Genomic DNA, 221924 nt, shown 5'->3' with positions numbered 1-221924 from the left:
ATGCCGTTGGTCGCCATGTCGATGCGGCCGTCCTGCATCAGGTCGCCCTGCTCGTTGGCGCCGGCGCGCACGAAGTTGCCGCCGTTGCCGGTGAGCGTCGCCTCGTCGAGGCCTGCTTCCGCCAGCATGAAGAGCGCCACGTTGCCGGTGATGTTGCCCGAACGGTTGATGCCGATGGAGATCGGCGCGCCCGAGCCGGCGAGGTCGTCCAGGCTGTCGATGCCGTATTCTTCCGCGACGTCCTTGTTGAGGAAGAAGTGCATCGGGGCCCAGTTGTACATGTAGCCGATGGCCATCATGTTCGTGACCGGGGCCTTGAACGGATCCTGGCCGGTCAGGGCCAGCTTGACCTCCGCGTCGTGAACCATGCCGAGGTCCGTGCGGTTCGCCGCGAGCAGGCCGATGTTGGCGAAGCCGCCGCCGGTGGCCTGATAGGTGATGACGGAGTCCGAATCCGTCGCCTTAACCGCCTTGTCCATGCCGGCGCCGAGCAGCGACCAGAGGCCGCCGGGATTGCCGCCGGAGAGCGTCAGGTTGACCGGCTCGGCGTTGGCCGCCCCGGCGCTGAACCCCAGACAAAGCGCGACTGCTAAAGCCTTGAACTTCATTGAACGTCTCCCGTTTCAGGTGATGGGTGTTTTTCTTGTTCTTGGAACGATCGTGACCGTTTTTTGTTCGGTGTAGGCGAGCAGCTCCTCCAGACACTCTTCACGTCCGTGTCCGGACTGCTTCGCCCCGCCGAACGGCGCGCCCAGATAGTGGTCACTCGAATCGTTGACCCAGACGTAGCCCGCCTGGATGCGATCCGTCAGGCGCATCGCCGTGTCGAGGTCCTGTGTCCAGATCGAGGCCGTCAGCCCCACATCCAGGCCGTTGACGACGGCGAGCATCTCGTCCTCGTCACGCCAGGACAGAACTGACAGAACCGGTCCGAACGCCTCTTCACGCGCAATCTCCATGTCCGCAGACACGCCCGTCAGAAGGGTCGGTCGCACGAAAAACCCTTCCGCCGGGACGTTTTCGGGCGCGCCGCCGGCGGCCGTCACGGCCCCCGCGGCGATCGCCTGGTCGATATAGCCGACGACCTTGCGGTACTGACCTTCGGTGGAGAGGCAGCCCATCTCGGTCGCCTCGTCGCTCGGGTCGCCTAGGCGCACGGCGTCGAACGCTTTCGCCAACCCCTCCACGACCCGGTCGCGCAGGCTTTCATGCACCAGCACCCGGCTGGTGGAGCCGCAGGACTGACCGGCCGTCCAGCCCAGATTCATGCCCTTGACCGCGCCGTCGATCGCGGCGTCCACATCCGCGTCAGGGCAAATCACCAGCGCGTTCTTGCCGCCCAGCTCCAACTGCGAGCGTTTGAGCGTATCGGCGCCGCCCTTCAGGATCGCCTTGCCGGTCTGCACGCTGCCGATGACGCTGACGGCGGCGATCCCTGGATGCGCGCAGACGCCCGCCCCCAGCTCCGCCCCGCCGGTCAACACCGAAAGGACGCCCTTCGGGAACAGGTCGCCGACCAGCTCCGCCAGCCGCAGCGCGGAAAGCGGGGTCTCCTCTGACGGCTTCACGATGACCGCGTTTCCCGCGGCCAGCGGCGCGGCCATCTTGGCGGCGGCGAACAGCAGCGGATGGTTGAAGGCCACGAGCCGGGCGACGACGCCCAACGGTTCGCGGGTCACGTAGGTGATCTTGCCGCCGGCTTGGGGGATCGTCTCGCCTTTCGCCTCGGGGGCGAGGCCGGCGAAATACTCGACCAGGACCGCCGCCAGATTGGCGTCGAAGCGCATCCCCTTGACCGGATTGCCGCAATCGAGCGCGTCGATCCGGGCGAGCTCGTCGGCGTTCTCGCGGATCCGCGCCGCCGCTTGCCGCAGCGCGGCCGCGCGACCGGCCGGCCCCATCAGGCGCCATTCCTTTTGGCCGGCGGAGGCGCGTTCGACCGCCTGATCCAGGTCGTTTGCATCGGCGTCGGGAATTTCGGCGAGCAGCCGGCCGTCATAGGGCGAGCGGATCGCACGCACGGCGCCGCCGCCTCGACGCCAGTCGCCGCCGATATATTGGCGTGTCGGAAAGTCGGACAGACTCCCCCCCGCCTTCTCTTGAACGCCTCCAGACACTGGGGCCTCCCATCTATCCGGCCGTTTCGGCCGCGCGCACCCTTTTCCGGGCGCTTGTCGATCTTTTCTGCGCAGCGTCGCGACGCCGCAGCCCCCGCCCGTCGTTGCGGGCGGGATGAAAATCCGCGTCGGCCGCTATTCGGCGGCTTCCGCCGCCTCGTCGGAGCCGAGCGTCCGCCAGTCGACCTCCTTCGGGAAGACGCCCTCCTTCGACGAGATGCTGGGGTGCGGAACGCGCGGCTCGGTCGTGCCGATCGCCGGCTCGCCGTCGCCGACCTTCTTCGCCGCCTCGCTCATCAACTTGCGGAACTCGACGATCGCCAGATCGGACGAGCCGAGAAAATCCGTGGAGCGGTCGACCCGCGCGCCCATGGACACCCACATGGCGAGGTCCTGGTTCGGAATGCCTTGGATGCCGGTGAAGTCGCCGTCCTTCATCGCGTCTCGGTCCTGCCAGAAGCCGTTCTCGGGCGAGCGCAGCGGGCGCCAGCGATGGTCGAGGTCCTCGCCGGGCACGGTGTGATTGAACTTCCGCCACTGTTCGGTCGACGGGCAAGCCTCGCCGCCCCAGGCGATGAAGTGGAAGTGGCTGGTCTCGTCGTCGACCGGCACGATGACGGTCGCGACGTTGTAGGAATTGTTCGGCGGGATCAGCGAGGTGAAGGGCGCGATGTACTCGGTGATCCGCAGATAGTTGTGGCTGGACGCCTGCCGCATGGGCTTGCGGATCGCCACGTAGTGGAAGCCGTAGGAGGTGCGCTCGGTCTGCATGCGCGGGGACTTGTCGGTGGAGGGCCGGTACCAGCTCTGATCGTCGGCCGCCGCCCCGGGCACCCGCGCCGGCTTCATGTCGGAGGAATGCAGCGAGGAGGAATGCGCGCTGTCGATCTGACCTTCGGTGATCTGCGCCCAATTGGCCGGGATGCGCATCTTCAGGATCGCCACCGGCGTGTCTTCATCGGGCGAGAAGGCCGGGCGATGGAACTCCGGCGCCTCGCGCTCGGCGTCGAGCCACGCCCAGACGAACCCGCCGCACTCATGCACCGGATAGGCGCGGTGCTTCACCTTGTCCATCATCTTGTCGGCCTCGGGCTCCGAGGCCATGGCGACGCAGTTGCCCTCCACATCGAACTTCCAGCCGTGATAGAGGCAGCGCAGGCCGCACTCCTCGTTCCGGCCGTACACCAAGGACGCCTTGCGATGCGGGCAGAGCTCGTCGAGCAGGCCGAGACGGCCTTCCGAGTCGCGGAAACAGACGTAGCGCTTTCCGATCGCCTCCACGAGGACCGGCTTGCCGTCGGCCTCGGCGACCTCCTCGCTCAAGCAGACCGGCACCCAGTGCTGGCGCATTAAGGCGCCCATCGGCGCGTCGCCCTCAACCTGGGTCAGAAGATCGTTCTCTTCCCTCGACAGCATCGCCCATCTCCCTACCAACTGCGCATCCGTGACCTAGCTCGTTGGCTTGACCAAGTCTTAGATGTCTAATATTAGATTTCTAATATCATGGGATGGGAAGCGTTGACAAGGGGGCTGTTGTGGACACGCCGAATGAACGCATCGAGATGAAGATCGCCGGCCGTCGCTCGCTGACGCCCGAGATCGCGGAATTCACGCTGGCGCCGACGGCGGGAGGGACGTTGCCCGGCTTCACGCCCGGCGCGCACATCACGGTGGAGACGCCGGACGGCGCCATGCGGCGCTATTCGCTGATGAACGACGGGGTCGAGCCGTCCGAATATGTGATCGCGGTCAAGCGCGAGCCGAACTCGCGCGGCGGCTCCGCCTCAATGCACGATAAGGCGGTCGAGGGCGCGACCCTGTCGGTCGAACCGCCGGAGAACGACTTCGAGCTCGTCGACGCGCCGAAATACATCCTGATCGCCGGCGGGATCGGCGTGACCCCGATCCTCTCCATGGCGCGCCACCTGCAAAAGCAGGGCAAACCGTTCGAGATGGTCTACTGCACCCGCACGGCCGAGGACACGGCCTATCTCGACGAGGTGAAGGGCTTCGAGACCGCGACCGTCCATCACGACGAGGGCGAGCTCGACAACTTCTTCGACTTCTGGGACCTGCTGGAAAATCCGGGGTCCGAACATGTCTATTGCTGCGGCCCGGCGCCGCTGATGGAGGAGATCGAGGCGCTGACCGGCCATTGGACCGAGGGCCGGGTCCATTTCGAGGAGTTCAACGCCGTCGACGTGGTGCGCGAGGACGACGAGCCGTTCAAGGTGACGCTGAAGGAGAGCGGACGGGAGATCGAGGTCCCGGCCGATCGTTCGATCCTGGAGGCGTTGCGCGACGCCGGGATCGAGACCGTAAGTTCCTGCGAGAGCGGAACCTGCGGCACCTGCAAATGCCGCTTGGTGGCCGGCGAGCCGGATCATCGGGACCACGTCCTGATGGACGAGGAGAAGGCGGACCACATCATGATCTGCGTCTCCCGCGCCAAGAGCGGGGATCTGACGCTTGATCTCTGATCCGATCAAGCTGGCCGCTGCGGGCCTGGGGCGCGGCTTCATGCTGACCTTGCCCAGCCTGCTGGCCGACCCGCACGTCCGGCTGACCGCCTGCGCCGCGCCGCGTGCGGCGTCGCGCCAGGCGTTCCTGGACGCCTTCGGCGGCCGCGCGCATGAGAGCGTCGAGGCCCTGGCGGCCGATCCCGAGGTCGAGGCGGTCTACATCGCCACCCCCCATCAGATGCACCGCGAGCACGCAGAGATCCTGGCGGCCGGCGGCAAGCACTTGCTGGTCGACAAGCCGCTGGCGATCACGATGGCGGACGCGAGCGCGATCGTCGACACGGTCGAAGCCGCCGGCGTTCAGCTGGTCGCCGGCCCAAGCCATAGCTTCGACCAGCCCGTCGTGCGCGCCCGCGCCCTGATCGACGAGCGCGACTTGGGTCGTCCCGCGATGCTGCACGCCTTCAACTACACCGACTTTCTCTATCGCCCCCGACGGCCGGAGGAACTGTCGACGGAACAGGGCGGCGGCGTGGTCTTCAGCCAGGCTGTGCATCAGATCGACATGGTGCGCCTGCTGATGGGCGGGGAAGCGCTGAGCGTCTACGCCGCGACCGGCGCCTGGGATCCGGCGCGGCCGACGGAGGGCGCCTATTCGGCGATCGTCCATTTTGACGGAGGGCGCTTCGCGACCCTCGTCTATTCCGGCTACGCCCACTATGACAGCGACGTGCTGCAAGGCGAGATCGGCGAACTCGGCGCGCCGAAGGACATGGCGAAGTACGGGGCCGCGCGCCGTGCGCTCGCCGCCGTCGCCTCGCCGGAGGAGGAGGCCGCCCTCAAGTCCGGGCGCACCTTCGGGGCCGTCGATCCGGCGCCCAAGGCCCCTTATCCCGAACATTTCGGCCCGGTGGTCGTCAGTTGCCCGCGCGCGGATCTGCGCCTGACGCCCACGGGCGTCGAGATCTGGGGAGACGAGCGGCGCGAGTTCGTCGAAACGCCCGCCGCCCCCTCCCCGCGCACGGAGGTGCTGCGCGGTCTGTACGACGCGATCCGCCGGGGCGCGCCGCCGCCGCAGACCGCGCGTTGGGGCCGCGCGAGCCTTGAGATCTGCCACGCCATTTTGGACAGCGCGAGGACCGGCGAACCGGTTCCACTCAAGCGTCAATCATAAGAGATTTGGGAGGAGAAGACCCGATGGGAACGCTGCAACTGTCGATCGCGATGGGCGATTACGACCGGACCCGCCCGATCCATGACGGCCGGGTGAAGATCGACGGCGTCGATCCGATCACGATGCTGCTGACGCCGGAGGAGATGTTCTTCCGCGCCTTCCGGCACGAGGCCTTCGACGTCAGCGAACTCTCCTTCTCCTCCTACTGCGTCAAGCTGTCTAAGGGCGAGAGTCCCTATGTCGCGATCCCCGTCTTCCTGTCGCGCGCCTTCCGCCATTCCTCGATCTACATCCGCACCGACCGGGGGATCGACAAGCCGGCCGACCTGAAGGGCCGGCGCATCGGCGTCGCGGAATGGCAACTGACCGCCAACGTTTGGGCGCGCGGCATCCTGGAGGATTACGGCGTCAAACCGGCGGACGTGCATTGGATCCGCGGCGGCATGCACAGCTCCGGCCGGCCGGAGAAGATCCCGGTGCCGATCCCCTCCGACGTGACGGTCGAGGCCGCGCCGGAGGGCGCCACCCTCGACCAGATGCTGCGCGACGGGGAGATCGACGGCTTCATCGGGCCGCGCACGCTGCGCTGCTTCGACGAAGGGCACCCGAAGGTGGGCCGCCTGTTCGCGAACGGCGTCGAGGCGGCGGCCGAGCATTACCAGCGCACCGGCGTCTTCCCGATCATGCATGTGCTGGGCGTCAAGCGGGAGATCGCGGAGGCGAACCCCTGGCTTCCGGGCGCGCTGCTCAAAGCCTTCACGCGCTCCAAGGCGATGGCGCAGGAGGCGTTGCAGGACACCTCCGCCACGAAGGTCACGATGCCGTTCGTGGAGGACACCCTGACCCGGGCGCGCGAACTCATCGGCCCGGACATCTGGACCTACGGCGTGCCGGGGAACGAAACGGTGCTGAACGCCTTCCTGGATCTGCACCACCGCCAGGGGCTTTCCGAGCGACGCCTCGCGGTGGAGGAGCTTTTCCACCCGGCGACCTACGAAGCCTACAGCCTTTGATCCGGCGATGAGCCGCGCGGCCTACTCGATCAGGCTGGAGCGCGTGGCGGGCACCTTCATGCCGCGCGCCTCCGCCTCCGCCTCCTCGGCGGCCAGGTTCTCTAGGATGAGGATAAGATCGTCGCGCAACTCCTCGCGGCGTTCCTCCGGGATGCCGGCGAGGGCGATCTCGTTCGCCTCAACCGCGAGCGGCTCGAGCACCTTCTGCAGGTCGCGGCCTTTCTCGGTCAGGAAGGTGTATTGCCGGCGGCGGTTGACGTCGCGGGTGCGCCGCTCGACGAAGCCCAGCTTCTCCAGCTTCGAGAGCGCGGTGTGCGTCGTCGGCGCCGTCAGGTTGGCGACCTCGCTCAGGTCCCGCTGGGTCAGCCCCTCGCGCTTCCACAGGATGCGCAGGAAGATCCATTGGCCGAAGGTGATGCCGTGCTGCGCCAGTCGCCGGGCCAGCGATCGGTTGAAGCCGCGCGCGCAAACCCGCACCAGATGGGCGATGCGTTCGTCCTTGTACGACAGCAGGTCGTCTATGTCCCTGTCGCCGGCGCGGTCGTTCGACGCGGTGCTCATGGACCGGTTCCTACCCTTGATGACAGACGCGGCAGCGGATCAAGAGGCGCAGACGCCTGCGATGCTGCGCCGCGACAATACCGAAGGATCAAGCTCTTGGTAAATCCACATAACAGAGATCACCGCGAAGCGCCCGAAACCTCGCCGGCGGAAGCCGGCTGGGGCAGCGACGCCCTGGCGCGGATGCTGCGCGCGCTGGGCGTGCGCTATGTGGCGCTGAACCCCGGCTCCAGCTTCCGCGGGCTGCATGACAGCCTGGTGAACCATCTGGGCAACCGGGAGCCCAAGATGCTGCTGTGCCTGCACGAGGAGCACGCGGTCGCGATCGCCCACGGCTGGGCGAAGGTGACGGGCGAGCCGATGGCCGTCGTGCTGCACGCCAACGTCGGCCTGATGCACGCCGCCATGGCGGTCTACAACGCCTGGTGCGATCGGGTTCCGATGCTGATCCTGGGCGCGACCGGGCCGGTCGACGCGGACCGGCGGCGCCCCTGGATCGACTGGATCCACACCTCGCGCGACCAGGGCGCGCTGATCCGCCCCTACGTCAAATGGGACGATCAGCCGGCGGGCCTGCAGGCCTCGCTCGACGCGACGGCGCGCGCCTGGACCGTCACCCGCACCGCGCCGCACGCGCCGACCTATGTCTGCTATGACGTGACGGTGCAGGAAAGCGCGATGGAAGGGGCCCCGGCGATCGCCGAGCCCGCGGCCGCGCCGCCGCCCGATCCCCCCGCCCCCTCGGCCTCGCAGGTCGCGGCGCTCCACGAAAAGCTCGCCCGGGCCGAGCGGCCGGTCGTCTTGATGGGCCGCATGTCGCGTTCGGCCGAAGACTGGAGCGTCCGCGTCGCCGTCGCGGAGCGGTACGGCGCCAAGGTCCTGACCGACATCAAGACCGGCGCCGTCTTCCCGAGCGACCATCCGCTGCATGTCGGGCCGCCCTCCTTCTTCCTCTCCCCGCCGCAGGAGAAGGCCCTGCGGGAGGCCGACCTGATCCTGTGCCTCGATTGGGTCGACGCCGCCGGCGCGTTGAAGCAGGCGGGCGCGGAGTCGGATATCGTCAACGTCACGATGGACCACCAGCTCGCCAACGGCTGGTCCTTCGATCATACCGGCCCGGCCCCCGCCTCGCTGCACATCGCCTGCCCGCCCGACGCCTGCCTTGCGGCCTTGGCGGCGGCGGCCGACTTGCGGCCGCGCCCTGCGCCCGAACCCGCCCCGATCCGGCCGATCGAGCCGCTTGCGCTTGAGGACGGCCCGATCTCCATGCCCCAGTTCGCAGCCGCGCTGGCCGAGGGGCTGACGGACGAGGCGGTGAGCCTGGTGCGCCTGCCGCTGGGCTGGGACGGCGGCGTCTGGCGCTTCGGCCATCCGCTCGATTATCTCGGCTATGACGGCGGGGCGGGCATCGGCTCGGGTCCGGGCATGCTGGTCGGCGCCGCGCTCGCCCTGCAGGACGGCGGGCGTCTTCCGGTCGCGATTCTGGGCGACGGCGACGTGATGATGGGCCTCTCGGCGCTCTGGACGGCCGCGCGCTATCGCATCCCGATGCTGGCGATCGTCTGCAACAACCGCTCCTTCTTCAATGACGAGGTGCATCAGGAGAAGGTCGCGCGCATGCGCAATCGGCCGGTCGAAAACAAGTGGATCGGTCAGGCGATCGCCGGCCCCGACATCGACTTCGCGAAGCTCGCCGAAGCGCAGGGCGCCGTCGGGATCGGTCCGATTGAAGATCCGAAAACGCTGGCCGAGGCGGTGGCGGACGGGTTGGCGCGCGTGAAGGCGGGCGCCAGCGTCCTGATCGACGCGCGGGTTGAGCCGGAGTACGCCGCCGCCATGGCCAAGGGCATGACGGACGAGGGATGAGCGAGGGGCGGATGACGGACGAGGCGACCCTGATCGCGGATCAACCGCGCACCCTCTTCGTGGCGTTGAAGGTGCGGCGAGCGGACGCCGAGCGATGCGCGGAGGCGTTGTCGCGGCTGAACGGGCGGCTGAACGACGTCGACGGCTTTCGCAGCTTCGAGGTGATCCGGCGGGACGACGGCGGAGCGGCGGAGTTCTACATCCTCGTCCGCTTCCGCAACGAGGCGGCGCTGGCGCGTTGGCGCGAGAGCCCCGAGCGCCGGGACCTCCTCGGCGAGGTCGAAGCGCTGGCGGTCGAAGAGATCGCGCGCAGGCAGGGGACGGGATCGAGCATCTGGTTCGAGCCGATCGCAGAAACCTCGGGCGGCCCCAAGCCGCCGAGCCCGCCGCGCTTCTGGAAACGCTGGACGGTCAGTATGCTGGCGGTCTATCCGCCGCTGGTGCTGCTGGTGACGGCGCTGCAGCCGATCACCGGGGATCTGCCCCAGGCGGCGGGGCTTTTTCTGGTGGCGTTGATCCTGACCGGCATCACGACGGCCTGGCTCATTCCCTGGCTGACGCGCCGCCTCCAGGGGTGGCTGGCGCGCTGACGACCCGCCTCTAGGCGAGCGCGACCAGAACCACGCCGAGGGTCGCGAGCGCGGTGGCGGCGATCAGGAATCGGCCCGGCGGCGGCTCGGTCTTGAAGAGAAAGGCGGCGAGGTAAAGGCCGACGAAGATTTCGGTCGTCCCGATGATGGCGACGACGGCGACCTCCGCATGTTTGAGCGCGAAGAACAGCAGCACCTGGCCGAGCGACATCGACGCCGCCGCGATCCACTGCCAGCGCCCCGCCGTCCGGAAGACGCCCGCCACGCTGTCGCGATAGCGGGCGCTGAAAGGCGCGGCCAAGCCGTACCAAACTATCCCGGTCGCCGCCCCGACCAATGCGCCGAAGGCGGCGTCGGGCACATGGTCCATCGCCAATTTGCGCGCGACGTAGGCCGAAGCGTAGCAGAGCGCGCAGACGATCCCGACTAAAGCGCCGAGGCGCAGGCGACTTGATGAAATCTGCTCGCCGGCGGCGGTCAGAGCCGGCGCGCGTTCGCGCAAGGTCAGCGCGACGCTGCCCAGGATTAGCGCCATGCCGGCCAGCGCAACCAGTTCGTAGCGCTCCCCCAGGAGCACGAAGGCGAGGATCGTCGAGAAGACGGGAATCAACCGACGCAGCAGGCTCGCCCGGATCGCGCCGGCGAGCGCCACCGTCTTGAAATTGGTCAGGCGGCCGAAGACCGTCGCCAGCATGCCCGAGGCGACGAAGAAGCCGATCCCGGCGGCCAGCGCCGCCCCGCTGTCCGGCCATCCCGCTTGCGGCCCGGTCGCCGCCCAGACGGCGGCGGCGAAGGCCATCGTCAGGATGACGGAAAGGAAGGCCCCGTTGTCGCCCTGCGCATTGGAAGCGCCCTTTGCGATCGCCGCGCCGGCCAGACCGAAACAGGCCGCGGACACAAGCGCGAACAGCTCCCCAGTCATACGCCGTGCGGCCTCATCCTCACGCGGGGTCGCGCCGGTGCGGTTCGTCGCGCGCTTGGATGTTTGAGAGAGGCGGCTCGAGGATCGGCTCTTCGCAGATCTTCAGCGCGTCCGTCAGCGGGGCCGAGCGAAAGGACGGCCCCGCCGGATTGACGATCGACGGCTCCGCCGCGCCGCCCACCTCCTGCATCCGATCCACCTGCACGCCTTCGTGATTTCATTGCGGAATATCCAGAGCGACGCCCAAAAGATCCGCATAGGCGCGGCGGCTCTCCTCGATCGCGGCCCAGGACCTCGTCCCGTAGACCTCCGGTTCGCGCGTCTCCAAGAGGTTCACATTGGGGCCGTTCAGAATGGCGATCTGGCTCATTGCGGCGGGCTCCTCAAGGCGGGCGAGGCCGCCATTCAGCACCGCCCGCTCGGCGACGACAAGGCTTGCGAGGGCGATGCGCCTGAGAAAGCAGGCCGACGACGCGATCAACCCTCCGCCCGATCGATCGTGAAGACGCGCACCGCGCCGTCATGGCCGCGCACCTCGATCGCGCCGATCTCTGGGCGGCGCCCCCCCTATAGTTTATGGAGCACGTAATTGCGGGTCGGGACCTGGACCGGCCTAGTTCGGCCCTGCTGCAACGCCGGCGTGAACCTCAAGAACCCTCAGGCCCGCCTCCGGCGACCGGCATAGCGCCCCCTTCCCGCTATCGTGCGCCGCGCCGTCCGCCAAGAGAGCGATCACCGGAGAGGATGGCGGTCCGCACTCGCCCTGAGCAGTCGCCGGCGCTGTGAGATCGCCAAGCTAAAGGCGGTGAGGCGCGGTCGGCCGCACTCCTGGGTTCTGGCGGCCTTCCGCCGAGCCCTCTTCTTTTTATTCGGCGCATGAAGAACTCCTGGGCGAACCTCATGCGTGATCTGGTCCGCCCACCAGCCTTCGGTCAGCATCACCCGCTCTCGCAGACCTTCGGAGAGAAGGCCGTAGCTGTCGCTTTCAAGCCGGTGAAAACGATCATGAACGCGCTCGATCGAGCCCTGCGTCCATTGGCGCGGCAACGCGCCCAGAGTTCCATTGGCGCGGCAACGCGCCCAAAGTTCATTGCGCAGGTCGAGCGCCGCGAGGATTCCCTTACGCCGGCGTCTGATGCGATCCCAGACCGGCTGAAACACCCGCTGGGCCGACGGCAAGCCTCGCGCCCCGGCGCCGATTGAGAGAGCGATCGCCTGCCTTGCGACAGACCTCCGCCGATGCCGTTCCCTCGTCGGCCCACTTCAAAACGAACGCGATCTGCGCTTCGGAAAACTTCGCCGCCTTCATGGAAATCTCCTCGGCCCGAACCCGGGCTCACAATTGGAAGAGTCCAGCGCGCGACGGTCGGATTCTTTGGGAGCGGATCACCCAGGCTGACCGAAATTCAGGCTCGTGGCGTCCCCGGCTGGATTCGCACCTGCGACCCCCTGATTAGGAATCAGGTGCTCTATCCTGCTGAGCTACGAGGACCCAAACCCTTGATATCAAGAACGCTCAAATTAGACCACCTCGAAACATGGGAAGAAAGCTGGGAAGAAAACTACAGTTAACGCATTGTTTTATATAGACGACAACATGAGCTTCCTAACCCGGGGACCGCAGGTTCGAATCCTGCCGGGGACGCCATCCCTCTCCCGCCTCGTTTGGGCGGAAAACGAAAGAGACGGCCGCCGAGACTTTCGTCCCGAGGCGACCGCCTCTCCCGCGCGCGCCCGGCCCTCCCGGCAGGCGACGGCGTCGCTTCTTACGCGACGGCTTCCAATTTCGGCCGCTTGGCCGGACGGACGACCGGCTCCCACGTCAGATCGCCGCTGTAGCGGTGGGCGATCCGCCCCTCCTCATCCATCGCGAAGAGGTGGAGCCAGCGATTGTCGAACAGCGCCCGGACGCCCTCGTGGCGGCTCAGGATGTCCGTCATCGCCTCGCGCGGGGCCTCGATGCAGACCGACAGGCGCAGCGGCTCGTGGATGTAGCGCTCGCCGTCATGCACCGACTGCCAGGGCAGCCCGCCCCGCAGCAGGCCGCCGTTGCCCTCCAGCGCCCCGAACCCGCCGACCACGTTGTGCAGCAGCTTGTTGCCCGAGCCGAAAAGCTGCGGCGCGACGGTGGAGCCGTAATACTGCAGACTGATCCAGCTCGCCACGACGACCGGGGCGGTCATGATCAGCTCCAGCACGCCGAAGCCGTTCTCGCCATCCTGCTTCCAATCGTAATCGTGCAGGAAGGCGCGGCCCTCCAGGCTGCGCCCCGAGGTGCGCGAGCGGGGCGCGGCGATGAAGGCCTTGCAGCCGGCCAGCGCCCATTCGGGCCGCACCTCCGCCCAGTCGCGCGCGCGCATCGGGATGTCGCCTTCCTTCTCCGCGCGCGGCAGGCGCAACGCACGCTCCCCGCGGGTCGTCGCGCCGGCGGCGGCCAACCACTGGCGCGCCGTCTTGAGGTCGGCGGCGTGGGACTGGCTCGGCGTATCGGCGTCGTAGAGAGTGACGGCGTCGGTCGTGGTGTCGTGCAGCGCGCCGACGAACAACGTGTCCTCCGGCACTGTGATCCCGCGTCCGACCAAGCCTTTGCGCACCTCCCGATCGTTCAGCAGCGCGGCCAGCAGCCGGGCGTTGACCTCGCCCGAGAAACCGCCGCAGGCGCCGCAGTGCAGGCCGCTGGCGTGCGGGTTGTTGACCACGTTGGCGCCGTGGCCGGCGAGCACGATCACGCGCGCAAAGCCGTCGGTCAGCGACATCGCGCGCAGGACCGTCTCGGCCGCGCCGATCCGCGTCTCCAGATCCAGCGCGGGATCAAATTGGGGCTTGGGGTCGTTCGGGACCGGCGCCGGATTGAGGCCGAGCGCGTCGCGCACCAACTTTCCGACATAGACCGGGCCCATCGCCTCGACGAAGGCGAAGGAGGAGACCGCCGCCAGCTTGAAGCGGCCCCAGGCCCGCTTGGCCCGCGCCGTGTAGCGCTTGGCGAGCTCCTCCTCCTTATGGTCGTGACCGCCGGAGCAGGACGTCACCGTCGGATTGAGGAGCACCGGCAGGCGCAGTTCGTCCACGTCCGAGCCGAAGCGCCGGTGCTTGGCGAAGACCCCGAAGAAGCCCGCGAAGCCGAGCGTCTGGATCGAGGGGTCGACCGACTCCAGCGCGCGCCGGAAGACTTCCGAGCGCACGTCGATGCAAAACGCCGCCTGCAGCAGCGCCCGGCCCTCCGTCGGCGTCGCCGGCGGCAGGTCGAGGGTCTCGGCCAGGCCGCGCTGGGCGGCGCGCTCGGCCGCCTCCTGCAGGATTGCGTCGACGATTTCCGGCGCGCCGACCGTGATCGGCGCCTCGTGCACCGCGCGCGTCGCGGCCCACTCGCTGGCGAGCGCGGCCTCGTGGCGCAGATAAAGCGCCTCCTCCCACAGCAAGCGGATCGCGAGGAAGTCCGTGATCGTCGCGTCCGTCCCGTCCGCCAGCTCCGCCCGCCAAAGTTCGTAGCGCGCGAACTGCGACCAGCCGCCCAGCGTAATCAGCAGCTGGTGGAAATAAGTCTCCAGCGCCGCCTCGCTGAGGCCCAGACGCTCGACCGCGCGGGCGATCGCCTCGACGGGCTTGTCCGGCGCCTCGGCCGCGAAGGAGCCGAAGCCCTTCAGGCCCATGATCTCGGGCGCTAGATCGTGGGTCGCGTGCGCGCAGTAGGCGGCCCAGGCGCTTTTGCCCTTGGGCGCGGCCCACAGCGCCTGCCCCCGGTCGAAATAGCCCCCCGCCCAGGCGCCGAACCGCTCGGCGATCAGCGCCGGCCAGTCGGTCCCGTCGATCTTGGCGGCCAGATCCGCCAGCGTCGGCAGCGCCTTCGGCTCGGGCCGGACCTCGTTCGCGGCGGCCTTGAGCGCCGCGACGTCGGCGGGCCTGTCCGCTTGCGGCGCGGCGTCGAGCGCCGCCTGCAGATCCTCGTCCGTGATCTCGCCGGCGGCGATCCGCTTGAGATACCAGGCGCGCGGCATCGCAGAGGCGACCCCGCCGACCCGGGAGAGGCGCGCGGAGACGTCGGCCAGCGTCTCGCCGGTCTGGCCGAGGTAGGGGTTGACGGCCACGTAGGACGCCAGCGGCCAGAGCGGCGGGATCTGCCGGGCGGCGGCGTCGGCGGCGCTCGCCAACGTCGGGAGGTCGGCCGCCGTCGTCTTGGTGTCAGTGCTCATGGGATGATCTCCTCTCGAGGGCGTCAGGACGGGGTGCGGGCGGACCAGTTGCCGACCAGCCGATCGAAAATCGCGTTGGCGTAGAGGCCGTTGGCCAGATGGACGCGCAGGCCCGCCGCCGCCGGGTGATAGGCCCACAGCGGGAACAGCGCCTGGGCGAAGGCGACGAGACCGAAGCTGATCAACGCCAGCGCCAGCAGCGCCCACTCCAGCGGTCCGGGCGCCGGCGTCGCCGGCAGGGTCCCGGCGGTCAGCCACTCCGCCCCGCGCTGCAGCGCGAAGTAGCTGACCGAGGCGGCGAGCGAGTAGAGCGCCGTGCGCTGGGTCAGCACCCCGGGCGCGGCGTCCGCAAGCCCCTGGGCCAGCAGATAGGCGACGCCGAAGATCAGGATGGCGCCGAGGGCGATCGCCTGCGGCGACTTGGCGTCGAAGCCGAACAGGAAGCCGATTACGCCGTAGATCAGAAGCGCCAGCGCGAAGGCCCGGGTCACCGCCCAGCCGTCCGGGATCGCGATCGGACCCGGTCGCCGGATCGCCGCCACGACGTCCACCGCCGTGCCCGAGGCCAAGAAGGCGTGCGCCTTGTAGAGCGAGTGGGCGACGATGTGCAGCAGCGCCAGCGGGAACAGCGCCAGACCGCACTGCATGATCATGAAGCCCATCTGCGCGATGGTGGACCAGGCGAGCGAGGTCTTCACCGCCGGCTGCGCCAGCATGGCGAGCCCGCCGAGCAGCGCCGTGAAGCCGCCCAACATCACCAGCACCGCCAGCACCCCCGGCGACAGCAGCATCACGTCGGCGAAGCGGATCAAGAGAAACCCGCCGGCGTTGATCACGCCCGCGTGCAGCAGCGCGGAGACCGGCGTCGGCGTCTCCATCACCTCGGTCAGCCAGCCGTGGGTCGGAAACTGCGCGGATTTCAGCACCGCGGCGAGCGCCAGCAGGCCGGTCGCCCAGATCGCGGCGGTCGGCGCCTCGCCGGCCGAGGCGGCGTTCAGCATCGCGGCGATGTCCCCGGTGCCGAAGCCGGCGAATAGCAGGACCGCCGCGCCGAGGAGCGCCGCGTCGCCGAGGCGCGCGACGATATACTTCTTGCGCGCGGCGCGCACCGCCTCGACCCGGTTCGGATAGAACAGCAGGAGCTTGTGCAGCGTCAGGCTGGTCGCGACCCAAGCCGCGACGAACAGCAGCAGATTGCCGGCCTGCACCAGCAGCAGCACGGCGGCGAGCGTCGCCGCCATCCAGCCGAGGAAGGCGCCCTGGCGCTCCTCCCCGTCGAGATAGGAGGCCGAGTAGCGCAGCACGACCCAGCCGACGAAGGCGACCAGCACCAGCATCACCGCGCTGACCGCGTCCAGCCGAACCGAAAGGCCCAGGCCGGCGACGCCGAGCAGGAGGCTGGTCGCGGCGCCCTGCCAGATCAGCAGAACAGCGGCGAACGACGCCGCGCCGAGCGCGACCAGCGCGGCCGCCTCCGCAAGCCGGGCGACGCCTGCGGGGCGCCGGCCGGGATTGTTGAAGGCGACGGCCGCGGCGGCCAACAGGGCCAGCGGCGCGATGAGGGGGAGCAGAGCGTACAGCATGACGGGCGCGTCTCCAGTGATGGTCGATCTGGAGCGAGTGATACCGAGATCCGTTAATCAATAAAAATACATTGTTTTTGATTTATCGTTCTGTTTATAAGAACGGTATGGCCGACCTGAATTACAATCACCTGCACTACTTCCACACCGTCGCGCATGAGGGGAACCTGACCCGGGCCGCGCACCGCCTGAACGTCTCGCAATCGGCGGTCTCGGCGCAGATCCGGCAGTTGGAGGAGCGCCTGGGCCAGCCCCTGTTCGACCGGCGCGGACGCGCGCTCCACCTGACGGAGGCGGGGCGGATCGCCCTCGACCACGCCGATTCGATCTTCGCGACGGGACGCGAGCTGCTGGCCACGCTGCAGCAGAGCGGCGGTCAGCGGCAGGCGTTGCGCGTCGGCGCGCTCTCGACGCTCTCACGCAATTTCCAGCTCGCCTTCCTGCGCCCGATCCTTGGCCGGGCGGACGTCGAGGTGATTCTGCGCTCCGGCAGCGGAGCCGAGCTGTTCAACGCGCTGGCCGGCCTCAATCTCGATCTGGTGCTGACCAATCAGCCGCCGCCGGCCGACGCGCTCACCAGCTTCACCGTCCAACGCCTGGACGAACAGGCGGTCAGCCTGATCGGGACGCCGGCCTTGTGTCCGGCCGACCTCGCGCTCGCCGACAGCCTGACCGCAGCGCCGCTGATCCTGCCCACCGTCGGCGGCGATCTGCGCATGGCCTTCGACGCCTTGGTCGATCGGCTCGGCGTGCGCCCGCAGATCGCGGCGGAAGTGGACGACATGGCGATGATGCGCCTGCTGGCGCGCGAGGGCGTCGGCCTCGCCGTCCTGCCGCCGATCGTGGTGCGCGACGAGATCGAGGCCGGCGCGCTGGTCGAGCATGCGCGCCTCGGCGACCTGACGGAGACCTTCTACGGCGTCTCGGTCGAGCGGCGCTATCCCAACCCGCTGCTGGCCGATCTGCTGCACCGGGCGGATTGATCAGCCGCCCGCCGGCTCCTGCTGGGTGATGCAGTGGATCCCGCCGCCGCCGGGCGCGATCGCCGCGATCGGGACGGCGACGATCTCGCGGCCCGGCAGATGCTCTTGGAAGATCTCCCGCGCCTCGCCGTCCGCGCGCACGCCGTATTCCGGCATGATGAGGGCCCCGTTGCACAGGTAGGAATTGACGTAGGATCGGCAGAAGCGCTCGTCGTCGCCCTCCGCCTCGTCGGCGGCGGGGATCTCAACGAGGCGGATCGGCCGGCCGACGGCGTCGGTCCGCCCCGCGAGCGCGCGGATGTTCGCCCGGTTGACGGCGTGCATCGGATGTCGCCTCGGGACCGCGCCTTCGATCAGCACGAGGCCGGGCGCCAAGAAGGCCGCGATCCCGTCGACATGGCCGTCGGTCTCCGTCTCCCATTCGTCGCCGGGCAGCCAGATCACTTTCTCGCCGCCCAGCATCTCAATCAGCTCGCGCTCGATCCCCGCGCGGCTCCAGCCTGGGTTCCGATTCGCGTTCGGGAAGCAGCTTTCGGTGGTCAGGATCGTCCCCTCGCCGTCGACCGCGATCCCGCCGCCTTCGGCGACGAGGTCGGAGCGGAAGACGCGCGCCCCCGCATGCTCCAGGATCGCCTCGGCGGCCGCGTCGTCGCCGTCATAGGGATGGTACTTCCCGCCCCAGGCGTTGAAGCGGAAGGAGACGCCGGCGCGCTCCCCCGCCGCGTTCACCAGGAAGCACGGCCCCGCGTCGCGCGCCCAACTGTCGTCGATCGGGCTTTCCAACAGCTCGACGTCCGCGCCCAGCAGATCGGCCGCGCCGGCGCGATCCTCCGGCCGGACCAGCATCGAGACCGGCTCGAACCGCCGCACCGCATGCGCGACCGCCGCATAGGCGCGCCGCGTCTCATCCATGTCCTCCCAGACCTCCCGCCGGCAGGGCCACATCATCCAGGTGCGCTTGTGCGGCGCCCACTCCGCCGGCATGCGGAAGCCTGCTTGCTTTGGCGTCTTGTCGGTCATGGCGATCGGCGCTCCCGCTCTCCTCGCGTCCCGCCGCCCGAGAATGCCCCTGTCCCGCCCTGATGACAATCAGGGCCGGGGGCGGCGCTCTCCCACCGGAGCGTGATCGCCCCGGCCCCCGACTTTCGTCAGGGATTGCCGGAGCGCTTGGGGATGACGCGAGGTTGGTATTCGCGGCGCGCGCCAAGGAAAAATCACCGTCCCCCTTGCGCGCTGACATGGTCGGGGATCGCGCCCTGGCCGCGGTCTTCGGCCCAGGCGGGCTCGGGCGGGTCGTCCATCCAGGCCTCGACCGCGCCGCCGCGGTAGACGCCGATGCGGTCCTCCTCGGCTGCGCCGTGGGTGGTGTAGCCGAGCAGCGCGCGCAGGCGCGGGCTGAACTGCTTGGCGATCTCCGGCGGGCATTCCAGATACTGGTTCGATTCCTGACGCAACCAGCCGAGGCTATAGGTGTTGATGAGGCCGGCGCGCGGCGCGTTGGAGTTGTTGGCCCCGCCGCCGTGCCACGTCGAGCCGAGATAGAACAGCGCCGAGCCCTTCGGCATCACGGACGACACCCAGTTGGAGACGTCCGGCAGATGCCAGGAGCGCAGGAACCGGTGGGAGCCGGGGACGACCCGCGTGCCGCCGTTCTCGGCCGTGAAGTCGGTGAGCGACCACATGACGCCGATCTGCAGCTCCACCCCCGCCAGCTGGATCGGGTAGAGCGAATCGTCGCGGTGCAGCGCCTGTTCGCTCTCCCCCGGCATGATCTCGATCGCGGTCAGGCTGCCGATCTGATAGTTGGCGCAATGCGGCAGCAGGAATTCGTCGGCCAGCGCCACGACCATGTCATGCTCGATCAAGGGCGCCGCGCTCGGCGCCTCGCGCAGAATGCCGTTGAAGCGGTTGGTGCGCGAGCCGTTGAAGCCGCTGACCTGCGCGAGCCCCGCGCGGTCGAGGGCTGGGCGAAGCTCCGCCATCACCCGGTCGGCCGCGGCCTCGTCGATCAAGTCTTCTACGATCGCCGCGCCGTCGGCGCGCATGGCGGCCACGATCTGCGCCGTCGGCGCGTCGGCGGGGAAACTCTGAACCGTCATCAGTCGCTCCTTACTGTCAGGACCTGGGGGCGTCCGGTCGATAGACGCGTTTCAGCGCCTCGAAATGCCGTTCGGCCGAGGGGACGCGCTCCTGCGCCACCTGCCGGCTGGTCTCGCGCAGCACGTCGTCGGCGATCGGCTTCAGCGGCAGGCCGGTCGACTGCGCCAGGATCTGCTGGCGGCACGCCCGCTCCAAATAATAGAGGTCGTCAAAGGCGACGGCGACGCTCTCCCCGCCGACAGTGATCCCGTGATTGTCGAGGAACAGGATGTCGGCGTCGGCGTTTGCGCGCTGCGCGTCCGCGATCCGCTCGCCCTCCTGGTCGTCGAGCGCGAGGCCGCCGAAGCTGTGATGCGCCATGCGCCCCCAGAAGCGCACGGCAGTCTGGTGCGCCATCTCAAGCCGCCCGCCCTCCAGCATGGCGAGCGCGGTCGCGTGCGGCATGTGCGTGTGCAGCAGCACCTTGTGCCGCGGGTTGGCGCGGTGGCCGGCGACGTGGATGAAGCGCGCGGTCGCCTCGACCTCGCCCTCCCCCTCGATCACCCGGCCGTCGCCGTCGATCAGCAGCAGGTCGCGGGCGCGCATCTCCGCCCAATGGACGCCGTAGGGGTTGATCAGATAGCGCTCCGCCCCCGTCCCGCCGTCGCTTGGAACGACGGCCGAGAAATGGTTGCAGATCCCTTCCGAGAAACCGAAGCGCTCCGCCAGCACGAAGGCGGCGGCCAGATCTCGGCGCAGGGCGTCGATGTCGCTCATCGGCCGCCTTCTCCCCTCTTCGCTCAGGCCATCGCGACCAGCACGCGCCGCGGCCCGCTGTAGGGCTTGCGGCCGTGCTGGGCGAGGATGTTGTCGATCGCCATCACATCGCCCGCCGCCCAGGGAAAGACGATCTCCAGCGATCGACCGACGGCGCGCACCGCCATCAGATCCTCCACCGCGATCTCCGAGCCGTCGCCATAGGTCACGTGATTGCCCAGCGTCTCCTCGCCCGCCGTCGCCGGATCGAAGCGCGGATCGTCGGCCGCGCCGAAGGAGGTCTTCACGCCCGCGATCCCGCGATGCCATTGGTCCGCCTGGTTCCACCAACAGCGCTCGCCCGTCTTGGGGTGGGTCACGATCGCCTTGTGCGGCGCGCGGGTGCGCAGGCCGAAGTCGGTCCACTCCCCCGCCATGCCGGAGCGCGCGAGATAGGCTTCGACCGTCGCCCGATCGTCGGTCTCGAAGGTCTCCTGCCAGCTCTTGCCGACCCCGGGCGGGCCGTCGGCGTCCCAGAGGTGCTGCAGATAGACGATCCCCTTCTCCTCGAACCGCGACCGGATCGCCTCGGGCAGGGCGCGATAGAGCGCGCGACCGTCGGCGATATGGGTCTCGCCGCCGCTTTCCGCCGGCAGCAGGCAGCCGAAGAACACGAGCCGCGGCGACCAGCCGGCGTAGGACAGCTCGTTATGCAGCAGCACCTCAAGCGAGGCGTCGTATTCGGTCGAGGTGTAGACCTTGTCGAGCACTCCGCTGCGCGGGGAATCGCCGCCGGCATAGGTCTTCAACTCAGGCTCGATCGCCGCGCAGACGGCGCGGAACTCTTCCGGCGTCGCGATGTCGAAGCCTCGGATGAGGACGACGCCCGCACGCTCGACCAAGGCCTGGATCTCGGCGGCGCGGGCTGCGGTCCAGTCGACCGCAGCGGCGGCGCCGGTCTCTCCCTCCGGCGTCAGCACCAGCGGCGCCGGACGGTCGGGCAGCAGCGGGGCGGCCTGCACGCGTCTGTCCTCCTTCATCACTCCCAGGCCCGCAACTCTAGGCGCCCCGCCCCGGCCCCGTCCAGTCGCGCCCCGGCGCGCACAAGCCGTCTTCGGCCTTTGGCCCGGCAGGCCGGGGAGGCTATAACGCTCCGGTGGAATGCGGAGGCGCCGATGCCAAAAAGCCTGGAAATCCTGGATCGCCTGATCGCCTTCGAGACGGTCAGCCGCCGGCCGAACATCGATCTGATCCGCTATGTCAAAGGCGTTTTGACCCAGGCCGGCGTCGCCTGCCGCCTGGTCGAGAGCGCGGACGGCGCCAACGCCAATCTTTACGCCCGCACCGGCCCCGACGGCCCGGGGGGCGTCATGCTGTCCGGCCATACCGACGTGGTGCCGACCGACGGACAGGACTGGACGGTCGCGCCCTTCCGGATGCACGAACGCGACGGCAAGCTTTACGGTCGCGGGACGGCGGACATGAAGGGCTTCGTCGCGTGCGCGATCGGCGCGATGATCGAGGCGGCGGGCCGCCCGCTCGCCCGGCCGCTGCAGCTCGCGCTGTCCTATGACGAGGAGATCGGCTGCGTCGGCGTGCGCAGCCTGTTGGACATGCTGTCGGCCGCGCCGGAGCGCCCGGACCTGTGCATCGTCGGCGAGCCGACCTCGCTCGCGGTCGCCACCGGCCATAAGGGCAAGATCGCCGCGCGGGCTGTGTGCACCGGACGGGAGGTCCATTCCGCATTGGCCCCGCAGGGCGTCAATGCGATCCATCTGGCCGCCGAGTTCGTCCGCGCCTTGCAGGCCTTGCAGGCCGAGTTCGCAGAGACCGGCGCGCAGGACGACGCCTACGACGTCCCCTACTCCACCCTTCATGTGGGCACGATTGCGGGCGGAACGGCGCTGAACATCGTGCCCAATCGATGCGAGCTCGCGTTCGAGATCCGCCATCTTCCGGAGGACGACGCGGACGCGCTGCTAGCCCGGGTCGAGGCCGCGGCCGCGGCGATCGCCCAAGCCGCGCCGGACGGCGGCGGCGTGGGCGTCGAGACGGTCAACCGCTATCCCGGGCTGGCGACGCCGAGCGCGTCCGAGGCGGTCTCCTTCGTCAAATCGCTGACCGGCGCCAACGCGACGACCAAGGTCGCCTTCGGAACCGAGGGCGGGCTGATCGACGCGCGCCTCGGCGTGCCGGTCGTGATCTGCGGCCCCGGCTCGATGGCGCAGGGGCACAAGCCGGACGAATATGTCGCGCTAAGCCAGATCGACGCGTGCGATCGGATGCTGGCGGCGTTGACCGCGCGGCTGGCGGCTTAGGCGGGGCGCGACGCGCCCGCCAGATCCGGCGCGACCTCCCGGCAGACCGCCTCGAAGGCCTGTAGGACGCGCGGCTTGCGCTCCGCGCCCATGGTCATCAGGCCGACGCGCAGCGGCGCGACCGCATCGGCGATCGGGCGCGCCGCCAGCGCCTTGCCGTCGGCCGCCCCGCCGGCGGCGCTCGGCGCGTTCAACAGGCCGTAGCCGAAGCCGTTGGCGGCCAAGCTCTGCAGCATCGCGACATGGGCGGTGCGCTCGGCGATCAGCGGGCTCAGGCCCCGCGCCTGAAAGAGGGAGAGGAAGTAATCCCGGCTGATCGGCAGGTCGAGCAGGATCAAGGGCTGCGCAGCGAGCGTCTGGAGCGGCAGGCGCTCTTCCGCCGCCAGCGGATGGTCGGGCGCGAGCACGACATAGGGCGGCAGATCGGCCAGCGGCTCGAAGGCGATGTCGGCGGGGATTTCCAACTCGTAGGTCAGCGCCGCGTCGATCTCGGCTGCGCGGATCATCCGGAACAGCTCTTCCTGGTGGGCCTCATGCTGGCGGAAGAGCGCGTGCGGGTGGCGCGCTTCAAACCGGCGACGCACCGCCGGCAGGAAGGTCGGGGCGAGGGTCTGCAGACACCCGACCGAGATCGGCCCTGACGGCAGGTCGGCGATTTCCGCGGCCTGCGCGTGCAGCGCTTCGGCGCCGTCCAGCAGCGCGCGCGCCGCCTTGTAGAGCCGTCGTCCGCCCGCGGTCAGCGCCAGGCCTTGGGCGTGCCGGCGCACGAACAGCGCGACGCCTAGCGCCGCCTCCAACTGCGAGATCGCGGTTGAGATCGAAGGCGCGGAGACGTTGAGCTTGGCGGCCGCGGGGGCGATTCCCCCGGCCTCGCCGACGGCGACGAAATACTCCAGCTGGCGCAACGTGTAGCGGACGGCCATGAGCGGGCGTCACCCGGCCGAGACGCTATTCATCGCCGGGCACGCCGTAACTCGGCGCCGCGGATGGGTCGAGCGCGCGGCGGACATAGTCGTCCATCTGCGGCGCGTAGCGCCGCCACAGCGCCTGCAGCTCCGCGATCGGATCGCCGTCGCTCCAGTCGACCCGCAGGTCGGCGACCGGCCACGAGACGTCGCGCACCAGCTTGAGGCCCGCTGAATGGACCGGTCCGGCCTCCCCGCCGGCGTCGAGGGCCGCCTGCATCGCCGCCAGCAGGCGGTCGCCGAGCGGCCCGGTCGCGGCTTGAAAGCCTGCGACCATCGCCTGCGGCACGCCCTCGTCCGCGAGCAGATTGCCGCCGCAGGCGACGTTCTCGGCCGTCGCCTCGCCCCAGCGCCCCAGCACCTGGCCGCCCGAATGGACGGCCGTGCGGCCGAGCGCATCCACGACCAGCAGCTGTCGGTAGTCGATATGGGCGGCGGTGCGCTTGAGGATCGCGACGGCCTCGTCCGCGCTCGCGCCCCGCTCCATCAAGTCGAGCGCGCGCGGACCGAGCGTCGGGTCGGTCACGTTCTGGCTAGAGACCGCGCCGACGCCGGCGCGCGCGTACGCACAGCGCGCCGCCACCGCCGGCGAGGAGGAAGAGACCGCAACGCCGAAAATCCCCGTATCGGCGCAGCGCGCGGCGATGCAGAAGGTCATGACCCCGCCCCCGTCTCTGCGTCAGGGATCACCGCCGTCGCCTCGATCTCCACCAGCCACTCGGGCCGGGCCAGCGCCGAGACGACGAGGCCGGTCGAGACCGGATGGACGCCCTTGGTGTATTGGCCCACCACCCGATAGACGCTTTCCCGAAAGCGGATGTCGGTGAGATAGATCACCAGCCGGCAGATATGCGCCGTCTCGGCTCCGCTTTCCTTCAGCAGCATCTCGATATTCCTCATCGCCTGATGCGCCTGCGCGGCCGGGTCGCCGATCCCGACCGACTCCGAGGTTTCCAGGTTCTGGCCGATCTGCCCGCGCACGAAGACCATGCTCCCGCGCGCGACCACCGCTTGGGCCAGATCGTTGTCGAGCGCCTGTTCGGGATAGGTGTCCTTCGTGTTGAAGGGCCTGATGCGTTTGTGCGCCATCGCGCCGGTCCCCTTCCTTTCAGACGTCCGCCGCTTCGGGCGCGCGCTGGCGCGCCATGATCGCGTCGCGGTGCGCCTCGTAGGCGCGCTGGATGGCGATCTGATCGGCGATGAAGCGTGCGTCATGCCAGACGCCCCAGATGAAGGACGAGCCGCGGCGCGACAGCCACGGCAGCCCCAGAAAGTAGACGCCTGGCTCCGAGGAGACGCCGCGCTCGTGCCGCGGGCGGCCGGCTTCATCGAAGGCGTCGACCTGCAGCCAGCCGAAATCGTAGGCGTAGCCGGTGGCCCAAACGATCGCGGCGATCCCTTCGGCCTTAAGATCGAGCGTCTCGATCGGATCGCGCAAGCAGGCCGGATCAGGATCGAAGCGGCGCGCCTCCGGCTCCTCCGGCAGCGCAAGGCCGTTCTCTGCGGCAAACGCGTCGGCCCGATCCAGGACCGAAAGATAGTTGGCGTCGCCGCGCGCGACGTTGGCGCGCAGATCGTCGGCGAAGCGCAGGACGCCCTCGTCGCACGCCTGCGTCCGACCGACCAGCGTCACGCCGCGCTTGGCGAGACGACGGAAATCCACCGTCTCCCCGCCGCGGGCGCCGCTGACGGAGATCGTCACATGCTCCGTCCCCGGGGCGGGCGTCTGGCGATCCCATTCGCCCAGCACGCCAAGCCACCAGCAGTAATCCAGCCCGCGATAGCGCCGCGGCGGCCGGTCGTGCGGCCCGACGGACAGAAAGACCCGTCGGCCGGCGCGCTGCAGCTCGTCCGCGATCTGTCCGCCGGACGAGCCCGCCCCGACGACCAACACCGCCCCCGCCGGCAGTTGATCCGGGTTCTTGTAGGCGCTGGAATGGATCTGCATGACGCCGGCGGCGTCCGGCACGAGGTCGGGCGTAACGGGCTTTTGGAATGGGCCGGTCGCGGCGACGACCCGCCGGGCTTCGATCGGTCCGTGCGAGGTCTCGACGCGGAATCCCGGCCGCCCCTCCAGCCGGCGCGCCGACTGGACGGCGACGCCGCAGCGGATCGGCGCGTCGATCGCCTTCGCATAACGCGCGAAATACTCGGCCACCGCCTCCTTGCCGGCGAAAGCCTCGGGCGCGATCCCCTCGAAGGTCTTGTTGGGGAAGCGGTCGTGCCAGGCGGGTCCGTTGGCGACAAGGCTGTCCCAGCGCTCGGAGCGCCAGCGCTCCGCAATGCGGCTGCGCTCAAGCACCAGATGCTCCACGCCTTGGGCGGTCAGATGCTCGCTCATCGCCACGCCGGCTTGACCGGCGCCGACGACCAGCACGTCGACTGTCTGCGCGGGCATGATCAGCCTCCTCCTCTGCGATCCATCGCTTAAGGATCGAGAGTAGAAAGGCCGTAGAGTTAGGTAAAATATTAATTATGCATGCTGTGCGTAGGATTTCCTTAATGCGCCGCGCGGGCCTCAGTGCAGGCGCGCGCGGCTCGGCCCCTCGGCCCCCGTCCTCGCGGCGTCCGGCGCCGCTCGCGCGGGGGCGCGGACCGCGCGCTCGCGGACCGGGGCGCGGTAGCCGGCGTCATCGAGCGCGAAGGCGACGTGGACGAAATGCGGCTGACAGAGCCGAAGGGCGGCCGGCGGCAGCCAATCGGACAGAAGGCGCGTCGCACTCGCCTCCCAGCCGCGCTGGATCAGGGCGATCGCCAGGACCAGATTGTGCTCGTCCGCCGTCACGCTCGGGCATCTCGGGCAGTTGATGTCGACGCGCCCCTCCGCGCCGCCGGCGAACAGCGTCATCGCCTGGTCCAGGTGATCGCCCGCCTCGCCGGCGTTAATGGCGGCGAAACCCTCGCGCATCTCCGCCAGCTTCCAGGGTTGGTCGTCGAAGCCGCGCACCCAGGTGCGCAGGCTCCAGAGCAGAAACTGCTCCACCGCGCCGCGGGCGGCGAGACCGGGGATCGGGCGGTCGGGGGTCGGGCGGTCGGGGGTCGGGCGGATCGAACTCATGGGGCGCACGCTCCTCACGCTCGGGGGGGAAGCGGGTCCCGACCGCCGCCGGCTAGGCTGGGGGGCGGCGGCGGTCGGGACCGCACCGGCGCGGCCCCTTGCGGACCCCGCCGAAGTCAACGCCGTTTGACGGCGAGTGAGAGCATCGCCGAGCCGTCAGATACTGTCAATGCAAATCATTCGCATTCGCATGAAAAATCGAAAGACGCAGGAGCCGCCGTCGCCCGGAGCCCCGCTCAGGCGCCCCTCGTCACGCGACCCGCCGAGGCCGGCGACGCGCGCAGGAGGGGACCTTCCCGGCGCGCGCGGGGCCGATCGAGCGGGGCGCCTTACGAAAACCGCCCCGAGGCGCGGAGCCCCGGGGCGGCGTTCGATGCGACGCTCGGCGAGCGTCTTTACGCGGCGACGTCGAAGCGATCCGCCTCCATCACCTTGGTCCAGGCCGCGACGAAGTCGGCGACGAACTTCGCCTGCGCATCGTCCTGGGCGTAAACCTCGGCGTAGGCCCGCAGGATCGAGTTCGAGCCGAAGACGAGGTCGACCCGGGTCGCGGTCCATTTCACCTGATCCGTGGCGCGATCCCGGATCTCATAGCGGTTCTCGCCCGCCGGAACCCAACGATAGGCCATGTCGGTCAGGCCGACGAAGAAGTCGGTCGTCAAGGCGCCCTTGCGATCGGTGAAGACGCCGTCCGCGGCGTCGCCATGATTGGCCCCGACGACCCGCAAGCCGCCGAGCAGGACGGTGACCTCCGGCGCCGTGAGGCCCATCAGCTGCGCGCGGTCGAGCAGCATCTCCTCAGGGCTCACCACATAATCCTGCTTCACCCAGTTGCGGAACCCGTCGGCCAGCGGCTCGAGCGGCTCGAACGACTCGGCGTCCGTCATCTCGTCCGTCGCGTCGCCGCGACCCGGGGTGAAGGGAACCTCGACCTCGCGCCCGGCCGCCTTCGCCGCCCGTTCGACGCCGAGATTGCCGCCGAGGACGATGGCGTCCGCCACGCTCGCCCCGGCCTCGGCCGCCAGCGGCTCCAGCGCCGCCAGCACCTTCGCCAGACGCTCTGGCTCGTTGCCGGCCCAGTCTTTCTGCGGGGCGAGGCGAATGCGCGCCCCGTTGGCCCCGCCGCGCATGTCGGAGCCGCGGAAGGTCCGCGCGCTGTCCCAGGCGGTGGCGATCAGCTCGGCGTCCGACAGCCCGCTCTCGGCGATCTTGCGCTTCAAGGCGCCGACGTCGTAGTCGGTCCGACCCGCCGGGACGGGATCCTGCCAGATCAGATCCTCTTCCGGGACTTCCGGGCCAATATAGCGCGCCTTCGGCCCCATGTCGCGATGGGTCAGCTTGAACCAGGCCCGCGCGAAGGTCTCCGAGAAATAGGCCGGATCGTTATAGAACCGCTCCGAAATCTCGCGGTAAGCCGGGTCCATCTTCATCGCCATGTCGGCATCCGTCATCATCGGATTGCGGCGAACGGAGGGGTCCTCCGGGTCGACCGGCTTGTCCTCCTCCTTGATGTCGACGGGCTCCCACTGCCAGGCGCCGGCCGGGCTCTTCCGGAGTTCCCACTCATGGTTCAACAACATGTGGAAGTAACCGTTGTCCCACTGCGTCGGATGAGTGGTCCAGGCCCCTTCAAGGCCGCTGGTGACCGCGTCGCGACCGACGCCGCGGCCGCCGCGCTTGTTCCAGCCGAGACCCTGCTCCTCCACGTCGGCGCTTTCCGGATCCGGGCCGAGAGCGGCGGCGTCGCCGTTCCCATGAGTCTTGCCGACGGTGTGACCGCCGGCGGTCAGCGCGACCGTCTCCTCGTCGTTCATCGCCATGCGGGCGAACGTCTCGCGAACCTGGGCGGCGGTCTTCAGCGGGTCGGGTTCGCCGTTCACGCCTTCCGGATTGACGTAGATCAGACCCATCTGAACAGCCGCGAGAGGATTCTCCATCGTGGCCGGGTCCTCGACGCTGTCGTATCGGCTGTCGCTGGGGGCCAGCCACTCCTTCTCGGACCCCCAATAGACGTCCTTCTCAGGATGCCAGATGTCGGCGCGCCCGAAGCCGAAGCCGAAGGTCTTCAGACCCATCGATTCATAGGCGACGTTGCCGGCCAGGATCATCAGATCGGCCCAGCTGACCTTGTTCCCGTACTTCTTCTTGATCGGCCACAGCAGCCGGCGCGCCTTGTCCAAATTCGTGTTGTCCGGCCAGCTGTTCAGCGGCGCGAAACGCTGGTTGCCCGTCCCGCCGCCGCCGCGGCCGTCGGCCAGGCGGTAGCTGCCGGCCGCGTGCCACGCCATGCGGATGAACAGGCCCCCGTAATGGCCGTAGTCGGCCGGCCACCAGTCCTGGCTGTCGGTCATCAGCGCGCGCAGATCGGCCTTCAGGGCTGCGACGTCCAGTTTTCTCGCCTCGTCGCGATAGCTGAAGGCGCGACCCATCGGGTCGGTCTTCGCGTCGTGCTGATGCAAAATGTCCAGGTTCAGCGCGTTCGGCCACCAGCCGGTCACCGACCGCCCGCTTTCCGTCATCGCGCCGTGCATCACCGGGCATTTGCCGCCCGTCTTGATATCGCCGCCGTCCATCGTCTCGTCTCCTCCGTTCGGGGGGCTTTGATCGCGCATCCCGGCTGTGAGACCGCGACCGCCTACGCCCTAAACGGTAAAGCGAGCTAAACAATAGTTAAAATCGTTTGTTTAAAATGATGCGATTGGAATTATCTATCAATGCGTCAGCCCGCGCGCGGGAAGCGCGCCCGCTGATCGGCCGGCACGATGACCTCGATCGTGCGGTCTGCGCGCCCGGCGGCCGGGTCGTCGGCCAGCGGCAACTCGAGATACAGGACGTCGATGAATTCGCGATTCTGAACGTTGAGCGGCCCTTCGATATAGGCCGCATAGAGGCCCCGGCAGCAGAACTCGCTGAACTCGTCCATCCGGTTCTCGCGAAGATAGAAGCTATTGAAGCCGTCACGGTCGAGGCCCTTCAGCGTGCGACCGAACAGCTCGTCCAGCGCCGTGCCCGACAGCCGCGTCGAGTAATCGAACGGCTCGTAAGAGACGTCGTAGACGCTGACATAGCCATGCCAGCCGACGAAATCGAAGAAGTCGAAATCCTTCCACGCCGGAACCGGCCTGCCGCCCCGTTTCGCGCGCCACAAGTCGAAAAGGTCCGTGAAAGGCCCGACGTCCGGCGTCGCCATATCCGGCGTATAGTAGCTGTAGCGCCACACCGCGTCCTCGTGCCAGGTCGTCATCGCTCGCTCGTCATCGCTTGCCCGTCTCGCTCGCCCATCCGGTCGTCCCTTTGAGGTCTAGACCATCGGGCGGACGATGCGCCAGCGCTTTCCCGCCCACCGTTGCCCGCCGCCGGCGTCGCGAGTACCCTTTGGCGAGGGTAGCGCGCGCGCGCCGGCAAGGAGTTCCCCATGACCATGATCGCCCCTGCGGACGCGCCGCCGAGCGTCTCAGACGTCGAGGCCGCGGCGGATAGGCTGGCCGGCGTCGCCCTCGAAACGCCGCTACTCGAATCGCCGCTTCTCAACCAACGCGTCGGCGGCCGCGTGCTGGTGAAAGCGGAATGTCTGCAGCGCACCGGCTCGTTCAAATACCGCGGCGCCAGCAGCAAGATCCGGGCGCTCGGGTCGGACGCGCGCGCGGGCGGCGTCGTGGCCTATTCCAGCGGAAACCACGCCCAAGGCGTCGCCCTGGCCGCGCGGGACGCGGGCTGCGCCGCGCTCATCGTCATGCCGAGCGACGCGCCGGCGATCAAAGCCGCCAATACCAAGGCCTACGGCGCCGAAATCCGCTTCTACGACCGCTTCGCCGAAGATCGCCAAGCGATCGCCGAGGCGGAGGCCGCCAAGCGCGGCGCCGTCCTCGTCCCGCCCTACGACGATCCGCTGGTGATCGCCGGCCAGGGCACGGTCGGACTGGAGATCGACCGGCAGCTGGCGGCGCTCGACGCCGCGCCGGACCAGGTGCTGTGCTGTTGCGGCGGCGGCGGGTTGATCGCGGAAACGTCGCTGGCCTTGACCGCGCGCCGGCCCGGCTTGCCGATCTACGCCTGCGAGCCGGCGGGTTTCGACGACACCAAGCGCTCGTTGGAGGCCGGCGTTCGGCGGAGCGTGGACCCCGCCGCCCGGTCGATCTGCGACGCGCTGCTTTCCCCTACGCCGGGCGAGATCACCTTTGCGATCAACCGGCGCACGCTGGCCGGCGGGCTGAGCGCCACCGACGCCGAGGTGCGCGCGGCCATGCGCGCGGCCTTCGAGACATTGAAGCTGGTCGTCGAGCCCGGCGGGGCGATCGCGCTGGCCTGCCTGCTGAGCGGCCGGATCGAGGCGGCAGACCGCACCACCGTCGTCGTCATCTCCGGCGGCAATGTCGACGCGGCCCTGTTCGCCGATACATTGGGGGACGGGGCGGACTGACGCGTCCTGCGGCGTCTCGCATCGGGCTTGGCGCCGGGCGCCAAAACAGGCATTCACCGCGGCGAGCACCCGCAGGAGCCGCCGCAAAATGCCCTCGCCCGCGCCCCCGGAACAGTTCGACGCCGTCATCCTGGGCGCCGGCGCGGCCGGGTTGATGTGCGCGCTGACGGCCGGCCAGGCGGGCGCGCGCGTCCTGCTGCTGGACCACGCGGACAAGCCGGGCAAGAAGATCCTGATCTCCGGCGGCGGGCGGTGCAACTTCACCAATCTGGAAAGCGGCCCGGCGGCTTTCCTTTCCGCCAATCCGCATTTTTGCAAGTCCGCACTGGCCCGCTACACGCAGTGGGATTTCATCGAGATGGTCTCGCGTCACGGGATCGCGTGGCATGAGAAGACGCTCGGCCAGCTGTTCTGCGACGGCTCGGCGCGCGAGATCGTGGACATGCTGCTGGCCGAGTGCCAGGCCGGCGGCGTCGATCTGCGTCTTTCGCACCGGGTGACGGACATCGCGCGCGCCGAGCGCTTCCGCATCGAGACCGATCGGGGGGCCTTCGAGGCCCCCAATCTTGTGCTGGCCACCGGCGGCCCGTCGATCCCGAAGATGGGCGCCAGCGGGTTCGCCTACGACGCCGCCCGACGCTTCGGCTTGCGGGTGATCGACCCGGAGCCGGCCCTGGTTCCGCTGACGCTCGGCGCGGCGGCGCTCGATCTGGCCAAACCGTTGTCCGGCGTCGCGTTCGACTGCACAGCCGCCTGCGCCGGCGCGCGCTTTCGCGAAGCCGCGCTCTTCACCCACCGCGGCCTGTCGGGTCCGGCGATCCTTCAAGTCTCCAGCTATTGGCGTCCGGGCGACGCGGTGAGCCTGGACATGGCGCCGGGCGTCGATGCGGCGGCGGCGCTGGTCGAGGCGAAGCGCGCGCGCCCGAAAATCGAGCCGCAGACGATGCTGGCGGGCCTGCTGCCGGCGCGCCTCGCCAAAGCCGTGGCGGCCGACGCACTGCCCGCACGGCGGGTCGGCGATATCGCCGACAAGACGCTCAGCGCGCTGGGGGAGCGGCTCAACCGCTGGATCGTCGAGCCCGTCGGCACCGAAGGCTTCGCCAAGGCGGAGGTGACCCGCGGCGGCGTCGGCACCGACGGACTCTCCTCGAAGACGATGGCGGCGAAAGACGTTCCCGGGCTTTACGTCATCGGCGAGGCGCTCGACGTCACCGGCTGGCTCGGCGGCTACAACTTCCAATGGGCTTGGTCCAGCGGTTGGGCCGCCGGCCGGGCGATCGGCGCGCGCGACGCTTGAGACGCTTGAAAAGCCCGCCCGGCTGATCGACGCTGCGCGCGACAGGCGGGAGGCGAGCCATGACTGCAGACGACGAGACCCGGGACGAGCGCGGCGACAAAAGGCGCGACGGCGCGGTCATGCTGATCGGCGGGATCGCCCTGGCGATCCTGGCGGGCGCCACCATGCTGTTCATCGCCCGCGGCGAAGCCGTGCTGCCGCGCTTCGAATCATCGGTGGTGGCGCTATTCCTGGCCTGGACGTCGGGCGTCCTGACGACCCAAGGGGTCGCAAGACTGCGGCGGCGCTGACGATCGGGCGGCCGCGGCGTCCGAAGGTCGGCGACCCCGTCGCCGCGGAGCGCGGTATTCGAAAAACGCATCCGCCCCGTCGTCCGGGCTTGGGTTCGCCGGAGCGCAGTTCTAGGCTGCGGGCGCGGGGATTTTGTCCCCCGGGCGAACGGAAAAGTCTGCGGGGCGCAAGTGTGAGGAAACAGCCATGTCGAACAAATCCGTCAAAGCTCTGATCGCCGCCGGCGCCGACGAGGCGGTCGCGCTGACCGCGCCCGGCCGACCGGACATGACCTACGCCGATCTGCGTGCGCACTGCCGTAGTCTGCGCCGCCAACTGGCCGCGCGCGACATCGGCCCGGGCGATCGGGTCGCCATCGTCCTACCCAACGGCCCGGAGATGGCGAGCGCCTTCCTCGGCGTCGCCGCCGGCCTGTCGGCCGCGCCGCTGAACCCGGCCTACAAACAGTCCGAATACGCCTTCTATCTGGAGGATCTGAAGCCGAAGCTGGTGATCGCGGAGGCCGGCGGCGACAACCCCGTGCTCGCGGCGGCGAGCGCGCTTGGAATACCCGTCGCCGAGGCCGTCGTCGCCGAGGGGGCCGCGGCCGGCGCCTTCCGGTTGTGGGATGAGGAGGCTGACGCCTCCGACCCGGCGGAGGACGACGAAGCGCTGGTCCTGCACACCTCCGGCACCACTTCGCGCCCGAAGGTGGTGCCGTTGACGCAGCGGAACCTGTTCGCCTCCGCGCGCAACATCGCCGAGACGCTTCAACTCACGTCGGCGGATCACTGCCTGAACATCATGCCGCTGTTCCACATCCACGGGCTGATCGCGGTGGTGCTGGCGTCGATGAAGGCGGGCGCGTCGGTGTGCTGCACGCCGGGCTTCAACGCGCTCAAGTTCCTCGACCTCGCGGCGGAGCAGAAGCCGAGCTGGTATTCCGGCGTGCCGACGATGCACCAGACGATCCTATTGCGCGCCAAGCGCAATCCCGATGCGCTGGCGAAGATCGACTTCCGCTTCGTGCGCTCCTCCTCCGCCTCGCTGCCGCCGGCGGTCTTCAAGGAGTTGGCGGAGACCTTCGACTGCCCTGTCATCGAGGCCTACGGCATGACCGAGGCGACGCACCAGATGGCCTCCAACCCGCTGCCGCCGGGCGCCCAGAAGCCGGGCTTCGTCGGTCTGCCCGCGGGGCCGGAGATCAAGATCCGCAAGCTGGACGGCGCCGACGCCGCGCAAGGCGAGGAAGGCGAGGTCTGCATCAAGGGCGAGAACGTGACCCCCGGCTACGAGGCCAATCCGAAGGCGAACGAGGAGAGCTTCGTCGACGGCTGGTTCCGCACCGGCGATCAGGGGCTGCTGGACCCGGACGGCTATCTGAAGATCACCGGGCGCATCAAGGAGATCATCAACCGCGGCGGCGAGAAGGTCTCGCCGCTGGAGGTCGATGATTTCTACATGGACCATCCGGCCGTGCAGCAGGTCGTCACCTTCGCCCTGCCCCACAAGATGCTGGGCGAGGAGGTCGCGGCCGCGGTCGTGCTGCGCGAGGGCGCGCAGGCGAGCGAGAAGGAGCTCAAGGACTACGCCGCCGAGAAGCTCGCCCCCTTCAAGATCCCGAAGAAGTTCGTCTTCGTCGACGAGATCCCGAAGGGCGCGACCGGCAAGCTGCAGCGCATCGGCCTGCACGAGAAGCTGGGCTTGGGAGAGGCGGAATGACGCGGGTCTGCATCTTCGGCGCCGGGGCCATCGGCGGGCTGATGGCGGGCGCCCTGGCGGAGGCCGGCGCCGACGTCTCCATCGTCGCGCGCGGGCCGCACCTCGCCGCCATGAAGAAGAACGGCATGGTCCTGCGCATGGACGGCCGGGAGAAGACCTACAAGGTCGCGGCCAGCGACGACCCGGCCGATCTCGGCGGGCAAGACTACGTCGTCATCGCGCTGAAAGCCCATTCCGTGCCGCCGATCGTGGACAAGTTCGCCCCGCTTTTGGGGAAGGAGACGGCCGTCGTCTCAGCCGTCAACGGGCTGCCCTGGTGGTACTTCTACAAGGCGGGCACCGGCACCGCGCTCGACGATACGCCGATCGAGACGGTCGATCCCGGCGGCGCGCAATGGAAGACCTTCGGACCGGAGCGCGCGATCGGCTGCGTCGTCTACCCGGCCGCCAGCGTGCCGGAGCCGGGCGTAATCGAACACAAGTACGGCAACCGCTTCTCGCTGGGCGAGCCGGACGGCGAGCAGACCGAGCGCCTGGAGACGCTGTCCAAGCTGATGATCGCCGGCGGCCTGAAAGCCCCGCGCAAAGGGCGGCTGCGCGACGAGATCTGGATCAAGCTATGGGGCAATTGCAGCTTCAACCCCGTCTCGGCGCTCACCGGCGCGAGCCTCGACCTGATCGGCGAGAACCCGGCCTGCCGCGACGTGGTCCGACGCATGATGCTGGAGTGCAAGGCGGTCGGCGAGGCCGTCGGCGCGCGCTTCGCCGTCGACGTCGAGCGGCGGATCGACGGCGGCGCGGAGATCGTCGGCCACAAGCCCTCCACCCGCCAAGACGTGGAGCAAGGCCGCCCGATGGAGCTCGACGCGCTCACCTCGACCGTGCTGGAGCTGGCGCGCCGGCTCGACATCCCGACGCCGACGCTGGACGCGGTCGCGGCGCTCGTGCGCATGCAGGGCGTCGTCCTCGACCTCTACGAGCGCAAGCCGGCGCTGGAGGAGATCATCTTTCCCAGCTGACGCGCCCGCGCCGGTCTGCGTGAACCGCCTGCCCCTTGGACGGCTGATGCGTTGAAAAAAGGAGCCTGTCGTCCCGGGCGGCCGACAGGCCGACCTGGGATGACGTCCCTTCTGAAAATCCGAGGACTCGCCAAAGGCCGTCCACCGCCCCCCGGCCTTGCGCCGGGGGAACAGCGGTGCGCGTCGGCGGACGCGAGAGCCCGTCGGCCCGGAGCCCGTCCGGGCCGACGAGGCGGGAGGCCCGCGGCTTGCGGATCGTCCTTCTGCATGAACTGCCTTGATGACCTTGTCCTCCCTCCGCCAGAAGGAGGCCCCCCGCGCAGGCTAGGGGCTTTTCGACCGATCCGCCTGCGGCGCGGGGTTGTTAGCCTTAACGTCCATCCCCATTCCTTTAGGAGGACGACAAACGCGACCCGGACGGAGGCGGTTTATGACCTACGATGTCGGCGTCGTTGGATTGGACGACTTCAACGGCTCGAAACTCAAGCACCTGAAAGGCGCCGACGATTGCCGCTTTCGCGGCGTCATCACGCGGCCCGAGACGATCATCCACGGCCCGGACTATCCGTTCGAGGAGCGGCTTGAGGCCGCGCGCGCACGCATCGGCGAGGCGGGCGGGATCGACGGAATCCTAACCTATTGGGATTTCCCCTCCTCCTCGATCGCAGCCGCGCTCGCCGAGGAGTTCGACGTGCCCTACGCCAGCTTGGAATCCGTGCTCAAATGCGAGCACAAGCTCTGGTTCCGCGAGGAGCAGGCGAAGGTCATGAAGACGCCGGACTTCGCCGGCTTCAATCCCTTCGACGACGACCCGATGGCCGCGATCCATCTGGACTATCCCTTCTGGGTGAAGCCGGTTGTCGGCCATTCCTCTATGCTGGGCTTTCGGATCGAAAGCCGCGCGGACTTTGATCGCGCGATCGAAGAGATCCGCGCCGGCATCCGCGACCTGACCAAGCCCTTCGCCTATGTGATCGAGCGGGTCGGCCTGCCCGATCATCTGAAGGAGGGCGGCGCCGATCTGTGCGTCGCGGAGGAGATCATCTCCGACGGCGACCAGTGCACCGTCGAAGGCTACGCCAAGGACGGCGAGGTCGTCTCCTACGCACTGATCGACTCCATCCGCTTTGAGGACGGCCACACCTTCCACCATTACAGTTACCCGAGCCGCGAGTCGGACGAGGCGTACGCCCGCATGGCGCGGGAGAGCGAGCGGCTGATCCGGCGGCTCGGCTACGACGATGCGCCCTTCAACATCGAGTTCTTCTTCAATCGCGAGGAAGACCGCCTCGACATCCTGGAGGTGAACGCGCGGCTGTCGCAATCCCATGCCGGCCTGTTCGAGCGGGTGGACGGCCGGCCGCACTTCCAGTTCGCGCTCGACCTCGCGCTGGGTCGCGAGCCGCGCTGGGACCGCGGCGGCGGTCAGTTCAACCGCGCCGGCAAGTTCTATCTGCGCCGCTTCGAGGATGCGATCGTCGAGCGCACGCCGAGCGATCGGGACGTCTGGCGGATGCGCGAGCGCTACCCCGACGCTGAAGTGGAGACGGCTTGCGAGGAAGGCGATCGCCTTTCCGAACTGAGGGAGCAGGCGCCCGGCAACTACATCTACGCCGAACTGTTCCTGGGCGCGGACAGCGAAGACGACCTGATGGCGCGCTACGAGGATTGCCTGGAGATTCTGGGCTTCCGCTTTCGCCCGGTCGAAGAGCGCCGCGCCTCCTGACGCCGCCCGACTTGCCCGAACGACCATCGCGAGGTTCGCCCGCATGCCCTACGCCGACGACGCCCCGGAGGAGATCGAAGTGATGCGCCATGTGCGCATCCCCGTGACCGACGGGCTGGAGCTTTCCGCCCGCATCTGGCTGCCGAAAAGCGCGCACCAGACGCCGGTCCCGGCGGTCCTGGAATACATCCCCTATCGCAAGAACGACTTCACCGCCCCGCGGGATTCGATGCACCACCCCTATTTCGCGGCGCGCGGCTACGCCTCTGTTAGGGTCGACATCCGCGGCAGCGGCGACAGCGACGGGGTGCTGGCGGACGAGTATCTCCAGTCGGAGCTCGACGACGGCGTGAAGATCCTAGAGTGGCTGGAGGCGCAGCCCTGGTGCACCGGCGACGTCGGCATGATCGGCATCTCCTGGGGCGGCTTCAACGGGCTGCAGATCGCCGCGCTGCAGCCGCCGCAGCTGAAGGCGGTGGTCAGCGTCTGCTCGACCGACGACCGTTACGCCGACGACGTGCACTACATGGGCGGCTGCCTGCTCGGCGACAATCTGAGCTGGGCCTCGCAGATGTTCGCCTACAACTCGCTGCCGCCCGACCCTGAGGTGGTGGGCGCGCGTTGGCGCGACATGTGGCTGGAGCGGCTCGAGGGCTGCGAACCCTGGATCGTCAACTGGCTTGAGCATCAGCGCCGCGACGAGTTCTGGCGCCACGGCTCGATCTGCGAGGATTGGTCCCAGGTCAAGACGCCGGTGATGGCGGTGTCCGGCTGGGCCGACGGCTATTCGAACGCGGTTTTCCGACTGATGGAGAATCTGCAGGCGCCCTGCCTCGGCCTCGTCGGACCGTGGAGCCACAAATACCCCCATATCGGCGAACCCGGCCCCGCTATCGGCTTTCTGCAGGAGTGCGTGCGCTTCTGGGACCATTGGCTCAAAGGGATCGACAGCGGGATCATGGAGGAGCCGAAGTTGCGCGCCTGGATGCAGCATTCCGTCGCGCCGACGCCAAGCTACGATCATCGCCCCGGTCGCTGGGTGGGCGAACGCCGCTGGCCGTCCGAGCGGGTGAAGGAGACGCCCTACGCGCTGGCCTCCGCCTATCGGCTGTTGCGCACGGATACGCTCGACTCGCTCGATCCGGCGGCGAAGAACCTGGACGATCAGGAGTTCATCTCCGTGCAGTCCCCGCTCTCGACTGGTTTGTTCGCGGGCAAATGGTGCTCCTACGCCGCGACTCCGGACCTGCCGCACGACCAGCGGCAGGAGGACGGCGGCGCGCTCGTCTTCAACTCCTACCGCCTGGAGGAAGACGTCGAGATCCTCGGCGCGCCCGAGATCGATCTGGATTTCGAGGTGGATCAACCGGTCGCCATGGTCGCGGTGCGCCTTTCGGACGTTAGGCCCGACGACAAGGCGACGCGGGTCACCTACGGCGTCCTCAACCTGACGCACCGCAACGACCACGGCGAGCCCGAGCCGCTGGAGCCCGGCAAACGCTATCGCGCGCGGGTGCGCCTGAACCGGATCGCCCAGTGCTTCCCGGCCGGCAACCGGATCAGGGTCGCGATCTCGACCAGCTACTGGCCGTTGGCCTGGCCGGCGCCGACGGTCGCGAAGCTCAAGGTCTACACCGGCTCCAGCCGCCTGCTGCTGCCGATCCGCGAAGGCCAGGCGCTGGACGAAGCGGTGGCGTTCGAGCCACCCGAGATGAACGAGCCGCTGGAGACCGAGACGCGCGGCCTGACGCACCACAATTGGACGGTGGAGCGTGACTTGGCGCTCGACCGCTCGACCCTGCACGTGGTCGACGACAACGCGCGCAGCTACCTGCCCGACGCGGATCTGGAGCTCGAGCAGAAGACCGAGGAGTGGTACAGCTCCGAGAATGACGATTTTCAATCGATCGCGGGCGAGGTGCAGGCGGTGCGCGGGTTGCGGCGCGAGGGCTGGCATGTCCGCACGATCACCCGCACCCGCCTGCAGTGCGACGAGGAAAACTTCCGGGTCATCGCGGAACTCGACGCCTACGAGGACGACCGCCGAATCTTCAGCCGCAATTGGGAGCGCCTGATCCCGCGGGACCTGGTCTAGCGCGGGCGAGGCGCGCTCAGCCCCGCACCGCCGCCAGGAAGCGCACGCCGTCGGGACCCGCGCGCTCCTCATGCACGACGCCGCCGGGCACTTCGACGGTCGCACCGGGGCCGAGGACGACGGGCGGCGAGCCGTCGTCGTAGACGACGGTCATCTCCCCCGCCAAGCCCAGCAGATAGAGCGCGCCGTCGTGGGTGTGCATCGCATTGACGCGCCCCGCCTCCCAGCTTTTCTCGATCGGCGCCTCGAAGCCGCGGGCGGCGGCCTCCTTGCGAAAATCGTCCGGAGTCATTGCGCCGTCCTCTCTTGTTCGGCCCCCATCAAGCCCGCGCCGACGGAGCGTAGCAAGCCGTCCGTATTTCCACGCCGTAACTACGGTCTTTTACACGCCCGCATCGATATGTTACGGTCTCCTACATAATTCGCGTCGCACGCCGACAAGCTCGGTTGCGCGGCAAATCCATCCGACGCGGAGGCGAAAGCCGATGCCGGAGACCGATGCGAGCCCGCAGGACCGGGACGCGCGGACGGTCAAGAAGCGCGAGCTTCGGACCTTTCTCTTCACCTGCTTCATCCTGTTCCCCGGCCTGGCCGTCGCCTTTGTCGGCGCCTTCGGCTTCGCCGTGTGGATCTTGCAGATGATCTTCGGGCCGCCCGGACCTCCGGGAGCTTGAGGAAATGAGCGCCGACGCCTCCCCGAAGCCGGCGGACGCGCCTGTCGACCACGGCCGGCGCGCGCTGTTGCGCGGGCGCCCCGCCGGGCCGCCCCCGGTCCGTCCGCCCTGGACGGACGAAGCCCGGCTGGCGGACGCCTGCACGCGATGCGGCGCCTGCCTGTCCGCCTGCCCCGAAGACATCCTGGTCGCGGGATCCGGCGGCCTGCCCGCCGTCGATTTTCACGCAGGCGGCGGCGAATGCATCTTCTGTCACGCCTGCGTCGACGCCTGTCCGGAGCCGGTCTTCGAGGCCGAGCGCGATCCGCCCTGGCGTCTTTCCGTGACGATCGCGCAAGACCGCTGCCTGCCCCACGCGGGGGTCCATTGCGAGGCCTGCCGCGACGCCTGCCCGGAGGGCGCGATACGCTTCGCGCCCCGTCTCGGCGGCCCCCCGACGCCTGAGATTCTGCCTGAGCGATGCACCGGTTGCGGGGCCTGCGTCGGCGTCTGCCCGGAAGAGGCCGTCGCGATCGCCCCCGCGCGGCGGGAGGCGCCCGCATGACGGAGCCCGTCCACATCGCCAGCCTGATGGTCCAATGCCGGCCCGAGGCGCTGGACGCCCTGGCCGAGCGCATCGCCGCCGAGCCGGAAGCCGTGATCGCCGCGCGCGACGCCGCCGGCAAGCTGATCGTGCTGCTGGAGACCGAAAGCTCCCAGCGGATCGCCGATCTGTCCCACGCGTTCGCGCTGCTAGACGGCGCGTTGGGCTGCTCGCTCGTCTTCCACGGGATCGACGACGAAACCGACGTCGAATCCGACCGCGGCGACGACGCGCAGCCCGCAACAACATCCCCCTCCCCCACCGAGGAGAGCAGAAAATGAGCGAGATGAAGCCGACCCGTCGCGCGGTCCTTAAGGCGAAGGCCGCCGCCAGCGCCGCCGCCGCCGCCGGCGTCTCCCTGCCCGCGCAGGCCCAGAACCTGGTCGCCGAGCGCGAGAAGGCCGAACTCAAATGGTCGAAGGCCGCCTGCCGCTTCTGCGGGACCGGCTGCTCGGTCATGGTCGCGACCAAGAAGGGCCGCGTCGTCGCAACCCACGGCGACGTGAAGGCGGAGGTCAATCGCGGCTTGAACTGCGTGAAGGGCTACTTCCTCTCCAAGATCCTCTATGGCGAGGACCGCCTGACCCAGCCGCTGCTGCGCAAGAGGCACGGCGAATACGCCAAGGACGGCGAATTCACGCCGGTCAGCTGGGACGAGGCCTTCGACGTCATGGCCGCCCAGTTCAAGAAGACGCTGAAAGAGAAGGGACCGGAGGCGGTCGGCATGTTCGGCTCCGGCCAATGGACGGTCTGGGAGGGCTACGCCGCCGCCAAGCTCTTCAAGGCCGGCTTTCGCAGCAACAACATCGACCCGAACGCCCGGCACTGCATGGCGTCCGCCGTCGGCGGCTTCATGCGCACCTTCGGCATGGACGAGCCGATGGGCTGCTACGACGACATCGAGCACGCCGACGCCTTCTTCCTGTGGGGCTCCAACATGGCGGAGATGCACCCGATCCTCTGGACCCGGGTGACCGACCGGCGGCTGAGCGCGCCGCATGTAAAGGTGGGCGTGCTGTCGACCTTCGAGCATCGCTGCTTCGATCTGGCCGACATCCCAATGGTGTTCACGCCGCAGACCGATCTCGTGATCCTGAATTTCATCGCGAACCACATCATCCAGACCGGCCGCGTCAATCAGGACTTCGTGGACAAGCACGCGACCTTCCGGCGCGGCGTGACCGACATCGGCTACGGGCTGCGCGACGAGCATCCGCTGCAACAGGCGGCCGCGAACGCCGACAACCCCGGCGCCTCCAGCCCGATGAGCTTCGAGGAGTACAAGGACTTCGTCGCCGACTACACGCTCGACTACGCGCATGAGATCTCGGGCGTGCCGAAGGAGCGTCTCCTTGAGATGGCCGAGCTCTACGCCGATCCGGAGGTGAAGGTCACATCCTTCTGGACGATGGGCTTCAACCAGCACACCCGCGGCGTCTGGGCCAACAACCTGATCTACAACATCCATCTGCTGACCGGCAAAATCGCAGAGCCGGGCAACAGCCCCTTCTCGCTGACCGGCCAGCCGTCCGCCTGCGGCACGGCGCGCGAGGTCGGCACCTTCTCCCACCGCCTGCCGGCAGATATGGTCGTTATGAACCCGGACCACCGCAAGCTGGCGGAGAAGATCTGGAAGCTGCCCGAGGGGGCGGTTCCCGAGAGGCCCGGCTATCACGCCGTCCTGCAGAACCGGAAGCTCAAGGACGGCGCGCTCAACGCCTATTGGGTGCAGGTCAACAATAATATGCAGGCCGCGCCGAACTTGAACGAGGAGACGCTGCCCGGCTATCGCAACCCGGAGAATTTCATCGTCGTCTCCGACGCCTATCCGACCGTGACGGCTCAGGCCGCCGACCTGATCCTGCCGACCGCCATGTGGGTCGAAAAGGAGGGCGCCTACGGCAACGCCGAACGGCGCACCCAGTTCTGGCGCCAGCTGGTGGACGCCCCGGGCGAGAGCCGCTCGGACCTGTGGCAGCTGGTCGAGTTCTCCAAGCGCTTCCGCGTCGACGAGGTCTGGCCTGCCGAACTGGTCGAGGCCGCGCCGGAATATAAGGACGCGACTCTCTACGACCTCCTGTTCGCGAACGGTCAGGTCGACCGCTACCCGCTGGAGGAGACCGCCGACGACTACGCCAACGACGAGGCGGAGGCCTTCGGCTTCTATATCCAGAAAGGTCTGTTCGAGGAATACGCCCGCTTCGGGCGCGGCAAAGCGCACGACCTCGCCGCCTTCGAGCGCTATCACGAGGAGCGCGGCCTGCGCTGGCCCGTGGTCGACGGGGAGGAGACGCGCTGGCGCTACCGCGAGGGCTACGACCCCTACGTCAAGGAGGGGGCCGGCGTTGAGTTCTACGGCCATGAGGACGGCCGGGCGCGCATCTTCGCCCTGCCCTATGAGCCGGCGGCGGAGAGCCCGGACGAAGAGTACCCGATGTGGCTCACCACCGGCCGGGTGCTGGAGCATTGGCACTCCGGCTCGATGACCCAACGCGTTCCGGAGCTCTACAAGGCCGTACCCGACGCGGTCGTCTACATGCATCCTGACGACGCCGACCGCCTGGGCGTGCGGCGCGGCGACGCGGTCGCGGTCACCTCCCGCCGCGGACGGATGAAGACGCGGGTCGAGACGCGCGGGCGCAACAAGATGCCCGAAGGCGTCGTCTTCGTGCCCTGGTTCGACGCCAGCCAGCTGATCAACAAATGCACGCTGGACGCCACCGACCCGATCTCCAAGCAGACCGACTTCAAGAAGTGCGCGGTCCGGATCGAGAAGGTCTGAGCCATGCCCCTGCAGAACCGAAATCGTCACAGGAAGGAGACCGCCATGCGCGCCGCAAGCCTATGCGCCGCCTGCCTGCTGGCGCTCGCCGCCTTCTCGACCGCGGCCGTCTCGACCGTCGCGGTATCGACCGCGGCCGCGCAGGAAGCGGGCGCCGGCCTCGCCCACATGCGGGGCGCCGAGCCGATCGGGGATCGGACCGAGCCCCCGATGATGGCCCGCACCGAAGACGGGGCGGAGCGTCGGGTCCGCAACTATCCCGAACAGCCGCCCACCATTCCCCACGAGATCGAAGGCTATCAGCTCGACCTCAAGGCCAACAAATGCCTGAGCTGTCACGCGCGGCGACGGACGGGGGAGAGCGGCGCCCCGATGGTGAGCGTCACCCACTACATGGACCGCGACGGGCAGTTTCTGGCCGCGGTTTCGCCGCGCCGCTACTTCTGCACCCAGTGCCACGTCCCCCAGCAGGACGCCCGCCCGCCGGTCGAAAACACCTTCGTCGACGTGGACGATCTGCTGAGCGCCGCCGGCGGCGACGCCGACGAATGAGGGGGCGGCCATGATGCGAAAGCTTATTGATTGGGTGAAGATCTTCTGGCGGACGCTCTCCCGTCCGGCGGTGCATCTGAGCCTCGGCTTCCTGACGGTCGGCGGCTTCGTTGCGGGCGTGCTGTTCTGGGGCGGCTTCAACACGGCGATGGAGGCGACCAACACCGAGGAGTTCTGCATCGCGTGTCATGAAATGCGCGACAACGTCTATGAGGAGCTCAAGACCACCGTCCACTTCTCCAACGCCTCCGGCGTGCGCGCGACCTGCCCCGACTGTCACGTGCCGCACGACTGGACCGACAAGATCGCGCGCAAGATGCAGGCCTCGAAAGAGGTTTGGGGCTGGGTCTTCGGCACCATCGACACGCGCGAGAAGTTCGAGGCGAACCGGCTGCGTCTGGCCAAGCACGAATGGCATCGGCTCCAGACCAACGATTCGCTGGAGTGCCGGAACTGCCACAGCGAGGACTCGATGGACCTCACCCAGCAGAGCCCGCGGGCGGCCGAGGCGCACCGTACGCAACTGATCGACGGCTCGAAGACCTGCATCGACTGCCACAAAGGGATCGCGCACGAGTTGCCCAACATGGCCGGCGTCGAAGGCTGGTGAGACGGAAGGGCCGGATCCGATGAGCGAGGCGAGACCCGCGGGGGGCGTGCCGCGCTACGCCAAGCCGCGCGCCGCCGGGCTTTTCAGCCGCGGCTTTCGTCCCTTCTTCCTGGCGGCCGGCGTTTATGCCGTTGCCCTGATGCTCTATTGGCTCGCCTGGATCGAGGGGGCGGCGCCGGCCATCGCGGGTCCGTTCGATCCGGTGTCCTGGCACGCGCATGAAGTGCTGTTCGGGGTCACCGGGGCCGCCATCGCGGGCTTCCTGTTGACCGCCATTCCCAACTGGACCGGCCGCCTGCCGCTGCAGGGCGCCGGGTTGGCGGGGCTGTGCGGGCTATGGCTGGCGGGGCGCCTTGCGGTCGCGACCGGGACGCCGGCGGATCCTTGGGGCGCGGCGGCGATCGACCTCTCCTTCCCCGTGATTTTCCTGAGCGTCGTCGCCCGCGAGATCCTCGCCGGGCGCAACACGCGCAATCTGCCGATGGTCGCCGCGCTCGCCGTCTTCGCCCTGGCCAACGCGATAACCCACGCCGAGGCGGCCGGCTGGGCGCCGCCCGACGGCGTCGAGCCGGGAATCGGCCTGCGCCTCGGCCTCGCGACGCCGGTGATGCTGATCGTGCTGATCGGCGGGCGGATCACCCCGAGCTTCACCCGCAACTGGCTGGTCAAGCGCGGCGCAACGCGCCTGCCGGCGGCGGCCGGGCCGGTCGACGGGATCGCGATGGCCTGCGCTCTTGTCGCGCTGCTGCATTTGGGCGTCCGGCCCTACGATCCGTGGCTCGCGCTCACCGCAGGCGCGGCGGCGACGGCGCTGGCGCTCCGGCTCGCGCGTTGGCGCGGGACGGCGACGGCCGCCGAGCCGCTGTTGCTGGCGCTGCACATCGGCTACGCGTGGCTTCCAGTCGGGTTCGCGACGACGGCGGCTGCGGCGGCCTTTCCGGCAATCCCGTTGAGCGCGGCCTTCCACGCCTTCGGCGTCGGCGCGATCGGGACCATGACGCTGGCCGTCATGACGCGCGCGACGCTCGGCCATTCCGGCGCGGCGCTCACCGCCGACCGTTGGACGCTCGCCATCTTCGCCGCGATCACGCTCGCCGCGTTCGCCCGGCTTGCGGCCGCGATCCGACCGCAGGACGGGCCGCTCTTGCTGGCGCTTGGGGCCGGCGGGTGGATCCTCGCCTACGGGCTGTTCAGCCTGACCTACGGCCCGCGCCTTCTGGGGCGGCGGGATCCCGGGGCCTAGGCGTCCGGCGCGGGGGCCAACCCTGCCGCCTGATACAGCGCGATCGCCTCGCGCGCCAGATCGGTGCGGGCGTCGGCGAGGTCGAACCGCCGATCGGTCAGCGAGCGCTGCGCCTCCAGCACGTCGAGGAAACTGGCCAGACCCTGCGTGTAGCGCTGTTCGGCGCGGGTGAAGGCGAGACGATTAGCCGTCACCGCCTGCTCCAAGGATTGAACCCGCCGGGCGGCGCCGGCGTAGCCTTCAAGCGCCCCCTCCACCTCCTGCAGCGCGCCCAGAAGGGTCGCGCGATAGGCGAGCAAGGCCTGTTCCGCGCGCTCCGTCGCCGCCTCGACCTCAGCCTCCTGCGCCCCGCCGTCGAACAAGGGCGCGTCGATCGCCAAGAACAGCGAGCCGACGATGGCCGTCACCATCTCGCCGGTGAAGACGTCCGACAGGTCGAGCCCGATGCGCCCCGGCAGGCTGAATTTCGGATAAAGCTCCGCCTCCGCAACGCCGATCTCGGCGGTGGCACGGATCAGCGCCTCCTCCGCGGCGACCAGGTCGGGCCGCTGGCGCAAGAGATCGAGCGGCGCGCCGATCGGCGGCCCGCCGGATATCTGCGGCGGCGCCCCCGCCTCTCTCACCGCGTCCGGCAGCGCGCCGGGCGGGGATCCGGTAAGAACCGCCAGCGCGGCGGCCGCGCGTTGGATTTCAGTGCGGATCGGCGCGCGATCGGCCTCCAGCGCCGCCAACTCCGCCTCGGCCCTCGCCATATCCAGATCGGAGGCGAGGCCGCTGTCGACGCGGCCCTGGACCAGCTGCAGCGAACGGCGCTGCAGCGCCAAAGACTCGTCCGCCAACGCCAATCGGGTCTGCGCGCCGCGCAGGTCGGCGTAGGTGCGCGCGATCTCGGCCGCCACGCCGAGCGCCGCATCGCGCCGCTCCGCCTCGATCAGGCGCAGGTCGGCTTCCGCCGCCTGAATTTCCCGTTCCATGCCGCCGAACAGATCGAGCGACCAGTCGAACACGGCCGCAAGGCCGAACGCCCCGCCGAGGGCGCGCTCCTCGTCGCGTTCGGCGTCGGCGTAAGCGCGCCGGCCCTCGATCCCGGCCTCCGCTTCCGCGTCCAATGTGGGGCGCTTGGCGGCCCGGGCCCCGCGCAGCAGCGCGCGCGCCTCGCGCACTCGGCTGTCGGCGGTCAGCACATCCGGATTTTCGGCCAGGCCGCGGGCCACCAACCGATCCAGCAGCGGGTCCTGAAACCGGGTCCACCAACGCCCCGCCTCCACCGCCTCGCCCGCCAGGAAGTCCGGGCGCGGCGCGGCGTAACTTGCGGGAATGTCCGGCTGCTCCGGCGCGACATAGTCGGGACCGACGGGCCCCTCCCCCCAGGAGGCCCAGTCGGGCAGCCCTGTCCAGCAGCCGCCGAGCAGCAGCGGCGCGACCATGAGCGCGGCCTTCAAGCCGGCCGCCCGCCTCATGCCGTCCCCGCGGGTTGCGGCGCGCGGCCCTGCTCGGCCATCTCGTCCTCGACGTCCGTATCGCGCTCGACCGCGTCGCCGGCGGCCGCCAGCTCGGCGGCCAACCGGTCGCCGCCGTGGGCCCGCGGCTTGGCGAACCGCGCGAGGCCGAGATAGATCACCGGCGCGAGGAACAGAGTGTAGAGCGTCGCGATCCCGAGTCCCCCGAAGACGACCCAGCCGATGGCGCTGCGCGCCTCCGCGCCCGCCCCGGTCGCCAGGATCAAGGGCGCGCCGCCCAGCACCGTCGACAGCATCGTCATCATAACCGGCCTGAGGCGGATCAGCGCCGCGTTGCGCACCGCCGCGCGCACCGAATAGCCGCGGTCGCGCAGCTGGTCCGCGAACTCCACCACCAGGACGCCGTTCTTCGCCATCAGCCCGACCAGCATGATCAGGCCGATCTGGCTGTAGATGTTGATGCTGGTCCCCGTCGCCGCCAGCGCGAAGATCGCGGCCGACACGCCGAACGGCACCGTCAGGATGATCACCAGCGCCGAATTGACGCTTTCGAACTGCGCGGCCAGGACGAGCAGCACCACCAGGATCGCGATCGCGAAGGTGACGGCGACGTCGTAGGCGGTCTCCTCCAGCGTCTCCGCCTCACCCAGCAGCTTTAGGGCGATCCCGGGCGGCAGCACATCGTCTGCAAGCGTCTCGACGTCCGCGACAGCTTCGCTCAGCGCATAGCCCGGAAGCAGGCCCGCGTCGATCTCGACCGCGCGCTTCTGCGCGTGGCGGTCGAGTTCGGTCGCGACCCCCCTCTCGCGAATCGTCACCAGCGAGGTGAGCGGGACCATCCCGCCCGCGTCCGTGCGTACGTAAAGGCCTCTCAGATCGTCCGGCGCGTCGATTGCTCCGGCGGCGGATTGAAGGATGACCGGCACGGCCTCGTCGTTGACGGTGACCTCCGCCACCTCGAAGCCGTCGACCATGGCGCGCAGCACGTCGGCGATCGCCTCCACCGGAACGCCCAGATCGGAGGCGCGGCGCCGGTCGATGTCGAGCGACAATTCCGGCTGCGTCGCCTGATAGCTGAGGCGCAGATCCTCCATCTGATCGGGGTGGCGTTCGCGCATGGCGGCCATCATGGCGTCGGCGGCCGCCGCCAATTCGGTGTAGTCGTCGCCGAGCAGCGCGATCTCCAAGCCCCCGCCGGCGCCGCGCAGATTGAGGCTGTTGGGCGCGATGATGCGGACGTTCATGCCTGGGATGTCGGAAAGTTCGCCGCGCAGCGAGGCGGCGATCTCCTGCTGCGAGCGAGCGCGCTCCGCCCACGGCTTCAGCGGCGCTACGGTGTAGGCGCGGTGCATGTCGTAGCGCCCGACGATGGTGAAGATCGTCTCGATCTCGCCGTCCGCGCGCAGCGGACGCAGCGCGCTTTCCACCCGCTCGACCTGGCGGCCTGTGTATTCAAGGCCGACGCCGTCGGGGCCGGTCTGCCAAATCAGCAGCATGCCGCGGTCTTCAGCCGGCGTCAGTTCGCGTTCGATATCGGTGAACAGCAGCGCCGAGCCGACGGCGGCCGCGCCCGCGATCGCCAGCACCACGAAGGGCGCCGCCAGGGCCCCGTCCAACAGCCGTTCGTAAGCGCGAGCCACCGGCCGGCCGAGGACGCCGAGGCCCGAGCCCTGCGCCGTGCGCGCGCCCTTCTCCCCGCCGCTGCGGTCCGGCAGCCGGGCCGCCAGCATCGGGCACAGCGTCAGCGCCGTGAAGGAGGAAATCGCAACCGCGATCGCCAAGACGAACCCGAACTCGACGAACAGCCGGCCCGCCGTCCCCGGCAGGAAGGAGATCGGCAGGAAGACCGAGATCAGCGTCGCCGTCGTCGCGATCACCGCGAAGAAGACCTGCCGCGCCCCCACCACCGCCGCGGCGAAGGGCGCGAGGCCCTGATTGCGCCGGCGCTGGATGTTCTCCAGCACGACGATGCTGTCGTCGACGATCAGCCCCGTGGCCAGCACGAGCGCGAGCAGCGTCAGGATGTTGATCGAAAAGCCGACGAGCCAGATCGCCGCCACCACGCCGATCAGCGCGACCGGGATCACCGCCGCCGGGATCAGCGTCGGCCGGATCGAGCCCATGAAGAGATAGATCACCGCGATCACGATCAGCACGGCCAGCGCCAGCGTCGTCAGCACCTCGCGCACCGCGCTTTCGATGAAGACCGCATCGTCGGATATTTTGATCACGCGGGCCTCGTCGAGCCGGCGGTTCAAGCGCTCCACCGCGCGGTCGACGCCCTTCGAGATTTCGATCGTGTTCGATTGCGCCTGCCGCACCACGCCGAGGCCGATCACCCGCTGACCGTCTACCTGAACGTAGTTGTCCGCGTCGGCCGGGCCGTAGAACACCTCCGCCACGTCGCCCAGCGTCAGGTCGCCGCGCACCACCAGCCGCTCGACATCCGCCGGCCGCCAGACGGAGGCGTCGGCGCGCACGATCAGCATCTGATCGTCGGACTTGTAGCTGCCCGCGGGCACGTCGAACCGCGCCCCCTCCAGCGTCGAGGCCAACTCATCGACCGACAGATCGTATCCGGCGAGTTGCAGCGGATCGACCACCACGCGCAGCACGCGCTCGCGGTCGCCGAAGAGACGCACCTCCGCGACGCCGGGCACGTTGGCGAGCTCGGCCGCCACCTCCTCGTCCGCCAGCTCGGTGAGATCCGCTTCGCTCAACACGTCGCTCGCCACCGCCAAGCGGATGATCGGATCGGCGTCGGCGTCGGCCTTGACGACGACCAAATCTTCGATGCCGTCGGGCAAATCGCGCTCGATTCCCGCCACCGCTTCGCGCAGATCGATCGCCGCGGTGTCGAGATCGACGCCGGGATTGAACTCGACGCGCATGCGCGCGTTGTTCTCCTCGCTGGAGCTGGCGATGGAGCGCACGCCGGGGACGCGGGCGGCCGCGCCTTCGATGACGCTGGTCACCTCGGTGTCCATCGTCTCGGGCGCCGCGCCCTCCCAAACCACGCGGATCGAGACGGTCGGCCGATCGACGTCCGGCAACTCGCGCACTTCGACCCCGAGAATCGCGGCCAGCCCGGCGATCACGATCAACAGATTGACGACGACGATCAGCACCGGCCGGCGGATGCTGAGCGCCGGCAGCCCGCCTAGCAGCGGGCTGGAGAAGCGGGTTCGACGATCCGGCGCGTCCGCGCCGTCCGGCGCCTCTTCGCTCACGATCCGCCCTCCGCCGGCGCCGCCGGCGTCGGCTTCTCGGCCTCCGCCTCGGCCGCAATACGGCCGGAGACGCTGAGGCGCACGCCCTCGCGCATGCGCTGCACCCCCTCGACGACGATCTCGTCGTCCGCGCCAAGCGGAGCGTCGATCAGGATGCGGCCCTCGCCGCGTTTGACGATCTCGACGAAGACTTTCTCCGCGCGGCCGTCCGCGGCGCGCCAGAGATAGGCGCCCTCCCTTCCCCATTGGACGGCGGTCTCGGGGACGCTGACGTAATCGCGGCCGGGCAATTCGATGAAGATCGTGAACGACATGCCCGGACGCAGCCGATCGCCCGCATTCGGCAGGCGCGCGCGGGCGCGGATCGTGCGCGTCGACGCGTCCACGCGGCTTTCAAGCGCGCTCAGCCGGCCGTAGAAGGTTTGTTCCGGCAGGCTCCAGGCGCCGGCCTGCACGGGCATGTCGAGGGCGAGGCGACCGAGGTAAATCTCCGGAAGGTCGAAATCGACCAGCAGCGCCGAGCGGTCGTCGAGCGTCGTCAGCAGGGTCTCCGACGTCACGCGGTCGCCGGGTTCGATCCGCGGGATGCCGACCACCCCGTCGAACGGCGCCTCGATCGTGCGATCCTCCAACGCCACTTCGGCCTGATCGCGCTCCAGGCGCGCGCGCTCCAGCGCCGTGCGGGCCGCGTCCACTTCGCTCTGCGAGACCGCGCCCGTTCGCACCGCGCGCTCGAAGCGCTCGAGCGTCTGCTCCGCGTCCTTCACCGCGACAAGCGCCAGGTCGAGAGCCAGCTGTTCGCGTCGGTCGTCGAGGCGAACCAGCGCCTCGCCGGCCGCAACGCGCTCACCGGCCTTGAAAGAAACGTCCGTGACTTCGCCCGAAACGCTGGAATAGAGCGTCACGGCCTTGAGCGCGAGGCCGTCGCCCACCGCTTCGATCACCGTGCGGTCGCGACGGAACTCTACGCCGGAGACGAGCACGGGCGCGCCCTCGGACTCCGGCGTCAAGGCCGCGCCCGACCCGTCGGCGCCGGCGGCGTCCCGCTCGAGTCCCGCCAAACGCAACAGCCCCAGATCGCGGGCGTCCCAAAGGGTGTAGGCGAGCCCGGCGATGACGGCCACCACCAGCAACTGACGTAAGATCGACATGCCTCAAAGCCCTCGGGCGCCGGCTGCGCGCGTGCGCCGCTCTCGGCCGCGTCTCACCGAATAAAGCGATTCGCCCGACGTTCGCGAGACGTCAGGCTGCATCGGTTGAGAGCTAGGGCGTCACCAGCCGTTGGCGAGGGCGTCGGGGCCGCCTGCGGCGTCGCGCAAGGCCGCGCGGCGCATCTGCGGGCCGTCGATCCCGCGCGCGCTCCTCACCCGACGGTCGGCGGAGGCGACGTCCGCGAGTTTGCGCCGACGATCGGGGCCGAAATAGCAGGCTTCGCGCACGAAGGGTCGGGGTCGCTCGATGAGAGAGGCGAGACGCTCATAAATCGCCTGCGTCGTGAAGGGCTTCACAAGAAACTCGGTCGCGCCGACGTCCCGCGCGCGCAGGACCCGCTCCTCCTCCACATGGGCGGAGCACATGACGACGGGAAGGAAGCGCACCAGATCATTGTGGTGGCCTCGCACGCGAGAGATCAGATCCAAACCGGACATGGCCGGCATCTCGTAATCGAAGAAGGCGAGATCGAAAGCGTGGCTTTCCAGATAGGACAGCCCTTCCAGCGGGCACTCGCTGACGCTGACCCGATCGAGACCGAAGCTGCGCAACACCATGCGCAGCAGATCGCCCATGAACCGGTTGTCGTCGACGATCAGCACCTGAAGACGCTGGAAATCGTAAGCCATCCCGTCTCTCCCTCGGCGCGCTCCTCCGGCGGGTGCAGTCCGCGCCTGCTGCACCCGCCCCTAGGCTCACGCGGCGTCGGTCGCGCCGCGACCCTCGTTTGAGGGGGCGCCCTTTGATTTATGTCAATCTCTCTAGCCGCATTAGCTGTCACGTTAAGTGGACAGATCAAGGGAGGCGACCTCATGCGCATCGTGCTGATCCATCCGAACTACCATTCCGGCGGCGCCGAGATCGCGGGCAACTGGCCGCCGGCCTGGGTCGCCTATCTCTCCGGCCACCTGAAGGACGCCGGCTATGACGACGTCCGCTTCGTCGACGCCATGACCAACCATCTGACGGACGAGCAGGTGCGCGACATGTTGGTCGACCTGCAGCCCGACGTGGTCGGCACGACGGCGATCACTCCCTCGATCTACAAGGCGGAGAGCATCCTGAAGATCGCCGCCGAGGCGGTTCCGGACGCGGTGCGCGTGCTGGGCGGCGTGCACGCCACCTTCATGTACCGTCAGGTGCTGACCGAGGCGCCGTGGATCGACGTGATCGTCCGCGGCGAGGGCGAGGAGATCTTCCGCGAACTGATCCAGGTGATCGACGCCGGGCGCTGGCCGACCGACCGCGCGCACATCAAGGGACTCGCCTATATCGAGGCGGACGATACCGGCGAAGCCGGGCGCATCGTCGCCAACGAGGCGGCGCCGACGGTCAAGGACATCGACGCGATCAACCCCGATTGGTCGCTTCTGGAATGGGACAAGTATATCTACGTGCCGCTGGGCGTGAAGGTGGCGATCCCCAACATGGCGCGCGGCTGCCCCTTCACCTGCAGCTTCTGCAGCCAATGGAAGTTCTGGCGCGACTACCGCATCCGCGACCCGAAGAAGGTGGTCGACGAGATCGAGACGCTGGTCGAGGAGCACGGCGTCGGCTTCTTCATCCTGGCCGACGAAGAGCCGACGATTAACCGCAAGAAGTTCATCCAGTTCTGCGAGGAGCTGATCGCCCGCGGCCTGCCCGACAAGATCAAATGGGGCATCAACACGCGCGTGACCGACATCCTGCGCGACGAGAAGTTCCTGGAGCTCTATCGCCGCGCCGGGCTGGTCCACGTCTCGCTCGGCACCGAGGCGGCGGCGCAGCTGAAGCTCGACCGCTTCAACAAGGAGACGAAGGTCGAGGACAACAAGCGCGCCATCCGCCTGCTGCGCGAAGCCGACATCTTCGTCGAGGCGCAGTTCATCGTGGGCCTGGAGAACGAGACGGCGGAGACGCTGGAGGAGACCTACCGGATGGCCTGGGACTGGCAGCCGGATCTGGCCAACTGGGCGATGTACACGCCCTGGCCCTTCTCCAAGCTGTTCGAGGATCTGGGCGACAAGGTCGAGGTCTTCGACTTCGAGAAGTACAATTTCGTCACCCCCATCATGAAGCCCGAGGCGATGGAGCGGGGCGAGTTGCTCGACCGCGTGATGAATAATTACCGGCGCTTCTATATGCAGAAGGCGCTGTTCCATTACCCCTGGCGCGGCACCGGCTTCCGGCGGCGCTATCTGCTCGGCTGCCTGAAGGCCTTCCTGAAGGCGGGCTTCCAGCGCAAGTTCTACGATCTGGGCAAGGTCAATTACTGGGGCCCGCAGTCGAAGAACAAGGTCGACTTCAACTTCGACCGCACCAAGCGCTCGGCCCCGGTGAAGGCGGATGATTGGGTCGCGCTCGCCGACGGGACGCGCAAGGCGCAAGCGGCGAGAGCGCATGAGGCCCAGAACGCATCCGCCCAGGCGAGCGCGTGCGGCGGCGGGACCGAGCAGCTCTCCGACGCGGAGCTTGAGGCCCGCACCGTCCACCCGGCGGAGTGAGCGCCGTGGCGCTCGCCGCCGCGGCGGACGCGGCGCCGACCCGCGAGGGCGCGCGCCCCGGCGCCGCCCATCCGGACGGCTTGATAGGCCCCAACTCGGTCATCCAACTGGCCGAAGCGCTCGGCGCGCGCGAAGGCGAGGCCGCCGTCGACCGGTTGTTCGAGCGCGCGGGCCTGGCCGTTTGGCGGGGCCGGTCGCTCGACGCCATGATCCCCGAGGCCGTGCCGGCGGCGCTGTTCGACGCGCTGTTCGCCGCCTACCCGCAGGACGACGCCCAGGCGATCGCGGCCGACGCCGGTCGGCGCACCGCCGATTACGTCATGGCGCACCGGATTCCCGGGCCGGTGAAGACGCTGTTGCGCCTCACGCCCGCGCCGATCGCGGCGCGGCTCCTGTTGACCGCGATCGGCCGCAACGCGTGGACCTTCGCCGGCTCCGGCGTCTTCACAAGTCGCTACGGCGGGGTTAGCGTCATCGCGATCGCGGGCAATCCGATCGCCATGCCCGGCTGCGTCTGGCATGCGGCGGTTTTCACGCGGCTGTTCCGCCGCCTCGTCTCAAAGAAAACGACGATCCGGCATCCCGCCTGCCGCCTCGCCGGCGACGAGGCCTGCCGGTTCGATATCCGGCTGCGCTGACCCGTCAGCCGCGGCCGTAGCGGGCGAAGACGTCCGTCGCGCCGTCGCGGCCGATCAGCAGCACGTCATAGGCGTCGACGTGGTCGCCCATCTCCATGCCGGGGGAGCCGATCGGCATGCCGGGGACGGTGAGGCCCAATGCATCCGGCCGCTCGCGCAGCAGGCGGGCGACGTCGGCGGCGGGCACATGCCCCTCGATCACATAACCGTCGATCCGCGCGGTGTGGCAGGAGGCGAGCGCCTCCGTCACGCCGAGGCGCGCCTTCATCTGATAGAGCCACGCGTTCGAAACGTCTTGGACGCTGGCGTTGAAGCCCGCGGCCCTCATCCGCTCGACCCAGGCCGAGCAGCAGCCGCAGGTCGGGCTCTTCGCGACGTAGAGCGTCGGCGCCTCGGCCCGCGCGGGCCAGGCGCGGCCGGCGGCGTAGAGAACCGGCAGGGCGGCGAGAGTTGCAAGCGCACGGCGACGGGTCATCGGCGTTTCCTCAGTTTTCAGGGCGTCCCGCCCTAGTTCAAAAGATAGTCGGCGAGCGCGCTCAAGTCATCCCGACTCCAAAATTGCGTGCCGCCGTTGACGACGTCGGCCATCGAGCCGCCGAAGACGTCGCCGTCCGGCGTGATCCCGCTTTGCAGCGCGTAGATCAGGTCGTCCGCGCTCCAGCCGGCCTCGCGCAGCGCCTCGGCCGTGATCGCAGGAACCTTGCCGCCGCCGGCTTCCCGCGCCCCTTCGTACCGGCGCGCTTCGTCCCGCCGGCCGAGCGCGTCGCGCGGCGTGTGGCAGGCGCCGCAATGGGCCGCGGCCTCCGCCAGATAAGCGCCGCGCGACATGTCTTTCGCCTGCGCCGGGTCCCTGGGCCGGAAGGCGGCGCGCTTCCACGCGCCAAGGGTCCAGCGTTGATCGTAAGGAAAGGCCAGATCGTGCGCGGGGGCGGCGCCGGCGACGGCCGGGACCGAGTTCACGGCGGCCCAAAGGTCCACGATGTCCTGGTTCGAAAGCCGCGTGTAGAAGGTGTAGGGGAACGCCGGATAATAATGGACGCCGGTCGGGCTTTCACCGGCCGTCAGCGCGCGGGCGAAATCCTCGACGCTCCAGGCGCCGACGCCGTCGGCCTCGTGCGGCGTGATGTTGGGGCCGTAAAAGGTCCCGAACGCCGTCTCTATCGGCGGGCCGCCTGCGAGCGGGCCGCGATCGTCGTCCGGGTTCGTGTGACAGGGTATGCAGCCGGCGAGCCTGGCGACATAGGCGCCCCGCTGAACGTCGCCCTGCAGATCCGCCACCGCGCGATCGGGCGCGCCGGGCCCGGCTAGGAGCCAGAGCCCGAAAAGAGCGCCGACGCTCAAGCCCGCCGCCGCACAGAGCGCAAGGCGCCGCCGCGTCATTTGTCGACGCGGAAGCTCTTGTGGCAGGCCGAACAGGTCTGCGTCAGGCGCCGGAAGGCCGCCTCGGGCGGGGCTTTGGCCAGCCGTTCCGGGGGAGGGCCGGCGTCCCCGCCCATCATGCCGCCGCCCTGGCCCATCATGCCTGAGCCGGCCTGGTCGCCCGCGCGCGGATTGTCGGCGGCTTTGGCGAGCGCTCGGGCGTAGGCTTCCATCCGATGCGCCAGATCCTCGAAGCGGGACCAGTTCTCCCAGATCTCGGGCCGCGCTTCGGTCGGCGGGTCGAGGCTTCCCTCGGGGAAATTCTCCGTCAGAGCGTCCCCGCCATGCCCGGCGATGCGATCGGCGAGGCGCCGCACCGCGGCCGCGTCGTACGCGCTTTTACCGCGCATCATATCGGCCAGCGCCTTGGTCGCGTCGCCGGCGTCCTTCATCTGATCCATGCGCTCCTTCACGACGCCCGAGGCGCCGGTGTGGGCCGCAACCAGCCCGGCGGAGCCAAGCGCGCCGGCCAATAACGCGGCCCCGGCCCAGAGGACCGCATAAGATGCCTGTCGGCGTCGCTGCGTCATCTGCGTCTCTCCTCGATATGGCGGACCGTCCGGCCCTCAGCCCTCTAGCACCTTGCGCCGGGCCTCGAACTCCTCGCGATCGATTTCGCCCCGGGCGAACCGCGCGCGTAAGATCGTCATCGCGTCGTGTTCGCCGCCCTCTTGCGAGTGCGGCCGGCGGGCGTCGGCGCCCGAGCGACGCAAGACGAGCAGAACCAAGCCGACGAGCAGCGCGAGAATCAGAATCATGCCGAACGGGCCAAGGCCCCAGCCGTGCCAGCCCCCGCCCCACATATGCGGACCGCCATAGCCTGGATCGGTTTGGGCCATGGCCGCCGCCGGCGCCAGAACGGTTAGCGCGCCTGAGATTGAAAGCAGTCGAAAAGCCGTCACTAGTCGCCTCCTTGGCATGGTGGACCGCGCCGGAGGAAGACGCTGCGCCCCTCATTCAGGCCCCAATTTGAAGGTTCCCGCCGCGGGAAGGTCAAGAGCGCGAGGCGGCGGCCCGGCGCTGCAGGCTTCCGGGCGGGATGCGATTGCGGTACAATTTCCCCAACAGCGCGCGATGGCGCGAGATCATAAGATCGGGAGGCCCACCCATGTCCTTCACGCTGTCCGCCGAGCAGGAAGCCGCCTATCGCCGCGACGGGTTCGTCACCCTGAAAGGACTGTTCGATCCGGGGGAGGTCGCGCTCCTGAACCGCGCGATGGAGGAGGATCCGGCGATCCGCGAGCACATGCTGGTGCGCCCGGACCAGGAAGGCTTCGGCACCAAGATCGCGCTGTGGAACCGCCTCGGCGACAGCGTCTACGGTCTGGCCGGCCGCGTGCCGCGGATGGTGGAGACGGCCGAGCGGCTGATCGGCGAGCCGGTCTATCATTATCAGAGCAAGCTTACCGCCAAGGATCCGCACGAGGGCGGCGCCTGGGAATGGCACCAGGATTACGGCTATTGGTACCACAACGGCTGCCTCCGGCCGGCGATGCTGAGTTGCATGATCGCCCTCGATCGAACGACTCCCGAGAACGGCTGCCTGAAGGTCGTGAAGGGCAGCCACCTGATGGGCCGGATCGATCACGTGCCGCTGACCGAGAAGCAGAACGAGGCCGACCCGGAGCGCATGCGGCGCATCCTCGCGCGGCACGAGGTGGTCGACGCGGTGCTGGAGCCGGGCGACGTTTTCATCTTCCACTGCAACACGCTGCACCGCTCCGACCGCAACGCCTCCGACAAGCGACGCTGGACGCTTTTGATCTGCTACAACGCGATCAGCAACGACGCTTATGTGACGGACGACGACCGTTCCTACGTGCCGTTGAAAATGGTCGACGACGGCGCGATCAAACGCGCGGGCCTGCGCTTCTCGGAGGGCGGCCAGGAGCATTTCGCGGCTAAGCCTTTCGTACCGAAAGTGCAACGCGCGAGCTGACGCGGAAAACCTCCAACCGCCTCATAAATATAGCAAAATAGGTGAAAATACGGAATTGACGTTTTTCGTCTGACTCGTCCTTTCGTCTTAAGACCTCATTAAACCTGGAACGCCTAGAAGGGGCGGCGTGCGGCGGCCGACCCCGGCCCGCGCGCATCCTTTCTAACGGGTCTTAGGGACGGAGATCGGCCATGGCTCTGGCGAACGCTCGGATCACGACGAAACAGCTCTTCATCGTCGCCATTCTCTCCTTTTCGACGCTCGCGGTGGCGGGCGTCGGGGTCTACGCTCTGCTGCATCTGGGCGAGCAGCGCCTGCGCGCCGAGCGCGCCAACGGCGAAGCGCTGGCCGGCGCGCGCCTCAATCGCGACGTGGTGCTGCTGAACCGCGCGGAATACAACATCGCCGCCGACCCGACGGCGGCGAACCTGGCCGACGCCAAGGCGACGATCGCCGAGGTCCGCGAACGCTTCAAGGAGCGTCTGGCGCGCGTCGAGGAAACCGCCGACCCCCGTCAGAGCGCCTTGCTGAGCGAGGTTGAAACCCGCTTCGCCGCCTACCTGCAGGGCCTCGAAAACACGGTTGAGACCGCGCAGGAAGTCTCGAAGACGGCGACCCTCACCGCCGGCCAGTTGCAGATGCTGGGCGCGGTCCGGGCCAGCCGCGACGAGGCGTCGGCCTTGCGCGACGTGGTGCGGGACTTCTCCGGCTATTCCGACCAGAAGGCCGAGCGCATCGTCGTGGAAAGCGCCGACGCGGCGACCGCGATCAAGATGCTGCTGATTGCGGCCGCGCTGATCGGCGTCCTCGGCGGGGCGCTGGTCGCCTGGATCATCGCGCGCCGCACGATCGCCAAGCCGTTGGCGGGCTCCGTCGCTGCGCTGAAGCGCTTGGCGGAAGACGATTTGTCCCTTGAGATCGTCGGGACGGAGCGCGGCGACGAAGTCGGCGACATCGCACGGGCCATGCAGACCTTCAAGACCAACCTCCTGCGCACGCGCGAACTCGAGGCTGAAGCCGAGCGGCGGGAGAAAGCCGCCGAAGAGGAGAAGGCCGCCGCCGAGGCCCGTCGACGCGAGGAGATGCTGGCGCTCGCCGACCAGTTCGAGAAGCGCGTCGGCGGCATCGTCAAGATCGTCGCGGACAGCTCCGCCAACTTGCAGGAGACCGCGCAAGAGTTGGCCGCCGCGGTCGAGGAGACCAACGCCCAGGCTTCCGCCATCGCCGCTGCGGCGGAACAGTCGAGCACCAACGTCGAGACCGTCGCCGCCGCCTCGGAGGAGCTGTCGACCGCGATCGGCGAAGTCTCGAGCCAGGTGACCGACACCGCCGGCAAGTCCTCCAGCGTCGCGCAGAGCGGCGAGGAGGCGCGGCGCGAACTCGACGCGCTGAGCACCACCATCGTCGAGACGACCCAGATCCTGGCTCAGATCGGCGAGATCGCCGATCAGACCAATCTGCTGGCGCTGAACGCCACCATAGAGGCGGCCCGCGCCGGCGAGGCGGGCAAGGGCTTTGCGGTGGTGGCCGAAGAGGTGAAGTCGCTCGCCTCCGAGACCCAGCGCATGACCCAGCGCATCGGCGCGCAGGTGGAGACGGTGCAGGCGTCCGTCGGTCGGGCGGTGACGGGCATGCGCACGATCATCGACCAGATCGGCGGCATCGACGGGGCCACCTCGGCCGTCGCCTCCTCGGTCGAGCAGCAGAGCTCCGCGACCCAGGAGATCAGCCGCAACGCCACCCAGGCCGCCGAGGGCGCGCAGGAGGTGACAAGCAACGTGGTCGGCATCCAGTCCGCCACGCAGCAGACCGGCGAGGCCGCGACCGGCGTCAAAAGCGTCGCCTCCGACCTGCGCGACAACGCCGGCGCATTGCGCAAGGAAGTCGAAGCCTTCTTGGCGGAAATCCGCGCCGCGTAACCGCCCTCGTCAGTCGATCCCGGCGCCCTCTCCCCGAACGGGGAGGGGGCGTTTTTTTGCTCGAAAGACGAGCCGCCGCGCGTCATTATTCAAGACAGCGCTCTGCGGCGATGGCGTCGCCGCTCTCCCGGCGCTCACCCGATTGACGATCCTGTACGCCCGGATCCTTTTGGATCGCCGGGCGGCTTCTCCGTCCGGCGGATGGAGGACGACCCATGGATCATACGACCCCCAGACCCGCCTTTTTTCGCAAACCCAACGGACCGAAAGCGCCCCCGCCCTTCAGCCAAAACGAATACGCCGCGCGTCTCGCCGCGGTGCGGGCGGTGACCGCCGCCCGCGATCTCTCCGCCGTCGTGCTGACGTCGATGCACAACATCGCCTATCTGACGGGCTTTCTCTATTGCAGCTTCGGGCGGGCTTACGCCTGCGTCGTGACGGCCGAGGCGATGACGCTCGTCACCGCCAACATCGACGCCGGTCAGCCCGAGCGCCGCGCGGTCTGCCCCGCCGTCACCTACACCGATTGGGCGCGCGACAATTACGAGCGCGCGATCGTCGACCTGCTGGGCGCATCGGCGCGCGGTCGGATCGGCGTCGAGGCCGACCATTTGACCCTGGCGATGCGCGAGCGTCTGGCGGCGGCGCTTCCCGGCGCCGAGTTCGTCGACGTCGCCGGCGATCTGATGGCGAAGCGCATGGTGAAGTCGACGGAAGAGATCGCGCTGATCCGCGAGGGCGCGCGCATCGCCGATATCGGCGGCGCGGCGATGAAAGCGGAGATCCGCCCGGGCGTGCGCGAGATCGACGTGGCGATGGCCGGGCGCGACGCCATGGAGCTCGAAATCGCGAGGCGTTTTCCCGAGAGCGAATTGCGCGATAGCTGGTGCTGGTTCCAGTCGGGCCTCAATACCGACGGCGCCCATAATCCGGTGACGACGCGGGCGCTGGCCCCGGGCGACATCCTAAGCCTCAACGCCTTCCCGATGATCTCCGGCTACTACACAGCGCTCGAACGAACGCTGTTCCTGGGCGACCCCGATCCGGCCTCGCGCCGCGCGTGGGACGTCAACGTCGCGACGCACGAACTCGGCCTGTCGTTGATCCGTCCCGGCGCGTCCTGCCGGGAGATTTGCGGAACGCTCAACGCCTTCCTGGCCGAAGAAGGATTTCTCGATTTCCGCAGTTTCGGCTACGGCCACTCCTTCGGACTCCTCTCGCACTATTACGGGCGAGAGGCCGGCCTGGAGTTGCGCGAGGACGTCGACACAGTTCTCGAGCCGGGCATGGTCGTCTCGATGGAGCCGATGCTGTGGATCCCCGAAGGCGCGCCCGGCGCGGGCGGCTATCGCGAGCACGACATATTGGTCGTGACCGAGAACGGCGCGGATAACGTGACCGGCTTCCCCTACGGACCGGAGGCGAACGTCGTGGCGGCGTAGGATGCGTGCGCCATTCTTCCCCCTCGGTCCTTGAGAGGGTAGAGGGTCAGGGTGGGGAGTAGTCGCTGAAAGTCCAGGCCCCGGCGACGCTGCGACCTTCCCCTCACCCTCCCACGCGGCTCCGCCGCGCGGGCCCCTCCCTCTCCCTCTATGAAGGGGGCGAGGGATTGTCGCGCCCTACCGACCTGCGGTGATGATGATCTCGACCTGCAGGTCGGGGCTCGCCAGCTTGGCTTCGCCGCAGGCGCGCGCGGGCGCATGACCCTCCGGGACCCAGGCGTCCCAGACGGCGTTCATCGCCTCGAAATGCGCCATGTCGTCGAGCCAGATGACGGCCTGCAGGATCTTGCTCTTGTCGGCGCCGACCTCGGCTAGCAGCGCGTCGACTTTCTCCAAGATCTGACGGGTCTGGTCCGGGACGGAGGCGCCGGCCTCGCCCACCTGCCCCGCCAGGTAGATCGTGTCGCCGTGGGTCACGATCTGGCTCATCCGACGGCCGACATGCTTGCGCTCGATGCTCATTCTGGAACGATCCTTCTAATATAAAGGCTCAGCCGCCGTGGGCGTCGCCGAAGCCGGTGAGGAAACTCGTGAGGTTGGGGCCGAGATCGTCGGAGAGATAGCCGCCCTCCTGCACCAGCACGGCGGGCAGCTTGAGCTTGCCGATCTTCTCGGCGATCCGCGCGAAGCCCTGGGTCGAGATCGCGAGGCCGGCGAAGGGGTCGCCCTCATAGGCGTCGAGGCCGAGCGCGATCACCAGCGCGTCCGGCGCGAAGGCCTCGATCCGCTTCAGCGCCAAATCTAGATGCGGCATGTAGTCGTCGTCGGCCGTGCCGCGCGGGATCGGCAGATTGTAGTTGTAGCCGAGGCCGGCGCCCTCGCCCCGCTCGTCCGCGTAGCCCCAGAAGAAGGGGTAGTAGCGCACCGGATCGGCGTGGATCGAGACGGTCAGCACGTCCGCCCGGTCGTAGAAGCAGCCCTGCGTACCGTTGCCCGCGTGCAGGTCGACGTCCAGGATCGCCACCCGGTCGCAGGCCATGCGCAGCATCTCGGCCGCAACGCCGCAATTGTTGACGAAGCAGAAGCCGCCCGCGAGATCCTTGAAGGCGTGATGACCCGGCGGCCGGCAGAGCGCATAGGACCACAGATCGCCTTCCAGCACGCAGGTCGCGGCTTCGGCCGCGCTCATCGCGCTCCAGTAAATGCTCTCCCAGCTGTGCGGGCCGATCGGACAGGCGGTGTCCGCCTGGTGGTAGCCCGCCTGACCCACGGCGGAGGCCGGATAGGAGCCGCCGCGCCGATCGGGATGAATGTTCGGGATCACCTCCTCCGAGGCGCCGTCGATGCGCGACCAGCGCTCATGGATCGTCGACAGGAAGGCGATGTATTCCGGCGTGTGGACGCGCGCGATGGCGTCGAGGCCGTGATCCTCGGGCTCCACCCGCTCCAGCCCCGCGGCCTCGGCGCCTTTCAGGAGGCGGGTCGCGCGCTCGGACTGTTCCGGGCTTGGCTGCGGCGCGCCGGAGACCAGGAAGGTCTTCGGCTCATGGCGCATCTGTTGATCGGCGAAAGCTGCTTTCATCGCAAGACGTCCCTTTCGGGGTTCGAGGGAAGGTCAGAATCCGACGGCGTCGCCGCCTTTGAGCGCCAGGCGCTCACGCGCCTCTTTCGGCGTCGCGATCTGGCGCGACAGCCCTTCGGCGATCTGGCGAACCTGACGGACCTGATCGGCGTTGCGTTCGGCGAGCCGCCCGGGGCCGAGCGTCAAGCTGTCCTCCAACCCGACGCGGACATTCCCGCCGAGCGCCAAGGAGATCGCGCAGAGCGGCATCTGATGCCGACCGGCGCCGAGGACTGAGAATTCATAGTCGCCGCCGAACAGCCGATCCGCGGTCTCCTTCATGAAGACCAAATTCTCCCGGTCCGGCCCGATGCCGCCGAGCACGCCGAGGACGAACTGGATGAAGAAGGGCGGCTCGAGCAGCTTGCGCTCGACGAAATGCTTCAGGCTGTAGAGATGGCCGACGTCGTAGCATTCGAACTCGAAGCGCACCGAATGGTCGCGGCCGAGACGCTGCAGCGCCGTCTCGATGTCCTTGAAGGTGTTCTTGAAAATGAAGTCGCGGGTCGACTCCAGGAACTCTTCCTCCCAATCATACTTGAACTCGGCGATCCGATCCTTGGCCGGAAACAGGGCGAAGTTCATCGAGCCCATGTTGAGCGAACACATCTCCGGCGAATGCGTCAGCGCGGCGGCCATCCGCTCCTCGACCGTCATGGTCGCCCCGCCGCCGGTCGTGATGTTCACGACCGCGTCCGTCGCCTGCTTGATGCGCGGCAGGAAGCGGCCGAAGACCGCCGGATCCGGCGAGGGGCGGCCGTCGTCCGGATCGCGGGCGTGGAGGTGGAGGATCGCAGCCCCGGCCTCCGCCGCCTCGATCGCGTGGGTCGCGATCTCGTCCGGCGTGATCGGCAGATGCGGGCTCATGCTCGGCGTGTGGACCGAGCCGGTGACGGCGCAGGTGATGATCGCGGGCTTGTCGGCCATCACGCGGCCCGCGGCAGATCGTGACGGTCGGCGAAGGCGTCGAGCGCGCCGGAGAGCTTCTCGATGATCTCGTCAATCTGTTCGTCGGTGACGATCAGCGGCGGGCAGACCAGGAAATGCTCCCCGTCGACGCCGCCGCGGGTGCGCCGGGAATAGAGGATGAGCTTGCGTTTGTAGGCCTCCTCGACCAATTCGACGAAGCCGTTCATCTCCTTCGGCAGCGGCGCCATGCTTTCTCGGTCGCGGCCCAGTTCGAAGGCCAGCAGCAGCCCCTCGCCGCGCACGTCGATGATGAAGGGATAGCGCTGCTGCAACGCCTGAAGGCGGGCCTTCAGGGTCGCGCCCTGGCGCTCGGCCGCGCCGACCAGATCCAGCCGATCGATCTCCCCCAGCACCGCCAAGCCCGCCGCGCAGGCCATCGGATTGCCGGCGTAGGTGTAGCCGTGGATGAAGCCGCCCTTGTCGAGGACCGGCTCCACGAGGCGCTTCGGCGCCGCCATCGCGCCGAGCGGCGCGTAGCCGGCCGCGAAGCCCTTGGACATGGCGATGATGTCGGGCGCGGCCTCGGGCCAGTGGTCGGCGCCCAAAAACTTGCCGGTGCGGCCTGCGCCGGTCATCACCTCGTCATAGATCAGCAGCACGCCGAACTCGTCGCAGATCTCGCGAATGCGCTTCAGATATCCCGGCGGCGGGACCAGCGCGCCGGTCGACGCGCCGCCGATCGGCTCGACAATGAAGGCGAGCACGGTGTCGGCCCCCTCGCGGCGGATCTGCTCGCGCAACGCCTCGGCGTAGCGCAGGCCCCGCTCCTCCAGGCTCGTCTCGTCCCGGTCGGGATCGAGATAGCAGGTCGGCGCCGGGATCTTCGGCATCTCGCGCATCATCGGCGCGAAGGGGGCGGTCATGCTGGCCATGCCGGTGACCGACAGCGCCCCCAGGGTCGAGCCGTGATAGGAGGGAAAGCGCGAGATCACCTTCCAGCGCTGCGCCTGCCCCACCGCGATCGCATATTGCCGGGCGAGCTTCAGGCAGCTCTCCACCGCCTCGGACCCGCCGGAGACGAAGAAGATCCGGTCGAGATCCCCCGGCATGCGCTTGGCCGTCTCGGCGGCCAGCATCTCGGCCGGCTCGTTCTCGAAATGCAGCCGGTAGCCGAAGGTCGCCTTTTCGATCTGGCGACGCATCGCCTCGATGACCCGCGGGTTCGAATGACCGATGTTGGAGACCATCGCCCCGGACGAGCCGTCGAGATAGGCGTTCCCCTCGACGTCGTAGAGATAGACGCCCTCCCCGCGGTCGAGCAGCGGGCGGCGCTGACGGCTCTGATAGAAGAGATGGCTCGGCGGCCGCGCGACAGGCTCGCTCATCGGAAAGATCCCCCGGCTGGGCTGTTTCTTGATTGCGGCCAGCCTGCAAGGCGGCGGGGGAATAAGCAAGGGGGCGCCGCATCCCCCTCCACCCTCTTCCCCCCATAAAGGGGGGAGGCTCTCCCCCCCTTCATCGGGGAGGATCGGGGAGAGGGCGGGCGCGCCGGCAGGCGCGCTTGCAACAATCATCTCGGCGCTTTGGGGCCGAGGCGATCTCTTGCCAGAGATCGCGCACCCCCATCCAGCCTTCCCTCCCCAAGGGGGAAGGCTTTTCTTTGCGCCCTAAGCCGCCCGCTCCCCGATCGTGATTTCGATGTCGGGCAGGCCGTCGATCCCGCCCTTGACCACGTCGCCGGGCTTAAGCGCCCCGACGCCGGCGGGCGTGCCGGTCATGATGAGATCGCCGGGCTTGAGCGCCATGGTCTTGGAGACGATGGAGATCACTTCGTCGATATCCCAGATCAGCTCCTCGACGCTGGCGTCCTGACGCGTCTCGCCGTTGACGGAAAGCCAGATGCGGGCGCGGTCGACGTCGCCCGCCTGATCCTTCTTCACGATCGGCGCGCAGGGGGCGGAGAGGTCGAAAGCCTTCCCCCAATCCCACGGCCGGCCCATGTCCTTCGCCTGCTGCTGCAGGTCGCGTCGCGTCAGGTCGATGCCGGTGCAGTAGCCGTAGACGACGGATCGCGCCTCGGCCTGCGACAGGTTTCGCCCTTCCGCGCCGATCGCGACGACCAGTTCGATCTCGTGATGGAAGTTTTCGGTCTCCGGCGGATAGGGAATCTCGGTGTTCGTGTCGCACACTGCGTCCGCCGGTTTGGTGAAGAAAAAGGGCGGTTCGCGGTCCGGGTCCTTGCCCATCTCGCGGGCGTGGGCGGCGTAGTTGCGCCCGACGCAGAAGATGCGGCGCACGGGAAAGCGCGCCTCTTCGCCCTGGACGGCGACGGTGGCCTGGGGGGCGGCGGGGAAGACGGTGTCCATAAAGATGCCTCGTCTGACTTTAAGGGTTACGCGTTGCCGCGGTCTTCGCGGAACAGGCCGAGCTTCTCCTGCACCGGCCGGTCGGAGAAGCTGAAGAGCACGGCGTCCTCATTCGCCTCGTGGCGCACAGGGGTCCAGCTGGGGACGACGAAGATGTCGCGCGGACCCCACTCGATCGTCTCGTCGCCGATGCGGCTGACGCCCGATCCTTCGGTCGCGGTGAAGACGCTCGCGTCGGTCGATCGGTAGGCGGCGGTCTCGAACCCCTTGGGCAGCAGCTGCAGGCAGGCGCCCATGGTCGGCATCGCCCAATCGCCCGTGGCGGGATTGACGTAGCGCAGCTTGACGCCGTGGCAGGCGTCCCATTCCCCGCTGCGGCGCAGGGTCTCCAGCGCCTCGCGCGAGCGGTCGTAGGGGTAGCTGAAGACCGGGCTGTTCAGATTGTCGCCGCGCTCATACCCCACCGGCAGCATGCCCTGGCCGAAGCGCGCCAGATTGTCGCCGGCGGGCCGCGCGCGGGGATATTCGTCCGCCCCAAAGCCTTCGGCGAAACTGGCGTCCAGCATCTGCACCAGCGGGATGTCGAGGCCGTCCATCCAGATCATCGGATCGGCGCTGTCGTTGCCGTGATCGTGCCAGGCCCAGTTCGGCGTGATGACGAAATCGCCCGGGCGCATGATCGTCTTCTCGCCGTCGACGGCGGTGTGGGCGCCCTCGCCTTCCATGACGAAGCGCAGCGCCGTCTGGGTGTGCCGGTGGGCCGGCGCGATCTCCCCCGGCAGGACCAGCTGCAGCCCGGCGTAGAGCGTGCGCGTGATGCGCGACTGACCGGGCAGGCCTGGGTTCTCCAGAATCAGCACGCGGCGCTCCGCCTCCTTGGCGGTGATCAGCTCGCCCGCCTCCATCAGCAACGCGCGGACGGCGTCGTAGCGCCAGAGATGGGGGACGATCGGGCTCTGCGGCTCGCGGCTCACCAGTTGCGGGAACCGGGTCCACAGCGCGGCCAGATCGGCGGGCGCCAAGCGGTCGTAATAGGCCTGGCGTTCGGGCGTCTCCTTGGGCGCGCTTTCCATCGACATGGGCTCGCCTCCCTCCCTCTCTCGTTCTCTAAAGCGGCCGCGCCTTCAGCTGCGCGCGGTCCAGCTTCCCGGTGCCGGTCTTGGGCAGGCTCTCGGCGTATTCCACGATACGCGGGTACTTGTACGGCACAAGCGCGCCCTTGACGAAATCCTGCAGCTCTTTCGTCAAGGCCTCGTCGCCGACCCGCCCGGCGGCGGGGACGACGAAAGCCTTCAGGGTCGTGCGGCGATCCGGCAGCTCGACCGCCAGCACGCAGCATTCGTGCACCGCCGGATGGTTGGCGAGCGTCAGCTCCACCTCCAACGGATAGACCCACTGGCCGGAGACTTTCACCAGATCGTCGGCGCGCCCCTTGAAGAAATAGAATCCGTCCGCGTCCTCGACGAAGCGGTCGCCGGTCATGATCCAACCGTCGCGCATGGTCTCTTCCGTCTTGTCCGGCCGGTTCCAGTAGCAGGGCGCGTTGCTGTCGCCGCGCACCCACATGATCCCTTCCTCGCCGCGCGGAACCTCCGCGCCGTCCCGGTCGCACAGCTTGATGGCGTAGCCCGGGACGCGGCGGCCGGCGGAGCCGAGCTTCTTCGCCTCCAGCCGGTTGGAGAGATAGATGTGCAAGACCTCGGTCGAGCCGAGCCCCTCCACGATCTCATGGCCGAAGCGGGTCTTCCAGGCGGTGAAGATCTCCTCCGACAGGATCTCGGCGGCCGAGATGCAGGTGTCGACGCTCGCGAAATCGGCCGTCGCCGCCGCCTCGTGCCGCACCAGCGCGGTGTAGAGGGTGGGCAGCGCGAAGAAGCGCGTCGGCCGGCGCCGCGCGACGAGCTCGAAGATCGCATCCGGCTTCGGCGCCTGCGGCATCAGGAGGCTCGCCGCGCCGACCGAAAAGGGGAAGGTCACCGAGTTTCCGAAGCCGTAGGCGAAGAAAATTTTCGGCACCGAGAAGCAGATATCGTCCTTACGCAGCCCCAAGAGCGGCTTGGCGTAAGCCTCGGCCGTGTAGGGCATGTCGTGCTGCAGATGGACGACCCCCTTCGGCCGGCCGGTTGAGCCGGAGGAGTACATCCAGAAGGCCATCTCGTCGCGGTGCGTGTCCGCCGCGTCCAGGGTCTCCGCCGCGCCCGAAACGAAAGCGTCCAGGCTCTCCTCGCCCGTCGCGCCGGGCGTCGCGACGACGATGCGCTCGACCGCCGTCCCGGCCAAGGCTTCTGCGTCGAAGCGCTCGCGATAGGCGGCCTCGCAGAAGACAACCCTGGCGTCCGAATCCTCCAGATAGAAACGGATCAGATCGGGGGTCGACAGCGTGTTGATCAGCATGGGTGTGAAGCCCGCGCGGATCGCCCCGAAGATCGCCGCCAGATAGTCGCCGTGGTCGTCCAGCAGACACATAACCCGGTCGCCGCGCTCCAGCCCCTGGGCGATCAGCGCGTTCCCGACCCGGGCGGCCCGCGCGCAGAGCTGCGCGTAGGTCATGTCGCCGGCGTCGCAATAGACCGCCGTCCGCTCGCCGAAGCCGCGCTCCAGATTGTCGAACAGCACGGTTGAGGCGTTGTAGCGCTCGGGACAGGAAAAGCCGATCTCCTCGACCTCCCAGCCGTCGCGGGGAGACTTGTCTTCAAGGGGAGTGGTCATGAGCAGATCACCGCAGGTGCAGGCCGCATGAAGCCCCCGCTTTCGCGGGGGCGCCCGGAGTGGCGATCTCGCGGGGCGTCCCCGCGAAAGCGGGGACCTTTCTCAGCACGCGCCGCCCGCCTCACGCCCCCGCCCTTTCGCGATAGGCCGCCACGAACTCAGGCGCGATCTTCGCCAGCCGGTCGGGGTCGACCCGCCCGCTGCGCGAGATGTAGGACCAGGCGAAGTCGTAGGGCGGCAGCTTGATGTGCTCCGGAAAATCCTCATACCAGGCGGCGGACCGATTGGCGGCCTCGACCAGTTTGGCGACGATCGGCCGGCGGCGCTCCTCGAACAGCGCCAGAGCGGCCGGGACGTCCTCGCCGGTCTCGCCGATCGCCTGGGCCAACGCGATGGCGTCCTCCAGGGCGAGCCGCGTGCCGGAGCCGATGGAGAAATGCGCGGTGCGCAGCGCGTCGCCGATCAGCACCGCGGCGCCGGCCGACCAGCGGGCGTTCGACAGGCGCGGGAAGCGCCGCCAGTGCGACTTGTTGGTCAGCAACGGACGGCCCTCCAGCACCTCGGCGAAGATCTCGGCGCAGAGCTCGGCCGACGCGGCTTCATCCATACCCTCGAAGCCGTAGGCCTCGAAGGTCGCAGGGTCGGCCTCGACGATGAAGGTGCTGCGCTCGGGCGTGAAGCGGTAGTGATGGGCGTTGAAGGTCCCGCGCTCGGTCTCGACGAAGGTTTGGGTCAGGGCGTCGAAGGGGATTTGCGCCCCGAACCAGGCGAAGCGATTGTCGAGCGGGCGAATCTCCGTCCCGAAGTCCGCCGCCTGCCGGACGACGGAGTTCACGCCGTCGGCGCCGACGACGAGGTCGGCGCCGTGCAGCACGCTCTCCGGCGCGATGCGCGTCTCCCAGCGCGGCGCGACGCCGACGCTCTCAAGCCGCCGCGCCAGCAGCTCCAACAGCCGGTGCCGGCCGATCGCGGCGAAGCCGATTCCGTCGATCACAACGCGCTCGCCGCTGGGGTGGTTCAGCGCCAGGTCGCGCCAGCGCTCCATCTCAGGCGCGATCAGATCGTGCGTCTCCGAGTCGTCCTCTTGCAGGAAGCCCAGCGCCTGATCGGAGAACACGACGCCGAAGCCGAAGGTGGCGCCGGGCGGGTTCTGCTCGATCAACTCGATCTCATGGCGGACCCCGCGCTGGCGGCCCTGGCGCGCCAGCAAATAGGCGAGGTAAAGGCCGGCGGGTCCGCCGCCGACGATCCGGATGCGCATGGGGCGCGGTCCTCCCGTTTCGGCCCGCCGTCCTTTTTCGTTCCGGCGGCGGTTGCCGTTATTTACGCATTGTGCAATTCTTTTCGCATTGCGCAACCCTCGAGCTTTCACGGACATCGCCATGCCGTCCCCAGGCGACGCCCCGCCGCCCCCCGATCCGGACGCGCCGCGTCGCGGCGTGCAGTCGGTCGGCGTCGCGGTCGACGTGTTGGCCGCCTTGGCCCGCGGCGGCGACGCCATGACGCTGGGCGAGGTGGCGGCGGCGGCCGGCCTCGCCCCCGCCAAGGCGCATCGCTATCTGGCGAGCCTGATCGAAAAGGGCCTCGTTGTTCAGCAAGGCCGCGCGCAGGCCTACGGCCTCGGCCGGCTGGCCGCTGAAATCGGCCTGGCGGCGCTCAGCCGCATCAGTCTGGTCAACGAGGCCGCAGACGGGCTGCCTGACCTGGCGCGGCGGACCGGACTCGGCGCCCTGCTCTCGGTCTGGGGGGCGGAGGGCGCGACGATCGTTCGCATCGAACGCTCGCAGCGGCTGATCACCACCGCGCTGGCGCTCGGCAGTCGGCTTCCCTTGATGAACTCCGCGACCGGCCACTGCTTCTTCGCCCATCTGCCGCCCCGCCTGACAGAGGGCGAGCGCGCGCGCGAAGGCGCGCTCGGCGCGGAAGGTGCGGACGCGATCGCCGCACGCGTGCGCGCGGACGGCTTCGCCGCCGTCGACGGCCAGTTCATCCCCGGCCTGGCGGCGATCGCCGCCCCTGTCCTCGACGCCCAGGGCTGGCCGGAGGCCGTCGTTTCGCTGATCGGCGTCGATCCCACGCTGACGGAGGTGACGGGACCTGCAATCGCGGCGCTCAAAGCCTACGCGGCAGGCGTCGGGACGGGCTGAGAAGTCGCCGAGCCGCCTCAGGCGGGAAAGAAGCGCCGCGTCCGGTTGGCGAGCGCAACGAGCGAGAGCATCACCGGCACCTCCACCAACACGCCCACGACGGTGGCGAGCGCCGCCCCCGACTGGAGGCCGAACAGGCTGATCGCGACCGCGACGGCGAGTTCGAAGAAATTCGAGGTTCCGATTAACGCGCACGGCGCCGCCACCGCATGCGGGATCCGCCAGGCCCAGGCGGCCAGAAAGGCGATCAAAAAGACGCCGTAGGATTGGATCAGGATGGGGACCGCGATCAGGCCGATGACGAAGGGCTTTTCGACCAGCACCGGGGCCTGGAAGCCGAACAGCAGCGTGACGGTCGCAAGCAGCCCCAGGATCGACGCCGGCTTGATACGCGCGGTGAAGCGCGCCACCGGATCGCTCGATGCGCCGCTTTGCAGGAGACGCCGGCGCGTCCAGGCCCCGGCGGCGAGCGGGACCACGACATAGAGCCCGACCGAGAGCAGCAGCGTCTCCCACGGGACGCTGAGATCCGTCACCCCCAGCAGGAAGGCGACGATCGGCGCGAAGGCCGGAACCATCACCAGATCGTTCAGCGAGACCTGAACCAGCGTGTAGGCCGGGTCCCCGCGGGTCAACTGAGACCAGACGAAGACCATCGCCGTGCAGGGCGCGGCGCCCAGGATGATCAGACCCGCAATATATTGCTGCGCGTCCGCCGGCGCGATCCAATCGGCGAAAACCCCTTCGAAGAACAGGACGGCGAGCGCCGCCATGGTGAACGGCTTGATCAGCCAATTGACCGTCAGCGTGACGACCAACCCCTTCGGCTTCGCGCCGACGGCGCGCAGGCTGCCGAAATCGACCGCCACCATCATCGGATAGACCATCGCCCAGATCAGCAGGGCGACCGGCAGGTTGACCTTCGCGATCTCCAGCGCCGCGAGACCCGCAAAGACCTCCGGCGCGACGAGGCCGAGCCCCACGCCGGCCGCGATCGCCAGCGCCACCCAGATCGACAGATAGCGCTCGAACGCGCCCATCGGCGTCGCCGTCTCACTCATGAACGGGTCTCCCACCAGACGGCGGCCGGGCCGCACAGCTCCGGCCGGCCGTCGCAACAATCCTGCAGCAAGGTGCGCATCAGATCGGCGATCCCGCCCTCATCCGCGCGATAGAGGATGCACCGTCCGTCGCGGCGGCGCGTCGCCAGACCGGCGCGGGTCAGCCGGTCGAGATGAGGCGAGAGCGCGTTCTCCCGCACCGCCAACCGCTCGGCGATCCGTCCCGCGGCAAGGCCGGCCGGGCCGGCCTCAATCAACAGGCGCAACGCCTCAAGCCGAGTCTCATGGCCGAGCGCGCCGAGCCGCTCCAGCGCGGCGGCCTCGTCGACGCGCGCCTCATCCGTCATGGGCCGCCTCTTGACTCCGGGCGGGCGTCTCGGGCCGCAACAGGAAGGCGAGCGCGGCGGCGATCGCGACCATCGCGGCCGAGACCCACAGGCAAGCCGTCAGCCCCGCCGCCTGATAGACGAGACCCGATAGCAACGTCCCGGCAAACCGCCCGACGGCGTTCGCCATGTAATAGAAGCCGACCGACAGCGCGACCTTGTCGCGATCCGACAGCGCCACGATCAGATAGGAGTGCAGCGAGGAATTGACCGCGAAGACCGCGCCGAAGACGAACAAGCCGCCGATCAGGACGGCCCCGTCCGACGACCCCTCCCCCGGGTCGCCGCCCAGCAGCGCGGCGAGGCCGGCGGGGATCGCCGCCAAGGCCAGCCCCCACCAGCGCGCGCCCGTCGCGGCCTCGCCCGCGCCGGCGGATCGGCCGATCAGTCGCGGCGCGCCGGCTTGTACGATCCCGTAGCCGATCACCCAGGCGGCCATGAAGGCGCCGACCTGATCGAAGCGCCAGCCCAAGACGTCGTAGAGGAAAAGCGGAACGCCCACCACGAACCACACGTCGCGCGCGGCGAACAGAAAGACGCGGGCCGCCGACAGGATGTTGATCGCGCGCGATTTCGCGAACAGCTCGCGCCGCGCGATCTTCTGCTTGGCGCGCCCCAGATCGGCGCGGATTCCGGCCAGCGCAGCGATCAGCACCAGGGCCAACGCCCCCGCCATCAGCCACAGCCCCGCCTGGAAGCCGAGCGTCTCCAGCAGCAGGCCGCCGAGGAAGAAGCCGACGCCCTTGAGCGCGTTCTTCGAGCCGGTCAGCAGCGCCACCAACTTGAACAGCGGGCTCGACGCGCCGTCCCCCGCCTCGTCGGCGACGACCAGCTTCACCGCACTTTTCGAGCTCATCTTGGTGAGGTCCTTGGCGACGCCGGAAAGCGCCTGCGCCCCCATGACGTAGGCCACCGACAGGCCGAGCGCCCAGTCCGCCGAGACGAACGAGAGCGCCGTCAGCGCGACGATCTGCGTCGCGAGCCCGAGATAGAGCGTAAGGCGCAGCCCGTAGCGCGCGCCGATCCAGCCGCCGAAGAAGTTGGTGACGACGCCCATCGCCTCGTACAGCAAGAACAGGAAGGCGAGGTCGAGCGGCGTGAAGCCCAGCGCATGGAAGTGCAGCAGCACCAGCATGCGCAACGCGCCGTCCGTCAGCGTGAAACCCCAATAGGCGGCCGTAACGGCCGCGTAGCTGCGTCGGTCGGCGGTCATGGCGCTCACACGTCCTCGGCGATCCGCAGCGCCAGATCGGCCATCCGGCTGGCGTAGCCCCACTCATTGTCGTACCAGGCGTAGAGCTTCAGGTGCGACCCGTCGACCACCAGCGTCGAGGGCGCGTCCAGAATCGCCGAGCGCGGATCGTCGACATAGTCGGCCGAGACAAGCGGCCGGTCCTCCACCCCAAGGACCGCGCCAAGCGGGCCGGCGGCCGCATCCCGGAACAACTGATTCACCTCTTCCGCGGTCGTCTCGCGCTCGAGCTCGAACGCGCAGTCGGTGAGCGAGGCGTTGAGCAGCGGAACCCGCACCGCATGTCCGTCGAGACGACCCTGAAGCTCCGGATAGATCAGCCCGATCGCGGTCGCCGAGCCCGTCGTCGTCGGGATCAGCGAGTTGAGCGCCGAGCGCGCGCGGCGCAGATCAGACTTCGGCGCGTCCACCATCACCTGGGTGTTGGTGACGTCGTGGATCGTGGTGATCGACCCGCGGCGGACGCCGATCCCCTCATGCACCACCTTCACCAGCGGCGCGAGGCAATTGGTGGTGCAGGAGGCGGCCGTCACCAGATGATGCCGGTCGGGGTCGTAGAGATGATCGTTCACCCCGACGACGAGGTTCAGCGCCGGTTCGGTCTTCACCGGGCAAGCGACCAGCAGCTTTTTGACGCCGCCGTCGAAATAGGGCTGCAGCGCTTCGGTCGTCTTGAACTTGCCGGTGCACTCCAGCACCAGATCGACGCCGAGGCCCGCCCAATCGACGGCGCCGGGCGTCTTCTCCGCGCTGTAGGCGATGCGCCGCTCCTCGACGATCAGGGCGTCGCCGTCCGCGCGCACGCCGCGACGCCAGCGGCCGTGCACGCTGTCGAACGCCAGCAGATGCGCCGCCGTCTCGGCGTCGCCGGCGATCTCGTTCACCGTCGCGATCTCCGCGCCCGCCGCCTCCAGCCGGTCCCACAGCGCCCGCAGGCTGAGCCGCCCCATGCGCCCGAAGCCGTTGATCCCGATCCGAACGCTCATGCGTTTTCTCCGTCCTTCGCCCCGACGGCCCCAATATCGTCCAGGTGCCGCTGGAGCGTCAGGCGATCAAGGCTTGCAAGGGGCAGTTCGGCGAAGACCCGGATGCGGTTGTTCAGCATGCGGTAGACATCCGCGAGGAAGGCGGCCTTCTCCGCCGGCGTTCCGGCGAAGGCGATCGGATCCGGCACGCCCCAGTGCGCCGACATCGGCTGGCCGGGCCAGACCGGGCAGGGCTCCGCGGCGGCCTTGTCGCAGACGGTGAAGACGAAGTCCAAGGCGGGCGCGTCCGCGCCTGCAAACGCCTCCCAGCTCTTCGAGCGCAGCGTCTCTGTGGGCCGGTTCAACGTCTTCAGAAAGTCGATCGTCGCCGGATCGACGACGCCCCGCGGCAGGCTGCCGGCGCTGTAGGCGGCGAAGCGCTTGCTGGGATGGGCGTTCAGGATCGATTCGGCCATGATGCTGCGGGACGAATTGCCGGTGCACAGAAACAGGACGCTGTAGGGTTTCTCGCTCATACTCCGGTCTCCTCTCGATGCGCCGGCGGCTCAGCGCAGCCCGCCGGCAGGCAGAGTTCCGGCCGACCGCCGCAGCAGTCGGCCAACATGTACCCGGTGAGCGCGCTGACGCCCGCCGCATCGACCTGGTAACGCCGCATCCGCCCCTCCGCTCGCCCCGCGATCAAGCCCGCTTCCTCCAACACAGACAAATGCGTCGAGAGCGTGTTGTGCGGAACGCCCAGAGCCTCGGCCAGCTCGCCGGCGCTGAGCCCCGCCCGCCCGGCCGCCACCAGACGGCGAAAGGCGGCCAGACGGGTCGGCTGGGCGAGCGCCTTGAAGGCGCGGGCGGCGTCTTTCTTGTCCATATTTCGTGAATTATCGACAAACTAAACTCGGCGCAAGGGCGAATCCGTTTCCCAGCCGCCTGCGAACGACGGGAGAGGACACCGGCGCCGGGGCGTCCTATATCTTGAGCCATGCGACCGCTGCTCGCCCTTCTCGCCTTGGCGTTGGCCGCCGCGCCCGCGGCGGCCGAAGAGCGCGTGGATCTGGAGTTGGCGCTGGCGGTCGACGCCTCTTTCTCGGTCGATGAAGCGGAGTTTCGCCTGCAGATGGACGGCGTCGCCGCCGCCTTCCGCGACCCTGAGATCCAGGAGGCGATCGCAAGCGGCCCGATCGGCGCGATCGCGGTGGCCTTGGTCGTCTGGGCTGAACCAACCATCCCCAAGGATCTCGGCCCCTGGATGCGGATCGCCGGGCCGGCTGACGCCGAAGCCTTCGCGCGGCTGGTCGAAAGCTTTCCCAGACGGGTCAGCGGCGGCACCGGCGTCGGCAGCGGGATCGGCGCGGCGGCGCGCTGGATGGGGCGCAACGGCTATGCAGGCACGCGCAAGGTGATCGACGTCTCCGGCGACGGCAAGGAGACGCCGGCGCGAGACTATGTCGTGCTGCTGCCCCAGGCGCGGGCGATGGCGGACAGTCTGGGCATCACGGTCAACGGCCTCGCGATCCTGAACGAGGAGCCCGAGCTCGACCGATATTATCGCGAGGAGGTGGCGACCGGATTCGGGTCATTCGTCATGACGGCCGAGACGATGGCGGACTTCCCGGACGCCATGCGGCGCAAGCTCAAGCGCGAAATCGAGCACAAGCCGGAAGTCGCGCGGGCGTTGCGATAAACATCCGCAAGACGAAAAGGGGCGTTGCCGGCCGCCCGCCTCGGTCTATGTTAAATTACCCCGGCCGTCCGCTGATCGGTGTGGCAGAACCAAAGCGAGGCGCGCGATGTACAAGAAAGAATTCCGGCTCAACATGCGGGAGCTCGAGATCATCGAGGACTGCCTGCGGCAACGGGTGAGCCACTTAGCCATGCGCATCCACGATGCGCAGGAGGCGACGATCCACAGCGAAGACAGCGCCATCATCAAGGCCGACCTCGAGCGGCTGCGCGAGATCAAAGATCTGCTGGGCGAGATTCACAATCAGAAGATTTGGTTTCACCCGAAGGAGAACGTGCCGCTCGGCTGAGCGGGACGCGGCCCCTCAATACCCTTTCTCTGGATCGACGACGCCTTCGGGGGTCTCGCCCCGCTCGAAGGCGCGAATCGCCGACACGAGCCGGGCGACACCGGTCTTCACCCGGGTGATGCTGGCGACGTGCGGGGTGACCGTGATCTTCGGGTGCGCCCAGAAGGGATGGTCCTGCGGCAGCGGTTCGGTGCGGAAGACGTCCAGCGTCGCACCCGCCAGCCGGCCTGACTCGAGCGCGGCGATCAGGTCCTCTTCCACCAGATGCTCGCCGCGCCCGACATTGATCAGGTAGGCGCCCTCCGGCAATTCGGCGAACAGCCCGGCGTTCAGAACATTCTCGGTCTCCGCCGTGCGCGGCAGGAGGTTCACCAAGATGTCGGTGCGCGCCAGCATCGCCGCGCGCTCCGCGTCGCCCGCGTAGCAGTCGACGCCGTCCATCCTCTTTCGGCTCTTCGCCCAGCCCGCGACCTGAAAGCCGAAATCGCGCAGCGCGGCCGCACAGTCGCTTCCCAGAACGCCGAGCCCCAGGATCCCGACCGTCACCTCGTCGACCAGCGGTTCGGTCCCGTGGGGTCCGCGAATCTCCGGGCGCCAGACCCGCTCGTTCTGCTGACGGATATACTCCGGCATCTTCAGATGGGCGTTCAACGCCTGGGCGACGACGAACTCCCGCATGCCGCGGGTCAATCCCTCCTCCACCATCCGCGCGATCGGAAGATGCGCGGGAAACTCCGGATCCGAGGTGATGTGATCCACGCCCGCCCACAACGATAGAACGGCTTTCACGTTGGGATAGGCGGCGATCGCGCCGGGCGGCGGTTTGGCGGCGATGACGAAGTCCACCGCCGCCGGGTCGAGGTCGCGCGTCTCGTCAGGCCAGACGCGCAAGTCCAATTCGGGGTCTTGGCCGCGGATCTCCGCAGCCCAGGTGGCGGCGCTTTCGGCCCGGCTGATCAGGACGACCGTCATGTTCGAATGATCCTCATCTCGTTGCGTGAAGAGAGCGCGGCGGGCGGCGCGCGGAATACGATCCCCGCCTTGACTAGCAAGCCTTGACCGTCGGCGCCAGACGCGGGCGGCGCCTGCGGATCGATTGACCCAAGTCAATGACCCCGCAGCGCGCAGGGTCAAGAGTGGCCTGTACGATCGGGCCGCGCCGGCGGCCCGCGCAACCGATTTTAGGGAGGCCTACCCGATGACCCTCAAGCGGCTTTTCGTTCACTACGACGCCAGCGCGCGCGCCGACCGCGCCCTCGACATGGCGCTGCGTTTGGCGGACGCGCACGACGCGCATCTGATCGGGTGCGGGGTGGAGGCCTACCCGTCCATGCCCGGCTTCGTCGGCGCCCAGGTGCCGGCCGAGATCTATGAGACCGTCGCCGCCGAGATTCAAAAGAAGCTGGACCACTCCAAATCCGCTTTCGACGAGGCGTGCCGCAAGGCCGGTCGCGAGGATCGCAGCGAATGGCAGCAGGTCGACGGCGACCCGGCGCACGCGCTTGCGCTCGCCGCACGCTGCACCGATCTGATCGTGCTCGGCCAGTCGGAGCCGGATCAGGACCCCGCGCACATCCAGGCGCTGCCCGACGACATGGTGATGAGCGCGGGCCGCCCCATCCTGGTCGTCCCCTATATCGGCGCGCCCAAGACGATGGGCGAGCGGGTCTGCGTCGCTTGGACCAACACGCGCGAGGCGGCCCGGGCGGTGATGGATTCGCTGCCGCTGCTGCAGAACGCCAAGCAGGTGGACGTGGTCACCGTCAACCAGTCCGAGCGCGGCGACATGCCGGGCGCCGACATCGCGCGCTGGCTTTCCGCCCATGGCGTGGAGGCGACGCTTCAGCGCTTCGACAGCGACATCGACCCGGCCGCCGCGATCCTCAATCACGTCAGCGACAACGGCTGCGATCTGATCGTCATGGGCGCCTACGGCCATTCCCGCCTGCGCGAGACCGTGCTCGGCGGCGCGACGCGCACCGTTCTGCGTCAGATGACGGCGCCGGTGATGTTGGCGCACTGACGAGGGGCGGGCGCGGGCGCCTCATCATCCTCGCGCGCGGTCGATCTCCCAATCGGTGATCAACCGTTTGCCGGGCGGATTGATCGCAGCGAACCGAACGCCGGCAGCCAGCAAGGCGGCTTCGGCCGTGCGGGCGCTCGCCCAGAAGACCGGAACCTCGCCGTCGCGTACGCGCGACGGCGGGTTGAGGTCCGGCTTGGACAGCCGGTCGATCCCGATCGCACCGGGATCGCCGAAATGGACAGGCGCGCCATGGCCTTTCGGAAAGCGGCTGGCGGCCTCGATCGCACGGATGGCGTCGGCTGGGTAGAAGGGGCGCATGCTGACCCACATCCGCGCCCCGAAGGGTCCCGCCTTCTCCATCGGGATGTTGGTCTCGTACAGCGGCGCCGCGTGCGCTTCTGCGCGGTGGCGCAACTCAAGTCCGGCCTGCAAGAGGCCGATCTCCAGGGGCTGGGCGGTTCCGAGGGCGAAGGCGACCAGATCCGGGCGCCAAAGATCCTCGATATCCGGCGGCTCGTCCGGCGCGACGACGCCCTCTTCCACGACGCGATAGGCCGGCAGATCGCGGGCGAGGTCTATGTCGGCGCCGAGTTGCGGACAGCGCCGCTCTCCCGGCCGGCTCATCGCGAGCAGCGGCAGCGCTTTCGGGTTGCGCTGGCAGTATGTCGCAAACGCCAGCGCCTCCTGCTCCGGCAAAAGTACGAGCGCGGTCTGCAAACGCCCGGCCGCCAGGCTGCCGGTGGGTCCGTCGTACAACCCGTCGCGCAGCAATCGGCGCGCCGCCGTCGGCGAGCGCCCGGCGTCGGCCGTCGGCGGCGCCTCGTCCTCGTCCGCGCGCGTCGCCTGCGTCATCGCGTTCAGCTCGCAACCGTCTTGACGAGACCGCCGGAGGGCGGCGTCTGCCCGCCGGTCAGGTCGTTGAGCACGCGGAACATCTCTTCATTGTAGCGGCCGTGAGGCATGCCGCGCGACAAGCCGGCGACGGTGTCGCCCGGCTGCACCGGGACCACCAGCAGACGATGCGCCGTGATCCGCGCCGCCTCTTCGGGGTCCAGGCGCCGGAAGGAATAGGTCGTCTCGCGCAGCGCCTGACTGAAGCGCTCGGTCGCCTGCGGCTCGGTGATGAAACGAAAACGGTAGACCTGCTCGCCGTCGAAGCGGATCGCGACGCCGCGCAGATCGACCGGCCCCTGGTCGCCGTTGAGCCGCGCCCAGCCGGTCGCCGCCTGGAGGCCGTTGACGTTGATCGGCTCCAGATCCTGGAGCCGGATCTGCGCGCCAGACCAGTCCTGCTGCAGATAGGCCTGCATCGAGCGGCTGGTCGGAACCTTGGCCCCGTCGAAGAGGATCGTTGCGGCGCGGTCGGGGCTGAAGGCGACGACCTGATCCGGCGCGTTCAGGAGCGTGAAGTTTTCGGGCGCCGTAAAGGCGAGGCGCAGATCGGGATGCTTGAAGGCGGTCCCGTCGATGATCCCTTGCGAGGGGTCGTCGCCGTAAAGCATGCCGTCGATCTGCGACAGATACGGCTCGCGCGCGACGCGGGTCGCGCCGGGGGCTGCGCCGACCGCTTGCTGGCGGGCGCGCTGGACTCGCTCGATGGTGCGCGGGTGCGTCGCCATCAGGTTGGTTTCATCCACCACGCCGGGATCGCGCCCTTGGATCTTCGCGTGGACTTGCGTGTATTCGCGCAAGGTGGCGAGGAACGTGCTCATCGCGTCCGGATCGTAGCCGGCGCGGCTCATGTAGCGGATGCCGAGGCTGTCGGCCTCGAACTCCTGCTCGCGCGAAAAACTCTGCAGGGCCAAGCCCGCCGCGGTCGAGCCCGCCTGCGCCAGCGCCCGCGAGCCCGTGGCGACCGCGCCCAACAGCACCAGCCCTTGCGCCAATTGGCTGGAGCTGACGCGTTCCGCCGTATGACGGGCGTTGACGTGCCCGATTTCGTGGCTCAGCACGCCCATCAGTTCCGCTTCGTTGGACGCGAAGCTGAGCAGACCGCGCGAGATGTAGACGAACCCGCCGGGCAACGCGAAAGCGTTGATGATCGGCGAATTGACGATGGTGAATTTGTACGGGAATTCCTGATATTCGGCGTAAGCCGCCGCGCGCTCTCCCAGCCGGGCGACGTAGCTTTGCAGTCGGGGATTCTCGTACTCGCCGCCGAATTGCTTGACGAGCTTCGGATGCTCGCGCCGGCCGAGCTCGATGTCGTCTTGGATCGACATCAAGCCGGTGAAGCTGGTGTCGCCCGTCGCCCGGTTGGTGCTGACGCAGCCGCCGAGGCAGCCCGCCGCCGCGACGCAAACCCCCGTTTGGAGGAACCCCCGGCGACTGAAAGATCGGGTCTTATCCTGCATGACGCCCTCTTGGGTGACGCTCGGCGGAGCCGAAACCGACCCGCGCCCGCCTCTGAGCTTTCATCGTCGCCAGCCTGCCCCAGGCCGCGCCGACTGGCCAGCCCCCGTGCGATGCCGGCCGACTTAGAACCAACGGATTAGGTTGATTGATCTACACACGCAAAAGGGTCCTGAATCGGCTTGACGACGCTTTTCTCACCTTTAGGTTCGCGAACGGTTAATCTATAGTGTGGTTAAAGTTTGACGGATTTCCGACCCAGTTGCGCCCCAGCGCGCGCCGGCCGTCATATGAGATCACACGGGCTTCGGCCCGATGTGAGGCGTCCTGCGGCTCTCGCTGACCCTCCCCACCCTCAAGCGGGGGCCGCAGGACCGACCTTCCCCCTCTCCAGCGATCGCCTCACCGGCGCGCCGAAAAGAATTCTTTTAACAGTCGCGCCGCGCGGGTCTCCTCGACGCCGCCGACCACTTCCGGCGCGTGGTGACAGGTGACGCGCTCGAAAAAGCGCGCGCCGTGCTCGACCCCGCCTCCCTTGGGATCGTAGGCGGCGAAGACCAGCCGCGCGATCCGGGCGTGGCTGATCGCGCCGGCGCACATGGTGCAAGGCTCCAAGGTGACGTAGAGATCGCAGTCGGGCAGCCGCGGCGCGCCCTTCGCCGCGCAGGCCGCCCGGATCGCCAGGAGTTCGGCGTGGGCGCTGGGATCCTTGTCCGCCTCCGTGCGATTGCCCGCGGCGGCCAGAATGCGCCCCGTGGCGCGCTCCACCACAACGGCGCCGATCGGCGCTTCGCCGCGCAGAGCCGCCGCCTCGGCCTCTGCGAAGGCGGCCGCCATCGGGTTTTCGCCTGCGCCGTCGCCAGCGCCCCCCGCGCCGGGCCGCGGCGACGCTTGCGCCGGTCGCTCACGCATGGCTTTCTCTCGTCGTCCATCCGAGCGCGAGGCCCAAGCCCCGCGCCGGACCCTTATAGACCGGAAGGTCCCGAGCCGCCATGACCGCGTCCGATCCGCCCTCTCCCGACGCTTCCGCCGCCGCGTCCGCCGGCGAGCGGCAACGCATCGCAAAGCGGATCGCGCGCGCCGGCCTGTGCTCGCGCCGTGACGCCGAGCGGTGGATTGAGGCGGGTCGGGTGCGTCTCAACGGCGCCCTTCTGAAAAGCCCCGCCGTCGATGTCGGGCCGGAGGACGAGATCGTCGTCGACGGCAAACCGCTGCCGGCGGCCGAACCGGCGCGGCTGTGGCGCTATCACAAGCCGCGCGGTCTGGTCACCAGCGCGCGCGACGAACAGGGGCGCGCCACGGTCTTCGACAATTTGCCCCAGCGTCTGCCGCGCGTGGTCAGCGTCGGGCGCCTCGACATCAATTCCGAAGGCCTATTGCTGCTGACCAACGACGGCGAGGTCGCGCGTAAGCTGGAATTGCCGTCGACCGGCTGGTCGCGGCGCTATCGCGTTCGGGTGCACGGGGCGGTCGATCCGGAAAAGCTCAAGACCCTGGCCGACGGCGTGACGGTGGAAGGCGTTTCCTACGGCCCGATCCGCGCCGAGGTGGAGAAGCAGCAGACGACCAACGCTTGGGTGCTGGTCTCGCTCCAAGAGGGCAAGAATCGCGAAGTCCGCCGGGTGATGGAGCATCTGGGCTATCAGGTGAACCGGCTGATCCGCATCGCCTATGGGCCGTTCCAACTCGGCCGCCTCAACGCCGGCGAGGTGGAGGAGGTGAGCCCGCGGGTTCTGCGCGAGCAGTTGGGCGAGGCGAAGCGCATCGTCCCCGGCGAAGGCGGCGCCGCCAAGGCGAAGCCGAAGCCGGTCAAGCCCGGCCATCGCAAGGGACCCGGCTTCAAAACCGGGCGCAAGAAGCCCGCCGCCAAGGGCGGCTCCAAGAGGGCGCCTGCCGCGCCGCCCGCGGACGCGCCCGCCGGGGCCGCCAAACGGACGGGCCCGAAAGGCGCCGCCCGACGCGCGCCCAAGCCGAAGAGCTGACCGCTCGATGCGCATCGTCGCCGGCCGCCTGCGCAACCAGCGCCTGGACGCCCCGCCCGGCAAGGCGACGCGGCCGACCGCCGAGCGGGTGCGCGAGAGCCTGTTTAACATTCTGGAGAACGGGCGCTTTCGCGGCTTCCTGACCGGCGCGCCGGTGTTGGACCTGTTCGCGGGCAGCGGCGCGGTCGGGCTGGAGGCTCTGAGCCGCGGCGCGGCGCGGGCCTATCTGATTGAGACGGACCGCGCGGCCTTGCGGACGATGGAGGACAACATCCGACGCCTTGGCTTGGACCAGGCGGCCCGGGTCGTGAAAGCGGACGCAACGAAGCCCCCGGCGGCGGCGGAGGCGTGCGCGCTGGTCTTCCTCGACCCGCCCTACGGCGAAGGTTTGGCCGAGCCGGCGCTGGCCGGCGCGCGCGCGATGGGTTGGCTCGATCCTGAAGGGATCGCGGCTGTGCAACTGCATCCGAAAGACGCCTTCACTCCGCCGGACGGGCTGGTCGTGATCGACGAGCGCCGCTACGGCGCGGCGCGGCTTGTGCTGCTCGAAAGTGCGGAGGGCGGGGGATGAGCGAAGCCGAGCGCGAGACGCCCGTCTTCGACGCCGACTTCCGCGCGCGCTTCGAGACGCTGTTGGCCTGGCGGCGCGACGTGCGCCGATTCCGCCGCGACCCGCCGCCGGAGGACTTGGTGGAGCATCTGCTCACTCTGGCCGCCCGGGCGCCGTCGGTTGGATTGAGCGAGCCGTGGCGCTTCGTCCTGGTCGAGAGCGCCGATCGGCGCGCGGCCGTGCGCGCTTCCTTCCAGCGCTGCAACGAGGCCGCCCTCGCCGGTTACGAGGGCGAAAAGGCGAAACTCTACGCAGGGCTCAAGCTTTCCGGGCTGGAGGACGCGCCGGTCCATCTCGCCGTCTTCGCCGAGGAGGATCCGGACCAGGGCGCGGGCCTCGGCCGCCAGACGATGCCGGAGACGGTGCGCTACTCCGTCGTCTCGGCGATCCAGACGCTGTGGCTCGCCGCGCGCGCCCACGGCGTCGGCCTCGGCTGGGTGTCGATTCTCGAGCCGGAAGCCGTCGCGCGAGCCTGCAACGCCGCCGCGGATTGGATCCTGATCGGCTATCTCTGCCTTGGCTATCCGGAGCGCGAGAGCGAAACGCCTGAATTGCAACAGGCCGGATGGGAGGAGCGCCGCGCGGCGGCGGCGCGGATCTTTCGGGTGTGATCCCGTCGCGTCGCCGACGGAGAGGCGAGCGAGTCCGGCGGCGACGGAACCGCTCCGATCACACCGCGCCCGCCGCCAGCCAGGCGAGATAGCCGATATAGCCGGCGAACAGCGTCGCCCCCTCCCAGCGCGAAAGGCGCGCGCCCGATAGCGCGAAGACCAGCATCGCCGCCGTCGCCCCCAACATGACCCAGATGTCGAGGGTCGCGATCTCAGCCGGGACCGAGATCGGATGCACCAGGGCGGTGACCCCGAGGATGCCGAGAATGTTGAAGATGTTGGAGCCGAGAATGTTGCCGAGCGCCAGATCGCCCTGGCGGCGTAGCGCCGCGATCAGGCTCGCGGTCAACTCGGGCAATGAGGTGCCGATCGCGACCACGGTAAGACCGATCAGCGTCTCCGACAGCCCGGCGGCGGCGGCCAGATCGATCGCGCCCGTCACCAGAAGGCGCGCGCCGAGCAAGGTGAGGAGGAGACCGCCTGCGGCGAGCGCGCCGGCCAGCCACAGGTTCTGCGGCGCCGGCCCCGCAAGCTCGGCCTCGCCCGCATGCAGGGCTGCGGCCGCGTCCGGGGCGCGCCGTTCGCGGCGGATCGTGTAGACGAGATAGCCGGCCAACAGCGCCAGCAGGCCGACGCCGGCCAGCCGGCCCGCCTCGCCCCACAGGACGACCGCCAGACAGGCGAGGCTGGCGATCGTGAGCGCCGCGCCGTCGCGCCAGAGCGCCTCGCGCGCGGTCGGGATCGCGGCGATGGCGGCGGTCCCGCCCAGGATCAACAGGATGTTGGCGATATTGCTGCCGACGACGTTGCCGACGGCGACGCCGGGCGCGTCCTGCAAGGCCGCGGTCAGGCTGGTCAGCAGCTCGGGCGTCGAGGTGCCGAAGCCGACGAGCGTGAGACCGATCAACAGGGGCGACACCCCGAGCCGGCGCGCCGCTTGCACGGCGCCGCGGACGAGCGCTTCGCCGCCCGCGACCAGACACACGAGACCGAGAGCGATCAACAGATAGGACATGGGAGAGCGCGCGCTTTCGCTTACTGATCGACCGGCGCCGCAGCCGTCCCCTATGGGCGGGCCCGCCGGGCGGCGCCTATATCGGCGCACGCTCGACGCGCTGCAAGAGGCGTCAGCCGAGGTCGGGCTCGGTCAGCTTGAAATTCTGATGGGCCGCCATCTTCTCCCACCAGTCGGAGACGCCGGGGACGGCCTTCAGCCGATCGGCGTCCGGCGTCAGCCCGACATAAAACAGGATCGGACCGAGATAGAAATCCGCGAGCGACGGCTCGGCGCCGGCGAGCCACGGATCGTCGCCCTTGATCCCCATCAAGGTCTTCAGGACCAATTCCGCCTGATCGGCGGCGGCGTCATGATCCGCCTGGCTCGGATTGCCCAGGAACTCCGGGAAGAGATGGAAGCCGGCCGCGCCGACCAGCGCGCCGTACCCGTAGCTGTCGATGATCCCCATCACCATGCGCATGCGCGCGCGGTCCTTCGGGTCGCTCGGACGGACACGCGTTCCGCCCTCGACGGACTCGTCGAGATACTCGGCGATGGCCGCGGTCTCCAGGAGCCGCATGCCGTCGATGTCGAGCACCGGCACCTTGCCGAACGGATGGCGGGCCAGATGCTCAGGCTGACGCGGCTCGCCTTCTAGCACGTTGACCGGCACCTGCTCGTAATCGACGCCCTTTTCCGCCAGGACGATGCGAACGGTGCGCACATAGGTGCTGCCGTCGAAGCCGTAGAGCACGGGTTTCTGGGTCATATCGGACTGTCGCTCCTGTGTCGTTCTGCACCCCCCAGCGGGACAGCTAGGGCGGAGGGTCAGGCCGCCAAGGTCAACACGCTGCAAGGCGCCCGGCTGGCGACCTTGTGGCTGGTCGAGCCCAAGAAGACGCCTTTCAGATCGCTGAACCCTCGGCTTCCCATCGCGATGGCGTCGGCCCGGACACGGTCGGCCTTCTCCAGGATCGTTGCGGCCGCATCGCCCTTCTCCACGTCGGCGCTCGTCACCTTCAGGCCGCGCGACGCCGCCTCCTTGGCGTACTTGTCGAGGATGCGGCGGCCCAGCGCCGTGCGGACGGTCAGGCCGACGTCGTGGCTGTGATCCAGCAGGGTGGGCAGCGGATAGGCTCCGTCGGCCGTGCCCTCCAGGGGGCGCAGGCGATGCAGCTCGTCCGCGTCCGCAAGATGCTCGGCCTCGGCCAGACGGCGCTCTTCTTCGCTCACCCGATCGGCGGTGGCGACGTACAGCAACGAGAGCTCGGCGCCGTACTTCTCCGCCAGATCGGCGGCGACTTTGTACGCCTTGTCGGCGGCGTCGGACCCGTCGACGGCGGTCAGAATGCGTTTGAACATGGATGCACGTCCTCCTCTCGTCCGGTGGTTCGCGCCACGCTCCGCATCACAGGTGGGCGCCGGACGCCGTCGCATCAAGCGACGGATGGGACGGGAAGGTTATTCCGCCGGCGCCTCTGCGCGGCGCTTCGGGAACCGCCGCACGACGCTCAGCGAGACGAAGAGCGCCGCCGCCAGGATCGCCGCGCCGATCACGAAGGGGCTCTGCGGCCCGAGGGCGCCGAAGGACCAGCCGGCCCAGGCGGGGCCGACGATACGCGCCAAGCTCTGCGCGCTTTGCGCAGCGCCCAGGACCGCGCCTCGCAGATGCTCGGGGGCCGTGCGGCTCAACAGCGACTGGCAGGCGGGATTGTTGAGGCCCATGCCGAGCGCAAGCAACCCCATCGGCAGGTAGATCTGCCACGGCGTCGTCACGACGATCAGCGTCAGCGACGAGGCCGTCAGGATCAACACGGCGGCGACCGTAAGCTTCGCCTCGCCCACCCGTTTCGACAGGGCGCCCACGAGCCCGCCCTGCACCACGATGGTGACCAGCCCGGCGAAGACCAGATACCAGGCCACGTCGCGCGCGCCGAGGCCGAACTGATCCGCGGCCCAGACGGCGAACACCCCCTCCAGCGCCGTGAAGACCAGCGCCACGAGAAAGTAAAGCAGCAGCAGCTGGGCGATGTTGCGGTCGCGCAGCAGCTCGAAGCGGATCGGCGGGCGCGCGCTCGCCCTCAATCGCTCGGGCTCCTTAACGGCGAAGGCCGTCACCAGCAGCGCCCCGCCCGCAAAGCCGGCGGCGAGCAGCGAGGGCAGCACGTAATCCGCGGTTCCGGATCCGTCGCCGACCGCAAGTCCGCCGAGGCCCGGCCCCACCGTGAAGCCGACGCCGAAGGCCGCGCCCAAGAGGCCCATGCCCTTGGCGCGGTTCTCCTCGTCGGTGACGTCGGAGACGTAGGCCTGGCTCGCCGCCATCCAGCCGGCGGTGACGCCGGCGAAGGCGCGGCTGGCGAACAGCTCCCAGATCTCGCTGGCGACGGCGAGCCAGAGATAGGCCAGCACCGTTGCGCCGATCGCCATCAGAAGCACCGGCCGTCGGCCCACCCGGTCGCTGATCCGGCCCCAGATCGGCGCCGAAATCAGCGCGGCCGCGGAGAAGGTCGAGAAGATCAGGGGCGCCAGATCCTTCCCCCCGCCCAAATCCGTCACATAGAAGGGGAGCACAGGCATGACGATCCCCAACGCCACGATGGCGAGGCAGGTCGCGATGCCGAGCGGCAGAATGGGGCGCACGGAGTCCATGGGGCGGGGATGTAGCGCGATGCGGGGCGCGTGTCACGGGGCGGCGGAGGAGTCTAGCGCCGCCCGAACAGCTTCTCGATGTCGGCGAGTTTGAGTTCGACGTAGGTCGGCCGGCCGTGGTTGCACTGGCCCGAGTGCGGCGTCGCCTCCATCTGGCGCAGGAGGGCGTTCATCTCGTCCGCCGTCAGGCGCCGGCCGGATCGCACCGAGCCGTGGCAGGCCATCGTGCCGCAGACCTCCTCCAGCTTTTCCTTCAGCGCGAAGGCGTCGCCCATCTCCTCCAGCTCGTCGGCGAGGTCGTTGAGCAGGCCTTGGGCGTTCACCTCCCCCAACAGCGCCGGCGTCTCGCGCACGGCGAGCGCGCCGGGTCCGAAACTCTCCACCGCGAGGCCCAGCTCGCCCAGCTCCTGCGCCCGGGCCAACACCCGCTCGGCGCGGTCCTCGCCCAGGTCGACGATTTCGGGGATCAACAGGCCCTGGCGCATCACCCCGCCGGCGTCGAGCGCCTGCTTCATGCGCTCATAGACGAGGCGCTCATGGGCTGCGTGCTGATCGACGATGACGATGCCGTCGCGGGTCTGGGCCACGACGTAGGTCTCGTGCAGCTGCGCGCGCGCCGCGCCCAGGGGGTAGGCCTCCAGCTCCGCGCCGCGGGGCGGGACTTCGCCGGTGTCGGGGTCGCCGGCCGGGGCGTCCTGCGCCCAACCGCCGCCGTCGCTGCGCGCGGCCGGCTGGAAGGCGTCGGCCCCGTCCGGCCCTTGGAACCTGTAGGCCCGCGCCGCGAGGCCGGGGTCGGGCCGAAAAGCCTCGGCCGGCGGACGGTAGGCGTAGCCGCCGGCGCCCGAGCGGTAGGGGAGCGGCGCGGGACCGACGCCCTCCGCGCCCTCCCGACGGAGCGCGCCCAGCGCCGTGTCGGAGACCGTCGTGCTGGCCCGGTGCCCGGCCTCGGCCAACGCATGGCGCAGCGCGCCGACGATCAGCCCGCGGACCAGCCCCGGCTCGCGGAAGCGCACCTCGGCCTTGGCGGGGTGGACGTTGACGTCGACCCAGCGCGGCTCGCACTCCAGGAACAGCGCCAGCATCGGATGCCGATCGCGCGCCAGAAAATCCTGATAGGCCGCGCGGACCGCGCCGATCAGCTGCTTGTCGCGCACCGGGCGGCCGTTGACGAACAGGAACTGCATCTGCGCGTTGCCGCGGTTAAGCGTCGGCAGACCCGCATGGCCGGTCAGATGCACGCCCTCCCGGACGGCGTCGATGGCCAGCGCGTTCTGCGCGAAATCGCGCCCCATGATCGCGCCGAGGCGCTCCAGGCGGCCGTCCAGCAGATCGCCCTGCGCCGCCTGGACCGACAACTTGCGCCGCCCGTCATCCTCCAGAGAGAAGGCGATTTCAGGATGCGCCATGGCGATGCGGTTCATGACGTCGACGATCGCCATCGATTCGGCGCGCGCGCTGCGCAGGAACTTCAGGCGCGCAGGCGTCGCGAAGAACAGGTCGCGCACCTCCACCCGCGTGCCGGGCGCGCCGGCCGCCGGCTCGACCGCGCGCTGGATTCCGCCGTCGACGCGAATCTGATGCGCCGTCCCCTGCCCGCCTGAGCCGCCGCGCGGGCGGCTGGTGATGGCGAGCCGGCTGACCGAGCCGATGGAGGGCAGCGCCTCGCCGCGGAAGCCGAGCGTCGTGATGTGGAACAGGTCGCCTTCCGGCAGCTTGGAGGTGGCGTGCCGGGCGACGGCGAGCTCCAGCTCGTCCGGTCCCATGCCCCGGCCGTCGTCGCTGACGGCGATCAGGGCGCGCCCGCCGTCGCGCACGCTGACCTCGATGCGCCGGGCGCCGGCGTCGAGCGCGTTCTCGACCAGCTCCTTCACCGCGCTGGCCGGACGCTCGATCACCTCGCCCGCGGCGATGCGGTTGACCAGCCCTTCCGGCAGGCGGCGGATGATCGATTGTCCGCCGGCGACGGAATCCGCCTCGCCCGCGCGCGCCGGATCGGCCATCAGCCGCCTCCCATCTCTTTGAGATAGCGGCGGGTCAGGACCTTGCCGCGCTCCACCGCCGGCTGATCGAACGGATCGACCCCCAACAGATCGGCGGCCAAGACGGTTTCCAGCATGAAATGCATCATCAGCGCGCCCATCGACGCCTCGTCGATCCGCAGCATGTCGATATGGCGCACCGGGCGGCCGCGGGCCGCCAGCGTCTGCGCAGTCGCGCGGCGCGACGCGTCCATGAGATCGCCGAGCGTACGCCCAGCCATGTAGTCGAGGTCCTCATGCGCGATCAGATCCGGGTCCAGCGCCTCGCCGATCGCCTCGTTCGGCCCGCCGAGCACGGTGAACATTTTGTCGGCCGGCCCGTCGAGCCAGAGTTGCAGCTGACTGTGCTGATCGACCGGCCCTGTGCCGTAAATCGGCGTCGTGCCCTGGCCGTTCTTGCCCAGGCTTTCGGCCCAGAGCTGACGATACCAGCGCGCCAGCGAGCCGAGCCTGTCGGAATAGGCCAGCATCACCGAGGCCCCCACGCCCCGCTCGCGCTGGAGTCCGACTGAGATCGCGGCCCCCAGCGCCGGCGCCAGCGCCGCCGGGCGCGCATGCGGCGCCAGCGCCTGGGTCAGGACGTCGTCCGCGCCGACGCGCACCGCCGCGGCGTCGAGCCCGGCGATCAACGTCGGCAGCATTCCGACGACGCTCAGCACCGAATAACGGCCGCCGACCTTCGGGTCGTGGTCCAGCACCGGCAGAGCGAAGCGCGCGCCCAACTCGCGCAGCGGCCGAGGCCCCGGCTCGGTGATCAGGGTTACGTGCTCCCCCAGCTTCGCGTCGCCGATCTGGGCGCGCATCAAGGGCAACACGGTCAAGAACTGCATCATCGTCTCGGTCGTGCCGCCGGATTTGGAGATCACGATGACGCCGGTCTCGCGGAAATCGAAGCGGCGGATCATCCGTTCGAAGACGAAGGGATCGACGTTGGTGATGATGTGGAGCGCCGGTCGGCCTCCGAGATGCTCGCTCGCCGCCATCTCATAAAGGGCGCGCCCGCCCAGGCTCGATCCGCCGGTGCCGAGCACCAGCACCTCCTTGAAACGCGCGCGATAGTCCGCGGCCCGACCGGCGATCGCCTGCAGGTCCTCGTTGCGCCGCGCCAGACCGAGGAACGGCAGCTCGCCCGCCTCGAACCGCCCTCGCAGGCGTTCGAGCGCGCCGTCCAACTCGCCCAGCAGCCGGTTCAGCGAGGCCTGCGCCAGACCGCCGGGTCCGACGGAGCGCTCAAGACAGGCGGCGACGTCCTGACGGTAATGACCGCCGGCGCAATCGAGCGGCGCGTCAAAGGCCTGGGCGGGGTGCGAGGGGGCGGGGTCAGCCATGGCGTTTTCATAGCGGATGGCTGTGATACAGTCCAACCTCGCGATCCGCCCGCCGGCCAAGTGCTTGAAAGCCCGCCGAACATGCGTCTTCGATCCGCCCTCGCGCCGTTCCTGTTGGGCCTGCTGACGCTGGCGCTTTGCGCCGTCGAGTCGCCGCGCGCCGCCGCGCAGGGCGAAAGCGAGCAGGCCTCCCAGGCCGCCAGCCAGGAATTCAGCCTGACCGTCGCGGGGTGGAGTCGCCGACTGGACCGCATCGAGCGGCTGCTGCGCGACGGCGGCGACGACCCGCAGCGGAACGCGGAGGCGCTGGACACCCTGTCCGAGGTGCGCAGCGAAGCGCAAAGCGCCAAAAGCCGCGCCGAGACGGCGTTGGAGGACGCGAACGCCCGGCTCGATTCGCTCGGCGCGCCGCCGGCCGAGGGCGAGCCGGCAGAGCCCGCCGACATCGGCGAACGCCGCAGCCAGATCAACAAGGAGATCGGGACGCTGAAGTCCCGGGTCTCCCTGGCGGATCTGGCGCTGACCCGCGTCCGATCGTTGGAGGAGCGGCTCTCCAGCAGCGAACGCCAGCGCCTGATGGAGCGTCTGACCACCCAGGGTCCGCTCCCCTACGCGCCGAGCACGCTGACCCGGGCCGTCCAGGACTTCGCCGCGTTGCTCGCCGCGATGGGCGCGACCGCCGTCGAGTGGTGGGCGAATCTGCCCGACGCCGACCGCGCGCCGGAGCGGGTCGCGCTGACGCTGCTGGGTTTCATCGCGGCCGCCTTCGCGGTCGCCTTTCTGGTGCGCCGGCTGCTGGGCCGGCGCTTCGGCGCGCGGCCGACAGACGATCCGCCGGCCTACAGCCAACGGCTGATCGCCGCGATCGCCGACGGCTTGGGCGAGGGGCTTATGCCGGCGGCGATTCTCGGCATCATCGCCGTGCGCACGGGCATGGAGGGCACGCCGCTTTACAGCGCCTTCGGCGATCTGGTCGGGCTGGGCGCGACGATGGCGATCATCTACGTGCTCGCCACCGCGCTGCCCAAAGCGGTGCTGTCCCCCGACTACCCGCAATGGCGCCTGACCCGGCTGCATCCGGAAAACGCCGCGCGCATCCTGTTGCTCATCCGAGTGATCGCGCTGCTGTTCTGCGTCGACGAGTTCCTGGTCGAAGCGACCCAGCGGATCGACCCGTTGCATGGGCTGCGCACGCCCGAACTCGACGCCGTCTGGACCTTCCTGTTCAACGCGGCGCAGGCGGCCTCCGTCTTCGCGCTGCTGCGGCCGAGCCTCTGGACCCTGGAGGACCGCCCGGCCGAGGAGGCCGGCCAGGAGGGCGAGACCGCCGCCCAACCCGACGCCTCCGCGCGCCAGGACCAAGCCGAGGCCGAGCGGGAGGCCGCGGAGGAGGACGACCCGGACACCCAGCCGGTCGATCAGCCGGCCGGCCTCGACGGAGCGGCGGCGGCCGCCCGGGCGGGCGCGGGCGCGGGCTTCTGGAAACTCTTGCGGTTCGCGCTGGCGACCTTGGCGGTGGTCGGGTTGCTGGCCCCCGTCGCCGGCTACACCGCGCTCGGCAACTACCTGCTGAACAATCTCTTGGGCACGGGGCTGGTCGTCGGCGTGCTCTACATCCTGCGCGGCCTGTTCCGGGAGCTGATCGGCCTCGGCGCCTCCAGCCGCTTCATGCGCGATACGCTCGGCGTCGAACACAAGACCCGCGCGCGGCTCAAATTCTGGGCGCGGGCGTTCATGGACCTGGTGGTGATCGCGCTGGGCGTGCTGGTCGTCGCGCCCAACTGGGGCGTCTCGCAGTTAGAGATCCTGCGCTGGCTGTCCGAGGCGTTCGAGGGCTTCTCGGTCGGCAACGTCAGGATTTCGGTGGCCGACATCTTCTTCGGTCTGGTCACCTTCGCCGTGATCCTGACGTTGACCAGCGCCACCAAGCGCGCGCTGGCCGAGCGCGTGCTGCCGGAGACCGACATCGACGAAGGCGTGCAGCATTCGGTCACGGCGGGCGTCGGCTATCTGGGGTTCGTCGTGGCGGTGGCGCTGGCGATCGCGATGATGGGCGTGGACCTGTCCAACATCGCGATCATCGCGGGCGCGCTGTCGGTCGGCATCGGCTTCGGGCTGCAAAACATCGTCAACAACTTCGTCTCCGGCCTGATCCTGCTGATCGAGCGGCCAATCAAGGCCGGCGACTGGGTCGTGGTCGGCGAGAACGAGGGCTTCGTTCGGCAGATCTCGATGCGCGCGACCGAGATCGAAACCTGGCACCGCGCGAGCGTCATCGTCCCGAATGCGGATCTGCTCTCCTCAGCGCTCAAGAACTGGACGCACAAGGACAAGTACGGACGCATCGACGTCGACGTGGGCGTCGCGCTCGACAGCGACGTAAAGCAGGTCGAGAAGGTGCTGATCCAGATCGCGCGCCGCCATCCGCGCGTGGTGCGCTGGCCGCAACCGGCGGCGCTGATCCTCGACTTCGGAAACAGTCGGATCGAATTCCAGCTGCGCGTCTTCAGCGACGACATCGTCTGGGCCTGGTTCATCGCGAGCGACCTGCGCTACGAGATCGTCCGCCGCTTCCGGGACGAAGGGATCGTGATCCCCTACGACCATCAGATCCTGCATCTGACCCGCGGCGACCCACAGACCCCGGTCGACGAGAACGGCGACCCGATTCCGCCGCCGCGCTTCACGCCCAAGGGGGCCGCGTCGCGCGGGCGCGGCGCCAAGAGCGCGGGGGGCGATCAAGGCGCGGGCGACGACCAAGCCGGAAACGGCGATCGGGGCGGATGAGCGGCGCCTGCGCGAACGGCCCTCTTTCCCGACCGGCGGGCAGCGGTTAAAACCGCCCGCGGCGGCGCGATTTCGCGCCTTCCCAATCGATAAGGCGAGCGACAGCGAGAGGAACCCCATCCATGGCGTCCAATAAGACCCTTCTGATGCTGCCCGGCGACGGGATCGGCCCCGAAGTATCGGCGGAGGTGACCAAGGTCATCGACTGGATGGACAAGCGCCGCGCCGTCTCGTTCGACATCAGGGAGGGGCTGGTCGGCGGCGCCGCCTACGACGCGCACAAGGTCGCGATCACGGACGAGACCATGGACGACGCGATGAACAGCGACGCGGTGCTGTTCGGCGCGGTCGGCGGGCCGCAGTACGACGATTTGGGCTGGGACGTGCGGCCGGAGGCGGGTCTCTTGCGCCTGCGCAAGGAAATGGACCTGTTCGCCAATCTGCGCCCGGCGGTGACCTTCGACGCGCTGCTTGAGGCCTCCACTCTGAAACCAGAGGTGATCAAGGGCCTCGACATCCTGATCGTGCGCGAACTCACCGCGGGCGTCTATTTCGGCGAGCCTCGCGGCATGCAGGAATGGAACGGCGTCGAGCGCTGCATCGACACGCAAGCCTACACCAAGGCCGAGATCGAGCGCGTGGCGGAGGTCGCCTTCGATCTGGCGCGCAAGCGCAAGTCCAAGGTGACGTCGGTCGAGAAGGCGAACGTCATGAAGACCGGCGTCTTCTGGCGTCAGACAGTGACCGCGCTGCACAAGTCGGGCGGCTATTCCGACGTCGAACTCGGCCATATGTACGCCGACAACTGCGCCATGCAGTTGGTGCGCAACCCGAACCAGTTCGACGTGATCGTCACCGCCAATCTGTTCGGCGACATGCTGTCGGACTGCGCGGCGATGCTGACCGGCTCGCTCGGCATGCTGCCGTCCGCCTCGCTCGGCGCGGTCGACGGAACCGGCCGGCGCAAGGCGCTTTACGAGCCGGTGCACGGCTCCGCCCCCGACATCGCGGGCGAGGGCAAGGCGAACCCGCTCGCCATGCTGCTCAGCTTCGCGATGGCGCTGCGCTACAGCTTCGATCTGCAGGAGGACGCCGATCTCGTCGAGCAGGCCGTGCAGGACGTCCTCGCCCAAGGCAAGCGCACCGCCGACATCATGGGAACCGGCGGCGAGGTGCTCTCCACCGCCCAGATGGGCGACGCGGTCTGCCGGGCGCTGGACGCGCTGGCGGCTTAAGCGGCGAGAGGCTCCTCGGGCGCCCCCGCGAAGGCGGGGGCCTCGCGCGACGGGCGCAGAGGCCTGAGCGTATCGAGAAGGTTCCTCGCCTGCGCGCGGTCTCCTGCTGGAGGGGGCGCCGCTGCAGAGCGGGCGAGCGCTTAAAGCCCGTGAAAGCCCCGATACCACTCGACGAACTTGGGGATCCCGACGTCGATCGGCGTGGTCGGCTTATAGCCGAAGTCGCGCTCGATCGCGCTGATGTCGGCGTAGGTCTCGCGCACGTCGCCGGGCTGCATCGGCTGAAAGTCGATCTCCGCCTTGACGCCAAGCGCGCTCTCGAGAACCTCGATCAGTCGCATCAGCGGCTCGGGCCGGTTGTTGCCGATATTGTAGACGCGGTGCGGCGCGCTGTCGCCCGGATCGCCCGGCGGGCCGTCCAGCACCGCCAGCACGCCCGCGACGATGTCGTCGACATAGGTGAAATCGCGGCGCATGTCGCCGTTGTTGAAGACCTTGATCGGCCGGCCGTTCACCATGGCGTCGGTAAACAGGTAAGCCGCCATGTCAGGGCGCCCCCAGGGACCGTAGACGGTAAAGAAGCGAAGCCCCGTCATGGGGATGCGATAGAGATGGCCGTAGCAGTGCCCCATCAACTCGTCCGCGCGCTTGGTCGCCGCGTAGAGGGAGACGGGCGTGTCCACGCGATCCTCGGTCGAAAACGGGATTTTCGTGTTGCCGCCGTAGACCGACGAGCTTGAGGCGTAGACCAGATGCTTGAGCGCGCCCGCCGCCATGAGACCCCGCGCGCCCTCCAGGATGTTGAGCTGGCCCAGCACGTTCGCCTCGATATAGGCGTGCGGGTTCTCGAGCGAATAGCGCACGCCGGCCTGGGCGGCCAGATGGACGATCCGGTCGATGTCGGAATGGGCGGCGAAGAACCCTTCCATCGCCGCCTTGTCGGCGATGTCCAGCCGCTCGAAGGCGAAGCCGGGCAGGCCCTCGATCTCGGCGAGGCGCGCTTCCTTCAAGGCGGGATCGTAATAGGCGTTCAGATTGTCGATCCCGACCACGCGCTCGCCGCGCGCCGCCAACGCTTTCACCACATAGGAGCCGATGAAGCCGGCCGCGCCGGTAACCAGGATCGTCATGAAAAGCCTCCGGACAGCGTGGGACACCGCCTTCAGCAAGGGTCATAAGGGCTGGACCGTCTCAATGCACGCGTCTTTTTCCCCCCGCCGGCGACGCGTCGCGCCGTCGCTTTATCGCCGCAACTGCTCCATCTCTCCTAGCGACCAAGTCCTGGCCTTTTGGTTGGGTCGACCGTCCAAGGTCACGTCGGCGACTTCGTCGCTCTTGAGGCTGACGAGGATCGCCTCCGCGTCTTCTTCAAGCACGATCGACGCTCCGTTGGCGTTGGATTTGTCGATCCAAAGCCCTACCTCGGCCGCCGAACTAGCCTCCTTGCCGATCTTGCGCCGGGCCGCTTTGTTTCGCTCGATAAGCGCCTTCGAGGTCAGCGTCAAGATCGACGACCCTGGATCTTCCGCCAACCCGCCCGCGCTGCGCGCCGGCCAGCGATGCGGAAGTTGCGGGCCGTCCATCAGCAGGACGAAGATCAGATGCGGGCCAAGGGCCCGCACCAGTTCGTGGCAAGGATCGGTTCTCGCCAAATCTTCGCAGATCAAGGCCGCGTAGGTGGAGGAGCGACGGAACCTATGAATAGAGACCTCGCGAATTCCGACGGCGAGGTCCTCCCACCAGAAGAGGTTCGGCGAGAACTGTTGCTCCAAGCCATAGGTTTGGATCTGGCTTGCATTCAAGCGCCACCGATGATGTTTCCCGCGCGCGCTCGTGAGCCCAAAACTGCCTTGCTTCGATCCCACATTGTCGAATTGTCTGGAAAGGACCCAGTTTCCGCGTTCGTGTCGGCAGTTGTCGCTGGACCCGGCGACAACGAACTCGAGGTCCGGATGGACTCCGACGGCGCGCCGACAGATCTCGTCGAACAGTTGAAAGTTGAGCGCATATTCCGGGAAGACGATTCCGTGGATCTTGGGTCGGCTCTTGAGAGCGACGCGGAGCAGGTCGATCACCATGCTGCAGACCGCTTCACCGTCGTTGAGCCATCCTTGCCGAATGCGGAAGCGCTTCCATCGGTTGGCCCCGTTTCCGGACGCACCGTCACCAACCTGTTCGAAGTTCTCATCGGCGATCTCGAAAGGAAACGGAATGAGAAGGACGTTGACGTCGCCGTCATCCTCATGGGCGATCACGCCGTCTTCGCTGTTGAAGATCGCCGGCGGACTGAGCCAATAGCACCGCGCCGTGCTGCGCGAACGCAGCAAGGAGAGATTTCGTGAGAAGACGCGGGTCGAGCAGCCGACGTCCGGGATCCGACCTTTGGGCTGCACGCACACAACGTCAGGGTCGGCTTGCTGACAAAGAGTCGGGCGCATGTTCTCCATCGAAACGCCCTGGCCGACAGGCGAGGAACCGCCATTCGCCGCGGCGGCGTTCGCCGACTTCACGAGCTTGCTGTCGCGTCGGAGGATCAGAGCGGGCAGCAGCCGCGAGTCGGTCCCTCCGTTGTAGGCCTCCTTGACGTTGGACGGAAAGCCGACCCCGTCCGACGCCTCGTCCGCCAGAATGAAAAGGCGCAGCGCCGGCTCCCACCAGGGCGGCGTCATCGACCGGGCAGAGTAGGCGCGGATGTTTACAGGCCAGGACCAATATCGAATGAGGTCTTGCCAGTTGTCCTGGATCAGCGATTCGTAGGCGGCGGTAGAATCTTGGCGCACGAATTGCCGGGCCGCCTCGCACACGCGCTCATGATCCTTGTTGCTCAAGGATAGACGAAGCGTGCCGGAGACTTGCGATTCGACGGGCGAGTAGCATGCGAGCGCGCCGGCGCTCTCCAGAAGATATCCGCAGGCCGCAAATAGATCCGGGACCCAGCGCGGCGGCTTTAGCCAAGGCCCGTAAGCGGTCGTCTTGATCGGCTGCGGGCGGCCCGTTCTCTGAACGATGTTCGGACCGAAAGGAAGAACGCGCCGCAGCGCGCCGCCGACGGATCCGCCCACCGAGGATTCGAAGGGAGATTGCTCAAGGTGGGAAGACATTAAGGACCAATCCGAGACTGAACCTGACCGCGTGCGGCGATTGCGAACAGAAGGCCACAGGTACGAGATAAATCTTCCAATTGCAACTAAAGGCTGGCGTTTTTCGGTCGCCATCCCTATATGTCGTGGGGGAATCCGCGAGGCTTCCCGATGAAGTTGCGCGTCTCGCTGAATGGTTTAGTGTGATTGAACTGCAACGCGCGCCGTCAATTCCACCTGCGACAGCATCGTCGCTGTTGGCCTGCGCGGGTTTGCCCCTATACGCTTAGGGCGGAATGTGGCGAACGTGCGTTGATCATCGGGGCGCGGACGCGATCCCTCGTCGAATGGCTGAATGGAGCGACGTCGGAAGATGACCATTATCGTTGATGAAAAATATCTTAACCTTGTCGAGCCCACGCTCGACGAGACCCAGAAGGTCATCGATCAGCACGTGGAAAACAGCGAAGGCTCGGACCGCGAGTTTCTAAACAAGATGATAGCCGACTTCGAACGCTCATTGCAGTTCTCCAGCGCAGAATAGCCTCCTTTCCTATCCCGCCTCACGTCTAGGGCCGGCCGCCGATCGCAGCATAGGCGGCGCGCGCGCGCTTCCTCTTGCGGCAAATAGGTCAACAATGCTACCCTAACTGCCTTAGGTGGCGGAACGCGCCTATGCGCATTCGATTGTCCGCCGGCGTCGCCGCGCCAATATAAAGATGTGCCCGCTGAACCGGTGCGCCGTGAGCGCCCGGACTTCAGTTTCGACGCTTTACTCAGGAGACGACAGGGTAGGCCATGACGGAGCAAAAGACCCCCGACACGCTGCGCAATCAGCTGGCCGACGTCCGCCTCGACGACAAGTACACGCAGGAACAGGGCCGCATCTTCATCACCGGCACGCAGGCGCTGGTGCGCCTGCCGCTGATGCAGCACGCCCGCGACGCGGAAAACGGCCTCAAGACCGGCGGCTTCATCTCCGGTTACCGCGGCAGCCCGCTCGGCGGGCTCGATCAGCAGCTGTGGAAAGCGCGGAAGTTCCTCGCGGAAAGCGGCGTCCACTTCCAGCCGGGCGTAAACGAGGATCTGGCGGCGACCGCGATCTGGGGCACCCAGCAGGTGGGCCTCTTTCCCGGCGCCAAAGTCGACGGCGTCTTCTCCATGTTCTACGGCAAGGGGCCGGGGATCGACCGCTCGGGCGACGTGCTGCGCCACGCCAACCTCGCCGGCACATCGCCGCACGGCGGCGTGCTGGCGCTGGCCGGCGACGACCACACCTGCAAGAGCTCGACCACCGCGCACCAGACCGAATACGCCTTCATGGACGCGATGATCCCGGTGCTGAGCCCGGCCAACGTCCAGGAGTTCCTGGACATGGGCCTGCACGGCTTCGCGATGAGCCGCTATTCCGGCTGCTGGGTCGCCTTCAAGACGCTGGCCGACACGGTCGACACCTCGGCCTCGGTCTATGTCGATCCGATGCGCCTGCAGACGAAGCTGCCCGACGATTTCGAGATGCCGGAAGGCGGCCTCAACATCCGCTGGACCGGCCATGCGCCGCTGGAGCAGGAGGAGTTGCTCCACAAATACAAGCTCTACGCCGCGCTCGCCTACGCGCGCGCGAACGGCCTGAACCGCACGGTGCTCGATTCGCCGAAGCGGCGGCTGGGGATCGTGACCACCGGCAAAGCCTATCTGGACGTGCTGCAGGCGCTGGACGACCTGCATATCGACGAGGCCTTCGCCAAGGAGCTCGGCGTCTCGATCTACAAGGTGGGCATGCCTTGGCCGCTGGAGCGCGAGGGGATTCGCACCTTCGCCGAAGGCCAGGAGGAGATCCTGGTCGTCGAGGAGAAGCGCGCGCTGATCGAGAATCAGTTGAAGGAGCAGCTCTACAACTGGCGGGCCGACGTGCGCCCGCGCGTCGTCGGCAAGTTCTCGGAGGATCGCAAGGAGCTCCTGCCGGCCTACGGCGAGCTGACGCCCGCGCGCATCGCCCGCGTGCTGGCGAGCCGCCTGCGTCAACTGCCCGGCGGCGACGCGCTGGTGGAGAACAACTCGCATTTCCAGAAGCGGCTCTCCTTCCTCGACGCCAAGGAGCGCTCGCTCGCCGCGCACAAGTCGCCGATCAGCCGCCTGCCCTATTTCTGCAGCGGCTGCCCGCACAACACGTCGACCAAGGTGCCGGAGGGGAGCCGCGCGCTCGCCGGCATCGGCTGCCACTACATGGCGCAATGGATGGACCGGTCGACCTCCACCTTCACCCAGATGGGCGGCGAGGGGCTGACCTGGGTCGGCCAAGCGCCCTTCACGGAGGAAAACCACGTCTTCGTCAATTTGGGCGACGGGACCTATTTCCACTCCGGTCTGATGGCGATCCGCGCGGCGATCGCGGCCAAGGTCAACGTCACCTACAAGATTCTCTACAACGACGCGGTCGCCATGACCGGCGGCCAGCCGCATGACGGCCCGATCGACGTGCCGACCATGGGCGCGCAGGTGATGGCGGAGGGCGCAAAGCGCCTCGTCATCGTCTCGGACGAGCCGGAAAAATATACGACCGGCATGTTCCCGGACGGGACGACGATCCATCACCGCGACGAACTGGACGCCGTTCAGCGCGAGCTGCGTGAGACCGACGGCTGCACGATCATGATCTACGATCAGACCTGTGCGGCCGAGAAGCGTCGCCGGCGCAAGCGCGGCCAGCATCCCGACCCGGCCAAGCGCGTCGTCATCAACGAGCTGGTTTGCGAGGGGTGCGGCGACTGCGGCGTCAAATCCAACTGCGTCTCCGTCGTTCCGAAGGAGACCGAGTTCGGCCGCAAGCGTCAGATCGACCAGTCGAGCTGCAACAAGGACTTCTCCTGCCTGAACGGCTTCTGCCCAAGCTTCGTCACCGTCGAGGGCGGCGAATTGCGCAAGGGCAAGGGCGCTGACCAGGGCGCCGCGCAAGGGGCCGGCGCGGCCGACGTGTTCGAAACCCTGCCCGAGCCTGCGACGGCCGACGTGTCGACCAAGCCCTTCGGCATCCTGCTGACCGGCGTCGGCGGCACCGGCGTGGTCACGATCGGCGCGCTGATCGGCATGGCCGCGCACTTGGAGGGAAAGGGCTGCTCCGTCCTCGACATGGCGGGTCTGGCCCAGAAGGGCGGCGCGGTGACCAGTCACATCCGCGTCGGCGAAAGCCCGGAGCAGATTAAGGCCCTGCGCGTCGCCGCCGGCGGCGCCGACCTGATCCTCGGCTGCGACATCGTCGTCGCCGCCGGCGCGGATGCGATGGGCAAGGCCGACCGCGGCCTGACCCGCGCCATCATCAACACCCACCAGACGGTGACCGGCGACTTCACCCGCAATCCGGACTGGAAGTTCCCGCTGAGCGAGATGGAGGCCGTCATCGCCGAAGAGGTGGGCGAGGACGCCGCCCATTTCGTTGAGGCGACCGACCTGGCCGAGGCGCTGATGGGCGACAGCATCGCGACCAACCTCTTCATGGTCGGTTACGCCGCCCAGAAGGGCCTGCTCCCGGTGACGTTGTCGGCGATCGAGCGGGCGATCGAGCTGAACGGCGTCGCGATCGAGGCGAACAAGCGGGCGCTCCTGTGGGGCCGCCGCGCGGCCCACGACCTGGAGGCCGTGCGCCGCATCGTCGCCCGCGCGAACGAGGCCGCCCAGCCGGCGCAGGCGGAGGGCCAGAGCGCCGGCTTCGCCAAGACGCTGGAGGACATCGTCGCCAAGCGGGTGGATTTCCTGAAGGCTTATCAGGACGACAAGCTGGCCAGACGATATAAGGACCTCGTGGACCGCGTGGTGACCGCTGAAGCGCGCGCGAAGCCGGGATCGGACGACCTCTCGAAGGCGATCGCGCGCTATTACTTCAAGCTGCTCGCGATCAAGGACGAGTACGAGGTGGCGCGGCTCTACACCGACGGCTCCTTTGAGCGCATGGTCCGCGACAAGTTCCAGGGCGACTACAAGCTGAAGTTCCACCTGGCCCCCCCGATCGGCGCGCCGCGCGATCCCCAGACCGGCCGCCTGATCAAGAAGCAGTTCGGCCCCTGGATGATGCCGGCCTTCCGGGTGCTGGCGAAGATGAGGGGCCTGCGCGGCACGCCTTTCGACCTCTTCGGCTACACCGACGAGCGCAAGATGGAGCGCCGCCTGATCGCGGAGTACGAGGCCGTGATCGACGAGATCCTGACGAGTCTCTCCGCCGCCAATCACGAGGCGGCGGTCGAACTCGCCTCGATCCCGGAGCATATCCGCGGCTACGGGCATGTGAAGGAGCAGCATGTGGAGACCGCCAAGGCGAACGAAGAACTGCTGCTTGAGCGCTTCCGCAACCCGCAGGCCGCAGCGCCCGCGGCGGCGGAGTGAGGGCTTCGGCCGCTGCGCAGGTTCGGGCCGCTCTCGGGAGCGCCTGACAGACCCGAGATCGTCCCGGGCGGCCGCAAGGCCGACCAGGGGTCTCGCGAAAGGCGCACGGACGACGAGACCCGAACGCTCCGCCGCGGGCGGGGCGGGGCGACGACCGCCTGGTCCTGTGCGACGCTCTTGGCTTGTCCCCCGCGGCTCGGCATGATCCGCGCGATGTCGATCGCCGTCCGCCCCGCCCGTTCCGACGACCGCCCGACGCTCGTGCGCTTCATGGGCGCGCTGCAGGATGTCGAGCGCGCCCTTCATCCCGACAGCCGCCTCCCCGGCGCCGACATGGCCGAGGCGCACACCGCCTATCTGCTGGAGGAGGCGGAGACGCCCGGCGGCTTGGTGCTGCTGGCCGAGGAGCCGGAGACCGGCCGCGCCGTCGGCTTCCTGATCGCCTATGAGGAGGCCCAGGAGGGGATCTATCTGACCCCGCCCTTTGAGCGCATCGGCTGGGTCTCGGACCTTTACGTGGAGGAGGCCGCGCGCGGCGGCGGCGCGACGGACGCGCTCCTCGCCGCGGCGGAGGCGCATTTCCGCGCCCGCGGGATCACGCGGCTGTTGCTGAGCTATCTCGTCGGCAACGAGGCGGCCGCGCGGGCCTACGCAAAGCGCGGCTTCGCGCCCTATGAGACGGTGCTGGCGAAACCGATCGATTGATCTGCGCGCCCCGCCCTCAAAGCCCCTTGATCCAGGCCGCCAGGCGATCGGTCAGGGGGTCGTCGCTTTCCTCGAAGACGTGGGACAGGGCGAGGAGCGGGCCGATATGACCTTCCTCGGCGCGCAGCGAAAGTTCGACCGGCACCCCGACGGCGCGCAGACGGTCCGCCAGCTTTTCGCTGTTTATCGGATAGACGGTGCCGTCCTCCGCCCCGTGGATGATGTAGGCGGGCGGATCGTCCGCGCTGGCGTAAAGCGCGGGACGCCCGCGTTCGGGATCGTCGGCGACCGGGGCGAAGACCGGTCGGGTCGTTCTGTATTCCTGCGGATCGATATAGACCGGCCCGGCGATCGAGATCAGTCCCGCGCGCGTCGCCGGATCGACGCCGGCGCCCTCAAGATAACGCGGCTCCAGGGCCAGCGCCGCGGCGGTATGCGCGCCGGCGCTGTGGCCCATGACCACGAACCGCGACGGCAGACCGTGCGCCGGGGCCATCTCAAGCAGCCGCTTCGCCGCCAGCCCGGCGTCCTCCGCGAAGGTCGGATAGCGGATTTCCGGAAAGACGCGATACTCCGCCACGGCGATCGGGACGCCGCGGCTGGCGAAGGCCTGGCCGATGAAACGATAGCCGTCCTTGCCGCCGCGCCGCCAGGAGCCGCCGTGGAAGAAAAGGACCGGCGGCGCGTCGCTCATCCGACCTTCCGGCGGCAGATAAAGATCGAAGCGCATGCGCGGGTGGTCGCCGTAAGCCACGTCCCCAACCAGCCGATAGCCCTCGTCCGGCGTCAGCGCGTCGAGCGCCTTCAAGGGCGAACAGGCGCCGAGCGCCAGACCGGCGCTCAACAGCGCCGCCGGCGCGGCGATCAGTCTGGAAAGGCGGGGAATCGGTTTCACGCTTGGCTATACGCCACGGCGGGCGGAGCGGATCAAGGCGCGGCGTTTCGGGTTACTCAGAAATTCCCGACAGGCTCAGACGGTCGGACGTCGAGCCCCCGCCCCGCCCTTCGCCCTCTGAAGGGGAGAGGGCGACGGGCCTTAATCAGCCGCGTAGTCCGTCTTGAACCCGCCTTTGCGGCCCAGCTCGATCTTGCCGTCCTGCACGCCGTAGAGCCATGCGGCGGACTTCTTCAGGCCGCCCAGCGGATAAAGGTGGCATTGACGGACGCCGAACTCCGGATTGCGGGCGCGCTCGGCCGCCAGGTCGCGGACCAGCGTATCCGGCTCACGCACCGTCATCAGCTTGGTGATGTTGGCGGCCTGACGGGTCAGCACGCGCATGGAGTTGCCGATGCCGCACTGCTGCGCATGCTTCAGCAGCGTCTTGATGGTCGCCAGGCCCGGGATGCCGATATGGATCGGAAGCTCGTTGCCCACCTGCTCGCGCAGGCGGCGGTCCCATTCGATGATCGGCGCGGCCTCGAAGCAGAACTGGGTGGCGATGTACATCGCCATCCCGCTCTCCTTGGCGAAAGCGTTTTTCTCGCGGATCGCGCGGTCGCACTCGGCGGGCGAGATGTCGGGACTGCCCTCCGGATGGCCGGCGACGCCCAGCTTCTTGATGCCGTATTTCTCGAACAGGCCGGTCTTGAGGACCTGCATGCTCTCGGTGAACTCGCCGACCGGATTGTCGACGCCGCCGCCGATCAGGAGCGCCTCGTCGATGTCGCACTCCGCTTGCAGCATGGCGAGGTTCTCCTCCAGGAAGCTCTTGGAGGGGATGGAGCGCGCGGCGAAATGCGGCACCGGGCGCATGCCCTGGGCCTTAAGCTTCTTCACCGTCGTCACCGTGTCCGCGAAATCGGAGCCCGGCAGGAACGTGACGTAGACGGTCTGCCCCTCGCGCAGGAGCGCCCGGAAGTCGTCGATCTTGGCCGCGCCGTTGGGCGTGACCTCCAACGAGCAGGTGCTCATGAAATCGACGATCTGCTCGACTTCGCTCATCGCTCTCACTTCCGTCATCGGGGCTGGCTCCCAAGCGCGGCGCGGCTGCGCCTCATCTCCGTGGGGTCTTTAGGTACGCGTCAAGCCGACGCCGGACGTGCGCAGGTGCGACCTGTTCAGCCGCGCCGACGACGCCGACGCCGACCGCCCTCGGCGCCGTCGTCCGATTCGCCGCCCTTGGCGGCGATCTTGCGTTCCGGCAATTGGACGGCCGCGCGCAGCTTGGGGAACGGCGCGCTCTTGTGCGGGAAGGCCATGGCGCCGACGAAATGCTCCTGAAAGCGCGGCTCGACGGCGGTCTCGATCTTCTCGATCGCGCGCACCGTGCGGCGAATCTCGTCGCGCGCCTTGCGATTGAGCAGCGCGATGCGCGCGCCGGTGCCGGCCGCGTTCCCGACCGACTGCACCCGATCCAGTTCGCAATCGGGCACGAGGCCTAGGATCATCGCGTATTTCGGATCGATGTGGCTGCCGAAAGCGCCGGCGAGGACGACGCGCTCCGGCGGCCGGCCGACCTTGTCGACCAGCAGCTGCGCGCCCGCATAGAGCGCCGCCTTCGCCAGCTGGATCGCGCGGACGTCGGCTTGCGTCACCCGGATTTCGGGGTTCTTCCCGTCCGGGCGGCTCAGAATGTAGGAGAAGGTTCGCCCCTCGGCGACGACCCGTTCGCTCTTGGCTGCGAGCGCGCCGTCGATCACGCCGTCCTCGTCGATGATTCCGGCGAGATACATCTCCGCCAGCACCTCGATGATGCCGGAGCCGCAGACTCCGGTGACGCCGACCTTGCGCGCCGTCTCCGCGAAGCCTTCCTCGTCCGACCAATGGTCGCCGCCGATCACCTTGAAACGGGGCTCCAAGGTCTCCGGATTGATCCGCACCCGCTCGATCGCACCGTTGGCGGCGCGCTGACCGGCCGAGATCTGAGCGCCTTCCAACGCCGGCCCGGTGGGGCTGGAGCAGGCGAGGAGCCGCTCCTTGTCGCCGTAGACGATCTCGGCGTTGGTGCCGACGTCGACGATCAGCGTCAGTTCGTCCCGCAGCTGCGGGGCCTCAGACAGCACGACGGCGGCGGCGTCCGCTCCGACATGGCCGGCGACGCAGGGCAGGAAATAGGCGCGCGCGCCGGGATTGACCTTGCCGTCGAGCCCGATCTGGCTCGCCCAGACGCGCAAAGCCTCGTTGGTGGCCAGCGCGAACGGGGCCCATCCCAGCTCGGTCGGGTCGATGCCCAGCATCAGGTGATGCATGATCGGATTGCCGACGAGCGTCAGCTCCAGGATGTCGTTCGGCTCGATGCCGGCCTCGGTCGCGGCCTGAACCAGCAGGAAGCCCAACGTCTCCTGCACGGCCGCCGTCATTTCCTTATCGCCGCCGGGGTTCATCATGACGTAGGAGACGCGGCTCATCAGATCCTCGCCGAAACGGATCTGCGGGTTCATCGCGCCGACCGAGCTTACGACCTCCCCGGTCTGCAGGTCGGTCAGATGGACCGACATGGTGGTGGATCCGATATCGACCGCGCAGCCGAACGCCTTGTCGTGGAAGCCGGGCCACGTGTAGACCAGCTTGTGGCCGTTTCGCACGGCCGCCGTCACCGTCCAGTCGCCTTGGCGCAGCGACTTCTGCAGCGTCTGCAGCACCGGCAGGTCGGCCCGGTCGACGGTGATGCCCCACTGCTCCTGCAACGCCGTCTCCAGGCGCTCCAAATCGCCGGAGGGGTGATGCATGTCGGGCTCCTGCACCTCGACATAGTGCAGCTTCACGATCGGATCGATCTCGATGTTGCGCACTTCGGCGCGCTTGCGCACCACCTGACGGTGGACTTGGCTGTCCGGCGGCACGTCGACCACCAGGTCGCCCAGAATCTGCGCCGAGCAACCGAGCCGCCGCCCTTCCTTCAGCCCGCGCTTGTCAGCGTAGCGCGCCTCAACCTTGGTGGTGTCGGAAATGCAGCCGGGCTGGCTCTTGACCTTGAATTTAGGGTAGTCGCCGAAGCCGGGAACGACCTGGCACCGCCCGCAGATGCCGCGCCCGCCGCACACGGAGTCGAGATCGACTCCCAGCGTGCGCGCGGCCTGCAGAATCGGCGTGCCGACTGGAAAGTCGCCGCGCTTGCCCGACGGGGTGAAGACGACGTGGGCGGTCTTCGCCGACGCCGCTTTCGCCCCCTCGATCTCCTCGCGCTCGCCTTCAACCGTCTCAGGATCGGCCATGGCGTGGCGGCTCCTTATGCGACGACCGGATCAGGCCACGCGACGACGACGGCGCTCGCGCCCGCCGCGCGCGCCGCCGGCTTCCTCGCCCTCCGCGGCCGGCTCCCGAAAACGGCGGATCCAAGCGCCGCAATCCTTGTCGTGACCGGCGATCACGTCGGCGCCCCAGACTGCGTGCATCTCCTGCTCGTGCAACGGGTTCATGATGGCCGTCGTCATGCCGGCCCCGATCGCCATCGACAGGAAGGCGGCGTTCAGGCCGTGCCGGTTCGGCAAACCGAAGCTCATGTTGGACGCGCCGCAGGTGGTGTTCACCTTAAGCTCGCTGTTGAGCCGCCGGATGAGGGCGAGCGCGCCCTTGCCCGCGTTGCCCAAAGCCCCGATCGGCATGACCAGCGGATCGATGACGATATCCTCGCGCGGGATGCCGTAATCGGCCGCATGCTCGACGATCTTCTTCGCCACTTCAAAGCGGACGTCCGGATCTTCGGAAATGCCGGTCTCGTCATTCGAGATGCCGACCACCGCGCAGTTGTACTTCTTGACCAGAGGCAGGACGGCCTCGAGGCGCTCTTCCTCGCCGGTGACCGAGTTGAGAAGGGCCTTGCCCTGATAGACCTCGAGGCCGCGCTCCAGCGCCTCGACGATCGAGCTGTCGATGGCGAGCGGCACGTCGGTCAGCGACTGCACCAGCTGGATGGTCTTGGCCAGGATGTCCGGCTCGTCCGCCAGCGGAATGCCGGCGTTGACGTCCAGCATGTGCGCGCCCGCAGCCACCTGGGCAAGCGCGTCGCGCTCGACCGTCTCGAAGTTGTACTCCTTCATTTCGGCGGCGAGCTTCTTGCGGCCCGTCGGGTTGATGCGCTCGCCGATCACCGTGAAGGGGCGGTCGAAGCCGATGATGTGGGTCTTGGTGGCGGAGCTGACGACGGTCTCAGTCATGGCGGCGGTTCCCCGGGCTGCAAGTCAAGGGTCGACGCGGAAAATCCCGCGCCGATCGCCTGCAGATTTAAAAGAGGGGGACGCCGACCGAATGCCCGACAACGCCCATTACCGTCGAACGAGCGTCATCGCTTGAGGGCCGCGGCCGCGGTCGAACGGTCCGCGCTTTCTCGGAGACGCCCCTGCCCGGCGGATCGCGACGGGGGGATCGCGACGGGGGATCGCGACGGGGGATCGCGACGAGGGATCGCGACGGGGGATCGCGACGGGGGATCGAAAGGGGGGCGAGCTCCCGGGACGGCCTGGCCGCCGTCCGGGATGACGGGCTTTTTCGACAGGGCGGGAGCCCCAGGCCCTCCCGCCCCCATAGATTTCCGCCGCCCCCCCCTCCAGAGGGCCGCCACGCACTCAGCGTGAGGGGCGTCTCAGCCCTTCACCTCCTCCTCGACCAGCGTGGCGGAGCCGGAGGTCTTCGCGATCTCCCGCGGGAAGCGGGTCCAGCTGGAGGCGGGCTGGTAATCGTCGATCGGCGCGTTGTCGCGCAGCCAGCCGAGGACCGGGCGGAAGTTGTCCTCCGCGCGCTCGCGCAGCATGCGGTCGATGATCTTCGTGTCCTCGGCCGTCGCGCCGCCGCCGATCAGGTTGACCCGCCCGTCGGCGACTGCGGCGTCGAGCCAGGCGCTCTTCTTCGCCTCGCCCGGCCGGTAGCGCACGACGCCGTCGGAGGCGTCCACCGTGCGCGGGCCGAAATGCGGGCCGGTCTCGATCGACTGCAGGAAGATCGCGGTCTCGGAATTGAGCGCCGCCCGCGCGCGCCGCGCGCCCGAGAGCATCGCCTGGATGCGCCCGACGCCCGGCAGCACGTCCAGCAGCACGCCGTCGACGCCGCCGGCGATCAGCCCCTGGACCTGGACGTCGACCGCGCCCTCCACCTTACCCGGGCTCTCGTCCCAGCCGTCGTCGCGTACGAGGCCGAGGACGAAGCGCCGCCGTCCGCGGCCGGGCACGCTGTCGACCGCCTCGGCCGCCGCCTGGGCTGCGTGATAATTCACGATGAAGGCTTCCTCCGCCATGCCGTGGGCGGCCAGCGACAGCGGGTTGGCGCGCAGCGTGTTGGTGCGGATGATGTCCGCCCCCGCCTCCAGGAAGGCCTTGTGCGCCTGACGCACCAGATCGAGACGCGAGAGGTTCAGCGCCTCGTAGAGATCCTGTTGGCCGAAGAAGTCGCGGTTCGGATCGACGTCGGCGCCGCGCAGACTGCGCGCGACCGAACCGTCGGCGAGATTGATGCGGTGCACGAGGGATTCGCGGATGGTGCGCATGGGATTAGCCCTCCTCAGGCGTTGACGGCGCGCAGGGAGCCCGCGCCCGCGGCGGCCGGCTTTTCGCCGGCCCATAGGCAGACCGTCAGCGGCCCGCCCTCCAGTTTCTCGACCGGACGCGCGGCGAGCCCGGCGCCCTCAAGCCATCGGCTCACATCCTGCGCCGCGAAGCCTGGCCAGCGATGCTGGTGTTCGGCCCGCAGTTCGGCGAGGTTGTGCGCTTCGAAATCGATAACCACCAGCCGCCCGCCCGGGGCCAGCACGCGCGCGGCCTCCTCGAGCGCGCGGCCTGGATCCTCCGCATAGTGCAGCACCATGTGGATGCAGGCGCTGTCGAAGGCGTCATCGGGGAACGGCAGTTGGTACATGTCCGCTTGGCGAACCTGGCAGTGCTTCAGATGGGCGCGGTCGACCGCAGCGCGGGCGACGGACAGCATCGCGGACGACTGATCGACGCCGATCGCCTTGTCGGCGCGCGGCCCGAGCAGCTCGACCACCCGGCCGGTGCCGGTTCCGATATCCAAAAAACGGCCGATCGATCGGCCGCCGTCCTGATCGGCGAAGGCCCGCACGAGCGCCTGATTCACCTCCGTCTCGTCGACATGCAGCGCGCGGATGCGATCCCACTGCGCGGCGTTGCGGGCGAAGTAGTCTTGCGCGGCGCGTTCGCGCTCCGCCTTCACCGCCTCGAGACGCTCCAGGTCGCGGGCGATCGTGCGATCGTCCTCAGGCAGCAGATCGATGACCGCCTCGGCGAACCGGCCGACAGCCGCCTGACGGCGCGCGGCGCGGTCGCTCGACGCGCCGCCGTCCGCCAGGCGATAGCGCGCCCAGTTGCCTTCCTGATAACGGGAGAGCAGACCCGCCTCGACCATCAGCTTCAAGTGACGGGAGACCCGCGGCTGGCTCTGCCCCAGGATGCGGACGAGTTCGGAGACCGTCAGTTCGGCGTGCGCGCACAAGGCCAGAATCCGAAGCCGGGTCGGCTCCGCGGCGGCGCGCATTCCCTGCAGCAATTCGTCCATGACGGCCTCACAGGCTGTTTCCAAGACATATAACAATATCTTTATATCGTTTTGTCAACGGGGATTCCCGCTCAAAAGATTGGGGGAGCGCCGAAACGGCGCGCGGCGCCGTGAGGACTGTCAGGGATTGGAAGAAAAAGGCTAGAGAGAGGCGTCAGGGCCGCGGCGAAGGCGCCGCCGGGGGCAGGTTCTGGCGCGCGCGCACGGTCTCGTACCAATGGTCATAGGTTTGATAGGCGCGCTTCAAGGCGGGGTCGGGCCGCTCCGCCTTGCGGCCCATGTGGTCGACGCCGAAATACTCCGCCATCAGCCAACGCTCCCGATAGATCGCGCTGAGGGAGAGATAGGCCGCCGCGATCCCGCGCGAGCCCATGGCGTTCAAGTCCTGCAACAGCCGCTCGTTGGAGGGCCACCAGGCGGGCGGCGGAGGCGGATGTTCCGCCCCTGCCGCACGGGAGTGGCGCAGCGCGGCGGTGTCGATCGCGCGGATCATGCTGAAATGCACGCCGACCAAGGCGTAGTCGGCCTTCTCGAAGCCGACCTGACGCGCCTTCAGCAGCATGCGATAGCCGCGCTCGCGCACGCCGGGCTGCTTCGTCGGATCGCGTTCGAAGCCGAAGACGACCCCGCCGTGCCACAGAAAATAGCCGAGAGTGTAAAGCCCCAACGGCTCGGTCCAATGATGATTGCGGCGTTCCACTTCCAGGAAGCATTCCTTGGCGCGCGCGCGCCAATCGGCCTCCGGCTCGTCCGCGCCCTGCGGCACGGACCAGGCGAACTCCCCCACCCCGCCCCAGCCGTGACGCTCGACGTAGGACCAGAATTGATCGAAGTCGCCCTGGAACAGGCGCTGGTGCCGCTCGCCGCAGCGCGCGGGCTCGAAGCCCACGGGCGCGGGCGGCGGGCCGTCCGGCCCGGAATGGGCGTGCAGCAACGACGCGCCGAAGACAAGCGCGAGCGCGAGACCGCCTAGGGGTCGCAAGAGCCGCCCTGAGTTCATCCTGCAAGCATCGGGCGACTCGGGGCGGCGCTGCAAGGACCCCGTGGGCCGGGGCCTGTTGAGGGAAGGGCGCGCGCCGATGTCGGGACGCCGGCTCGCCGCTCGGCCTCGGCCGGGACGGGTCCCGATTGGAAAAGACTAGGCGCCGCCGTGCCGGCGCGTCGCCAAGCCAAATCGGGATCTCGCAGACGGCGCGCCGCCGCCCGGCTATCCCGCCCGGCCGCCGTTCTCCACCAACGCTTTCAGCCGCGTCTCGTCATATTCGGCCTCCAGCGCTGCGGCGGCCTTCTCGGCCTCCGCCTCCAGATCGTCGGAGACCGTCACCGGATCGGCCTTGCGCCACTCCGCGAGGTAGTCGTCGGTCGAGCGCGCCTCGCCGCGCATCGCCGCCCGGTCGATCGCCTTCTCGAAGCGTTCGTCGAGCACGCGCTTCACTTGCTCGCGTCGGCCCTTCTTGACGATGACCTGGGCGGGAATGTCGCGCCAATACACGGTGATGAGATCAGCCATTGTCTCTCCTTCCCTCCAGTCAGGTCGGGGCGGTCTCGGCGAGGAAGTCCGCCAGTTCGCCGTAGCCGGTCCGGCGTTTTTCATAGGCGAGGCCGAGACGCTCGGCCGCCGCCTGGGCGGCCGCGTCCAGCGCCGGGTCGTCGATCTGCGCCAGATAGACGAGGCGCGTGTAATTGCCGAACATCATCGAGAGCAGTTCGGGATGCCGGTCGAGTTTCATGCCCTTGACCACCAGCGTCTCGAAATGCCGGGCGAGATAGTCGGTAAGATAAAAGGTCCCCGGCTCGGCCTCATGCAGCGCCTCGAAGTCCGGCTGGCCGGCGAAGAAGGCGTAGCAGTGCGGGCCGGCGAGACGCTCGCCCCCCTCCTCCGCCAGGACGCGATCGAGCGCGCCGCCCGTCCCGCAATCGGCGTAGCCGATCCAGATCCTGGCGTAGCGATCCCGGTTGGCGCGGATCTTCTCGCGCACGCGCTCCGGAATTTTCTCCGGCCGATTGTGCAACTCCGCCGGCAGGCAGGTCAGATCGAGGTGGGTCCAGCCGTTGAGACGGATCAGCGCCAGGATCTCGCGCGCCAGCGCGCCGCAGGCGATGACGAGTTGATCGGCCGACCCGGTGCGGCGTTCCGGCGCCGCCTCCGGCGCCGGACGTTCCAAATCATGCAGGCTCTCGGACGCCATAATGCGCCCTCTTGCGAAACCCCGGCTCAGGCCGACTGGTTGTGCTTGCGCACCATGATCTCTTTGGCGGTTTCGACCGCCACGGCGGCGTCGCGGCAATAGGCGTCGGCTCCGACCTCGCGCGCAAACTCCTCGTTCAGCGGCGCGCCGCCGACCAGTACGACGTAGTCGTCGCGCACGCCCTGCTCCTTCATCGTGTCAATCACGACCTTCATGTAGGGCATGGTCGTCGTCAGCAGCGCCGACATGCCGAGGATGTCCGGCTTGTGCTTCTCCAGCGCCTCCAGATAGTTCTCGACCGGGTTGTTGATGCCGATATCGATCACCTCGAAGCCGGCGCCCTCCATCATCATGGAGACCAGGTTCTTGCCGATGTCGTGGATGTCGCCCTTGACGGTGCCGATGACCATCTTGCCCTGCGGGGGCGCGCCGGTTTCGGCCAGCAGCGGGCGCAAAATGTTCATGCCGGCCTTCATCGAATTGGCCGCCATCAGCACTTCGGGCACGAACAGGATGCCGTCGCGGAAATCGACGCCGACGATGCGCATGCCTTCGACCAGCGCCTCGGTGAGGATGCGGTAGGGGGGCCAGCCGCGCTCCAGCAAGATGTTCACGCCCTCGGTGATCTCGTCGGCGAGACCGTCATAGAGGTCGTCCCACATCTGCTCGACCAATTCCTGGTCGTCCAACTCGCGAAGATCGAGATCGTCTTCTTCGGCCATGGCCTTCTATCCCCTAAAGCGTGGGGCCGGCGGTCCGATCGCCGGCCGTGTTCACCGGGGCCGTACGCTATGTCTTCCCCGACGCGACACTCCCGCCCGCGCGACCGAATTTATCCATCGCGCGACCCGTCACGAACGACGCCGCCGCATCTGGGCCAGGACGTCGTGCGCCTGTTTCAATTTCTGCGCCTCCGCCCTCTGAGCATCGCTCATTTGCGCCTCAAGTTTTCTCAGAAGCGAAGCGGCGTCGACGTTTCCCTGCTCGGCGGCGCGCGCGAGCCAGGCCCAAGCCTCCACCGGATCGACCGGCGTTCCGACGCCGGTCGAATGCAGCTCCGCCAGCGCCAGCGCCGCGCGGGAAACGCCGGCGAGCGCCGCCTGTTCGTACCAGCGGATCGCGGCGCGCAGATCGCGCGGGCCGCCGCGCCCCTCCTGCAGCATCAACGCCAAATTGTACTGCGCCTCCTTCAGGCCCGCCTCGGCGGCCGTCTGGTAAAGCGCGCGGGCGCCGCGCGGATCAGGCGGGCCGCCGACCCCTTCTTCGCGCATCACGGCGAGCTTGTACTGCGCCGGCGGATAGCCGGCCTCGCCCGCGCGGGCGAACCACTCGCGCGCGGCGGCCGGCTGCGGACCCGATTGGCCGATCAGCCCCTGTTCGTGCATCAGGCCGAGATAGAATTGCGCGCGCGCGTCGCCGGCCTCCGCCCGGTCCCGGTAGCGCTGAACGACGAAGGGCGGCGCCTCCTCAAGCGTGCGACCGTCCAGGTATAGCTGAGCCGCCGCCGGCTGCGACGGGGCGAGCGTCGTCGGCGCGGCCAGCGTCAAAGCCGGCGCCGCGAGGCTGAGAGCCCGTCCGATGCGACGGGCGGCCGTCAGGAAGGCGGTTACGGACCCGCGCGGCATCGACCGACCTTGAAGCTGTTGAACCCCGCGTCTTGGGCGGACCTTAAGCCGATTCCTGCGAGGCGTCGATAGCGCGCGGCGCAGACGGCAGCGTGCGCTCGGGCGGGAAAGTGATGGTGAAGCGGGCGCCCGCCATCTCGGCGCTGTCGATCTCCAGCGCGGCGTCGTGGTTGCGCAGCAGCAGACGCACAAGCGCCAGGCCGATGCCGAGCCCCCCGTGTCGACGGTCGATGTCCGCTTCGCCCTGTTCGAACGGGACCATCATCTGATCGATCCGCGCTTGGTCCATGCCGACCCCGTCGTCGGCGACGACAAGGCGCAAGCGCGTCGCGCCGTCGGCGTCCTCGACCGTCTCCAGCGAGGCGCGCACGGCCCCGTTGGCGGCGGTGAACTTGACGGCGTTGTCGATCAGATGACGCACCATCTGCCGCAGCCCCCGATCGTCGCCAAGCAGCCGCGGCGCATTCGCCGGCGCGGAGACGTGAAGCGCGACCCCCTTGTCCTCGGCGCGGGCCTGGAAACCGCGCGCGACCGTATCCAGCACATAAGCGAGGTCGACCGCATCCTCCTCATGCGCGCCGACCTCGCTCTCAAGGCGGGTGTAGTCCAGCAGATCGTCGACGATCTGGTTCAGGGCCTTGCCCTCCTCGTGGATCTGTTCGGCGAACTCTCGGTATTTCGACTGGCCCAGCGGCCCCAGCTTCTCTTCGCGAAGGAAGGAGGCGAACCCGATGATCGCATGCAGCGGCGAGCGCAATTCGTGCGAGACGTTGGCGAGGAATCGGGACTTGGCCGCGCTCGCCGTTCGCGCCTCCAACTCGGCGGCGCGGGCGTCGCGCTCCTTGCCCTGGATGTCGCCCAGCGCGCGCTCCAGCTGCTCGGCGGTCTTGATCGTGCGCCGCACCAACATCGCGGCCAGCAGCCCCATCAACAGCATCGCCGCCAGCACGGGCGCGATCACCTGCTTCAGCAGCTCGGTCCCCGGCTCGGGCGCATTCCAGCCGACGCCGCCGATCGTCTCTCCGCTCGCGGCCTGCAACGGCAGCCAGGCGTTGCAGTCGGGATCGATCCGCCGCTTCAAGACCATTTCACCGACCTGAATCTGCTCGGCCAAGCCGGCCAGATAGTCGTCGTCGATGCGCTGCAGAAAAGCGAGCACGGGACGCGGGCGGGCGATCAGGGCGTCGCCGGTCGGATTCTCCGGCGTCAGGGCGGCGAGGCCGACCGCATAGACCTCGTCGCGCCAGCGGATCAGGCCGGTCGCCGCCTCCGCCTCCGCCATCGAGGCCGCGCGCGCCCTGCGGACCAGCGCGGCGAAGCCCGGGCCCAGCGCCGCGCGGTCCGCCGCGATCGGCTCGCCGTCCAGCACGGCGTAGATCGGCTCGTCGCGGACGCCGAGGACGATGGTGGCCGAAACGCCGTAGGTGACGTTCATCCAGAGGCCGACATTTTCCGCCGCCCACTCGGGATCGAAGCGCTCGATCAAGTTCTCAAGCGCGGCGTCCCACCAGGCGTTGTCGACGGCCTGTCGGCCGAGCTGGTCGCGCGTGCGCTCCAAGGCGGCGGCGACGCGCTTTTCCGAGGTCTCGATGGAAAGGCGGTTCTGACCGAGCACGCCGAGATAGATCAGGGCCCCGACCAAGGCGGCGACCGTCACGCCGAGCGCGAGGCTGATCGCCGCGGCGCGACGTTTGATACGGCGCGTCGCGGTTTCGATCGTCGCGCCGTTCAGCGTCGGCCCGGGCGCAGCGCCCGCCGGTTCACCCGCTTCATCCGCCAAGGGCCCGCCCTGCCGCATAAGCCGCTCCCGGGACCGTTGATACGCCCGCACGGCCCGCACGTCCAGAGCGCCGGTCCTTCCGTCGGGGTTGGGTCCGGCGGCGCGGCGGCTTTCACCGCAAGGCTTGCAGGATCGAGCAATAGTTGGCGACGCCGGCGCCGCCCATGTTGAAGACGCCGCCGATCTCGGCCCCGTCCACCTGCATGCCCCCGGCTTGCCCGCGCACCTGCATGGCGGCGAGTGCATGCATCGAGACGCCGGTCGCGCCGATCGGATGACCTTTCGCCTTCAGACCCCCGGAGGCGTTGATCGGCAGGCGGCCGTCCTTCTGCGTCGCCCCGTCCAACACGGTCTTCGCCCCCTCGCCGGGCGCGGCGAGGCCCATCGCCTCGACCTGCATCAATTCCGCGATGGTGAAACAGTCGTGCGTCTCGACGAAATCGAGATCGTCTAGGGCGAGCTTGGCGCCCTCCAGCGCCTTCTCCCAGGCGCGCGCGCAGCCGTCGAGGTGCGTCATGTCGCGCTTCGACATCGGCAGGAAGTCGTTGACCTGCGCCCGCGATCGGATCGCCACCGCTTTCTTGGACGCGAGCGCCGCGTCGCCGTCGCGCATAACCAGCGCCGCCGCCCCGTCGGAGACGAGCGAGCAGTCCGTGCGCTTCAGCGGGCCGGCCACCAGCGGGTTCTTCTCGGACGGATGGCGGCAGAAATCGAAGCCTAGATCCTTGCGCATCTGGGCGTAGGGATTCTCGCAACCGTTCTTGTGGTTCTTGGCCGCAATGGCGGCGAGGGCGTCGCTCTGGTCGCCGTATTTCTGGAAATAGCCGTTGCAGATCTGGCCGAAGACGCCGGCGAACCCGCCTTCGGTCTCAGCCTCTTCCTTCACATAGGAGCATTGCAGCAGGATGCCGCCGATCTCCGGCCCGGGCGTGGCGGTCATCTTCTCGACCCCGATCACCAGCACGGTGCGACCCTGCTTGGCCTCCAGGAAATTGGCCGCCTGATGCACCGCCGCCGAACCGGTGGCGCAGGCGTTCTCAAGCCGGGTCGCAGGCGCGTAGCGCAGACCGGGGACCGCGTTCATCACCAGGGAAGAGCCGAAATCCTGCCGCGAGAAGCCGCCGTTGTACCAACCGAGATAGACGGCGTCGATTTCTTCCGGCGCGACCTCGGCGTCGGCCAACGCGTCGGCGGCGACCCGGCCGATCAAGGCCTCTACGTCGTCGCCTTCCAGTTTGCCGAACGGCGAGTGGCTCCAACCGACGATGCAGGCGGTCATGGCGCGGGCTCCTCTTGGCTGCGGTGTCCGAGACCGTCTTCTAGCAGGCGGGTCGGAGGCTGTCATGCGGCGGGAGGGGGAACGCGCGGCGGCTCGATTTGCGAAAGCGCCTGGCCGCCCGGGACGGATAGTCGTCCGCCGTCGGCCCGGCCTAGATCCGGGCCGGTCGAGGCGTTCCCCTCATCCCGTCGCTTGGGCGCGCTCTCCGCTGTCGCGCGGGCTCTTGCGGCGCGGGCGGCTCACCTGCCAGATCGGCTGCGGCTCCTTGAAGCCCTTCAGCGGAAACCGGCCGAGCTCGTAGAACTGCATCGCCCCGCCGTCGCACAGCTCGCGGATGTTGTCGGAGACGGCGATCTGGCCGCCCTTGGCTTTGCTCATCACCCGCGCGGCGAGATTCACCGGGGTGCCGAAGATGTCGCCGGATTCGTGGATCGGTTCGCCCGCGCTCAGGCCGATGCGCACTTCGAAGGCGAGGTCAGGCATCATCTGAGAGAAGCGGGCGAACCCCTCCTGCATGGCCAGCGCCGCCTCGGCGCCGCCCGGCACGGTCGGGAAGCTCGCCATGATCCCGTCGCCGGTGTGCTTGATCTCGCGCCCGCCGAAACGGTTGATCGCCTCGCGCACGATGTCGTTGTGGGCGCGCAGGACGTCGTACATCCAGCGGTCGCCGTTGGTCTGCTGCAATTCGGTCGAGTTCACGATGTCGGTGAACAGCACGGCGACGAAGCCAAGCGGGGCGTCCTCCTCGCCTGCGCCTTTCTTTTTCGGCGGCGAGTCATAGTGCTTCGAGTCGGGGTGACCCCCGGATTGGGCGCTTTGCTCGGCCGCCGCGGGATTGCGCCAAGCCTCGACCGCCGCGCCGAGACCGGTGTCCTCCGCCGCGCCCTTGACGGCGCGAAGCGCGCTCGCCCGGCCGGCTGCGTACATGTCGAAATAGCGCTGATCGAGCAGATATTCGTCGATGTTGGCCGCGAAACCCCGCGCGTGCTGTTTGGAGGCCCCGAGCTTCTCGATCTCCACCGACAGCATGTCCACCAGTTGCTTGTGCGCCACGCCGGCCCGGCGCGCGAAGGTTTCGGCCGCGCCGGCCAGGAACAGGATCATGCCGAACCGCAGATAATTGTCCTGTTGCAACAGCTTGCCGAACAGCGTCTGCGCTTCGCGCACCAAGGACGCCAAGCCGTGCTTGACCAGGCTCGGACCGGTCAGGGTCGCGAGATCGCCGCCTGCCGGCTCGCGCTCGGGCTCTGGTTCCGGCTCGGGCTCGGGCTCGGGTTCCGGCTCGGGCTCGGGTTCGGGTCGCTGATTTGATGCGGAGTCCGGTTCGAGCTCGGGCTGCGGTTCCCGCTCGGGCTCAGGCTCAGGCTCAGGCTCGAGCTCGGGCTCGGGCTCGGGCTCGGGCGAGAGGTCGGCGGCGAGATCCTGCGCCAAGCTTTTCAGATCGTCCTTCGGCGGCGGGGCGCCGGCCTGATCCGCGCCTCCCTCCGGACCCGCCTCTGCGTTCCCCTTTGCAGCGCCGTCCGCCGCCTTTTCGGGCGTCGGACCGCCCGGCGCGTCGGCGGCCTTCATCGCCGCCGCCTCGGCGGCGAGCGCTTTCTGCGCGGCGTCCATCTCCCGCCGCCCGGACGGCGGTTTGGCGGCGCGCACCGGCTCGGACGCCGTCGGATCCTCCGAGGGACGCCGTCGCGCGCGCGCCGACTTGATCGCGCGCCGCAACATCGGGAAGAAGATCGACGCCCAGCCCAGCCCCCAGCCGCCGATCAAAAGGATTTGGTTGATCGTCCGGTCGAAGGTGACGCCGGCCTTCGACAACCCTTGAAGGCCGTAAAACACGATCACGCCGACGCCCGTTCCGATGAGGCAGCCGGCCAAAAACGCGAACGCGATGCGCAGCACGAGTTGCGCGGTGTCCACATCTTCGTCGTCGTCGGCCTTCGCGGCCTTCGGCGGCGCGGCCAACGGCCGGCTGCGCCCTTCCTTCTCCGTCGTCTCGCTTTTGGCGAGCCGCTCGGCGCGCTCTTTCTTCGCCCCCTCGATCCGCTTGCGGGCCTCGGTGTCGGCGTTCGCGGCCGCCGAGCCTGGCGGCGCGGCCGCGCTAGGCGCGCGGGACTTGGCGCTCTGGCTTGGGTCGGGCGCGCCGGAGGTGATGAAGTCGACCGGCGGCTTCGCCTTCATCGTCGGCGTGTGATAGATCACCGATTCGCTGGCGCTGTTGGTGGCGCTGTCGAAACTTTCGCGGATGACGCAGGCGGCCTTGAACTGCCCGGTGTCAAGCCGTTTGGCTTCCTCGATCGCCTCTTCGCGCTGACTGTGGTCGAAGCGCGCGTGGATCTGCCAGCGGCCGTTCTGCATGTAGTAGACTTCGAAGGAGAGCGAGCGCGCCATAAATCAGCGCCCTCCGGACCGGTTCGACCGCCCGAGGGCGCACAACGCCGCCGCGCGGCGCGTCAAAGCGCCCGCGTCCGCTCGATGGTTCGCCGACCGGTTCCGCAGCAGCATGCCGTCCCCTTCACCCCGCACCGCACCCTTTCGCTGCGAGGCCCGCCGCATAGTATATCGAAGTTCGTCCACGATAGTGGCGAAAAGCTTTTGCCGAATGGTTAAGACAGCTTGGAGCGACCGCCGATGCCCGACGCCCCCGCCCTGAAACCCGCCGCCAAACGGCTGCAGGAGGCGCTCGACGCCTTCGGCCTCGACCTCAAGGTGATCGAGTTCCCGGCCTCTACCCGCACTTCCGAGGAGGCGGCCGAGGCGATCGGCTGCTCCGTGCGGCAGATCGCAAAATCGGTCATCCTGCGGGGCAAGCGGACCGACCGCCCGATCCTGGTGGTGGCCAGCGGCGTCAATCGCGTGGACGAAAAAAAGGTCAAAGCGCTGATCGGCGAGAAACCCGGCCGCGCGGACGCGGATTTCGTGCGCGCGCGCACCGGCTTTGCGATCGGCGGAGTGGCCCCTGTCGGCCATGCGGAGGCGCCCGTCACGCTGCTCGACCGCGATCTCGCCGACTTGGAGGAAATCTGGGCCGCCGCCGGCACGCCGAACGCCGTCTTCCGGCTGACGCCGGATCAGCTGGCGCGGATCACCGGCGGCCAATGGGTCGACGTGCGTCAGGAGTGACGAGGGCGCTGATGATCAGGACGCGGTCGTTTTTGTGAGATTGCGCGTCCGCGGCGCTGTTAGACTTTCGGCCTGCACCGATCGAGCGTGGGAGGCCCGAATGCGCGATCACCCCGACCAGAACGCCGCCGCCGGCGCCGGCGATCAAAGCGCCGCAGCCCGCCGCGAGGTGCCGCGCGTCGACCGCCGCGCCATGCCGGCGACGCTGGCGCCCCCGCTCGGCTGGGCGGCGCGCCTCGGCCTCATCGTGCTGGCGAGCGATCACACGATCGAATACGAGTGGCGCGAGATCATCGAGCGCGCGGCGTTGGCCGAGGGCGGGCGCGAGTCGGTCGCCGTCTACTGCGCGCGCATCGCCAACGATCCCTCCATCTCGGCCGAGACCCTGACCGACATGGAGCGGCGCCTGACCGACAGCGCGGATCTGCTGCTGCCGGGCGTGCCGTTCGACGTCATCGCCTACGGCTGCACCTCGGCCTCGATGCTGATCGGCTCCGACCGGGTGGCCGCGCAGATCCACCGCGCGCGCCCGGGCGTGTCGGTCACTGACCCGGCCGCGGCGACCTGCCGGGCGTTCGAAGCGCTGGGCATCGATCGGCTGGCGATGCTGACCCCCTACATCCCCGACGTGAACGCGCAGATGCGCCAGGGCTTCATGGCGCGCGGCTTCTCGATTCCCGTGATGGGCTCCTTCGGCCTGCAGAGCGACAATGACGCGGCGCGCGTCGACGCCCCGTCGCTCGCCGCCGGGGTGCGGGAGCTCGGCGCCGACCCGGAGGTGGAGGGGGTGTTCGTCTCCTGCACCTCGATTCGACTGGCCGATCAAGCGGCCGCGCTGGAGGCGGAGATCGGCAAGCCGGTCGTCTCTTCCAACCTTGCGCTCGCCTGGGACGCCTTGCGGCGCGCCGGCGTCGACGCATCGCTGCCGGGCTACGGCAGACTGTTCACGCTGTAAGGCGTCACGGTTCCCTTGCAATGTCGGGCGTCAGATCCCGTTAACGTATTATTCAGTAATGCGGACTAATCCTTTCGGCTGATAGGGCCTTGGCCCTGGTGACGACGAAAGGAGGGGCCCATGTTCGGCTCTGCAGGCGCCGCCGCGAAGACGGCGAAACTCGGTTCCGTAAAAGCGGCCGCAGGCGACGCGGCCTTCAAAGCGATGTTCGACGCCGTGCCGCTCAACGTCATCCGCTGCGGCCTGGACGACATGCTCATCAACTATGTCAACAAGGCGACCGTCACGAACCTGAAGAAGATCGAGGAGCATCTCCCGATCCCGGTCGAGCAGATCGTCGGCGCGTCCATCGACGTCTTTCACAAGAATCCGCACCATCAGCGCTCCATGCTGGCGGATGAGAGCGTCTATCCGCACGACGCGGTCATCCAGCTCGGCCCCGAGCTTCTGGAACTGCATATCGAACGGATGCCGGGCGTGAACGGCGGTCAAGATCAGGCCGTCGTCTCCTGGTCGATCGCCACCGACAAGATCCGCGCGATCGCCGACACCGAGCGTCAGACCCGCATGATGGATCAGATGCCGATCAACGTGATGCTGGCCGACGCGAAGACCTACGACATCGTCTACGCCAACGAGACCAGCGTCGAGACCATCCGCAAGCTGGAGCATCTGGTGCCGATCAAGGCCGAGCAGCTGGTCGGCTCCAACATCGACATCTTCCACAAGAATCCGCAGCACCAGCGCTCGATGCTCTCGAATCACAACAACCTGCCGCACCGCGCCAAGATCAAGCTCGGCGACGAGACGCTGGACCTGAAGGTCTCCGGCATCGAGAACGCCAAGGGCGAGATCGGATCGATCCTGGTCTGCTGGACCGTGGTGACCGCGCAGGAGAAGCTGGCGGACAACTTCGAAAGCGGCGTGAAGTCGATCGTCGACACGGTCTCGGCCGCCTCGACCGAGCTCTTGTCGACCTCCGAGTCGATGGCCGCGGCGGCGGAGGAGACCAGCACCCAGTCACAGACCGTCGCGTCCGCGGCCGAGCAGCTGGCCGCCTCGATCAACGAGATCTCGTCGCAGATCGCCAAGACCACCGAAGCGGTGTCGGCCGCGGTCCACGGCGCGCGCGAGTCGAACGAGCGGATCACCGCGCTGCAGGCCAAAGCCGATCAGATCGGCGACATCGTCACGGTGATCAACGACATCGCCAGCCAGACCAATCTGCTGGCCCTCAACGCCACCATCGAGGCGGCGCGCGCCGGCGAGGCGGGCAAGGGCTTCGCGGTCGTGGCGAACGAGGTCAAATCGCTGTCCGGCCAAACGGCCAAGGCGACCGACGACATCGCCCGCGAGATCAAGCAGATCCAGGACGAGACCCGGGCCTCGGTCGACTCGATCGCTGCGATCATCAATCTGGTCAACGACATCGCCGAGATGGCCAACGCGATCGCCGGCGCGGTGGAGGAGCAGAACGCCGCCACACAAGAAGTGACCAGCAACATCTCGGGCGTCACCCAGGCCTCGGGCGAAACCGGGGCGGCCGCGACCCAGACCAACACCGCCGCGCAGGAGCTTTCGCAGCAGGCGGAGGCGCTGGGCGACCGCGTCGACCAGTTTCTGGTCGAGGTGCGCGCCCTCTGAGCTCCCCTCGTTCGGAGAGTGCGTCGCCGGACGCCGCGGCCCCGCACAGGCCGCGGCGTCCCCTTTTTCGTCGCCCCTTTCGTTACGCGCTGCGATCCGTCAGGATGGCCGCCTACGGCGCGAAACGGACGCCGACCACGACACAGCGAGGCGACAGGGCGAATTCATGGCGACAAGCATCCGAGATCTGGTGAACGAGGCGAACAGCGCCGTCGAAGTGATGGACGCGGAGAGCGCGGCCGACCTGGTCGACACCGACCAAGCGATCTTCGTGGACGTGCGCGAACCGGTGGAGATCGCGCGCGAAGGCAAGGTCCCCGGCGCCATCATGCTGCCGCGCGGCCTTCTCGAGTTCGCGATCGCCGAGGACAGCCCGGCGCACAACCCGCAGCTTCTGATGGACAAGAAGATCGTCTTCTATTGCGCCAGCGGCGGTCGATCCGCGCTCGCCGCCGCGACGGCGAAGAAGATGGGCGTCGGCCGCCCCGTCAACATGGCGGGCGGCTTTGAAGCCTATAAGGCGATCGGCGGCGACATCGAAGAGGCGTGAAGGAGTCGCGTCTCATGACAGCGCCAAACGCCGGCGGTCCGCCGCCGACCGTCCTCCCGGGCGAGGCGGTTCGCGACGCAGACGCAGCGCCGGACCTCGCGCCCAAACGGGGCGTCGATCATTTGGTCCTCGCCGTCGCCGATCTGGAGACGGCCGGTGCGGCCTATGAGCGTCTCGGCTTCACCGTCACGCCGCGTGCGGAGCACAGCTGGGGCACGGCCAATCGGCTGGTTCAGTTCGCCCATCGCAGCTTTCTGGAGATTCTGACCGTCGCGCACCCGGACAGGATTCCGGATCACGGCGACCGGCGCTTCAGCTTCGGCCGCTTCAACCAGGATTATCTGGCGCGGCGCGAAGGCTTCGGCATGTTGGTCTTCGACAGCGCCGACGCGCGCGCCGACCGAGACGAATTCGCGGAAAAAGGTCTCGCCGACCTGGAGCCGTTCGACTTCGAGCGCCAAGCGACCCTGCCGTCCGGCGAGACGGTGCGCGTCGCCTTCTCGCTCGCCTTCGCGCCGCCGCCGGCGGAGCGGGACGGCGCCGCCGTCTTCACCTGCCAACAGCACGCGCCGGAGCATTTTTGGAAGCCGGACTACCAAGTCCATGAGAACGGCGCCCGCGAGATCGTCGAGGTGGTGATGATCGCGGACGATCCGGCCGGGCTGCGGTCTTACTGGGAGGGCGTTCAAGGGCCTGAGGCCGTCAGCGCGGAAGACGACGGCTCGCTCGCGATCGAGACTGCGCGGGGCGCGGTTCTGGCACTCACGCCGGAGGCCTATCAGACGCAGTACGGCGAGCCGCCGCGACCCGACGCGCCCGAAGGCCCGCACTTCGCCGCCTTCCGCGTCGGCGTCCGCGATCTGGCCGCAACCCGCGACCTGTTGGTCGAACGGGGCGTGGAGACGCGCTGGGCGCAAGCGGGACTGATCGTCCCCTCGGACTCGCTGTTCGGCGTCGCGCTGGCCTTCGCACAGCTTTAGCGCGGCAGGCGGGCCGTCACCGCAAGCCCGCCGAGCGGCGAGTCCCCGAGCGCGAGCGTCCCGCCGTAAAGGCTGATGAGATCGTCGGCGATGGCGAGACCGAGACCGCTGCCCGCCATCCGCTCGTCAAGCCGCGCGCCCGGTTTGAGGACGCGCGCGCGCTGCGCCGCCGGGACGCCGGGTCCGTCGTCCTCGACCGTCAGCGCCGCGCCGGCGGGCGTCTCGGCGGCGCTGACCCGCACCCGCGCCTGGGCCCATTTGCAGGCATTGTCCAACAGAACGCCGAGGATCTCGTTCAGGTCGTCGGGATCGATGGCGGCGTGGAGCGAGGCCGGCACGTCGAGGGAGATTTCGACGGCGCGCTCGCCGGACAGCCGCCGCATCACCGCCGCCAGACGTTCGGCCGCGGGCGCGATCGCGGTGCGCAGGCCGACCCGCGTCCGCCCGCCGGCCGCCCGGGCGCGCGCGGTGTGATGGTCGATTAGGCGCTGCATGTCGGCGAGCGCCTCCTTCGCCGAGCCGTCGTCAGCCTGTCGCCCGCCGAAGGCGACGGCGAGCGGCGTCTTCAGCGCGTGCGCCAGATCGCCGGCCTGACGACGCGCGCCGGCGATCAGCCGTTCGTTACGCGCCAGCATCTCGTTGAGGTCCCGGACCGCCGGCGCGATTTCAGCCGGATAGACTCCCTCGACGCGATCGGCCGCCCCATCGCGCAGCCGGCGCAACGCCTCGCGCAACCGGTCGAGCGGCTTGAGCCCGACGCGCACCTGCAACAGCAACGCCGCGCCCAACGCCGCCGCCAGCCCGACCAGCGCCAGGACGAGGGTGCGGTCGAAGCGCGCGATGGCGCGGTCGAGCGCGACGCGATCGCGGGCGACCGACAGCCGGACCGTCCGCTCGGCGCCCTGCGGGCGCACCGAGCGCTCGAGCACCACCAACGCCTGACCCGCCGGTCCGGGCCCGACATGGCGGTGGATCTCGCCGGGCGTCAGGGCGTCCGGCGGCAGGGGCAGACGCTGATCCCATAACGAGCGCGAGGTGACCAGCGCGTCCTCCCCCAAACCCACCTGCCAATAAAGCCCGGAATAGGGTTCTTGAAAGCGCGGGTCGACCGGGGTCTCCGAGACGCTCACGCCGCCGTCGGCGTCCAGCGCGATCGCGGCCGTCAGTCGGTCCAGATGCTCGGCCAGCGTGGCGTTGAAATCATGGGTCACGTGACTGCGGAACTGCCAGGACAAGAACAGCCCCGCCGCCGCCAGCGCCAACAGCAGCCACAGCGCCCCGCCGCCCAGCAGACGCAGGCGCAGCGAGCCGATCTGGCGCGCCGCGCCGTTCATCGCGTCGCGCCCAGGCGATAGCCCAGGCCGCGCGCCGTCTCAATGACCTCGCTCCCCAACTTGCGGCGCAGGCGGGCGACGAAGACTTCGATCGTATTGCTGTCGCGGTCGAAATCCTGGGCGTAGAGCTGCTCGGTGAGTTCGGTGCGCGAGACGGTGCGCTCCGGGTTCAGCATCAGATGGTGCAGCAGGCGGTACTCCTGCGCCGTCAGCGTCACCGGCGCGCCGTCGAGCGTGACGCTCGCCGCGCGCGGATCAAGACGCAGGCGCCCCCGCTCCAACACCGGATTCGCCTGGCCGTGCGCGCGCCGGGCCAAGGCGCGCAGGCGCGCCAGCAATTCTTCGGGCTGGAACGGTTTGGCCAGATAATCGTCCGCGCCGGCGTCAATGCCTTCGACCTTGTCGGTCCAGGCGCTGCGGGCCGTCAGCACAAGCACAGGCGTCTCGAGACCGCCGGCGCGCCATTGCTTGAGAACGCTGAGCCCGTCAAGACCCGGCAGCCCGAGATCCAGGACGATCAGCTGATAGGGTTCCGTCTCGCCCAGATGCGCGGCGTCGACCCCGTCGGCGGCGCGGTCGACGGCGTAGCCCGCCTGCGTCAGCGTCGTCGCCAACCGATCGGCCAGCGCGGCGTCGTCCTCAACCAACAGAAGTCGCATGCCCGGTCCTGCCCGCCCCTCAATCCTCGCGTTCCACCTCGATCAGAGCGCCGGTCGCGGCGTCCAACTTCATTTCCATGAGCACCCCCGCCGCCGTCAACAGCGTCACCTCATAAAGCCAGCGTCCGTCGTCGTGTTCGAGCTCGACCTCGATCACCTCGCCCGGCTGACGACCGGTCGCGCGCTGCAGGATGGTCAGGAGAGGCAGGATCTCGCCGCGCTCGAGCGCCTCTCGGGCGCGCTCGTGATCGCCGGCGCTGGCCGCGCCGCCAAACGCGGCGAGCAGCGCCGCCGCCAACGCCGTCGCGCCGAGCCAAAGCCGAAGGCTGTGAAGAGATAGAGGTCGTTTCATGGACCCCCTCCTACCGCCCGGAAGCTGAACCGCGGATGAACGGCCCGTTCAGGGTCGGTTCAGACGTCCTCTGGCATGACGGTCGCAACGCTGCGCCGACCGGGCGCGGCCCACAGGATAGACGAAAGGAAAGACCATGCGATTGATTGATGCGGCCTTCGGGGCCCTGGGCCTCGTCCTGGCGGCGGGGACGGCCTACGCCGCGCTGGACAGCGACCTGACCGCCGCCCGCCCGACGCCGGTCCAGATCGAGCATGACGGTTTCGAGGCTCCGGAGGGCGACGAAGGCTATGATCGACGCGACGGCTACGAGGACCGTGAAGAGGAGGAATACGGCCGTTCCGGCGGCCCGATCCCTCAGGCGTCGGCCCAGAACGGCCAAGACGGCGCCGGTCAGACCGGAGGGACGCAGTCAGGCGAGGGCGCGCAGCCCACGGCGCAGCCGCTCAGCCTGCAGGATGCGATCGCCCGGACGGGCGCCATGGGCTACACGCGCGTTCTTGAGGCGGAATACGAGCATGGGCGCTACGAGATCGAAGCGCTCGACGACCAGGGTCGGAAAGTCGAGATCTATCTCGACGCGCAGACCGGCCAGACGCTGAAGCAGGGCTATGATGACTGACGCGGCCTACGATGACGATGCGACGCGCCCGGTCCCGGTCTGGGACTTGGCGGTTCGCGCGCTTCACTGGGGGTTGGCGGGCGCGTTCACGCTCGCCTACCTTACCGGCGAGGAGATCTGGACCATTCACGAGGTCGCAGGCTTCGCGGTCGCCGCCATTGTCGGCCTGCGCCTAATCTGGGGCGCGGTCGGCGGCGGACGGGCGCTGTTCTCGGATTTCGTCCGGGGACCGGCGACGAGTCTCGCCTATCTCGGCGACCTCGTTCGCGGGCGCCCGCGCCGCTATCTGGGGCACAATCCGGCCGGCGGCTTCTTCGCGGTCGTCCTCTTGCTGCTGACGGCGGCGACGGCCGTCAGCGGCTGGGTGCAGGCCTACCAGACGTCGAGCCTGTTAGGCGCGCTGATGCACGAGGCCCATGAGGCGCTCGCCAACATCACGCTGGGCGCGGTGATCCTTCACATCGGGGCGGCCGTGCTGATGAGCTTGATTCACCGGGAGAACCTGCCCCGCTCGATGGTCACCGGGCGCAAGCGGCCCTAGCCGGGTCCGCGCGGGCCGTGCGGCGGCGGCGGTCTAGATCGCCGTCGCGCGGTTCTTGCGCCGGGCGTTGCGCCGGATGTCGACGGTGAAGACGGCCAACCCCGCCCAGATGAAGCCGAAGCTGATGACGTCGCCGAGCGTAACCGGCTCGCCGTACAGCAAGGTGGCCAGCAGGAAGAGACCCGTGGGGGTGAGATAAAACATCATGCCCATCGTGGACATCGGCAGCCGTCGGGCCCCGCCCACATACCACATCAACGGCAGCGCCGTGACAGCGCCCGAGGCGAGCAGCAGCAGGTCGATCTTCAGGCCGCTGGTGAGGAAAGCGCCCGTCCCCTCGATCGTGAGCCAGATCACATAGCCCGCCGTCAGCGGCGCCAACAGCAGCGTCTCCACCAGAAGCCCGGGGATCGCCGGCACATCGATCAGTTTACGCACCGCGCCGTAGCCCCCGAAGCTGAAGGCGACCGTCAGCCCGATCCAGGAGATCTGCCCCGCCGCTATCGCCGCGCCGGCGACCCCCGCCGCGGCCAACGCGATCGCCGTCCACTGCAACGGCCGCAAGCGCTCTCCGAACAGCAACAACCCGGCCAGGACGTTCACCAGCGGATTCAGGAAGTACCCCATGCTGGCGTCCAGCACGTGGCCTTCGGTCACGGCGTAAATGTAAGTCCCCCAATTGATCGAGATGAGGGTGGTGCTGAGCGCCAGAAAGGCGATCGTCCGCAGCGAGTCGAAGGCGCGTCGGATCTCCGTCATTCGGCCCGACAGCACCAGCGCCGCAGCGCAGACCGGCAGCGTCCACAGCACGCGGTGCGCCAGCATTTCAATCGCGGGCACCCCGTCGATCTGGTTCCAGAACAACGGAAACAGCGCCCAGGTTCCGAAGGCGGCGAGCGCGAAGGCGTACCCGGCGGCGCGATCGCGCTCCGGGGCGGCGGGGGAAGGGTCTGACATGACGGCGTGGGCTTAGCCCGCCTCACCCCGGGCTTCAAGCGCCGCGCGCATCGCCGCCGCGGTCTGACGGGCCAGCGGGTCGACCTGATCCGCCATCGCCGCCGCCGCGGCCGCGATCTGGGCGGGGCTCTTGTTCTGGCTCAACTTCGCCTTGCCGGCCAAGCGCTCGACCGGTCCTTCGAAGGCGACGATGCCGGGCAACATGTTTCGGACGGTCTCCTCGGCGGAGCCGGCGGGCGCCCAGCCGCCCTCCGCCGGCTCGTAAAGCGCGGCCAACGCGGCCAGTATCTCGATCGACCGATCGGGCGCCTCCACCAGTCTCGGCCGGAAGACGACTTCGGCGGCGAGATAGTTCCAGGTCGGCACGGCGCGCGCGGCGTCTGCGCCGTACCAGCGGGGCGACAGGTAGGCGTGCGGCCCCATGAAGACCGCGCGCGCGGACCGACGCCCGTCGATCCGCCGCCAAATCGGGTTGGCCTTGGCGACATGGCCGATCAGCCGCTCGTCCCCGCGCTCTGGGTCGCCGGTCACGCGCATCGGGACGGGCGCGATCAGCGGCGGGGCGGCGGGGTCGTCGTCGGCCAGCGTCAGCAGCCCGAAACTGTGGGCGGCGATATGGGCGCGGGCCGCCGGCCCTTCCATGCGGAAGGCGGGCGGGGTGAAAAGCGGCTCGGTCATGGGTCGGCCCTCCGTGAGGCGCGGGACGGAGCGCGCGATAACGCGACGCCGCCGCAAAGACCAGCGCCATTTTCACGGCCCCGCCGGCGCCGCTCGCTTAGCGCGACGCGCCCCTCTGTTGCGCTTCACCGTTGCGCCGGTTTGTGATATGGACACGATCGTTCGCCCAGAAGGGGCGTCAGGGGCGTCGTGTGCGGCTCCTGCGGGTATTTCAGAAAGAATAGAACGGGTGCGCCCGCGCGGTCCGACCGGACGGCGCGGACGACGGAGTTTAACGTGACCAGTCCCTATCTCGACAAACCCAAGCGCGCGCTCGATCAGGCGCTGCGCGATCGCGGGATGAGCCGGGCCGATCTGGGCTATGACGGCCTCGCGGACGCGCGGGCGCGCACGCCCTCGCGAAGGGTGCGACGCGCGCCGGGGGCGGCCGCGATCGGCGGGGTGCTGGCGATCGGGCTGATCGCGCTGGGGGTCGCGCTGCTCTCCGAGGGGCGCGAGGAGGCGCCGGCGATCGCAGAGGATCAGATCGACGCCCTGCAGGATATCGCCCCCGCCGCCGGCGAACCGCCGCGCTAACGCGCCTCCCCCTCGAAGCCGAGGGTGGCCAGACCGACCTCGTCGCGCCGCCCCCACTCCACCAAGGCCTCGGCCAGCCGATCGGCCGGGCCGCCCGGCGGGTCGCTGGCGCGCGTCACCGCCCACCAGTCCAGCGCCATGCCCTCCGCGCCCAGCGGCTTTTCGATCAGAGTGCCGTCGCTCAATTCCGGCTGCACCGCCCAGCGGCTAAAGATCCCGACGCCGAAGCCGGCGCGCACCAAATCGATCACCGCTTCCGGCGTCGGCATCTGAGTGATCCGGCGGAAGGGTACGCTGGGGGCCCCGATCAAGGCCTCCCATTCGAACCCCGGCTCGGCGGAGAGCGGGTAGGTGTAATAGCGCTCATCCTCGATCAATCGGCTGTCGAGATGCGCCGCTTTGGCGAGCCGGTGGCCCGGCGCGACGACGCCGATCAACGGATCGGTCGCCAGCTTGCGCCAGCGAAAGCGCGGCAGCGCCGAGGGGCGCCCGTAGACGGTCGAGACGTCGACCGAGCCCTCGACCAGCGCGGCGAAGGGGCGGCTGGCCGCGCGGGCTGACAGGTCGACGGAGAGGTCGGGCGCGCTGCGCTCCGTGAACTCGAGGAAGGCGGGCAGCCAATGATAGCGGCTGTAGGTCGCCTGACCGAGACGCACCAGCCGGCGCGCTCCGTCCCGATCGGCGGCCAACTCCTGCTCCAGCCGAACCAGTTCGTCCAGAAAGCGGTCGGCCAGCGCGCGCACGCGCTCGCCCTCCGGCGTCAGCGTCATCGCGCCGTCGACGCGCCGCACCAGGCGGGCGCCGACGCGTCGCTCCGCCTCGCGCAGCCGGTGGCTGACGGCCGACTGCGTCAGGCCCAGCCGGGCGGCCGTCGCGGTTACGCCGCGGGTCTCGGCCAGCGCGCTGAGAACTGTCAGGTGGTTAAGGGTCAGACGCGGCACCATCGCATCATGAAATCATTTCATTCATCTAATGAAAACTCGGAATTTTACGACGGATGTGAAAGCGCTTAGATGCCAAAGCGGTCGGCGCGGAGCGCCGGCCAAACCCGCGCTTTTGGAGGTTTCCGCCTATGACCCGCGAGACGATCGCCCGACAGCTCGACTTCAGCCCCGCCTTCGCGACGGTCGTCATCGCGTCGACCGCGGTCTGTTTCGGGCTGGTACCGCTGTTCGCGCGGGAGCTGCAGGCGCTGGGGATCAGCTCTTCCGCGATTGCGCTTTACCGCTACGCCTTCAGCGCGGCGGTCATGCTCCCGTTCCTGCCTCGCGCGCGGGAGAAGCGCGGCGAGGCCTGGATGCTGTTCGGGGCCGGTCTCGCCATGGGGCTGGGTTGGATCGCCTATCTGGAGGCGATCAAGCACGCGCCGGTCGCCGCCGCCGGGGTCGTCTACATGTCCTATCCGCTGTTCGCCGTCTTGTTCGCCTGGGCGTTGGCGGGGCAGAAGCCGGGCGCCCGCGCGCTTGCCGCGGGCGCGCTGGTGCTCGCGGCGGCGGCGCTCGTGCTTGATCTCGACGCGCTTGGCGGCGGCTCGGCGCTGGCGCTGCTGTGGTCGCTGCCCGCCCCGATCGGCTTCGGGCTGATCGTGGTCGTATTGAGCGTGCTGGTCCGTCGGCTGACGGTGCTTGAGCGCATGGCCTGCGGTATGACGGGCGCCCTCGCCGGTCTGGCCCCGATCACCATGACGCAAGGCGTCGCCGCGGCCGTGCCCGCAAATCTTGACGGTTATCTGCTGGTCGCAGGCATCGGCCTGATCACGGCTCTGATCCCGCAGCTGCTGTACACGCTGGCCGCGCCGAAAGTGGGCGCGGCGCGTTCGGCGGCGGCGGGCAGCATGGAGCTGCCGACCATGTTCGCGATCGGCTGGATCGCCTTCGGCGAGACGATCGGCGCGCGTGAACTGGGCGCGGCCGTGCTGGTGCTGGGCGCGGTGTTCCTGTCGCCGGCGGTGCGGCCGAAGCGCGATCTGGAGGGGCTGCGGGCGATCGAGAGTCGGGCGTGAGCGGCCTTCACCGCCCGACGGGCCGCCGAAAAAAGGCCCCCGCTTTCGCGGGGGCCTCCTTTACCCAGTCGCTCTTGCATAGACGCGGCTTAACCCGGGCCCGATCCGCGATCTCAGCCGCCCAGCGCCGCGCTTACGCCTGGCGGGCCAGCATCATCTTCTTGATCTCCGCGATCGCCTTGGCCGGATTCAAGCCCTTCGGGCAGGTCTTGGAGCAGTTCATGATGGTGTGGCAGCGATAAAGACGGAAGGGGTCCTCCAGCTGGTCCAGCCGCTCGCCCGTCATCTCGTCGCGGCTGTCGGCGAGCCAGCGATAGGCCTGCAACAGGATGGCGGGGCCGAGATACCGGTCGCCGTTCCACCAGTAGCTGGGACAGGAGGTCTGGCAGCAGAAGCACAGGATGCACTCATAGAGCCCGTCGAGCGCCTTCCGGTCTTCCGGCGACTGAAGGCGTTCCTTGTCCGGCGGCGTGGGCGAGGCGGTCTTCAGCCAGGGCTCGATCGCGGAGAGTTGCGCGTAGGCCCGATTCAGATCCGGCACCAGATCCTTGATGACCGGCATGTGCGGCAGAGGATAGATGTTCACCTCGCCGTCCATCTCGTCGATGAACTTGGTGCAGGCCAGCGTGTTGGTCCCGTCGATGTTCATCGCACAGGACCCGCAGATGCCCTCGCGGCAGGAGCGGCGGAAGGTCAGCGTCTGATCGACCTCGTTCTTGATCTTGATCAGCGCGTCCAGGACCATCGGCCCGCACGCCTCCAGATCGATCTCGTAGGTGTCGACCGTCGGGTTCTCGCCCGCATCGGGGCTCCACCGATAGACGTTGAACTTCTTGACCCGTTTGCCGCCGTCCTTGACCGGCCAGGTCTTGCCCTTGCCGATCTTCGAATTGGCGGGCAGAGCGAATTCAGCCATGACGTCCCATACTCTCTTCTAGCAGGCGCGGCGCCCGCGCCCTCGCCCCGGCGCGCCATGCGCGCCCTCGCCTCAGTAGACCCGCGCCTTCGGCGGGAAGGCCTGCACGTCGTTCGACATCGGCTTCAGCGTGACCGGCCGGTAGTCGATCGTCACCTCGCCCTTGTCGGTGCACCAGGCCAGCGTGTGCTTCATCCAGTCGTCGTCGTTGCGGTCCGGATAGTCCTCGCGGGCGTGGGCGCCGCGGCTCTCGGTGCGGTTGGCCGCGCCGGCGATGGTGACCATCGCGTTGCCTAGCAGGTTCTCGAACTCCAGCGTCTCCACCAGGTCCGAATTCCACACCATGCTGGCGTCCGAGACGCGGACGTCCTCGAAGCCCTTGTAGACCTCGCTCATCTTCTGGACGCCCTCGTCGAGGATTTCGCCGGTGCGGAAGACGGCGCAGTTGTTCTGCATGACGTTCTGCATCTGCGCGCGAAGCTCCGCCGTCGGCGTCGAGCCCTTGGCGTGGCGCAGCCGGTCGAGCCGCTCGATCGACTTCTCGCCCGCATCCTTGGGCAGCGGCATCGTCTTCTCGTTCGGGTCCACCGTCTCGGCGCAACGCAGCGCGACCGACCGGCCGAACACCACGAGGTCAAGCAGCGAGTTGGAGCCGAGGCGGTTCGCCCCGTGGACCGAGACGCAGGCGCTCTCGCCCGCCGCCATCAGGCCCGGCACGATATGGTTCGGGTCGCCGTCCTTCAGCGTCACGACCTCGCCGTGATAATTCGTCTGGATGCCGCCCATGTTGTAGTGGCAGGTCGGCAGCACCGGGATCGGTTCCTTCGTCACGTCGACGCCGGCGAAGATCTTGGCGGTCTCGGCGATGCCGGGCAGGCGCTCGTTGATCACCTCGGGCGGCAGATGCTCGAGGTGCAGGTGGATGTGGTCGCTGTTCGGACCGACGCCGCGCCCTTCGCGGATTTCGATGGTCATCGAGCGCGAGACGACGTCCCGGCTCGCCAGATCCTTGGCGCTCGGCGCGTAGCGCTCCATGAAGCGCTCGCCCTCGCTGTTGGTGAGGTAGCCGCCCTCGCCGCGCACGCCTTCGGTGATCAGGCAGCCGGCGCCGTAGATGCCGGTCGGATGGAACTGCACGAACTCGGCGTCCTGAAGCGGCAGGCCGGCGCGCAGCACCATGCCGCCGCCGTCGCCGGTGCAGGTGTGGGCGCTTGTGGCCGAGAAGAACACCCGGCCGTAGCCCCCGGTCGCCAGCACCACCTGCTTCGCGGCGAAGCGATGCAGCGTGCCGTCGTCGAGGTTCCAGGCGAGCACGCCGCGACAGGCGCCCTCCTCGTCCATGATCAGATCGAGCGCGAAATACTCGATGTAGAATTCGGCGTTATGCTTGATCGCCTGCTGGTAGAGCGTGTGCAGCATGGCGTGACCGGTGCGGTCGGCGGCCGCGCAGGTGCGCTGGGCGGCCGGGCCTTCGCCGAACTGGGTGGTCATGCCGCCGAAGGGGCGCTGATAGATCTTGCCGTCCTCGGTGCGCGAGAAGGGCACCCCATAATGCTCGAGCTCGATGATCGCCGGCGCGGCCTCCCGGACCATGTACTCGATCGAATCCTGGTCTCCGAGCCAGTCGGAGCCCTTGACCGTGTCGTACATGTGCCAGCGCCAGTCGTCGGGCCCCATGTTGCCGAGCGCGGCGGAGACGCCGCCCTGCGCCGCGACCGTATGGCTGCGGGTCGGGAAGACCTTGGTGATGCACGCCGTCTTCAAGCCCGCCTCGGCGAGCCCGAAGGTGGCGCGCAGACCCGCGCCGCCGGCGCCGACGACGACGACGTCATAGGTGTGGTCGATGATCTCGTAGGACTCGGTCATGGCTTCCAGCCCTCGCTTCCTTTTGATTCGCGCACGCTCGCTCCGATGAGACTAGAGCGGCGGCGGTCCGTGTCAGCCCGTGCGGCGGATCGTCGCCCGCAGCGGGGACCTGTCCACTCACGCCGTGAAGGCCACCTTTAGGATGGAAAAGACGGCGGCCGCGCCAAGCGCGAAGGCCCCCAACTTCACCGCCAGCAAGGTTGCGATCTTCACGCCCTCGCCGTGGACGTAATCCTCAATCACCACCTGCAGGCCGAGCTGCATGTGATGAAACGTCGCGATCGACAGCAGGATCATCAGCACCGCGTTGATCGGCTGGGCGAGCCACGCGCTCGCCTCGGCGTAGCCGCCGCCGGCCAACCCGATCGCCGCGAAGACGAACCAGATGGTGAGCGGAACCAGGGCGATCGCGGTGATGCGCTGGACGATCCAATGATGGGTGCCGCTTTTCGCCGAGCCGAGGCCGCGCGCGGCGCCGAGTGGGGTCTTGAGGCTCATCGCGTCTCTCCTCAGCCGCTGATTAAAGGGCCAGCAGCCCGACGACCCAGATCAGGATCGTCAGCGCGCCCGTGATCGCGGCCACGGCGTGGCCGCTTTTCTGCGCCACGTCCAGATCGAACCCGTAGCCCGCATCCCAGGTCAGATGCCGGATCCCGTTGCCGAGATGATACATCAGCGCCCAGGTCCAGCCGAACAACATCAGCAGGCCGAGGATCGAGCCGACGAAACCGTTGGCGACGGCGAAGGCGTCCGGACCGCTGGCCAGCGCCAAGAGCCACCAGGCCAGCAGCAGCGTGCCCGCCGACAAGGCCACGCCCGTCGCGCGGTGCAGAATCGAATAGAGCATCGTCCACTGCCAGCGATAGATCTGCAGGTGCGGGGACAGCGGACGGTCTTGGGTCTTCATGGCGAACGCCCCCTTCGGATGAAAGCGCCGATGTCGTCTTGTGATCCGAGGCGCGCGGACAGGCGGCGCCTGCGGCGAGGGGGCCTCGACCCGGCCCCTCTTGCGTGTCGGCCCCGTAAACTAAAGCGCTCGACCGACGTGTCAAAGCTTTTGCGGTGCGGCGCCGTCGGGCGGGACGCGCTGCACGGCGACACGCCCTGCTTGTTTTTCGCGCGCAGAATGCACTATCGTTTTCGCTTACGGCGGCCTATCTCGGCCCGTCAAACACCGATGAGGAGAGACGAAGTCATGACCAATCGTCATCGCGTTTCCCTGTTCGCCGCGGCCGGCGCCGCGGTTTTCCTGCTCGCCGCCCCGGCCGCCCAGGCGTCCTGCATGGGGATGGCGAAGGGTGAGAGCGCGCACGACCAGACGGCCGGTCTGCAGACCGACCAGAGCGTGCAGACGCAAGCCTTCCAGACGCCTGCGCCCCGAGCCGCGGGGGACGACGCGTTGCGCCGCGACGAGGACGCGCTCGTCGAGCCGGTGGAAATCACCGGCGCCGAGCGGACCGCCAGCGACGCCATGTAATCAGCGACAAGCCTCGCCGCGCGTCGCCCGACGCGCATCGAGACGCCCCCGCCAGGCTCGGCGGGGGCGTTCTCGTATCCGGGCGGCGCGTGCGGGACGACGTCCCGCGCCCCAGCGCGCAGCGCCGAAGGGCGGGCGGCGCGCTTATGCGGCGGTGCGGGAAGTATCTGAGAGGTCGAAAAAAACATCAATCCTGTGGATAAGTCGGTGGATAATATGCGCGAAAGTCGGGGACAAGAATTTATCTTATACACAAGAAATTTGCGCCATTAATTACTTTTTCGTAGACTCGGCGTCACCCCCTCAATCAGACTAATTCTCACGCGGATGCGCCGACGATTGCGGCGCGGCCCGCCTCGTTCCTCCGGGGGCGAACGCGGATCGCACGGCAAGGCGTCGGGGGGCGCGCGCCATTCGGCGGCGAAACGGCCTCGCGGGGTCGTGGAGACGCCGGGTCGGCCGGCCGGGCTCACCCCCGGACGGATCCGATCCGACCGTCGGCGACGACGGGGATTCGCGCGCTCTGTTCCGGCGGCCGTCTTAGGACGGGCGTCGGGGAACCGCAGCCTTCGGTTCGACGGCGGACCGGCCTGAGCGTCGCAAGACGATCGGGGACGCCCGCCGAGCGCGCCGGAGGAGGCGCCCCGCCGGACGGGCTTGACCGTCGGCGGTCCGGCACGGACCTCAGGGTTCGCGCGCGGGTCGCTTGCATGGTCTTGCAACCGGAAGGCGGCGGATGCGACGGCGCGAACGCCGGCTCCGCGATCGCGGCGCTCCCTCAGGGGGTGCGGGTCGCGCGGGGCGGCGCCCGGAGACGGGCGCGTCGTCGGCCGATCGAGGCGGAGTTTGGGAGACCGCGGCTCACCCCGCGGGCTTCGGACCTGCAGCGAGGGCGTTCGGTTCGGGACGGTGCGTCGCACCGGCAGGCGGCGGGCCCGGCGACGGGTGCGCGCAGCCGAACGGGCGACGCCGGGCGGCGCGGACGACGCGCGGACCCAGGGAGTGAGGCTCTTCGCGGCGAACCGCCATTCTTGGTGCTTTGCCAGGGTGACCGGGACGACGGTCGCCGCGAGACCGGGAGCCTCCGGGGCTGACGCCCCACCCTGCCGCGCGACCCGCCCGCGGGAAGGTCGGCCCGAGGCGTCCGCGACTTGAAGGCGGTTCCGCCGGACCGCCGGTCCCTTGAGGACCAGGAAGACCCCGCCTGCGCCCACTGCGCGGCGGGGTCTTTCGATTCAAGCCGCTTCAAGCCTCGCGCTCGATGCTCTCCAGAAAGCCCGCGCTGGCCGCGAAGACCTGCCGGGCGCGTCGTTCGGCGCTGATGAAATGCGCGCCGCCGGCGATTTCCTGATAGCGCTTGTCGGCCGCGCCGAGCCGGTCGAACAGGGCCAGCGCGTCCGTGCGGGTGGAGGTCGGATCCGCCCCGCCGCGCAGCAGCAGAGACGGCGTGCGGATTCGGGTCGGGTCGTAAAGCGGCCGGCCGTGGAACGTCTCCCAGAGGTCGAGCAGCGTTCCGTTCGGCGCCAGGAACGCGGGCGGATCGCGCGTCGCGGCGCCCGGGTCGTCGGCGAGGCTCGCATCGATCAGCGCGCGGAACACAGCCTCATCGCGCCAGACCGTTGGATCGGGGTGCGGGATTTCCGAGTCCCAGCGCGCGCGCATGTCGGCCTCCGTCACCGCGCGCGCGGCGCCGAGCGCCGGGTTCGGTCGATCCGGCGCCTCCGGATCGGCGATCAGGTCGATCCAGGGCTGGTTCCGCTCCGCGAAGATCGGGGCGTAGAGGGTGAGGCTCGCCAGCGCGCTCGCGCGGGCGGGATCGCTTGCGTAGAGCGCGGTGGTGATCGAGCCCCAGGAACCGCCGATCAGATGCACGCGCGCCCCGTCCCGTCGTTCGCGGATCGCGGCCAGCGCGCATGCGATGTCCTCGACCGCGTCGCCGGCGCGCGCATAGGGACGATCGGTCGGGAAGCCGTCCGCAGGCCGGGAGCGCCCATAGCCGCGTACGTCGACGCCGTAGGCGTCGAAGCCGCAGGCCGCCAGCGCCTGCATCCAACTGGCGCCGGGATGGGGAATGTCGAACAGTCGGCTGCCGAGCGTCGCGCCGTGGACGAACAGCACGGGCTCGCCCGGCCCCGCGCGCCGACGCAGGAAGAGACGCAGACCCGGGACGGCCGGTTGATCGACCCAAAGCGTCTGCGCCCCGTCATGCGCGCGCCACGCCGCCCTCGACTCCGCGCTTTGGTCCGGCATCGCGGCCCTTCCCTTCCTCACAACAGTCCTGGGAGCCACAGCACAAGCCCCGGCGCGAACCAGAACAACGCCATCCCGGTCAGGAACAGCCCCACCACCGGCCAGGCGGCCCGGAAGACGTCGGCCGAATTCAACGCCCCGCCGGCCGCGCCCTTGAGCGCAAACAGCGTGTAGCCGAACGGCGGCGTCAAACTTCCGACGGTCAAGTTGATTAGGAAAAGCGTCCAAAACAGGATCGGATCGACGCCCAGGCTCTCAACGATCGGTTCGTAGATGGGGATCGCCAGCAGCATGAAGGCGATCTGGTCGATGAACATGCACAAAATCAGGGGAATCAGCATCATCACGAGCACGGTCAGATCGGGTCCCAGCGCCGACGCGCCGGCCAACTCCACCAACCCCCGCGTCGCGCCGGAGAAGGACAGGAGTTGGCTGAACAGCTTGGCCGAACAGATGATCAGCAAAATCGCCGCTGCGATCGTGACGGTCGAGGCCAACGCCTCGCGCAGCATGGCGAGGGAGAAACGCCGGAAGACCGCCGCCGTGAGGCAGGCTCCCACCACCCCGGTCGCCGCCGATTCCGAGGGCGTCGCCACCCCTAAAAGGATCAAGCCCATCACCGCGAAGACGGTCAGTGAAAAGGGCGCCAGATTGAGCAGCGCTCGGGCGACGGTGAGGCGCGGCGCCTGCGGCCGATCCGCCGCGGCCTCGGCGAGCGCGGCCGACCCGGCCGCCGGCGGGCGCCCCTCCTCCACCCGCCCGGCCGGCGCGCCGCGCGCGACGCGCAGCGCCACATAGCCCAGCGTCAATGCGGCCAGCACGATCCCGGGCGCGACGCCGGCGATCAGCAGACCCGCGATCGAGACGTCGGCCATCGAGCCGACGATGATCGCCAGCAGGCTCGGCGGGATGATCGGCGCCAGGCTTGCGCCCGACAGGATCGTCGCCGCCGCCAGCCGGCGATCGTAGCCGCGCGCCGCCATCGAGGGCAGCAGCGAGCGACCCAGCATGGCCGCCACCGCGACCGCCGAGCCCGAGAGCGCGCCGAACAGCGTCGACAACGCGATCGTCACCACGTAAAGCCGGCCGCGCACGCGCCCGATCAACCGGTCGATCGAATCGAACAGGATTTCGATCGCCCCGGATCGGAACAGAATTTCGCCCATCAAGACGAATAGAGCGATCGCCGCGAGCGAACTGGAGGTGGCGGTCTGGTAAAGGCTGTTCGCGAACAGCCCGAAGCCGCGCGGCCCGATCAGCAGGCTCAGGCCTGCGAGATTGAGCGTCAGAAAGGCGATGAAGACCGGCGCGCCCGCCAACATCACAGCCGCGAGCAGACCGGTCGCCCCGCCCAGCGCAAAGGGCCAGCTCATGCGCCCGGCTCCGACGATGCGGCGTTGCGGACGCGCTCGCCCACGACCCGGCGCAGAAAGAACAACGCGGAGACGCCCAGCCCGTATGCGATGATCGTCGTCAGCAGAAAGCGCGGAATCGGATGGGCGGCGTTGGTCATGACGCCGCGCTCCGCCTGGGTCCAGGCTTCGCCGCTGACGATCGCCGCGGCGCTCCCGGCGACCAGCGCGCCGAGCGCCGCGCCCAGACGGGCGAGGAGCCGGCCGCGCTCCGGCGCCAGCCGTTCGGCCAGCAGGTCGATCGCGATATGGGCGCCGCGACGGGTTATGTCCGGCGCCGCCAGGAAGATGACGGCCAACAACAGATAGCCGATCCACTCCTGCGACCAGGTGGTGGGCGCGGCGAAGAAATACCGCAGCCCGACCTCCAGGACATAAAGCCCGACGATCCCCGCCAGCGCCGCGCCGGCCGCCCCGAAAGACAGTCGGGCGAGCGCGTCGAGAGCGGCGGAAAAGAGCGCGGATGCAGGACGGCTCATCGGCGCGCAGCCTTCGCCTGCCGGCGGCCTAGGGCGTCAGCCCCGCCTCCTGCGCCAGCGCGCGAAGCTCCGTCGCCGCATCCGATTTGGCGGTCGAGACCGACCAGACGCCGTCGGCCCAGAGCGCGTCGAAGCGCTCGGCCTCCTCCGGCGCGAAGGCGGTCATCTTCATGCCGAGATCGAGCAGCGCGGCCGTCTCCTCCTTGGCCAACAGATCGAAGCGCTCGACGCTCGCCGTCTCGATCTCGCGACCGACGCGGGTCAGCATCGCCTGCTCCTCTGCCGACAGGGCCTCCCAGGACTCGAGATTCATGAAGATCATGACCCCGACCTGCCCGAAGGTCGGATCGGCCATGTAGTCCGCCACCTCGTACCATTTGAAGTCCTTCGCCCCCGTCAGCCCCCAGGCGGCGCCGTCGATCACGCCCTTCTGCAGGGCGGAGTAGACCTCGCCGCCCGACATCACGACCGGCGTGCCGCCCAGCGCCTCGATCATCGGATGATAGCTGACGGTGCCGCGGATCTTCAGCCCCTGCATCGCGGGCGTCCCCTCAATCGGCGCCTTCATGAAGTAGCGGAAGCCTTCGGAGCCCGTCGCCGGGGCGGCGATCAGCTTCAGATTATGCTGACGGTAATGATCGTCGATGAAGGCGATCACCCCGGCGTCGCGCCGCTTCGCCGGATCGGGGTCGATCGCGTCGATCGACAGCCCGAGCGCGCTGACGCCGGCGTGATAGGCCGGGTGCGTGAACAGCAGGTCGAACACGCCGGCCTGGACCGGCTCGAACTGCTCGAAGGTCGGGACGGCGTCGGGACCCTGCAGGCTGACGGTCAGCGCGCCGCCGCTTTCCTCCTCCACCCGCTTCATGAAGGGGTGGGCGATTTCCGTGGTGAAGACGAAGTTTTCCGGAAATCCCCCGATCATGCGGAGCTCGGCCGCTTGGGTCGTGAACAGGGGCGCGGCCACGGCCGCGACGGCCGCAAGCGCGCCGAAGCGCAGATGTCGGATCATGGCGTTTCTCCCAGCTTGGGGCCGGGCCGCGGCCTGCGCAGGCCCGCCCGGCGTTTCTCCCGGCGTCGCGCTTTGTCGTCCGGTTCAGCCGGCTTCGTCCAAGCGCGTTCGGCGTATATTAGTCCCACATGGAACCAATAACAAGTTCCAAGCGGGACTAAGCGCTGCTAGACTCTCCCTATGCCTAAGGATGATCGTCAACCGGACGTCGATCCCGCGCTCGCCGATGTGGCCGCGCGGTTCGGTCCGCTTGCCGCGCAGATGCTGCGCGACAATCCCGTTCGCGACGTTTGGCGCCTGAGCTTCGTCGCCAACGTCTTCACCGGGCCGCTCTACAAGGCCTTCGAGGAGGGAGAGGGCGTCTCGCGCGGAGAATTCCTGGTGCTGTTCTGCCTATCCCAGGCGACTGACGGGTTAACCGCCCAAGACGTTTGTCTGGCGACCGGACGGCCGAAGAATTCGATCAGCCGCGCGGTCACCGGATTGATTCAAAAGTCGCTGATCCGGCGATCGGTGAGCGCCGCCGACCGTCGGCGCAAAGAATTGGCGATGACGCCGCAAGGGCGCGCCGTACTGGATCGCCTGTTGCCGCAGACATCGGCTCGGGAGAGCGCGATGCTCGCCCCGTTGAGCGGCGCGGAGCGGGCGACGCTGAGCGCGCTTCTGATGAAGATCGCGGCCGGCGCGCCCGCCTGGGCGGACGATCCGGAATGAGCCCGGCCGCTCCGGCCTAGGCGCGGCGCGGCACGATCACGGTGTAGTCGAGTTCGAGGACGATCGCTTCGCCGGCCGCGTCCTTCTTGCCGCCCTTTTCAGTCGGCAAACGCGGGAAGTCGGCGCAGGGCGTATTCTTGGTCGCCGTCGTGCGCAGGCGCAGCGCCCCGATATCGTCGCGCCGGTCGAGCGACTGTTTCTCCACGATTTCGGTCCAAGCGTAGAGCGTGTCGCCCGCGAAGGTCGGGTTGGCGTGCCGCCCGCCGTGAATGGCGCTGACGATGCAGGCGTTGGCGAGCCCGTTGTGGGTCAGCGCGCGGGCGATCGAGATCACGTGCCCGCCATAGACGATGCGTCGGCCGAACGGCGTCGACTTCATCGCATGGCCGTCGAAATGCGGCCGGGAATCGTTGTGATAGAGGCGGGTCGCCATCATGTGCTCCGCCTCCTCGATGGTGACGCCGTCGAGATGGTCGATCTTCTCGCCCGTCTCGTAATCCTCCCAGCGATGGGGGGAGCCGGTGTCGCGATCGCTCCAGAACTTGTTCAGACGATGGCGCGGCACCGTCAGCGGCGCGACCTGGCGCGCCAGCGCGGGCTCCGCATCCTGCACTGCGCCCGACTTGCCCTTGGCCGCGGCGCCGGCGCGCGTCGGCACCATCACCCAGCGCACGAAGCGCAGGATCACGGCGCCGCGGTGGTCTAGCCCCTCGGTTCGGACATAGACGACGCCCGTCTCGCCCGAGGACGTCTCCTTCAGGCCGATCACCTCCGAGCGCGCGCGCACGGTCTCGCCCTCATAGAGCTGGGCCAGGAAATCGACCTCCGCATAGCCCAGATTCGCGACCGCGTTGCGGCTGATCTCCGGCACCGACTGGCCGAAGACGATGTTGAAGACCAGCAGATCGTCGATCGGCGCGGCGTGATAGCCGACGTCGCGGGCGAACGGGTCCGAGACCTGGAGCGTGAAGCGATTGCCCGTCAGCGCGTGATAGAGCGAGACGTCGCCCTCCCCGATGGTGCGGGGGGTGGCGTGCTCGATCACCTCGCCCAGGCTGAAATCCTCGAAGACGCGGCCGCGGGTGGATTTCGCGCGCATTTGGACGTCGGTCTCGCTCATCGCTTGGCTCTCCCTGATAGTCGCGGCTCCCTCATAGCACCGGCGGCGGGCGGCGTCATCCGGAGCGCGCGCTTGCGGCCTAGCCGTCGCGTCGCTCGATCTCCTCGGCCAACGCCAGCAGGCGGCGCGCGTTCTCGACGTGCAGGTTCTCGACCAGCTTGCCGTTCAGGACCACGACCCCCTTCCCCTCCGCCTCGGCCGCCTTGAAGGCGTCGATTACGGCCCAAGCCTCTTCGATCTCCGCGCCGCTCGGACCGAAGACGTGGTTCGCGGTCTCGATCGTCTTGGGATGGAAGAGACTCTTGCCGTCAAAGCCGAGATCGAGGCCCTGACGGCACTCCGCTTCCAGGCCCGCCATATCGTCGAGATCGAGGAACACCCCGTCAATCGCCGCCAGCCCGTACGCGCGCGCCGCCAGCACCACGCGGCTGAGGCTGGTCAGGAAGGGCGCGCGGTCGGCCGTGTGGCGGCAATGCAGCGCCCGCGCGAGGTCCGCCGTCCCCATCACCAGACCGGCGAGACGCGCGTCGGCGGCCGCGATCTCCTCGACCTTCAGCACGCCGAGCGGGGTTTCTATCATGCACCAGATCGCCAAACCCTCAGGCGCGCCGGCGTCGGCGAGCGCGATCGACGCCGCGCGCACCTGATCGGCGCTCTCCACCTTCGGAAGCAGCACGGCGTCCGCGCCGGCCGTCGCCATCGCCGCAAGATCCGCACGACCCCAGCGGGTCTCAAGCCCGTTGATCCGCACCAGCACCTCGCGCGGGGCGTACCCTCCTCGCCCCAGCGCGTTGACGATCTCCGCGCGCGCCGCCTCCTTTGCATCGGGGGCGACCGCGTCCTCCAGATCCAGGATCAGGGCGTCGGCGGGCAGGCTTCGCCCCTTCTCCAGGGCGCGCGGGTTCGATCCCGGCATGTAGAGCATGGAACGGCGGGGGCGGACGTCTGCAGCCATGGGTCGGGCCTCCTGAATGCGCGGCGGATGCCGCCCGGACTATACGGGCGGACGTCCCGCCTTCAAGACGGGCTTGAGGCCCGCGCGCCGCTCCCGCCAGCCCAGGATCATCGCGCCGCCGACGATCAGCGCTGCGCCCAGCCCCGTGGTCCAAGCCGGAACTTCCGCGAAGAAAAGCCAGTCGTAGAGCGCGGCGTAGAGCAGCGTCGCGTAGAAGAAGGGGGCGATGAAGCTCGCCTCCGCGACGGCCATGCCGCGCAGATTGAGGCTTTGCGCCGTCACCATGAAGACGCCGGTCCCCGCCATCAGCAGCCATTGCTCGGCGCTGGGCGCCCGCCAGACGAAGAGCGCCGCCGCGCCGGCGATCAGCGCCGCCAAGCCGTTGTTGATCAAAAGGATGCGAAGGATCGGCTCGCGGTCCGACAGCATCTTGATGAACAGCAGCTCAAGCCCGATCGCCGCGGCCGCCGCCAAGGCCAACAGCGCCGCCGGGTCGAAGGCGGCCGTCCCCGGCCGCGTCACCACGGCCGCGCCGGCGAAGGCGATCGCGGCCGCCGTCCAGCGCCAGGGTCCCACCCGCTCGCCCAAGAAGAGGAGCGCGAAGACCATCGCGAACAAGGGATTGAGGAAGCTGATCGCGGTCGCGTCGGCCAGCGGCAGGACGCTGACGGCCGCAAACATCAGGCTGACGCCCGCCCATCCGGCGGCGACCCGCGCGACGTGCAGGCGCCACGGCGCGCCTTTCAGGCTGGGTCGACGCCACAACGCGAAAGGCAGCAGCAGCAAGAAGCCGAAGAAAAACCGACCGAAGGCGATCTGCAACGGGTGCATCCGCGCGGCCTCCTGCAGAAGGCCCTCGATCTCGATCAGGCGCGCCGCGCCCAGCGCCTTCGCGCAAAGGGTCGAGCCGGCGATGAAGGCGCAGCACAGCGTCACATAGGCGGCGCCCTTCAGATTGTTGGGGGCGATTGCCGGGGCGATGGGGGGCACGGGGACGGCTGCTCCTCCGATGGACCGGCCGAATGCGGCTGGCGGCGCGCGGACGCAGGCATTAAAGTTCGCGCGGACGCCCGCCTCAAGCCCCTCAACCCGCCTGACGCCCGATGCCCCTGCTGTCGATCCAAAGCCATGTGACCTTCGGCCATGTCGGCAACTCGGCTGCGGTCTTTCCGTTGCAGCGTATGGGCTGGGACGTCTGGCCCGTGCACACGGTGCTGTTCTCGAACCATCCGGGATACGGCGCCTTTCGCGGCGCGGTCACGCCGGTGGAGACCGTGCGCGCCGTGCTGACCGGCCTTGGCGAACGCGGAGCGCTGGGCGCATGCGACGGCGTCGTCTCCGGCTATGTCGGGGAGGCGGCGCTGGGCGATGCGATCCTGTCCGCCGTCGCCGAGGCGCGCGCCGCGAACCCGAAAGCCCGCTACGTCTGCGATCCGGTGATGGGCGACCGGCACGGCGGCCTGTACGTGGCGGACAGCATCCCGCCCTTCATGCGGGATCGGGCGATTCCCGCTTGCGACGCCGCGCTGCCGAACCATTTCGAGCTGGAGGTGCTGACCGGCCGGCGGGTCGAGACCCTGGCCGACGCCCGCGCCGCCGCCGACAGCCTGCGCGCGCGCGGCCCCGACGTGGTGGTCGTCACCAGCCTCGAGCGGCGCGGCGCGCCCGAGGGCGCGATCGAGATGCTGCTGGCCGCGCCCGAGGGCGCCTGGCTGATCGAGACGCCTCGCTTGCCGTTCGACCACCCGCCGAACGGCGCGGGCGACCTGACGGCGGCGCTGTTCGCCGGCTGGTGGCTGGGCGGGACCCCGGCGCACGAGGCGCTGGCGCGGACCGCCTCCTCGGTCTTCGCAGTGCTGGAGGAGACGAGGGCGCGCGGCCGACGGGAGTTGGCGCTCGTCGCGGCCCAGGACAAGCTGGTCGACCCGCCGCGCCGGTTCGAGGCGCATCGCTTGGGTTAAAGCGTTTATCGCCCATTGCGAGCATTTATGATTAGTATCATTTTTAAGGTGTTTTTTCGACGCTGCGAGGCCTATCCTGGGGCCGGCGGACGCGGCTTCCGATCGCCCTGGGGAGGGCGGGCTGTCGTCCAGCCGGGGGAGAGCGTCGCATGCCGGATTGGACCCGCCGTCTCGCCGTTGCGCTGTGTCTGATGTTCGCGGCCTCCTCTGTCGGATGGGCGCAAAACGGCGACGCGCCGCTGCGCAAGAACATTGACGACCTGACGGCCGCGGAGCTGGCGGCCTACGAGCACGCGGTGCAGATCCTGAAGGATCGAAACCAGGCCGACCCTTACGACGAAGAGGGCTATTTGTGGCAGGCCTGGATCCACAACTGCATGAAAATCTTCGTTCCCAAAGATCCGAGCACGGTGACGGAGCCGACGCCGCTGTTCTGCGATCGCGGAGAGCCGCCGCCCGACCGCATCCTCGCCAATCCCGGCATGTGCGAACACGGCAAGGACATCTTTCTACTCTGGCATCGCGCACAGTTCTACTATTTCGAGCAGTTGCTGCGCGCGACCGACCCGGAAGGGCTGACCGGCCCGAGCACGGCCGATGTCGCGGTCCCCTTCTGGAACTGGACGCGCCCGCCTTCGGGGGCCCGCTATCCTAAGGCGTTCGAGGATCCGACCTCCCCGCTTTACCACGAGAACAGATTGCACCACGCGCTGCTCCCCGAGGAGCGCGAACGGCTGGAAGGCGCGACCAGCGCGCGGCTGACGGCTGCGCTGATCTATGGCGGCGACTGGCCCCGGTTCGGCGGATATCCGCAGGCGCATCCGACCGGCGGGAAGGGCGAGTTCGAATCGGCCCAGCATGATCTCATGCACGCCTTCTACTTCGGCGGCGACATGGCCAACCCGACGACGGCGGCGCTGGACCCGGGATTCTGGAGCTTTCACGCCTATATCGACCTGATTCTGGAATTCTGGTTGCGCGAAAACGGCGCGGGCACGATGACCTCGCTCGATCAATTCCTCCGCGGTACGCAGCCGACCAGCATCACTCCCGCTCCCGGTCACGAGAACGCCGGCGCCGTCCCCTCGATGGGCCGCGCCAGAATCTATCTCGACACGACGCAGCTCGGCTTCGGTTTCGAAGTGAAACCCCAAGACCGCCTGCCGCCGCGCGATCTGATCGCCGACCTGACGACCGGCGCCGTGCGCTTCGGCGCTTCGGCGCAAAGTCCGTTCGCGCGGCTCGCCGGCGACGGCTTCAACAACCCCGACCTCGGTCAACCGACCCAAATCGCGCAGCTGCCCGTCGCGCTCAATGCGGACACTCGAAACGCCTCCGTTCAGTTCGCCCGTCCGAACGGAGCCGCCGACGTCAGCTTCGCGGTCGACTTCTACTTCCATCCGCCGAACGTGACGCCCGACATGGCCGATAGGGCCTTCCGGGAGCGCTTCATCGTCGCAAGTCGGGGCTATTGGGGATCCGGCCAATCGGACGCCGGCGCCCACGCGCCGGCGAAGCCGCTCTTCCTGGATCTGTCAGAGCCCATGCAATCCCTGCTCCCCGCCCTTGAGGGCCAGGTATGGGTTCTGACGGCGGTGGTTTCGGGGCCGGACGTTAATCTCTCTTTCGGCCGACTTTCCCTCTTGGCGGGGCGCTAAGGCGCCGTTCGCCGCACCGACGCGGGAGAAGACTGATGAGCGACCCCTCCTGGGCCGATGTTGAAACGATCCTCCAAGCGGGGGCGGGCTGCATGAACGGCATGGTGCTGACCAATGACGAGGGCGCCTTCCGGATCTATCTCGACGACTACGAGTCGGTCGTTCGTTTCGGCGAGCTGATCGCCGTCGTGCTGGACGGCTGGCGGCGCAACGCGGCCGGCGACGCCTGGGCGATCGTAGACGGCAGACCGGAAGCGGTGAAGCCGCACGCCATGCCGCCGGGCGGGCCGCTCGACATCGCCGACGTCGATACGGTCAAACGCTGGGTCGCGATCGGCATGCCCAAGGATCCCGCCCAGCCCGTCGGCTGACCCGTCAGCGCGCTCGTCCCCGCCGCAACGCGGCCTTGTGCGCCTCCTCGACCGCGAGCAGGCCGAGCGCGACCAGCAACAGCGTCCCCCATTCCTGCAGGCCGATGGGCGAGAGCGCGAGCACGTCGCTCAAGCCCGGGACATACATCGCCGCGATGTGGACCAATTGCGCGGTCGGCACGGCGAGCGCCAGGAACGGGTTCGCGAAGAGGCGCATGGAGAACAGCGAGCGCGTCTCGGAGCGTGAGCTGAGCGCGTGGATGTTGCCGAACAGCACCATCAGCATCAGCGTCAGATTGCGCGCCTCCTCGATCGGGACGCCGGTCGCGTTCAGGTGCCAGAAGACGCCGAAGGCCAGCAGCCCCATGGTCGAGCCGGTGACGAGGACGTGTCCGACGATGCGGCGTTCGAAGATCGGCTCGCTCGGCTTGCGCGGGCGTTGGGCGAGCTCGCCGCCCTCCTTCGGCTCGAAGGCGAGCGCGACGTCCTGCAGGCCGTTGGCGACCAGATTGAGCCACAACAGCTGCACCGCCGTCAGCGGCATCGGCAACCCCGCCAGCACCGTCAGGAAAAAGAGCAGCAGCGCCGAGACGCCGGTGGCGATGAGCAGCGCGATCACCTTGCGGATGTTGTTGTAGACGATGCGCCCCTGCTCGATCCCGGCGACGATGGAAGAGAACTTGTCGTCGGTGATGATCAGGTCCGCCGCCTCCTTGGCGACGTCGGTGCCGCGCTTGCCCATCGCCACGCCGGCGTTGGCGCGCCGCATGGCGGGGGCGTCGTTAACGCCGTCGCCTGTCACGGCGACAAAATGGCCCTGGGCCATGAAGGTCTCGACGATGGTCTGTTTCTGCATCGGCTCGATCCGCGCGAAGACGCGCGCCGGGCCGATCAGCGCCTCGAGCCGCTCGGGCGGCGTCTCGCGGATCTGGGCGCCGGTGACGACCGGCTCGTCGCCCTCGATCAGGTTCAGGTCGCGCGCGATCGCGCGCGCCGTCGCCGGATGGTCGCCGGTCACCATCGCCACCTGCACGCCGCCGGCGCGGCAGCGCGCGACGGCCTCCTTGGCGTCGGGGCGGATCGGATCGATCATCGCCACCATGCCGAGGAAGGTGAGCGCGGAGAGATGCGTAAGCGCGCCGCCTTCCTCGAGCGCGTCGTCGACCGGCAGCGACTCGCGCCGGGCCAGCGCGATCACCCGGTAGCCGTCGGCGGCGAGATCCTCGAACTGGGCTTCGATCGCGGCGCGGTCGATCTCGACCCGGCCGGCCTCGGTCAGCATGTGCGTGGAGAGCGCCAGCATCTTCTCCGGGCTGCCCTTGACATGCAGGCTGGCCCCGTCCTCGCCCGCTTGTCGGGTCAGGCTGCCTGACAGCGCGCGTTCGGATTCGTAAGGGATCAAGTCCAGGCGCCGCTCGCGCTCCCGGATCTCCCGAAGCGACAGCCCCAGCTTCTTGGCCAGCACCAGGAAGGCGACGTCGACGATGTCGCCGTCCGAAACCCACTCGCCGCCGGAATAGTCGAGATAGCTTTCGTTCGCGAGCACGCCGGTGACGCAGATCTCACGCAGCCGCTCCTCCTTGCCTTGGGCGTCTACGGCGCCGGGGCCGACGCCTTCTCCGGCGGCTTCGCACACGCTCCCGCCCGGCAGCGCGATCTTTCGGACGGTCAGCTCGTTGACGGTCAGCGTGCCCGTCTTGTCCGAGCAGATGAAGGTGCAGGAGCCGAGCGCCTCCACCGCCACCAGCTTGCGGATGATGACGCTGCGCTCCGCCATCCGCGCCATGCCGATGGCGAGCGCGACGGTGAGCGCCGCCGGCAGGCCTTCGGGGATGGCCGAGACGGCGAGACCGACGCTCATCAACGCCATCTCGCGCCCGTCGTAGCCGCCCTTCAGCAGCATCAAGGCGACAAGCAGCGCGATCGCGCCCAGGATTCCAGCGGCCACCTGATAGGTGAAGCGGCGCACCCGGATCATCAGGGGCGGCTCGCTCTTACGTGCGGCGCTGACGACTTTGGAGATCGAGCCGATCTGGGTCTTGAGGCCGGTCGCCTCCACCACCCCGCGGGCGCGCCCGCGGGTGACGATGGAGCCGGCGAAGCAGCGGTCGAAGCGCTCGGCCAGCGGCGCGTCGGGTGCGGAGGGCGCGTCGGCGGCCTTCGTCACCACCAGGCTTTCGCCGGTCAGCATGCTTTCGTCGACGGCGAGATTGCGGCTTTCGATCAGCCGGATGTCTGCGGGCGTCTTGTCGCCCGAGGCCAGCAGGACGAGATCGCCGGGGACCAGCGCCTCGACGTCGATCGTCCTGGCCAGCCCGTCGCGGATCACATGCGCCGTGCCGCGCACCATGCGGCGCAGCGCGGACGCCGATTTCTGCGCCGAATACTCCTGGATCGCGCCGATCACGGCGTTCAGCAGCAGCACGGCGGCGATGAAGATCGCGCTGGGGAGCTGCCCGATGACGAGCGACAACAGCCCTGCGACGATCAGAATGTAGATGAAGGGGTTGAGGAACTGACGCGCGAAAATGCGCAACGGTCCCGCCAGCTTGGGCTCCGGAAGGCGGTTGGGACCCGTGGCGGCCAGCCGCCGCTCGGCCTCCGCCTGACTGAGCCCGGCTTCAGGATCCTCGTCTCGTTGGTGCATGGAAAGCCGCCGCCCGCGCCGTCGCACGGTCCAAGATGCTCATGAGGCCGCCATCCTACCCTGCGCTTGGTTGCACGCGCGTGATATGGATCAAGCGCGCCGTCAGGCGCGTGCGCGCAACTTGTCGGAAATTCGTCCGGCCAACGCGCCGCGCACGCGGGCGAAGACCTCGTCCCAATCGCCGGGGCTGGTCTGACGGTAGAGCGTCATCGAGGGGTACCAGGGACTGTCGTCGCGGTGCAGCATCCACCGCCAATCGGGCGCGTAGGGCAAGACGACCCACACCTCCTTACCCATCGCCCCGGCCAGGTGGGCGATCGAGGTGTCGACGGTGATCACCAGATCCAGCGCCTCGATCGCGGCGGTCGTCTCGGCGAAATCTTTAAGGCCGGAGCCGACGTCTTCGACCAACGCCTCCAGCCCGTGCTCGGCGATCTGACGCGCGCCAGGTCCTTTCTGCAACGATTGGAAGCGCGCGCCGGGAAGGTCGAAGAGCGCCATGAAGGCCCCCGCCCCGACCGACCGATTGCGGTCGTTCCGGTGACTGGGCTTTCCCGCCCAGCACAGGCCGACATTCAGCACGTCGACCGGCGCGCGGCGCGCCGGGATCGCCGCCGGACGTGTGAGATAAGGCGTTCCCGCCGGGATCGTCTCAAGCGTCGTCCCCAGGACGCGCGGCAGGCTCAGCAGCGGCGCGTGCGCCGCCGCCTTGGGCAAGGGGGCCCCGCGGGCGACGACCGTGACGCCCTCGAAGGCCGGCGTCTCCTGCAGCAGCCGAGCGATCGGCCCCTGCACTTCGACGATAAGGCGCTCAATCCCGCGCGCCTTGAGCGACGGCAGGTAGCGACAGAACTGCAGCGTGTCGCCGAAGCCCTGCTCGGCCCAGACGAGGAGCGGCCCGTCCAAATCGCCCTCGCCCTCCCAGACCGGGCAGTCGAACTGGCGCCGCGCGGCCTCAGGCAGGCTCCACCGCGCTTCGTATTGCTCGAAGCCGTTGGCGAAATCTCCCTGCAGCAGATAGGTAAGCGCCCGGTCCCATGTCAGCTCAGGCTTCGCGTATCCCAGCATCTCGGCGCGCCGAAAGGCGTGCAGCGCCTCTTCCAGATAGCCTACGTCGCGCTGGGCCAGGGCCATGTTGTAATGCAGCTGGGCCGAGCCCGAGGTGAGTTCGAGCGCCCGGCCGTGCGCGCGCACCGCTTCCTCATAGCGGCCGGCCGCGCGCAGCGCATTGCCGAGGTTAGACCACGCCGAGCCGTCGTAAGGCTTGAGCGCGACCCCGCGCTTCAGACAGGCGACCGCCGCCGCCATCCGTCCCGTGCGGCGCAGCAGCACGCCCAGATTGATCCAAGCGGCGGGAATGTAGGAATCGCGGGCGAGGACGGCGCGGTAGGCGGCGAGCGCCTCCTCAACCTTGCCGGCGCTTTGCAGGCGTACGGCGCGCTCCACCTGACGGCGGATCTCCTCGCCGCCGACGGGCCGAGCCGTCGCGGTGACGCGGGCCGTGGACGCGCGCGTCGCCGCGGCCCCGCCGTCCCCCGCGCCGTTTTCCGGCGCCTGCGTCGGGGCGTCGGCCCCATCCCCCTCGTCACTCATGGCGGGCAGTCTAACCCGCTGCGGATCGGGCGGTCGAGGGGGCTTGGGGCCGTCCGGCCGCCTCAGACGTAACCGTCCTCGATCAGGCACTCGGCGATCTGCACGGTGTTGAGCGCCGCGCCCTTGCGCAGATTGTCCGCGACCACCCAAAGGCTCAGGCCGTTCTCGATCGTCGAGTCCTCACGGATGCGGCTGACATAGACCGCGTCCTCGCCGGCGCACTCCTCCGGCGTCACATAACCCTCGTCCTGGCGCTTGTCGAAGACGACGATGCCCGGCGCATTGGACAGCGCCTCGCGCGCCGCCTCGACCGTGACCTCGCGCTCGAACTCCAGATTGACCGCCTCGGCGTGGCCGATGAAGACCGGCACGCGCACGCAGGTGGCGTGCACCTTGATCTTGGGGTCGAGGATTTTCTTGGTCTCGACCACCATCTTCCATTCCTCCTTCGTGCTCCCGTCGTCCATGAAGACGTCGATGTGCGGGATCACGTTGAACGCGATCTGCTTGGGGTACTTGTTCTTCTCGACCGGGTCGTTGACGTAGATCGCGCGCGTCTGGTTGAAGAGCTCGTCCATCCCCTCGCGGCCCGAGCCCGAGACCGACTGGTAGGTCGACACCACGCAGCGCTTGATCGTCCCCAGATCGTGCAGCGGCTTCATCGCGGCCACCATCTGGATGGTCGAGCAATTGGGGTTCGCGATGATGCCCTTCTTGCGGCATTCCTTCAGCGCGGCGCGGTTCACCTCCGGGACCACCAAGGGGCAGTCCGGATCCATCCGCCAGTGGCTCGTGTTGTCGACCACGATCGCGCCCGCGGCGGCGGCCTTGGGCGAGTACTCGGCCGACACCTTCGCGCCCGGAGAGGACAGAACGATGTCGACGCCGGAGAAGTCGAAGTCGGCCAGGTTCTGGGCCTTCACGACCTTGTCGTCGCCGTAGCTGATCTCGGTCCCGACCGAGCGCGAGGAGGCGAGCGCCACGACCTCGTCGGCCGGGAAATCGCGCTCGGCCATGATTTTGAGGATCTCGCGGCCCACATTGCCCGTGGCGCCGACGACGGCGATTTTATATCCCATCTTTCTCACTCTCTTCCGTTGCTTTGCGGCGCGGGCCTGGGTCCCTGCTTTGCGGCGCGGGCCTGAGCCCCAGGCGCCATGTCTTCCCCCGAAGGGCGATCGCGCCCGGCTCGGCGCGGGTCTCGTTCTCATCCGGTTTCAGGGGCGCTCCCGCGGCCTCAATGAGGGCCAAGCCGGGGAGATCTCCCGGCCCGATCGTCTTTTCTCATCGCTTGGTCGTGATGGCGCGGCGAAGACGGTGTCGGTTCCGGGAGGCCCTAACGGGTTCCCGTGGTCTTGGGTTTCCGGAACGCGGCCGTGAGACCGACGCCGGAAGCCGTCATGTCGCTCGCCGCAATGCGCGGCGCGGAAGCTTCAGCACCCATGGCCGACGCTCTTCCCCCGTCTGCCGGCGCACGCGCCTGCGCGCGCTCGCCCATTCCGCCCGCAAGGCGCATCCCTGCGGCGCGATGAGGCGAAACTTATGGAGAGCGCCGGGAATAATCAAGCGTCGGCGCGCCGCCGAGCCGACGGGAGGCCGGCCGCCGCGTCGCGACGATCACCCTCGACACCCGCATACGACTGATGAAATCACCGGCGAGGTAAAGAACACCAAGCCCCCCGAGGGGAAGGCGGAGGGGAAAAAGGACTGGCCTCTTTCCGCGCCGTCTTGGATAGTCCGGCCAAAGTAGAATCTGGAACAGAACGTCGAATGCTCGCATCGCCGGAACCAACAACGACTTGGCGTCGCCGGGAGGCGGCGGCGCTCGCCTCGCTAGAGGCTTTGGAGGCCTACACCACAACCGACGCGGCCAAGCGGGTCGTTCGGGTCTATCGACGATTGCTGACGCAGAACGGCGGCCGCCTTCCGCGCAAGATCGGGTTCGATCCAACCGAAATCGGCCGGGACCTTGCGAACGCCGTTCTTTATGACGTCCGCGATCCTGCGCGGGTGGTGTTCCGCATCGCTGGAGAGACGATCAAGGAGCACTTTCGAACCAACCCGGTCGGGCGCTGCTATCTGGAGTTCGTGCCGGAAGAGCGGCGCTCGCACGCTTTGGCCGCCTTCAGAGCCTGCGCGGAGACGCCCTGCGCGATGCTGGCGCGCACCCGGCAGGTGTTCGCAAGCGGAGTCTGGCGGTATTGCGAAGCAGTCGGCCTTCCGTTGCTGGCCGAGGATGCGACGGCCCCGGCGACGCATCTGCTGTTCGTCGACACGCCGCTCGCCCACCCGTCGCCGAGCGATTACGACACAGCCTCGTTCCAATGCGCGCACCTGATCGAGCGCCGCTTCGCGGATCTCGGTTTCGGAACGCCCAACGGGTTCGTCGATCTGGTGTCGCCCGACCCGGACGGCCCGTTCGCATAGGCCTGCCTATCAGGGGACGAAGACGCGACGTTCGGCGAGGTCGCGGATCCGCTCCAGGACGCTGTCGACGGTCAGGTTGCCCATCATCGTGTCCGTGGTCGTGGTGTCGTAGCCGTCCCAGTCGACCAACTCCGAAACCGATTCGGGGGTGCGGACGACGAAACCGTTCGGCCCCCAGGGTCCGTACTGGTCGTCTTTGGTCGGACCGAACAGTCCGATCGTCGGGATTCCGGCCGCTGCGGCCAGATGCATCATCGCCGAATCGTTGCCGACCATGAGGCTGCAGCGCTTCAAGAGCTCAAAGGTCGCCAGCACGTCGAGTCCGAAGCCGTCGACGATTCGACCGCCGCCGCCCTGCTCGAAGACGGCGCGGCCGGCCTCGCGCTCTCCCTCCGCCCCGATCAGGGCGAGGTCCGCGCCCGCGGCGAGGCCGTCCGCCGCGCGCAGGCGCCGGGCGAGGTCGGCGAAATTTTCGGTCGGCCAGATCTTGCCGCGCCAATTGGCGCCGGGCGCGAGCGCGATCGGACGCCGCGCGCCCGCCAGCGCGCGATCCGCCTCGAGCGCGTCCGCGGGCTCAGTCCACACGACCGGATCGAGCGGCGGCGAACCAAGCGTGGCGGCGTTCAGCGCCACCCTGTGCAGGCCGGCGCGATCCTTCGGGATAGTGTAGCGCGCGCCCGCCCACAAAACCCAAGGCATGGCCGAGCGACGCAGGTCGACGACGACCCGCCAACGCTTGCCGGCGATCTTCTTCCACAGCTCCCACCAATGGCGGTGGTTCTTCTGCTTGCGGACGACGTGCAACGCCTCGAGGTTCGGGGCCGCGCGCAAGACCTTCGCCGCCGGCGCGCCGCAGGCGATCGTAACGCCGTCGTTCGGATAGCGCTTGTGCAGATGGTCGAGCACGCCCGTGCTGAGGATCGCATCGCCGATGTGCGTGGAGGTGATGAAGAGGATCGCCACGGGCTCGGCCCCTCAATACTCTTCGTAGCTTTTCTCTTCGACCAAGTCGGAGTTCAGCAGCAGATTGATCTCCTTCTTGATCGCCGCCCGCTTGTCATTGGTGCGGTAGACCGCGCGGGCGAGCCCGATGAAGGCGTCGCCGAAATCCTTGCGCGCTTCGCACACGCGGATGTCGTCCTCGATTTCCCAAAGCTGCGAATTGACCTCGACCAGCGCGCGATACAGATCGACCAGCCGCGCGTCGGCGCCGACCACGGCGTCATAGGGTCCCTTCAGCGCGCGGATCTCCGCCTCGACATTGGCCAGCTTTTCAGGATCGCCGATCTTCTCGCGCTTGATCTCCAGGATCGAGACCTTGTCCAACAGCTCTCCCGGCGACACCCGAACGGAAATCTCCACGGCCCGTCTCCTTTTCAGATAGTCTCGACGCGACGCCCGCGCCTCAAACGTTGAAGCGAAAATGGAACACGTCGCCGTCCTGGACGACGTAGTCGCGCCCCTCCAGGCGCATCTTGCCGGTCTCCTTCGCCTGCGCTTCGCCGCCGCAGGCGACGTAATCGGGATAGGAGATCGTCTCGGCCGCGATGAAGCCCCGGGTGAAGTCGGTATGGATCACGCCCGCCGCCTCCGGCGCCTTCGCGCCGCGACGCACGGTCCAGGCCCGCGCCTCCTTCGGACCGGCGGTGAAAAAGGTGATCTGGTCGAGCAGGCGATAGCCCGCCTTGATGACCTTGGATAGGCCGGTCTCCTCAAGTCCCATCGAGCCCAGGAACTCCGCCTTGTCCGCGGGGTCGTCGAGTTGGGCGACCTCCGATTCGATGGCCGCGGAGATGACGACGGCCTGCGCGCCCTCGGCGGCCGCGCGCTCGAAGACGCGCGCGGAATGGGCGTTGCCTTCGGCGGCCGCCTCCTCCTCGACATTGCAGATATTGAGGATGGGCTTGGCGGTCAGCAGCATCAGGCGCTTGAAGATCGGACGCTCCTCGGCCTCGATCTCGGCGAGGCGGGCGGGCTTGCCGTCGCGCAGCAGATCGAGCGCCTTCTGCATCACCGCGACTTCGGCTTTGGCGTCCTTTTCGCCGGACTTCGCTTTCTTCTCGAGCGGGACGATGCGGCGCTCCAGGCTTTCAAGATCGGCCAGCATCAATTCGGTCTCGACCGTCTCGGCGTCGCGGATCGGGTCGACGGAGCCCTCGACATGGGTCACGTCGCCCTCGTCGAAACAGCGCAGAACGTGGCAGACGGCGTGCACCTCGCGGATGTTGGCGAGGAACTGGTTGCCGAGGCCCTCGCCTTTCGATGCGCCTTTGACGAGCCCGGCGATGTCGACGAACTCCAACTGCGTCGGGATCACCTTCGCCGATTTCGCGAGCTCGGCCAGCTTCTCAAGCCGCTCGTCCGGCACCGCGACGCGGCCGGTGTTGGGCTCGATCGTGCAGAAGGGGAAATTGGCGGCCTGGGCGGCCTGGGTCTCCGTCAACGCGTTGAACAGCGTCGACTTGCCCACATTGGGCAGTCCCACGATGCCGAGATTGAAGCCCATCGGATCCTCTAATCCTTCTTGAACAGGTTCTTGAGCGCGCCGCCCAACCCGCCGCTCTTGGGCGCGTCGTCCGCCTGCGCCTCCAGCAGACGCTGGGCGGCCGACTTGCCCTTGGACGGCGTCTGGGCGTCGGCGCCTCCGGCCGGCTTTGCGGGCGCGTCGGCGCGCGGCGGGGCGACGTCCTGCGCGGCCTTCGACATGAAGTCGGGCGCGTTGCCCTCGACCAACAGCGGCATGTGGCGGACCGTCGCCTCCAGCACTTGGTCGACGGTCCGCCGCTCGCTCTTGGAGAAATCGCCCAGCACGTGAGCGATCACCTGCTCCTTCGAGCCCGGATGGCCGATCCCCAGACGCAGGCGCCAGTAGGCCTTGCCGATATGCGAGTCGAGCGACTTCAAGCCGTTATGCCCGCCGTGGCCGCCGTCCTGCTTGACGCGCAGCTTGCCGAGCGCGAGGTCGAGCTCGTCATAAATCACGAGCACGTCGTCCGGCGCGTACCTGAAGAAGCGCACGGCCTCGCCGACCGCGCGGCCGGACTCGTTCATGAAGGTCGTCGGCTTCATGACGAGAACCTTCTCGCCGCCGAGCGTCCCTTCCGCCACCTGGGCCTGGAAGCGCGCGCGCCACGGACCGAAATCATAACGGCGGACCAGCAGGTCCGCCGCCATGAATCCGATGTTGTGCCGGTTGGCCTCGTATTTCGGACCCGGATTGCCGAGACCGACGAGGAGACGCATGGGACCGGCTCCTTCTCCGCGGGAGGGTTACTCCTTGGACTCGTCCTCGGACTCGCCCTCGCCGTCGCCCTCGGACTCGCCGCCCTCAGCGCCCTCTTCGGCCGCTTCCTCGGACTCGGCGCCGTACTCCTCGCCGGCCTCCTGGTCCTCGGCCTCGATCTCCTCGATCGCCTCTTCGGAGCGCGGGGCCTCGATGTTGGCGACGACCGGATCGCGGTCGGTGATGGCGGAAACCACGTCCTTCGGCATCTTCAGATCGGAGATATGGATCGTATCGCCCATCTCGCGGCCGGTGAGATCGCACTCCAACGTCTCGGGAATGTCGTCGGCGGCGCAGTAGACCTCGACCTCGTAGCGCACGACGGACAGCGTGCCGCCCTGCTCCAGCCCCGGGCTCTCCTCCTCGTTGAGGAAGGTGACCGGCACGGCGACGGTGATCTTGGTCGACTTGCTGACGCGCAGGAAGTCGACATGCAGCGGCAGGTCGGTGATCGGGTGCAGCTGCATGTCGCGCGGCAGCACCCGCTCCTTCGCGCCGCCCTCGACCTCGACGTCGTAGACGGTGTTGTAGAAATGACCGGCCATCAGCTCGCGCATCAGGTGGCGCGGTTCGATGGAGATCATCTGGGGGTCTTTGCTGGCGCCGTAGACGACGCAGGGAACCATCCCCGCCCGACGCACCGCACGAGCCGCCCCCTTGCCAGCCCGATCCCGCACGACGGCGGGAAGAACAGCTTGCTCAGACATTTGCCAACGCTCCTATCATCTGCTTGGCGTCATGATCCCGGCCCGACCTCCAGGGGTGTCGGCGCCGGACTTGATCCGCGAGCGCAACCCGCCCAAAAAAACGGCGCGGCCGCCTCGTCCTCGAAGCGGCCGTCGGCGTCAGGCCCGCGCCGTCATGCGGAAAGCGGCGGTCTTTTACACTCAATCGAACAGGCTGGAAACCGATTTTTCTTCGGAAATCCGGCGGATCGCCTCGGCCAGCAGCGGGGCGATGGAGACTTGCCGGACAGTCTGCGAGACCCGCACCGCCTCGGTCGCCATGATCGAGTCGGTGATCACAAGACTCTCCAGCGGCGAGGCCGAGACGCGCGCGACCGCGCCGCCCGACAGCACGCCGTGGGTGACGTAGGCCGAGACGCTCTTAGCGCCCGCGTCCATCAGCGCCTGGGCGGCGTTGCACAGGGTGCCCGCGCTGTCGACGATGTCGTCGATCAGGACGCAGCGCCGCCCCTCCGGCTCGCCGATGATATTCATCACCTCCGAATGGCCGGCCTTCTCGCGCCGCTTGTCGATGATGGCGAGGTCGCATTCGAGGCGTTTGGCGAGCGCCCGAGCCCGCACAACCCCGCCGACGTCGGGGGAGACGACCAGCATCTCCTCCTCCTCGTTCATGCTCTCCTGCAGGTCGTTGTGCAGCACCGGCAGGGCGAAGAGGTTGTCGGTCGGCACCTCGAAGAAGCCCTGGATCTGGCCGGCGTGCAGGTCGATCGTCAGGACGCGGTTGGCGCCCGCCTTCTCGATCAGGTTGGCGACCAGCTTGGCCGAAATCGGCGTGCGCGGGCCGGTCTTCCGGTCCTGGCGGGCGTAGCCGTAGTAGGGAATCACCGCCGTAATCCGACGCGCCGAGCCTCGGCGCAGCGCGTCGATCATCACCAGCAACTCCATCAGATTGTCGTTCGCCGGAAAATTCGTCGACTGGACGACGAAAACGTCCTCGCCGCGCACGTTCTCCAAGATCTCGACGAATATCTCCATGTCGGAGAAGCGCCGGATCGAGGCCTTCGTGAGGGGGACGTTGAGATACGCGGAGATGGCCTCGGCCAGCGGCCGGTTCGAGTTCCCAGCGAGAATTTTCATGCGATGCGCTTCCCCAATGCGACCAGACGGGCGACCAGACGGGCCGCCGGGCGGCGTGCGGCTTCCGCGGCCCGGCTACGCCTTCGACGCGCGGGCGGCCTCCCTCTTCCCCCAACCGCTGCGCCCAAGGCGCGCCCGATATAGCAAGCGGGCCGGAGGGTGTAAACGCTCGGTCGGGGCCGTCCTACTCACTCCGCCTGCAGCGAGCGCGCGACGGCGTCGGCGACCGGGTAGGCGATGTCGTAGGCGAGCGGGCCGAAGCCTGTGCGGCTGGGATCGTCGGGAACCGCGTTTTCCTGCGAGAGCGTGCCGACCACCGACCCGTCCGGGGCGAGGAGCCACCAGTCGACGCTAAGCCGCACGCCCTCGGCGTCCCCCTCTCCCGGGGCGACGGCGTAGGCGCCCTGGATCAGCAGGGTCGCCGCGCCTTCGTCTCCGGTCAGCGGCGCGCCCAGATCCTCAAGCAGCGCGGCGAGGGCCCTGTTCAGCTCCTCCGCCGGGCCGGGCGCCGGCCCCTCCACCCCCATAACGAAAATCGCGTCCGCGCGATCGGGGCCGGCGTCGGCTGCAGGGTCCGCGAGGGCCCGCGCGCTGGGCGAGGCGAGAGCTTCCGCCACCGCCGATGCGCTTACCTTCGACAGCGCGGCGAGCAACGCGTCCGCCCCCGCTTCGTATTCGCCGCGCCTAGCGGGCGCGCTCACCTCGGGCGCCGCCGTCGTTTCGCCCGACGGATCGGTCAGCCGCCAGGCGACGATCGCCCGGCCGCCCTCCAGTCGCGTTCGCCCTTCCAGGAGATAGCCGCCGCTAAGCCCTGGTCCCGTGCTCGCCGGGACGCCGGCCCAGCGCAACCGTTCGGCCGTGCGCTCGGCCAGCGGGCCGGTCAGATCGGACGGGCCGTCGATCGGCGGGGCGACCGTGACGCCGATGCTGTCCGGCATGGCGAGCAACGGGTTCTCCGCCTTGACCGGCGCCGGCTGCGCGAACGGTTTGGGCACCGGGCCGCAGGCGACGGCCGACAGCAGCGCGAGCAGCAGCGCAAGCGCCCTAAAATACAAAGCAGCCCACCATCATCAGCAACAGCGAGATCACGAAAAGCTGGATCAACCAGGGCATGGCGGGCGCCCTTCCGACCTACCGGACGACGAGGTCGAGCGGGCGCTTGGAAAGAACCTCCGGCCCGGTTTCGCCGACGATCGAACTTCGCCCCAACGTCATCGCGCGGCCCGCGTCGGAATTGGCGATGATGATGTGGATGAAGAAGGTCATGCCCGGCTTCAACTCCACCGGATTGCCGTCATAGAACATCGGCCAGTCCATCCAGTTCGGCGCGAAGCAGGTCCCCATCGCGTAGCCGCACGCGTTCATGCGGTGGTCCTTCAGCCCGTGGGCGTCGAGAGTGCGGGCGTGGGCGTGAAAGACGTCCGACATGGTCGACCCGGGCTTCAGCATCGCCTCGCAGGCGAGGATCGCCTCCTCGGCCGCCGCGTGCAGCGCCTTATGCTCGTCCGAGGCCTCGCCGATCAGGAAGGTGTTCATCATCGCGGCGTGGTAGTGGCGATAGACCCCCGCCCACTCCAGGGTCAACTGATCCTGGGCGTCCAGCTTGCGCCGGCCGGCCTTGTAGCGGCACAACAGCGCGTCGCGGCCCGAGCCGATGATGAATTCGTTGCCGGCGTAGTCGCCGCCCCCTTCGAACACCGCCCCTTGCATGGCGGCCAGGATCGCGCCCTCGTCGGCGCCGGGGCCGGCCAGCTCATAGGCGCGATCATAGGCGTCGTCGGCGAGTTCCGCGGCGCGGCGGACATAGTCCAGCTCCGCCGGGCTCTTCACCAGGCGCAAACGCGAGACGAGCGTGGAGGCGTCGACCAGGTCGCAGAAGCCGTCCAGCGCGTGCTCCAGCTTGCGGCCGTTGGCGGCGGTCAGGCCGTAGCTCTCCCATTCCACCCCCAGCTTCTTGCCGGAAAGCCGGCGCTGGTGAAGCAGATCGCGCAATTCACGCGCGGGATTGACGCCTTCCCGATCGACCCAGATGTGAATGTCGTCGATCACAGAGGTATGTTGCGCCTGACGCAGGTCGGGCGCGCGCGTCATCAGGAACATCTCTCCGTCGGCGCCCAGATAGAGGCACTGGAAATAGACGAACCCGAAGGTGTCGTAGCCGGTCAGGTAGTACATCGACTCCTGACGGAAGATCAGCAGCCCGTCGAGGCCGTCGGCCGCCATCGCCTTGCACGCCGCGGCGCGCCGCTCGGCCAGTTCCTGTTCGGTGAAATGGATCGCCATGAAACCCGTCCTTCTCCGCTCGTCTCGGCGCCGAGAGACGGTAGGCGCACCGGCGGGGCGCGGCAAGCGTCCGCGGCCGCAACCGCGGATCCGTCAACGCCCGGGCGCGCGCTTTAGTGCATCCGCTGGCCGTTCGGGACCGCCTGGTCGGGGCGCAACAGCACGATCCCGGCGTCGCCTTCGCCGTCGTCGAGCCCGAGGACGAGGCATTCCGACATGAATTTGCCGATCTGCTTGGCCGGGAAATTGACCACCGCCAGAACCTGCCGACCCGGCAGCGTTGCGGGGTCGTAATGCTTGGCGATCTGGGCGGACGTCTTGCGCTCGCCGATCTCCGGGCCGAAATCGATCCACAGCTTGATCGCCGGCTTTCGGGCCTCGGGATAGGGCTCGGCGTGCAGCACCGTGCCTGCGCGCACGTCCACCTTCAGGAACTCGTCGAAACCGATCTCGGGCGCCTGCTCGCTCATGATCCGCACTCTCCCCGTCGCGTCGTTCGCCAACAGGGGTCGGGCTTTAGCAAGCGCAGGCGCACCGGGCAAAATAAAACCGCCCCGGCCAGGGGCCGGGGCGGCTTCGCATGCAACAGGTCGCCGGCGCTTACTTCTTGGCGGCGTCCATCTGCTTCTTGATCTCGTCCAGCTGCTCGGTCATGCGGCCGTTCAGGATGTCGAAGGCCTCCTGCTGAGACTTCGAAACCATCTCCGACAGCTCGCGCATGTTGGTGACCGCCTGCTCGAGCGAGTCCTTGATCTGGTCGATGTTCTGCGCGGCGGCGGCGTCCGGCTTGCCCGACGCGTTCATCGCCTGCAGCGACGCGTTCGCCTCGTCCATGATCTGCTTCAGGATTTCGCCCTGACGGGTGAAGACGGCCTGGAAGCCCTCCACCGCGGTCTTGTTGGCCTGGGCCAGCGCCTCGAAGTTCTTGCGCTGGCTGTCCATCAGATCCTTCAGTTCCGGCGCCTGATAGCCGCCGAACATCTTGGAGACGTCGGCGCTCAGGAACGGGTTCTTGGACGGGTCGAGGAACGGATTGTTCTTCGGGTCCAAGAAGGGGTTGTTCTTCGGATCGAAATAATTCGTCTGCGACTTTTGCTGGGCCATGGTTTCGCTCCCTTGGGTCGTCGGGCGGGCTTCGTCGCCGTTGCAACGTTTAACCCGCAGCTCTGGTCAAATCCGTGACGGTTTTGCGGCGTCCGCTCACGGGGGTGACGACGCTCCCTCACCGCCCAATGCGCCGTCGCGCTCTCATGCTGCACTGCAGCATCCACGCCTTCTATATGGCCTTCGTCGCGCGAGCGTCAAGGGAAATTTGCTGCACTGCACAACAATGAAGCCCCTTAGCGAGCGCTCGGCGCGGCCTCGTCGGACGGATCCGTTCCCGGGTCTGACGCAGGCCCCGCGTCCGCCTCGCCTTCCGGATCTCCCGGTCGATCGGGGTCGGCCCCGCGCGGGTCCGGCCGGCGTCCTTCCAGCCAGCCGGCGACGCTTTCCGCCTGGCCCAACGCCCGGTCCAGCGCCTTCATGGTTTTGGCCAGATCCTCGCTGTCGTCTTCGAACCAGGCGCGCAGGGCGTGCAGCCAGACGGCGGCGAGCCCCTTGACCCGGAGCGCGCCGAGCGGCCCGTCCGCGCCGACGCCCGCCGCCTCCAAATACCAGCCGAGCGCGCGTACGCCGGCCGGCGCCACGACCATCAAAGCGAGCGGGTCGCGCAGCACGTCCTGGAAGACCGCTTCGACGCCCGACTTGTGCGCGTCCAACTCGTCGAACCGGCGCATCAACAGATCAAACAGCCGATCGCGCACGCTGTCTTCAGGCCGGAAGCCGCTCTCCTCGGATAGAACGGCCGCGTCCGCCTGGGCGATGAAGCGCACGATGAGGCCTGTCTTGTCCGGGGTCAGCCGCCGCAACGCGCCGAGCGACATCTCCGCCTCGCCGGCGACGTCCTCCAGGCGAACCCGCGCCCAACCGTCGCGCGCAGCCAGCCTGAGCGCCGCATCGACGGCGCGATCGAGCATCTGATCGCGATCGGGCCTTGCGTTCTGCGCCATGCCTCTCTCCGCTAGCGTTGCCTGTCCGGGATTATGAGATGGGCCGCCACGCGCCCCCGGACAAGCGCGCTATCCCGCGAGCTCCTTCGATCGGCGCGTCGCGGCGGCGATCGCTTCGGTCATCAGCGGGCCGAGACCGTCCTGCTCGCGCATCAGCACATTCAGCGCCTGCTCCGTCGTCCCCTTGGGCGAGGTCACGTTGCGGCGCAGCTCCGCCGGCTCTTCGTCACTCTGGATCGCAAGCTCGCCCGCGCCGGCGACCGTGTGCAGCGCGAGCTTCGCGGCGAGCGCATCCGGCAGCCCCGCCTCGACGCCGGCCTTCGCCATGCATTCGATCAACAGAAACGTGTAGGCCGGGCCGCCGCCGGACAGTCCGGTCACCGCGTCGATCAGCGCTTCGTCCTCGACCGTCTCCGCTTCGCCGACCGCTTTCAGCAGGCGTTCCGCCAGCGCCTTCTGGCCGGCGCTGCAGACTTCATTCGGACAGCAGACGGTTATGCCGCGGCCGATCGCAGCCGGCGTGTTCGGCATGGCGCGCACGATCGCCGCCTCGGCTCCGAGCATGCGTTCGAAATAGCCGATCGTCTTGCCGGCGGCGACCGAGACGAACAGCGTTTCAGGCCCTGCGAACCGCGCGAGCGGGGCCAGCACGTCGTCCATCTGCTGCGGCTTGACCGCCAGCACGACGACTTCGGGATCAAGGTCGTCCGGCAGATCGTCGGCGCCGGCATGGATCGTCACGCGATCGCGGCCCTGAAAGGGCGCGGCGCCGGTCGGATCGACGATATGGACGCCGGCGGCGGCGACCCCGCTTTTCAGCCAGCCGTCCAACATCGCCCCGCCCATCTTGCCGCAGCCGATCAACAACAGCGGACGGGTCAATTTCTCGCTCATGGCGTCACTCTCCCTCAGACCGAAGCAGCGTCTTCGGCCGGGAGGGTACAGGCGTCGGCGGCGCGGTTAAAGCCGGCTGTCAGGCCTCGCCGCGGCAGTCGAGAAGGGCGGCCGCGATCGCCTCCTCCGGGCTGTGGCCGCCCCAGAGCAGGAACTGGAAGGCCGGATAAAAGCGCTCGCACTCGGCCAGCGCGATGTCCATCAGATCTTCCAACTGCTCGACCGAAAAGCTCTTGACCCCGCGCGTCGGGAGCGTGTGCCGGAAGGTCGGCGCCCCGTCTTCGGAGCACAGGTCGAAATGGCCGAGCCACATCTTCTCGTTGATGAAGGCGAGCAGATCGGTCACGCCCTTTCGCTTGTCCCGCGGGATCTTCAGATCGAAACCGCAGGTGAAATAGAGCGCGTGCAGATCCTCGCGCCAGGCGAAGAACATGCGGTAGTCGCACCAGCCCCCGGTGGTCTCGACCACCATCTCGTCCTCGTCGGAGCGTTCGAACGGCCATTCGTTGGCGGTGAACATCGCTTCGAGAACGTCGAGGGGATTGGGCGCGGAGGTTGCGGTTTCGACCAGCAGCGCGGTCATAAGAGATCCTCCTCAGCCTGGCGTCGGGCGCCTGCTCCAACGGGCGCGGCTGGGAGTCTTGCCCGTCGACCGCGGCCGACTCAAGAGCCGATCTTGGGCTTGCCGCGATATCTTGTGGAAAACTCCAACCGCAACACGAGATTTAGCCTGCCACAGGCTTGAATCCGCCGCAATCGCCTATTTCAGGAAAGTTTTGTGATAGGGGTGCGGGCGCAGGAACGGACCCGGGCTTTCGTCTGGGATAAGGGGCGCGCGAGCGGGAGCGGCCCCGCTCCCTTACGCCCGCCCCGACGTCGGCGCGCTGTGCGTCGCGCGGGCCGCGCCCTCGAGGGCGGCTTCCAGCAGCTCGCGGGTGATCTTCTCGGTCACCGTCGGGGGCGCGTGGATCATGCGGGCGCGAATCGCCGCCGCCATGGCGACGGCCTGCAGCACGTCGCCGTTGCTCGTCTCACCCGCGATGCCGATGTCGCGCTCCACCGCGTCGAGGATGGCGGTGACCAGTTGGCTCACCCGCATCGGCGAGACGGTGTCGCCGTGCAGCGGAAACTCGATCTCGAACACCTCGCCGCTTGCGGTGCGCGCCCGGTAGGGGAGAGCCTTGGCCATGACGATCGGTCGTCCTCGCTCACTGCGATCGGGCGGCGCCGCCCATCGCTTCCAGCTGATCTTCGAACTTGGCGCAGGGATCGTCCAGATCGACGCGCGGCGTGAACCACAGAAAGTCGACCGCCGGCTCTCCGCCCGCATCCCGGGGAACATAGACGCCCGGATCGTCGACGCGGGGCCGCGCCTCCGCGAAGGCCAGCGTCGCGTAGACGCCGGCGTCGCGCCGATCGAGATAGGCGGGAACGCCCCAATCCTCTCGAATGTGACCGGCCCCGGCGATCAGCAGCGCGGGTCCGTGCGCGCCCGCCTGTTCGATCAACGCGTCGGCCATCGCCGCGTCCTTCAGGCGCTGGGCGTCCAGCATCCCGGACAGCTTGTCCCGCGGAGCGTAGCCGCAATGGGCTTCGAAAAGCTGCTCGAGCAGCCGAACCCGATCCGCCTCCGCCATCGGCTCGCCCAGCGCGAGCCTCGCGCGCTCCGGCTCGGGCAACGCCTCCTTCAGACCCGCCGTTGCGGCGCTGCGCAGCGCCTCAGGCCCCGGCGCGCCGGGGGCGAGCGCCAAGCGCGCGGCCATAGCCTCCGCGAAGATCGGGCGATAGAGCGACCAATCGGGCCAGCCCCGCGCCTCCCACGTCAAATCCAGGCCGAGCGCGTCGAGATCGACGTCGGCCGCCCCGCGCGCCGGCAAGGCCGGCGCCTGCTCGGGCGTCAGCATTTCGAAGACGAGCGCTTGCGCGGCGCCGGCGCGACCGAGCGCGCGCACGATCTCCGCCTGCAGCAGGTGATGGTCCGGGTTGTCGTGACGTTCGCCCAGCAGCGCGAAGCGCGCGGCGGCGAGACTCTCGATCAGGGCGGCGCGCGGGATGAAGCGCTCTCGCCGGGCGTCGTAGACGCGGCCCACGAGCGGGTGGTCGATCAGCTCCGTACTGCGCCAACCGCCGGCCGGTTCGACCGTAAGCTGCGGCGAGGATTGCGCGAGGGCCGGCGCGGCCGCGAGCAGGGCCGTCGCCAGCATCGCCGCCGCGACCGAAGCCTGCGCGGCGCGGATCGCGCCCAAGCGGACGGAGCCTAAGCGAAACGGGCCTAAGCGAAACGGGATCGACGGGTTGGGAAACGTTAAGGTCATGCCAGAGTCTACGCGGTACAGGCCGCGACGGTTCAGGCTTTCTTGGCCGCCGCCGTCTTGGCCGCCGCCTTTTTCGCCGCGGCCTTCTTAGGCTGGGCTTTCTTCGCCCGACCCTTTTGCGCACGCCCGCCCTTGGACGGGCCGCCCGACGCGGCAAGGCGCGCGACCTCCGCCTCCAACTCACCGACGCGGGCCTCCAGCGCCTCCTGCTCGAGGCGCGCCTTGGCGGCGACCTCCTTCACGGCCTCGAACTCGTCGCGGCCGACGAGGTCCATATCGGCAAGGACGCGTTCGAGCCGTTGCTTGACCACGCCCTCGATTTCGTGCCGGACGCCGGACAGCGTCCCGGCGGCGCCGTTGGCCACGCGCGCCAGATCGTCGAAAATCCTGCCTTTTGTCTGCATCGCTGTTCGGCTCCGCCGTTCGGGGAATCGGGAAATCCGTCGTCCCGCACCATATAGAGGGCGCGGGCGCTCGCGCAATGTCGGGCCGGCGGCGCGCCGTCCCTTGCGGGGCTCGGGTCCGCGCGGTAAGACCGGCCGAGCGATTAATCGGCCGAGCGATTGATCGGCGAGCGACGAAACGACGCGGGACGGACGACCATGCTTCTGGTGACGGGCGGCGCAGGCTTCATCGGCTCCAACTTGGTCGGCGCGTTGGCCGAGCGCGGCTACGAAAGCATCGCCGTCTGCGATCGTTTCGGCGAGGGCGACAAATGGCGCAATCTGGCGAAGCACCCGATCGCCGCCGTCATCGAGCCCGAGGATTTGCTGGACTGGCTGACGGAGAACGGCTCCAGCGTGTCGACGATCTTCCACATGGGGGCCAGCAGCTCCACGGTGGAGACGGACGTCGACTTCATCCTGCACAACAATTTCACCCTCTCGCAGCGCCTCTGGTACTGGTGCGCGGAGAATGACGTGCGGCTGATCTACGCCTCCTCGGCCGCGACCTACGGCGACGGATCGAAAGGCTTTGACGACGATCCCGATCCGGCGGCGCTCTCGGCCTTGCGCCCGCTCAACCCCTACGGCTGGTCTAAGAACCTGTTCGATCAGACGGCCGTGCGGCTGGCCGACCAAGGCGCGGCGCCGCCGCAGTGGGCCGGCCTCAAATTTTTCAACGTCTACGGCCCGAACGAGTACCACAAGGGCGGCCAGCGCTCCGTCGCCCATCAGCTTTTCGAACAGATCCGCGACCAAGGCCGGGTGAAGCTCTTCAAATCGCACCATCCGGACTATGAGGACGGCGGGCAGAAGCGCGACTTCGTCTATGTCGGCGACTGCGTCGAGGTCATGCTGTGGCTCTACGACAACGCCGGCGTCAGCGGGCTGTTCAACTGCGGGACGGGCGCAGCGCGCAGCTTCAAAGACCTAGCCGAGGCGACCTTCGCGGCCCTGGAGGTCGCGCCCGCCATCGACTACATCGACACGCCGGAGCACATCCGCCGACACTACCAGTATTTCACGCAAGCGAAGATGGAGCGGCTGCGCGCGGCCGGCTACGACCGTCCGGCGACCTCGCTTGAGGACGGCGTGGCGGCCTATGTGCGCGGCTATCTGTCGACCGACGACCCCTATCGCTGACGCGGCGCGCCCGAGAGCCTGATGGACGGTTTCTACATTCATGATCTTGACCCGATCGCTTTGCAGATCGGGCCCGTCGCGATCCGCTGGTACGCGCTCGCCTATATCGCGGGGCTGTTGATCGCCTGGCGCTGGGGCATGCGGCTTGCGCTTCGCAGCCCCTATGAAATCGAGCCCGCGCACATCGACCGATTCCTGACCTGGGCCGTGATCGCGGTGATCGTGGGCGGGCGCCTGGGCCAGGTGCTGTTTTACGCGCCCGGCTATTATTTCGCCAATCCGCTGGAGATCCTGCAGGTCTGGAAGGGCGGCATGGCCTTCCACGGCGGTCTGCTGGGGGTGCTCGCGGCGATGCTGATCTTCATAAAGGTCAATCGCCTGCCGCTTTTCTCGCTGACGGACATCGTGTGCGCGGGCGCGCCGATCGGCATCGGGTTGGGGCGCGTCGCCAACTTCATCAACGGCGAGCATTGGGGCCGGCCGAGCGACGTCTCCTGGGCCGTGATCTTCCCGCGCGCCGGGCCGGAGCCGCGTCACCCGAGCCAGCTCTATGAGGCGGCGCTGGAAGGCCTGGCGCTGTTCCTGCTGATCCTGGCGGCGCTTAAATTCTGGGGGGGCTTGCGCCGGCCGGGGCTGATCTCGGGGCTGTTCCTGGTCGGCTACGCGATCGCGCGGACGATCGCGGAGCTGTTCCGCGCGCCCGAGGTGCCGATCGGCGGTCTGCCCGATTGGATCACCTACGGCCAGATCCTCTCCTTGCCGATGCTTTTGGGCGGGCTCTATCTGGTGCGGCGCGCGCTGACCCGCCCGCCGTCGCCCGCCAAAGGCTGAGATGACGCAACCTGACGGCCCGCTGCTGCGCCACCTCAAGCGTCGGTTGGCGCTGGAGGGGCCGATCCCGATTTCCGAGTTCATGGCGCTGGCGCTGGGCCACCCGCAGCACGGCTACTACATGACCCGCGACCCGCTGGGCGCGGCCGGCGACTTCACCACCGCGCCTGAGATCAGCCAGATGTTCGGCGAGTTGATCGGCCTGTGGTGCGCAGAGGTGTGGCGCCTGATTGGAGAGCCGGCGCGCGTGCGTCTGGTCGAACTCGGCCCCGGTCGGGGGACGCTCATGGCGGACATGTTGCGCGCGGCGCGCATGGCGCCGGGTTTCCGGCAGGCGCTCCGCGTCACGCTGGTGGAGACCAGCCCGGCGCTGCGCGCCGCCCAGGACCGCACCCTGACGCAGGAGACGATCCCCGTCGACTGGGCGGAGAGCGTCGACGCCTTGCCGGACGAGGGCGCGCCGCTTTTGATCGTCGCCAACGAGTTCTTCGACGCGTTGCCGATCCGCCAATTTCAGAAGACGGCCGCCGGCTGGCGGGAGCGGCTGGTCGCCCTCGAGCCTGAGACGGGCGCGCTCGCCCTCACCCTCGCGCCGGCGCCGGGTCCGGCCGCGGCCCTGATCCCCGAGCGCGCGGCCGAGAGGGCCGACGCCGGCGCGATCGTCGAGATCGCGCCGGCCGCCTGGAGCGTCGCGGCGGCGTTGGGGGAGCGGCTGACGGCCTGCGGCGGCGCGGCCCTGATCGTCGATTACGGTCATGGAGCGAGCGCGCCGGGCGACACGCTGCAAGCGGTGAAGGCCCATCGATATTGCGGCGTGCTGGAGCATGTGGGGGAGGCCGACCTGACCGCCCATGTCGATTTCGACGCGCTCGCCCGCGCCTTCTCAGAGGCCGGCTGCCGCCCCGCGCCGCTTGCGACGCAAGGGGGCTTCCTGCAAGCTTTGGGGATCGTACAGCGCGCGGCGACGCTGGCCCGCAAGGGCGATCCCGCCGCCGTCCGAGCGCAGGCCGAACGTCTCGTCGCGCCGGACCAGATGGGCACGCTCTTCAAGGTTTTGGGCGCAGCCGCACCCGCGACGGCGCCGCTGCCCGCGTTGGAAGGATGACGGAGATGCACGCGCCCGCCCCCGCCCGGACGATCGAGCGGCTGGAGGCCCCGAGCCTCGCCGACTGCGGCGTCGCGCACGGTTTTTTCGGTCGCGCGGGCGGAGCGTCGACGGGGATCTACGCAGGCCTCAATGTCGGCTTCGGCTCGGACGACGACCGGGACGCCGTCAGCGAGAATCGCCGACGCGCGATGGCGGCCTTGGCCGATGAAGCAAGCCCGCTCGTCACCGTCCACCAGGTGCACGGAACCGACGTCGTCCGGGTGGAGACCCCGTGGCCGCGGGCGGAAAACCCCAAGGCCGACGGGCTGGTCACCGACCGGCCGGGACTCGCGCTGGGGATCCTGACGGCCGACTGCACGCCGATCCTGCTGGTCGACCCGGAGGCGGGCGTGATCGGCGCGGCGCACAGCGGCTGGAAGGGCGCGGTCGCCGGCATCGGCCCCGCCACGGTCGCCGCGATGGAGCGCCTCGGCGCGCAAGCCGCCCGCATCCGCGCCGCCATCGGCCCGACCATCAATCAGGCGAGCTACGAGGTCGGGCCTGAATTCTTCGAGCGGTTCGAGCGCGAACACCCCGCGAGCGTGCGCTTCTTTCAGCCCGCCGCCGCGCCCGGCAAACACCTCTTCGACCTGCCCGGCTTCGTCGAGGCGCACCTTTCGAGCCTCGGCCTCGCCGCCGTCGACTGCAGCCAAGCCGTCGACACCTGCGCCGACGAGGCCCGCTTCTTCTCCTACCGCCGCGCGACGTTGCGGGGCGAGCCGGATTACGGGCGTCAGCTGGCGGCGGTGATGCTGCGCGGCTAGCCCTTTGCCGACCGCCCCCTGCAGAGGAGAAAGGGCCGGGATGAGGGGCGGGCGCTGTCAGTCCGGGCCTTAGCCGGACCGGGCCGTCCCCTCCCCCTCAAAAGGGGGCGAGGGGCGCCTGTTTCTTTCCATCACCCCTGCCCGTCCGCCTCGTCTTCGCGCGGGGACCGGGCCGGGCCGGTCGCGGCCGGCGCGGCTTTCCCCTCTCCTTCGGGCGGCGAGAAAGCCTCGGGTCGGTCGGCCGGCAGGCTTTCGATGTAGAGCGAGGTTGAAGGGAAGGCGAAGCTCGCGCCCTCCTCTTCGACGATGCGCTTCACCTCATAGGCCAGTTGCTCCTTGATCGCGAGCCATTCGCCCCAGTTCGTCGTCTTGGTGAAGCAGTAGAGCATGATGTCGATCGAGCTCGCGTTGAACGCATCCAGGCGCACGAAGGTCGACGCCTGGTCGGGCGGGACGAAGGCGTCGCTCTCCAGCACGTAGGTCTCGATGCGCTCGCGGATGCGCTGCAGCTGGTCGATGGAGGTGCGGTACTCCACCCCGATCAGCCAGTAGATTCGCCGATAGGTCATGCGGCTGAAATTGGTGATCGCGCTGTCGGACAGCTGGGCGTTTGGCACGTAGACCGGCGCCTTGTCGAAGCGCCGGATGAAGGTGGAGCGGAAGCCGATCGATTCGACCGTGCCCTCGACGACCCCCTCGACCCGGACCCATTCGCCGATGGAAAAGCGCCGCTCCACCAGGATCAGGATGCCGGCGATCAGGTTCTTGAAGAGATCCTGCGCGCCGAGCGCGACGGCGACGCCGAACAGGCCGAGACCGGCCAGGATCGGCCCGATCTCGATCCCCCAGACCTCAAGCACCGTCGCCGCGCCCAGGAAGGCGATCAGCGTCTTGATCGCCTTCACCAGCCATTCGACCATCGCGCTGGTGAAAACCCGCTCCAACCGCCCCATAAGGAAGGATAGCGGCGTCACCAGCCGGAAGAAGGCCCAGAACAGCGTGAAGATGATCAGCGAGCGCACGACGTTGGTCGCGAAAACCTCGACCGTCCCGTCGAGTTGGAGGTAGTTGGTGGCGAAGAAGACGCCGAGCACCACCGGCACGAAGCGCACCGGCGCCTGCAGCGCATGCACCGCCTTGTCGTCGACGCGGGTGTCGGTGCGCGCGGCGTAGCGTTCGAGCCTGGCCAGCACCGCCCAGGTGAACAGCCGGCGCAGCCCCATGAACAGAACGAAGATGCCGATCGCGATCAGGATGCGGCCGAGATCGACGCCCCAGACGCCGCGCTCCCAGACCTCGACGGTCAGCGTCCAGAACTCGGTCCAGCTGTCGATCTGGGCGAACCGTTCGAACGGGCGGGTTATGGTGTCCTTGTCCATGAAAGCTAGGTCCGTCTGATCCGATGGGCGCGCCTAACCTAGGCTCCCAGGGCGCGTTCCGCCACCTTGCGCATGACGGTCGGCAAGGCGACCCCGCCGAGATCGTCCGGCGCGACCCAGCGGCAATCCGCCGGAACGGCCTCGTCCGCCGCGCGGGCCCGCACGACGTCGAGCTCCAGGTGAAAGTGCGTGAAGGTGTGGCGCACCACGCCCGCGCGCTCCAGCGGATCGGACAGCGCGATCGGCGCCGCGGGCCGCGCCGCCTCGATCGCCGGCGGCGGCGCCTCGGTCCAGTCGGTCGAGGGCGTCTCCAGCATGCCGCCGAGCAGCCCTTCCTCCGGCCGGCGGCGCAGCAGCACGGCGCCGTCCGCCCGCTCAATCCAGAAGGCGACGGCGCGGCGCGTCGGCTTGGCCTTCTTGGGCGCCTTGGCCGGCAGCCGCTCGGCGACCGCCTGGCCGGCGCAGAACGTCTGAAGCGGGCACAGCATGCAGCGCGGCTTGCGCGGGGTGCAGATTGTCGCGCCCAGATCCATCATCGCCTGCGCGAAATCGCCGGCCCGGCGCGTCGGCGTGATCCGGTCGGTCAACGCGTAGAGGATCGGCTTCGCCGCCGGCAGCGGCGTCTCAACCGCGAACAGGCGCGCCGTCACCCGTTCGATATTGCCGTCCATCACCACGGCGCGCCGGTCGAAGGCGATGGCGGCGATCGCGGCCGCCGTGTAGGCGCCGACGCCGGGCAGCGCGCGCAGCCCCTCCTCCGTCTCCGGAAAGCGACCGTCCGGCGTCGCGGCGACGGCCCGGGCGCAGGCGTGCAGATTGCGCGCCCGGGCGTAGTAGCCGAGCCCCGCCCATTCCGCGAGGACGTCGTCGAGCGCGGCCGCCGCCAGATCGCCCACCGTCGGCCAGCGCTCGACGAAGCGCTGGAAATAGCCGCCGACAGTCGCGACCGTCGTCTGTTGCAGCATGATTTCGCTGAGCCAGACGCGATAGGGATCGGCCCTCTCCTCCGGCCCGGCGCGCCACGGCAGCCTGCGGCGATGGCGGTCGTACCACGCGAGCAGCGTCGGCGCGACGCCGTGCGGATCCGACGCCCCGGCGAGCGGCAGGACGGCCGCCTCGGCGGCCGCCTTTTCGGCTTTCGTAGGGGCGGATTTCGCGCGTCGCGCCATGAATCGCCTTGGAGCGTCTTGAGAATGGGCGCCGGCCTTTCGCCGTCGCCCGGCGCGTGTGACTATAGCGCCTGCAGCCGGTTTGACGAGAGGTCGCGCCCGCGTCATGAGCGACGAGTCCGCCCGCCCTTCCCCCTCCGCGAAGAAGCGCGACGACAAGCGCCGCGGCGGCGTGCGCGCGATCGGCGCATTGGCCCCGGCGCTGACCAAACAGGCGATCGGCAAGCGCGGCTTCACCAGCGCGACGATCATCACCGACTGGACCAAGATCGTGGGCGCGGAGCTCGCCCGCCAGTCCCAGCCCGACGGCCTCCGCTTCCCGCGCGGCCGGCGCGACGGCGGCGTCCTCAGCGTGCGGGTGGACGGGCCGCTCGCCACGGAACTCATGCATCTGGAGCCCTTGGTGGTGGAGCGCATCAACACCCATTTCGGCTACAAGGCGGTCGAGCGGTTGAAGCTCATTCAAGCGCCGATCCGCCGCGCCGGCGCCGACGCTCCGCGCAAAGCCGCGCCCAAGCCGCTGCGCGCCTTGAGCGAGGCGGAGGAGCAAGCGCTTGAGGCCCGCGTCGCGCATATCGAGGATCCGGAGCTGCGCGCGCATCTAAAGCGCCTTGGGCGCAGCGTGATGCGCCGCACTCTCGCCGCAAAACCCGATCAGGGTTAGCGCCTCGGGCGCGGGGTCCTGTTGCGGTTGTCGGGCTGCGGCCCCGCCCCTATACTCCGCGCCGCTTCGACGGACCCGGCAGTTTCGAGGAGACGCCAGCGCCATGACCGAGATTTCCGCCCTCACCCGCCGCCGCTTCCACGGTCTCGCCCTGGGCGCCGGCGCGGTCGCGCTCGGCGCCGCCGGGCTCGTGCGCCCGGCCTACGCCCAGGCGCGCTCCGTCGAGGAGATGATGCAGGACCGCGTGCTGGGCGATCCGGACGCGCCGGTGACGATCTACGAGTACTCCTCGCTGAGCTGCCCGCACTGCCGCGCCTTCCATCAGGACACCCTGCCGCGCCTCAAGAGCGCCTATATCGAAGCCGGGCGCGCCAAGCTGATCTATCGCGACTTCCCGCTGAACGGCCCGGCCGTCGCGGCCTCGATGCTGGTGCGCTGCGCGCCGGAGGATCGTTTCTATCCGCTGCTGGAGACGCTGTTCGATCAGCAGCCGGAATGGTCGACCTCCCAGGACGTGCTCGGCGCGCTCGCCCAGATCGGGCGTTTCGCCGGCATGTCCGCGGGCGAGATCGACGCCTGCTTCCAGAACGAGGCGCTGTTCGCCGCGCTGCGCGACAGCCGCAACGCCTACGCGGACGAGTTCGAGATCAGCTCGACCCCCACCTTCATCATCGGCGACGAGAAGATCGTCGGCGCCCAGCCGTTCGAGACCTTCGCCGACGCGATTGAGGCCGAGGCGACCTGACGCGAGCCGGGCGCGCCGGTCGAGCCGCCCCTTGCGGGTCGTTTAGAATCGGGCCTCACTGACCCAGCCGCCCGGCTTTCGGGCGGGATTCCGTCGTTTTTTGGCGCACCGTCTCGGAGCGCCGGCCGCAGCATCGGGATTTCCAGCGGGTGGATTTCAAAAAGATCAGACTGCACGGGTTCAAGTCCTTCGTGGACCAGACCGAGCTCCTGATCGAGCCGGGGATCACCGGAGTCGTCGGCCCTAACGGCTGCGGCAAGTCGAACGTCATCGAAAGTTTGCGCTGGGTGATGGGCGAGACGTCGGCCAAGCGCATGCGCGGCGGCGAGATGGACGACGTCATCTTCGGCGGCTCCTCCACCCGCGCCCAGCGCAATTCGGCCGAAGTCTCCGTCGTGCTGAACAACCAGGAGCGCGACGCGCCCGCCGCCTACAACGACGTCGACGAGATCGAGATCACCCGACGCATCGACCGCGGCCAGGGCAGCACCTACCGGATCAACGGGAAGGAGGTCCGCGCGCGCGACGTGCAGCTGCTGTTCGCCGATCTGGCCTCGGGCGCGAATTCCACCGCGATCGTCAGTCAGGGCCGCGTGGGCGCGCTGATCGGCGCCAAACCGACCGAGCGGCGCACGCTGCTGGAGGAGGCCGCCGGCATCCGCGGCCTGCATTCCCGCCGGCATGAGGCGGAGTTGCGCCTGCGCGCGGCGGAAGCGAACCTTGAGCGTCTGGAGGACGTCATCGGCGCGCTGGAAAGCCAGAGCGCCGGGCTGCAGCGCCAGGCGCGCCAAGCCAACCGCTATCGCCGCATCTCCGAGCAACTGCGCCGGCAGGAGGCGATCCAGCTGCATCTGCGCTGGACCGCCGCGCAAGCCGCGGTCGAGGTCGCCAAGGCTCGCCTGCAGGAGGCCGAACAGGCGGTCTATGAGCGGACCGAGGCGGCGGCTTCGGCGGCGAAGCGTCAGGCCGACGCGCAGACCGCCTTGCCCGAGCTGCGCAGGCAAGAAGCCGAGGCCGCGGCCGAGCTGCAGCGCCTGAAGCTGGCCGAGCGCGAGCTGGATCAGGAGGAGAACCGGCTCCTCGAACGCCAGGAGACCTTGACGCAGCGCCTCGAGCAGCTCGCCGCGGATATCGAGCGCGAGGGGCAGTTGAAAAGCGATGCGGAAAGCGCGCTGGAACGCTTGGCCGCGGAGCGCGCCGAGATCGCAGCCGCCCAAGCCGGCGAGGCTGAGGCTGCGGAGGCCGCGCACCGCGCGCGCGAGGCCGCCGACGCCGCCGTCGCGGGGAAGGAGGCGGAGCTTCAGGAGTTGACCGAGCACGTCGCCGGCGTAGACGCCCAGCGCGCCAGCCTCACGCGCCGGATCGAGGAAGGCCGCCAGCGGCTTGAGCGCATCGCCGCACGCCGATCGACGCTGGCCGAGGAGCGTCGCGGGCTGGAGAGCGACGTGGCGCAGGCCGGCGACATCGAGGGCGCGCGCGCCGCCGCGGAAGCCGCCGAGGCGGCGCTCGCCGAAGCCGAGGCGGCCAGCGCCCGCGCCGACGAGGAAAGCGCCGCAAAGACCGACGCGGCGAGCCGCCTGCGCGACGAGGTGGCGGAGGCGGAACGCACCAGCCGTGAGGCGATCGAGACGGCGATCGTCGAGGCGCGTCGCCGGCTGGACGAGATCGAGCGCGCCGCGCGCGATCGGGTGAGCCAAGCGGACAAGGCGCACTCGGCTCTGGCGACGGAGGAGCAGACGCTCTCCCGCCTGCTTGCGCGTGACGCGGAGGATCAATACCCGCCTGCGATCGACAAGGTGACGGTCGACGGCGGCTTCGAAGCCGCGCTGGGCGCCGCCTTGGGCGAGGATCTGGACGCCGCGCTGGAGGAGGCCGCGGCGAGCCATTGGCGCGATCTGCCGCCCCTGAGCCACGCGCCGGAATTGCCGTCGGGCGCGACGCCTTTGTCCGCCTATGTCCGCGCTCCCAAAGCGCTGGCCCGTCGGCTCTCGCAGATCGGCGTGGTCGCGGCCTTCGAGGACGGCGAACGGCTGCATCCGGACTTGGCCCCGGGCCAGCGTCTGGTCAGCCGCGACGGCGGCTTCTGGCGCTGGGACGGGCTGACCGTGCGGCCCGGCGCGGAGACGCCGGCCGCCCGACGTCTGGAGCAGCGCAATCGTCTCGCCGAATTGACGGAGCAGCGCGCGGAGGCGGAGCGAGCGCTGGAGCGCGTCCGCACGCAAGCCGAGGCGGAACTGGCCGAAGCCCGCGCCGCCAACGAACGCGCCGCCGAGGACGCCCGCGCCAAGGCCGAGGCCGACATTCAGGCGATGGTCGAGGCGCGCGACGCCGCCTTGGCCGCCGAGAGCGACGCGGTCGAGGCCGCCCGGGCCGCCCGCAGCGCCTATGCGCAGGCTTTCCAGGCGGTGAACGACGCGCGCCAGGAGCTCTCGACCCTGGAAAACAGATCCGCCGCCGCGCGCTCGCGTCTCGACTCGATAACCGAGGAGGAGGAGCGCCTCGCGGCCGACGAGGTCGAAGCCAAGGAGACGATCGACGCGGCCGACAGCGCGCTGAAAGTGTTGGAGGACCCCAGCGCCGCGCGCGAGCGGGTGGCGCGCATGCGCACCCAACTGGCCGAGCTGCGCACCGACCAAGTCGAGAAGCGCGGCGCGCACGAGCAGCTAAAGCGCGAGGCGGAGGCGCGCGCGCGGCGGCTCGAGTCGATCTCGGGCGAGGAACGCGGCTGGCGCGAGCGTGCGGAGGGCGCCGGCCGGCGCATGGCGGACCTGGACGCGCGCAAGACCGAGGCGGAACAGGGCCTGGTCGAGATCGAGAGCCGCCCGGCCGAGATCGCCGCCCAGCGCGACGGCCTGCTGACGCAGATCGCCGAGAGCGATACCCGCCGAAACGCCGCCGCCGAGGCGCTGGCCAAGGCCGAAGCCGAGCAGGTCGAGGCCGACCGAGACCTGCGCAGGGTCGAAGGCGGCCTCGCCGAAGCGCGCGAGATCCGCGTGCGCCGCGAGGCGGAGGTCGAGACGGCCGAGCAGGCCGCGGGCGTGGTCGCCGATCAGATCGCCGAGAAGCTGGAGGTCCGCCCTGACGAAGCGCTGGGGATTGCGGAGCTGGAAGAGGACGCGCGCCTGCCCGCGCTAGACGAGGTCGATTCGAAGATCGAGCGGTTGAAGCGCGAGCGCGACAATATCGGTCCGGTCAATCTGCGCGCCGAGCAGGAGGCCAGCGAGCTTTCCCAGCAGATCGAGAGCATGACCAACGAGCGCGAGGATCTGCTGGCCGCCATCGCGCGCCTGCGCCAAGGCATCAACGCCCTGAACCGCGAGGGGCGCGAGCGCCTGCTGGCCGCCTTCGAGAAAGTCGACGCCCATTTCCGCGAGTTGTTCGTCCGCCTGTTCGGCGGGGGCGAAGCGAAGCTGACGCTCACCGAATCCGACGATCCGCTGGAGGCGGGTCTGGAGATCATGGCGAGCCCGCCGGGCAAGAAGATGCAGATCCTCTCGCTGCTGTCGGGCGGGGAGCAGGCGCTGACGGCGCTCGCCCTGCTGTTCGGGGTGTTCCTGACCAACCCCGCGCCGATCTGCGTGCTGGACGAGGTGGACGCCCCGCTCGACGATTCGAACGTGGATCGCTTCTGCACGCTGCTGGACGAAATCGCCCACAACGGGACCACGCGCTTCCTGATCGTCACCCACCACCGCCTGACCATGGCGCGGGTCGATCGGCTGTTCGGCGTCACCATGGCCGAACGCGGAATCTCCCAGCTCGTCTCCGTCGATCTGACCCAGGCCGTCCGACTGCGCGAAAGCGCCTGATTTCGGGCGTTCCGCGCCTTGACGGGGCACGGGGCGGCGCCTATTGTGCGCCCGCGCTCGGGAGGGGGTGTTTTCTATCCCGACGCCGAGAGAAGGTGACAGGCCGCGATGAATGACGGGAGCGGCGGGGACGACGATTTCGAACGCCGATTGAAAGCCGCGCGCGCGCAGTACGACGCGACGCACAACGCCGATCGGTCGAAAGACGGCGCCCCGAAGACGCCCTGGCAAGGCGCGGCCTACGCCCTGCGGATCGGCAGCGAGCTGGTCGCCGCGCTGATGGTCGGCGTCGGCGTCGGGTGGCTGCTGGATCGCTGGTTGGGGACGGGACCGTGGTTGATGGTTCTGTTCTTCTTTCTCGGCGGCGGCGCAGGGGTGATGAACGTGTACCGGCTGGTCGAGGGCAAGGACTCCGCGATCGGCTGGCGGCGGCCGACCAAGGGATCGGGCGTTCGGGACGACGTAGACGAGGACAAGACGGGCTGACCAAGCCTGTCGCGGATTCAACGGCGCCGGCCGGGCGATCGAGGCCCGCCGGCGCAGCAGCGAATGGGGTGACCAGTGGCCACTAGTCCGCTAGAGCAGTTCACGATCAAGCCGATCATCGAGCTTCCCTCCGGGCTCGACTACACCAACTCGTCGCTGTGGATGACCATCGCGGTGATCACGGCGACGGCGTTCCTGGTGGGCGGCATGCGCAAGCGCGAGATGGTGCCGGGCCCCTGGCAGTCGATGGCCGAGTCGGTCTACGAGTTCATCGGCAACATGATCCGCGACAACGTCGGCAGCGAAGGGCGGAAGTACTTCCCGCTGGTCTTCACGATCTTCATGTTCGTGCTGTTCGGCAACGCGCTCGGCATGATCCCGGGCTCCTTCACCTACACCAGCCACATCATCGTCACCTTCGCGATGGCGATCTTCGTGTTTCTGTTCGTGACGCTGGTGGGTCTCTTCAAGCACGGGCTGCATTTCTTCAGCTTCTTCGTGCCCGAAGGCGCGCCGAAGTTCCTCTACCCGCTGATCATCCCGATCGAGATCATCAGCTATCTCTCGCGGCCGATCAGCCTGTCGGTGCGTCTGTTCGCCAACATGGTGGCCGGCCACACCATGCTTAAGGTGTTCGCGGGCTTCGTCTTCGGCCTCGGCGCGGCGACCTTCGGCGTCGGCGCGCTGCTGCCGCTCGGCCTGAACGTGCTGCTGATCGGGTTCGAGTTCATGATCGCCTTCATTCAGGCGTACGTGTTCACGATCCTGACCTGCCTCTATCTCAACGACGCGCTGCATCTGCATTGATCGGCGCGGCGCAGAAGATCGGGCGCGCGCTTAAGACGGCGCGTCCGCAACCGTCCCGCGGGAGAGGCCTACAACCGAATCCCCTCGCCCGTGGGAGCACCCTTGAAAGAAGGAAAGGACTAGTCTCATGGAAGTCGAAGCCGCCAAGATGATCGGCGCCGGTCTTGCCTGCATCGCGCTTTTCGGCGTGGGCATCGGCATCGGCAACATCTTCTCGTCGCTGATCTCGTCGGTCGCGCGCAATCCGGCCTCCCGCAGCCAGGTCTTCGGCCTGTCGATGCTGGGCTTCGCGCTGGTCGAGGCCATCGGCCTCTTCGCGCTGCTGATCGCGTTCCTGATCCTGTTCACCTGATCGGGCGGCGGCGGGCGCGCGGACCTTGTAGGGATCGCGCGCCCGTCTGCCTTATCCGCGCGGCGCGCCTTCGTCGGCGCGCCATCACGGACCGTCCTGTACGGGACTTAAAACGGACTGTCCTGTACGGGACTTAAAAAGGCCGGATTGATCATGACAGCCTTCAATCATATCCGCACGGCGGGCGCGGCGGCGCTGATCGCCTTCGCAAGCCCGATCGGCGCGGCGCTGGCCGCCGAACAGGGCGGCGGCGTCGGCATGCCGCAGCTCGACCCGTCCTCGTTTCCCAGCCAGCTGTTCTGGCTGGTGGTCAGCTTCCTGGTGCTCTTCCTGCTGATGTGGAAGGTCGCCCTGCCGCGCGTCGGCGAGGTGATCGAGCAGCGCCAGCAGAAGGTCTCCGCCGATCTGGAGCGGGCCGAGAAGTTGAAGGAAGAGGTCGAGCAGGTCACGGCCGAGTACGAGAAGCTTCTCTCGGAGGCGCGCGCCTCCGCGCAGGAGGAGTTCCGCCGGACGCAGGATCAGCTGAAGACGGAGTACGACAACCGCATCGCCCGGCACGACACCGAGCTGTCCGCCATGATCTCGGAAGCCGAAGGCCGCATCGCCGACGCCCGCAAGGACGCCATGGCCGAGTTGCAGAACGTCGCCGAGGAGATCGCCGCCGAGTCGGTCGCCAAGCTGACCGGAAACAAGCCCGAGGGCGCCGCCGTGAAGAAGGCGGTCCAAAGCGCGGCGAAGGAGGCCTAAGGGATCATGGAAGACTCGCTGCTGCAGAACACCACCCTTTGGGTCGCCGTCTCGTTCGTCGGCTTCGTGGCCCTGATGGTCTGGAAAGGCTCCGGCGCGGTGAAGGGGGCGATCTACGGCCGGATCGAGCGCATTCGCGCGGAGATCGAGCAGGCCGAAGAGCTGAAGGAAGAGGCCAACCGTCGCCTCGCCGAGGCCAAGAAGGCCCAGCGCGACGCCGAGACCCAGGCCGAGCAGATCGTCGAGAACGCCAAGAAGGAAGCCGCCGCGATGAAGAAGGAGGCGCAGGCGCGCCTCGAGGAGACCGTCGCGCGGCGCGAGGCCCAGGCGAAGGACAAGATCTCCCAAGCCGAGGCCAACGCCATCCGCGAGGTCCGCGGCAAGGCCGTCGACATGGCGATTCTGGCGGCGCGCTCGGTGATCGCCGACCAGATGTCCGGCCCCGCCGGCGCCAAGGCGATGGACGACGCGATCCAGTCGGTCTCGACCCGGCTGAACTGATCTCCTTCCCCTCGGAAGGACGCTGAAAAGGCCGGCGGCGCTCCGCCGGCCTTTTTCGGCGCCGCGCTCCCTCTCTCCCTTCACGCTCCGGGCCCGCGGGCGGGTGCGGGGTTCTTATTGCCCGCGCGCGCGATTTCCCTCAGACTCGCGCTTATGCCTTACGTGTCGCGCGACGAAGACGGCCATATTTCGGGAATCGCGGACAAGAGCGCCCCGCACGCGCGGGAGTTCCTGCCCAACGATCATCCCGAGGTGCTGCGCTATCTGCGCGGCGCCAGCCCGCAGGCGATGCGGGCCACGCTGTCCGACAGCGACACTGACATGGCGCGGATCACCGAGGACATCCTCGACGTGCTGATCAGCCGAAACATGATCAATTTCACCGACCTGCCGGTGGAGGCGCAGCGCAAGCTGGTCGCGCGACAACGCATCCGCCGCAACCTGTCAGCGCTGAGCAACCTCGTCACCGACGACGACGACATCATCTAGGCGATGTCAGGGCGGTGGAGCCTGCGCCGTGCGCGACCCGAGGACGCCGCGACGCTCGCCGCCCTGGCGGCGGAGGCCTTCGCGCCTTACATCGCGCGCATCGGCCGGCGTCCGGCGCCGATGGATGCGGACTACGCCGCCGCCGCGGCCGCCGGGCGGGCCACGGTGGCGCTCGACGCGTCGGGCGCGGCGGCGGGCTTCATCGTCGCCCGGCCGAGCGAAGACCCGCGCCGTTGGATGATCGAGACGATCGCCGTCGCGCCGAGCCTGCAGGGACGCGGGCTGGGCCGACGCCTGTTGGCCGCCGCGGAGGCCGACGGCAGAGCGGCAGGCGCCCGGATCGCGACGCTCTACACCAACGCCGCGATGACCGAGAACCTCGACTTTTATCCGAGGCGCGGCTATCGCGAGACCGATCGGCGGCGCGAAGACGGCTTTGAGCGTATCTATTTCGAAAAGAGCCTCGGGGCGGGAGAAGACGATGCGCCAACACTCTGAGGAAGTGCAGGTGGAGACCCGCGGTCCCGGCTTGCTGGAGATCACCCGGCCGGTCGAAGACGCGGTGCGCGCGGCCGGGATCGCCGAGGGCCTGCTGACCCTGTTCTGTCGCCACACCTCCTGTTCGCTCACCATCCAGGAGAACGCCGACCCGGACGTCCAGCGCGACCTCGAGGATTTCTTCGCCCGCCTCGTCAGCCGCGACCCCGCGCTCTATCGCCACACGACCGAAGGACCGGACGACATGCCGGCGCATATTCGCAGCGCCCTCACCCAGGTGCAGCTTTCCATTCCCGTTGCCGACGGGCGTCTGCAGCTGGGGACCTGGCAGGGGATTTATCTGTTCGAGCATCGCGATCGCCCGCATGGGCGGCGCGTGGCCCTGCACCTCATGGGAGAGTAGCCCAGCGCGCCCTTGCAAAAGAGCGCGGACTGTTTACCTTCTAGTTCAGACATCTCGTCGGGGTGCCCCCAGTTTGGAGCGAGGGGCTGAGAGGCGCGCACGCCGCATGCGCCAACCCGTGGAACCTGATCCGGCTAGGACCGGCGTAGGGAACGGAGATCGCCTCGCTTCTTTCACGAGAACTTGGGATCGCCGCCCCGCCCCACGCCAAGGTCGCCCGCCGGATCGACGCCGGCCGAAGGAGGGCCTGGGCTGCGATCGTGCCGTTGGACGCCCCCGCCGATCGATTGCGCGCGGCCGCGAACGCGCTGGAGCGTCTGCGGGCCGCCGCGCCGAGGGTCCATGTCCTAACCAACGTCGCGGCTGCGACGTTGAGCGCCAATGCGCTTCTGGCCTTGGGCGCGACCCCGTCGCTGACCGACGATCCGGACGAGACGGGGGACTTCGTGCGCACGGCCGGGGCGCTCGCCGTCAATCTTGGAACCCCCGATCCGCGCCGAGACCGGGCGATCGAGACGGCGGTCGACGCGGCCGGCGCCGCAAAGATCCCCTGGCTTCTCGATCCGGTGATGATCGAACGCGCGCCCGCGCGCCTGGCCGCCGCCCGGCGCCTGACGGCGCGCGGCCCGGCGGTCCTGCGACTGAACGAAGCGGAGCGCGCGGCGCTGTTCGACGGCGCGCAGGCGCCGCGCTACCACGGCTGCCTGGCCGTCAGCGGCCAGACCGATCAGTTGCGCTTGGGCGACCGGCGAGCCGCGGTGGCCAACGGCACGCCGCTGTTCGCGCGCACGACCGGAACCGGGTGCGCGCTCGGCGCGGCGACCGCCGCGTTTCTGGCGGTCGAAGCCGACCCGCTGCAGGCGGCGCTCGCCGGCGCGCTGGCCTTCGGGATCGCGGGCGAGCTTGCGGCCGAGCGCGCGCCGGGTCCGGGCGGCTTCCCGGCCGCGCTGCTCGATGCGCTGGCCGCGCTCGACCCGGAGACCGTTCAGACGCGCGGGAGGATCGCATGACCGCAAACCGGCGCCCGACCCCTGTGGATCTGTCGCTCTATTTCATCCTCGGCCCCGACCATTGGGGCGAGCGCGACCCGGCTTGGCTGGTTCGCGAAGCCGTCGCGGGCGGGGCGACGCTGGTGCAGCTGCGCGCCAAGCAGACCGGAACTCGCGAGATGATCGAGATGGCGCGGGCGCTAAAACGCGCCCTGGCGGGGACGGGCGTCCCGCTGTTGATCAATGATCGCGCGGACGTGGCGCTGGCCGCCGAGGCCGACGGGGTGCATGTCGGGCGCGACGATATCGCTCCCGCCGACGCGCGGCGGCTGCTGGGTCCGGACGCCGTCGTCGGGGTGACCGTGAAGACCCCGGCGGAGGCCGACGCCGTCGACCCTCGCGTCGTCGACTACGCATCCGTCGGCGGGATCTTCACCACGCTCAGCAAACGCAATCCAGATCCGCCGATCGGCCTCGCGGGGTTGCGCGACAGGGTCGCGCGCATCCGCGGCGTCGCACCGGGACTGCCGATCAGCGCCATCGCAGGCGTCAACGCGACCAACGCGGAGACCGTCGTACGGGCCGGCGCCGACGGCGTCGCCCTGGTCAGCGCCGTCGCCGCCGCGGCCGATCCGCGCGCCGCGGCCTGGTCTCTCGCCGTCGCGGTCGCCGCCGCCAAGGCGACCCGCGCCGCGCCCTCCCCCCCAAAACAAGAAGAGGTCGACCCATGAGCACCCCGATCGCATTGACCGTCGCCGGCTCCGACTCCGGCGGCGGGGCGGGAATCCAGGCCGACCTGAAGACCTTTTCCGCCTTGGGGGTCTATGGGTGTTCGGTCGTCACCGCCTTGACCGCCCAGAACACTCAAGGCGTCAACGGCGTGTTCGACGTCAGCCCGACCTTCGTGCGCGCCCAAATGAAGGCGGTGTTCGAGGACATCGCGGTGGACGCGGTCAAGATCGGCATGCTCGGTCGCGCCGACGTGATCGAGGCCGTGCGCCTCGATCTGAAACGCTACAAGCCGAAATGGGTCGTGCTCGACCCGGTGATGATCGCGAAATCGGGCGATCGCCTGCTGCACAAGAACGCCATGAAGGCGCTGTTGAACGATCTCGTCCCGATGGCCGACGTCATCACGCCCAACCTGCCGGAGGCCGGGGCTCTCCTGAAGCTGAAAGAGCCGATCACCGATCCCGACCAGATGGCCGCGGCGGCTAGGAAACTGCTGGCGCTCGGGCCGAAGGCGGTGCTGCTGAAGGGCGGACATCTGACAGGGGACAGCGCGTCAGACCTGCTCGTCACCGAAGAGGGAGAAAGCGAATGGCTGCCCGGGCGACGCTTTCAGACCAAAAACACGCACGGCACCGGCTGCACCCTTTCGGCCGCGATCGCCGCCGGCCTCGCCAAGGGTCAGTCGCTGTCGGACTCCGTCAAGCAGGCCAAGGCCTACATCGCCAACGCCATCGCCATGGCCGACAGCCTGGAGATCGGGCGCGGCCACGGACCCGTCCATCATTTCCACGGCCTCTGGCAGCAATAGAGGCTGAGACTCCCTCGATCCGACAGACCGAAAGGCAAGGAGGATCCCGATGACCGACACGCCCACCGCCGACCGCCGCCGCTTCCTCAAAGGCGCGGGGCTGTCCGTCGCGGGCGTCGGCGCCCTGTCTGCGCCCCTCGCCGCGCCGACCGTCGCACGCGCCGACGCGCCGATCCGCTGGCGCATGGTCACCAGCTGGCCCAAGAACTCGCCCGGCCCCGGGACCAGCGCCGCGCGCCTCGCCGAGCGCATCGAGAAGGCCGCGGACGGGCGCCTTCAGATCGAGCTTCACGCCGCCGGCGAACTGGTCCCGGCCTTGGAGGTGTTCGACGCGGTCGCGCAGGGCGCGGCCGACATGGCGCACACCGCCTCCGTTTACTGGACGGGCAAGAACCGCGCGGCGTCCTTCTTCACAACCGTGCCTTTCGGCCTCAGCTCGCGCGAGCACGCGGCCTGGATCTATCACGGCGGCGGCCAACAGCTGTGGGACGATCTCTACGCCGACTTCGGCCTGAAGGGCTTCATGGCCGGGGAGACCGGCATGCAGATGGCCGGCTGGTTCAAGCGGCCGATCGAAAGTCTGGAGGATGTGAAGGGCCTGCGCGTGCGCATCGTCGGGCTGGGCGGCGAGATCTTGCGCCGTATGGGCGGCGCGCCGGCGACGCTGCCGGCGGGCGAGATCTTCACCGCCCTCCAGTCCGGCGTAGTCGACGGGGCGGAGTTCCTGAACCCCTGGATCGACGAGGCTTTCGGCTTCTACAAGGCCGCGCCCTACTACGCCTGGCCCGGCTTCAACAAGCCGAACGGCACGGGCGAACTGCTGGTCGCGCGCGACAAGTACGACGGCCTCCCCGAAGATCTGAAGCTCGTGGTGGAGGAGGCCTGCCGGGCGGAGCACGCCTACGCGCTGGCCGAAGCCGACTGGAAGAGCGCCGCAGCGCTGGATCGCCTTGAGAGCGAGCGCGGCGTCACCCTGTTCCGCATGCCCGACGACGTGATCGCCGAAGCCCGCCGTCTGGCCGATCCGGTCGTCGAAGAGGCGATGGCGGACGAGCGCCTGGGGCCGAAGATCCTGAAGAGCTACCGCGCGGCGCAGGAAACCGCCCGACGCTGGTCGTCGGTCGGCGTCAGCGCCTACTTCCAGGCCCGGGCGGCCTGAGCGCGACGATGGGCCGCTCCCCCGGCGTCACCGTCGACGGCGCACGCCTCCGCTTTGCGGCGGACGCTGTCTTCGACTCCCTGGACATGAGGATCCCGGCCGGCCGTTGGACCTGCCTGCTGGGTCCCAGCGGCGTCGGCAAGACGAGCCTTTTGCGATTGATCGCCGCCTTGCCGGCGGAGGGGGCGGAGATCGCCGGGCGCGTCGCGGCGGACGACGGCGCGCCGCTTGACGGGCGAATCGCCTACATGGCCCAGCGCGATCTGCTCGCGCCCTGGGCGAGCGTCTTGGACAACGTGCTGTTGGGCCCGCGGCTTCGCGGCGAGATGCGCGGGCCTGCAGGGCGCGCGCTGAAGGATCGGGCGATGGCGCTGCTCGACGCCGTCGGCTTGGCCGATCGCGCCGGCGCGCTGCCGGCGGAGTTGTCCGGCGGCATGCGCCAGCGCACGGCGCTGGCGCGGACCTTGATGGAGGATCGCCCGGTCGTATTGATGGACGAGCCCTTCTCGTCGCTTGATGCGCTGACCCGCCACCGCCTCCAGGCGCTGGCCGTCGATCTGCTGGCGGGCCGCACCGTCCTGCTGGTGACGCATGATCCATTGGAGGCCTTGCGCGTCGGCGACCGGGTGGAGGTGCTGACGGGCCGACCCGCGCGCCTCGCCCCCGCCCCGATCGAGCCGGGCGGATCGACGCCGCGCGCCACCGACGATCCGGCGATCGCGGCGCTGCACGGCCGGCTGCTGGAACGGCTGGCCGCCGGCGACGGACCCGATCCGCCGACGGCGGCGCGGGAGGCGGCGGAATGAGCCCCGGCGTCGTGCTGCGCCCCGTCACGTTGACGCTGGGCCTGCTGCTGGCGTGGCAGACGATCGTCTGGCTGACCGGCGCGCCGGCCTTCATCCTGCCCGGCCCGCTGGCCGTCGCCGAGGTGCTGATCGACAAGCCGGCGCTGCTGGCGCGCCACGGTCTGGTCACGGCGGCGGAAATCCTGATGGGCCTAGGCTTGGGCGCGATCCTCGGCGCGGCGAGCGCGCTGAGCCTGAGCGCCTTTCGCCCGGCCCGACGCTGGCTGATGCCGGTCCTGGTGGTCAGCCAGGCTTTGCCGGTCTTTGCGCTGGCGCCGATGCTGACGCTCTGGTTCGGCTACGGCATGGCCAGCAAGGTCGCGATGGCGACGCTGATCATCTATTTCCCAGTGACCTCGGCCTTCTATGACGGGTTGAAGCGAACCGATCCGGGCTGGCTCGATCTCGCCCGGACGATGGGCGCGTCGAAGGCCGCAACGCTGATGCATCTGCGGTTGCCGGCCGCGTTGCCCGCCTTCGCCTCGGGCCTGCGGGTGGCCGCCGCCGTCGCGCCGATCGGCGCGGTGGTGGGGGAGTGGGTCGGCTCCTCTGCGGGCCTCGGCTATCTGATGCTGCACGCCAACGCGCGCATGCAAGTCTCGACCATGTTCGCGGCGCTGGTCGTCCTCGCCGCCTTCTCGCTGATCCTGTTCTTCCTGGTGGACCGGGGCTGCCGACGCCTGGTCCGCTGGCAACCCGAAAGATGAGGTATCGATGACCCGACGGTTCACCCTCCCCGCCGCCTTGTTCGCCCTCGCGCTCAGCGTCTCGCCCGCCGCGGCGCAGGAGAAGCTGACGCTGCTGCTCGACTGGTTCGTCAATCCCGACCACGCGCCGCTGATCGTGGCGCAGGAGTTGGGACTGTTCGAGAAGCACGGCCTCGCGGTCGAAATGATCGAACCGGCCGATCCCAACGATCCGCCCAAGTTGGTCGCCGCTGGGCGGGCCGACCTCGCCGTCGGCTATCAGCCGCAACTGCACATCCAGACGGCCGAGGGCCTGCCGCTCGCCCGAATCGGGACGCTGGTGGCCACCCCGCTCAACGCCCTGGTCGTGCTGGCCGACGGGCCGATTGAAGAGATCGCCGACCTGAAGGGCAAGACCGTCGGCTATTCCGTCGGCGGATTCGAGACCGCGCTGCTCGGCGCGATGCTGAGGCAAGTCGGCCTTTCGAGCGACGATGTGGAGCTGGTGAACGTCAACTTCTCCCTCTCGCCCTCGCTGATCTCGGGCCAGGTGGACGCCGTGATCGGCGCCTTCCGCAACTTCGAGCTCAACCAGATGGACATCGTGGGCGAGCCCGGCCGCGCCTTCTATCCCGAGGAGCACGGCGTGCCGGTTTATGACGAGCTGATCTACATCGCCCATCGCGACCGGCTCGACGATCCGGCCCTCAAATCCTTCATGGACGCGGTCGAGGAGGCGACGATCTATCTGATGAACCACCCGCAGGAGAGCTGGGAGATGTTCGCGGCCTATGGCGAGGAGCTCGACGACGAGCTGAACCGACGCGCGTGGGCCGACACGCTGCCGCGCTTCGCCCTGCGCCCGTCCGCGCTCGATCGCGGACGCTACGTGCGCTTCGCGGAGTTCATGCAGGCGGCCGGGCTGGTCGAGACCCCGGCGCCGGTCGACAATTTCGCCGTCGTGCTGGGGGAGTGAGCCGATGGCTCTGTTCGAGGATCTGAAAGCCGCCTGTCCGGAGGACTGGGCGGCCTACACCCGCCATCCCTTCGTCGAGGGGATGGGCCGCGGGGATCTGCCGGAGACGGTCTTCCGGCAGTATCTGATCCAGGATTACCACTTCCTGATCCACTTCGCGCGCGCCTATGCGCTGGCCGGCTACAAGGCGGAGACGCCGGACGACCTGCGCCGCGCCAAGGAGGGCATGGCCGCGATCCTCGACGTCGAGCTGTCGCTGCATCTGGACTATTGCGCGCGCTGGGGCCTGAAGGAGACGGACGTCCTGGCCGCGCCGGAGGCGGAGGCCTGCCTCGCCTACACCCGCTATGTGCTGGAGCGGGGCATGGCGGGCGGTCTTCTCGACCTGCATGTCGCGCTGGCGCCCTGCATGCTGGGCTATGCGGAGATCGCGACCTGGCTGCTCGACCGACCCTGGCTGAAGCGCGAGGGCAATCCCTATCAGGAGTGGATCGCGATGTATTCCGGTGCCGAATACCGCGCGGCCGCCGAGGACGAGCGCGCCTATCTCGACGCGCTGGCGCAGCGGGAGAGCTTGAGCGATCATCGCAGGACGCAGCTCGCCCGCACCTTCACGGAGGCGACCCGGCTCGAGGCCCGCTTCTGGTCGATGGGCTACGAGCTGGCGGGGGAGGCTGTTCCCGACGGCTAAGCTGAGAGAAGGCCTATGACGCGCCGCATCTTGATTCTGCTGGGCCGCCACCCCGACCCGGCGCCCGGCCATTTCGATCGAGCGCTGGCCGACGCCTATCAGCGCGGCGCGGAGGCGGCGGGGCATTCGGTGGAGCGGATCGACCTCGGCGATCTGGAGGTGCCGGTTCTGCGCTCCAAGCAAGCCTTCGAGACAGAGGCGCCCGCGCCCGCGATCGCGAACGCCCAGGCCGCGATCGAGCGGGCGGAGCATCTGGTGATCGTCTACCCGCTCTGGCTGGGGACGATTCCGGGGCTCTTGAAGCTGTTTCTGGAACAGGCGCTGCGGCCCGGCTTCGCCTTCGAGTATCAGGCGAAGGGGCTGCCGAAGAAGCGGCTTTCCGGCCGCTCCGCCCGGATCGTGGTCACGATGGGGATGCCGGCCCTGGCCTATCGCCTGTTCTACGGCGCCCACAGCCTGAAGAGCCTGAAGCGCAACATCCTCGGCTTCGTCGGGATCAAGCCGATCGCCGCGACGCTGATCGGCGGGGTGGAGGCGATCGGCGAGGCGGCGCGCCGCCGCTGGCTGGCGAAACTGGAGGCGTTGGGGCGCAAGGGCGCGTGATCCCTCTCCCCTGACCTACAGGAGAGAGGGAGCGACGCCGCTCAAAGCGCCTCGAGAATCGCCTCGGCCGAGGAGACCTCGAACGCGCCCGGCTCCTCGACCGCGAGGTGGGTGACCTTGCCGTCGTCGACCACCATGGCGAAGCGCTGGCCCCGCATGCCGAGGCCGCGCTCGATCAAATCGAGCTCCAACCCGAGGGCGGTGGTGAACTTGGCGGACCCGTCGGCCAACATGTCGACCTTGCCGCCCGCGCCCTGGTCCTTCGACCAGGCGCCCATGACGAACGGGTCGTTGACGGCCAGACAGGCGACGGCGTCGACGCCCTTCGCCTTCAGCGCGTCGATATGCTGGACGAACCCCGGCAGATGCTTGGCCGAGCAGGTCGGCGTAAAGGCGCCCGGCACGGAGAAGACCACCACCTTACGACCCGCAAAGTACGTCGCCGGATCGACAGGCTCCGGCCCGTCGGTCCCCATCGTCATCAGTCCAACGGACGGAATCGCATCACCCACTTGAATGGCCATCGGCCGCCTCCTCCTCAACGCTGATCGTCGATTTCGACTAAGGGTCGCGCCGGTTCGCCCGCGCGCGGCGCATAATGTGCGTCGGCGGCGCGGAATGTCCAGACGGCGCGCGCAAAAGCAAAGGACGTCAGCGCCGCGCCAACGCCGGTTCGCCGGAAGCGGCGGCGGCGGCCTCCATCACTGCGGCTTCCGTCAGCAGCTCGGGCAGCGGGCGGCCCTCTGAGGCTTCGGGGCCGTAGACGATGTTGAACGGGATGCCGTAGCGCCCGTAGCGCGCCAGATAATCGGCGATCGCCTTGTCGGGCCGCGTCCAATCGGCCTGCATCGCCACCACTTCCGCACGCGTCAGCCAATCGGCGACGGCGCCGCGCTCCATCACCGTCTTCTTGTTCCATTGGCAGGTCACGCACCAGTCTGCGGTGACGTCGACGAAGACCGTGCGGCCGGCCCCGACATGCGCGGCGATCGCGTCGGGATCGAAGGCGACCCACTCGATCGTTTGGGAGGCCTCTTGGCCGGGTGCGGAGGCGCCGCCGTCGACGGCGGCGGGCGCGCGCAGACCGATCGCCTGCTGCGAGAGCAGCGGATAGACGACGGTGAGCGCCGCCAGCATGGCGGACAGCGGCCAGGCGAATTTCGCCAGACGGGATTCCTGCACCCGACGGGCCGCCAACACCGCGCCGGCAAGGGCCGCAAGCAATCCCACCGCAACCGCGCCCTCGACGCCGATCGTCGCCTGAAGCACGCTGAGCAGCCACACGGCCGTGCCCAGCAGCGCGAGCGCCAGGACCCGCTTCAACCAGAGCATCCAAGGACCAGGCTTCGGCAGCAGCGCCGCCGCCTGCGGGAAAGCCGCCACGAGCAGATAAGGCGTCGCCAGACCGAGACCGAGAAGCGTGAACACGGCCAAAATCTCCCCCGGCCCGCGGCTGAGCGCAAAGCCCACCGCCGGCCCGAGAAAGGGCGCCGAACAGGGCGTCGCCAGCAAGGTCGCGAAGGCGCCGGTCAGGAAATCGCCGATATAGCCGCTCCGCGCGCCGACGGCCGCGGCCCGGTCGCTCACGAAGCCTGGCAGACCGAATTCGAAAAGTCCCAACATGTTGCAGGTGAAAAGAACCAACAGCGCGACCATGAAGGCCAGGAAGACGGGCTGTTGGAACTGCACGCCCCAACCGATCGACAGCCCCGCCGCCTTGACCCCGATCGCGGCCGCCGCCAGGACGAGGAACGAGACCACAATGCCGGCGGAGGAGGCGAGAAAGCCGAGGCGGACCTCTCGCCGCTCGCCGCCCGACTTGCGCACCACCCCCATCAGCTTGAGCGACAGGACGGGCAAGACGCAGGGCATCAGATTCAGGATCAGCCCGCCCAGAAAGGCGAAGGCGAGGATCGTGAGGAGTCCGAGATCGGCGCGCGCGGGCGCCGGCGCGTCCGCCTGCGGGGCGACCAAGGCCTGCGGCGCGGCGGCCGGCAGCGCGCCGCGGTCAGGGATCAACGCCGCCTCTACCGCACGGCCGCCGTCCACCAGCGTGAAGGTGAGCGCCCCGCCGGTCAGCGTCGCCAGATCCACCCCGCCGCCCGTCAGCGTGAACCGCGCCTCGCGCGGGTCTGCGCCCAGGTCGACCGCCGCCTTGTCGAACCACAGGCCGGCCGGCCCTTCGACCAGCAACTCCATCTCGGCGTCGTCGAACGGCTCGAGCGAGGCGGCCGCCACCTCAAGCCGCACGCCCTCGCCGCCCTCGGCCGCCTGCAGGGCCGCCTGCCGCAGGGCGAGGCCGCCCGGGGTCTCGGACGGGTCGGCGCTGGTCTGGGCCAGCGGCACCGCGGCGCGGTACTTGTCGATCAGGAAAGCGCCCGGCGCGCCGTCGGCCGGCCCCGCCGGCAGACTGATCGACAGCGGCGCGTCGTGCGGGATGCAGATTTCCTCGCAGGTGAGATAACTGACCACGCCGGCGAGCGTCACCGGCGCCCCCGGCCGTTCCGGCGTCACCTCCAGCGGCAGGACCACTTGGTCGGCATAGCCCATCGTCTCCATATCGAAGATCGTGAAGCGCTTGGGCGCGGGCCAGGAGAGCGCGGCCTCGGCGACGTTCTCGGCCCCTGACCAGTCGGGGCGCGGCGGGAAGCCCGCGTCGCCGGGACTGCGCCAATAGATCTTCCAACCCGGCTTGAGTTCGAACTGCAGGCCGAGCTTCAGGGTCTCACGCTCGCCGACGGCCTCCACGGCGGAGATCAACCGCACCGAGCCCTGCTCCGTATCGAACCAGGGACCGGCCCCGTCCACGGTCTGCGCCGCCGCCGGCGCGCCGAGCGCGCTCGCGATCAAGGCAAGCCAAGGGATCAGTCGTTTCAACATCGCAGCCATCGTTCGCATTCATCGCCATCGCGCGGGTCAGTTCAACCCCCTGCGGACGCCCGCCCTTGCGTTTATATAAGCGGCGACGCGCGCCGGCGCCGCTCACTTCTGCGCGACGGCTCTGCGACGCCGGGTCGCGCCGGGCCGCTGGAAAGGCCGGCGGCGATGCTGTTACACTCGCGGCCGAGGGTATCGGCGCGGCGGGTCGCCGCCGCGCGAAAAGGTGGGATTGGTGACGTCGATGATGAGTTCCGGGCGCCGACATTCAGGCTATCTAACAGGCCAGCTGTTGGTGGCGATGCCGGGCATGGCGGACCCGCGCTTCCAGCGCTCGGTCATCTACATGTGCCTGCACAACGCAGAAGGGGCGATGGGCCTGGTGATCAACCGACTGGTCGAATCCATGACGTTCGATGAGCTGTTGGAGCAGTTGGACCTCGGAGCCAGCCGCGCGCAGGACGAGATCCGCGTGCATTTCGGGGGGCCGGTCGAAAGCGGGCGCGGCTTCGTGCTGCACTCCACCGACTACGCCCAGGACGCCACCGTCGATATGGAGAACGGCATCGGCCTGACCGCCACCATCGACATCCTGCGCGATATCGCGCGCGGCGACGGGCCGCAGGCCCGTCTGCTGGCGCTCGGCTACGCGGGCTGGGGGCCGGGGCAGCTGGACGAGGAAATTCAGGAAAACGCCTGGCTGCACGTCCCGGCCGACCCGTCGCTGGTCTTCAACGAACGGCTGGACGAGAAGTGGGACCAGGCGATCGCGCGCCTCGGCTTCGACCCGGCGCTGCTCTCCTCGGAGGCGGGGCGGGCGTAGCCCGCACTACTTCTTCGCCTCCCCCAACGCCTGATGGACGATCACGTCCTGCAGACGCTCGAAATTCTCTGGGCTCACCTCTTTGAAGGCGATGCAGTAGACCATGCCTTCCTCGTCCTGGCCGACGACTTCGGCCGGCAGGTCGAACGGCTCTTCACCGGGCGGGTGAAGATGGGCCGTCACGCGGTCGCCGAGCTGCAAGACCCCGCCTTCGTCGGCGTAGAAGCCGCAGCCGCCGAGGCTGACGTCGGTTATGCGGCCTCTGTATTCGCTCATCGCGCCTTTGAGACGCACGGGCACGCGCCGTTCGCGGCGGCGATCGCCGCCCTTGATGATGCGGATGAGACGACTGAACATAGACCTCTAAAACTCCAAGAAGGGCCGGACGAGCGCGCAGGCCGCGCCCACGGTCCGGATCGACGCCCCTCCCCGGTGCGTACGGTCTCAGATTATGCGCATGCGGGAATCATGCCACGCGTCGGGCGCCAAGGCCAAGCGTTGCGACGCCGTTCAACAGGAAAGGCTTCACATGTCCCAGATCCAAGGCCGTCATCCGCCAAGCCTGTGGGCCGCGACCGCCGCGGCCCCGCCGTATTGCCCGCCGCTGGACGGCCCGGAGGAGGCGGACGTCGTCATCGTCGGCGGGGGGTTCACCGGCCTGTCGGCCGCGCTGCATCTGGCCGAGCGCGGCAAACGCGCGATCGTGCTGGAAGCGGAAGGCCCGGGCTTCGGGGCGTCGGGGCGCAACGGCGGTCAGGTCAATCCGGGCATGAAGCTCAATCCGGACGAACTGCGCGCTCACTACGGCGGCGGCGAGGCCGGCGCGCGGACGGTCCGCCTGGCGGACGGCGCCTGCGATCTGGTCTTCCAGCTGATCGAGCGACACGCGATCGAGTGCGAGGCGATCCGTCCCGGCTACGTCCAGGCCGCGCCCGATGCGGCGGGGGCCGCCGCGCTGCGCCGCCGGGCGGAGAGCTGGGCGGCGGAAGGCGTCGACCTGGATTTCCTGGAGGGCGCGGCGGCCTGCGACCTGTTGGGAACGGATCGTTACACGGCGGCGACGCTGGACCCGCGCGGCGGCAACCTGAACCCGCTGGCCTACGCCCGGGGCCTGGCCCGCGCGGCGCTCGCCGCCGGCGCGACGATCCATGCGGAAAGCCGCGCGACGACGCTCGCGCGCGCCGGCGCCGGCTGGCGGGTCGAGACTCCCGGCGGATCGGTGAGCGCGGCGCATGTCTTGCTGTGCACCAACGGCTACACCGACGCGCTGTGGCCGGACCTCGCGCAGGCCGTCGTGCCCGTCGCCAGCGCCATCGCAGCGACCAGGCCGATGCCGCCTCGCCTCGCGCAAAGCGTGCTGCCCGGCCGGCATGCGGTCTCCGACACCGCGCGCTCGATGCTCTATTTCAAGCGCGACGGCGCGGACCGGTTCGTGATCGGCGCGCGCGGTCAGGTGCTGGGTCCGCCCGACGCCGGCCCGGCTGAGATCGCCAAGCGCGGGGCGTTGAAGCTCTTCCCCCAGCTGGCGGAGTTGGAATTCGAGTTCGAGTGGGGCGGCTATGTCGCGCTGACGACCGACTGGACCCCGCGGCTGATGCGCCCGGCGCCGGGCGTGCTGGCGGCGATCGGCCTGAACGGGCGGGGCGTGGCGATGGGAACGGCGCTGGGGCGCGATCTGGCCGGCGCGATCGAGGGCGAGCCGACCGGCATTCCGATCACCGAGGGCGTCCGGCGCATCCCGTTCCACCGCTTCCGCAAGATCGGCGTCGCCTGGCACATCGCAAAGGCGCGGATGTTGGATCGGATGGGGCTCTAAGCGTCTTTTCAACCGCCCCGACCTTCGCCAGAGTGCGCGCCAGACGGCTCACATTCGCGGGCGGAGGATTCCCATGAAAAGCCATGTTCAGGTCTGCGTCATCGGCGGCGGCGTGGTCGGCTGCAGCGTGCTGTACCACCTGACCAAGTTCGGCTGGTCGGACGTCATGCTGATCGAACGCTCGGAGCTGACCAGCGGCTCGACCTGGCACGCCGCCGGCGGCTTCCACACGCTCAACGCCGACACCAACATGGCGGCGCTGCAAGGCTACACCATCAAGCTCTACCGCGAGCTGGAGGAGATCTCCGGCCAGTCCTGCGGCCTGCACCATGTCGGCGGGATCACCATCGCGACAGATCGAGACCGGCTGGATTTCCTGAAGGCCGAGCGCGCGAAGCACCGCTATATGGGCCTGGAGACCGAAATCGTCGGGCCCGAGGAGATATCCGCTCTCTCCCCCATCACCAACACCGACGGCGTCCTCGGCGCGCTTTATGATCCGCTGGACGGTCATCTCGATCCGTCCGGCACCACCCACGCCTACGCCAAGGCCGCGCGGATGAAGGGCGCGGAGATCGTGCTGCGCAACCGGGTCGTCGAGCTGAACCCGCTCGGCGACGGGACCTGGGACGTGGTGACCGAGCAGGGGACCGTGCGCGCGCAATACGTCGTCAACGCCGCCGGCCTTTAGGCGCGCGAAGTGGGCGAGATGGCCGGCGTCTATCTGCCGCTGCATCCGATGGAGCACCAGTATCTGGTGACCGGCGACATCCCGGAGGTCTATGAGCGCGGCGAGGAGCTGCCGCACGTCATGGACCCGGCCGGCGAGACCTATCTGCGCCAGGAGGGCCGCGGCCTGGTGCTCGGCGTCTACGAGCAGCAGGCCGCGCCCTGGGCCGTCGACGGCACGCCCTGGAGCTTCGGGCACGAATTGTTGGCGGACGATTTGGAGCGTCTGGCCGAGCCGCTGGAGGCCGCCTATCGCCGCTATCCCTGCCTGGAGCGCGCCGGGATCAAATCGATCATCAACGGCCCCTTCACCTTCGCGCCAGACGGCAACCCGCTGGTGGGCCCCGTGCCGGGGCTGCCCGGATTCTGGAGCGCGTGCGCGGTGATGGCCGGCTTCAGCCAGGGCGGCGGCGTCGGGTTGACGCTGGCCGAATGGATGGTGGAGGGCGAGCCCACGCGCGACGTCTTCGCGATGGATGTGGCGCGCTTCGGCGATTACTGCACGCGCGACTACACGCGCAAGACCGTCGTCCAGAACTATCAGCGTCGCTTCGCCGTCAGCTACCCGAACGAGGAACTGCCGGCCGGCCGACCGCTGAAGACGACGCCCGCCTACGGGATCTGGAAGGCGCAGAACGGCGTCTTCGGCCACGGCTACGGCATGGAGAATTTGAACTACATCGCGCCCGCGGGCGAAGAGCCGTTCGAGATCCCCTCCTTCCGCCGCTCCAACGCGCATGCGACGATCGGCGAGGAGGTGCGCGCCGTGCGGACCGCCGTCGGGATCAACGAGATCCACAATTTCGGGAAGTACGAGCTGACCGGCCCGAACGCGCAGGCCTTCCTGGAGCGCGTGATGGCGAACGCCCCGCCGCCGCCGGGCAAACTGCGCCTGACGCCGATGCTGAGCCGGCGCGGCAAGCTGATCGGCGACTTCACCATGGCCTGCGTGGAGGAGGGGCGCTATCGCCTGACCGCCAGCTATGCGGCCCAGGCTTTCCACATGCGCTGGTTCCAGGAGCATCTGCCGGACGGCGCGCGGATCGAGAACGTCTCGGACAGCCAGCTCGGCTTTCAGATCGCAGGGCCAAAGGCGCGGGAGCTCTTGTCCCGCGTCACCCGCGCCGACGTCTCGAAGGAGGCGCTGCCCTTCCTCTCGCTGCTGCAGGCCGAGGTCGGCGGCGTCCCGGCGCTGGTGCAGCGGGTCAGCTACACCGGCGATCTGGGCTATGAGATCTATGTCGACCAGCGCCACCAGATCGCGCTCTACGAGGCGCTGAGCGCAGCCGGCGGCGATTTGGGTCTGAGGCCCTTCGGCATGCGGGCGATGATGTCGCTGCGCCTTGAGAAGAATTTCGGCGCCTGGCTGCGCGAGTACCGGCCTGACTTCACGGCCGCCGAGACCGGCCTCGACCGCTTCATCCGCTTCGACGGCCGCGACTTCATCGGCCGCGCCGCCGCCGAGGAGGAGCGCGACGCGCCGCCCGAGATGGCCGCCTGCGCCTTCACGGTCGCGGCCGACGACGCCGACGTCGTCGCCGACGAGCCGATCTTCGACGGCGATCAGGTGATCGGCTTTTGCACGTCCGGCGGCTACGCGCATTATGTGGAGCAGTCGGTCGCGCTCGGCATGATCCCGCGCGCGAAGGCGCAAGCCGGCGCTCGCTTCGAGATCGAGATCCTGGGCGAACGTCGGCCGGCGACCTTGATCGCCGAGCCGCTGTTCGACCCGAAGGCCGAGCGGATGCGGGGGTGAGCCCCCTCTCCTCTCCCTCTTTCCCTTCATAGGAAAGAGGGGCCTTCACGCCGCTCCCTTACGGCCAGGTCTCCTCCGGCCCGGCGAACCGCGCGGCGAGGAAGTCGATGAAGGCGCGCACCTTGGCCGACAGGTGGCGGTTCGGGGGATAGACGGCGTGCACGCCGATCGGCTCGGCGTCGAACGCGTCGAGCGCGCTTTCCAGCCGCCCTGCGCGAAGCTCCGATCGGCAGATGAAGGTGGGCGTGTAGATCACGCCGCGCCCGCCGGCCGCCGCGTGCGCCAGAACGTGGCCGTTGTTCGAATGCAGCGGCCCCGAATTGACCGTCACCGTAAAGGGTTTGCCGGTCTCCGGATCCTGAAACTCCCAATTCTGCGCCGTCTGCAGATAGGCGTAGGTCAGACATCGGTGCTGCGTGAGCTCGTCCGGATGGGCGGGCTTGCCGTGCTCCGCCCAATAGCCGGGCGCGGCGAGGACCTTGCGTCGGCTGTAGGCGATGCGCTTGGCGATCAGACTGGAATCGCGCATCCGGCCGATACGCACCGCCATGTCGAAGCCCTCCTCGACCAAATCGACTTGGCGATCGGCGCACTCCATGTCGATCTGCACCTCGGGGTGCTGCGCCATGAAGTCCGGCAGCGCCGGCCCCAGATGCTCGATCCCGAAACTGACCGGCGCCGAGAGGCGCAGAATGCCGCGCGGCGCGACCTGCAGCCGGGTGACGGCGAGTTCCGCCTCTTCCGCCTCCGCGACGATGCGCCGACAGCGCTCGTAGAAGGCTTGGCCGACCTCGGTCAGGCTCAGCCTGCGGGTCGTGCGGTTCATCAGCTGCGCGCCGAGCCGCTCCTCCAGCTTGGTGATCTGCTTGCTGACCGCAGACTTCGACAAGCCAAGCTTGTCCCCGGCCTTGGTGAAGCTGCCCGCCTCGACGACGGCGGCGAAGACGGCGATGCCGCTCAGGTCATGCATGGGGGCGCCCTTCCGATTGTTCGCCTATTACGAACAATCTGATTACCAGCACCCCGATTGTTTGCCTAGAGAAAACGCCCCATTTTCCGGGTCAGGCAGTGACAACCGCAAGGGACGGGAGAAGACGATGACGAAGGTTCTGGTTCTCTACTATTCCACCTGGGGCCATATCGAGACCATGGCCGAGGCCGTCGCCGAGGGCGCGCGCAGCGTCGAGGGCGCGGAAGTGACCGTGAAGCGCGTCGCGGAACTGATGCCGCAGGAGACGCTGGACAAGATCGGCGCCAAGCAGGAGCAGGCGGCCGAGATCGCGGAGCCGGGCGAATTGGCCGAGTACGACGCGATCATCTTCGGCACGCCGACCCGCTTCGGCAACATGGCCGCCCAGATGCGCAACTTCCTGGATCAAACCGGCGGCCTGTGGGCCAAGGGCGCGCTGATCGAAAAGCTCGGCTCCGTCTTCACCTCGACCGGCACCAACGGCGGGCACGAGACGACGATCACCAGTTTCTGGAACACGCTGGCGCACCACGGGATGATCCTGGTTCCGCTCAGCTACGACCATCAGGAACTGGCGGACCTGAGCGAGCCGCGCGGCTCCAACCCCTACGGCGCGGCGGCGATCGCGGGGGCGGACGGCTCGCGTCAGCCGACCGACATCGACCTGAAGATGGCCCGCGCGCAGGGCGAGAAGGTCGCGCGTCTGGCGAAGAAGCTGAGCGCCTGAACTGAGCGCGAGACGGGAAAGGAGAGAGACGATGGGACTGCTGGTGGACGGCGTCTGGCATGACAAATGGTACGACACCGACAAGAACGGCGGGCGCTTCAAGCGATGGGACAGCGCGTTCCGCAACTGGGTGACGCCGGACGGCGCGCCGGGGCCGAGCGGCGACGGCGGCTTCGAGGCGGAGCCGGGGCGCTATCACCTCTACGTCTCGCTCGCCTGCCCGTGGGCGCACCGCACGCTGATCTTCCGCAAGCTGAAAGGCCTGGAGGAGATGATCGGCGTCTCGGTCGTCAACTGGCTGATGGGCTCGCAGGGCTGGAGCTTCGAGGACGGCCAGGGCGTCGTCCCCGACCCGATCCACAATGTGCGCCACATGCACGAGCTCTACACCCACGTCGCGCCGGATTATTCCGGTCGCGTGACGGTGCCGGTGCTGTTCGATAAAAAGCGCGATACGATCGTCTCGAACGAGTCGGCCGAGATCATCCGGATGCTCAACAGCGCCTTCGACGGCGTGGGGGCCAAGCCGGGCGACTATTATCCGGCCGACCTGCGGGAGGAGATCGACCGGGTGAACGCGCCGATCTACGACACCGTCAACAACGGCGTCTACAAGTCGGGTTTCGCCTCCAGCCAAGCGGCCTATGAAGAGGCCGTCTATCCGCTGTTCGAAAGCCTGGACTGGCTTGAGGAGCGCCTCGCGGGCCGGCGCTATTTGACGGGCGATCGCCTGACGGAGGCGGACATCCGCCTGTTCACTACGCTGGTGCGTTTCGATCCGGTCTATGTCGGCCACTTCAAGTGCAACCTGCGCCGGCTGATCGACTATCCCAACCTGTGGGCCTACACCCGCGACCTCTATCAGATCCCCGGCGTGGCGGAGACCTGCGACTTCAAGCATATCAAGCATCACTATTACGAAAGCCACGACCACGTGAACCCGACGGGCGTGGTGCCGGCCGGCCCTGTGCTGGACTTCGACGCCCCGCACGGGCGCGCGAAGCTGGCCGCGGCCTGACCGCTGAACGGAGGAACTGAGCCATGAGCGTCGAGGTCCGACCCTTCGACAGCCTGGGCGCGTTCCAGCTCGACTGGCTGGACGCCAAGCATCACTTCAGCTTCGGCGGTTACTACGACCCGGCGCGCATGGGACTCGGCCCCTTGCGGGTGTGGAACGACGACGCGATCAAGCCGCGCACCGGCTTCGATCCGCATCCCCACCGCGACATGGAGATCATCACCTACGTCCGCGAAGGGGCGATCACCCACCGCGACAGCCTGGGCAACGAAGGCCGCACGGAGGCCGGCGACATCCAGGTGATGAGCGCCGGGACCGGCGTCGTCCACGCGGAGTACAATCTGGAGGACGACCTCACCCGCATCTTCCAAATCTGGATCGTCCCGCGCCGCCGGGGCCTTGCGCCCCGGTGGGAGACGCGGGCCTTCCCGAAAGCCGCGGCGCCGGGCGGCCTCACGGCGCTCGCCTCCGGCCGGTCAGGCGTCGAGGGCGCCGCGCCGATCGACCAGGACGCGACGCTGTTCGCCGGGACGATTCCCGCGGGCGGCGGTCTCGACCACAGGTTGGGCGCCGGCCGCCAAGCCTACCTCGTCGCCGCTCGCGGCCGACTTTCGGTCAACGGAACCCCCGCCGCCGCCCGCGACGGCGTCGTGGCGGCCGACGCCGAGAGCGTCCGCCTCGAAGCCGAGGAGGAGGCGGAGGTGATCTTGGTCGACGTGCCTGGATGAGCCTCCCTCTCCCCTCTGCAGGGGAGAGGGTCGGCGTAAGGGACGGCGCCGAAAGTCCGGACGCCCGAGCCCGACGCGCCCATCCCCTCACCCGCCCCTCACAAAGGGGACGAGGGGCCGTTCACGTCCCAGCCCCCGCCTTGCACCGTCGCCGCACGGCTCTAATATTCCGGAAGCGCACCCCGAGCGAAGGATTTCGATGGCGATCGACCGCGACGGCATCAAGAGCGGCTATTTTCAGCGTATGGCGGAAGAAAGCCTGCGCGAAGGCTCCATCGTCCCGTTGAGCGAGGACGAACGCAGAGCCTCGCGCGCCGAGACGGTCTCGCGCCGTCCCGCCGGTGCGGGCCTGTGGATCTTCGGCTACGGCTCGTTGATGTGGAACCCGGCGTTCCATTACGTCGAGAAACGGTTCGCGCGGCTATACGGCTATCACCGCAGCTTCTGCCTGAAGACGCCGATCGGCCGCGGCACCAAGGATTATCCGGGCCTCGTGTTGGGTCTCGACCGCGGCGGGTCGGTGCACGGGGTCGCCTTTCGCATCGACGAGGCGACCGCGGAGGAGGAGCTCGACATCATCTGGGCGCGCGAGATGCTGGCCGGCTCCTACGAGCCGCGCTGGGTCAGCCTCCTGGACGAGGAGCGCGGCGGACGGTTCTGGGCGATGGCCTTCGTCATGCGCCGCGACTGCGAGCGCTACGCCGGCCATATGGACCCGGAGGAGATGGCCGAGACCATCGCGCGCGCCGAGGGCAAGCTCGGCCCCTGCCGGGAGTATCTTGAGAACACGGTGGGCGCGCTCGACGCGCTCGGCATCGGCGACGGGCCGATGCACGCCTTGCTGCGCCGGGTGCGCGAGATTGCCGGGCCGACGACGGCCGCGGCGGAGAAGGAGACGAGCCGATGAGCGATCTGGACATGAAGAGGGTCCGCAAGACGGACGAGGAATGGCGCGAACAGCTGACGCCCGAGCAGTTCAAGGTCACCCGCAAGGGCGGCACCGAGCGCGCCTTCACCGGCAAGTATCACGACTGCAAGGACCCCGGCGTCTATCGCTGCATCTGCTGCGACGCGCCGCTATTCGACGCTGAAACCAAGTTCGACAGCGGCACCGGCTGGCCGAGCTTCACCCAGCCGATCATGGATCAGGCGGTGACGGAGAAGACCGACCGCTCGCTGTTCATGAAACGCACGGAAGTGCTGTGCGCAAGCTGCGACGCGCATCTGGGTCACGTCTTTCCCGACGGGCCGGCGCCGACCGGCCTGCGCTACTGCATGAATTCGGCGGCGCTGACCCTCAAACGCAAATAGCCGCGCGAAAGCCGTAGCGGCCCCGCCGCGCGTTCGCTAGGCTCGCCGGCGTCATGAACCGCAAGCAGCGCCGCGCCGCCGGCAAAACCAAGCCGTCTCCCGGCCCGATCCAGGCCGCCGGCCAGGCGTCGAGCCGGACCGGCGGGCGCGAAGCCTTGCTGACGCTCGGCCGGCAATTGCACGCGGACGGCCGGCTCGAGGCCGCCGACCGCTACTACGTCCAGGCGCTGAAGGCCGACCCCACGGACGCTGAGGCGCTGCGCCTGCGCGGCGCGCTGGCCCACCAGATCGGCAATCACAAGGCCGCGGTCGAGCTTTTGAAGCGCGCCGCCGCGCGCCTGCCGGACGACGCGGAGGTGCGCCTGCACCTCGCCGCCGCGCTGGAGGCGACCGGCGACCGGGGGACGGCGGAGCGGGTCTATCGCAAAGCGCTCAAGCTCGCGCCCGAGAATGGCGAGGCGGCTGCGAACCTCGCCGCCTTCCTGCGCGCCGATCCGGCGAAGCGCGCGGAGGCCGAAGGGCTGCTGCGCGACGCGCTGGCCCGTGCGCCGGAGGCGGTTCAGCCGGCCTATCACCTGGCCGCGCTGCTGATCCAGACCGGCCGCGCGGGCGAGGCGCTGGCGATCGCGGAACGCGCGGCGGAGCGGGCGTCCGAGGATCTGGACGTCCTGACCCTGGTCGGCGTCGCCCGCCAGCATCTGGGCGATCTGGCGGGCGCCGAGACGGCGTTCCGCGAGATCGATCGGCGCGCGCCGGGCAATCTGGGCGCGGCGATCAACCTCGCCTCCCTGCTGATCGCGGCCGAGCGCGCAGAGGAGGCCGAGGGGGTTGCGCGCGCCGCTCTGCTGGCCGCCCCGCACAGCGCGCCGGCCCTGTTCAATCTGGGCGTCGTTCTGACGGCGGCCGAAAAGATCGGCGAGGCGGAGGACGTCCTGCGCCACGCGCTGGCGCATGCGCCGGACCACGCCGACGGCTGGGGCAATTACGGCAACCTGTTGCGAATCGCCGGCCGGCATGAGGAGGCCCTCACGGCCTACGACCGGGCGCTCTCCCTCGCGCCGGACGACGCCCGCCACCGCTTCCAGAAGGCGATGGGCCTGCTGGCGCTGGGCCGCCTGGCCGAAGGTTGGGACCTCTACGACGCCGGGATCGCCTGCGGCGAGCGGCGCGGGCCGCCGCCGATCGACGCGCCGCGCTGGCGGGGCGAGCGGCTGGCCTCCGACGCGCATCTACTGATCCAGCCCGAACAGGGCGTCGGCGACGAGATTCGCTTCCTGGGATTGACGGCGGAGGCGGCGGCGCGCGCCGGCGCGGCGACGACGGTTCAGGTCGACCCGCGCCTCGTCCCGCTGGCGCGGCGATCGCTGCCGGGCGTCGAGGTCGTCGAGAGCGGCGTCCCGCCGGCTGTCGCGCCGACGCACCGGATATCGATGGGCGACCTCCCGGCGCTCTTCCGCCGCGATCTGAACGCTTTCCCCGCCCGCGCCGGCCATCTTGCGCCCGATCCGGAGCGCGTCGCGGAGATCCGGGCGCGGCTTGACGCATTGGGTCCCGGGCTCAAGGTCGGGGTCGCGTGGAAAAGCGGCCTCGTCTCGCTGCGACGAAAGACGGCGCACGGCCCGCTGGTCGATTGGGCGGCGGCCTTGAATACGCGCGGCGTCATCCCAGTCTGCATGCAATATGGCGACGTCGCGGACGAGATCGCGGAAGCCGAGGCGGCTCTCGGCGTGCGCGTCACGCAGCTCGACGGGCTCGATTTGAAGGACGATATGGACGGCGCGGCCGCGCTTGCGGCGGCGCTCGACCTGACCATCTCGACCGGAAGCTCGGTGGTCGACCTCGCCGGCGCGGCGGGCGCGCCGGTCTGGGCGCTCTTGCGCCCGCGGGATTGGGTGACGCTGGGAACCGACCGCCATCCGTGGGCGCCGTCGGTCCGCGTCTTCTTCCGCAAGCCGGGCGAGGGCTGGGCGCGCCTCCTGGAGGAGGAGGTCGCGCCCGCCCTCGCCGACTTGGCGGGCCGCTGAGCGGCGCTCGCCGTCACTTCGCCAGATGCGTGTCCAGGAACGTCGTGAACGCCGCCCAAGAGTGCCGGTCCGCCCGCTCCTGATAGCGGTCCGAGCCGAACACCGTGAAGGCGTGCGGCGCGCCGGAATAGATCTGGATCTCATAGGTGACGCCGGCCGCCTCGAGCTCCCGACCCAACTGCGCCACATCGTCGAGCGAGATGGCCTGATCGGCGCCGCCGTGGGCGACCAGGATCGGCGCCGTATCGGCCGAGTAGCTCTGCCCGTCCGGCGTCGACAGCCCGCCGTGGAAGCTGGTGTAGCCAACCACGTCGTCGGCTGCGCCCGAGCGCGCGAGCTCAAGCGTCGCCGCGCCGCCGAAGCAGTAGCCCATCACCACGACCTCGCCCGGCGCCTCTGCGCGCGCGACGTCCAGCCCGCCGAGGATGAGCGCGCGCATCCGCTCGCGATTCTGGTAGAGCTTGCCGGTCTCGGCCTTCTTGGCGCCGGTCTCGACCGGTCGGTTGCCCTTGCCGTAAAGGTCGACCGCGAAAGCGTCGTAGCCCATCTCGGCCAGCATCTCGGCCCGGCGGACCTCGTAGTCGGTCAGACCGTCCCAATCGTGGATCACCAGGACCAGGCCCTTGGACTCGCCGGACGCCATGGCGCGGTAGCCCTCAAAGGCCTCGCCGTCGATCTCGTACTCCACAACTTCGCCCGCTTGCGCCGCGGCCATCGGCGCGACGGCCAGCGCGGCGGCGATCGCCATCTGCTTCAGCATGTGCGTCTCCCATAATCTTTAGGGCGCCCGTTTCGCGCATCCCAATAAGGACAAGAGATAGCACGCCGCTCGCGCGCATAAAGAGCGTCAGTGAAACGCTTTGTTGAGCGTATAGGGATAATCGCCGTCGGCCGGCCTGTAGCCGGCGGCGGCGAAGAAGGGGGCGGCGTCGCGCTGCGCGCGCACGACGAGGCGCGCGGCCCCCGCCTGGCGCGCCGCCGCTTCAGCCGACTGCAACAGGCGCCGGCCGAGGCCCTGGCGATGGCGGATCGGGTCGACATAGAGGCCGTGCAGCAGCAGTGCGTCCTGCGCCCCGTCTAGCGGGCTCACCGCCGCGAGGCCGACCGGCGCGCCCCGCTCGTCGCGCAGCGTGAAGAAGCGCATGTCGGCGAGATCCAGCGCCTCGTACCGATACGAGGGAAGCGCCGCGCGCTTCACGCGCTCGGTGACGGCCCAACTGCCGATCGCCCGCTCGATCAAGGCGTTGAGGGTGGGCAGATCGGCGGGGCCGGGGCTCTCTTCGCCAAGGGTCAAGGCCGGAGGGTCGATCATGGGACCTAAGATAGCAGGCCGGACACTCCCGACCACCCTTCTCGCTCTTCCCCATCAAGGGGCGCGGGGGCGTCTTCTCCTTTTCCCACTCACAGGGGAGAGGGTCGGGGTGAGGGGTGGGGGCTGCAAGTCCGGCCGCCGGCGTTTGGCGGCTACGCGCCCGCCCGCTCGCTCCGCGCCAGCCCGCGGCCGGCGAAGCGCTCGGCGACGGCGCGCGCCCGGGGGTCGCCCTGGACGCGCGGCTTGTAAGCCATGTCCTCAACCAGAATGTGATGGGTCAGCCAATCGCGCAGAAATCGGCCCAGCTCGGCGGCCAGCGCCGGATCGCGGCGAGCGTCGAAGGCGTCGGCCAGGTCGCGCAGCTCGTCGACGAAGGCGTCGTGCTGAACGCGATGACCGCGGAGCGCCGGATAGCCGACGGCCTCCAGCACCGCCTCTTCGCGGGCGAAGTGCCGCTCGGTGTAGTCGGCGAGCGCCTGCAGGCTGCGGGCGACGGTCGCGCCCGCCTCCGACCCGCCGAGACGGACGGCCTCATGCAGGCGGTTGATGATCGCGATCAGTTGCTTGTGGTCGTCGTCGAGCCGGGCGAGCCCGACGCTCATCCCCTCGTCCCAATCGATCGCGCGCATCGGCTTCGTCCCTCGCGTCCGGCCCCGTCCGAGCCTTCGCGTAGCAGCGCATCCCGCCCGCCGCCTTGCGCGAGATCAAATCCGGCCTAGTAGCGGCACTCCTCGTAGATCTCGGAGATGTCGGACCAGCGGCTGTGATAGGCGTCCAGCAGGTCCTCCGCAAAGGTCTTGCCGGAGGCGACGATGCTGTCGAGCGGCTTGATGTACTGCGTCTCGTCCAATTGATTGCCGGCGCGGATGCGCTGGCGGTTCTTCAGGCCCTTGCGCGCGATGCGCAGCGCGTCCCGGGCGACGTCGTTAAGCGTGCCGTCGCGAAACGGCGTATTGAGCGCCGTCTTCGGGACCTGGTCGCGCAAGCGGGTGATCTCCTCGACCGTCCAGTCGGCGATCAGGGCCTTGGCGTCCGCGAACGCCTCCTCATCGTAAAGCAGCCCGACCCAAAGCGCCGGCAGCGCGCAGAGATTGCCCCACGGCCCGCCGTCGGCGCCGCGCATCTCGATGAACTTCTTCAAACGAATTTCGGGAAAGACCGTCGTCAGATGGTCCGCCCAATCGCTCATCGTCGGCTCGACGCCCTCGTAACCGGGCAGCTTGCGGTCCATGAAGTCTCGGAAGCTCAGGCCCGAGGCGTCGTAGAAGTCCCCGTCGCGCATGAAGAAATACATCGGCACGTCGAGGACGTAGTCGACCCAGCGCTCGAACCCGAAATCCTCGTCGAAGACGAAGGGCAGCATGCCGCAGCGATCAGGGTCCGTATCGGTCCAGATGTGGCTGCGATAGCTGAGGAAGCCGTTCGGCTTTCCTTCGGTGAAGGGCGAATTGGCGAAGAGCGCGGTCGCCAGCGGCTGCAGCGCCAGGCCGACGCGCATCTTCGCGATCATGTCGGTCTCGTCCGAGAAGTCGAGATTGACCTGCACGGTGCAGGTGCGGGTCATCATGTCGAGGCCGAGCGAACCCTTCTTCGGCATGTAGTCGCGCATGATCTTGTAGCGGCCCTTGGGCATCCACGGAATCTCGTCGCGCCGCCAGATCGGGTTGAAGCCGAGGCCCACCACCCCGGCGCCGATCGCATCCGTCGCCTGGCGCACCTGATCGAGATGGCGATGCACCTCGGAACAGGTCTGATGGATCGTCTCCAGAGGCGCGCCGGAAAGCTCCAGCTGGCCGCCCGGCTCCAGCGTCACACTGCCGCCGTCGGCGCCTTTGAGGGCGATGATCTTGCCCGCCTTCTCGGTCACCGGCGTCCATTCGGGTCCCGCCATCGCCTCGAGCAGACGGCGAATGCTCGGCGCGCCCTCCGCCGCCTCGTAAGGCAGCGGTCGCAGGCTCGCCTCGTCATAGGCGAACTTCTCGTGCTCGGTGCCGATACGCCACTGGTCGCGCGGCTTGCAGCCGGCGGCCAGATAATCGATCAGCTGCTGCTTGGACTCGATCGGCGTCGCGTCCGTCGCGGAGGGTCCGGACATGGGCTTCCTTCCCGCAGTCAAAAGACGCGCCGTCGCGGCGCTTTCATCGGCCGCGGGCGCGTTCGGTCATCGCTTCCGCGGGGTCGGCCTGATATCCGCCCGGCCCCGCGCCTTTCCGATCCGCCCGCGCCCGTCGTCCGAAGCCCCATGGAGCGACGGAGCGGCGTCGGATCGCCGTCCCCTTTCCTACTCTGCGCCGGAACCCCCGTTCCGACCCGGCGGACGCGACCCCCAGTCTCCCGCCGCCGATTGCCAGACGGCGATCGCCGCCAGCGCCGCGGTCTCGGCCCGCAACACCCGCGGCCCCAGCCCGACGGGCGTAACAAAGGCGAGTTGCCGCAAAGATTCAAGCTCGTCCTGCGCAAACCCCCCTTCCGGGCCGATCAGGAGCGCCCAGCGCGGGCGGTCCGGATCCGGCTCGGCGGCCAACGCCTCGGCCAGCGGCGGCGCGTCGCCCGATTCCGCCGCGACCAGAAGTCGGCGATCCGCGGGCCACGCGTCAAGCCAGTCCTGCAGCTTGCGCGGCGCATCCACCTGCGGCGCTTCCAGGCGCTCGCATTGCTCCGCGGCTTCGATCGCGTTCGCCCGCAGACGTTCGTCCTTCACCCGCTCGACCTGCGTGCGGCGGGTCAGCACCGGGCTGATGCGCGCGCAGCCCAATTCCGTGGCCTTCTGAATCAAGAAATCGTGACGAGCGCGTTTGATCGGCGCGAACAGCAGCCAGAGATCGGGCGAAGCGGTTTGGTCGCGCCGCTTCTCGAGCACTTTGAGCGACGCCCAGCCCTTGCCGAGACCGTCGATCCGCGCGGACCATTCGCCGTCCCGCCCGTTAAACAACAGGACAGGCTCGCCCCCCTTCATGCGCAACACGCTGCGCAGATAATGCGCCTGATCGGCCGACGCGCCGACGACGGCGCCGGCGTTCAGATCCTGCTCGACGAAAAGGCGGGTTGCGGAGGCCATGGCCCGGACTATCCTGCACTCTGCCGGTTGAACGCAAGCGCGCGGACGCGTAGATCGCCCGCGACCCGCACGCCCGAGAGACGAGGATCGACCGACATGGCCGACGGCCGCACGAACAGCATCGACCCCAGCGACATCGCCCGCGACGACTGGGTGGAGCGCCGGCTGCCCGCGGGCGCACAGCCCTATGCGCGCCTCGCGCGGCTGGACCGGCCGATCGGGACGTGGCTTCTGCTGCTGCCCTGCTGGTGGGGCCTCGGCTTCGCGATCGCGGCCGGCGGGGTCGAGCCCGCGCCGATCCACCTGTGGTACGCCGTCCTGTTCGCGGTCGGCGCGCTGGTGATGCGCGGGGCTGGCTGCACTTGGAACGACATCGTCGACCGCGACATCGACGGCAAAGTCGCGCGCACCGCGACGCGGCCGATCCCCTCCGGCGCGGTCTCGACCAAACAGGCGCTCGCCTTCCTGGTCGCGCTGTGCCTGATCGGGCTCGGCGTGCTGGTGCAGTTCAACATGACCGCGATCTGGGTCGGGATCGCGGCGCTGGCGCTGGTCTGCTGCTATCCCTTCATGAAGCGGATCACCTATTTCCCGCAGGCGTGGCTGGGCCTGACCTTTAACTGGGGCGTCAACGTCGCCTGGACGGCGGTGACGGGCGAATTGCATCCGCTGCAGCTGGTCCTCTACGCCGCCGGCTTCTTCTGGACGATGGGCTACGACACGATCTACGCCCATCAGGACAAGGAGGACGACGCGCTGATCGGCGTTAAGTCGACGGCGCTCAAGTTCGGCGACGGCACGCGACCCTGGATCGCGGGCTTCTATCTCGCGCTCGTGGGGCTGTTGATCGCCGCGGCCTTGCTGGGCGGTCTGGGCTGGGGCGTCTGGCCGTTCCTCGCACTCGCCTTCGCGCATCTCGCCTGGCAGGTGAAGACGGTTGATTTCGACGACGTGAAGAACTGTCTGAAGCACTTCCGGGGCAACCGCGATTTCGGCCTGCTGGTCGCCGCCGCGATGGCGGCGGGGGCGGTGACCGCGTGATCTTCGACCCGCTCGATCAAGGCACGTTGGAGCTTCCCGAGTCGGAGCTGATCCTGGAGCACACGCAGTTGCTCCAGCCGCAACTGACGCCCGAGGTGTCGCTGCATCTGGCGGCGGAGGATCTGCCCTTCTTTCGCATGGGCGAGGATGAACTCGCCGCCGCCGGCCTCGGCGTGCCCTATTGGGCCTTCGCCTGGGCGGGGGGGCAGGCGCTGGCGCGCTACGTCCTCGACAATCCGGAACTGGTGCGCGGACGGCGCGTGCTGGATTTCGGCGCCGGCTCCGGCCTCGTCGGCATCGCGGCCGCGCTGGCCGGCGCCTTCGACGTGACCGCCAGCGAGATCGATCCGCTGTGCGCGGCCGCGATCCGCCTGAACGCCGAGGCCAACGACGTCTATCTCGACGTCGCGCTGGAGGACGTCATCGGCGACATGGATGCCGCGCATGAAGTCGTGCTGGTCGGCGACGTCTGCTACGATAAGGAGATCGCGGATCGGCTGATCCCGTGGCTCGACGCGCTGGACGATGCTGGCCGCACGGTGCTGATCGGCGACCCGGGGCGCTTCTACCTGCCGAAGCTGGGGTTGGAGCGGATCGCGAGCTATCACGCCCCGACGACCGCCTTGATGGAAGACAGCGACCTGCGCAACGCCGGCGTCTGGCGCTTCCAGAAAAGCGCGCCGGCCTTGGAGAGCGGCGATTAAGCCGGCGGCCTAAGCGCGAAGATCGGCCCGCGCCACCGCTCGTCGTCTCCCGCGCCTTCCCTCACCTGCCAGCCGTCGAGCTCCGTAAGCGTCGCGCGCCAGAAGGCGATCGCCGGGCTGTTGTAGGCGGCGACCCCCACCTCCCAGCGTCCCGGGCGCTCCGCAATGAGCCGGCGCGCGGCCGCGCGGCCGAGGCCGATACGCCGGTATTTCCGCAGCACGAAGAACTCCGCGATCGCAAAATCGACGCCGGCGCCCGACGGCGCCCAGCGGTTCAGCAGCGCAAAGCCTGCAAGCAGGCCCCCTCGGCGCATCAGAAACGCCTGATGATCGGAGGTCAGCCAATAGCGCTCAAGATCGGGAAAGGCGAAGCGGCCGTCCGCCTCGACGTCGCCATAAGGCGAGTCGGGCTCGGCGAAGGACGAGAAGTCATGAAGATAGAGCTGGAGCAGGCGCTCCAGCGTCGCGCGTTCGTCCATGCGGGCCGGATCGATCGTAAGCTCCATACTCAGCCTCCCCGCCGCGCATGACGGGGGCGCGCGCGGTTTTGCGGTCTTGCCAGCCGCAGGCCGCGCCCCAACCTGTCGTCACAAGACTTAGGAGAGATTTACATGGCACGCGAGCCGAAAAAGACCCTGCTGATCGTCGCCCACGCCCCCTCCCCCAACACCCAGGCGCTGAAGGACGCGGTTCTGCGCGGCGCCCGGCATGAGGAGATCGAGGGCGTCGAGGCGCGCTGGGTCCCGCCGCTGGAGGCGGGCGCCGAGGACGTGCGCGCGGCCGACGGGATCATTCTCGGGACGACGGAGAATCTCGGCTACATGGCGGGCGCGCTGAAGGACTTCTTCGACCGCACCTACTACGAGGTGATCGAGGAGAAGCAGGGGCTGCCCTGCGCCCTTTACATCCGAGCCGGTCTCGACGGCACTGGCACGAAACGCGCAGTGACGAGCATCTGCTCGGGCCTCCGCTGGTCCCCCGTTCAGGAGCCGGTGATCTTCCACGGAAAATGGGACGACGCCTTCCTGGATCAGGCCGAGGAGTTGGGGCAGTTGATGGCCGCCGGATTGGAAGCGGGCGTGTTCTGAGCGCCCCGGTAACCTCGCGTTAACGCGGCTGCGGCACACTGCACCCTGGCGACATCCTATCGAGAGGCGATTGATGAGCGGATTGGAGAAGTGGCTGCGGCAGCCTGACGAACGGGACATCGTGCCCGTGCGCGGCGTCGTCATGCGCCTCGCCGCCGACGAGATCCGGCGGCTGGAGGCGGAGAACGCCCGGCTGAAGGAACAAGCCGCCGCGGCAGAGGGCGCCGCCGAGCCGCCGGCCGAGATCACCTTCCAGGACGGCTCCGTGACGCGTCGACTTGTGCGCGCCGGCGAGGGCTACGCGCTCCCCGAGGGAGCCGAGACGCTGGACGATTTGCTGTCCGAACAGGCCGCAGACGCGGCCGCAGCGTCGCCGGATCGCTTGGCCCCTGACGGGGCGGCCCCGAGCGAGGAAACCGACGCCGAAGACGTCGCGCCGAGCGAAGAGGCGGCGCCGGACGCGGCCGACGCGCCCGACGCGGCCGAGGCCCCGTCGGAGGGGGACGAGGCGGCGCACGCCGAAGTCGGCGGGGGCGAGGCGGAAGACGACGAGGATTTCGAACTGCCGCCGGAATGGCAGTAGGGCGTCTCGCGCCTCGTGCAGCCGGGTGAAGGCGTCGCCCCCGGGCGCCGCCGGCGCAAACCGTCCTCGGGCCGACCGGCTTCTGGCCGTTCGCTCCCCTCGCCCGCGTGCGGGACGAGGTTCCGCGCCTTCCGCGACAGCCCGCCGCCGGCGTCTCGGCGGCTGAGCGCCCCCCCTCTCCCCCCTTCTTCCAAGGCCGCGCCGACGGCGGCGTGCGCAGGGCCGGCCTGCGCCGGTCTCAGCCTATCGCCGCCATACGTGGTCTCATTTCCCGCAATAAAGCATTGATTGCACTTGCGCCGTCGCCACACCAGAATACGCGACAGACGTGCGGGACGGTACGCGACGAAGGAAAAGGCCGACGGCGGACTGGGAAGACGCTGGCGGGCTGCGTCGGCGACAGGGATGGGAAAAGGCGCATGAACCGCGACGCGCTGGGGATGCTGCTCCGCTCGGGGCGGTTTCTTTGCTTTGATTCGACCGATATTTATTCGGCGCTCCAGGAGTCGGACGGCGTCGGGGCCGCGATGTTCGACAACAAGGCGCTGAACGCCGGCATCCTGTTCAAGGAGGTTTCGCAGGGCGAGGACGAGGATGAGCTCGAACTCACCACGCGCATGTATTTCCCCTATGACGAGAGCAACAAGCTGGACGGCGGGGAATCGATTCTCGCGACCGCGGAGTCCGTGCAGAAGATGATGCTGCGCCGCGGGGCGCTCAAGGAGAACGAGCAGATGTCGTCGCACGACCAGACCGTGCTGCGCGTGTTCGATCTGGTGCCGACGTTCGATCCCTTCCTGCTGCTCTCGCAGCGCCGCGAGTTGGAGACGGAGCGCCCGATCGATCGGCGCTTCTTCGACATCGACGAGAAAACCTGGGCCGGCATCCGCCGCCCTGTCATGCATAAGATCACCGTGCTCGTCAGCAAGGCGGGCCTCGGCGCCGCCTTGGACGAGGGAGGCAAGGACGACGGACCGGAAGCGCAGGTCTCAGCCTCCCCCGGGGCCTCGGTCGCGAACTCGATCCTGAACGCCATGTGGACGGGCGAACCGACGCCGGGGGTGAAGGCCTTCATCTCCAGCTTCCGGCTGGACGTCGACAAGACGCAGGAAATCCTGTTCGCCTGGAAGGGCATCAACTACTACGAATATCTGAACCGTACGATGTTCGACGACTTCGTCGGGCTGTTCAAATGGCTGGGGTCCGACGAGTCGCTGCCGCGCGACCGGATGATGATGGACCCGGCCCTGATCGCCCGCTTCCAAGCCCACCGCACCAGCAGCCGAGCGCACCTGAAACAGCACTTCGAGCGGGTTCAGCAGCATCTGCGCGGCTACAACGACGCCTTCAACGCGCTGATCGACAAGGACGATCCCGCCGCGTTTCAAAATTTTCTGCAGAACGCGCCGTCCACCTTCACCGACATCGGCTCGTCGATCGGCGTGTTGGCGCACGCGACCAACGCCTATGTCGAGCTCACCAAAAGCGGCGCCAAACCGACGGTGAAGGCCGATAAGCTGCAGCCCTTCTACGATTTCGTGGTGGGATTGGCCGGCCGCCACAGCTGAGGCCCCGACGGGTCGCGGCCGGCCGGATCAGACCGCGAGATACTCCTCGCGAATCTCCTTGTTCTCCAGCACCTCGGAGGCCGCGCCTTCGTAGACCACCTCGCCCATGTCGAGGATCAGCGCACGGTCGGCGAGCTTGAGAGCCGCAATCGCGTTCTGCTCCACGATGATGGTGGTGATGCCGAGCTCCCGCACCTCCTGCAAGGTGCGTTCGATCTCCTGCACGATCACCGGCGCCAGGCCCTCATAGGGCTCGTCCAGCAGCAGAAGCTTGACGTCCCGAGCCAGCGCCCGGCCGATCGCCAGCATCTGCTGCTCGCCGCCGGACAGCGTGGTGCCCTCCTGCTGGCGGCGTTCGCCCAGCCGAGGAAAGAGGCTGTAGATCCGGTCGAGCGACCAGCCCACAGGCTCCGCAATCTGGGCCAGCTGCAGGTTCTCCTCGACGGTCAGCCCCTGGATGATCCGGCGGTCTTCCGGCACAAGGGCGATGCCGTTCTGCGCCGCCTCGTGGATCTTCATGTTGTGCAGCGGCTTGTGGTCGAGCCAGATCTCGCCCTGCTTGAGCTCCGGCGAGCCGGTGCGCGCGATGGTGCGCAGGGTCGACGTCTTGCCGGCCCCGTTGCGTCCCAGGAGCGCGAGGATCTGCCCCTCGCGGACGTCGAACCCGACGCCCTGCACGATGTAGCTTTCGCCGTAATAGGCGTGCAGGTTTCGACAGGAGAAGTAGGCCGGCGGGGAGGCCGCGAGCTTGTCGCGCGGGGGGCCGGCTTCAGTGGATCCGTGGGTGGCCGCTTCAGTCATACGTGCGCTCCGCCGAGATAGGCTTCCTGAACCTTGGGATTGCCGCGGATCTCTTCCGGCGTGCCCTCGGCGATGATCGCGCCCTGGGCCAGCACGGAGATCCAATCGGCCAGCGAGAACACGACATGCATGTCGTGCTCGATGATGACCTTCGTCATGCCGCGCTCCTTGATGCGCTTCAGCAGGTCGATGGTTCGGTTGGTGTCGTGCCGCGACATGCCGGCGGTCGGCTCGTCGAGCAGCAGCAGGCTTGGATGCTGGATCAGGCACATCGCGAGCTCCAGCCGGCGCTTGTCGCCGCGCGACAAATTGCCGGTGTGCTCGTCCTTCAGGTGATAGAGGCCGATGTCCTCCAGCGTGTGCTCGGCCTCGTCGGTCAACTCCTTCTCGGCGAACATCGACTTGAAGGGGTTGAAGCTGAAGGAGCCGTCGCGGCTCGCCAGCGCGGCGATCTCGACATTCTGGATCAGCGTCAGGTCCAGGAAGATCTCCGGCGTTTGAAAGACGCGCGCCACGCCCAACTGGTTGATCTCATGCGGCGGCCGGCCGGTCAGGTTGGTCCCCTTGAACATCACCGACCCGGTGTCCGGCGTCAGCCGTCCGACGCAGACGTTCAGCAACGTCGATTTGCCCGCGCCGTTCGGCCCGATCACCGCGTGGGTGCGGCCCTTCTCGATCTTCAGGTTGATGTGCGAGAGCGCCTGCAGCCCCCCGAAGGTCTTGTTGACGTCCGAGACGTCCAGAACGATGTCGCTCATCGGCGAAAATCCTCACTCAATGGCCCGACCGGGCGGGCTTACTCCGACGGCTGCGCGGCGCCGCCGGCGACGGTCTCGTCCCCGCCGGCGCGCTTGGCGCGGATGTAGGCGGCGATGCGCCGCATGCCCTCCATCAGTCCGCCGGGCAGGAAGATGACGACCAGCATGAACAGAATGCCGAGCGTCAGATGCCACCCCTCGCCCACGAACAACATCGAGAAGCTGGTCAGCGGCTGCGCCAACGCGTCGGGCAGGACGGTGCCGTAAAGCTCGCCGAGCTGCGTCTTGTTGACCGCCGAGAAGATGTTCTCGAAGTATTTGATGATGCCGGCGCCGAGCAGCGGGCCGATCAGCGTGCCGGCGCCGCCGAGAATGGTCATCAGCACAACCTCGCCCGACGCGGTCCACTGCATGCGCTCCGCCCCGGCGAGCGGGTCGGTGATCGCCATCAGCGAGCCGGCGAGGCCGGCGTACATGCCGGAGATGACGAAGGCCACCAGCAGGTAGGGCTTGGTGTTGTAGCCGGTGTAGAGCATGCGGTTCTGGTTCGACTTGATCGCAAGCAGCTTCAGCCCGAACGGCGAGCGGAAGATCTTCAGCGACACCCAGAACGCCAGCACCAGCACCGCCGCGCAGAAATAGAAGGCCGTGAAGCCGGTCAACTCCAACCCGAACAGCGAGGGCGAGGGCAGCGCCTCCTTGGCGTCGCCCAGCAGCGCGCGGTCGATGATCCGCGGATCGCCGACCTCGAGAATAAGCGCGGTCTCGCCGTTGGTGATCGGCGTCAGCACCGAGTACGCCATGTTGTAGGCCATCTGCGCGAAGGCCAGCGTCAGGATCGCGAAATAGATGCCCGAGCGGCGCAGGCACACGAAGCCGATCACCAGCGCGAAAATCGCCGCGACGAAGACGCCGAACCCGATCGCCAGCAGCGCGTTCATCGACAAGAGCTTGAACATCCACACGGCCGAATAGGAGCCGACGCCGAGGAAGGCGGCGTGCCCGAACGACAGGTATCCGGTCAGCCCGAAGAGGATGTTGAAGCCGATCGCGAAGATCCCGAAGATCGCGAAACGTTGCAGCAGATCCGGATAGCTGGCCCCGATCGGCGACAGCCAGATCGGCGCGGTGAACACGACCAGCGCGAAGATCCCCATCAGCATGAGGTCGCGCTTCGGGGTCGACGGGTTGAAGGCGGTGACGCTGGCCATGGCTTTAGGTCTCCATCACGCCCTTGCGGCCCAGCAACCCGCGCGGACGGGTGAGCAGGATCGCGACGGCGATGAGATAGATGATGATCTGGTCGATGCCGGGGACGATTTCCTTGACCGCGCCCATCGAGGCGAAGGACTGCACGACGCCCAGCAGGAAGCCGGCCGCGACCGCGCCCGGCAGCGAGCCCATGCCGCCGACCACGACGACGACGAAGGACAGCACCAGGAAGTTCATGCCCAGATTGTAGTCGGGCGGCAGGATGGGCGTGTACATCGTCCCGGCCACGCCGGCGACGATCGCGGCGATGCCGAAGACGACCGTGAAGCGTCGTTCGATGTTGATGCCGAGCAGACCCACCGTCTCGCGGTCCGCCATGCCGGCGCGCACCACCATGCCGTAGGTCGTGAATTGCAGGAAGGAAAAGACGCCCGCGATGATCAGGAAAGATCCGGCCAGATAGATCAGCCGCCACCAGGGATAGACCAGCGCGTCGTTGCCGCCGAACAGCGCGCCGATCGGCGCGGCGCCGGACACGGCGTCGGGCGCGGAGACCGGGATCGGGTTGGCGCCGTAGGTCGCCTTGATGATCTCGCCGATGCAGATCGCCAAGCCGAAGGTGACCAGAATCTGTTCGGCGTGCGTGCGTTTGTAAAAGTATCGGATCAGGCCGCGCTCCATGGCGAGGCCGATCAACAACATGACGGGGACGGCGACGACGACCGCGATCGGAATGGACCAATCGATGATGAAGGCCCCCGTCTCGCCGAACCAGATCTCCAGATAGGGCTGCTCTTTGTAGGCGTCGAAGAAGGTGATGCTCTCGTCCTTCACCTGCTTCGAGATCGTCAGCAGTTTGTTCACCGTGACGGCGACGAAGGCGCCCAGCATGAACAGCGCGCCATGGGCGAAGTTCACCACGCCGAGCGTGCCGAAGACGAGCGTCAGGCCGAGCGCGATCAGCGCGTAGGCCCCGCCCTTGTCCAAGCCGTTGAGCAGCTGGAGGAGAAGTGAATCCATCTGGTCGGTCCCCAGGGCCGATCGTCTCTCGGCGCCCTCCCCAGAGCGCCCGATCGGCGGTTAGATCGGATCGAAGCGAGCCGCGACGCGACAAGCCGCGCCGCCGGGTCTCCCCGACGACGCGACCCGCCGCGTCGCGAAAGGCTTAGACCTCGTACGGACCCAGTTCGCCCGCATACAGGTCATGCGGGTACATGATCTGCTCGGTCGGCGTCTTGTCGACGACCTGCAGCAGATCGAACTGGCTGGTCGGGTTCTCGTTCCCCTTCACGACCAGCACTTCCTTGAAGCACTGGTGGTCCTCGGCGCGATACAGCGTCGGGCCGTTGCCCGCGCCGTCGAACTCGAAGCCCTCGAGGAACTTGATGACCTCCGGCGGATAGAAGGTGCCGACGGTCTCGACCGCGTTGGCGTAGAGCAGCGCCTGCACATAGCAGGTGTGCGCCGCCTGCGACGGCGGGAAGCCGTACTCCTGGCCGAAGGACTTCACGAAGGCCTGAGAACCCTCATCCTCCAGCGACCAGTGCCAGTTGGTCGAGCCGTAGATGCCGGCCACGTTCTTGCCGGCGCCCTGCGCCATCAGACGCGAGTAGAGCGGCACGACGACCTGGAAGTCCTTGCCGTTGACCTGCTTGTCGCGCAGGCCGAACTGGACCGCCTGCGTCAGGCTGTCGACCATGTCCTTGCCGTAGTGGACGAGAACCAGCACGTCCGCGCCGCTGTCGAGCACCGGCGTGATGTACTGCGAGAAGTCGCCGGCGCCGAGCGGGGTGCGAACGGCGTTCGCCGTCTCCCAGCCCATGTTCTCCGTGACTTGCTGCATGGAGCTCTCGACCGACCAGCCCCAGTTGTAGTCGGCGGTCAGATAGTAGGCGCGGCGATCGGTGCCCATCTCGTCCTTGAGGATGGGCCCCAGCGCGGCGGCGGACATGTGGGCGTTGAAGAAGTGACGGAAGCCGTAGCGACGCCGATCCTTGCCGGTCGTGTCGTTGGCGTGCGTCAGGCCGGCCATGAAGATCGTGCCCATGTCCTGGCAGAGCGACTGCACGGCCACCGCCACGCCCGAGGACGAGCCGCCGGTGACCATGACGACGCCGTCGCGCTCGATCATGCGCTTGGCCGACGCGCGAGCCGCGTCCGACTTGGTCTGCGTGTCGCCCGTGACGTACTCGACCTTCTTGCCGAGAATGCCGTTCCCCTTGAGAGCCATCGGCTTCATGGTGTTCAGCATGCCGCCGTCGCCCTCGCCGTTGAGGTGCTTGACGGCCAATCGGTAGGCGCGCAGCTCGTCCGCGCCCTCTTCGGCGTACGGACCGGTCTGCGGCACGTTGAAGCCCAGCGTCACCGACGAGGCGTCGCCCGGATTGTTGCGGAAATCCTGCGCCCACGCGCCGCGCGCGAAGACCGACGGAGCGGCGAGCGCCGCACCGGCGATCGCCGTGCCCTTCAGCATCGTACGGCGCGACAGAGACTTGTACTTCGCCATGAAAAAACCTCCCTTCGCGACATTTTTGTCCGGCGACGGCGGGGTGCCGTTTGCCGATTGGGGCACATTAACGGCAAGGGCGCGTCGAGCTTCAAGAGAATCTTTGCAGGTTTGAAAAATTGTGTAAAAATCGAGGCAATGTGCGGCATCGCAATGTAAAAATCTTTACAAACGCGGCGTATGAACGGGGAAAACGATCCGCATGGCGCGCCTGCCCATCGGCAAGAGAATCCGCGAGGCCCGGCT

The 221924-nt window shown here is 68.7% G+C and carries 213 protein-coding genes, 1 tRNA gene, 3 pseudogenes and 1 riboswitch (2 of these 218 cut by a window edge); of the genes and pseudogenes, 94 read left to right on the top strand and 123 right to left on the bottom strand.

Going from position 1 to position 221924, the window contains the following annotated elements; translation table 11 throughout:
• The 3 genes from RIB45_RS07900 to RIB45_RS07890 all read right to left on the bottom strand — a co-directional run.
• Window positions 1-608: the 5' portion of a TAXI family TRAP transporter solute-binding subunit gene (locus RIB45_RS07900; RefSeq protein ID WP_350049701.1), read on the bottom strand. The gene continues 376 nt to the left of window position 1, outside the view; the window shows 608 of its 984 coding nt (coding positions 1-608); its start codon is at window positions 606-608; the stop codon falls past the left edge of the window.
• 15 nt (window positions 609-623) lie between these two features.
• A complete protein-coding gene (locus RIB45_RS07895) occupies window positions 624-2021 on the bottom strand; it encodes an aldehyde dehydrogenase family protein (RefSeq protein WP_350049700.1) in 1398 nt (465 codons plus the stop codon).
• Between the two features lie 231 nt (window positions 2022-2252).
• Window positions 2253-3533: a Rieske 2Fe-2S domain-containing protein gene (locus RIB45_RS07890; protein ID WP_350049698.1), complete on the bottom strand. Its 1281-nt coding sequence runs from the start codon at window positions 3531-3533 to the stop codon at window positions 2253-2255.
• A 119-nt stretch (window positions 3534-3652) separates the two neighbouring features.
• Between RIB45_RS07890 and RIB45_RS07885 the strand changes: the two genes are divergently transcribed.
• Genes RIB45_RS07885 through RIB45_RS07875 form a run of 3 tightly spaced genes read left to right on the top strand, consistent with a single transcriptional unit; the run spans window position 3653 to window position 6766 of the window.
• Complete coding sequence (locus RIB45_RS07885; RefSeq protein ID WP_350049697.1) at window positions 3653-4597, top strand: PDR/VanB family oxidoreductase; 945 nt, start codon at window positions 3653-3655, stop codon at window positions 4595-4597.
• Window positions 4587-5753: a Gfo/Idh/MocA family protein gene (locus RIB45_RS07880; RefSeq protein ID WP_350049696.1), complete on the top strand. Its 1167-nt coding sequence runs from the start codon at window positions 4587-4589 to the stop codon at window positions 5751-5753. The genes RIB45_RS07885 and RIB45_RS07880 overlap by 11 nt, the downstream gene beginning before the upstream one ends.
• A gap of 23 nt (window positions 5754-5776) precedes the next feature.
• On the top strand, window positions 5777-6766 hold the full coding sequence (locus RIB45_RS07875) for an ABC transporter substrate-binding protein (protein ID WP_350049695.1): 990 nt from the start codon (window positions 5777-5779) through the stop codon (window positions 6764-6766).
• A gap of 21 nt (window positions 6767-6787) precedes the next feature.
• Here RIB45_RS07875 and RIB45_RS07870 read toward each other — a convergent pair whose 3' ends face one another.
• Entirely contained in the window at window positions 6788-7327 is a 540-nt protein-coding gene (locus RIB45_RS07870; protein WP_350049694.1) for a MarR family winged helix-turn-helix transcriptional regulator, read from the bottom strand.
• Between the two features lie 96 nt (window positions 7328-7423).
• Between RIB45_RS07870 and RIB45_RS07865 the strand changes: the two genes are divergently transcribed.
• Both RIB45_RS07865 and RIB45_RS07860 read left to right on the top strand, forming a co-directional pair.
• Window positions 7424-9193 (top strand): thiamine pyrophosphate-binding protein, encoded by a 1770-nt coding sequence (locus RIB45_RS07865; protein WP_350049693.1) that lies wholly within the window; start codon window positions 7424-7426, stop codon window positions 9191-9193.
• Between the two features lie 11 nt (window positions 9194-9204).
• The gene (locus RIB45_RS07860; RefSeq protein WP_350049692.1) at window positions 9205-9783 is read left to right on the top strand and encodes an antibiotic biosynthesis monooxygenase; all 579 of its coding nucleotides are present in this window, start codon (window positions 9205-9207) and stop codon (window positions 9781-9783) included.
• 10 nt (window positions 9784-9793) lie between these two features.
• Here the strand turns inward: RIB45_RS07860 and RIB45_RS07855 are convergent, their stop codons facing one another.
• Together RIB45_RS07855 and RIB45_RS07850 are read right to left on the bottom strand one after the other, a co-directional pair.
• Window positions 9794-10705, bottom strand: a complete 912-nt coding sequence (locus tag RIB45_RS07855) for an EamA family transporter (protein ID WP_350049691.1) — start codon at window positions 10703-10705, stop codon at window positions 9794-9796.
• A 19-nt stretch (window positions 10706-10724) separates the two neighbouring features.
• Window positions 10725-11075, bottom strand: a pseudogene (locus RIB45_RS07850) (type II 3-dehydroquinate dehydratase).
• A 530-nt stretch (window positions 11076-11605) separates the two neighbouring features.
• Here RIB45_RS07850 and RIB45_RS07845 point away from each other — a divergent pair.
• Entirely contained in the window at window positions 11606-11908 is a 303-nt protein-coding gene (locus RIB45_RS07845) for a hypothetical protein (protein ID WP_350049878.1), read from the top strand.
• A 212-nt stretch (window positions 11909-12120) separates the two neighbouring features.
• Here RIB45_RS07845 and RIB45_RS07840 read toward each other — a convergent pair.
• The 3 genes from RIB45_RS07840 to RIB45_RS07830 all read right to left on the bottom strand — a co-directional run bounded on the left by RIB45_RS07840 (window position 12121) and on the right by RIB45_RS07830 (window position 16478).
• A tRNA-Arg gene (locus RIB45_RS07840) sits at window positions 12121-12197 on the bottom strand.
• 274 nt (window positions 12198-12471) lie between these two features.
• On the bottom strand, window positions 12472-14895 hold the full coding sequence (locus RIB45_RS07835) for a YbcC family protein (protein ID WP_350049690.1): 2424 nt from the start codon (window positions 14893-14895) through the stop codon (window positions 12472-12474).
• Window positions 14896-14918: 23 nt separating this feature from the next.
• The gene (locus RIB45_RS07830) at window positions 14919-16478 is read right to left on the bottom strand and encodes a proton-conducting transporter transmembrane domain-containing protein (protein ID WP_350049689.1); all 1560 of its coding nucleotides are present in this window, start codon (window positions 16476-16478) and stop codon (window positions 14919-14921) included.
• A gap of 107 nt (window positions 16479-16585) precedes the next feature.
• Here RIB45_RS07830 and RIB45_RS07825 point away from each other — a divergent pair, with 107 nt between their 5' ends.
• Complete coding sequence (locus RIB45_RS07825; protein ID WP_350049688.1) at window positions 16586-17461, top strand: LysR family transcriptional regulator; 876 nt, start codon at window positions 16586-16588, stop codon at window positions 17459-17461.
• Here the strand turns inward: RIB45_RS07825 and RIB45_RS07820 are convergent, their stop codons facing one another.
• The 4 genes from RIB45_RS07820 to RIB45_RS07805 form a co-directional block, all read right to left on the bottom strand.
• Window positions 17462-18481: an agmatine deiminase family protein gene (locus RIB45_RS07820; protein ID WP_350049687.1), complete on the bottom strand. Its 1020-nt coding sequence runs from the start codon at window positions 18479-18481 to the stop codon at window positions 17462-17464.
• A 194-nt stretch (window positions 18482-18675) separates the two neighbouring features.
• Complete coding sequence (locus RIB45_RS07815) at window positions 18676-19560, bottom strand: phytanoyl-CoA dioxygenase family protein (RefSeq protein ID WP_350049686.1); 885 nt, start codon at window positions 19558-19560, stop codon at window positions 18676-18678.
• Between the two features lie 16 nt (window positions 19561-19576).
• A complete protein-coding gene (locus RIB45_RS07810) occupies window positions 19577-20317 on the bottom strand; it encodes an aldolase (RefSeq protein WP_350049685.1) in 741 nt (246 codons plus the stop codon).
• 23 nt (window positions 20318-20340) lie between these two features.
• Window positions 20341-21318 (bottom strand): TauD/TfdA family dioxygenase, encoded by a 978-nt coding sequence (locus RIB45_RS07805; protein ID WP_350049684.1) that lies wholly within the window; start codon window positions 21316-21318, stop codon window positions 20341-20343.
• Window positions 21319-21471: 153 nt separating this feature from the next.
• Between RIB45_RS07805 and argE the strand changes: the two genes are divergently transcribed.
• Window positions 21472-22614 (top strand): acetylornithine deacetylase, encoded by a 1143-nt coding sequence (gene argE, locus RIB45_RS07800; protein ID WP_350049683.1) that lies wholly within the window; start codon window positions 21472-21474, stop codon window positions 22612-22614.
• Here the strand turns inward: argE and RIB45_RS07795 are convergent.
• The 7 genes from RIB45_RS07795 to RIB45_RS07765 form a co-directional block, all read right to left on the bottom strand.
• On the bottom strand, window positions 22611-23537 hold the full coding sequence (locus RIB45_RS07795; protein WP_350049682.1) for a LysR substrate-binding domain-containing protein: 927 nt from the start codon (window positions 23535-23537) through the stop codon (window positions 22611-22613). The two genes, argE and RIB45_RS07795, sit on opposite strands and share 4 nt — an antisense overlap.
• 25 nt (window positions 23538-23562) lie before the next feature.
• Window positions 23563-24237 (bottom strand): DUF1028 domain-containing protein, encoded by a 675-nt coding sequence (locus tag RIB45_RS07790; RefSeq protein ID WP_350049681.1) that lies wholly within the window; start codon window positions 24235-24237, stop codon window positions 23563-23565.
• Complete coding sequence (locus tag RIB45_RS07785) at window positions 24234-24668, bottom strand: RidA family protein (protein WP_350049680.1); 435 nt, start codon at window positions 24666-24668, stop codon at window positions 24234-24236. Before RIB45_RS07785 ends, RIB45_RS07790 begins: the two co-directional genes overlap by 4 nt.
• A gap of 19 nt (window positions 24669-24687) precedes the next feature.
• The gene (locus RIB45_RS07780) at window positions 24688-25977 is read right to left on the bottom strand and encodes a flavin-containing monooxygenase (protein ID WP_350049679.1); all 1290 of its coding nucleotides are present in this window, start codon (window positions 25975-25977) and stop codon (window positions 24688-24690) included.
• Between the two features lie 120 nt (window positions 25978-26097).
• On the bottom strand, window positions 26098-26637 hold the full coding sequence (locus tag RIB45_RS07775; RefSeq protein ID WP_350049678.1) for a hypothetical protein: 540 nt from the start codon (window positions 26635-26637) through the stop codon (window positions 26098-26100).
• Between the two features lie 395 nt (window positions 26638-27032).
• The gene (gene katG / locus RIB45_RS07770; RefSeq protein WP_350049677.1) at window positions 27033-29210 is read right to left on the bottom strand and encodes a catalase/peroxidase HPI; all 2178 of its coding nucleotides are present in this window, start codon (window positions 29208-29210) and stop codon (window positions 27033-27035) included.
• Window positions 29211-29356: 146 nt separating this feature from the next.
• Window positions 29357-29881 (bottom strand): PAS domain-containing protein, encoded by a 525-nt coding sequence (locus RIB45_RS07765; RefSeq protein WP_350049676.1) that lies wholly within the window; start codon window positions 29879-29881, stop codon window positions 29357-29359.
• 171 nt (window positions 29882-30052) lie between these two features.
• Between RIB45_RS07765 and RIB45_RS07760 the strand changes: the two genes are divergently transcribed.
• From RIB45_RS07760 to RIB45_RS07730, 7 genes are all read left to right on the top strand, one after another.
• Window positions 30053-31057 carry a threonine ammonia-lyase gene (locus RIB45_RS07760; protein ID WP_350049675.1) on the top strand — a complete coding sequence of 335 codons (1005 nt, stop codon included), beginning with the start codon at window positions 30053-30055 and terminating at the stop codon, window positions 31055-31057.
• A gap of 88 nt (window positions 31058-31145) precedes the next feature.
• Window positions 31146-32354, top strand: coding sequence for a BaiN/RdsA family NAD(P)/FAD-dependent oxidoreductase (locus RIB45_RS07755; RefSeq protein ID WP_350049674.1), 1209 nt, complete (start codon window positions 31146-31148; stop codon window positions 32352-32354).
• A 59-nt stretch (window positions 32355-32413) separates the two neighbouring features.
• Window positions 32414-32644: a hypothetical protein gene (locus RIB45_RS07750; RefSeq protein WP_350049673.1), complete on the top strand. Its 231-nt coding sequence runs from the start codon at window positions 32414-32416 to the stop codon at window positions 32642-32644.
• A 187-nt stretch (window positions 32645-32831) separates the two neighbouring features.
• A complete protein-coding gene (locus RIB45_RS07745; protein WP_350049672.1) occupies window positions 32832-34346 on the top strand; it encodes an acyl--CoA ligase in 1515 nt (504 codons plus the stop codon).
• Window positions 34343-35365 (top strand): 2-dehydropantoate 2-reductase, encoded by a 1023-nt coding sequence (locus RIB45_RS07740; RefSeq protein ID WP_350049671.1) that lies wholly within the window; start codon window positions 34343-34345, stop codon window positions 35363-35365. The genes RIB45_RS07745 and RIB45_RS07740 overlap by 4 nt, the downstream gene beginning before the upstream one ends.
• A gap of 430 nt (window positions 35366-35795) precedes the next feature.
• Window positions 35796-37091: an ATP-grasp domain-containing protein gene (locus RIB45_RS07735; RefSeq protein ID WP_350049670.1), complete on the top strand. Its 1296-nt coding sequence runs from the start codon at window positions 35796-35798 to the stop codon at window positions 37089-37091.
• Between the two features lie 43 nt (window positions 37092-37134).
• On the top strand, window positions 37135-39186 hold the full coding sequence (locus RIB45_RS07730; protein WP_350049669.1) for a CocE/NonD family hydrolase: 2052 nt from the start codon (window positions 37135-37137) through the stop codon (window positions 39184-39186).
• Between the two features lie 16 nt (window positions 39187-39202).
• Here the strand turns inward: RIB45_RS07730 and RIB45_RS07725 are convergent, their stop codons facing one another.
• Window positions 39203-39478: a cupin domain-containing protein gene (locus tag RIB45_RS07725; protein ID WP_350049668.1), complete on the bottom strand. Its 276-nt coding sequence runs from the start codon at window positions 39476-39478 to the stop codon at window positions 39203-39205.
• A gap of 193 nt (window positions 39479-39671) precedes the next feature.
• On the opposite strand from RIB45_RS07725, the gene RIB45_RS07720 reads away from it, so the two are divergent.
• Genes RIB45_RS07720 through RIB45_RS07690 form a run of 7 tightly spaced genes read left to right on the top strand, consistent with a single transcriptional unit; the run spans window position 39672 to window position 45630 of the window.
• Window positions 39672-39860: a periplasmic nitrate reductase, NapE protein gene (locus RIB45_RS07720; RefSeq protein WP_350049667.1), complete on the top strand. Its 189-nt coding sequence runs from the start codon at window positions 39672-39674 to the stop codon at window positions 39858-39860.
• A gap of 4 nt (window positions 39861-39864) precedes the next feature.
• On the top strand, window positions 39865-40404 hold the full coding sequence (gene napF / locus RIB45_RS07715; RefSeq protein ID WP_350049666.1) for a ferredoxin-type protein NapF: 540 nt from the start codon (window positions 39865-39867) through the stop codon (window positions 40402-40404).
• A complete protein-coding gene (locus tag RIB45_RS07710; protein ID WP_350049665.1) occupies window positions 40401-40724 on the top strand; it encodes a chaperone NapD in 324 nt (107 codons plus the stop codon). Before napF ends, RIB45_RS07710 begins: the two co-directional genes overlap by 4 nt.
• Before the next feature lie 5 nt (window positions 40725-40729).
• A complete protein-coding gene (napA, locus tag RIB45_RS07705; protein WP_350049871.1) occupies window positions 40730-43225 on the top strand; it encodes a nitrate reductase catalytic subunit NapA in 2496 nt (831 codons plus the stop codon).
• Window positions 43226-43270: 45 nt separating this feature from the next.
• Window positions 43271-43777 (top strand): nitrate reductase cytochrome c-type subunit, encoded by a 507-nt coding sequence (locus RIB45_RS07700; protein ID WP_350049664.1) that lies wholly within the window; start codon window positions 43271-43273, stop codon window positions 43775-43777.
• A gap of 10 nt (window positions 43778-43787) precedes the next feature.
• A complete protein-coding gene (locus tag RIB45_RS07695) occupies window positions 43788-44387 on the top strand; it encodes a NapC/NirT family cytochrome c (protein WP_502882561.1) in 600 nt (199 codons plus the stop codon).
• Between the two features lie 19 nt (window positions 44388-44406).
• Window positions 44407-45630: an NnrS family protein gene (locus RIB45_RS07690; RefSeq protein WP_350049663.1), complete on the top strand. Its 1224-nt coding sequence runs from the start codon at window positions 44407-44409 to the stop codon at window positions 45628-45630.
• Here RIB45_RS07690 and RIB45_RS07685 read toward each other — a convergent pair.
• The 4 genes from RIB45_RS07685 to RIB45_RS07670 form a co-directional block, all read right to left on the bottom strand.
• Window positions 45627-47090: an efflux transporter outer membrane subunit gene (locus tag RIB45_RS07685; protein ID WP_350049662.1), complete on the bottom strand. Its 1464-nt coding sequence runs from the start codon at window positions 47088-47090 to the stop codon at window positions 45627-45629. The genes RIB45_RS07690 and RIB45_RS07685 overlap by 4 nt on opposite strands.
• Window positions 47087-50320 carry an efflux RND transporter permease subunit gene (locus RIB45_RS07680; RefSeq protein ID WP_350049661.1) on the bottom strand — a complete coding sequence of 1078 codons (3234 nt, stop codon included), beginning with the start codon at window positions 50318-50320 and terminating at the stop codon, window positions 47087-47089. Before RIB45_RS07680 ends, RIB45_RS07685 begins: the two co-directional genes overlap by 4 nt.
• Window positions 50317-51471: an efflux RND transporter periplasmic adaptor subunit gene (locus RIB45_RS07675; RefSeq protein ID WP_350049660.1), complete on the bottom strand. Its 1155-nt coding sequence runs from the start codon at window positions 51469-51471 to the stop codon at window positions 50317-50319. The genes RIB45_RS07680 and RIB45_RS07675 overlap by 4 nt, the downstream gene beginning before the upstream one ends.
• A 120-nt stretch (window positions 51472-51591) precedes the next feature.
• Complete coding sequence (locus tag RIB45_RS07670; protein ID WP_350049659.1) at window positions 51592-52161, bottom strand: response regulator; 570 nt, start codon at window positions 52159-52161, stop codon at window positions 51592-51594.
• Window positions 52162-52344: 183 nt separating this feature from the next.
• Here RIB45_RS07670 and bchE point away from each other — a divergent pair, with 183 nt between their 5' ends.
• Window positions 52345-54015 (top strand): magnesium-protoporphyrin IX monomethyl ester anaerobic oxidative cyclase, encoded by a 1671-nt coding sequence (bchE, locus tag RIB45_RS07665; RefSeq protein ID WP_350049658.1) that lies wholly within the window; start codon window positions 52345-52347, stop codon window positions 54013-54015.
• Window positions 54016-54020: 5 nt separating this feature from the next.
• Window positions 54021-54653, top strand: a complete 633-nt coding sequence (bchJ, locus tag RIB45_RS07660) for a bacteriochlorophyll 4-vinyl reductase (protein ID WP_350049657.1) — start codon at window positions 54021-54023, stop codon at window positions 54651-54653.
• Between the two features lie 4 nt (window positions 54654-54657).
• Here the strand turns inward: bchJ and RIB45_RS07655 are convergent, their stop codons facing one another.
• From RIB45_RS07655 to RIB45_RS07640, 4 genes are read right to left on the bottom strand one after another with little or no spacing between them, the layout of a single operon-like run.
• Entirely contained in the window at window positions 54658-55128 is a 471-nt protein-coding gene (locus RIB45_RS07655) for a DUF411 domain-containing protein (protein ID WP_350049656.1), read from the bottom strand.
• A gap of 32 nt (window positions 55129-55160) precedes the next feature.
• On the bottom strand, window positions 55161-55994 hold the full coding sequence (locus RIB45_RS07650; RefSeq protein WP_350049655.1) for a c-type cytochrome: 834 nt from the start codon (window positions 55992-55994) through the stop codon (window positions 55161-55163).
• 35 nt (window positions 55995-56029) lie between these two features.
• Complete coding sequence (locus RIB45_RS07645) at window positions 56030-56602, bottom strand: c-type cytochrome (RefSeq protein WP_350049654.1); 573 nt, start codon at window positions 56600-56602, stop codon at window positions 56030-56032.
• Between the two features lie 36 nt (window positions 56603-56638).
• A complete protein-coding gene (locus RIB45_RS07640; protein ID WP_350049653.1) occupies window positions 56639-56974 on the bottom strand; it encodes an SHOCT domain-containing protein in 336 nt (111 codons plus the stop codon).
• A gap of 206 nt (window positions 56975-57180) precedes the next feature.
• On the opposite strand from RIB45_RS07640, the gene RIB45_RS07635 reads away from it, so the two are divergent.
• From RIB45_RS07635 to RIB45_RS07625, 3 genes are all read left to right on the top strand, one after another.
• Window positions 57181-58011, top strand: coding sequence for a phytanoyl-CoA dioxygenase family protein (locus RIB45_RS07635; protein ID WP_350049652.1), 831 nt, complete (start codon window positions 57181-57183; stop codon window positions 58009-58011).
• 191 nt (window positions 58012-58202) lie between these two features.
• Window positions 58203-59930 carry a methyl-accepting chemotaxis protein gene (locus RIB45_RS07630; RefSeq protein ID WP_350049651.1) on the top strand — a complete coding sequence of 576 codons (1728 nt, stop codon included), beginning with the start codon at window positions 58203-58205 and terminating at the stop codon, window positions 59928-59930.
• A gap of 215 nt (window positions 59931-60145) precedes the next feature.
• On the top strand, window positions 60146-61372 hold the full coding sequence (locus RIB45_RS07625) for an aminopeptidase P family protein (RefSeq protein WP_350049650.1): 1227 nt from the start codon (window positions 60146-60148) through the stop codon (window positions 61370-61372).
• Between the two features lie 177 nt (window positions 61373-61549).
• On the opposite strand, the gene RIB45_RS07620 is transcribed toward RIB45_RS07625, so the two are convergent.
• The 8 genes from RIB45_RS07620 to RIB45_RS07585 form a co-directional block, all read right to left on the bottom strand.
• Window positions 61550-61894: a RidA family protein gene (locus RIB45_RS07620; RefSeq protein ID WP_350049649.1), complete on the bottom strand. Its 345-nt coding sequence runs from the start codon at window positions 61892-61894 to the stop codon at window positions 61550-61552.
• Window positions 61895-61922: 28 nt separating this feature from the next.
• Entirely contained in the window at window positions 61923-62954 is a 1032-nt protein-coding gene (locus RIB45_RS07615; protein WP_350049648.1) for a histone deacetylase family protein, read from the bottom strand.
• 33 nt (window positions 62955-62987) lie between these two features.
• Window positions 62988-63920 carry a 3,5-dioxohexanoate:acetyl-CoA acetone transferase gene (gene kce / locus RIB45_RS07610; protein ID WP_350049647.1) on the bottom strand — a complete coding sequence of 311 codons (933 nt, stop codon included), beginning with the start codon at window positions 63918-63920 and terminating at the stop codon, window positions 62988-62990.
• Window positions 63920-65287, bottom strand: coding sequence for an aminotransferase family protein (locus RIB45_RS07605; RefSeq protein WP_350049646.1), 1368 nt, complete (start codon window positions 65285-65287; stop codon window positions 63920-63922). Before RIB45_RS07605 ends, kce begins: the two co-directional genes overlap by 1 nt.
• 282 nt (window positions 65288-65569) lie before the next feature.
• Window positions 65570-66268, bottom strand: coding sequence for a fumarylacetoacetate hydrolase family protein (locus RIB45_RS07600; protein WP_350049645.1), 699 nt, complete (start codon window positions 66266-66268; stop codon window positions 65570-65572).
• A 26-nt stretch (window positions 66269-66294) separates the two neighbouring features.
• Window positions 66295-67347 (bottom strand): gentisate 1,2-dioxygenase, encoded by a 1053-nt coding sequence (gene gtdA / locus RIB45_RS07595; RefSeq protein WP_350049644.1) that lies wholly within the window; start codon window positions 67345-67347, stop codon window positions 66295-66297.
• Between the two features lie 28 nt (window positions 67348-67375).
• Window positions 67376-68977 (bottom strand): benzoate-CoA ligase family protein, encoded by a 1602-nt coding sequence (locus RIB45_RS07590; RefSeq protein ID WP_350049643.1) that lies wholly within the window; start codon window positions 68975-68977, stop codon window positions 67376-67378.
• 121 nt (window positions 68978-69098) lie between these two features.
• Complete coding sequence (locus tag RIB45_RS07585; protein WP_350049642.1) at window positions 69099-70238, bottom strand: FAD-dependent monooxygenase; 1140 nt, start codon at window positions 70236-70238, stop codon at window positions 69099-69101.
• A gap of 121 nt (window positions 70239-70359) precedes the next feature.
• On the opposite strand from RIB45_RS07585, the gene RIB45_RS07580 reads away from it, so the two are divergent.
• Window positions 70360-71124, top strand: coding sequence for an IclR family transcriptional regulator (locus RIB45_RS07580; RefSeq protein ID WP_350049641.1), 765 nt, complete (start codon window positions 70360-70362; stop codon window positions 71122-71124).
• Between the two features lie 17 nt (window positions 71125-71141).
• Here the strand turns inward: RIB45_RS07580 and arsB are convergent, their stop codons facing one another.
• From arsB to RIB45_RS07550, 6 genes are read right to left on the bottom strand one after another with little or no spacing between them, the layout of a single operon-like run.
• Window positions 71142-72185, bottom strand: coding sequence for an ACR3 family arsenite efflux transporter (arsB, locus tag RIB45_RS07575; protein WP_350049640.1), 1044 nt, complete (start codon window positions 72183-72185; stop codon window positions 71142-71144).
• Window positions 72182-72532: an ArsR/SmtB family transcription factor gene (locus tag RIB45_RS07570; RefSeq protein ID WP_350049639.1), complete on the bottom strand. Its 351-nt coding sequence runs from the start codon at window positions 72530-72532 to the stop codon at window positions 72182-72184. Before RIB45_RS07570 ends, arsB begins: the two co-directional genes overlap by 4 nt.
• Entirely contained in the window at window positions 72522-73784 is a 1263-nt protein-coding gene (gene arsJ / locus RIB45_RS07565; protein WP_350049638.1) for an organoarsenical effux MFS transporter ArsJ, read from the bottom strand. Before arsJ ends, RIB45_RS07570 begins: the two co-directional genes overlap by 11 nt.
• Before the next feature lie 5 nt (window positions 73785-73789).
• Window positions 73790-74809: an ArsJ-associated glyceraldehyde-3-phosphate dehydrogenase gene (locus tag RIB45_RS07560; protein ID WP_350049637.1), complete on the bottom strand. Its 1020-nt coding sequence runs from the start codon at window positions 74807-74809 to the stop codon at window positions 73790-73792.
• The gene (locus tag RIB45_RS07555) at window positions 74806-75324 is read right to left on the bottom strand and encodes an arsenate reductase ArsC (RefSeq protein ID WP_350049636.1); all 519 of its coding nucleotides are present in this window, start codon (window positions 75322-75324) and stop codon (window positions 74806-74808) included. The genes RIB45_RS07560 and RIB45_RS07555 overlap by 4 nt, the downstream gene beginning before the upstream one ends.
• A complete protein-coding gene (locus tag RIB45_RS07550) occupies window positions 75321-75671 on the bottom strand; it encodes an ArsR/SmtB family transcription factor (RefSeq protein ID WP_350049635.1) in 351 nt (116 codons plus the stop codon). The genes RIB45_RS07555 and RIB45_RS07550 overlap by 4 nt, the downstream gene beginning before the upstream one ends.
• A gap of 111 nt (window positions 75672-75782) precedes the next feature.
• Between RIB45_RS07550 and RIB45_RS07545 the strand changes: the two genes are divergently transcribed.
• Together RIB45_RS07545 and RIB45_RS07540 are read left to right on the top strand one after the other, a co-directional pair.
• Window positions 75783-76484 (top strand): DUF1194 domain-containing protein, encoded by a 702-nt coding sequence (locus RIB45_RS07545; RefSeq protein WP_350049634.1) that lies wholly within the window; start codon window positions 75783-75785, stop codon window positions 76482-76484.
• A 106-nt stretch (window positions 76485-76590) separates the two neighbouring features.
• Window positions 76591-76833: a hypothetical protein gene (locus RIB45_RS07540; protein WP_350049633.1), complete on the top strand. Its 243-nt coding sequence runs from the start codon at window positions 76591-76593 to the stop codon at window positions 76831-76833.
• 15 nt (window positions 76834-76848) lie between these two features.
• Here the strand turns inward: RIB45_RS07540 and RIB45_RS07535 are convergent, their stop codons facing one another.
• A complete protein-coding gene (locus RIB45_RS07535) occupies window positions 76849-77805 on the bottom strand; it encodes a 2-hydroxyacid dehydrogenase (protein ID WP_350049632.1) in 957 nt (318 codons plus the stop codon).
• Between the two features lie 226 nt (window positions 77806-78031).
• On the opposite strand from RIB45_RS07535, the gene RIB45_RS07530 reads away from it, so the two are divergent.
• The gene (locus tag RIB45_RS07530; RefSeq protein ID WP_350049631.1) at window positions 78032-78856 is read left to right on the top strand and encodes a universal stress protein; all 825 of its coding nucleotides are present in this window, start codon (window positions 78032-78034) and stop codon (window positions 78854-78856) included.
• Window positions 78857-78880: 24 nt separating this feature from the next.
• On the opposite strand, the gene RIB45_RS07525 is transcribed toward RIB45_RS07530, so the two are convergent.
• From RIB45_RS07525 to RIB45_RS07515, 3 genes are all read right to left on the bottom strand, one after another.
• On the bottom strand, window positions 78881-79711 hold the full coding sequence (locus RIB45_RS07525) for a D-glutamate cyclase family protein (RefSeq protein WP_350049630.1): 831 nt from the start codon (window positions 79709-79711) through the stop codon (window positions 78881-78883).
• A 5-nt stretch (window positions 79712-79716) separates the two neighbouring features.
• The gene (locus RIB45_RS07520; protein ID WP_350049629.1) at window positions 79717-81213 is read right to left on the bottom strand and encodes a M48 family metalloprotease; all 1497 of its coding nucleotides are present in this window, start codon (window positions 81211-81213) and stop codon (window positions 79717-79719) included.
• 400 nt (window positions 81214-81613) lie between these two features.
• Window positions 81614-82048, bottom strand: a complete 435-nt coding sequence (locus RIB45_RS07515) for a nucleoside deaminase (protein WP_350049869.1) — start codon at window positions 82046-82048, stop codon at window positions 81614-81616.
• A gap of 155 nt (window positions 82049-82203) precedes the next feature.
• On the opposite strand from RIB45_RS07515, the gene RIB45_RS07510 reads away from it, so the two are divergent.
• The 3 genes from RIB45_RS07510 to bluB are packed head-to-tail and all read left to right on the top strand — an operon-like array spanning window position 82204 to window position 84414.
• A complete protein-coding gene (locus RIB45_RS07510; RefSeq protein WP_350049628.1) occupies window positions 82204-83193 on the top strand; it encodes a pseudouridine synthase in 990 nt (329 codons plus the stop codon).
• Between the two features lie 7 nt (window positions 83194-83200).
• Window positions 83201-83764 (top strand): 16S rRNA (guanine(966)-N(2))-methyltransferase RsmD, encoded by a 564-nt coding sequence (gene rsmD / locus RIB45_RS07505; protein WP_350049627.1) that lies wholly within the window; start codon window positions 83201-83203, stop codon window positions 83762-83764.
• Window positions 83761-84414, top strand: a complete 654-nt coding sequence (gene bluB / locus RIB45_RS07500; RefSeq protein ID WP_350049626.1) for a 5,6-dimethylbenzimidazole synthase — start codon at window positions 83761-83763, stop codon at window positions 84412-84414. The genes rsmD and bluB overlap by 4 nt, the downstream gene beginning before the upstream one ends.
• Before the next feature lie 58 nt (window positions 84415-84472).
• Here bluB and RIB45_RS07495 read toward each other — a convergent pair whose 3' ends face one another.
• The 6 genes from RIB45_RS07495 to RIB45_RS07470 form a co-directional block, all read right to left on the bottom strand.
• Window positions 84473-85429, bottom strand: a complete 957-nt coding sequence (locus tag RIB45_RS07495) for a calcium/sodium antiporter (RefSeq protein ID WP_350049625.1) — start codon at window positions 85427-85429, stop codon at window positions 84473-84475.
• Window positions 85430-85541: 112 nt separating this feature from the next.
• Window positions 85542-86180 (bottom strand): glutathione S-transferase family protein, encoded by a 639-nt coding sequence (locus RIB45_RS07490; RefSeq protein ID WP_350049624.1) that lies wholly within the window; start codon window positions 86178-86180, stop codon window positions 85542-85544.
• Window positions 86181-86239: 59 nt separating this feature from the next.
• A complete protein-coding gene (locus tag RIB45_RS07485; RefSeq protein ID WP_350049623.1) occupies window positions 86240-86773 on the bottom strand; it encodes a universal stress protein in 534 nt (177 codons plus the stop codon).
• A 99-nt stretch (window positions 86774-86872) separates the two neighbouring features.
• Complete coding sequence (locus tag RIB45_RS07480; RefSeq protein WP_350049622.1) at window positions 86873-88051, bottom strand: MFS transporter; 1179 nt, start codon at window positions 88049-88051, stop codon at window positions 86873-86875.
• A 62-nt stretch (window positions 88052-88113) separates the two neighbouring features.
• Window positions 88114-90060, bottom strand: a complete 1947-nt coding sequence (gene mutL / locus RIB45_RS07475) for a DNA mismatch repair endonuclease MutL (protein WP_350049621.1) — start codon at window positions 90058-90060, stop codon at window positions 88114-88116.
• A complete protein-coding gene (locus RIB45_RS07470; RefSeq protein ID WP_350049620.1) occupies window positions 90060-91427 on the bottom strand; it encodes a phosphoglucose isomerase-related protein in 1368 nt (455 codons plus the stop codon). The genes mutL and RIB45_RS07470 overlap by 1 nt, the downstream gene beginning before the upstream one ends.
• A gap of 81 nt (window positions 91428-91508) precedes the next feature.
• Between RIB45_RS07470 and RIB45_RS07465 the strand changes: the two genes are divergently transcribed.
• Window positions 91509-94214 carry a mechanosensitive ion channel domain-containing protein gene (locus RIB45_RS07465; RefSeq protein WP_350049619.1) on the top strand — a complete coding sequence of 902 codons (2706 nt, stop codon included), beginning with the start codon at window positions 91509-91511 and terminating at the stop codon, window positions 94212-94214.
• A gap of 122 nt (window positions 94215-94336) precedes the next feature.
• Complete coding sequence (leuB, locus tag RIB45_RS07460; protein WP_350049618.1) at window positions 94337-95449, top strand: 3-isopropylmalate dehydrogenase; 1113 nt, start codon at window positions 94337-94339, stop codon at window positions 95447-95449.
• Window positions 95450-95589: 140 nt separating this feature from the next.
• Here the strand turns inward: leuB and RIB45_RS07455 are convergent, their stop codons facing one another.
• Entirely contained in the window at window positions 95590-96579 is a 990-nt protein-coding gene (locus RIB45_RS07455) for an NAD-dependent epimerase (protein ID WP_350049617.1), read from the bottom strand.
• 111 nt (window positions 96580-96690) lie between these two features.
• Window positions 96691-98664 carry a hypothetical protein gene (locus RIB45_RS07450; RefSeq protein WP_350049616.1) on the bottom strand — a complete coding sequence of 658 codons (1974 nt, stop codon included), beginning with the start codon at window positions 98662-98664 and terminating at the stop codon, window positions 96691-96693.
• A 238-nt stretch (window positions 98665-98902) separates the two neighbouring features.
• Here RIB45_RS07450 and RIB45_RS07445 point away from each other — a divergent pair, with 238 nt between their 5' ends.
• The 3 genes from RIB45_RS07445 to RIB45_RS07435 all read left to right on the top strand — a co-directional run bounded on the left by RIB45_RS07445 (window position 98903) and on the right by RIB45_RS07435 (window position 103611).
• Window positions 98903-99073: a hypothetical protein gene (locus RIB45_RS07445; RefSeq protein ID WP_350049615.1), complete on the top strand. Its 171-nt coding sequence runs from the start codon at window positions 98903-98905 to the stop codon at window positions 99071-99073.
• A 254-nt stretch (window positions 99074-99327) separates the two neighbouring features.
• Window positions 99328-102906 (top strand): indolepyruvate ferredoxin oxidoreductase family protein, encoded by a 3579-nt coding sequence (locus tag RIB45_RS07440; RefSeq protein ID WP_350049614.1) that lies wholly within the window; start codon window positions 99328-99330, stop codon window positions 102904-102906.
• Between the two features lie 213 nt (window positions 102907-103119).
• Window positions 103120-103611, top strand: coding sequence for a GNAT family N-acetyltransferase (locus RIB45_RS07435; RefSeq protein ID WP_350049613.1), 492 nt, complete (start codon window positions 103120-103122; stop codon window positions 103609-103611).
• Between the two features lie 16 nt (window positions 103612-103627).
• On the opposite strand, the gene RIB45_RS07430 is transcribed toward RIB45_RS07435, so the two are convergent.
• The 14 genes from RIB45_RS07430 to RIB45_RS07365 all read right to left on the bottom strand — a co-directional run bounded on the left by RIB45_RS07430 (window position 103628) and on the right by RIB45_RS07365 (window position 120313).
• A complete protein-coding gene (locus tag RIB45_RS07430) occupies window positions 103628-104506 on the bottom strand; it encodes an alpha/beta hydrolase (protein WP_350049612.1) in 879 nt (292 codons plus the stop codon).
• A gap of 141 nt (window positions 104507-104647) precedes the next feature.
• Entirely contained in the window at window positions 104648-105571 is a 924-nt protein-coding gene (locus RIB45_RS07425) for a methylenetetrahydrofolate reductase (protein ID WP_350049611.1), read from the bottom strand.
• A 98-nt stretch (window positions 105572-105669) separates the two neighbouring features.
• Window positions 105670-107766 carry an ASKHA domain-containing protein gene (locus RIB45_RS07420; protein ID WP_350049610.1) on the bottom strand — a complete coding sequence of 699 codons (2097 nt, stop codon included), beginning with the start codon at window positions 107764-107766 and terminating at the stop codon, window positions 105670-105672.
• Window positions 107767-107796: 30 nt separating this feature from the next.
• Entirely contained in the window at window positions 107797-108708 is a 912-nt protein-coding gene (locus RIB45_RS07415; protein ID WP_350049609.1) for a dihydropteroate synthase, read from the bottom strand.
• A 425-nt stretch (window positions 108709-109133) separates the two neighbouring features.
• Window positions 109134-110030 (bottom strand): homocysteine S-methyltransferase family protein, encoded by an 897-nt coding sequence (locus RIB45_RS07410; RefSeq protein ID WP_350049608.1) that lies wholly within the window; start codon window positions 110028-110030, stop codon window positions 109134-109136.
• A 14-nt stretch (window positions 110031-110044) separates the two neighbouring features.
• A complete protein-coding gene (locus RIB45_RS07405; protein WP_350049607.1) occupies window positions 110045-111079 on the bottom strand; it encodes an ArsR/SmtB family transcription factor in 1035 nt (344 codons plus the stop codon).
• 130 nt (window positions 111080-111209) lie between these two features.
• Window positions 111210-112037, bottom strand: a complete 828-nt coding sequence (locus RIB45_RS07400) for a hypothetical protein (RefSeq protein ID WP_350049606.1) — start codon at window positions 112035-112037, stop codon at window positions 111210-111212.
• Between the two features lie 225 nt (window positions 112038-112262).
• Complete coding sequence (locus tag RIB45_RS07395; RefSeq protein WP_350049605.1) at window positions 112263-112565, bottom strand: virulence factor; 303 nt, start codon at window positions 112563-112565, stop codon at window positions 112263-112265.
• Between the two features lie 19 nt (window positions 112566-112584).
• A complete protein-coding gene (locus RIB45_RS07390) occupies window positions 112585-113244 on the bottom strand; it encodes a DUF1638 domain-containing protein (protein ID WP_350049604.1) in 660 nt (219 codons plus the stop codon).
• Between the two features lie 26 nt (window positions 113245-113270).
• Window positions 113271-113966 (bottom strand): cobalamin B12-binding domain-containing protein, encoded by a 696-nt coding sequence (locus RIB45_RS07385; RefSeq protein ID WP_350049603.1) that lies wholly within the window; start codon window positions 113964-113966, stop codon window positions 113271-113273.
• A 129-nt stretch (window positions 113967-114095) separates the two neighbouring features.
• The gene (locus RIB45_RS07380; protein ID WP_350049602.1) at window positions 114096-114869 is read right to left on the bottom strand and encodes a tetratricopeptide repeat protein; all 774 of its coding nucleotides are present in this window, start codon (window positions 114867-114869) and stop codon (window positions 114096-114098) included.
• A 43-nt stretch (window positions 114870-114912) separates the two neighbouring features.
• A complete protein-coding gene (locus RIB45_RS07375) occupies window positions 114913-116667 on the bottom strand; it encodes a sensor histidine kinase (protein WP_350049601.1) in 1755 nt (584 codons plus the stop codon).
• A 94-nt stretch (window positions 116668-116761) separates the two neighbouring features.
• Window positions 116762-117928 (bottom strand): acetyl-CoA acetyltransferase, encoded by a 1167-nt coding sequence (locus tag RIB45_RS07370; protein WP_350049600.1) that lies wholly within the window; start codon window positions 117926-117928, stop codon window positions 116762-116764.
• 180 nt (window positions 117929-118108) lie between these two features.
• The gene (locus RIB45_RS07365) at window positions 118109-120313 is read right to left on the bottom strand and encodes an adenylate/guanylate cyclase domain-containing protein (RefSeq protein WP_350049599.1); all 2205 of its coding nucleotides are present in this window, start codon (window positions 120311-120313) and stop codon (window positions 118109-118111) included.
• 240 nt (window positions 120314-120553) lie between these two features.
• Here RIB45_RS07365 and RIB45_RS07360 point away from each other — a divergent pair, with 240 nt between their 5' ends.
• The 5 genes from RIB45_RS07360 to RIB45_RS07340 all read left to right on the top strand — a co-directional run bounded on the left by RIB45_RS07360 (window position 120554) and on the right by RIB45_RS07340 (window position 125174).
• Entirely contained in the window at window positions 120554-121045 is a 492-nt protein-coding gene (locus RIB45_RS07360) for a YbaK/EbsC family protein (protein WP_350049598.1), read from the top strand.
• Between the two features lie 100 nt (window positions 121046-121145).
• Window positions 121146-122000, top strand: coding sequence for a maleate cis-trans isomerase family protein (locus RIB45_RS07355; protein ID WP_350049597.1), 855 nt, complete (start codon window positions 121146-121148; stop codon window positions 121998-122000).
• A 120-nt stretch (window positions 122001-122120) separates the two neighbouring features.
• A complete protein-coding gene (locus tag RIB45_RS07350; protein WP_350049596.1) occupies window positions 122121-123644 on the top strand; it encodes a methyl-accepting chemotaxis protein in 1524 nt (507 codons plus the stop codon).
• 166 nt (window positions 123645-123810) lie between these two features.
• Complete coding sequence (locus RIB45_RS07345; RefSeq protein ID WP_350049595.1) at window positions 123811-124194, top strand: rhodanese-like domain-containing protein; 384 nt, start codon at window positions 123811-123813, stop codon at window positions 124192-124194.
• Between the two features lie 14 nt (window positions 124195-124208).
• Window positions 124209-125174: a VOC family protein gene (locus tag RIB45_RS07340; protein WP_350049594.1), complete on the top strand. Its 966-nt coding sequence runs from the start codon at window positions 124209-124211 to the stop codon at window positions 125172-125174.
• On the opposite strand, the gene RIB45_RS07335 is transcribed toward RIB45_RS07340, so the two are convergent.
• The 3 genes from RIB45_RS07335 to RIB45_RS07325 are packed head-to-tail and all read right to left on the bottom strand — an operon-like array spanning window position 125171 to window position 127519.
• On the bottom strand, window positions 125171-126508 hold the full coding sequence (locus tag RIB45_RS07335; RefSeq protein ID WP_350049593.1) for a sensor histidine kinase: 1338 nt from the start codon (window positions 126506-126508) through the stop codon (window positions 125171-125173). The two genes, RIB45_RS07340 and RIB45_RS07335, sit on opposite strands and share 4 nt — an antisense overlap.
• Window positions 126505-127167, bottom strand: a complete 663-nt coding sequence (locus RIB45_RS07330; RefSeq protein ID WP_350049592.1) for a response regulator — start codon at window positions 127165-127167, stop codon at window positions 126505-126507. Before RIB45_RS07330 ends, RIB45_RS07335 begins: the two co-directional genes overlap by 4 nt.
• Window positions 127168-127186: 19 nt before the next feature.
• On the bottom strand, window positions 127187-127519 hold the full coding sequence (locus tag RIB45_RS07325) for a PepSY domain-containing protein (RefSeq protein WP_350049591.1): 333 nt from the start codon (window positions 127517-127519) through the stop codon (window positions 127187-127189).
• A 136-nt stretch (window positions 127520-127655) separates the two neighbouring features.
• Here RIB45_RS07325 and RIB45_RS07320 point away from each other — a divergent pair, with 136 nt between their 5' ends.
• Window positions 127656-128141 (top strand): PepSY domain-containing protein, encoded by a 486-nt coding sequence (locus tag RIB45_RS07320; RefSeq protein ID WP_350049590.1) that lies wholly within the window; start codon window positions 127656-127658, stop codon window positions 128139-128141.
• On the top strand, window positions 128131-128682 hold the full coding sequence (locus RIB45_RS07315; RefSeq protein WP_350049589.1) for a cytochrome b/b6 domain-containing protein: 552 nt from the start codon (window positions 128131-128133) through the stop codon (window positions 128680-128682). Before RIB45_RS07320 ends, RIB45_RS07315 begins: the two co-directional genes overlap by 11 nt.
• Before the next feature lie 33 nt (window positions 128683-128715).
• Here the strand turns inward: RIB45_RS07315 and rarD are convergent, their stop codons facing one another.
• Window positions 128716-129639 carry an EamA family transporter RarD gene (gene rarD / locus RIB45_RS07310; RefSeq protein WP_350049588.1) on the bottom strand — a complete coding sequence of 308 codons (924 nt, stop codon included), beginning with the start codon at window positions 129637-129639 and terminating at the stop codon, window positions 128716-128718.
• Window positions 129640-129651: 12 nt separating this feature from the next.
• Window positions 129652-130317 carry an FMN-binding negative transcriptional regulator gene (locus RIB45_RS07305; RefSeq protein WP_350049587.1) on the bottom strand — a complete coding sequence of 222 codons (666 nt, stop codon included), beginning with the start codon at window positions 130315-130317 and terminating at the stop codon, window positions 129652-129654.
• Between the two features lie 276 nt (window positions 130318-130593).
• On the opposite strand from RIB45_RS07305, the gene RIB45_RS07300 reads away from it, so the two are divergent.
• Entirely contained in the window at window positions 130594-130893 is a 300-nt protein-coding gene (locus tag RIB45_RS07300) for a hypothetical protein (protein ID WP_350049586.1), read from the top strand.
• Here the strand turns inward: RIB45_RS07300 and RIB45_RS07295 are convergent.
• Complete coding sequence (locus RIB45_RS07295; RefSeq protein ID WP_350049585.1) at window positions 130890-131837, bottom strand: LysR family transcriptional regulator; 948 nt, start codon at window positions 131835-131837, stop codon at window positions 130890-130892. The two genes, RIB45_RS07300 and RIB45_RS07295, sit on opposite strands and share 4 nt — an antisense overlap.
• A 128-nt stretch (window positions 131838-131965) precedes the next feature.
• On the opposite strand from RIB45_RS07295, the gene RIB45_RS07290 reads away from it, so the two are divergent.
• Complete coding sequence (locus RIB45_RS07290; RefSeq protein ID WP_350049584.1) at window positions 131966-132895, top strand: DMT family transporter; 930 nt, start codon at window positions 131966-131968, stop codon at window positions 132893-132895.
• Window positions 132896-133028: 133 nt separating this feature from the next.
• Here the strand turns inward: RIB45_RS07290 and RIB45_RS07285 are convergent, their stop codons facing one another.
• From RIB45_RS07285 to sdhC, 4 genes are all read right to left on the bottom strand, one after another.
• Complete coding sequence (locus RIB45_RS07285; RefSeq protein ID WP_350049583.1) at window positions 133029-133811, bottom strand: succinate dehydrogenase iron-sulfur subunit; 783 nt, start codon at window positions 133809-133811, stop codon at window positions 133029-133031.
• 72 nt (window positions 133812-133883) lie between these two features.
• The gene (sdhA, locus tag RIB45_RS07280; RefSeq protein ID WP_350049582.1) at window positions 133884-135677 is read right to left on the bottom strand and encodes a succinate dehydrogenase flavoprotein subunit; all 1794 of its coding nucleotides are present in this window, start codon (window positions 135675-135677) and stop codon (window positions 133884-133886) included.
• 117 nt (window positions 135678-135794) lie between these two features.
• A complete protein-coding gene (gene sdhD / locus RIB45_RS07275; RefSeq protein ID WP_350049581.1) occupies window positions 135795-136175 on the bottom strand; it encodes a succinate dehydrogenase, hydrophobic membrane anchor protein in 381 nt (126 codons plus the stop codon).
• Between the two features lie 22 nt (window positions 136176-136197).
• Window positions 136198-136584 carry a succinate dehydrogenase, cytochrome b556 subunit gene (gene sdhC / locus RIB45_RS07270; protein ID WP_350049580.1) on the bottom strand — a complete coding sequence of 129 codons (387 nt, stop codon included), beginning with the start codon at window positions 136582-136584 and terminating at the stop codon, window positions 136198-136200.
• A gap of 288 nt (window positions 136585-136872) precedes the next feature.
• Between sdhC and RIB45_RS07265 the strand changes: the two genes are divergently transcribed.
• Entirely contained in the window at window positions 136873-137154 is a 282-nt protein-coding gene (locus tag RIB45_RS07265) for a hypothetical protein (RefSeq protein WP_350049579.1), read from the top strand.
• Between the two features lie 1245 nt (window positions 137155-138399).
• On the opposite strand, the gene RIB45_RS07260 is transcribed toward RIB45_RS07265, so the two are convergent.
• From RIB45_RS07260 to dctP, 4 genes are read right to left on the bottom strand one after another with little or no spacing between them, the layout of a single operon-like run.
• Window positions 138400-139404, bottom strand: coding sequence for an alpha/beta hydrolase (locus tag RIB45_RS07260; protein ID WP_350049578.1), 1005 nt, complete (start codon window positions 139402-139404; stop codon window positions 138400-138402).
• Between the two features lie 17 nt (window positions 139405-139421).
• Window positions 139422-140777: a TRAP transporter large permease gene (locus RIB45_RS07255; protein ID WP_350049577.1), complete on the bottom strand. Its 1356-nt coding sequence runs from the start codon at window positions 140775-140777 to the stop codon at window positions 139422-139424.
• Entirely contained in the window at window positions 140774-141295 is a 522-nt protein-coding gene (locus tag RIB45_RS07250) for a TRAP transporter small permease (protein ID WP_350049576.1), read from the bottom strand. The genes RIB45_RS07255 and RIB45_RS07250 overlap by 4 nt, the downstream gene beginning before the upstream one ends.
• A 28-nt stretch (window positions 141296-141323) precedes the next feature.
• On the bottom strand, window positions 141324-142307 hold the full coding sequence (gene dctP, locus RIB45_RS07245) for a TRAP transporter substrate-binding protein DctP (protein ID WP_350049575.1): 984 nt from the start codon (window positions 142305-142307) through the stop codon (window positions 141324-141326).
• A 180-nt stretch (window positions 142308-142487) separates the two neighbouring features.
• Here dctP and RIB45_RS07240 point away from each other — a divergent pair, with 180 nt between their 5' ends.
• Window positions 142488-143021, top strand: coding sequence for a MarR family winged helix-turn-helix transcriptional regulator (locus tag RIB45_RS07240; RefSeq protein ID WP_350049574.1), 534 nt, complete (start codon window positions 142488-142490; stop codon window positions 143019-143021).
• 16 nt (window positions 143022-143037) lie between these two features.
• Here the strand turns inward: RIB45_RS07240 and RIB45_RS07235 are convergent, their stop codons facing one another.
• The 3 genes from RIB45_RS07235 to RIB45_RS07225 form a co-directional block, all read right to left on the bottom strand.
• Window positions 143038-144141 carry a MaoC family dehydratase gene (locus tag RIB45_RS07235; protein WP_350049573.1) on the bottom strand — a complete coding sequence of 368 codons (1104 nt, stop codon included), beginning with the start codon at window positions 144139-144141 and terminating at the stop codon, window positions 143038-143040.
• 79 nt (window positions 144142-144220) lie between these two features.
• Complete coding sequence (locus RIB45_RS07230; protein ID WP_350049572.1) at window positions 144221-145096, bottom strand: HpcH/HpaI aldolase/citrate lyase family protein; 876 nt, start codon at window positions 145094-145096, stop codon at window positions 144221-144223.
• A 39-nt stretch (window positions 145097-145135) separates the two neighbouring features.
• Window positions 145136-146086, bottom strand: coding sequence for a DMT family transporter (locus RIB45_RS07225; RefSeq protein ID WP_350049571.1), 951 nt, complete (start codon window positions 146084-146086; stop codon window positions 145136-145138).
• 113 nt (window positions 146087-146199) lie between these two features.
• Between RIB45_RS07225 and pdxY the strand changes: the two genes are divergently transcribed.
• From pdxY to RIB45_RS07210, 3 genes are all read left to right on the top strand, one after another.
• A complete protein-coding gene (pdxY, locus tag RIB45_RS07220; protein ID WP_350049570.1) occupies window positions 146200-147057 on the top strand; it encodes a pyridoxal kinase PdxY in 858 nt (285 codons plus the stop codon).
• 149 nt (window positions 147058-147206) lie between these two features.
• Window positions 147207-148715, top strand: a complete 1509-nt coding sequence (locus RIB45_RS07215) for a tyrosinase family protein (RefSeq protein WP_350049569.1) — start codon at window positions 147207-147209, stop codon at window positions 148713-148715.
• Between the two features lie 35 nt (window positions 148716-148750).
• Entirely contained in the window at window positions 148751-149086 is a 336-nt protein-coding gene (locus RIB45_RS07210) for a hypothetical protein (RefSeq protein ID WP_350049568.1), read from the top strand.
• A 4-nt stretch (window positions 149087-149090) separates the two neighbouring features.
• Here RIB45_RS07210 and RIB45_RS07205 read toward each other — a convergent pair whose 3' ends face one another.
• From RIB45_RS07205 to RIB45_RS07195, 3 genes are all read right to left on the bottom strand, one after another.
• Window positions 149091-151733, bottom strand: a complete 2643-nt coding sequence (locus tag RIB45_RS07205) for a cation-translocating P-type ATPase (RefSeq protein ID WP_350049567.1) — start codon at window positions 151731-151733, stop codon at window positions 149091-149093.
• Between the two features lie 102 nt (window positions 151734-151835).
• Window positions 151836-153326 carry a tetratricopeptide repeat protein gene (locus tag RIB45_RS07200; RefSeq protein WP_350049566.1) on the bottom strand — a complete coding sequence of 497 codons (1491 nt, stop codon included), beginning with the start codon at window positions 153324-153326 and terminating at the stop codon, window positions 151836-151838.
• A gap of 62 nt (window positions 153327-153388) precedes the next feature.
• Window positions 153389-154405: an aspartate-semialdehyde dehydrogenase gene (locus RIB45_RS07195; protein ID WP_350049565.1), complete on the bottom strand. Its 1017-nt coding sequence runs from the start codon at window positions 154403-154405 to the stop codon at window positions 153389-153391.
• A gap of 691 nt (window positions 154406-155096) precedes the next feature.
• Between RIB45_RS07195 and RIB45_RS07190 the strand changes: the two genes are divergently transcribed.
• On the top strand, window positions 155097-155753 hold the full coding sequence (locus tag RIB45_RS07190; protein ID WP_350049564.1) for a PAS domain-containing protein: 657 nt from the start codon (window positions 155097-155099) through the stop codon (window positions 155751-155753).
• A gap of 9 nt (window positions 155754-155762) precedes the next feature.
• Here RIB45_RS07190 and RIB45_RS07185 read toward each other — a convergent pair whose 3' ends face one another.
• The 16 genes from RIB45_RS07185 to RIB45_RS07110 form a co-directional block, all read right to left on the bottom strand.
• A complete protein-coding gene (locus RIB45_RS07185; protein WP_350049563.1) occupies window positions 155763-156716 on the bottom strand; it encodes a glycosyltransferase family 9 protein in 954 nt (317 codons plus the stop codon).
• Between the two features lie 12 nt (window positions 156717-156728).
• Window positions 156729-157115, bottom strand: a complete 387-nt coding sequence (locus RIB45_RS07180) for a DUF6165 family protein (RefSeq protein WP_350049562.1) — start codon at window positions 157113-157115, stop codon at window positions 156729-156731.
• Between the two features lie 43 nt (window positions 157116-157158).
• Window positions 157159-158259 carry a redox-regulated ATPase YchF gene (gene ychF / locus RIB45_RS07175; RefSeq protein WP_350049561.1) on the bottom strand — a complete coding sequence of 367 codons (1101 nt, stop codon included), beginning with the start codon at window positions 158257-158259 and terminating at the stop codon, window positions 157159-157161.
• Between the two features lie 8 nt (window positions 158260-158267).
• On the bottom strand, window positions 158268-158996 hold the full coding sequence (pth, locus tag RIB45_RS07170; RefSeq protein WP_350049560.1) for an aminoacyl-tRNA hydrolase: 729 nt from the start codon (window positions 158994-158996) through the stop codon (window positions 158268-158270).
• A 27-nt stretch (window positions 158997-159023) separates the two neighbouring features.
• Window positions 159024-159743, bottom strand: a complete 720-nt coding sequence (locus RIB45_RS07165; RefSeq protein WP_350049559.1) for a 50S ribosomal protein L25/general stress protein Ctc — start codon at window positions 159741-159743, stop codon at window positions 159024-159026.
• Between the two features lie 180 nt (window positions 159744-159923).
• Window positions 159924-160859, bottom strand: a complete 936-nt coding sequence (locus tag RIB45_RS07160) for a ribose-phosphate pyrophosphokinase (RefSeq protein WP_350049558.1) — start codon at window positions 160857-160859, stop codon at window positions 159924-159926.
• Window positions 160860-161047: 188 nt separating this feature from the next.
• Window positions 161048-161914 carry a hypothetical protein gene (locus RIB45_RS07155; RefSeq protein ID WP_350049557.1) on the bottom strand — a complete coding sequence of 289 codons (867 nt, stop codon included), beginning with the start codon at window positions 161912-161914 and terminating at the stop codon, window positions 161048-161050.
• A 76-nt stretch (window positions 161915-161990) separates the two neighbouring features.
• Window positions 161991-163142, bottom strand: coding sequence for a M24 family metallopeptidase (locus RIB45_RS07150; RefSeq protein WP_350049556.1), 1152 nt, complete (start codon window positions 163140-163142; stop codon window positions 161991-161993).
• A gap of 113 nt (window positions 163143-163255) precedes the next feature.
• A complete protein-coding gene (locus RIB45_RS07145; protein ID WP_350049555.1) occupies window positions 163256-163612 on the bottom strand; it encodes a tRNA-binding protein in 357 nt (118 codons plus the stop codon).
• A 130-nt stretch (window positions 163613-163742) separates the two neighbouring features.
• A complete protein-coding gene (locus RIB45_RS07140) occupies window positions 163743-164246 on the bottom strand; it encodes a phasin family protein (RefSeq protein WP_350049554.1) in 504 nt (167 codons plus the stop codon).
• Between the two features lie 236 nt (window positions 164247-164482).
• The gene (locus tag RIB45_RS07135; RefSeq protein ID WP_350049553.1) at window positions 164483-165193 is read right to left on the bottom strand and encodes a TetR family transcriptional regulator; all 711 of its coding nucleotides are present in this window, start codon (window positions 165191-165193) and stop codon (window positions 164483-164485) included.
• Between the two features lie 69 nt (window positions 165194-165262).
• On the bottom strand, window positions 165263-166087 hold the full coding sequence (gene proC, locus RIB45_RS07130) for a pyrroline-5-carboxylate reductase (RefSeq protein ID WP_350049552.1): 825 nt from the start codon (window positions 166085-166087) through the stop codon (window positions 165263-165265).
• 79 nt (window positions 166088-166166) lie between these two features.
• On the bottom strand, window positions 166167-166670 hold the full coding sequence (locus tag RIB45_RS07125) for a type III secretion system chaperone family protein (RefSeq protein ID WP_350049551.1): 504 nt from the start codon (window positions 166668-166670) through the stop codon (window positions 166167-166169).
• Window positions 166671-166946: 276 nt separating this feature from the next.
• A complete protein-coding gene (locus tag RIB45_RS07120; protein WP_350049550.1) occupies window positions 166947-167276 on the bottom strand; it encodes a hypothetical protein in 330 nt (109 codons plus the stop codon).
• A gap of 19 nt (window positions 167277-167295) precedes the next feature.
• Window positions 167296-168333: a ChaN family lipoprotein gene (locus RIB45_RS07115; protein ID WP_350049549.1), complete on the bottom strand. Its 1038-nt coding sequence runs from the start codon at window positions 168331-168333 to the stop codon at window positions 167296-167298.
• Window positions 168334-168434: 101 nt separating this feature from the next.
• The gene (locus RIB45_RS07110) at window positions 168435-168806 is read right to left on the bottom strand and encodes an accessory factor UbiK family protein (protein WP_350049547.1); all 372 of its coding nucleotides are present in this window, start codon (window positions 168804-168806) and stop codon (window positions 168435-168437) included.
• A 198-nt stretch (window positions 168807-169004) separates the two neighbouring features.
• Between RIB45_RS07110 and rfaD the strand changes: the two genes are divergently transcribed.
• From rfaD to pgeF, 4 genes are read left to right on the top strand one after another with little or no spacing between them, the layout of a single operon-like run.
• Complete coding sequence (rfaD, locus tag RIB45_RS07105; RefSeq protein WP_350049546.1) at window positions 169005-169988, top strand: ADP-glyceromanno-heptose 6-epimerase; 984 nt, start codon at window positions 169005-169007, stop codon at window positions 169986-169988.
• Between the two features lie 21 nt (window positions 169989-170009).
• Window positions 170010-170819, top strand: a complete 810-nt coding sequence (gene lgt / locus RIB45_RS07100) for a prolipoprotein diacylglyceryl transferase (RefSeq protein WP_350049545.1) — start codon at window positions 170010-170012, stop codon at window positions 170817-170819.
• Window position 170820: 1 nt separating this feature from the next.
• Entirely contained in the window at window positions 170821-171924 is a 1104-nt protein-coding gene (locus RIB45_RS07095; protein ID WP_350049544.1) for a class I SAM-dependent methyltransferase, read from the top strand.
• 5 nt (window positions 171925-171929) lie between these two features.
• Window positions 171930-172730, top strand: a complete 801-nt coding sequence (gene pgeF, locus RIB45_RS07090) for a peptidoglycan editing factor PgeF (RefSeq protein ID WP_350049543.1) — start codon at window positions 171930-171932, stop codon at window positions 172728-172730.
• A gap of 131 nt (window positions 172731-172861) precedes the next feature.
• Here pgeF and RIB45_RS07085 read toward each other — a convergent pair whose 3' ends face one another.
• Together RIB45_RS07085 and mutY are read right to left on the bottom strand one after the other, a co-directional pair.
• Complete coding sequence (locus tag RIB45_RS07085) at window positions 172862-174109, bottom strand: mechanosensitive ion channel family protein (RefSeq protein WP_350049542.1); 1248 nt, start codon at window positions 174107-174109, stop codon at window positions 172862-172864.
• Between the two features lie 38 nt (window positions 174110-174147).
• Entirely contained in the window at window positions 174148-175278 is a 1131-nt protein-coding gene (gene mutY / locus RIB45_RS07080; protein WP_350049541.1) for an A/G-specific adenine glycosylase, read from the bottom strand.
• Between the two features lie 106 nt (window positions 175279-175384).
• On the opposite strand from mutY, the gene RIB45_RS07075 reads away from it, so the two are divergent.
• The 20 genes from RIB45_RS07075 to RIB45_RS06980 all read left to right on the top strand — a co-directional run bounded on the left by RIB45_RS07075 (window position 175385) and on the right by RIB45_RS06980 (window position 192268).
• On the top strand, window positions 175385-175942 hold the full coding sequence (locus RIB45_RS07075; RefSeq protein ID WP_350049540.1) for a DUF721 domain-containing protein: 558 nt from the start codon (window positions 175385-175387) through the stop codon (window positions 175940-175942).
• Window positions 175943-176045: 103 nt separating this feature from the next.
• Entirely contained in the window at window positions 176046-176687 is a 642-nt protein-coding gene (locus tag RIB45_RS07070; protein ID WP_350049539.1) for a DsbA family protein, read from the top strand.
• Between the two features lie 149 nt (window positions 176688-176836).
• Window positions 176837-180496, top strand: a complete 3660-nt coding sequence (locus RIB45_RS07065) for an AAA family ATPase (protein WP_350049538.1) — start codon at window positions 176837-176839, stop codon at window positions 180494-180496.
• A gap of 108 nt (window positions 180497-180604) precedes the next feature.
• Window positions 180605-180982, top strand: a complete 378-nt coding sequence (locus RIB45_RS07060) for an AtpZ/AtpI family protein (RefSeq protein WP_350049537.1) — start codon at window positions 180605-180607, stop codon at window positions 180980-180982.
• A gap of 75 nt (window positions 180983-181057) precedes the next feature.
• Window positions 181058-181789 carry a F0F1 ATP synthase subunit A gene (locus RIB45_RS07055; RefSeq protein WP_350049536.1) on the top strand — a complete coding sequence of 244 codons (732 nt, stop codon included), beginning with the start codon at window positions 181058-181060 and terminating at the stop codon, window positions 181787-181789.
• A gap of 127 nt (window positions 181790-181916) precedes the next feature.
• Window positions 181917-182141, top strand: a complete 225-nt coding sequence (locus RIB45_RS07050; RefSeq protein ID WP_350049535.1) for a F0F1 ATP synthase subunit C — start codon at window positions 181917-181919, stop codon at window positions 182139-182141.
• Window positions 182142-182294: 153 nt separating this feature from the next.
• Window positions 182295-182888, top strand: a complete 594-nt coding sequence (locus tag RIB45_RS07045) for a F0F1 ATP synthase subunit B family protein (protein ID WP_350049534.1) — start codon at window positions 182295-182297, stop codon at window positions 182886-182888.
• A 6-nt stretch (window positions 182889-182894) separates the two neighbouring features.
• Complete coding sequence (locus tag RIB45_RS07040) at window positions 182895-183389, top strand: F0F1 ATP synthase subunit B family protein (protein WP_350049533.1); 495 nt, start codon at window positions 182895-182897, stop codon at window positions 183387-183389.
• Between the two features lie 153 nt (window positions 183390-183542).
• On the top strand, window positions 183543-183878 hold the full coding sequence (locus tag RIB45_RS07035) for a hypothetical protein (RefSeq protein WP_350049532.1): 336 nt from the start codon (window positions 183543-183545) through the stop codon (window positions 183876-183878).
• 3 nt (window positions 183879-183881) lie between these two features.
• On the top strand, window positions 183882-184376 hold the full coding sequence (locus RIB45_RS07030) for a GNAT family N-acetyltransferase (protein WP_350049531.1): 495 nt from the start codon (window positions 183882-183884) through the stop codon (window positions 184374-184376).
• On the top strand, window positions 184360-184779 hold the full coding sequence (locus RIB45_RS07025) for a secondary thiamine-phosphate synthase enzyme YjbQ (protein WP_350049530.1): 420 nt from the start codon (window positions 184360-184362) through the stop codon (window positions 184777-184779). Before RIB45_RS07030 ends, RIB45_RS07025 begins: the two co-directional genes overlap by 17 nt.
• Window positions 184780-184827: 48 nt before the next feature.
• Window positions 184828-184948: riboswitch (TPP riboswitch) on the top strand.
• A 91-nt stretch (window positions 184949-185039) separates the two neighbouring features.
• Window positions 185040-185789, top strand: coding sequence for a hydroxyethylthiazole kinase (locus tag RIB45_RS07020; RefSeq protein WP_350049529.1), 750 nt, complete (start codon window positions 185040-185042; stop codon window positions 185787-185789).
• Entirely contained in the window at window positions 185786-186499 is a 714-nt protein-coding gene (gene thiE, locus RIB45_RS07015) for a thiamine phosphate synthase (RefSeq protein WP_350049528.1), read from the top strand. Before RIB45_RS07020 ends, thiE begins: the two co-directional genes overlap by 4 nt.
• Window positions 186496-187308 carry a bifunctional hydroxymethylpyrimidine kinase/phosphomethylpyrimidine kinase gene (gene thiD, locus RIB45_RS07010; RefSeq protein WP_350049527.1) on the top strand — a complete coding sequence of 271 codons (813 nt, stop codon included), beginning with the start codon at window positions 186496-186498 and terminating at the stop codon, window positions 187306-187308. The genes thiE and thiD overlap by 4 nt, the downstream gene beginning before the upstream one ends.
• Before the next feature lie 49 nt (window positions 187309-187357).
• A complete protein-coding gene (locus tag RIB45_RS07005; protein WP_350049526.1) occupies window positions 187358-188467 on the top strand; it encodes a TRAP transporter substrate-binding protein in 1110 nt (369 codons plus the stop codon).
• A gap of 86 nt (window positions 188468-188553) precedes the next feature.
• Window positions 188554-189273, top strand: coding sequence for an ABC transporter ATP-binding protein (locus RIB45_RS07000; protein WP_502882560.1), 720 nt, complete (start codon window positions 188554-188556; stop codon window positions 189271-189273).
• A complete protein-coding gene (locus RIB45_RS06995; protein ID WP_350049523.1) occupies window positions 189270-190019 on the top strand; it encodes an ABC transporter permease in 750 nt (249 codons plus the stop codon). Before RIB45_RS07000 ends, RIB45_RS06995 begins: the two co-directional genes overlap by 4 nt.
• A gap of 7 nt (window positions 190020-190026) precedes the next feature.
• A complete protein-coding gene (locus tag RIB45_RS06990; RefSeq protein WP_350049522.1) occupies window positions 190027-190974 on the top strand; it encodes an ABC transporter substrate-binding protein in 948 nt (315 codons plus the stop codon).
• Between the two features lie 4 nt (window positions 190975-190978).
• Window positions 190979-191665, top strand: a complete 687-nt coding sequence (gene tenA / locus RIB45_RS06985) for a thiaminase II (RefSeq protein ID WP_350049521.1) — start codon at window positions 190979-190981, stop codon at window positions 191663-191665.
• Between the two features lie 15 nt (window positions 191666-191680).
• Window positions 191681-192268: an NAD(P)H-dependent oxidoreductase gene (locus RIB45_RS06980; protein ID WP_350049520.1), complete on the top strand. Its 588-nt coding sequence runs from the start codon at window positions 191681-191683 to the stop codon at window positions 192266-192268.
• Window positions 192269-192309: 41 nt separating this feature from the next.
• On the opposite strand, the gene RIB45_RS06975 is transcribed toward RIB45_RS06980, so the two are convergent.
• Together RIB45_RS06975 and RIB45_RS06970 are read right to left on the bottom strand one after the other, a co-directional pair.
• The gene (locus RIB45_RS06975) at window positions 192310-192792 is read right to left on the bottom strand and encodes a peroxiredoxin (RefSeq protein WP_350049519.1); all 483 of its coding nucleotides are present in this window, start codon (window positions 192790-192792) and stop codon (window positions 192310-192312) included.
• Between the two features lie 127 nt (window positions 192793-192919).
• Complete coding sequence (locus RIB45_RS06970) at window positions 192920-195148, bottom strand: protein-disulfide reductase DsbD family protein (protein ID WP_350049518.1); 2229 nt, start codon at window positions 195146-195148, stop codon at window positions 192920-192922.
• Between the two features lie 244 nt (window positions 195149-195392).
• Between RIB45_RS06970 and RIB45_RS06965 the strand changes: the two genes are divergently transcribed.
• Entirely contained in the window at window positions 195393-195968 is a 576-nt protein-coding gene (locus tag RIB45_RS06965; RefSeq protein WP_502882566.1) for a YqgE/AlgH family protein, read from the top strand.
• Between the two features lie 6 nt (window positions 195969-195974).
• Here the strand turns inward: RIB45_RS06965 and RIB45_RS06960 are convergent, their stop codons facing one another.
• A complete protein-coding gene (locus tag RIB45_RS06960; protein WP_350049516.1) occupies window positions 195975-196325 on the bottom strand; it encodes a PilZ domain-containing protein in 351 nt (116 codons plus the stop codon).
• 172 nt (window positions 196326-196497) lie between these two features.
• On the opposite strand from RIB45_RS06960, the gene RIB45_RS06955 reads away from it, so the two are divergent.
• The 3 genes and pseudogenes from RIB45_RS06955 to RIB45_RS06945 all read left to right on the top strand — a co-directional run bounded on the left by RIB45_RS06955 (window position 196498) and on the right by RIB45_RS06945 (window position 200269).
• A complete protein-coding gene (locus tag RIB45_RS06955) occupies window positions 196498-197784 on the top strand; it encodes an NAD(P)/FAD-dependent oxidoreductase (RefSeq protein WP_350049515.1) in 1287 nt (428 codons plus the stop codon).
• 73 nt (window positions 197785-197857) lie between these two features.
• Window positions 197858-198937, top strand: a pseudogene (locus RIB45_RS06950) (NAD(P)/FAD-dependent oxidoreductase); the annotation flags it as partial.
• 12 nt (window positions 198938-198949) lie between these two features.
• Entirely contained in the window at window positions 198950-200269 is a 1320-nt protein-coding gene (locus tag RIB45_RS06945; protein WP_350049868.1) for a glycine cleavage T C-terminal barrel domain-containing protein, read from the top strand.
• A gap of 58 nt (window positions 200270-200327) precedes the next feature.
• On the opposite strand, the gene RIB45_RS06940 is transcribed toward RIB45_RS06945, so the two are convergent.
• The gene (locus RIB45_RS06940) at window positions 200328-201239 is read right to left on the bottom strand and encodes a LysR family transcriptional regulator (protein ID WP_350049514.1); all 912 of its coding nucleotides are present in this window, start codon (window positions 201237-201239) and stop codon (window positions 200328-200330) included.
• A gap of 127 nt (window positions 201240-201366) precedes the next feature.
• Here RIB45_RS06940 and wrbA point away from each other — a divergent pair, with 127 nt between their 5' ends.
• From wrbA to RIB45_RS06910, 6 genes are all read left to right on the top strand, one after another.
• Window positions 201367-201966: an NAD(P)H:quinone oxidoreductase gene (gene wrbA, locus RIB45_RS06935; protein ID WP_350049513.1), complete on the top strand. Its 600-nt coding sequence runs from the start codon at window positions 201367-201369 to the stop codon at window positions 201964-201966.
• A gap of 31 nt (window positions 201967-201997) precedes the next feature.
• On the top strand, window positions 201998-202984 hold the full coding sequence (locus RIB45_RS06930; protein WP_350049512.1) for a glutathione S-transferase family protein: 987 nt from the start codon (window positions 201998-202000) through the stop codon (window positions 202982-202984).
• Window positions 202985-203007: 23 nt separating this feature from the next.
• Window positions 203008-203712: a pirin family protein gene (locus RIB45_RS06925; protein WP_350049511.1), complete on the top strand. Its 705-nt coding sequence runs from the start codon at window positions 203008-203010 to the stop codon at window positions 203710-203712.
• A 199-nt stretch (window positions 203713-203911) separates the two neighbouring features.
• A complete protein-coding gene (locus RIB45_RS06920; RefSeq protein ID WP_350049510.1) occupies window positions 203912-204619 on the top strand; it encodes a gamma-glutamylcyclotransferase in 708 nt (235 codons plus the stop codon).
• Window positions 204616-205023: a peptide-methionine (R)-S-oxide reductase MsrB gene (gene msrB, locus RIB45_RS06915; protein WP_502882559.1), complete on the top strand. Its 408-nt coding sequence runs from the start codon at window positions 204616-204618 to the stop codon at window positions 205021-205023. Before RIB45_RS06920 ends, msrB begins: the two co-directional genes overlap by 4 nt.
• A gap of 53 nt (window positions 205024-205076) precedes the next feature.
• Window positions 205077-207047 (top strand): tetratricopeptide repeat protein, encoded by a 1971-nt coding sequence (locus tag RIB45_RS06910; RefSeq protein ID WP_350049509.1) that lies wholly within the window; start codon window positions 205077-205079, stop codon window positions 207045-207047.
• 13 nt (window positions 207048-207060) lie between these two features.
• Here the strand turns inward: RIB45_RS06910 and RIB45_RS06905 are convergent, their stop codons facing one another.
• The 5 genes from RIB45_RS06905 to RIB45_RS06885 all read right to left on the bottom strand — a co-directional run bounded on the left by RIB45_RS06905 (window position 207061) and on the right by RIB45_RS06885 (window position 211417).
• A complete protein-coding gene (locus RIB45_RS06905) occupies window positions 207061-207807 on the bottom strand; it encodes a dienelactone hydrolase family protein (RefSeq protein ID WP_350049508.1) in 747 nt (248 codons plus the stop codon).
• An 87-nt stretch (window positions 207808-207894) separates the two neighbouring features.
• The gene (locus RIB45_RS06900; protein WP_350049507.1) at window positions 207895-208359 is read right to left on the bottom strand and encodes a GNAT family N-acetyltransferase; all 465 of its coding nucleotides are present in this window, start codon (window positions 208357-208359) and stop codon (window positions 207895-207897) included.
• Between the two features lie 152 nt (window positions 208360-208511).
• Entirely contained in the window at window positions 208512-208988 is a 477-nt protein-coding gene (locus tag RIB45_RS06895) for a bacteriohemerythrin (protein ID WP_350049506.1), read from the bottom strand.
• A gap of 86 nt (window positions 208989-209074) precedes the next feature.
• Window positions 209075-210454, bottom strand: coding sequence for a glutamate--cysteine ligase (locus tag RIB45_RS06890; protein WP_350049505.1), 1380 nt, complete (start codon window positions 210452-210454; stop codon window positions 209075-209077).
• 186 nt (window positions 210455-210640) lie between these two features.
• The gene (locus tag RIB45_RS06885; protein WP_350049504.1) at window positions 210641-211417 is read right to left on the bottom strand and encodes a 16S rRNA (uracil(1498)-N(3))-methyltransferase; all 777 of its coding nucleotides are present in this window, start codon (window positions 211415-211417) and stop codon (window positions 210641-210643) included.
• Window positions 211418-211513: 96 nt separating this feature from the next.
• Here RIB45_RS06885 and ubiA point away from each other — a divergent pair, with 96 nt between their 5' ends.
• Both ubiA and RIB45_RS06875 read left to right on the top strand, forming a co-directional pair.
• Window positions 211514-212458: a 4-hydroxybenzoate octaprenyltransferase gene (gene ubiA / locus RIB45_RS06880; RefSeq protein WP_350049503.1), complete on the top strand. Its 945-nt coding sequence runs from the start codon at window positions 211514-211516 to the stop codon at window positions 212456-212458.
• The gene (locus RIB45_RS06875; protein WP_350049502.1) at window positions 212455-213162 is read left to right on the top strand and encodes a class I SAM-dependent methyltransferase; all 708 of its coding nucleotides are present in this window, start codon (window positions 212455-212457) and stop codon (window positions 213160-213162) included. The genes ubiA and RIB45_RS06875 overlap by 4 nt, the downstream gene beginning before the upstream one ends.
• On the opposite strand, the gene RIB45_RS06870 is transcribed toward RIB45_RS06875, so the two are convergent.
• Window positions 213159-213668 carry a GNAT family N-acetyltransferase gene (locus RIB45_RS06870; RefSeq protein ID WP_350049501.1) on the bottom strand — a complete coding sequence of 170 codons (510 nt, stop codon included), beginning with the start codon at window positions 213666-213668 and terminating at the stop codon, window positions 213159-213161. The genes RIB45_RS06875 and RIB45_RS06870 overlap by 4 nt on opposite strands.
• A 105-nt stretch (window positions 213669-213773) precedes the next feature.
• On the opposite strand from RIB45_RS06870, the gene RIB45_RS06865 reads away from it, so the two are divergent.
• The 3 genes from RIB45_RS06865 to RIB45_RS06855 all read left to right on the top strand — a co-directional run bounded on the left by RIB45_RS06865 (window position 213774) and on the right by RIB45_RS06855 (window position 216401).
• Window positions 213774-214250 (top strand): flavodoxin family protein, encoded by a 477-nt coding sequence (locus RIB45_RS06865; RefSeq protein WP_350049500.1) that lies wholly within the window; start codon window positions 213774-213776, stop codon window positions 214248-214250.
• 73 nt (window positions 214251-214323) lie between these two features.
• Complete coding sequence (locus RIB45_RS06860; protein ID WP_350049499.1) at window positions 214324-214833, top strand: hypothetical protein; 510 nt, start codon at window positions 214324-214326, stop codon at window positions 214831-214833.
• A gap of 419 nt (window positions 214834-215252) precedes the next feature.
• Window positions 215253-216401 carry a hypothetical protein gene (locus RIB45_RS06855; protein WP_350049498.1) on the top strand — a complete coding sequence of 383 codons (1149 nt, stop codon included), beginning with the start codon at window positions 215253-215255 and terminating at the stop codon, window positions 216399-216401.
• A 27-nt stretch (window positions 216402-216428) separates the two neighbouring features.
• Here the strand turns inward: RIB45_RS06855 and RIB45_RS06850 are convergent, their stop codons facing one another.
• The 6 genes and pseudogenes from RIB45_RS06850 to RIB45_RS06830 all read right to left on the bottom strand — a co-directional run bounded on the left by RIB45_RS06850 (window position 216429) and on the right by RIB45_RS06830 (window position 221678).
• Entirely contained in the window at window positions 216429-217202 is a 774-nt protein-coding gene (locus RIB45_RS06850; protein ID WP_350049497.1) for an ABC transporter ATP-binding protein, read from the bottom strand.
• Window positions 217199-217333: an ABC transporter ATP-binding protein C-terminal domain-containing protein gene (locus RIB45_RS18115; protein ID WP_502882565.1), complete on the bottom strand. Its 135-nt coding sequence runs from the start codon at window positions 217331-217333 to the stop codon at window positions 217199-217201. Before RIB45_RS18115 ends, RIB45_RS06850 begins: the two co-directional genes overlap by 4 nt.
• Window positions 217334-217435: 102 nt before the next feature.
• Window positions 217436-217888 (bottom strand): annotated as a pseudogene (locus RIB45_RS18110) (ATP-binding cassette domain-containing protein); the annotation flags it as partial.
• Window positions 217889-217998: 110 nt separating this feature from the next.
• Window positions 217999-219171 (bottom strand): branched-chain amino acid ABC transporter permease, encoded by a 1173-nt coding sequence (locus RIB45_RS06840; RefSeq protein WP_350049494.1) that lies wholly within the window; start codon window positions 219169-219171, stop codon window positions 217999-218001.
• Between the two features lie 4 nt (window positions 219172-219175).
• Window positions 219176-220192: a branched-chain amino acid ABC transporter permease gene (locus tag RIB45_RS06835; protein WP_350049493.1), complete on the bottom strand. Its 1017-nt coding sequence runs from the start codon at window positions 220190-220192 to the stop codon at window positions 219176-219178.
• A gap of 145 nt (window positions 220193-220337) precedes the next feature.
• On the bottom strand, window positions 220338-221678 hold the full coding sequence (locus tag RIB45_RS06830; protein WP_350049492.1) for a substrate-binding protein: 1341 nt from the start codon (window positions 221676-221678) through the stop codon (window positions 220338-220340).
• A 202-nt stretch (window positions 221679-221880) separates the two neighbouring features.
• On the opposite strand from RIB45_RS06830, the gene RIB45_RS06825 reads away from it, so the two are divergent.
• A protein-coding gene (locus RIB45_RS06825; RefSeq protein WP_350049491.1) for a helix-turn-helix domain-containing protein crosses the window boundary here: on the top strand, window positions 221881-221924 show its beginning. The gene runs 1555 nt beyond the window's last position; 44 of the gene's 1599 nt are visible here — the first part of the coding sequence; the start codon lies at window positions 221881-221883; the stop codon falls past the right edge of the window.

It is taken from the genome of Marivibrio sp., assembly GCF_040218065.1.
GTDB lineage: Bacteria > Pseudomonadota > Alphaproteobacteria > UBA8366 > Aestuariispiraceae > Marivibrio.
This window is presented reverse-complemented; position numbering and strand designations above follow the sequence as displayed.

Excerpts from the sequence above, each read along its gene's own strand:
- RIB45_RS07890 (WP_350049698.1), bottom strand. The coding sequence starts at position 3,533 with ATGCTGTCGAGGGAAGAGAACGATCTTCTGACCCAGGTTGAGGGCGAC.
- RIB45_RS07875 (WP_350049695.1), top strand. The coding sequence starts at position 5,777 with ATGGGAACGCTGCAACTGTCGATCGCGATGGGCGATTACGACCGGACC.
- RIB45_RS07870 (WP_350049694.1), bottom strand. The coding sequence starts at position 7,327 with ATGAGCACCGCGTCGAACGACCGCGCCGGCGACAGGGACATAGACGAC.
- RIB45_RS07860 (WP_350049692.1), top strand. The coding sequence starts at position 9,205 with ATGACGGACGAGGCGACCCTGATCGCGGATCAACCGCGCACCCTCTTC.
- RIB45_RS07855 (WP_350049691.1), bottom strand. The coding sequence starts at position 10,705 with ATGACTGGGGAGCTGTTCGCGCTTGTGTCCGCGGCCTGTTTCGGTCTG.
- RIB45_RS07845 (WP_350049878.1), top strand. The coding sequence starts at position 11,606 with ATGCGTGATCTGGTCCGCCCACCAGCCTTCGGTCAGCATCACCCGCTC.
- RIB45_RS07835 (WP_350049690.1), bottom strand. The coding sequence starts at position 14,895 with ATGAGCACTGACACCAAGACGACGGCGGCCGACCTCCCGACGTTGGCG.
- RIB45_RS07830 (WP_350049689.1), bottom strand. The coding sequence starts at position 16,478 with ATGCTGTACGCTCTGCTCCCCCTCATCGCGCCGCTGGCCCTGTTGGCC.
- RIB45_RS07825 (WP_350049688.1), top strand. The coding sequence starts at position 16,586 with ATGGCCGACCTGAATTACAATCACCTGCACTACTTCCACACCGTCGCG.
- RIB45_RS07820 (WP_350049687.1), bottom strand. The coding sequence starts at position 18,481 with ATGACCGACAAGACGCCAAAGCAAGCAGGCTTCCGCATGCCGGCGGAG.
- RIB45_RS07815 (WP_350049686.1), bottom strand. The coding sequence starts at position 19,560 with ATGACGGTTCAGAGTTTCCCCGCCGACGCGCCGACGGCGCAGATCGTG.
- RIB45_RS07810 (WP_350049685.1), bottom strand. The coding sequence starts at position 20,317 with ATGAGCGACATCGACGCCCTGCGCCGAGATCTGGCCGCCGCCTTCGTG.
- argE (WP_350049683.1), top strand. The coding sequence starts at position 21,472 with ATGCCAAAAAGCCTGGAAATCCTGGATCGCCTGATCGCCTTCGAGACG.
- RIB45_RS07795 (WP_350049682.1), bottom strand. The coding sequence starts at position 23,537 with ATGGCCGTCCGCTACACGTTGCGCCAGCTGGAGTATTTCGTCGCCGTC.
- RIB45_RS07790 (WP_350049681.1), bottom strand. The coding sequence starts at position 24,237 with ATGACCTTCTGCATCGCCGCGCGCTGCGCCGATACGGGGATTTTCGGC.
- RIB45_RS07785 (WP_350049680.1), bottom strand. The coding sequence starts at position 24,668 with ATGGCGCACAAACGCATCAGGCCCTTCAACACGAAGGACACCTATCCC.
- RIB45_RS07780 (WP_350049679.1), bottom strand. The coding sequence starts at position 25,977 with ATGCCCGCGCAGACAGTCGACGTGCTGGTCGTCGGCGCCGGTCAAGCC.
- RIB45_RS07775 (WP_350049678.1), bottom strand. The coding sequence starts at position 26,637 with ATGAGTTCGATCCGCCCGACCCCCGACCGCCCGACCCCCGACCGCCCG.
- katG (WP_350049677.1), bottom strand. The coding sequence starts at position 29,210 with ATGGACGGCGGCGATATCAAGACGGGCGGCAAATGCCCGGTGATGCAC.
- RIB45_RS07765 (WP_350049676.1), bottom strand. The coding sequence starts at position 29,881 with ATGACGACCTGGCACGAGGACGCGGTGTGGCGCTACAGCTACTATACG.
- RIB45_RS07760 (WP_350049675.1), top strand. The coding sequence starts at position 30,053 with ATGACCATGATCGCCCCTGCGGACGCGCCGCCGAGCGTCTCAGACGTC.
- RIB45_RS07755 (WP_350049674.1), top strand. The coding sequence starts at position 31,146 with ATGCCCTCGCCCGCGCCCCCGGAACAGTTCGACGCCGTCATCCTGGGC.
- RIB45_RS07750 (WP_350049673.1), top strand. The coding sequence starts at position 32,414 with ATGACTGCAGACGACGAGACCCGGGACGAGCGCGGCGACAAAAGGCGC.
- RIB45_RS07745 (WP_350049672.1), top strand. The coding sequence starts at position 32,832 with ATGTCGAACAAATCCGTCAAAGCTCTGATCGCCGCCGGCGCCGACGAG.
- RIB45_RS07740 (WP_350049671.1), top strand. The coding sequence starts at position 34,343 with ATGACGCGGGTCTGCATCTTCGGCGCCGGGGCCATCGGCGGGCTGATG.
- RIB45_RS07735 (WP_350049670.1), top strand. The coding sequence starts at position 35,796 with ATGACCTACGATGTCGGCGTCGTTGGATTGGACGACTTCAACGGCTCG.
- RIB45_RS07730 (WP_350049669.1), top strand. The coding sequence starts at position 37,135 with ATGCCCTACGCCGACGACGCCCCGGAGGAGATCGAAGTGATGCGCCAT.
- RIB45_RS07725 (WP_350049668.1), bottom strand. The coding sequence starts at position 39,478 with ATGACTCCGGACGATTTTCGCAAGGAGGCCGCCGCCCGCGGCTTCGAG.
- RIB45_RS07720 (WP_350049667.1), top strand. The coding sequence starts at position 39,672 with ATGCCGGAGACCGATGCGAGCCCGCAGGACCGGGACGCGCGGACGGTC.
- napF (WP_350049666.1), top strand. The coding sequence starts at position 39,865 with ATGAGCGCCGACGCCTCCCCGAAGCCGGCGGACGCGCCTGTCGACCAC.
- RIB45_RS07710 (WP_350049665.1), top strand. The coding sequence starts at position 40,401 with ATGACGGAGCCCGTCCACATCGCCAGCCTGATGGTCCAATGCCGGCCC.
- napA (WP_350049871.1), top strand. The coding sequence starts at position 40,730 with ATGAAGCCGACCCGTCGCGCGGTCCTTAAGGCGAAGGCCGCCGCCAGC.
- RIB45_RS07700 (WP_350049664.1), top strand. The coding sequence starts at position 43,271 with ATGCGCGCCGCAAGCCTATGCGCCGCCTGCCTGCTGGCGCTCGCCGCC.
- RIB45_RS07695 (WP_502882561.1), top strand. The coding sequence starts at position 43,788 with ATGATGCGAAAGCTTATTGATTGGGTGAAGATCTTCTGGCGGACGCTC.
- RIB45_RS07690 (WP_350049663.1), top strand. The coding sequence starts at position 44,407 with ATGAGCGAGGCGAGACCCGCGGGGGGCGTGCCGCGCTACGCCAAGCCG.
- RIB45_RS07685 (WP_350049662.1), bottom strand. The coding sequence starts at position 47,090 with ATGAGGCGGGCGGCCGGCTTGAAGGCCGCGCTCATGGTCGCGCCGCTG.
- RIB45_RS07675 (WP_350049660.1), bottom strand. The coding sequence starts at position 51,471 with ATGTCGATCTTACGTCAGTTGCTGGTGGTGGCCGTCATCGCCGGGCTC.
- RIB45_RS07670 (WP_350049659.1), bottom strand. The coding sequence starts at position 52,161 with ATGGCTTACGATTTCCAGCGTCTTCAGGTGCTGATCGTCGACGACAAC.
- bchE (WP_350049658.1), top strand. The coding sequence starts at position 52,345 with ATGCGCATCGTGCTGATCCATCCGAACTACCATTCCGGCGGCGCCGAG.
- RIB45_RS07655 (WP_350049656.1), bottom strand. The coding sequence starts at position 55,128 with ATGACCCGTCGCCGTGCGCTTGCAACTCTCGCCGCCCTGCCGGTTCTC.
- RIB45_RS07645 (WP_350049654.1), bottom strand. The coding sequence starts at position 56,602 with ATGACGCAGCGACGCCGACAGGCATCTTATGCGGTCCTCTGGGCCGGG.
- RIB45_RS07635 (WP_350049652.1), top strand. The coding sequence starts at position 57,181 with ATGTCCTTCACGCTGTCCGCCGAGCAGGAAGCCGCCTATCGCCGCGAC.
- RIB45_RS07630 (WP_350049651.1), top strand. The coding sequence starts at position 58,203 with ATGGCTCTGGCGAACGCTCGGATCACGACGAAACAGCTCTTCATCGTC.
- RIB45_RS07625 (WP_350049650.1), top strand. The coding sequence starts at position 60,146 with ATGGATCATACGACCCCCAGACCCGCCTTTTTTCGCAAACCCAACGGA.
- RIB45_RS07620 (WP_350049649.1), bottom strand. The coding sequence starts at position 61,894 with ATGAGCATCGAGCGCAAGCATGTCGGCCGTCGGATGAGCCAGATCGTG.
- RIB45_RS07615 (WP_350049648.1), bottom strand. The coding sequence starts at position 62,954 with ATGAAAGCAGCTTTCGCCGATCAACAGATGCGCCATGAGCCGAAGACC.
- kce (WP_350049647.1), bottom strand. The coding sequence starts at position 63,920 with ATGGCCGACAAGCCCGCGATCATCACCTGCGCCGTCACCGGCTCGGTC.
- RIB45_RS07605 (WP_350049646.1), bottom strand. The coding sequence starts at position 65,287 with ATGAGCGAGCCTGTCGCGCGGCCGCCGAGCCATCTCTTCTATCAGAGC.
- RIB45_RS07600 (WP_350049645.1), bottom strand. The coding sequence starts at position 66,268 with ATGGACACCGTCTTCCCCGCCGCCCCCCAGGCCACCGTCGCCGTCCAG.
- gtdA (WP_350049644.1), bottom strand. The coding sequence starts at position 67,347 with ATGTCGATGGAAAGCGCGCCCAAGGAGACGCCCGAACGCCAGGCCTAT.
- RIB45_RS07590 (WP_350049643.1), bottom strand. The coding sequence starts at position 68,977 with ATGACCACTCCCCTTGAAGACAAGTCTCCCCGCGACGGCTGGGAGGTC.
- RIB45_RS07585 (WP_350049642.1), bottom strand. The coding sequence starts at position 70,238 with ATGCGCATCCGGATCGTCGGCGGCGGACCCGCCGGCCTTTACCTCGCC.
- RIB45_RS07580 (WP_350049641.1), top strand. The coding sequence starts at position 70,360 with ATGCCGTCCCCAGGCGACGCCCCGCCGCCCCCCGATCCGGACGCGCCG.
- arsB (WP_350049640.1), bottom strand. The coding sequence starts at position 72,185 with ATGAGTGAGACGGCGACGCCGATGGGCGCGTTCGAGCGCTATCTGTCG.
- RIB45_RS07570 (WP_350049639.1), bottom strand. The coding sequence starts at position 72,532 with ATGACGGATGAGGCGCGCGTCGACGAGGCCGCCGCGCTGGAGCGGCTC.
- arsJ (WP_350049638.1), bottom strand. The coding sequence starts at position 73,784 with ATGACCGCCGACCGACGCAGCTACGCGGCCGTTACGGCCGCCTATTGG.
- RIB45_RS07560 (WP_350049637.1), bottom strand. The coding sequence starts at position 74,809 with ATGAGCGTTCGGATCGGGATCAACGGCTTCGGGCGCATGGGGCGGCTC.
- RIB45_RS07555 (WP_350049636.1), bottom strand. The coding sequence starts at position 75,324 with ATGAGCGAGAAACCCTACAGCGTCCTGTTTCTGTGCACCGGCAATTCG.
- RIB45_RS07550 (WP_350049635.1), bottom strand. The coding sequence starts at position 75,671 with ATGGACAAGAAAGACGCCGCCCGCGCCTTCAAGGCGCTCGCCCAGCCG.
- RIB45_RS07545 (WP_350049634.1), top strand. The coding sequence starts at position 75,783 with ATGCGACCGCTGCTCGCCCTTCTCGCCTTGGCGTTGGCCGCCGCGCCC.
- RIB45_RS07540 (WP_350049633.1), top strand. The coding sequence starts at position 76,591 with ATGTACAAGAAAGAATTCCGGCTCAACATGCGGGAGCTCGAGATCATC.
- RIB45_RS07535 (WP_350049632.1), bottom strand. The coding sequence starts at position 77,805 with ATGACGGTCGTCCTGATCAGCCGGGCCGAAAGCGCCGCCACCTGGGCT.
- RIB45_RS07530 (WP_350049631.1), top strand. The coding sequence starts at position 78,032 with ATGACCCTCAAGCGGCTTTTCGTTCACTACGACGCCAGCGCGCGCGCC.
- RIB45_RS07525 (WP_350049630.1), bottom strand. The coding sequence starts at position 79,711 with ATGACGCAGGCGACGCGCGCGGACGAGGACGAGGCGCCGCCGACGGCC.
- RIB45_RS07520 (WP_350049629.1), bottom strand. The coding sequence starts at position 81,213 with ATGCAGGATAAGACCCGATCTTTCAGTCGCCGGGGGTTCCTCCAAACG.
- RIB45_RS07515 (WP_350049869.1), bottom strand. The coding sequence starts at position 82,048 with ATGGCGGCCGCCTTCGCAGAGGCCGAGGCGGCGGCTCTGCGCGGCGAA.
- RIB45_RS07510 (WP_350049628.1), top strand. The coding sequence starts at position 82,204 with ATGACCGCGTCCGATCCGCCCTCTCCCGACGCTTCCGCCGCCGCGTCC.
- rsmD (WP_350049627.1), top strand. The coding sequence starts at position 83,201 with ATGCGCATCGTCGCCGGCCGCCTGCGCAACCAGCGCCTGGACGCCCCG.
- bluB (WP_350049626.1), top strand. The coding sequence starts at position 83,761 with ATGAGCGAAGCCGAGCGCGAGACGCCCGTCTTCGACGCCGACTTCCGC.
- RIB45_RS07495 (WP_350049625.1), bottom strand. The coding sequence starts at position 85,429 with ATGTCCTATCTGTTGATCGCTCTCGGTCTCGTGTGTCTGGTCGCGGGC.
- RIB45_RS07490 (WP_350049624.1), bottom strand. The coding sequence starts at position 86,180 with ATGACCCAGAAACCCGTGCTCTACGGCTTCGACGGCAGCACCTATGTG.
- RIB45_RS07485 (WP_350049623.1), bottom strand. The coding sequence starts at position 86,773 with ATGTTCAAACGCATTCTGACCGCCGTCGACGGGTCCGACGCCGCCGAC.
- mutL (WP_350049621.1), bottom strand. The coding sequence starts at position 90,060 with ATGGCCGATCCGGCGCGCGCGGGCGAGGCGGATTCCGTCGCCGGCGGA.
- RIB45_RS07470 (WP_350049620.1), bottom strand. The coding sequence starts at position 91,427 with ATGGCTGACCCCGCCCCCTCGCACCCCGCCCAGGCCTTTGACGCGCCG.
- RIB45_RS07465 (WP_350049619.1), top strand. The coding sequence starts at position 91,509 with ATGCGTCTTCGATCCGCCCTCGCGCCGTTCCTGTTGGGCCTGCTGACG.
- leuB (WP_350049618.1), top strand. The coding sequence starts at position 94,337 with ATGGCGTCCAATAAGACCCTTCTGATGCTGCCCGGCGACGGGATCGGC.
- RIB45_RS07455 (WP_350049617.1), bottom strand. The coding sequence starts at position 96,579 with ATGACGATCCTGGTTACCGGCGCGGCCGGCTTCATCGGCTCCTATGTG.
- RIB45_RS07450 (WP_350049616.1), bottom strand. The coding sequence starts at position 98,664 with ATGGCGACCGAAAAACGCCAGCCTTTAGTTGCAATTGGAAGATTTATC.
- RIB45_RS07445 (WP_350049615.1), top strand. The coding sequence starts at position 98,903 with ATGACCATTATCGTTGATGAAAAATATCTTAACCTTGTCGAGCCCACG.
- RIB45_RS07440 (WP_350049614.1), top strand. The coding sequence starts at position 99,328 with ATGACGGAGCAAAAGACCCCCGACACGCTGCGCAATCAGCTGGCCGAC.
- RIB45_RS07435 (WP_350049613.1), top strand. The coding sequence starts at position 103,120 with ATGTCGATCGCCGTCCGCCCCGCCCGTTCCGACGACCGCCCGACGCTC.
- RIB45_RS07425 (WP_350049611.1), bottom strand. The coding sequence starts at position 105,571 with ATGACGGAAGTGAGAGCGATGAGCGAAGTCGAGCAGATCGTCGATTTC.
- RIB45_RS07420 (WP_350049610.1), bottom strand. The coding sequence starts at position 107,766 with ATGGCCGATCCTGAGACGGTTGAAGGCGAGCGCGAGGAGATCGAGGGG.
- RIB45_RS07415 (WP_350049609.1), bottom strand. The coding sequence starts at position 108,708 with ATGACTGAGACCGTCGTCAGCTCCGCCACCAAGACCCACATCATCGGC.
- RIB45_RS07410 (WP_350049608.1), bottom strand. The coding sequence starts at position 110,030 with ATGCGCACCATCCGCGAATCCCTCGTGCACCGCATCAATCTCGCCGAC.
- RIB45_RS07395 (WP_350049605.1), bottom strand. The coding sequence starts at position 112,565 with ATGGCTGATCTCATCACCGTGTATTGGCGCGACATTCCCGCCCAGGTC.
- RIB45_RS07390 (WP_350049604.1), bottom strand. The coding sequence starts at position 113,244 with ATGGCGTCCGAGAGCCTGCATGATTTGGAACGTCCGGCGCCGGAGGCG.
- RIB45_RS07385 (WP_350049603.1), bottom strand. The coding sequence starts at position 113,966 with ATGGCCGAAGAAGACGATCTCGATCTTCGCGAGTTGGACGACCAGGAA.
- RIB45_RS07380 (WP_350049602.1), bottom strand. The coding sequence starts at position 114,869 with ATGCCGCGCGGGTCCGTAACCGCCTTCCTGACGGCCGCCCGTCGCATC.
- RIB45_RS07375 (WP_350049601.1), bottom strand. The coding sequence starts at position 116,667 with ATGCGGCAGGGCGGGCCCTTGGCGGATGAAGCGGGTGAACCGGCGGGC.
- RIB45_RS07370 (WP_350049600.1), bottom strand. The coding sequence starts at position 117,928 with ATGACCGCCTGCATCGTCGGTTGGAGCCACTCGCCGTTCGGCAAACTG.
- RIB45_RS07365 (WP_350049599.1), bottom strand. The coding sequence starts at position 120,313 with ATGGCGCGCTCGCTCTCCTTCGAAGTCTACTACATGCAGAACGGCCGC.
- RIB45_RS07360 (WP_350049598.1), top strand. The coding sequence starts at position 120,554 with ATGCCCGACGCCCCCGCCCTGAAACCCGCCGCCAAACGGCTGCAGGAG.
- RIB45_RS07355 (WP_350049597.1), top strand. The coding sequence starts at position 121,146 with ATGCGCGATCACCCCGACCAGAACGCCGCCGCCGGCGCCGGCGATCAA.
- RIB45_RS07350 (WP_350049596.1), top strand. The coding sequence starts at position 122,121 with ATGTTCGGCTCTGCAGGCGCCGCCGCGAAGACGGCGAAACTCGGTTCC.
- RIB45_RS07345 (WP_350049595.1), top strand. The coding sequence starts at position 123,811 with ATGGCGACAAGCATCCGAGATCTGGTGAACGAGGCGAACAGCGCCGTC.
- RIB45_RS07340 (WP_350049594.1), top strand. The coding sequence starts at position 124,209 with ATGACAGCGCCAAACGCCGGCGGTCCGCCGCCGACCGTCCTCCCGGGC.
- RIB45_RS07335 (WP_350049593.1), bottom strand. The coding sequence starts at position 126,508 with ATGAACGGCGCGGCGCGCCAGATCGGCTCGCTGCGCCTGCGTCTGCTG.
- RIB45_RS07330 (WP_350049592.1), bottom strand. The coding sequence starts at position 127,167 with ATGCGACTTCTGTTGGTTGAGGACGACGCCGCGCTGGCCGATCGGTTG.
- RIB45_RS07325 (WP_350049591.1), bottom strand. The coding sequence starts at position 127,519 with ATGAAACGACCTCTATCTCTTCACAGCCTTCGGCTTTGGCTCGGCGCG.
- RIB45_RS07320 (WP_350049590.1), top strand. The coding sequence starts at position 127,656 with ATGCGATTGATTGATGCGGCCTTCGGGGCCCTGGGCCTCGTCCTGGCG.
- RIB45_RS07315 (WP_350049589.1), top strand. The coding sequence starts at position 128,131 with ATGATGACTGACGCGGCCTACGATGACGATGCGACGCGCCCGGTCCCG.
- rarD (WP_350049588.1), bottom strand. The coding sequence starts at position 129,639 with ATGTCAGACCCTTCCCCCGCCGCCCCGGAGCGCGATCGCGCCGCCGGG.
- RIB45_RS07305 (WP_350049587.1), bottom strand. The coding sequence starts at position 130,317 with ATGACCGAGCCGCTTTTCACCCCGCCCGCCTTCCGCATGGAAGGGCCG.
- RIB45_RS07295 (WP_350049585.1), bottom strand. The coding sequence starts at position 131,837 with ATGGTGCCGCGTCTGACCCTTAACCACCTGACAGTTCTCAGCGCGCTG.
- RIB45_RS07290 (WP_350049584.1), top strand. The coding sequence starts at position 131,966 with ATGACCCGCGAGACGATCGCCCGACAGCTCGACTTCAGCCCCGCCTTC.
- RIB45_RS07285 (WP_350049583.1), bottom strand. The coding sequence starts at position 133,811 with ATGGCTGAATTCGCTCTGCCCGCCAATTCGAAGATCGGCAAGGGCAAG.
- sdhA (WP_350049582.1), bottom strand. The coding sequence starts at position 135,677 with ATGACCGAGTCCTACGAGATCATCGACCACACCTATGACGTCGTCGTC.
- sdhD (WP_350049581.1), bottom strand. The coding sequence starts at position 136,175 with ATGAGCCTCAAGACCCCACTCGGCGCCGCGCGCGGCCTCGGCTCGGCG.
- sdhC (WP_350049580.1), bottom strand. The coding sequence starts at position 136,584 with ATGAAGACCCAAGACCGTCCGCTGTCCCCGCACCTGCAGATCTATCGC.
- RIB45_RS07265 (WP_350049579.1), top strand. The coding sequence starts at position 136,873 with ATGACCAATCGTCATCGCGTTTCCCTGTTCGCCGCGGCCGGCGCCGCG.
- RIB45_RS07260 (WP_350049578.1), bottom strand. The coding sequence starts at position 139,404 with ATGCCGGACCAAAGCGCGGAGTCGAGGGCGGCGTGGCGCGCGCATGAC.
- RIB45_RS07255 (WP_350049577.1), bottom strand. The coding sequence starts at position 140,777 with ATGAGCTGGCCCTTTGCGCTGGGCGGGGCGACCGGTCTGCTCGCGGCT.
- RIB45_RS07250 (WP_350049576.1), bottom strand. The coding sequence starts at position 141,295 with ATGAGCCGTCCTGCATCCGCGCTCTTTTCCGCCGCTCTCGACGCGCTC.
- dctP (WP_350049575.1), bottom strand. The coding sequence starts at position 142,307 with ATGATCCGACATCTGCGCTTCGGCGCGCTTGCGGCCGTCGCGGCCGTG.
- RIB45_RS07240 (WP_350049574.1), top strand. The coding sequence starts at position 142,488 with ATGCCTAAGGATGATCGTCAACCGGACGTCGATCCCGCGCTCGCCGAT.
- RIB45_RS07235 (WP_350049573.1), bottom strand. The coding sequence starts at position 144,141 with ATGAGCGAGACCGACGTCCAAATGCGCGCGAAATCCACCCGCGGCCGC.
- RIB45_RS07230 (WP_350049572.1), bottom strand. The coding sequence starts at position 145,096 with ATGGCTGCAGACGTCCGCCCCCGCCGTTCCATGCTCTACATGCCGGGA.
- pdxY (WP_350049570.1), top strand. The coding sequence starts at position 146,200 with ATGCCCCTGCTGTCGATCCAAAGCCATGTGACCTTCGGCCATGTCGGC.
- RIB45_RS07215 (WP_350049569.1), top strand. The coding sequence starts at position 147,207 with ATGCCGGATTGGACCCGCCGTCTCGCCGTTGCGCTGTGTCTGATGTTC.
- RIB45_RS07210 (WP_350049568.1), top strand. The coding sequence starts at position 148,751 with ATGAGCGACCCCTCCTGGGCCGATGTTGAAACGATCCTCCAAGCGGGG.
- RIB45_RS07205 (WP_350049567.1), bottom strand. The coding sequence starts at position 151,733 with ATGCACCAACGAGACGAGGATCCTGAAGCCGGGCTCAGTCAGGCGGAG.
- RIB45_RS07200 (WP_350049566.1), bottom strand. The coding sequence starts at position 153,326 with ATGAGTGACGAGGGGGATGGGGCCGACGCCCCGACGCAGGCGCCGGAA.
- RIB45_RS07195 (WP_350049565.1), bottom strand. The coding sequence starts at position 154,405 with ATGGGATATAAAATCGCCGTCGTCGGCGCCACGGGCAATGTGGGCCGC.
- RIB45_RS07190 (WP_350049564.1), top strand. The coding sequence starts at position 155,097 with ATGCTCGCATCGCCGGAACCAACAACGACTTGGCGTCGCCGGGAGGCG.
- ychF (WP_350049561.1), bottom strand. The coding sequence starts at position 158,259 with ATGGGCTTCAATCTCGGCATCGTGGGACTGCCCAATGTGGGCAAGTCG.
- pth (WP_350049560.1), bottom strand. The coding sequence starts at position 158,996 with ATGCGTCTCCTCGTCGGTCTCGGCAATCCGGGTCCGAAATACGAGGCC.
- RIB45_RS07165 (WP_350049559.1), bottom strand. The coding sequence starts at position 159,743 with ATGTCTGAGCAAGCTGTTCTTCCCGCCGTCGTGCGGGATCGGGCTGGC.
- RIB45_RS07160 (WP_350049558.1), bottom strand. The coding sequence starts at position 160,859 with ATGAAAATTCTCGCTGGGAACTCGAACCGGCCGCTGGCCGAGGCCATC.
- RIB45_RS07150 (WP_350049556.1), bottom strand. The coding sequence starts at position 163,142 with ATGGCGATCCATTTCACCGAACAGGAACTGGCCGAGCGGCGCGCCGCG.
- RIB45_RS07145 (WP_350049555.1), bottom strand. The coding sequence starts at position 163,612 with ATGAGCGAGCAGGCGCCCGAGATCGGTTTCGACGAGTTCCTGAAGGTG.
- RIB45_RS07140 (WP_350049554.1), bottom strand. The coding sequence starts at position 164,246 with ATGGCCCAGCAAAAGTCGCAGACGAATTATTTCGATCCGAAGAACAAC.
- RIB45_RS07135 (WP_350049553.1), bottom strand. The coding sequence starts at position 165,193 with ATGGCGCAGAACGCAAGGCCCGATCGCGATCAGATGCTCGATCGCGCC.
- proC (WP_350049552.1), bottom strand. The coding sequence starts at position 166,087 with ATGAGCGAGAAATTGACCCGTCCGCTGTTGTTGATCGGCTGCGGCAAG.
- RIB45_RS07125 (WP_350049551.1), bottom strand. The coding sequence starts at position 166,670 with ATGACCGCGCTGCTGGTCGAAACCGCAACCTCCGCGCCCAATCCCCTC.
- RIB45_RS07120 (WP_350049550.1), bottom strand. The coding sequence starts at position 167,276 with ATGGCCAAGGCTCTCCCCTACCGGGCGCGCACCGCAAGCGGCGAGGTG.
- RIB45_RS07110 (WP_350049547.1), bottom strand. The coding sequence starts at position 168,806 with ATGCAGACAAAAGGCAGGATTTTCGACGATCTGGCGCGCGTGGCCAAC.
- rfaD (WP_350049546.1), top strand. The coding sequence starts at position 169,005 with ATGCTTCTGGTGACGGGCGGCGCAGGCTTCATCGGCTCCAACTTGGTC.
- lgt (WP_350049545.1), top strand. The coding sequence starts at position 170,010 with ATGGACGGTTTCTACATTCATGATCTTGACCCGATCGCTTTGCAGATC.
- RIB45_RS07095 (WP_350049544.1), top strand. The coding sequence starts at position 170,821 with ATGACGCAACCTGACGGCCCGCTGCTGCGCCACCTCAAGCGTCGGTTG.
- pgeF (WP_350049543.1), top strand. The coding sequence starts at position 171,930 with ATGCACGCGCCCGCCCCCGCCCGGACGATCGAGCGGCTGGAGGCCCCG.
- RIB45_RS07085 (WP_350049542.1), bottom strand. The coding sequence starts at position 174,109 with ATGGACAAGGACACCATAACCCGCCCGTTCGAACGGTTCGCCCAGATC.
- mutY (WP_350049541.1), bottom strand. The coding sequence starts at position 175,278 with ATGGCGCGACGCGCGAAATCCGCCCCTACGAAAGCCGAAAAGGCGGCC.
- RIB45_RS07075 (WP_350049540.1), top strand. The coding sequence starts at position 175,385 with ATGAGCGACGAGTCCGCCCGCCCTTCCCCCTCCGCGAAGAAGCGCGAC.
- RIB45_RS07070 (WP_350049539.1), top strand. The coding sequence starts at position 176,046 with ATGACCGAGATTTCCGCCCTCACCCGCCGCCGCTTCCACGGTCTCGCC.
- RIB45_RS07060 (WP_350049537.1), top strand. The coding sequence starts at position 180,605 with ATGAATGACGGGAGCGGCGGGGACGACGATTTCGAACGCCGATTGAAA.
- RIB45_RS07050 (WP_350049535.1), top strand. The coding sequence starts at position 181,917 with ATGGAAGTCGAAGCCGCCAAGATGATCGGCGCCGGTCTTGCCTGCATC.
- RIB45_RS07045 (WP_350049534.1), top strand. The coding sequence starts at position 182,295 with ATGACAGCCTTCAATCATATCCGCACGGCGGGCGCGGCGGCGCTGATC.
- RIB45_RS07040 (WP_350049533.1), top strand. The coding sequence starts at position 182,895 with ATGGAAGACTCGCTGCTGCAGAACACCACCCTTTGGGTCGCCGTCTCG.
- RIB45_RS07035 (WP_350049532.1), top strand. The coding sequence starts at position 183,543 with ATGCCTTACGTGTCGCGCGACGAAGACGGCCATATTTCGGGAATCGCG.
- RIB45_RS07030 (WP_350049531.1), top strand. The coding sequence starts at position 183,882 with ATGTCAGGGCGGTGGAGCCTGCGCCGTGCGCGACCCGAGGACGCCGCG.
- RIB45_RS07025 (WP_350049530.1), top strand. The coding sequence starts at position 184,360 with ATGCGCCAACACTCTGAGGAAGTGCAGGTGGAGACCCGCGGTCCCGGC.
- thiE (WP_350049528.1), top strand. The coding sequence starts at position 185,786 with ATGACCGCAAACCGGCGCCCGACCCCTGTGGATCTGTCGCTCTATTTC.
- thiD (WP_350049527.1), top strand. The coding sequence starts at position 186,496 with ATGAGCACCCCGATCGCATTGACCGTCGCCGGCTCCGACTCCGGCGGC.
- RIB45_RS07005 (WP_350049526.1), top strand. The coding sequence starts at position 187,358 with ATGACCGACACGCCCACCGCCGACCGCCGCCGCTTCCTCAAAGGCGCG.
- RIB45_RS07000 (WP_502882560.1), top strand. The coding sequence starts at position 188,554 with ATGAGGATCCCGGCCGGCCGTTGGACCTGCCTGCTGGGTCCCAGCGGC.
- RIB45_RS06995 (WP_350049523.1), top strand. The coding sequence starts at position 189,270 with ATGAGCCCCGGCGTCGTGCTGCGCCCCGTCACGTTGACGCTGGGCCTG.
- RIB45_RS06990 (WP_350049522.1), top strand. The coding sequence starts at position 190,027 with ATGACCCGACGGTTCACCCTCCCCGCCGCCTTGTTCGCCCTCGCGCTC.
- tenA (WP_350049521.1), top strand. The coding sequence starts at position 190,979 with ATGGCTCTGTTCGAGGATCTGAAAGCCGCCTGTCCGGAGGACTGGGCG.
- RIB45_RS06980 (WP_350049520.1), top strand. The coding sequence starts at position 191,681 with ATGACGCGCCGCATCTTGATTCTGCTGGGCCGCCACCCCGACCCGGCG.
- RIB45_RS06975 (WP_350049519.1), bottom strand. The coding sequence starts at position 192,792 with ATGGCCATTCAAGTGGGTGATGCGATTCCGTCCGTTGGACTGATGACG.
- RIB45_RS06970 (WP_350049518.1), bottom strand. The coding sequence starts at position 195,148 with ATGTTGAAACGACTGATCCCTTGGCTTGCCTTGATCGCGAGCGCGCTC.
- RIB45_RS06965 (WP_502882566.1), top strand. The coding sequence starts at position 195,393 with ATGAGTTCCGGGCGCCGACATTCAGGCTATCTAACAGGCCAGCTGTTG.
- RIB45_RS06960 (WP_350049516.1), bottom strand. The coding sequence starts at position 196,325 with ATGTTCAGTCGTCTCATCCGCATCATCAAGGGCGGCGATCGCCGCCGC.
- RIB45_RS06955 (WP_350049515.1), top strand. The coding sequence starts at position 196,498 with ATGTCCCAGATCCAAGGCCGTCATCCGCCAAGCCTGTGGGCCGCGACC.
- RIB45_RS06945 (WP_350049868.1), top strand. The coding sequence starts at position 198,950 with ATGGTGGAGGGCGAGCCCACGCGCGACGTCTTCGCGATGGATGTGGCG.
- RIB45_RS06940 (WP_350049514.1), bottom strand. The coding sequence starts at position 201,239 with ATGCATGACCTGAGCGGCATCGCCGTCTTCGCCGCCGTCGTCGAGGCG.
- wrbA (WP_350049513.1), top strand. The coding sequence starts at position 201,367 with ATGACGAAGGTTCTGGTTCTCTACTATTCCACCTGGGGCCATATCGAG.
- RIB45_RS06930 (WP_350049512.1), top strand. The coding sequence starts at position 201,998 with ATGGGACTGCTGGTGGACGGCGTCTGGCATGACAAATGGTACGACACC.
- RIB45_RS06925 (WP_350049511.1), top strand. The coding sequence starts at position 203,008 with ATGAGCGTCGAGGTCCGACCCTTCGACAGCCTGGGCGCGTTCCAGCTC.
- RIB45_RS06920 (WP_350049510.1), top strand. The coding sequence starts at position 203,912 with ATGGCGATCGACCGCGACGGCATCAAGAGCGGCTATTTTCAGCGTATG.
- msrB (WP_502882559.1), top strand. The coding sequence starts at position 204,616 with ATGAGCGATCTGGACATGAAGAGGGTCCGCAAGACGGACGAGGAATGG.
- RIB45_RS06910 (WP_350049509.1), top strand. The coding sequence starts at position 205,077 with ATGAACCGCAAGCAGCGCCGCGCCGCCGGCAAAACCAAGCCGTCTCCC.
- RIB45_RS06905 (WP_350049508.1), bottom strand. The coding sequence starts at position 207,807 with ATGCTGAAGCAGATGGCGATCGCCGCCGCGCTGGCCGTCGCGCCGATG.
- RIB45_RS06900 (WP_350049507.1), bottom strand. The coding sequence starts at position 208,359 with ATGATCGACCCTCCGGCCTTGACCCTTGGCGAAGAGAGCCCCGGCCCC.
- RIB45_RS06895 (WP_350049506.1), bottom strand. The coding sequence starts at position 208,988 with ATGCGCGCGATCGATTGGGACGAGGGGATGAGCGTCGGGCTCGCCCGG.
- RIB45_RS06890 (WP_350049505.1), bottom strand. The coding sequence starts at position 210,454 with ATGTCCGGACCCTCCGCGACGGACGCGACGCCGATCGAGTCCAAGCAG.
- RIB45_RS06885 (WP_350049504.1), bottom strand. The coding sequence starts at position 211,417 with ATGGCCTCCGCAACCCGCCTTTTCGTCGAGCAGGATCTGAACGCCGGC.
- ubiA (WP_350049503.1), top strand. The coding sequence starts at position 211,514 with ATGGCCGACGGCCGCACGAACAGCATCGACCCCAGCGACATCGCCCGC.
- RIB45_RS06870 (WP_350049501.1), bottom strand. The coding sequence starts at position 213,668 with ATGGAGCTTACGATCGATCCGGCCCGCATGGACGAACGCGCGACGCTG.
- RIB45_RS06865 (WP_350049500.1), top strand. The coding sequence starts at position 213,774 with ATGGCACGCGAGCCGAAAAAGACCCTGCTGATCGTCGCCCACGCCCCC.
- RIB45_RS06860 (WP_350049499.1), top strand. The coding sequence starts at position 214,324 with ATGAGCGGATTGGAGAAGTGGCTGCGGCAGCCTGACGAACGGGACATC.
- RIB45_RS06855 (WP_350049498.1), top strand. The coding sequence starts at position 215,253 with ATGAACCGCGACGCGCTGGGGATGCTGCTCCGCTCGGGGCGGTTTCTT.
- RIB45_RS06850 (WP_350049497.1), bottom strand. The coding sequence starts at position 217,202 with ATGACTGAAGCGGCCACCCACGGATCCACTGAAGCCGGCCCCCCGCGC.
- RIB45_RS18115 (WP_502882565.1), bottom strand. The coding sequence starts at position 217,333 with ATGCATGTCGTGTTCTCGCTGGCCGATTGGATCTCCGTGCTGGCCCAG.
- RIB45_RS06840 (WP_350049494.1), bottom strand. The coding sequence starts at position 219,171 with ATGGCCAGCGTCACCGCCTTCAACCCGTCGACCCCGAAGCGCGACCTC.
- RIB45_RS06835 (WP_350049493.1), bottom strand. The coding sequence starts at position 220,192 with ATGGATTCACTTCTCCTCCAGCTGCTCAACGGCTTGGACAAGGGCGGG.
- RIB45_RS06830 (WP_350049492.1), bottom strand. The coding sequence starts at position 221,678 with ATGGCGAAGTACAAGTCTCTGTCGCGCCGTACGATGCTGAAGGGCACG.